This is a genomic window from Bacteroides sp. AM32-11AC (genome assembly GCF_003603515.1).
Classification (GTDB): domain Bacteria; phylum Bacteroidota; class Bacteroidia; order Bacteroidales; family Bacteroidaceae; genus Bacteroides; species Bacteroides uniformis.
Genome location: NZ_QTNH01000007.1, coordinates 1 through 230,686 on the forward strand (window position 1 = coordinate 1; position 230,686 = coordinate 230,686).

General features: G+C 46.1%; 205 protein-coding genes, 2 tRNA genes, 2 pseudogenes and 1 riboswitch. Of the genes and pseudogenes, 89 read left to right on the forward strand and 120 right to left on the reverse strand.

The genetic code is table 11. From position 1 onward, the window contains the following. Positions 1-108 precede the first annotated feature (108 nt). The 7 genes from DW800_RS08820 (at position 109) to DW800_RS08850 (ending at position 4,045) form a co-directional block, all read left to right on the forward strand. Positions 109-636: a hypothetical protein gene (locus tag DW800_RS08820; protein WP_016273214.1), complete on the forward strand. Its 528-nt coding sequence runs from the start codon at positions 109-111 to the stop codon at positions 634-636. Between the two features lie 115 nt (positions 637-751). After that, positions 752-1,333 carry a hypothetical protein gene (locus DW800_RS08825; RefSeq protein WP_005835823.1) on the forward strand — a complete coding sequence of 194 codons (582 nt, stop codon included), beginning with the start codon at positions 752-754 and terminating at the stop codon, positions 1,331-1,333. A gap of 13 nt (positions 1,334-1,346) precedes the next feature. Continuing rightward, on the forward strand, positions 1,347-1,958 hold the full coding sequence (locus DW800_RS08830; RefSeq protein ID WP_034528593.1) for a hypothetical protein: 612 nt from the start codon (positions 1,347-1,349) through the stop codon (positions 1,956-1,958). Between the two features lie 8 nt (positions 1,959-1,966). After that, the gene (locus DW800_RS08835) at positions 1,967-2,176 is read left to right on the forward strand and encodes a hypothetical protein (RefSeq protein ID WP_034523121.1); all 210 of its coding nucleotides are present in this window, start codon (positions 1,967-1,969) and stop codon (positions 2,174-2,176) included. A 20-nt stretch (positions 2,177-2,196) separates the two neighbouring features. Next, positions 2,197-2,487, forward strand: a complete 291-nt coding sequence (locus DW800_RS08840) for a winged helix-turn-helix domain-containing protein (RefSeq protein ID WP_005835827.1) — start codon at positions 2,197-2,199, stop codon at positions 2,485-2,487. Between the two features lie 65 nt (positions 2,488-2,552). Continuing rightward, the gene (locus tag DW800_RS08845; RefSeq protein WP_016273217.1) at positions 2,553-3,332 is read left to right on the forward strand and encodes a hypothetical protein; all 780 of its coding nucleotides are present in this window, start codon (positions 2,553-2,555) and stop codon (positions 3,330-3,332) included. A gap of 134 nt (positions 3,333-3,466) precedes the next feature. Next, a complete protein-coding gene (locus tag DW800_RS08850) occupies positions 3,467-4,045 on the forward strand; it encodes an MTA/SAH nucleosidase (RefSeq protein ID WP_009036613.1) in 579 nt (192 codons plus the stop codon). 109 nt (positions 4,046-4,154) lie between these two features. Here the strand turns inward: DW800_RS08850 and DW800_RS08855 are convergent, their stop codons facing one another. Further along, positions 4,155-4,514, reverse strand: a complete 360-nt coding sequence (locus tag DW800_RS08855) for a YbaN family protein (RefSeq protein ID WP_117703711.1) — start codon at positions 4,512-4,514, stop codon at positions 4,155-4,157. A gap of 35 nt (positions 4,515-4,549) precedes the next feature. Between DW800_RS08855 and DW800_RS08860 the strand changes: the two genes are divergently transcribed. The 4 genes from DW800_RS08860 to DW800_RS08875 all read left to right on the forward strand — a co-directional run bounded on the left by DW800_RS08860 (position 4,550) and on the right by DW800_RS08875 (position 7,240). Continuing rightward, positions 4,550-5,422, forward strand: coding sequence for a pyridoxamine kinase (locus DW800_RS08860; protein WP_005826422.1), 873 nt, complete (start codon positions 4,550-4,552; stop codon positions 5,420-5,422). A 14-nt stretch (positions 5,423-5,436) separates the two neighbouring features. Beyond that, positions 5,437-6,270, forward strand: coding sequence for a phosphodiester glycosidase family protein (locus tag DW800_RS08865; RefSeq protein ID WP_044468344.1), 834 nt, complete (start codon positions 5,437-5,439; stop codon positions 6,268-6,270). Between the two features lie 105 nt (positions 6,271-6,375). Then, positions 6,376-6,708, forward strand: coding sequence for a 6-carboxytetrahydropterin synthase QueD (gene queD / locus DW800_RS08870; protein WP_005826426.1), 333 nt, complete (start codon positions 6,376-6,378; stop codon positions 6,706-6,708). Then, the gene (locus tag DW800_RS08875) at positions 6,695-7,240 is read left to right on the forward strand and encodes a 7-carboxy-7-deazaguanine synthase QueE (RefSeq protein WP_057089189.1); all 546 of its coding nucleotides are present in this window, start codon (positions 6,695-6,697) and stop codon (positions 7,238-7,240) included. Before queD ends, DW800_RS08875 begins: the two co-directional genes overlap by 14 nt. A 57-nt stretch (positions 7,241-7,297) precedes the next feature. Here DW800_RS08875 and DW800_RS08880 read toward each other — a convergent pair. The 6 genes from DW800_RS08880 to DW800_RS08905 form a co-directional block, all read right to left on the reverse strand. Then, positions 7,298-7,370 (reverse strand) — tRNA-Trp (locus tag DW800_RS08880). A gap of 75 nt (positions 7,371-7,445) precedes the next feature. Further along, the gene (locus tag DW800_RS08885) at positions 7,446-8,021 is read right to left on the reverse strand and encodes a uracil-DNA glycosylase family protein (RefSeq protein ID WP_057097708.1); all 576 of its coding nucleotides are present in this window, start codon (positions 8,019-8,021) and stop codon (positions 7,446-7,448) included. 54 nt (positions 8,022-8,075) lie between these two features. Next, positions 8,076-10,172 carry a KamA family radical SAM protein gene (locus DW800_RS08890; RefSeq protein ID WP_117703712.1) on the reverse strand — a complete coding sequence of 699 codons (2,097 nt, stop codon included), beginning with the start codon at positions 10,170-10,172 and terminating at the stop codon, positions 8,076-8,078. Positions 10,173-10,335: 163 nt separating this feature from the next. Beyond that, the gene (locus DW800_RS08895) at positions 10,336-10,962 is read right to left on the reverse strand and encodes a hypothetical protein (protein WP_005826441.1); all 627 of its coding nucleotides are present in this window, start codon (positions 10,960-10,962) and stop codon (positions 10,336-10,338) included. Between the two features lie 86 nt (positions 10,963-11,048). Beyond that, positions 11,049-12,437, reverse strand: coding sequence for an alanine/glycine:cation symporter family protein (locus tag DW800_RS08900; RefSeq protein ID WP_005835842.1), 1,389 nt, complete (start codon positions 12,435-12,437; stop codon positions 11,049-11,051). 222 nt (positions 12,438-12,659) lie between these two features. Continuing rightward, positions 12,660-13,301: a helix-turn-helix domain-containing protein gene (locus DW800_RS08905; protein ID WP_025834754.1), complete on the reverse strand. Its 642-nt coding sequence runs from the start codon at positions 13,299-13,301 to the stop codon at positions 12,660-12,662. 149 nt (positions 13,302-13,450) lie between these two features. Here DW800_RS08905 and DW800_RS08910 point away from each other — a divergent pair, with 149 nt between their 5' ends. The 3 genes from DW800_RS08910 to DW800_RS08920 all read left to right on the forward strand — a co-directional run bounded on the left by DW800_RS08910 (position 13,451) and on the right by DW800_RS08920 (position 15,757). Further along, positions 13,451-13,627 carry a histone H1 gene (locus DW800_RS08910; RefSeq protein ID WP_005826447.1) on the forward strand — a complete coding sequence of 59 codons (177 nt, stop codon included), beginning with the start codon at positions 13,451-13,453 and terminating at the stop codon, positions 13,625-13,627. A 94-nt stretch (positions 13,628-13,721) separates the two neighbouring features. Further along, positions 13,722-14,987: a putative DNA modification/repair radical SAM protein gene (locus tag DW800_RS08915; RefSeq protein ID WP_117703729.1), complete on the forward strand. Its 1,266-nt coding sequence runs from the start codon at positions 13,722-13,724 to the stop codon at positions 14,985-14,987. Next, positions 14,984-15,757, forward strand: a complete 774-nt coding sequence (locus tag DW800_RS08920) for a TIGR03915 family putative DNA repair protein (RefSeq protein ID WP_117703713.1) — start codon at positions 14,984-14,986, stop codon at positions 15,755-15,757. The genes DW800_RS08915 and DW800_RS08920 overlap by 4 nt, the downstream gene beginning before the upstream one ends. 6 nt (positions 15,758-15,763) lie before the next feature. Here the strand turns inward: DW800_RS08920 and DW800_RS08925 are convergent, their stop codons facing one another. The 5 genes from DW800_RS08925 to DW800_RS08945 are packed head-to-tail and all read right to left on the reverse strand — an operon-like array spanning position 15,764 to position 20,524. Beyond that, positions 15,764-16,432, reverse strand: coding sequence for an MgtC/SapB family protein (locus tag DW800_RS08925; protein ID WP_117703730.1), 669 nt, complete (start codon positions 16,430-16,432; stop codon positions 15,764-15,766). Between the two features lie 25 nt (positions 16,433-16,457). Then, complete coding sequence (locus DW800_RS08930) at positions 16,458-17,438, reverse strand: lytic transglycosylase domain-containing protein (protein WP_117703714.1); 981 nt, start codon at positions 17,436-17,438, stop codon at positions 16,458-16,460. Positions 17,439-17,480: 42 nt separating this feature from the next. Next, on the reverse strand, positions 17,481-18,206 hold the full coding sequence (locus DW800_RS08935; RefSeq protein ID WP_119957985.1) for an SDR family NAD(P)-dependent oxidoreductase: 726 nt from the start codon (positions 18,204-18,206) through the stop codon (positions 17,481-17,483). A 12-nt stretch (positions 18,207-18,218) separates the two neighbouring features. Next, positions 18,219-18,629 carry a secondary thiamine-phosphate synthase enzyme YjbQ gene (locus DW800_RS08940; RefSeq protein ID WP_117703715.1) on the reverse strand — a complete coding sequence of 137 codons (411 nt, stop codon included), beginning with the start codon at positions 18,627-18,629 and terminating at the stop codon, positions 18,219-18,221. Between the two features lie 23 nt (positions 18,630-18,652). Then, on the reverse strand, positions 18,653-20,524 hold the full coding sequence (locus DW800_RS08945; RefSeq protein WP_117703716.1) for a PAS domain-containing sensor histidine kinase: 1,872 nt from the start codon (positions 20,522-20,524) through the stop codon (positions 18,653-18,655). Between the two features lie 212 nt (positions 20,525-20,736). Here DW800_RS08945 and DW800_RS08955 point away from each other — a divergent pair, with 212 nt between their 5' ends. The 3 genes from DW800_RS08955 to DW800_RS08965 are packed head-to-tail and all read left to right on the forward strand — an operon-like array spanning position 20,737 to position 22,179. Further along, on the forward strand, positions 20,737-21,483 hold the full coding sequence (locus DW800_RS08955) for an SGNH/GDSL hydrolase family protein (protein WP_005826460.1): 747 nt from the start codon (positions 20,737-20,739) through the stop codon (positions 21,481-21,483). 22 nt (positions 21,484-21,505) lie between these two features. Next, entirely contained in the window at positions 21,506-21,970 is a 465-nt protein-coding gene (locus tag DW800_RS08960; protein WP_117703717.1) for a MaoC family dehydratase, read from the forward strand. A 2-nt stretch (positions 21,971-21,972) separates the two neighbouring features. After that, complete coding sequence (locus DW800_RS08965) at positions 21,973-22,179, forward strand: hypothetical protein (RefSeq protein ID WP_005835857.1); 207 nt, start codon at positions 21,973-21,975, stop codon at positions 22,177-22,179. On the opposite strand, the gene DW800_RS08970 is transcribed toward DW800_RS08965, so the two are convergent. The 3 genes from DW800_RS08970 to DW800_RS08980 are packed head-to-tail and all read right to left on the reverse strand — an operon-like array spanning position 22,125 to position 23,257. Further along, positions 22,125-22,481: a nitrous oxide-stimulated promoter family protein gene (locus DW800_RS08970; protein WP_008663812.1), complete on the reverse strand. Its 357-nt coding sequence runs from the start codon at positions 22,479-22,481 to the stop codon at positions 22,125-22,127. The two genes, DW800_RS08965 and DW800_RS08970, sit on opposite strands and share 55 nt — an antisense overlap. A gap of 2 nt (positions 22,482-22,483) precedes the next feature. After that, positions 22,484-22,762, reverse strand: a complete 279-nt coding sequence (locus DW800_RS08975) for a zinc ribbon domain-containing protein (RefSeq protein WP_005835861.1) — start codon at positions 22,760-22,762, stop codon at positions 22,484-22,486. 36 nt (positions 22,763-22,798) lie between these two features. Beyond that, a complete protein-coding gene (locus DW800_RS08980; protein ID WP_005835863.1) occupies positions 22,799-23,257 on the reverse strand; it encodes a GNAT family N-acetyltransferase in 459 nt (152 codons plus the stop codon). 145 nt (positions 23,258-23,402) lie between these two features. Here DW800_RS08980 and DW800_RS08990 point away from each other — a divergent pair, with 145 nt between their 5' ends. From DW800_RS08990 to nfo, 3 genes are read left to right on the forward strand one after another with little or no spacing between them, the layout of a single operon-like run. Beyond that, positions 23,403-23,885 carry a PepSY-like domain-containing protein gene (locus DW800_RS08990; RefSeq protein ID WP_035449484.1) on the forward strand — a complete coding sequence of 161 codons (483 nt, stop codon included), beginning with the start codon at positions 23,403-23,405 and terminating at the stop codon, positions 23,883-23,885. 58 nt (positions 23,886-23,943) lie between these two features. Further along, on the forward strand, positions 23,944-24,261 hold the full coding sequence (locus DW800_RS08995; protein WP_005826471.1) for an MGMT family protein: 318 nt from the start codon (positions 23,944-23,946) through the stop codon (positions 24,259-24,261). A 4-nt stretch (positions 24,262-24,265) separates the two neighbouring features. Next, entirely contained in the window at positions 24,266-25,108 is an 843-nt protein-coding gene (nfo, locus tag DW800_RS09000; protein WP_005835868.1) for a deoxyribonuclease IV, read from the forward strand. A 4-nt stretch (positions 25,109-25,112) separates the two neighbouring features. Here nfo and DW800_RS09005 read toward each other — a convergent pair whose 3' ends face one another. Genes DW800_RS09005 through DW800_RS09015 form a run of 3 tightly spaced genes read right to left on the reverse strand, consistent with a single transcriptional unit; the run spans position 25,113 to position 27,652 of the window. Further along, entirely contained in the window at positions 25,113-25,502 is a 390-nt protein-coding gene (locus tag DW800_RS09005) for a VOC family protein (protein ID WP_005826473.1), read from the reverse strand. 12 nt (positions 25,503-25,514) lie between these two features. Beyond that, entirely contained in the window at positions 25,515-25,985 is a 471-nt protein-coding gene (locus DW800_RS09010; RefSeq protein WP_008663809.1) for a GNAT family N-acetyltransferase, read from the reverse strand. Positions 25,986-26,023: 38 nt separating this feature from the next. After that, a complete protein-coding gene (locus DW800_RS09015) occupies positions 26,024-27,652 on the reverse strand; it encodes an RluA family pseudouridine synthase (RefSeq protein WP_165859893.1) in 1,629 nt (542 codons plus the stop codon). A gap of 451 nt (positions 27,653-28,103) precedes the next feature. On the opposite strand from DW800_RS09015, the pseudogene DW800_RS20125 reads away from it, so the two are divergent. The 3 genes and pseudogenes from DW800_RS20125 to DW800_RS09035 form a co-directional block, all read left to right on the forward strand. Beyond that, positions 28,104-28,296: pseudogene (locus DW800_RS20125) on the forward strand (hypothetical protein); the annotation flags it as partial. A 63-nt stretch (positions 28,297-28,359) separates the two neighbouring features. Further along, positions 28,360-29,700 carry a sensor histidine kinase gene (locus DW800_RS09030; RefSeq protein ID WP_119957986.1) on the forward strand — a complete coding sequence of 447 codons (1,341 nt, stop codon included), beginning with the start codon at positions 28,360-28,362 and terminating at the stop codon, positions 29,698-29,700. A 57-nt stretch (positions 29,701-29,757) separates the two neighbouring features. Beyond that, positions 29,758-30,615: an MBL fold metallo-hydrolase gene (locus tag DW800_RS09035; RefSeq protein ID WP_119957987.1), complete on the forward strand. Its 858-nt coding sequence runs from the start codon at positions 29,758-29,760 to the stop codon at positions 30,613-30,615. Between the two features lie 90 nt (positions 30,616-30,705). On the opposite strand, the gene aat is transcribed toward DW800_RS09035, so the two are convergent. The 9 genes from aat to DW800_RS09085 all read right to left on the reverse strand — a co-directional run bounded on the left by aat (position 30,706) and on the right by DW800_RS09085 (position 38,927). Then, on the reverse strand, positions 30,706-31,356 hold the full coding sequence (gene aat / locus DW800_RS09040) for a leucyl/phenylalanyl-tRNA--protein transferase (protein WP_005826481.1): 651 nt from the start codon (positions 31,354-31,356) through the stop codon (positions 30,706-30,708). A 4-nt stretch (positions 31,357-31,360) separates the two neighbouring features. Then, complete coding sequence (locus DW800_RS09045; RefSeq protein WP_119957988.1) at positions 31,361-33,601, reverse strand: AAA family ATPase; 2,241 nt, start codon at positions 33,599-33,601, stop codon at positions 31,361-31,363. A 15-nt stretch (positions 33,602-33,616) separates the two neighbouring features. Next, positions 33,617-33,928, reverse strand: coding sequence for an ATP-dependent Clp protease adaptor ClpS (locus DW800_RS09050; protein ID WP_008663802.1), 312 nt, complete (start codon positions 33,926-33,928; stop codon positions 33,617-33,619). Between the two features lie 32 nt (positions 33,929-33,960). Next, positions 33,961-34,650: a glycine zipper family protein gene (locus DW800_RS09055; RefSeq protein ID WP_117749306.1), complete on the reverse strand. Its 690-nt coding sequence runs from the start codon at positions 34,648-34,650 to the stop codon at positions 33,961-33,963. A 42-nt stretch (positions 34,651-34,692) separates the two neighbouring features. Continuing rightward, on the reverse strand, positions 34,693-35,550 hold the full coding sequence (locus tag DW800_RS09060) for an SDR family NAD(P)-dependent oxidoreductase (protein ID WP_057252729.1): 858 nt from the start codon (positions 35,548-35,550) through the stop codon (positions 34,693-34,695). Next, positions 35,540-35,989 carry a DUF1016 N-terminal domain-containing protein gene (locus DW800_RS09065; protein ID WP_243634913.1) on the reverse strand — a complete coding sequence of 150 codons (450 nt, stop codon included), beginning with the start codon at positions 35,987-35,989 and terminating at the stop codon, positions 35,540-35,542. Before DW800_RS09065 ends, DW800_RS09060 begins: the two co-directional genes overlap by 11 nt. 526 nt (positions 35,990-36,515) lie before the next feature. Further along, complete coding sequence (locus DW800_RS09075) at positions 36,516-36,950, reverse strand: DUF6078 family protein (protein ID WP_008663796.1); 435 nt, start codon at positions 36,948-36,950, stop codon at positions 36,516-36,518. A 160-nt stretch (positions 36,951-37,110) separates the two neighbouring features. Continuing rightward, the gene (locus DW800_RS09080; protein ID WP_005826499.1) at positions 37,111-37,590 is read right to left on the reverse strand and encodes a copper resistance protein NlpE N-terminal domain-containing protein; all 480 of its coding nucleotides are present in this window, start codon (positions 37,588-37,590) and stop codon (positions 37,111-37,113) included. A 44-nt stretch (positions 37,591-37,634) separates the two neighbouring features. Continuing rightward, entirely contained in the window at positions 37,635-38,927 is a 1,293-nt protein-coding gene (locus tag DW800_RS09085; protein WP_005826501.1) for a hemolysin family protein, read from the reverse strand. Between the two features lie 94 nt (positions 38,928-39,021). Between DW800_RS09085 and DW800_RS09090 the strand changes: the two genes are divergently transcribed. Next, the gene (locus DW800_RS09090) at positions 39,022-39,834 is read left to right on the forward strand and encodes an alpha/beta hydrolase (RefSeq protein WP_119957989.1); all 813 of its coding nucleotides are present in this window, start codon (positions 39,022-39,024) and stop codon (positions 39,832-39,834) included. An 8-nt stretch (positions 39,835-39,842) separates the two neighbouring features. On the opposite strand, the gene DW800_RS09095 is transcribed toward DW800_RS09090, so the two are convergent. After that, the gene (locus DW800_RS09095; RefSeq protein ID WP_005835902.1) at positions 39,843-40,748 is read right to left on the reverse strand and encodes a DUF4595 domain-containing protein; all 906 of its coding nucleotides are present in this window, start codon (positions 40,746-40,748) and stop codon (positions 39,843-39,845) included. 13 nt (positions 40,749-40,761) lie between these two features. Then, positions 40,762-42,183 carry a S41 family peptidase gene (locus DW800_RS09100; RefSeq protein ID WP_119957990.1) on the reverse strand — a complete coding sequence of 474 codons (1,422 nt, stop codon included), beginning with the start codon at positions 42,181-42,183 and terminating at the stop codon, positions 40,762-40,764. A gap of 184 nt (positions 42,184-42,367) precedes the next feature. Between DW800_RS09100 and DW800_RS09105 the strand changes: the two genes are divergently transcribed. Continuing rightward, complete coding sequence (locus DW800_RS09105) at positions 42,368-43,654, forward strand: O-acetylhomoserine aminocarboxypropyltransferase/cysteine synthase family protein (protein WP_005835904.1); 1,287 nt, start codon at positions 42,368-42,370, stop codon at positions 43,652-43,654. A gap of 22 nt (positions 43,655-43,676) precedes the next feature. Further along, the gene (mnmA, locus tag DW800_RS09110; RefSeq protein ID WP_005835905.1) at positions 43,677-44,741 is read left to right on the forward strand and encodes a tRNA 2-thiouridine(34) synthase MnmA; all 1,065 of its coding nucleotides are present in this window, start codon (positions 43,677-43,679) and stop codon (positions 44,739-44,741) included. Here mnmA and DW800_RS09115 read toward each other — a convergent pair. The 4 genes from DW800_RS09115 to DW800_RS09130 form a co-directional block, all read right to left on the reverse strand. After that, complete coding sequence (locus tag DW800_RS09115) at positions 44,732-45,394, reverse strand: response regulator transcription factor (protein WP_005826511.1); 663 nt, start codon at positions 45,392-45,394, stop codon at positions 44,732-44,734. The genes mnmA and DW800_RS09115 overlap by 10 nt on opposite strands. Positions 45,395-45,484: 90 nt before the next feature. Then, entirely contained in the window at positions 45,485-46,075 is a 591-nt protein-coding gene (locus DW800_RS09120) for a DUF4251 domain-containing protein (RefSeq protein ID WP_005826513.1), read from the reverse strand. A gap of 66 nt (positions 46,076-46,141) precedes the next feature. Then, entirely contained in the window at positions 46,142-47,578 is a 1,437-nt protein-coding gene (nhaC, locus tag DW800_RS09125; protein ID WP_117703726.1) for a Na+/H+ antiporter NhaC, read from the reverse strand. A gap of 168 nt (positions 47,579-47,746) precedes the next feature. Next, positions 47,747-48,922: an MFS transporter gene (locus DW800_RS09130; protein ID WP_087332714.1), complete on the reverse strand. Its 1,176-nt coding sequence runs from the start codon at positions 48,920-48,922 to the stop codon at positions 47,747-47,749. Positions 48,923-49,329: 407 nt separating this feature from the next. Here DW800_RS09130 and DW800_RS09135 point away from each other — a divergent pair, with 407 nt between their 5' ends. The 12 genes and pseudogenes from DW800_RS09135 to DW800_RS19930 all read left to right on the forward strand — a co-directional run. Continuing rightward, a complete protein-coding gene (locus DW800_RS09135) occupies positions 49,330-51,030 on the forward strand; it encodes a response regulator (RefSeq protein WP_044468897.1) in 1,701 nt (566 codons plus the stop codon). Between the two features lie 774 nt (positions 51,031-51,804). After that, positions 51,805-52,011 carry a helix-turn-helix transcriptional regulator gene (locus DW800_RS09145; RefSeq protein WP_025073813.1) on the forward strand — a complete coding sequence of 69 codons (207 nt, stop codon included), beginning with the start codon at positions 51,805-51,807 and terminating at the stop codon, positions 52,009-52,011. Beyond that, the gene (locus tag DW800_RS09150) at positions 52,008-52,346 is read left to right on the forward strand and encodes a HipA N-terminal domain-containing protein (protein ID WP_119957992.1); all 339 of its coding nucleotides are present in this window, start codon (positions 52,008-52,010) and stop codon (positions 52,344-52,346) included. Before DW800_RS09145 ends, DW800_RS09150 begins: the two co-directional genes overlap by 4 nt. Beyond that, positions 52,339-53,271 carry a HipA domain-containing protein gene (locus tag DW800_RS09155; protein ID WP_207814328.1) on the forward strand — a complete coding sequence of 311 codons (933 nt, stop codon included), beginning with the start codon at positions 52,339-52,341 and terminating at the stop codon, positions 53,269-53,271. Before DW800_RS09150 ends, DW800_RS09155 begins: the two co-directional genes overlap by 8 nt. Positions 53,272-53,309: 38 nt before the next feature. Continuing rightward, positions 53,310-56,807, forward strand: a complete 3,498-nt coding sequence (locus DW800_RS09160; protein WP_119957993.1) for a hypothetical protein — start codon at positions 53,310-53,312, stop codon at positions 56,805-56,807. Then, positions 56,785-57,234 carry a response regulator gene (locus DW800_RS09165; protein ID WP_119957994.1) on the forward strand — a complete coding sequence of 150 codons (450 nt, stop codon included), beginning with the start codon at positions 56,785-56,787 and terminating at the stop codon, positions 57,232-57,234. Before DW800_RS09160 ends, DW800_RS09165 begins: the two co-directional genes overlap by 23 nt. Continuing rightward, positions 57,189-58,475, forward strand: a complete 1,287-nt coding sequence (locus DW800_RS09170; RefSeq protein ID WP_243634915.1) for a phosphorylase — start codon at positions 57,189-57,191, stop codon at positions 58,473-58,475. Before DW800_RS09165 ends, DW800_RS09170 begins: the two co-directional genes overlap by 46 nt. A gap of 84 nt (positions 58,476-58,559) precedes the next feature. Further along, entirely contained in the window at positions 58,560-58,763 is a 204-nt protein-coding gene (locus DW800_RS09175) for a helix-turn-helix domain-containing protein (RefSeq protein ID WP_004316526.1), read from the forward strand. 1 nt (position 58,764) lies between these two features. Then, on the forward strand, positions 58,765-61,995 hold the full coding sequence (locus DW800_RS09180) for a type I restriction endonuclease subunit R (RefSeq protein ID WP_119957996.1): 3,231 nt from the start codon (positions 58,765-58,767) through the stop codon (positions 61,993-61,995). 5 nt (positions 61,996-62,000) lie between these two features. Beyond that, entirely contained in the window at positions 62,001-63,662 is a 1,662-nt protein-coding gene (locus DW800_RS09185) for a class I SAM-dependent DNA methyltransferase (protein WP_119957997.1), read from the forward strand. Further along, entirely contained in the window at positions 63,655-64,656 is a 1,002-nt protein-coding gene (locus DW800_RS09190; RefSeq protein WP_119957998.1) for a virulence RhuM family protein, read from the forward strand. Before DW800_RS09185 ends, DW800_RS09190 begins: the two co-directional genes overlap by 8 nt. A 265-nt stretch (positions 64,657-64,921) precedes the next feature. After that, positions 64,922-65,275: pseudogene (locus DW800_RS19930) on the forward strand (restriction endonuclease subunit S); the annotation flags it as partial. Between the two features lie 34 nt (positions 65,276-65,309). On the opposite strand, the gene DW800_RS09200 reads toward DW800_RS19930, so the two are convergent. The 10 genes from DW800_RS09200 to DW800_RS09245 all read right to left on the reverse strand — a co-directional run bounded on the left by DW800_RS09200 (position 65,310) and on the right by DW800_RS09245 (position 73,846). Further along, positions 65,310-66,461 (reverse strand): restriction endonuclease subunit S, encoded by a 1,152-nt coding sequence (locus DW800_RS09200; RefSeq protein WP_119958026.1) that lies wholly within the window; start codon positions 66,459-66,461, stop codon positions 65,310-65,312. A gap of 57 nt (positions 66,462-66,518) precedes the next feature. Next, positions 66,519-67,511 carry a site-specific tyrosine recombinase/integron integrase gene (gene xerA / locus DW800_RS09205; RefSeq protein WP_119958027.1) on the reverse strand — a complete coding sequence of 331 codons (993 nt, stop codon included), beginning with the start codon at positions 67,509-67,511 and terminating at the stop codon, positions 66,519-66,521. A gap of 71 nt (positions 67,512-67,582) precedes the next feature. Further along, positions 67,583-68,353, reverse strand: coding sequence for a DUF2971 domain-containing protein (locus DW800_RS09210; RefSeq protein ID WP_119957999.1), 771 nt, complete (start codon positions 68,351-68,353; stop codon positions 67,583-67,585). Positions 68,354-68,357: 4 nt separating this feature from the next. Continuing rightward, positions 68,358-69,038, reverse strand: coding sequence for a restriction endonuclease subunit S (locus DW800_RS09215; protein ID WP_119958000.1), 681 nt, complete (start codon positions 69,036-69,038; stop codon positions 68,358-68,360). Between the two features lie 78 nt (positions 69,039-69,116). Next, on the reverse strand, positions 69,117-69,521 hold the full coding sequence (locus DW800_RS09220) for a hypothetical protein (protein WP_119958001.1): 405 nt from the start codon (positions 69,519-69,521) through the stop codon (positions 69,117-69,119). A gap of 35 nt (positions 69,522-69,556) precedes the next feature. After that, on the reverse strand, positions 69,557-70,498 hold the full coding sequence (locus tag DW800_RS09225; RefSeq protein ID WP_119958002.1) for a relaxase/mobilization nuclease domain-containing protein: 942 nt from the start codon (positions 70,496-70,498) through the stop codon (positions 69,557-69,559). Beyond that, positions 70,488-70,796, reverse strand: coding sequence for a MobC family plasmid mobilization relaxosome protein (locus tag DW800_RS09230; protein ID WP_119958003.1), 309 nt, complete (start codon positions 70,794-70,796; stop codon positions 70,488-70,490). The genes DW800_RS09225 and DW800_RS09230 overlap by 11 nt, the downstream gene beginning before the upstream one ends. 138 nt (positions 70,797-70,934) lie before the next feature. Beyond that, positions 70,935-72,014, reverse strand: a complete 1,080-nt coding sequence (locus DW800_RS09235; protein ID WP_119958004.1) for a DUF6371 domain-containing protein — start codon at positions 72,012-72,014, stop codon at positions 70,935-70,937. A gap of 78 nt (positions 72,015-72,092) precedes the next feature. Next, positions 72,093-73,469, reverse strand: coding sequence for a DUF3987 domain-containing protein (locus DW800_RS09240; protein WP_119958028.1), 1,377 nt, complete (start codon positions 73,467-73,469; stop codon positions 72,093-72,095). A gap of 11 nt (positions 73,470-73,480) precedes the next feature. Further along, a complete protein-coding gene (locus DW800_RS09245; protein WP_042986096.1) occupies positions 73,481-73,846 on the reverse strand; it encodes a helix-turn-helix domain-containing protein in 366 nt (121 codons plus the stop codon). 295 nt (positions 73,847-74,141) lie between these two features. On the opposite strand from DW800_RS09245, the gene DW800_RS09250 reads away from it, so the two are divergent. Further along, complete coding sequence (locus DW800_RS09250) at positions 74,142-75,587, forward strand: hypothetical protein (RefSeq protein WP_119958005.1); 1,446 nt, start codon at positions 74,142-74,144, stop codon at positions 75,585-75,587. Between the two features lie 3 nt (positions 75,588-75,590). Here the strand turns inward: DW800_RS09250 and DW800_RS09255 are convergent, their stop codons facing one another. The 9 genes from DW800_RS09255 to DW800_RS09295 all read right to left on the reverse strand — a co-directional run bounded on the left by DW800_RS09255 (position 75,591) and on the right by DW800_RS09295 (position 85,063). Then, positions 75,591-76,472, reverse strand: a complete 882-nt coding sequence (locus tag DW800_RS09255; protein ID WP_119958006.1) for a mobilization protein — start codon at positions 76,470-76,472, stop codon at positions 75,591-75,593. A 265-nt stretch (positions 76,473-76,737) separates the two neighbouring features. Next, the gene (locus DW800_RS09260; protein WP_119958007.1) at positions 76,738-77,103 is read right to left on the reverse strand and encodes a lipofamily protein; all 366 of its coding nucleotides are present in this window, start codon (positions 77,101-77,103) and stop codon (positions 76,738-76,740) included. Between the two features lie 8 nt (positions 77,104-77,111). Beyond that, on the reverse strand, positions 77,112-78,218 hold the full coding sequence (locus DW800_RS09265) for a tyrosine-type recombinase/integrase (RefSeq protein ID WP_119958008.1): 1,107 nt from the start codon (positions 78,216-78,218) through the stop codon (positions 77,112-77,114). Between the two features lie 84 nt (positions 78,219-78,302). Continuing rightward, on the reverse strand, positions 78,303-79,205 hold the full coding sequence (locus DW800_RS09270) for a helix-turn-helix domain-containing protein (RefSeq protein WP_119958009.1): 903 nt from the start codon (positions 79,203-79,205) through the stop codon (positions 78,303-78,305). A 247-nt stretch (positions 79,206-79,452) separates the two neighbouring features. After that, the gene (gene mnmE / locus DW800_RS09275) at positions 79,453-80,847 is read right to left on the reverse strand and encodes a tRNA uridine-5-carboxymethylaminomethyl(34) synthesis GTPase MnmE (protein WP_117703627.1); all 1,395 of its coding nucleotides are present in this window, start codon (positions 80,845-80,847) and stop codon (positions 79,453-79,455) included. Between the two features lie 281 nt (positions 80,848-81,128). Next, positions 81,129-82,007, reverse strand: coding sequence for a nucleoside phosphorylase (locus DW800_RS09280; protein WP_008663776.1), 879 nt, complete (start codon positions 82,005-82,007; stop codon positions 81,129-81,131). Positions 82,008-82,100: 93 nt separating this feature from the next. Next, on the reverse strand, positions 82,101-83,102 hold the full coding sequence (gene floA / locus DW800_RS09285) for a flotillin-like protein FloA (RefSeq protein ID WP_005826863.1): 1,002 nt from the start codon (positions 83,100-83,102) through the stop codon (positions 82,101-82,103). 51 nt (positions 83,103-83,153) lie between these two features. Then, positions 83,154-83,624, reverse strand: a complete 471-nt coding sequence (locus tag DW800_RS09290; protein ID WP_005826862.1) for an NfeD family protein — start codon at positions 83,622-83,624, stop codon at positions 83,154-83,156. 8 nt (positions 83,625-83,632) lie between these two features. After that, complete coding sequence (locus DW800_RS09295; RefSeq protein ID WP_005826860.1) at positions 83,633-85,063, reverse strand: tetratricopeptide repeat protein; 1,431 nt, start codon at positions 85,061-85,063, stop codon at positions 83,633-83,635. Positions 85,064-85,228: 165 nt separating this feature from the next. Here DW800_RS09295 and DW800_RS09300 point away from each other — a divergent pair, with 165 nt between their 5' ends. Both DW800_RS09300 and DW800_RS09305 read left to right on the forward strand, forming a co-directional pair. Then, complete coding sequence (locus DW800_RS09300; RefSeq protein WP_005826857.1) at positions 85,229-85,978, forward strand: ATP-binding protein; 750 nt, start codon at positions 85,229-85,231, stop codon at positions 85,976-85,978. A gap of 28 nt (positions 85,979-86,006) precedes the next feature. Next, positions 86,007-86,375 (forward strand): DMT family protein, encoded by a 369-nt coding sequence (locus DW800_RS09305; RefSeq protein WP_005826856.1) that lies wholly within the window; start codon positions 86,007-86,009, stop codon positions 86,373-86,375. Between the two features lie 21 nt (positions 86,376-86,396). Here DW800_RS09305 and DW800_RS09310 read toward each other — a convergent pair whose 3' ends face one another. From DW800_RS09310 to DW800_RS09340, 7 genes are all read right to left on the reverse strand, one after another. Beyond that, a complete protein-coding gene (locus tag DW800_RS09310) occupies positions 86,397-87,413 on the reverse strand; it encodes an FAD:protein FMN transferase (protein ID WP_005826854.1) in 1,017 nt (338 codons plus the stop codon). A 26-nt stretch (positions 87,414-87,439) separates the two neighbouring features. Further along, positions 87,440-88,018, reverse strand: a complete 579-nt coding sequence (locus tag DW800_RS09315) for a manganese efflux pump MntP family protein (RefSeq protein WP_005826852.1) — start codon at positions 88,016-88,018, stop codon at positions 87,440-87,442. Between the two features lie 7 nt (positions 88,019-88,025). Beyond that, positions 88,026-88,793, reverse strand: a complete 768-nt coding sequence (locus DW800_RS09320; RefSeq protein ID WP_008663768.1) for a DUF6048 family protein — start codon at positions 88,791-88,793, stop codon at positions 88,026-88,028. Continuing rightward, the gene (locus DW800_RS09325) at positions 88,762-89,247 is read right to left on the reverse strand and encodes a DUF6452 family protein (protein WP_008663766.1); all 486 of its coding nucleotides are present in this window, start codon (positions 89,245-89,247) and stop codon (positions 88,762-88,764) included. The genes DW800_RS09320 and DW800_RS09325 overlap by 32 nt, the downstream gene beginning before the upstream one ends. Positions 89,248-89,249: 2 nt before the next feature. After that, the gene (locus DW800_RS09330; RefSeq protein ID WP_005826846.1) at positions 89,250-90,203 is read right to left on the reverse strand and encodes a glycosyltransferase family 2 protein; all 954 of its coding nucleotides are present in this window, start codon (positions 90,201-90,203) and stop codon (positions 89,250-89,252) included. Positions 90,204-90,258: 55 nt separating this feature from the next. Beyond that, the gene (locus DW800_RS09335) at positions 90,259-90,804 is read right to left on the reverse strand and encodes a DUF4199 domain-containing protein (RefSeq protein WP_005835919.1); all 546 of its coding nucleotides are present in this window, start codon (positions 90,802-90,804) and stop codon (positions 90,259-90,261) included. Positions 90,805-90,949: 145 nt separating this feature from the next. After that, positions 90,950-91,023: transfer RNA gene (locus DW800_RS09340), tRNA-Thr, on the reverse strand. A 538-nt stretch (positions 91,024-91,561) separates the two neighbouring features. Between DW800_RS09340 and DW800_RS09350 the strand changes: the two genes are divergently transcribed. From DW800_RS09350 to DW800_RS09380, 7 genes are all read left to right on the forward strand, one after another. Then, positions 91,562-94,453 (forward strand): triple tyrosine motif-containing protein, encoded by a 2,892-nt coding sequence (locus DW800_RS09350; RefSeq protein ID WP_009036780.1) that lies wholly within the window; start codon positions 91,562-91,564, stop codon positions 94,451-94,453. A gap of 291 nt (positions 94,454-94,744) precedes the next feature. Next, positions 94,745-97,948: a SusC/RagA family TonB-linked outer membrane protein gene (locus DW800_RS09355; RefSeq protein ID WP_005826839.1), complete on the forward strand. Its 3,204-nt coding sequence runs from the start codon at positions 94,745-94,747 to the stop codon at positions 97,946-97,948. Positions 97,949-97,966: 18 nt separating this feature from the next. Continuing rightward, complete coding sequence (locus DW800_RS09360) at positions 97,967-99,556, forward strand: RagB/SusD family nutrient uptake outer membrane protein (protein ID WP_005826837.1); 1,590 nt, start codon at positions 97,967-97,969, stop codon at positions 99,554-99,556. A 31-nt stretch (positions 99,557-99,587) separates the two neighbouring features. Then, positions 99,588-100,961, forward strand: a complete 1,374-nt coding sequence (locus DW800_RS09365; RefSeq protein WP_005826835.1) for a hypothetical protein — start codon at positions 99,588-99,590, stop codon at positions 100,959-100,961. A 138-nt stretch (positions 100,962-101,099) separates the two neighbouring features. Next, on the forward strand, positions 101,100-102,461 hold the full coding sequence (locus tag DW800_RS09370; protein ID WP_005826833.1) for a family 16 glycosylhydrolase: 1,362 nt from the start codon (positions 101,100-101,102) through the stop codon (positions 102,459-102,461). Positions 102,462-102,549: 88 nt separating this feature from the next. After that, on the forward strand, positions 102,550-103,842 hold the full coding sequence (locus tag DW800_RS09375) for a glycoside hydrolase family 2 TIM barrel-domain containing protein (RefSeq protein ID WP_035449413.1): 1,293 nt from the start codon (positions 102,550-102,552) through the stop codon (positions 103,840-103,842). Positions 103,843-103,844: 2 nt separating this feature from the next. Next, the gene (locus DW800_RS09380; RefSeq protein ID WP_035449412.1) at positions 103,845-106,097 is read left to right on the forward strand and encodes a glycoside hydrolase family 3 N-terminal domain-containing protein; all 2,253 of its coding nucleotides are present in this window, start codon (positions 103,845-103,847) and stop codon (positions 106,095-106,097) included. A gap of 96 nt (positions 106,098-106,193) precedes the next feature. On the opposite strand, the gene eno is transcribed toward DW800_RS09380, so the two are convergent. The 3 genes from eno to crcB form a co-directional block, all read right to left on the reverse strand. Further along, on the reverse strand, positions 106,194-107,483 hold the full coding sequence (gene eno / locus DW800_RS09385; protein WP_022402052.1) for a phosphopyruvate hydratase: 1,290 nt from the start codon (positions 107,481-107,483) through the stop codon (positions 106,194-106,196). 65 nt (positions 107,484-107,548) lie between these two features. After that, positions 107,549-108,217, reverse strand: coding sequence for a pentapeptide repeat-containing protein (locus DW800_RS09390; RefSeq protein ID WP_016273353.1), 669 nt, complete (start codon positions 108,215-108,217; stop codon positions 107,549-107,551). 13 nt (positions 108,218-108,230) lie between these two features. Then, a complete protein-coding gene (gene crcB, locus DW800_RS09395; RefSeq protein ID WP_005826820.1) occupies positions 108,231-108,608 on the reverse strand; it encodes a fluoride efflux transporter CrcB in 378 nt (125 codons plus the stop codon). 725 nt (positions 108,609-109,333) lie between these two features. Here crcB and DW800_RS09400 point away from each other — a divergent pair. The 3 genes from DW800_RS09400 (at position 109,334) to DW800_RS09410 (ending at position 113,347) form a co-directional block, all read left to right on the forward strand. Next, a complete protein-coding gene (locus DW800_RS09400) occupies positions 109,334-109,819 on the forward strand; it encodes a DsbA family protein (protein ID WP_005835937.1) in 486 nt (161 codons plus the stop codon). Positions 109,820-110,037: 218 nt separating this feature from the next. Then, positions 110,038-112,200, forward strand: a complete 2,163-nt coding sequence (locus DW800_RS09405; RefSeq protein WP_057088054.1) for a glycoside hydrolase family 97 protein — start codon at positions 110,038-110,040, stop codon at positions 112,198-112,200. Between the two features lie 205 nt (positions 112,201-112,405). Beyond that, positions 112,406-113,347 carry an EFR1 family ferrodoxin gene (locus DW800_RS09410; protein WP_117703589.1) on the forward strand — a complete coding sequence of 314 codons (942 nt, stop codon included), beginning with the start codon at positions 112,406-112,408 and terminating at the stop codon, positions 113,345-113,347. Positions 113,348-113,350: 3 nt separating this feature from the next. On the opposite strand, the gene DW800_RS09415 is transcribed toward DW800_RS09410, so the two are convergent. Further along, positions 113,351-114,157, reverse strand: coding sequence for a helix-turn-helix domain-containing protein (locus DW800_RS09415; RefSeq protein ID WP_005826809.1), 807 nt, complete (start codon positions 114,155-114,157; stop codon positions 113,351-113,353). A 171-nt stretch (positions 114,158-114,328) separates the two neighbouring features. Here DW800_RS09415 and DW800_RS09420 point away from each other — a divergent pair, with 171 nt between their 5' ends. The 3 genes from DW800_RS09420 (at position 114,329) to gcvT (ending at position 118,281) form a co-directional block, all read left to right on the forward strand. Continuing rightward, positions 114,329-115,741: an amidophosphoribosyltransferase gene (locus DW800_RS09420; protein WP_005826808.1), complete on the forward strand. Its 1,413-nt coding sequence runs from the start codon at positions 114,329-114,331 to the stop codon at positions 115,739-115,741. Positions 115,742-115,937: 196 nt separating this feature from the next. Beyond that, entirely contained in the window at positions 115,938-117,161 is a 1,224-nt protein-coding gene (gene pepT / locus DW800_RS09425; RefSeq protein ID WP_057097660.1) for a peptidase T, read from the forward strand. A 31-nt stretch (positions 117,162-117,192) separates the two neighbouring features. Next, positions 117,193-118,281: a glycine cleavage system aminomethyltransferase GcvT gene (gene gcvT / locus DW800_RS09430; RefSeq protein WP_119958010.1), complete on the forward strand. Its 1,089-nt coding sequence runs from the start codon at positions 117,193-117,195 to the stop codon at positions 118,279-118,281. Positions 118,282-118,372: 91 nt separating this feature from the next. On the opposite strand, the gene DW800_RS09435 is transcribed toward gcvT, so the two are convergent. Together DW800_RS09435 and DW800_RS09440 are read right to left on the reverse strand one after the other, a co-directional pair. After that, the gene (locus DW800_RS09435; RefSeq protein WP_119958011.1) at positions 118,373-119,899 is read right to left on the reverse strand and encodes a M48 family metallopeptidase; all 1,527 of its coding nucleotides are present in this window, start codon (positions 119,897-119,899) and stop codon (positions 118,373-118,375) included. 181 nt (positions 119,900-120,080) lie between these two features. Beyond that, entirely contained in the window at positions 120,081-120,332 is a 252-nt protein-coding gene (locus tag DW800_RS09440; RefSeq protein ID WP_005835945.1) for a type B 50S ribosomal protein L31, read from the reverse strand. Positions 120,333-120,523: 191 nt separating this feature from the next. Here DW800_RS09440 and DW800_RS09445 point away from each other — a divergent pair, with 191 nt between their 5' ends. Together DW800_RS09445 and DW800_RS09450 are read left to right on the forward strand one after the other, a co-directional pair. Beyond that, on the forward strand, positions 120,524-121,531 hold the full coding sequence (locus DW800_RS09445) for an endonuclease/exonuclease/phosphatase family protein (protein ID WP_119958012.1): 1,008 nt from the start codon (positions 120,524-120,526) through the stop codon (positions 121,529-121,531). Positions 121,532-121,813: 282 nt separating this feature from the next. Continuing rightward, positions 121,814-122,824, forward strand: a complete 1,011-nt coding sequence (locus DW800_RS09450; RefSeq protein WP_005826798.1) for a class II fructose-bisphosphate aldolase — start codon at positions 121,814-121,816, stop codon at positions 122,822-122,824. 470 nt (positions 122,825-123,294) lie between these two features. Here DW800_RS09450 and DW800_RS09455 read toward each other — a convergent pair whose 3' ends face one another. From DW800_RS09455 to mce, 7 genes are all read right to left on the reverse strand, one after another. Continuing rightward, positions 123,295-125,145, reverse strand: coding sequence for a glycoside hydrolase family 13 protein (locus tag DW800_RS09455; protein WP_119958013.1), 1,851 nt, complete (start codon positions 125,143-125,145; stop codon positions 123,295-123,297). A gap of 109 nt (positions 125,146-125,254) precedes the next feature. Further along, entirely contained in the window at positions 125,255-126,607 is a 1,353-nt protein-coding gene (locus DW800_RS09460; protein WP_119958014.1) for a tetratricopeptide repeat protein, read from the reverse strand. Between the two features lie 169 nt (positions 126,608-126,776). Beyond that, positions 126,777-127,937, reverse strand: coding sequence for a sodium ion-translocating decarboxylase subunit beta (locus DW800_RS09465; RefSeq protein WP_005826789.1), 1,161 nt, complete (start codon positions 127,935-127,937; stop codon positions 126,777-126,779). Position 127,938: 1 nt separating this feature from the next. Then, positions 127,939-128,373: a biotin/lipoyl-containing protein gene (locus tag DW800_RS09470; protein WP_005826788.1), complete on the reverse strand. Its 435-nt coding sequence runs from the start codon at positions 128,371-128,373 to the stop codon at positions 127,939-127,941. 23 nt (positions 128,374-128,396) lie between these two features. Then, positions 128,397-129,329 (reverse strand): OadG family transporter subunit, encoded by a 933-nt coding sequence (locus tag DW800_RS09475; RefSeq protein ID WP_008663742.1) that lies wholly within the window; start codon positions 129,327-129,329, stop codon positions 128,397-128,399. 31 nt (positions 129,330-129,360) lie between these two features. Continuing rightward, complete coding sequence (locus tag DW800_RS09480) at positions 129,361-130,914, reverse strand: acyl-CoA carboxylase subunit beta (protein WP_005826784.1); 1,554 nt, start codon at positions 130,912-130,914, stop codon at positions 129,361-129,363. A gap of 58 nt (positions 130,915-130,972) precedes the next feature. Then, positions 130,973-131,389, reverse strand: a complete 417-nt coding sequence (gene mce / locus DW800_RS09485) for a methylmalonyl-CoA epimerase (protein ID WP_009036790.1) — start codon at positions 131,387-131,389, stop codon at positions 130,973-130,975. A gap of 289 nt (positions 131,390-131,678) precedes the next feature. Between mce and DW800_RS09490 the strand changes: the two genes are divergently transcribed. From DW800_RS09490 to DW800_RS09500, 3 genes are all read left to right on the forward strand, one after another. Next, positions 131,679-133,166 (forward strand): TolC family protein, encoded by a 1,488-nt coding sequence (locus DW800_RS09490; RefSeq protein WP_005826781.1) that lies wholly within the window; start codon positions 131,679-131,681, stop codon positions 133,164-133,166. Positions 133,167-133,309: 143 nt separating this feature from the next. Beyond that, positions 133,310-134,671, forward strand: coding sequence for a sigma-54-dependent transcriptional regulator (locus DW800_RS09495; RefSeq protein ID WP_005835956.1), 1,362 nt, complete (start codon positions 133,310-133,312; stop codon positions 134,669-134,671). After that, positions 134,662-135,975: a sensor histidine kinase gene (locus DW800_RS09500; protein WP_119958015.1), complete on the forward strand. Its 1,314-nt coding sequence runs from the start codon at positions 134,662-134,664 to the stop codon at positions 135,973-135,975. Before DW800_RS09495 ends, DW800_RS09500 begins: the two co-directional genes overlap by 10 nt. A gap of 26 nt (positions 135,976-136,001) precedes the next feature. On the opposite strand, the gene aspD is transcribed toward DW800_RS09500, so the two are convergent. Together aspD and aspT are read right to left on the reverse strand one after the other, a co-directional pair. Further along, a complete protein-coding gene (gene aspD / locus DW800_RS09505) occupies positions 136,002-137,657 on the reverse strand; it encodes an aspartate 4-decarboxylase (protein ID WP_119958016.1) in 1,656 nt (551 codons plus the stop codon). A gap of 276 nt (positions 137,658-137,933) precedes the next feature. Then, entirely contained in the window at positions 137,934-139,628 is a 1,695-nt protein-coding gene (aspT, locus tag DW800_RS09510; RefSeq protein ID WP_119958017.1) for an aspartate-alanine antiporter, read from the reverse strand. Between the two features lie 188 nt (positions 139,629-139,816). Here aspT and DW800_RS09515 point away from each other — a divergent pair, with 188 nt between their 5' ends. From DW800_RS09515 to DW800_RS09545, 7 genes are all read left to right on the forward strand, one after another. Then, the gene (locus DW800_RS09515; protein WP_035449404.1) at positions 139,817-142,354 is read left to right on the forward strand and encodes a DUF5686 and carboxypeptidase-like regulatory domain-containing protein; all 2,538 of its coding nucleotides are present in this window, start codon (positions 139,817-139,819) and stop codon (positions 142,352-142,354) included. Between the two features lie 107 nt (positions 142,355-142,461). Further along, a complete protein-coding gene (locus DW800_RS09520) occupies positions 142,462-143,751 on the forward strand; it encodes an inositol-3-phosphate synthase (protein WP_034525517.1) in 1,290 nt (429 codons plus the stop codon). Between the two features lie 138 nt (positions 143,752-143,889). Beyond that, positions 143,890-144,363, forward strand: a complete 474-nt coding sequence (locus tag DW800_RS09525; RefSeq protein ID WP_035449646.1) for a phosphatidylglycerophosphatase A — start codon at positions 143,890-143,892, stop codon at positions 144,361-144,363. Further along, positions 144,348-144,875: a GtrA family protein gene (locus DW800_RS09530; RefSeq protein ID WP_005826761.1), complete on the forward strand. Its 528-nt coding sequence runs from the start codon at positions 144,348-144,350 to the stop codon at positions 144,873-144,875. Before DW800_RS09525 ends, DW800_RS09530 begins: the two co-directional genes overlap by 16 nt. Beyond that, complete coding sequence (locus tag DW800_RS09535; protein WP_005826758.1) at positions 144,865-145,518, forward strand: CDP-alcohol phosphatidyltransferase family protein; 654 nt, start codon at positions 144,865-144,867, stop codon at positions 145,516-145,518. The genes DW800_RS09530 and DW800_RS09535 overlap by 11 nt, the downstream gene beginning before the upstream one ends. Beyond that, entirely contained in the window at positions 145,515-146,447 is a 933-nt protein-coding gene (locus tag DW800_RS09540; RefSeq protein ID WP_005835967.1) for a phosphatase PAP2 family protein, read from the forward strand. Before DW800_RS09535 ends, DW800_RS09540 begins: the two co-directional genes overlap by 4 nt. Before the next feature lie 8 nt (positions 146,448-146,455). Further along, the gene (locus DW800_RS09545) at positions 146,456-147,628 is read left to right on the forward strand and encodes an iron-containing alcohol dehydrogenase (RefSeq protein ID WP_119958018.1); all 1,173 of its coding nucleotides are present in this window, start codon (positions 146,456-146,458) and stop codon (positions 147,626-147,628) included. Positions 147,629-147,708: 80 nt separating this feature from the next. Here the strand turns inward: DW800_RS09545 and DW800_RS09550 are convergent, their stop codons facing one another. Then, positions 147,709-149,283, reverse strand: coding sequence for a ribonuclease E/G (locus DW800_RS09550; protein WP_005826752.1), 1,575 nt, complete (start codon positions 149,281-149,283; stop codon positions 147,709-147,711). A 235-nt stretch (positions 149,284-149,518) separates the two neighbouring features. Beyond that, positions 149,519-149,794: an HU family DNA-binding protein gene (locus tag DW800_RS09555; protein ID WP_005826750.1), complete on the reverse strand. Its 276-nt coding sequence runs from the start codon at positions 149,792-149,794 to the stop codon at positions 149,519-149,521. Between the two features lie 157 nt (positions 149,795-149,951). Here DW800_RS09555 and mutY point away from each other — a divergent pair, with 157 nt between their 5' ends. From mutY to DW800_RS09575, 4 genes are all read left to right on the forward strand, one after another. Continuing rightward, complete coding sequence (mutY, locus tag DW800_RS09560; RefSeq protein ID WP_051009002.1) at positions 149,952-150,992, forward strand: A/G-specific adenine glycosylase; 1,041 nt, start codon at positions 149,952-149,954, stop codon at positions 150,990-150,992. A gap of 72 nt (positions 150,993-151,064) precedes the next feature. Then, positions 151,065-151,520 carry a single-stranded DNA-binding protein gene (locus tag DW800_RS09565; RefSeq protein ID WP_005826745.1) on the forward strand — a complete coding sequence of 152 codons (456 nt, stop codon included), beginning with the start codon at positions 151,065-151,067 and terminating at the stop codon, positions 151,518-151,520. Between the two features lie 23 nt (positions 151,521-151,543). After that, positions 151,544-152,893 carry a gliding motility-associated protein GldE gene (gene gldE, locus DW800_RS09570; RefSeq protein WP_005826743.1) on the forward strand — a complete coding sequence of 450 codons (1,350 nt, stop codon included), beginning with the start codon at positions 151,544-151,546 and terminating at the stop codon, positions 152,891-152,893. Positions 152,894-152,922: 29 nt separating this feature from the next. Continuing rightward, positions 152,923-153,552: a 4'-phosphopantetheinyl transferase family protein gene (locus DW800_RS09575; RefSeq protein WP_005826741.1), complete on the forward strand. Its 630-nt coding sequence runs from the start codon at positions 152,923-152,925 to the stop codon at positions 153,550-153,552. Between the two features lie 5 nt (positions 153,553-153,557). Here the strand turns inward: DW800_RS09575 and DW800_RS09580 are convergent, their stop codons facing one another. The 3 genes from DW800_RS09580 to DW800_RS09590 all read right to left on the reverse strand — a co-directional run bounded on the left by DW800_RS09580 (position 153,558) and on the right by DW800_RS09590 (position 158,190). After that, positions 153,558-154,931: a tryptophanase gene (locus tag DW800_RS09580; protein ID WP_117703596.1), complete on the reverse strand. Its 1,374-nt coding sequence runs from the start codon at positions 154,929-154,931 to the stop codon at positions 153,558-153,560. 272 nt (positions 154,932-155,203) lie between these two features. Continuing rightward, positions 155,204-155,405: riboswitch (cobalamin riboswitch) on the reverse strand. A gap of 327 nt (positions 155,406-155,732) precedes the next feature. Then, the gene (locus DW800_RS09585; RefSeq protein ID WP_005835971.1) at positions 155,733-157,526 is read right to left on the reverse strand and encodes an ATP-binding protein; all 1,794 of its coding nucleotides are present in this window, start codon (positions 157,524-157,526) and stop codon (positions 155,733-155,735) included. Next, positions 157,501-158,190 carry a response regulator transcription factor gene (locus tag DW800_RS09590; protein ID WP_005826729.1) on the reverse strand — a complete coding sequence of 230 codons (690 nt, stop codon included), beginning with the start codon at positions 158,188-158,190 and terminating at the stop codon, positions 157,501-157,503. The genes DW800_RS09585 and DW800_RS09590 overlap by 26 nt, the downstream gene beginning before the upstream one ends. A gap of 287 nt (positions 158,191-158,477) precedes the next feature. On the opposite strand from DW800_RS09590, the gene DW800_RS09595 reads away from it, so the two are divergent. The 6 genes from DW800_RS09595 (at position 158,478) to DW800_RS09620 (ending at position 169,408) form a co-directional block, all read left to right on the forward strand. Continuing rightward, on the forward strand, positions 158,478-159,674 hold the full coding sequence (locus DW800_RS09595; protein WP_117680498.1) for a hypothetical protein: 1,197 nt from the start codon (positions 158,478-158,480) through the stop codon (positions 159,672-159,674). A 677-nt stretch (positions 159,675-160,351) separates the two neighbouring features. Beyond that, entirely contained in the window at positions 160,352-163,561 is a 3,210-nt protein-coding gene (locus DW800_RS09600) for a SusC/RagA family TonB-linked outer membrane protein (protein ID WP_005826721.1), read from the forward strand. Positions 163,562-163,582: 21 nt separating this feature from the next. Beyond that, positions 163,583-165,430 (forward strand): SusD/RagB family nutrient-binding outer membrane lipoprotein, encoded by a 1,848-nt coding sequence (locus DW800_RS09605; RefSeq protein ID WP_005826719.1) that lies wholly within the window; start codon positions 163,583-163,585, stop codon positions 165,428-165,430. Between the two features lie 331 nt (positions 165,431-165,761). Then, on the forward strand, positions 165,762-166,568 hold the full coding sequence (locus DW800_RS09610; protein ID WP_005835988.1) for a DUF3805 domain-containing protein: 807 nt from the start codon (positions 165,762-165,764) through the stop codon (positions 166,566-166,568). A gap of 63 nt (positions 166,569-166,631) precedes the next feature. After that, positions 166,632-168,521: an ABC-F family ATP-binding cassette domain-containing protein gene (locus DW800_RS09615; protein WP_117703597.1), complete on the forward strand. Its 1,890-nt coding sequence runs from the start codon at positions 166,632-166,634 to the stop codon at positions 168,519-168,521. Between the two features lie 44 nt (positions 168,522-168,565). Beyond that, positions 168,566-169,408 carry a histidinol-phosphatase gene (locus DW800_RS09620; RefSeq protein ID WP_034525511.1) on the forward strand — a complete coding sequence of 281 codons (843 nt, stop codon included), beginning with the start codon at positions 168,566-168,568 and terminating at the stop codon, positions 169,406-169,408. A 73-nt stretch (positions 169,409-169,481) separates the two neighbouring features. On the opposite strand, the gene DW800_RS09625 is transcribed toward DW800_RS09620, so the two are convergent. The 5 genes from DW800_RS09625 to DW800_RS09645 form a co-directional block, all read right to left on the reverse strand. After that, entirely contained in the window at positions 169,482-169,910 is a 429-nt protein-coding gene (locus DW800_RS09625; protein ID WP_005826712.1) for a thioredoxin family protein, read from the reverse strand. A 9-nt stretch (positions 169,911-169,919) separates the two neighbouring features. Next, complete coding sequence (trxA, locus tag DW800_RS09630) at positions 169,920-170,216, reverse strand: thioredoxin (RefSeq protein WP_005826711.1); 297 nt, start codon at positions 170,214-170,216, stop codon at positions 169,920-169,922. A 71-nt stretch (positions 170,217-170,287) separates the two neighbouring features. Then, positions 170,288-172,447: a S46 family peptidase gene (locus tag DW800_RS09635; RefSeq protein WP_057281791.1), complete on the reverse strand. Its 2,160-nt coding sequence runs from the start codon at positions 172,445-172,447 to the stop codon at positions 170,288-170,290. A 139-nt stretch (positions 172,448-172,586) separates the two neighbouring features. Further along, on the reverse strand, positions 172,587-174,752 hold the full coding sequence (locus tag DW800_RS09640) for a S46 family peptidase (RefSeq protein WP_117878041.1): 2,166 nt from the start codon (positions 174,750-174,752) through the stop codon (positions 172,587-172,589). 52 nt (positions 174,753-174,804) lie between these two features. Beyond that, positions 174,805-176,040: an anaerobic sulfatase-maturation protein gene (locus DW800_RS09645; RefSeq protein WP_005826708.1), complete on the reverse strand. Its 1,236-nt coding sequence runs from the start codon at positions 176,038-176,040 to the stop codon at positions 174,805-174,807. 133 nt (positions 176,041-176,173) lie between these two features. Between DW800_RS09645 and DW800_RS09650 the strand changes: the two genes are divergently transcribed. Further along, entirely contained in the window at positions 176,174-176,923 is a 750-nt protein-coding gene (locus tag DW800_RS09650) for a DUF4369 domain-containing protein (protein ID WP_008663699.1), read from the forward strand. A gap of 83 nt (positions 176,924-177,006) precedes the next feature. On the opposite strand, the gene DW800_RS09655 is transcribed toward DW800_RS09650, so the two are convergent. From DW800_RS09655 to DW800_RS09685, 7 genes are all read right to left on the reverse strand, one after another. Next, positions 177,007-177,765 (reverse strand): lysophospholipid acyltransferase family protein, encoded by a 759-nt coding sequence (locus DW800_RS09655; protein ID WP_005826706.1) that lies wholly within the window; start codon positions 177,763-177,765, stop codon positions 177,007-177,009. 49 nt (positions 177,766-177,814) lie between these two features. Further along, positions 177,815-178,990 (reverse strand): metallophosphoesterase, encoded by a 1,176-nt coding sequence (locus tag DW800_RS09660; protein ID WP_005826704.1) that lies wholly within the window; start codon positions 178,988-178,990, stop codon positions 177,815-177,817. Continuing rightward, positions 178,978-179,604 (reverse strand): hypothetical protein, encoded by a 627-nt coding sequence (locus tag DW800_RS09665; RefSeq protein ID WP_005826703.1) that lies wholly within the window; start codon positions 179,602-179,604, stop codon positions 178,978-178,980. Before DW800_RS09665 ends, DW800_RS09660 begins: the two co-directional genes overlap by 13 nt. A 4-nt stretch (positions 179,605-179,608) precedes the next feature. Next, positions 179,609-180,094, reverse strand: a complete 486-nt coding sequence (locus DW800_RS09670; protein ID WP_005826701.1) for an RNA polymerase sigma factor — start codon at positions 180,092-180,094, stop codon at positions 179,609-179,611. Positions 180,095-180,303: 209 nt separating this feature from the next. After that, entirely contained in the window at positions 180,304-181,218 is a 915-nt protein-coding gene (locus tag DW800_RS09675) for a vitamin B12 dependent-methionine synthase activation domain-containing protein (protein WP_035448012.1), read from the reverse strand. A 40-nt stretch (positions 181,219-181,258) separates the two neighbouring features. Beyond that, on the reverse strand, positions 181,259-182,605 hold the full coding sequence (locus tag DW800_RS09680; protein WP_061412044.1) for a dihydroorotase: 1,347 nt from the start codon (positions 182,603-182,605) through the stop codon (positions 181,259-181,261). Between the two features lie 43 nt (positions 182,606-182,648). Further along, complete coding sequence (locus tag DW800_RS09685; RefSeq protein WP_005836010.1) at positions 182,649-183,404, reverse strand: polyprenol monophosphomannose synthase; 756 nt, start codon at positions 183,402-183,404, stop codon at positions 182,649-182,651. 653 nt (positions 183,405-184,057) lie between these two features. Here DW800_RS09685 and mfd point away from each other — a divergent pair. The 3 genes from mfd (at position 184,058) to DW800_RS19935 (ending at position 188,988) form a co-directional block, all read left to right on the forward strand. Beyond that, the gene (mfd, locus tag DW800_RS09690; protein ID WP_119958019.1) at positions 184,058-187,447 is read left to right on the forward strand and encodes a transcription-repair coupling factor; all 3,390 of its coding nucleotides are present in this window, start codon (positions 184,058-184,060) and stop codon (positions 187,445-187,447) included. An 82-nt stretch (positions 187,448-187,529) separates the two neighbouring features. Then, the gene (locus DW800_RS09695; RefSeq protein ID WP_044467457.1) at positions 187,530-187,826 is read left to right on the forward strand and encodes a nucleotidyltransferase family protein; all 297 of its coding nucleotides are present in this window, start codon (positions 187,530-187,532) and stop codon (positions 187,824-187,826) included. Next, positions 187,804-188,988: a HepT-like ribonuclease domain-containing protein gene (locus DW800_RS19935; protein WP_119958020.1), complete on the forward strand. Its 1,185-nt coding sequence runs from the start codon at positions 187,804-187,806 to the stop codon at positions 188,986-188,988. Before DW800_RS09695 ends, DW800_RS19935 begins: the two co-directional genes overlap by 23 nt. Before the next feature lie 44 nt (positions 188,989-189,032). Here the strand turns inward: DW800_RS19935 and DW800_RS09705 are convergent, their stop codons facing one another. The 7 genes from DW800_RS09705 to DW800_RS09735 form a co-directional block, all read right to left on the reverse strand. Then, positions 189,033-189,677 carry a hypothetical protein gene (locus DW800_RS09705; protein ID WP_044468383.1) on the reverse strand — a complete coding sequence of 215 codons (645 nt, stop codon included), beginning with the start codon at positions 189,675-189,677 and terminating at the stop codon, positions 189,033-189,035. Positions 189,678-189,712: 35 nt separating this feature from the next. Next, positions 189,713-191,551 carry a YgiQ family radical SAM protein gene (locus tag DW800_RS09710; RefSeq protein ID WP_005826685.1) on the reverse strand — a complete coding sequence of 613 codons (1,839 nt, stop codon included), beginning with the start codon at positions 191,549-191,551 and terminating at the stop codon, positions 189,713-189,715. Continuing rightward, positions 191,548-191,766 carry a sulfurtransferase TusA family protein gene (locus tag DW800_RS09715; RefSeq protein ID WP_005826683.1) on the reverse strand — a complete coding sequence of 73 codons (219 nt, stop codon included), beginning with the start codon at positions 191,764-191,766 and terminating at the stop codon, positions 191,548-191,550. Before DW800_RS09715 ends, DW800_RS09710 begins: the two co-directional genes overlap by 4 nt. Then, on the reverse strand, positions 191,767-192,081 hold the full coding sequence (locus tag DW800_RS09720) for a hypothetical protein (RefSeq protein ID WP_009036810.1): 315 nt from the start codon (positions 192,079-192,081) through the stop codon (positions 191,767-191,769). It abuts the gene before it with no gap. Between the two features lie 116 nt (positions 192,082-192,197). Then, positions 192,198-195,128: a hypothetical protein gene (locus DW800_RS09725; protein WP_005826679.1), complete on the reverse strand. Its 2,931-nt coding sequence runs from the start codon at positions 195,126-195,128 to the stop codon at positions 192,198-192,200. Between the two features lie 148 nt (positions 195,129-195,276). After that, complete coding sequence (locus DW800_RS09730) at positions 195,277-196,155, reverse strand: DUF4886 domain-containing protein (protein ID WP_005826677.1); 879 nt, start codon at positions 196,153-196,155, stop codon at positions 195,277-195,279. Between the two features lie 169 nt (positions 196,156-196,324). After that, positions 196,325-198,316 carry a glucosamine-6-phosphate deaminase gene (locus DW800_RS09735; protein ID WP_005826674.1) on the reverse strand — a complete coding sequence of 664 codons (1,992 nt, stop codon included), beginning with the start codon at positions 198,314-198,316 and terminating at the stop codon, positions 196,325-196,327. Between the two features lie 497 nt (positions 198,317-198,813). On the opposite strand from DW800_RS09735, the gene DW800_RS09740 reads away from it, so the two are divergent. After that, a complete protein-coding gene (locus DW800_RS09740) occupies positions 198,814-199,515 on the forward strand; it encodes an SIMPL domain-containing protein (protein ID WP_016273396.1) in 702 nt (233 codons plus the stop codon). Here the strand turns inward: DW800_RS09740 and DW800_RS09745 are convergent. From DW800_RS09745 to DW800_RS09755, 3 genes are read right to left on the reverse strand one after another with little or no spacing between them, the layout of a single operon-like run. Continuing rightward, positions 199,487-200,293 carry an amidohydrolase gene (locus tag DW800_RS09745; RefSeq protein WP_009036814.1) on the reverse strand — a complete coding sequence of 269 codons (807 nt, stop codon included), beginning with the start codon at positions 200,291-200,293 and terminating at the stop codon, positions 199,487-199,489. The two genes, DW800_RS09740 and DW800_RS09745, sit on opposite strands and share 29 nt — an antisense overlap. A 22-nt stretch (positions 200,294-200,315) precedes the next feature. Further along, positions 200,316-200,870: a 1-acyl-sn-glycerol-3-phosphate acyltransferase gene (locus tag DW800_RS09750; RefSeq protein WP_005826663.1), complete on the reverse strand. Its 555-nt coding sequence runs from the start codon at positions 200,868-200,870 to the stop codon at positions 200,316-200,318. Between the two features lies 1 nt (position 200,871). After that, on the reverse strand, positions 200,872-201,141 hold the full coding sequence (locus DW800_RS09755) for a hypothetical protein (RefSeq protein WP_005826660.1): 270 nt from the start codon (positions 201,139-201,141) through the stop codon (positions 200,872-200,874). Between the two features lie 303 nt (positions 201,142-201,444). Between DW800_RS09755 and DW800_RS09760 the strand changes: the two genes are divergently transcribed. Genes DW800_RS09760 through DW800_RS09770 form a run of 3 tightly spaced genes read left to right on the forward strand, consistent with a single transcriptional unit; the run spans position 201,445 to position 207,231 of the window. After that, positions 201,445-202,719, forward strand: coding sequence for an efflux RND transporter periplasmic adaptor subunit (locus tag DW800_RS09760; RefSeq protein ID WP_044468008.1), 1,275 nt, complete (start codon positions 201,445-201,447; stop codon positions 202,717-202,719). A 7-nt stretch (positions 202,720-202,726) separates the two neighbouring features. Beyond that, positions 202,727-205,837 carry an efflux RND transporter permease subunit gene (locus DW800_RS09765; protein ID WP_016273398.1) on the forward strand — a complete coding sequence of 1,037 codons (3,111 nt, stop codon included), beginning with the start codon at positions 202,727-202,729 and terminating at the stop codon, positions 205,835-205,837. A 17-nt stretch (positions 205,838-205,854) separates the two neighbouring features. After that, the gene (locus DW800_RS09770) at positions 205,855-207,231 is read left to right on the forward strand and encodes an efflux transporter outer membrane subunit (protein WP_117713966.1); all 1,377 of its coding nucleotides are present in this window, start codon (positions 205,855-205,857) and stop codon (positions 207,229-207,231) included. A gap of 90 nt (positions 207,232-207,321) precedes the next feature. On the opposite strand, the gene DW800_RS09775 is transcribed toward DW800_RS09770, so the two are convergent. Together DW800_RS09775 and DW800_RS09780 are read right to left on the reverse strand one after the other, a co-directional pair. Next, positions 207,322-207,819 (reverse strand): cold-shock protein, encoded by a 498-nt coding sequence (locus DW800_RS09775; RefSeq protein WP_005826650.1) that lies wholly within the window; start codon positions 207,817-207,819, stop codon positions 207,322-207,324. 79 nt (positions 207,820-207,898) lie between these two features. Further along, positions 207,899-208,204 carry an RNA recognition motif domain-containing protein gene (locus DW800_RS09780; RefSeq protein WP_005826648.1) on the reverse strand — a complete coding sequence of 102 codons (306 nt, stop codon included), beginning with the start codon at positions 208,202-208,204 and terminating at the stop codon, positions 207,899-207,901. Between the two features lie 307 nt (positions 208,205-208,511). Here DW800_RS09780 and DW800_RS09785 point away from each other — a divergent pair, with 307 nt between their 5' ends. Together DW800_RS09785 and DW800_RS09790 are read left to right on the forward strand one after the other, a co-directional pair. Continuing rightward, a complete protein-coding gene (locus DW800_RS09785) occupies positions 208,512-210,158 on the forward strand; it encodes a diphosphate--fructose-6-phosphate 1-phosphotransferase (RefSeq protein WP_119958021.1) in 1,647 nt (548 codons plus the stop codon). Positions 210,159-210,227: 69 nt separating this feature from the next. Then, on the forward strand, positions 210,228-211,100 hold the full coding sequence (locus DW800_RS09790) for a glycoside hydrolase family 25 protein (RefSeq protein WP_165859894.1): 873 nt from the start codon (positions 210,228-210,230) through the stop codon (positions 211,098-211,100). 54 nt (positions 211,101-211,154) lie between these two features. Here the strand turns inward: DW800_RS09790 and prmA are convergent, their stop codons facing one another. Beyond that, positions 211,155-211,997 (reverse strand): 50S ribosomal protein L11 methyltransferase, encoded by an 843-nt coding sequence (gene prmA, locus DW800_RS09795; RefSeq protein ID WP_005836023.1) that lies wholly within the window; start codon positions 211,995-211,997, stop codon positions 211,155-211,157. A gap of 281 nt (positions 211,998-212,278) precedes the next feature. On the opposite strand from prmA, the gene DW800_RS09805 reads away from it, so the two are divergent. Next, on the forward strand, positions 212,279-213,661 hold the full coding sequence (locus DW800_RS09805) for a hypothetical protein (protein WP_119958022.1): 1,383 nt from the start codon (positions 212,279-212,281) through the stop codon (positions 213,659-213,661). Between the two features lie 36 nt (positions 213,662-213,697). Beyond that, positions 213,698-215,359 carry an OmpP1/FadL family transporter gene (locus tag DW800_RS09810; protein ID WP_044468198.1) on the forward strand — a complete coding sequence of 554 codons (1,662 nt, stop codon included), beginning with the start codon at positions 213,698-213,700 and terminating at the stop codon, positions 215,357-215,359. A 111-nt stretch (positions 215,360-215,470) separates the two neighbouring features. Here DW800_RS09810 and DW800_RS09815 read toward each other — a convergent pair whose 3' ends face one another. From DW800_RS09815 to DW800_RS09840, 6 genes are all read right to left on the reverse strand, one after another. Continuing rightward, a complete protein-coding gene (locus DW800_RS09815; protein ID WP_005826629.1) occupies positions 215,471-216,376 on the reverse strand; it encodes an outer membrane beta-barrel protein in 906 nt (301 codons plus the stop codon). Between the two features lie 20 nt (positions 216,377-216,396). After that, positions 216,397-216,867, reverse strand: coding sequence for a DUF4252 domain-containing protein (locus DW800_RS09820; RefSeq protein WP_005826627.1), 471 nt, complete (start codon positions 216,865-216,867; stop codon positions 216,397-216,399). Positions 216,868-216,879: 12 nt separating this feature from the next. Then, entirely contained in the window at positions 216,880-217,338 is a 459-nt protein-coding gene (locus DW800_RS09825) for a hypothetical protein (RefSeq protein ID WP_009036822.1), read from the reverse strand. Continuing rightward, the gene (locus DW800_RS09830; RefSeq protein ID WP_005836025.1) at positions 217,335-217,859 is read right to left on the reverse strand and encodes an RNA polymerase sigma factor; all 525 of its coding nucleotides are present in this window, start codon (positions 217,857-217,859) and stop codon (positions 217,335-217,337) included. The genes DW800_RS09825 and DW800_RS09830 overlap by 4 nt, the downstream gene beginning before the upstream one ends. A gap of 124 nt (positions 217,860-217,983) precedes the next feature. Next, the gene (locus tag DW800_RS09835) at positions 217,984-218,541 is read right to left on the reverse strand and encodes an NADH peroxidase (protein WP_005836026.1); all 558 of its coding nucleotides are present in this window, start codon (positions 218,539-218,541) and stop codon (positions 217,984-217,986) included. Between the two features lie 26 nt (positions 218,542-218,567). Continuing rightward, on the reverse strand, positions 218,568-219,002 hold the full coding sequence (locus DW800_RS09840) for a Fur family transcriptional regulator (protein WP_008663677.1): 435 nt from the start codon (positions 219,000-219,002) through the stop codon (positions 218,568-218,570). A 296-nt stretch (positions 219,003-219,298) separates the two neighbouring features. On the opposite strand from DW800_RS09840, the gene DW800_RS09845 reads away from it, so the two are divergent. Next, complete coding sequence (locus tag DW800_RS09845; protein ID WP_005826617.1) at positions 219,299-221,224, forward strand: NAD(+) synthase; 1,926 nt, start codon at positions 219,299-219,301, stop codon at positions 221,222-221,224. A gap of 241 nt (positions 221,225-221,465) precedes the next feature. Here DW800_RS09845 and DW800_RS09850 read toward each other — a convergent pair whose 3' ends face one another. The 10 genes from DW800_RS09850 to DW800_RS09895 form a co-directional block, all read right to left on the reverse strand. Beyond that, entirely contained in the window at positions 221,466-222,296 is an 831-nt protein-coding gene (locus tag DW800_RS09850) for a transporter substrate-binding domain-containing protein (protein WP_005826612.1), read from the reverse strand. Positions 222,297-222,307: 11 nt separating this feature from the next. Beyond that, positions 222,308-224,518, reverse strand: coding sequence for a putative porin (locus tag DW800_RS09855; RefSeq protein WP_005826610.1), 2,211 nt, complete (start codon positions 224,516-224,518; stop codon positions 222,308-222,310). A 254-nt stretch (positions 224,519-224,772) separates the two neighbouring features. After that, the gene (locus DW800_RS09860; RefSeq protein ID WP_005826606.1) at positions 224,773-225,318 is read right to left on the reverse strand and encodes a 2-oxoacid:acceptor oxidoreductase family protein; all 546 of its coding nucleotides are present in this window, start codon (positions 225,316-225,318) and stop codon (positions 224,773-224,775) included. A gap of 22 nt (positions 225,319-225,340) precedes the next feature. Further along, positions 225,341-226,102: a thiamine pyrophosphate-dependent enzyme gene (locus DW800_RS09865; protein WP_005826605.1), complete on the reverse strand. Its 762-nt coding sequence runs from the start codon at positions 226,100-226,102 to the stop codon at positions 225,341-225,343. Positions 226,103-226,113: 11 nt separating this feature from the next. Beyond that, complete coding sequence (locus DW800_RS09870) at positions 226,114-226,287, reverse strand: hypothetical protein (RefSeq protein WP_005826603.1); 174 nt, start codon at positions 226,285-226,287, stop codon at positions 226,114-226,116. Then, the gene (locus DW800_RS09875) at positions 226,284-227,369 is read right to left on the reverse strand and encodes a 3-methyl-2-oxobutanoate dehydrogenase subunit VorB (RefSeq protein ID WP_005826601.1); all 1,086 of its coding nucleotides are present in this window, start codon (positions 227,367-227,369) and stop codon (positions 226,284-226,286) included. The genes DW800_RS09870 and DW800_RS09875 overlap by 4 nt, the downstream gene beginning before the upstream one ends. 19 nt (positions 227,370-227,388) lie before the next feature. After that, entirely contained in the window at positions 227,389-227,616 is a 228-nt protein-coding gene (locus tag DW800_RS09880; RefSeq protein WP_005826600.1) for a ferredoxin family protein, read from the reverse strand. Between the two features lie 16 nt (positions 227,617-227,632). Beyond that, on the reverse strand, positions 227,633-227,908 hold the full coding sequence (locus DW800_RS09885) for a tetratricopeptide repeat protein (RefSeq protein WP_005826598.1): 276 nt from the start codon (positions 227,906-227,908) through the stop codon (positions 227,633-227,635). A gap of 175 nt (positions 227,909-228,083) precedes the next feature. Further along, positions 228,084-228,521, reverse strand: coding sequence for a ribose 5-phosphate isomerase B (gene rpiB, locus DW800_RS09890; RefSeq protein ID WP_005826596.1), 438 nt, complete (start codon positions 228,519-228,521; stop codon positions 228,084-228,086). A 91-nt stretch (positions 228,522-228,612) separates the two neighbouring features. Next, complete coding sequence (locus DW800_RS09895) at positions 228,613-230,622, reverse strand: transketolase family protein (protein WP_009036826.1); 2,010 nt, start codon at positions 230,620-230,622, stop codon at positions 228,613-228,615. Between the last annotated feature and the right edge of the window lie 64 nt (positions 230,623-230,686).

The following is a 230,686-nucleotide window of genomic DNA, read 5'->3' on the forward strand; positions in this document are numbered from 1 at the left end:
TTCAAAGAACGACTATGATTTTTTAGTGGACACTAATGTTGCAACATCTTAGATTGTCAATCGGGGAATATGTGCTGAAATGAATAAGAATTTAACTGATTAAAGATTATGGAAGATAAGATATTTGATATGGGGAAGCAGAAGCCGGTTGCTGGAGTGGTACGGGATAGTTGGCAGCATCAGCTTTGGTGGATATTTACTGTACTAACGGTGATGTGTTTGTATTGGCTTTCCAATATCGTGTTGTGGGTTCCCTGGAGTCATAGCCCCCGGTTGGGTATGTTGCTGATGCTTACTGTAAACCCTCTTTTCTGGGGGATAGGCATTTATGCTTGCTTGTCTTGTGGGAGTAATGCCGGGAATCTGATGAAGAAGGCGTTGTTTGTATCATTGGTTGCTGTGGGAATATCTTTACTTTCGGATTTTCTGTTTTTTGCAGTATGCATGGAGTCAAAGGATGTATGGCATATCACTACTTTTTATGGTTATGCCTGGTTGGTGATACTGGCTTTGGGTGAGGCTTTCTTTTTGCGTAAAAGCTTGTTGGCCAGATGTTATGTGATGACGGTGAGAGTACTGCTGGTTTTAGTGGGCATTCTACTGTGTTTATGGATTCTTCAGTATACTCTTGTTTAATTCTGAAAGGAGGGAATATGGAAACCTGGTTTGTGTATATGCTTACGGCCAATTGGCTACTGATGCTTTTCTTGATATTGAATGTATTTGATGTTGAATAATAAATCTATTGGTTATGAATGACAGAGTGTTGAATGAGAAGGAGAGTTTGGAACTCATTGCTCAAATGATACAGAATACGAAGTCCCGGATGACTCGGAATTCCGGAGCTCCTTTTCTGATATGGGGATATACGACCATAATAGTGTCGTTATTGGTTTGGTTTCTGTTGAAGGAAACGGGAAATTATCATTGGCAATGGCTGTGGTTTTTGTTGCCGGCTATTTCCCTGCCTTCTACTTTATGGATTGAGCACAAACAGCCGAAGATGATTAAGACTTATATTGACCGTATTGTAGGATATGTATGGGCGGTATTCGGATTAGGGGGCTTTTTTGTTTCCTGGGTTTCCATCTTCTTCTGGAATATGTCTGTCCTTTTTGTCATATTACTGATGATGGGAATGGGGACGGCACTGACGGGACTGATTATAAAGATGAAGGTAGTGACAGTGTGCGGAGTGGTGGGAGCTTTGGCCTCTGTGGGGTGTATCTATGTACACGGTTTCGACCAAATACTGGTTTTTGCATCGGCTTTTGTTTTTATGATGGTGATACCGGGACATTACTTAAACGGAATGGCAAAGCAGGATAAATAAATATTTATTGATTATGGAAGACAAGAAACTGAACGAGAAAGAGAGTTTGGAACTCATCACTCAGATGATACAGAATACGCGTCGGAATTTGGACACAGGTAGCGGAAACATGTTTTTAGTGTGGGGATATGTGAGTGTATTGGTGACATTGACGGTGTTGGCGGGTGTGTACTTTACAAAGAATCCTCTCTGGATGTGGGGATTTTGGGGAATTCCCGTTATCGGGTATTTACTGACATTTCTTTTGATGCGTAAGCGTCAGAAGATGGTAAAATCTTACATTGACAAGATTTTAGTTCAGGTTTGGAGGATGTTTGGACTGATTTGTATGATATTTGTATTGATGGCTACGGATCTTGAACGGTATGAGGTTATTCTTCCTATGGGGGCTATTGTCATGTCGATGGGAAGTATCATTACGGGTTGCATCATTCGTTATACTACATTTTTTATCTTTCCGGCTATGGGGCTTATGTGGGGTATGAAGAGTTTCTTTGATGCACTGAATTCCGGAACGTCATACGTGTCTTTGGTTTGGTTTACCGGTGTGGTGGTCTTTGCCATGATTGTTCCGGGGCATATTTTGAACTATAAAGCCCGGAAAGAAGTTCACAACAGAAAGTGAGGTATAAGATGAAGACAATAAATAATGTTTTGGACAGATTTCTGCTCTCCTGGAAATTTATGGTATGGATGATTGTTTTGCTATTCATTTTATTTCCGGTTGCAATAAAAGAAGTTCAATGGGAATCTGTTGGAAATATGGTATTCTATACGTTGGGACATGCTTTTATTGGGGCTTCCTTTGTTGGGAATATCTCTCTATGCATTGTTGAAAAATAAATGGAAGAATAAAATTTGATATGTTTAAAGAACTGAACCCTTTGCTCCACAGTGAACTGCGGCTTGCGGTGATGTCGTTGCTCATCAGTGTTGAGGAAGCGGATTTTGTCTATATCCGCCAACAAACGAAAGCTACGGCAGGAAACCTCAGTGTGCAGTTGGATAAGCTCAGCAAGGCGGGTTATGTGGAGATAACAAAAACTTTTAAAGGAAAAATGCCTTGTACACTTTGTAGGATTACTCCGCAGGGAGTGGATGCCTTTGAAGAATATATAGAGGCGTTGAAATCTTATCTGGTGGGAAAATTATGATTTTCTTGAGAATTTGATGGGATTGATGGAAAATGGCAGTGTCTGATTAAAAACAATGAGAAATTATGAAAAGGAGTATTGTTTTATTTGTCCTCTTGTCTGCATTTGTAGTAGGCGTATGTATGGTCAATGCGGCTTGTGGAGCCTCATTGTCAAGAACTGAATCTGATGATGTACTGGACGGCATTCAGAAAAAAATTGAACTGGCTATGAACAATTGCTTTGTTCAAAATACTGCAGCTCCGCTCGATAGTCTGTTTACAAAGCTGAACAAACTTGAAGATGGGAATGGTATGGTTCCGTATTGGAAGGCTTATATTACCTACTATAAAAGTGTTTTCTATTTGAAACTTGGAAAGAAGGAAGATAGTGGGAAAGTGATAAAGGAAGCCTCCGCTATTTTGAATGATATAGGGAACAAAACTTCTGAAACCTATGCCTTATTAGCGCTTGTGCAGAGTTTTTCCATTCAGTTTGCTTCGGGTATGGAGGCAGGAAGAATATCTGCTGGCATTCGGGAAAATGCTGGGAAGGCTTTGGAACTGGACTCTACCAATGTAAGAGGTTGGTATGTATTGGGCAGTAACGATTATTACACTCCGGCTAGTTTCGGTGGCGGGAAGAAGGTGGAATATTATTTGAAGAAAGCTACTTCATCTCCTGACAAGAATACAGATGATTCCAGCCTGCCTACCTGGGGAAGAGAATACGCCTATGCTCTCTTGATTCAATACTATATGCAGAACGATAGGACGGATGAGGCCAAAAATTGCTTGCTGATGGCAGAGAAGGAGTATCCGGACAGTTATTTTATCGGCGAATATAAAAGGAAACTGGACGAATAATTTATCATTCTTCTGGAACCACTGTGCATTTAATTGCCTCAAAGGTAGGAATCTTCAAAAAAAGGTTTCTACCTTTGTCTTTTCTTCAAGGAGTAATTTTTTGAATAGGTAGGAACTACAAACAATGAATTGATATGAGAATCTTGGTTACTTATGCCGTACAAGGCGAATTTACTGAATTGAAATTTCCCGGACTGATAGGGGAGGAAGAGGTGCAGGTTGGCTATCTCCGTACCGGTGTGGGAAAGGTGAAATCGGCTTTTTATCTTTCTGAAGCGATAAGCCATGCGCAACCGGACTTGGTGGTCAATGTGGGTACGGCAGGGACTATCCGTCACCAGGTAGGAGATATTTTCGTATGCCGTCATTTTGTGGACCGTGATATGCAGAAGCTGGTGGAGCTTGGTATGGAGTATGAGATTGATTCAATGGATTTGTTGTCCCAAAAAGGATATTGTTTACACTGGCCGGCAGGCGGTGTATGCAATACGGGGGATACTTTCTTGACAGAACTCTCGGATGTGTCCGGTGATGTTGTGGATATGGAAGCCTATGCCCAGGCTTTGGTATGCCGTGCCAAGAATGTTCCTTTCATTTCGGTGAAGTACGTGACGGATATTATCGGGCAGAACTCCGTGAAACATTGGGAAGACAAGCTTGCCGATGCTCGGAAGGGGTTGGGAGAATTCTTCGAAAAATTGGGAGGAGTTTGATTAATGTGCTAATATGCCAATGTGCTAATTGGCTGCGCTATGTGTATATTAGACTCTCACACCGCAGGTCATTGGCACATTAGCACATTAACCACATTAGCACATTCATTTATCTCAACGTCTTGAATGACAGTATATGCCAAGTCACCTCCACAGCGACAAGGAACAATACTATCTTTATTTCTGTTAGTGGAATCAAGAAGAAGATGCAGTAAACCATTGTTCCCCACATCAGCAGTAGGGAGATGATTTTGGCACGTAGAGGGATGGCTTTGTTCTCGCGGAAGCTGCGGATGTAGGGACCGAGGCATTTGTGGTTCAGCAACCATTGGTACAGTCTGGGTGAGCCTCTGAAGTAGAGTGCTGCCGTGAGCAGCAGGAAAGGCGTGGTGGGCAGCAACGGCAGGAAGATGCCGATGATGCCGAGTGCCAAAGAAACTGTTCCCAAAATGATGCAGACGGTTTTCATGCGGCAAATGTAGGAAAAATAATAATATAGATAATATGTATGCGAATAAAGTAAAGAAGGTTGTTGCCGTCCACGACTTGTCGGGAGTCGGACGGGTGTCTCTGACGGTGGTCATTCCCATCCTTTCGTCTATGGGTTTCCAGGTGTGTCCGTTGCCTACAGCCGTATTGTCGAGCCATACCCAGTATCCGGAATTCTCTTTTCTGGACTTGACGGATGAAATGCCGAAGATTATTTCCGAGTGGAAGAAGCTGGAAGTACAGTTTGATGCCTTTTATACCGGCTATCTGGGTTCTCCGCGGCAGATACATATTGTTTCTGACTTTATTGATGACTTCCGCCGACCGGACGGTCTGGTTGTGGTAGACCCGGTGTTGGGTGATAACGGACGGCTTTATGCGAACTTCCACGAGTCCATGATTGATGAAATGAAACATCTCATCACCAAGGCCGATGTCGTTACCCCCAATCTGACGGAGCTGTTCTATCTGCTGGGTATTCCTTATAAGGAGATGAATACGGATGAGGAATTGAAGTCATACCTTCGCCAGCTTTCCGATTGTGGTCCCGAAGTGGTGATTATTACCAGTGTGCCCGTACGGGATGATAAGCATAAGACGTCCGTGTATGCCTATAACCGGAACGGTAACCGCTACTGGAAGGTTACGTGTCCTTACCTGCCGGCCCATTATCCCGGAACGGGGGATACGTTTACCAGTGTCATCACCGGGGCACTGTTGCAAGGTGACAGTTTGCCCATTGCCCTGGACCGTGCCACGCAGTTCATTCTGCAAGGTATCCGTGCTACTTTCGGATACGAGTACGACAACCGTGAAGGTATACAGCTTGAAAAGGTGTTGCATAATCTCGACATGCCGATTCAAATCTGCAGCTATGAATTAATTTAAACCAATCTCATCTTATGAAAAAGAAAATATTCTTGGCAGTGTTTCTCTGTTGCGGCATGTTTGCAGCAATGGCGCAGACTGCTGCCGACTCTCTTGCCATCGTTTCTGCCGATTGGCAGACTGAGCCCCTGCAGAAAGGGATGCTTTATAAAAAGGCAGTATTCAGTTCTTTGTATGGAGTTCCTCAGGAAGTGTCTATTTTTGAAATATCCCCGAAGCGCTACCGTTTCGATGTGCTCGTCCACAATCCCAAGGAGGAGACCAGTATAGCCGCCCGGCATGCAGGTGCGGTGGCGGCCATCAATGGCTCCTATTTTGATATGAAAGCCGGAAATTCCGTCTGCTATCTGCGTAAGGACGGGGTGGTGATAGATACTACCTCTACCGGGGTTCTGGCAACAGTGTCCAATGGAGCTGTACTCATAAAGAAAGGCAGGCTGGAACTGATTCCCTGGAGCAAGCAGGATGAAAAGGCATGTACTTTGAAAAAAGGCACTGTGCTGGCTTCCGGTCCTTTGATGCTGAAGGACGGGCAAGTGTGCGACTTGTCCGGGACTAATCGGAATTTTGTAGATACCAAGCATCCTCGCAGTGCTGTGGCGCTGACAAGAGAAGGAAAAATCCTGCTTATTGTTGTTGACGGACGTCGGAAGGGAAAAGCGGAAGGTATCAATATACCCGAGCTTGCCCATATGATTCGTATATTGGGCGGGGAGGATGCGTTGAATCTGGACGGTGGCGGTTCTTCTACGCTGTGGAGTGGGGCGTTGCCGGATAAGGGAATAGCCAATACCCCGAGTGGCAGTGCAGAGCGTAAGGTTGCCAATTCTCTTTGTGTGTACGAATAAGATAGGGAAGTAAATGGATAAATCTTAAGTTTTTTGTAATTTTGCCGTCGCATCGAGGTGACATTAGATGCGGCAACTTATTATATTAATTAGCGTATTAACAATATGTACACAGTCATCAAACGCATGGAAGTGTCGGCTGCCCATAGCCTGAAACTTTCTTATCGCAGTAAGTGTGAGAATCTGCACGGTCACAACTGGATTATCACTGTCTATTGCCGTTCCAAAGAGCTGAATGCGGACGGAATGGTGGTAGACTTCAGTCACATCAAGCAGGTGGTAAAGGAACAGCTGGATCATCATAATCTTAATGAAGTGCTGTCCTTCAATCCCACAGCCGAGAACATAGCCCGTTGGATATGCGACCAGATACCCACTTGCTTCAAGGTAGAGGTGCAGGAGTCGGAATCAAACATTGCCGTCTATGAGGAAGATTAATGAGATATTCTACAGTTTGCAGGGAGAAGGATACCATACGGGTACCCCGGCTGTCTTTATCCGTTTTTCCGGTTGTAACCTGAAGTGCCCCTTCTGTGATACGCAGCATGAGGACGGCATACTGATGTCCGATGAAGATATCGTAACAGAAGTCAGTAAATACCCTGCCGCTACCGTGATACTGACCGGTGGAGAACCCTCCCTTTGGATTGACCGTGAATTTGTGGATTGTCTGCACCAGGCGGGAAAGTATGTCTGCATTGAAACAAACGGTACCCGTCTGCTGCCGGATAATATAGATTGGGTGACCTGCTCTCCCAAGCAGGGGGTAAAGCTGGAAATTACGCGTATGAATGAAGTGAAGGTGGTGTATGAAGGGCAGGATATTACTGTTTATGAGCAGTTGCCCGCCGGGCATTTCTTTCTTCAGCCTTGCTCTTGCAGCAATACGGCCGAAACGGTGGATTGCGTGATGAAGCATCCTAAGTGGAGACTTAGTTTGCAGACACATAAGCTGATAGATATCCGGTAGGCATTTATAAAACGAATAATGGCTGTAAGCAATGCTTACAGCCATTATTCGTTCATGCACGGGAGGAGAGGCTCGAACTCCCGACACCCGGTTTTGGAGACCGGTGCTCTACCAACTGAGCTACTCCCGTGTTTGCGGCTGCAAAGGTAATGCAAACTTTCAAATATGCAAGTAACAGACGTACTTATTTTATAAAGAAAGTTGCTTACAACATCTGTAAGTCCTGATACATAATGCGATACGCTGCTGCTTTTTTTTCCAGTGCCAGCGGGTAGGCTCTTGAGGAAGAAGGCATCCGGTAGAGGCGCATCGGATGGTTTTCGAAAAGAAACTCCGTGAAGTCACCTACTTTGGGCTTGTCGATGGAAAACTGCGTGCACAGCGTGTCCGTTGCCTTCTCGCCGGTGGTGACGATAGCCTTGCATTGCGGTATCCGGTGCAGTAGGGCAGGAATGTCCGTAGGCTGCACTACTTCCAGAAACTTGTCCGAGGCATTGTCCTGCAGGCGCCGTATGGCAGAGGCTGTGTCGAACAAGGCAATACCCTTTTTCTGCAGGAAACTGATGAGGCGTTCTTTGCAGAAAGCCTTCTTCGTCTTGTCTACAAAATAATCCTTGTCATTGAAGAAAAGGAACCCGGTAATCCTCCACATGTCATTGTTCCAGTTGGGGTAGTAAAACTCCATGGACCACCGCTTTTTCTGCGGAGGAAAGCTTCCCAGCATCAGCAGACGGGCGTTGCCGGGAAGGAAGGGTTCTAAAGGGTGTTGTTCTATTTCCATACTTTCCAATTTCATTGTTCTGCCTGCAAAAGTACGGAATATATCTTGGATATGCTATCCTGCAATGTCCTGATTGCTCATTCTGTCGGTGATTTGGAAGGGGAAATCAGAATATTCGTAGAGGCTGAACCGGGATTCCGTCTTGCCTTCCGTATAGTTCCAGATGGTGGCATATTCTTCGGCGTCTTCTCCCATGGCTTGCAGCTGACGGAGGTAGGAGGCTATGGACTTGTTTTCTACGATATATATTTGTCCCAGCTGGTCTATTATAGGGCTGTGGCGCCGGGTGCCGTCATGGTCGAACCGTAGGATGCGCTTGCCTTCGGGGGTGATGCCTACCATGTTGAAGGTCATGCTCTTGCCGATGGCGGGCAGGTTGAGCACATTGCGGTCGGTGGCGAGGAAAGGTAGGTGGTGCGTTTTCAGGAAACGCCGGATGCAGGCTGCCGGGTCATGGACGGTTCCAAGCAGTACGGACAGATTATGGGCATCTTCCTTGGTCAGCTTCCCGAAGCGCTTTTCTTCCCGTTGCTCTTGTACGGAACGGCTGTTGGGGGTAAACACGGCATTGTTTTCTTCAAAACCTTTCACGGAGAAGGTGTAGTAGCAAACCACTCCCAACTGATTGAGCACTTGGCGCAGGCGGGTGGTATGCCCTCGGCGGGATGCAGCTACGTTGTATACCAGTTGGTTATCAATGAGCCAGCCTGCCGCCAGCAGTTTGCGTATTCCTTCGGCAGCTTCCGGAGTGACTTCGAGCGGGGTTTGGAAATGTGTCTGGATAATGAACTGGCGGATGCCGATGGTAGACGCCTTTTCCTTGAATTCCCTTAGAATCTCCACCAGCCCGTCATTGATGCGCATGGGCAGGTAGGCGGGGAGGCGTGAGCCGAGGCGTACACGTTGCAGCTCTGCATACTTTTCTCCCTCGGGCCGTTCCTGATTGGCTTTCCGCTTGCGGACTGCCATGCGGTAGACGGCGTCTAATATGTTGCCCAGCGTCTTGTTTTGGCTCATCAGTGCGTCACCGCCGGTGATGAGAATGTCCCGCAGTTGCGTGTCTTCCTCAAAATAGGCCATCAGCCGGCGCAGCTTCTTTTCCCATGTCTCCTTGGGACGCAGGGTGTCAAACTCAAAATTGAGCCGTTTGCTTTGAAAGTCGTACATACGCTGACAAGATGCGCAGAGTCCTCCGCAGGCGCGTCCCATGGTGTCGGGGATGAGGATGGCCACTTCCGGATAACGGCGGTGGATGTTATGCCCGTCGGGCAGCAGCCAGCCGGCGGCATTAGGCTTGCCGGGTTCCACCATATCTTCCCGTTCCCAGGCACGTATCTGTCCGTAGGTTTCCACCAGTTGGGGTGAATAGAGTATATAGCTGCGCAGAGCCTCGTCGTCGTATCCGCTGCCGGTGCAGTTCAGCAGTGACAAATAATAGGGGGTGGCGAAGAAAGGCATTCCCTTCTTACGGGCTTTTGAGAGCAGGTACATGGTTTCGGCAGAAAGGGAGTTGCCGAGAAGACGGTTTAGCTCCGTAGGGCTTTTGACGGCCATGGCAAGATGGAAACGGAAGTCATTCCACCATTCGCTGACGAGGTTGAACTTCTCCTCGTAGCTGAGTCCCTCTTCGAAATGGAAGCGGGAAGCCGGGTTCTTGCGGTGCTCAATCTTCTGCACCAGTGCATGCAGGATGCGTTCCTTGTTCTTTGCACGGATATGCTGCACGTCTTCATCCAGTCCGCTGGGCCAGCGTTCGGTCAGGGTTTTGATTTTCTGTGCGGAGGGCAGAGCGGGGGCGGGTTGGTGGAGGCGTTTGAACTGCTGGAACAAGTCGATGAACAGGTCCGTTTCCGTTTCCTCTTCCCATTGTCCCGTGAGGAAGGAATGCAGCATTGATAAAGTTGATATGGGCAGCTGTTCTCCGATGGAGAGCTCGTGTACTTCCTGCCCGTCAAATTCAATCAAGAGTCGAATTTGCTTACCGGCCTCGCTGTCCACTTCCGGATGTCCGGCAATGTACTCCGCCAGGTTGGCTTTGAAGGCTTCCGCATCGTCGCTTTGAACGGCGATGCTGACCAGTTCAGGGAGTTCGTGCCGATAAAGTTGTTCCAGTTGTGAGAGAGTGAGTGCAAGCATTTTCTTTTGTTTCATAAGCGGTTGTTTTTTTGAAGTTAATATTTATGATGGTTGACGCGGGGTGCGTCCTTGTGTTCCGTGAGGGGAAAATGATTTCATTTGCTAAAAATAACAAAAAAAAGCGGGAAATTTCTTTCCCGCCTTCTTGTTTCTAAAGTTCTTTAGAATTCTTTTTCTTTTATTTCTCTTCGTTGGCTTTCTGTTTCGGTTCCTTTTTGGCCAGCATCACTACGTTGTAAACGTACTCGGTCATCCATTGTTCCGAATATCCCAGACGCTCTTTGTACTGGCGTACTGCCGCTGCCGTTTTGTGTACATCGTCCTTTTTCCATACGGTTTTTGTACAGACGTCGTGTACGGTTTTTTCGGTCATGCTGCGCAGTGCTCCCTTGAAGATGGAAGGCATGCGGAATTTCCACTGCATCAGGTTTCCCATCAGCATCATCAAGTCATTGGAGAAGCCTTGATACATAAAGAGATAACCTTGTACGTCGTTCTGCGTACGGCAGTGCTTCTTGACGGAAGTGTCAATTTCCTTGAAGAAGTTTTCACTGATGCCGTAGTCCTGCATCAGCATCTTGCGCGAGGCGGCTTTTTCCGCTTGTCCCAGGCGGCCTCCTTGTGTGGGGATTTTGAACAGACGCTTGAAGTTGGCTACATCCGGTACAAAGCGGATATTGGTGATGCCCAGGTTGGCGGCTATTACAGACTGGAAGTAGACGCGTGTCAGTGACACGAAGTCTTCCACATTCTTCGAAGATACTTCTCCGGTATTCTTGTTGAATAGTTTGGCAAATAAACTCATATCAAATTACGAATTACTGATTACAAATTACAAGACCGCAGGTCATCCGGCGGTTCCGGCTGCAAAAGTACGAAATAAGTTGGTTATCACCAGCACTCTATGTCTTTTTCTACCTCTTTCAGGCGGTTCTTGGTGAAAACGGGGTCTTTGATACCGGCGCTTTTCTGTGCGCGGTAGTCTTCAAGCAGCCTGAAAGCGTATTTTCCGAGCAGGCTGATGGCGATAAGATTGCAGAGCGCCATGAGTCCCATAGTGACGTCGGCAAGGCTCCATGCCAGGTCGAAGGTGGCAACAGCACCGAACATGACCATGCCGCCCACCAGTATACGGTAGATGTTGAGCACCCATTTACGGTGGGTAAGGTAGCGCACATTGGCTTCTCCGTAATAATAATTTCCCAGAATGCTGCTGAATGCGAAGAAGAACAAGGCTACCGCAACGAAGATGGCTCCCGAAGGTCCTATCTCGTTGGTCAGTGCATGCTGGGTAAGCTGTACGCCGTTTGTGGAACCATCCAGTGGAGCACCGCTGAACAGAATGATGAAAGCGGTGCAGGTACATATAATCAGCGTATCGGTAAATACTCCCAGCGTCTGAATCAAGCCTTGCTTCACGGGGTGGCTGACGTGTGCGGTTGCCGCCACATTGGGGGCGGACCCCATACCGGCCTCGTTGCTGAACAGCCCGCGTTTGATGCCCTGCATCAGCGCCATGCCGACACCCCCTCCCAAAGCCTGCTCCCATCCGAAGGCGTGGCCGACAATGAGTGCCAGGACTCCCGGCAGCTCTTTGATGTTCAACAGAACGATGATAAGTGCCAGTGCAATGTATCCCAACGCCATGATGGGGACGATGATGCTGCTGACTTTGGCTATGCGCTGTACGCCTCCAAAGATGATTGTCAGCGTGAGTGCGGTGATGATCCCTCCCACAACGGCATGGTCGAACCCGAAAGCGCCTTCGAAAGCGGCACACAGTGTATTGCTCTGTACCGAGTTGAATGCAAATCCGAAGGTAATGGTGATAAGTACGGCAAACAGTGCCCCCATCCACGGCTGTTTCAGTCCCTTACGCATATAGTAGGCCGGGCCGCCGATAAAGGAGTCTTTGCCCTTTATCTTATACAATTGGGCCAGTGTAGATTCTACAAACGAGCTGGAAGCACCCAGGAGGGCAATCACCCACATCCAGAATACAGCGCCCGGACCGCCTACTGCAATGGCGGTGGCAACCCCTGCAAGATTGCCCGTACCTACACGGCTGGCAATGGAGATGGCAAATGCCTGGAACGATGAGATATGCTTTTCCTTGGCATCGCCTTTCCCGCCCGAGTCGCCCAGCAGACGTACCATTTCCTTTATCATCCGGAACTGTACAAAGCGGGTTCTCAGCGTAAACCATACGGCGCATCCCAACAGTAGGGCAACGAGGATGTAGGTCCAGAGCAGGTCGTTTATCAGATTTATTATTCCCATAATGTATATGTACAGTTATCTATTTGTAGTAAAAAAAACTCACACAAAACAAGTGCTACCCTCTGTCGTTATCTAAGGTGGTCTCTGTCGTTACTTTAGGCTGCCTCTGTCGTTAACTGAGATAGACTCCTTGCAAGTTGATGATAATCAACGTGATATGAACTCGTGTGCTGCAATTTGTACCATGGACAAATCTGGACAAACTTGACGGAATCTCCTTGCCTATTTCAGCCTGAAGTGAAATTTGTGTCCTTCAAACACCGGTTCCACTATGTCATAACGAACAAACTTTGCCAGCAGATGTTCGGCGGCGCGTCGGGAAAGATGCGCCAGGCGGCAGTAACGGTTCAGTGAAAGGCGGTCGTTTTCTTCCAGCAGATTGAGCAACAGTTGTTCCCGTTCGGTATATTCTATCAGTTCTCCTTTCGGACTTCCGCTTTGCTGCCAGACGCGCAGATGGACGGGAGTAGCCAGGATGTTTTCATCCTTGATGCGGAGATAGGCCAAGTATTTTCCTGTTTCGTCCTTGGCATATACCGGCTTCCGGTCACTTTCCTCGATTTGTACCACCAGCACACTGCGGCCTTCCACCAGATAGGTCTGCATGGTGTAGTTCACTTCGGGGCTGCAATAAAGTCCGGCAGCCGCTTCTATCATATATTGTTCTTCGTCCGAACGGACACCGGCAATTTTCCCGTTATCTTTCACTCCGATGAGCAGTTTTCCACCGTCTGTATTGGCAAAGGCTGAAAGGGTTTTGGCTATCTTGCGGGCGTCGGATATTTCGAACTTGAAATCCTGCTGTTGGTGCTCTCCTTCGGCTATGAGAGCGTGTATATATTCGGTGTCAGTAAGCGTTTTCATGCTTGCAAAAGTAGATAAAAAACGCGTAAGAGCCCCTTTTTGCGGCGATTTTACCGAATATTTCAAAAAAAATATCGTTTTTCTGCATTTATTTCAAGAAAGAATGTATTTTTGCCAGACATTATTAACGAAGTAATTTAAAAAGGATTATGAAAGAATTAGTTGAAAAAGTAGCTGCATTGTATGCAGACTTCTCAAAAGATGCAAACGCTCAGTTGGAAAACGGTAACAAGGCAGCAGGAACTCGCGCTCGTAAGGCTTCTTTGGAAATCGAAAAAGCTATGAAGGAATTCCGCAAAGCATCTTTGGAAGCTTCTAAGAAGTAAGAAAAAAAGCATATTTGATGCTGCGAAAGACTGCCACTACTGGCGGTCTTTTTTGTTTTTGAAAAGTATTATTGCTACTTTTGACGCAGGTATTATGGATGAAAACGTTCTCAATAAACTGAAGATACTGGCAGAGTCGGCAAAGTATGACGTCTCTTGCTCCTCCAGTGGTACGGTGCGCTCCGGCAAGGCAGGTATGCTGGGGAACACTGTGGGTGGCTGGGGCATCTGCCATAGTTTTGCCGAGGACGGCCGTTGTATCTCCCTGCTCAAAGTGATGCTTACCAATTATTGCATCTACGACTGCGCCTACTGCATCAACCGCCGCAGCAACGACCTGCCGCGTGCCACGCTGTCGGTGACCGAGCTTGTAGACCTCACCATGGAGTTCTATCGCCGCAACTATATCGAAGGGCTTTTCCTGAGCAGTGGGGTGGTGCGTAATCCCGATTACACGATGGAACGTCTGGTGCGCGTTGCCAAGGACCTCCGCACTATCCATCGTTTCAACGGATATATCCATCTGAAAAGCATTCCCGGCGCCAGCCGCGAACTGGTGAACGAGGCGGGGCTTTATGCCGACCGTCTCAGCGTCAATGTAGAAATACCGAAAGAGGAGAATCTGAAACTGCTTGCGCCGGAGAAAGACCATAAGAGTGTATATGCGCCGATGCGCTACATCCAGCAAGGGGTGCTGGAAAGTTCGGAAGAACGCAAGAAACACCGCCACGCTCCCCGTTTCGCTCCTGCCGGACAAAGCACACAGATGATAGTAGGCGCTACCGCCGAGACGGACAAGGATATTCTGTATCTTTCGTCAGCTCTCTACAAGGGACCTACGATGCGGCGTGTCTACTATTCGGGCTATATTTCCGTCAATACCTACGATAAGCGCCTGCCGGCATTGAAACAGCCCCCTTTGGTGCGTGAAAACCGCCTTTACCAAGCCGATTGGCTGATGCGCTTCTATCAGTTCAAGGTGGAGGAAATAGTGGATGATGCCTATCCTGACCTTGATTTGGAGGTTGACCCCAAGCTGTCCTGGGCTTTGCGCCATCCCGAGCAGTTTCCGATTGATGTGAACAAGGCGGATTATGAGATGTTGCTCCGCGTGCCGGGCATCGGCGTGAAGTCGGCACGGCTGATAGTGGCTTCCCGGCGTTTCTCCAAGATAGGTTTCTACCAGTTGAAGAAGATAGGGGTGGTGATGAAGAAGGCGCAGTATTTCATTACCTGCTGTGAGTTGCCTATGCACACGGTCAACGAACTGACCCCGCAGGGGGTACGCAGTCTGCTGCTGCCCAAGCCTAACCGTAAGAAGGTGGATGAGAGACAGTTGGTACTTAATTTTGAGGAATGAATATTTTCCTGTATGACCATACGTTTGAAGGATTGCTGACTTCCGTGTTCGAAGCCTATTCCCGCCGTACCTTTCCCGATGCGCTGCTTTTGGAAGGAGAGCCGCTTCCTTTGTTCTACGACGGGCTGTTTACCGTGGTGACCGATGAGGAGAAGGCTGGTCGTGTCTGGCGGGGATTGCAGAAGAAGCTGTCGTCTACGGCACTTGCTTGTCTGGCCCAGTGCTGGCTGGCCGAGGAGCCGGAAACTCCCATGCTCCTTTTCCGCTATATCCGCAAGGCAATAGATGCTCCTCGTTCCATTGAAACAAACTTTGCCGACCCTGATGTGCTGGAGTTCTCCCGTATGTGGAAGCGGGTGGATTGGGAGCGTATACGCCTGCTTCAGTTTGTCCGTTTCCAGAAAGCTGCGGACGGTACTTTCTTTGCGGCTGTCAAGCCCGAGAAGAATGCCCTTCCCCTGGTGACGGAGCATTTCAAGGACCGTTTTGCCGACCAGCGTTGGCTGATTTATGACATCAGACGAGCCTATGGGTACTATTACGACTTGAAAGAGGTGCGCCAGGTGACTTTTGGTGAGGACAGTCGCGAAGGACATCTTGTCACCGGCATGCTCGACGAAAGTCTGATGGACAAAGACGAACGGCTTTTCCAATCTCTCTGGAAAACCTATTTCAAGGCAATCTGCATCAAGGAACGCCTCAATCCCCGGAAGCACAAGCAGGACATGCCCGTGCGATATTGGAAATATCTGACGGAAAAACAGCAGTGATTCCCTTTATTCGATTTTCTCCACTGTCACTTCGGGAAATTCCTGCATCAGTTGCAGCAAATATCCCTCATCATAGCTTTTCTTGGATTTGATGACCATGGTCACTTGATAGTTGGTGTACTCTCCCTGCATTTGCCGGTCCAGGTTGTAGGACACCACCAGATAGTCTTTGGAGTTGAATCGCCGGGACACTTGCGGCAGTATCTCTTTGCTGGAAGTGGAAAAGGTTATCACGGAACTTTTCATGCCAATGCTTTTGAAAATAAGGCTCAACAGTTCGAGCCCTGCCAGAGTCAGCAGGGTGGCGGCAATGCTGATGGTGTACATTCCTGCACCTACTGCCAATCCGATGCCTGCAGTAGCCCATATTCCTGCGGCTGTTGTCAGTCCCCTGACTATCTGTTTCTGGAAAATGATGGTACCCGCACCGATGAATCCGATACCGCTGACTACTTGTGCGGCAACACAGCTGGAGTCCAGCGTCACACTGCTTTCCTTGATGATTTCCTGAAAACCATATTGGGATACAATCATGATGAGCGCGCTTCCCAATGATACCAGGAAATGGGTGCGGTAGCCTGCTTCTTTGGCACGGTATTCCCGGTCCAGTCCGATAATGGCACCCAATATTCCGGCTACCAGCAACCTGAGCACAAAATCAAAGTTTAACATCATCATCGTATCCTCTCTTTCTTTTTTATTAATTGATGACCCAATTCTTATTGTGGGGCACTGTTTTCTTGGGGTTGTAATGCATTCCGGCTTGTGTCGGTATTTTTAGTATGTATGTACGTCCGCTTTTATTCATCAGCGAGGTATCCCGCAGCCACGGATTGGCATCTTTCAGTTGGGCATAGGTGATGCCTTTATCTTTGGCAAACTGTGCCAGGTTGCCGATGCCCGTTGTGACGGTCACTTCCGTGTAGGGGATGGGCGGATAAAGATGTTCCCGTTTCAACAGAAAGCCGTACTGCTGTGGATTGCTGATGACTGCTTTGGCTGCCAGCAGGCGGAACATGTAGCGCGAAGTCTCTTCTACCAGCCATAAGTCGACAGCCTGGTCCACCACTTGCTTCTGCAGCTGTGTGGAGATGCGTCCTTGCCCGGCATTGTAGGCGGCGGCTACGCACAGCCAGTTCCCGTATTTCTGATAAGCATCTTTCAGGTACTTGCAGGCTGCTTTGGTCTCTTTCTCGATATGGTATCGTTCGTCGATGTTGCTGTTCACCTCCAGTCCGAATTCGCGTCCGGTGGCAGGCATGAACTGCCATAGGCCGGCGGCACCCGCAGGCGATTTGGCAAGCGGGTTCAGGTTGCTTTCTATCACAGCGAGGTACTTGAAGTCATCGGGAAGGCCGTTGGCTTTTAGTATAGGCTCTATGACGGGGAAGTAGCGGTTGGCACGCTTCACCATGAGCATGGTGGTGGAGTGCATGTAGGTGAAGGACATCAGTTCGCGGTCCATACGTTCGCGGTGGTCGTAGCGAAGCAGGTCAATAGCTTGTCCGGCAAAAGTGATCTTGTCCGGTACGCTGGGGGAGGTCACGCAGTAGGGAACTTCGGATTTCACGGAATCGCGTTCGGGATTCAGCGTACTGCTGCCTGCGAGGAAGGGGAGGCTGGAACCTGCGCACAGTGCAATGGCAGCGGTAAGCACGATATATTTTGAATTTTTCTTCATGTCTGTATGTCTATTTCTGTTTGGAGACGTGAAGATACGAAATCAATTCGTTATAGGCAACCTTTCCCATAGCCATCGTGGAATCATACGCCAAAAAAATACCAGTACCCGGTAGCGTCCGTCAATGACAACTACCCGTCTCTTTTCTCTTAAAGCCTTGATTATGTGCTGTGCTACACGGTCTGCTTTCATCAGCATCGGGTATTTCCCGCTTTTCAATAAATCGGTGGCAACAAATCCCGGACGGATGTCGGTGAAGTGTATATCAAGATGCTGCATCCGGGCAAGTTGTGCCAGCGCTTCGATATAGGTATTCTGGAAGCGTTTGGTGGCAGAGTAGGCCGGTGCAACGCCCAGTCCTTTAGTGCCTGCAATGGAACTGATGACAGCAATATGTCCGGAGCCTTTTTCCTTGAAATAGTTGAAGGCGGCAGTCACCATGCGGGTAAATCCCTCTACATTGGTACGTGCCGTGTTCAGTTCGATGTCCGGTTGTAAGTCCCGGTTTTGATGTCCCACGCCGGAACTGAGGAAAAATAGGTCTATGCCTCCCAGCTTTTTTATCAGGTTATGGAGGTGTAGAGTCGCTGTCTCTTCCGTAACGTCCAGCTGTTCCGTGATTATCCGGTCGGGTGCGGTGGCTTGCAGGGCATGCAATGCTTCCTCTCTTCTGCCGGCAATACCTATATGCCAGTCTTGTTGTACAAGTATCCTGGCTACTTCTTGTCCGATGCCTGAAGTGGCACCGATGATGATGGCTTTCTGCATGATGATAGAGGATTATCCGATGACGGTTGCTACAATTCTTCTTCCTCCGCCCCGGTTGCGGAACTCGCAGAGATAGATGCCTTGCCAGATACCTATGTTCAGATGCCCATTGGTGATGGGGATGGTGAGGCTGGTTCCGCTGAGGGTTGCCTTGGCATGGGCGGGCATATCGTCATCGCCTTCGCATGTATGTTGGTAATAAGGTTCCCGTTCTTTTACGAGGCGGTTGAAGATGGCTTCCATATCTGTCTGTACGTCAGGGTCTGCATTCTCGTTGATGGTGAGGCCTGCGCTTGTATGCTTGATGAACAGATGCAGGATTCCGGCAGACGGAAGCGGTGGAAGGTTGCGTATAATCTCCTCTGTCACCAGGTGAAAGCCACGCCGGCGAGGGGTCAGGGTAAATTCTTTCTGTGTGGTCATAAATCATTGTTTTTCGTTTGTTGTCAGGATGGTCTTGTCCGGCAGGGCAGTTCCACGGTGAATGTGCTTCCCACTCCCATTGTCGAATCTACGGTAATCACTCCATTCATTTTCTCAACGATGGATTTGCAGATGGAGAGTCCTAATCCGGCACCTTGGGCAAAAGAGTCCACCTTTTCAAACCGTTCGAATATCATTCCCAGTTTGTCGGGGGGAATACCGCATCCAGTATCGGAAACACTGATTCTTATTCCGTCTGTGTCCGTTTCGTAGTACACTTCGATATGTCCCTGCACGGTGTTTTTCAGTGCATTCGATATGAAGTTGTTCAGTATCTGTTTGATGCGCATCGGGTCGTGCTCTATCTGGCCGGGGGTTACCGGATACCTGGCAAAGAGTTTCACTCCTGCCGGAACGTTCCGTTCGTACTCGGTAATACTTTCCTTGATGAGTTCTGCCGGATTGAACCATTCGGAATGGAGCTCTATGTGTCCGGCCTCTATTTTGGAAAGGTCCAGAACGTCGTTGATTAGTTTGAGCAACAGTTGGTTGTTGTGGTTTATCAAAGAGATGTACTGTTCCCTTTCCTGCTCGTTTTCCACATAGTGCAGCAGGCTGGAGAAACCGATAATCGCATTTAGCGGCGTGCGGATTTCATGGCTCATATTGGCAAGGAAAGCGGATTTCAGCCGGTCTGCCTCTTCGGCCTTTTCCTTGGCTTGTATCAGCATTGCCTCCGTCTGCTTTAATTGGGTGATGTCGTAATTGATGCAGATAATCTCTATGATGTTCTGTTCAGGCATGTAGCGTTCTACAATGATGTTGACGTGGGTCCACATGAAAGAACCGTCTTCTTTAAGAACACGTACTTCCCGGCTGAGCTTGTGTGCCAGTCCTCTCTTTACGTTCTGTAGGAAGTCAAGCATGATAGTACGGTCGTCAGGGTGAAGATGATTGTAGGTTCCGATGATTTCGGACAACGGTGTTTCTGTTTTCTCACCCAAGTTCTTGTACCAGCTGCGTTGGGCATAGCCTTGCTCATTAAGAAGGTCATAATTGGCATATCCCACTTTGGCATAGTCACCTATAAGCTCAAAGTGGCTCTCGAACTCTTGTATTTTGTTGTAAGCGACGGTCGTTTCCGTTTTGTCTGCGTTGATTAGCAGATAGTTGGTTAGGTTGTGATTATCGTCGTAAAGGCTTGTGACTTTGGTTACAAGGTCTATGGTGCCCGTCTTCTTCTGTGTCTTGTAGTAATTGCCTATTTTAGAGAAGTCATACCGGAAAGTGAAGTCTGCATTTTCATGTTTTCTTAACTTGCTTTTCATCTCTTCCGGGAAAATCGGATTCTCGAAAATATTAATTCCAAGTAGATCTTCTTTCTGTTTGAGATGGAACATTTCCTGCTCTTTGTCATTCATATCTATCAATATTCCCTCTCGGTTATAGAGCTCAATTCCTACCGGAAGATATTTATAAATATTATGGAGGAGACGGTTACGCTCTTGTAAGGCTTGGGATGCCGATGACATGTCGGGACCGTCTTGTGTTTCGGCAATGCCGTAGACTTTGACATTACCGTTTTCATCGGTTCTCTGCAGGCATATCTTGCTTCTTATCCACGTTGGATCCTCTACTGTGTTGAGCAGATATACAGTCTCTTGTGTCTGCCGGATATTGTCGAAGGAATGTGTGGTAGTATGCCGTTGTTCCTCTTTCAGGATACGTTTGTTGAAATCTTTAAAGCTGATGGTTCCATCCTCATCCAGTCCCAGCAACCGGGAGATATATTCGGAGCAAATGTAGCTTTCGGTCTTTAAATCAGCTTCCCACCATCCCATATTGGCATTGGTCATCATTGCTGACAGTAAGTCATAATCAAATTTAGAATTCATACCGGAATCTTTAATAGTGATGTTTTTGTTCTGTCACAACAATTAAGATATTGACAAAGATACATTATTTCCAAATTAATCTGTGATGAACGGAAATAAAAATAAGGGTTATATGTGTTTTTGGGAAATGGGAAAAAGGTACCCGAGTTTTTGTACTTGCCGGAATAAGACGTATATTTGTTGCAATTTTTACATTCTAACAAGAAAATGCCATGAAGCGTATTGGACTCTTTGTAATAGTTTTTTTCTGCATATCACTCTTACTCCATGCAAGCGGCCCGCGTGTCTTGTTTATCGGAGATTCTATCACGGACGGTAACTGGGGAAATGCCTGCGGGATGCCCAAACCGACTGCGGAGCGAAGCCTTTGGGATATGAACCATATTTACGGTAGCGGCTATATGTATTTGTGTGCAAGTCATTATCAAGGAGATTTTCCGGAAAAGGAATATGCTTTTTTTAACCGTGGCATCAGTGGAAACACTCTCCGGGATTTGGAGAAACGCTGGGAAGAGGATGTCATTGGAATGAAACCGGATGTGCTTTCCGTCTTGGTGGGGACAAACGATGTACATTACTATCTGCAGGGTGACAAAAAAGAGCCTTTTGATTTTGAAGGATGGGAGAAGTGTTACCGTTCCTTGCTTGACCGTTCTTTGCAGGCCAATCCGGAATTGAAGATAGTGCTGGGCACTCCTTTTGTTGCCAATGTCGGCAATATGCGTAAGAGTGAGGACTTTGCAGAACGTGATAGTCTGGTGCGTCGCTGTGCCGCCATCGTAGAGAGGATAGCGAAGGACTATCAGACGGTATTTCTTCCTTATAATGCGATGTTCGATGAAATTCTCGGCACTGCTCCGGCTTCTCAAGACACCTATTGGATTTGGGACGGTATCCACCCCACTCCTGCAGGGCATAAACGAATGGCGGATATGTGGATAAAGCGCGTGAATTTATAATTTATCAATAAAATAGAGAGTAATGGAAAAAGTGATTATCAACTCGTACGAGGATTTTGAAAAGCTGGTAGGCCAGCAAATCGGTGTTTCGGAATATGTAGAGCTCCCTCAGGAGCGTATCAATCTGTTTGCTGATGCGACATTGGACCATCAGTGGATACACGTCGATACGGAACGCGCCAAAGTGGAAAGCCCTTTTAAGAGCACTATTGCACATGGGTATCTCACCTTGTCCATGTTGCCATATCTGTGGAACCAGATTATTGAAGTGAACAACCTGAAGATGATGATTAATTATGGTATGGACAAGATGAAGTTCGGTCAGGCGGTATTGTCCGGACAGCGCATCCGACTGGTTGCCCATTTGCAATCTCTGTCGAATCTGCGCGGTGTGGCAAAGGCGGAAATAAAGTTTGCCATCGAAATACAAGGTGAAAAGAAGAAGGCACTGGAAGGGGTGGCTATATTTTTGTATTATTTCAATTGATTATGCGTAAGATGGTATGCCCCCAATGCAAGGTGGGGGCATTTTTTGTGATGAACGGACAAGGTGAGCGCCTGCCGGTCTACATCTCTGACAAAGGTGAGATTGTACCTAAGGACGGCACCTCCTCGTTGGAGGGATACGACCAGGATACGGTTTATTGTTTGTGCTGTTCCTGGCGCGGGACTCCGAAACGTTTGGTGAAATACTGATGGACATACTCCTGCCACAAATGGCGGAGTGCCGCCACGGGATGGTACAACAGCATCCGTGGTCCGGCATACCGCATGACTTCACGCATCCGTTCTTTCATTTCGGGCTTGTAGCAGTGAATGCTGCATTGCCTGCAGGTGGATTTATTCTCACCGAAAGGACAGCGTGAAAGACGAATGCGGGCATATCCCAGCAATTCCTCGCATCGGGGACACAATTGCTTGTTACCTTCCTTTTTCCGGCAGTAGAGGCGGACCATCCGTTCTACTGTCTGTTTTTCCTGCTCGATACGGGATGGCATGTTTATTGTTTGGACTGCCAGCGTTTCAAGGTCGGGAAGAATTCTTTCATACCGGCAATGGCTTCCTCTTTAGTGAAATTCATTCCGGAATCCTTGTTGAATTCGTCGGTGAACTGTGCACAATGTTCTATCATTTCGTCCATAGTGCAGTCTTGTGCAAAATTGCCGTGCTGGTAGCAATAGGTGCAATATTCCTCGTTGAGGCTACCGTCGGCATTGGTTCCGAGTACTTCTGCAGATGACAAGGGCATTCCGCAGCTTTGGCAAAGTTTAGCTTCCATAATGTGTGGAGTTAAGTGATATGCAAATATAGAATATTATTTTGGTTGAAGCGTCCTTTTCAGATAAATCATGTCTTTCAGTTGCTTGCCTCCTTCAAATATGGGGTGGTCGTAATTATCGATAAAGAAATCGGGTACCCGGTGTGAGTATGCAAATCCGCAGCTTTCATAGAAGGGGATGGTTAGCGGACTGTCTCCAGTGCCGACAAGCATAGTATGGCACCGGTCTTTATAATGTTCAAGAACGAATGCTATCAGTTGTCTTCCATATCCCTGGCGCTGGTATTCCGGATAGACAGCTATGCTCTTTATTTCGTAGATTCCTTTATCCTCGCAGGTGATTACACAAGACGCTTTGACTGTATCATTATCGGATAGGATGAACATCTCTCCCCGTTCCAGATAACGGTCAATCATGGACTCTTGTTCGTCGGCAAGCAGCAGCAGGTCAAGATATTGCTTTTTGTTGCCGGATATGGGATGTATTCTTATCATACTTCTGAATTTCTGGTGTGAAGTTAGTCATTTTCTATTGAATTACAATGGATATCTCTTTTTAACTGCTGAATGGTTGGGAGTTGCCGGTGAACAAAATCTGCCATACGCCGTTCTTCTCATAACATGATAATCTGATGAAGTTATGAGTAAGTTGAAATTCTCTTTTCTGGTTTTGATGCTGATGGTATCAGTCTCGGCTTCTGCCGATTGGGCACCTGCTGATGTACAGGCTGCACTGAAGAAAATGTATCCTACGGTAGATGATGTTGCCTGGTCGCATGATGAGTCTTATTATGTGGCAGATTTCCTGATGAACGGTTTTGATACGAAAGTCTGGTTTGACGGGCAGGCGCAATGGGTAATGCAACAGACGGACTGGGAGACAATGGACGAAGTGCCCCCTGCCGTTTACAATGCTTTTGCCGCCAGTGAATATTCCGGAGGGATGGTGCAGAATGTCACTTGGGTACAGTTTCCCAAATGGCAGTCCATCGTGGCGGTAGAGGTAGGGATGGCAAATCTCCAGACGAAATATCAGATATTGTTTACCCCGACGGGCGAAATCATCCGTGCCCGTAATGTCACCTATACATACAATCCGCTCGGCGCAGCCACTTTCTTGTAACGTCTGTTCGCATACCTGCTGAATTTATCATATCTTTGCCTTCCCAAACCAGACTTTTATGGACAAAGACACTTTTCAGCAGGAGGTTTATAATGTAGTGGCCGCAATCCCTCCGGGGCGGGTGGTGACGTACGGACAGATAGCCTATCTTGTCGGAAGACCTCAATGTTCGCGCATGGTGGGACATGCTATGCACGATGTGCCCGACGGCATGTGTCTGCCCTGCCATCGGGTAGTGAACAGCCAGGGCAGGCTGGCACCGTGCTGGGCGGAACAGCGGGCTTTGCTGGAGGCAGAGGGCGTGACGTTCAGAAAGAATGGGTGTGTGGACATGAAAAAATGCCAGTGGGAATTCATGAAAGAGCAAATACAATAAGATTATGAAATTTATAGGTGCACATGTATCGGCCAGTGGGGGAGTGGAAGCGGCTCCCGTCAATGCCAGTGAGATAGGGGCAAATGCTTTTGCCTTGTTTACCAAGAACCAGCGTCAGTGGGTGGCAAGGCCGCTGACGGAGGAGAGTATCAGGGTGTTTAAGGAAAATTGTGGGAAGCTTGGCTTCGATTCCCGCTATATCCTGCCTCACGACAGTTATCTGATAAATTTAGGGCATCCCGAAGAAGAAGGGTTACAGAAAAGCCGTGCCGCTTTTCTGGATGAGATGCAGCGCTGCGAACAATTAGGGCTGAAGTTACTGAATTTTCATCCGGGCAGCCATCTGAATAAGATTTCCGTGGAAGAGTGTCTGGACAAGGTCGCTGAATCCATTAATCTTATATTGGGCAAGACGCACGATGTGGTGGCTGTCATAGAGAACACAGCCGGGCAGGGTAGCAATGTGGGAAATGAGTTCTGGCAGCTGGGACATATCATTGACCGGGTGGATGACAAGTCTCGCGTTGGAGTTTGCCTTGATACCTGCCACACGTATACAGCAGGCTATGATATAGTGAATGAGTATGACAAGGTGTTTGAGGAGTTTGACACAGCGGTAGGTTTCGGCTATCTGCGTGGTATACACCTGAATGATTCCAAGAAAGCACTCGGCTCCAGAGTAGACCGTCACGACAGCATCGGCAAGGGGCTGATAGGTATGGATTTCTTCCGGCGCTTTATGCAAGATGTGCGTTTTGACGGTATACCTATTATTTTGGAGACGCCCGATGAATCGCTTTGGGCAGAGGAGATAAAACTGTTGAGAAGCTTTGTCTCCTCTGATTGAGAGACTATGCCCTGAATACACATTCTATACGGTTACCGTCCGGGTCGAGGACGACACTTTCAAAATATCCGTCGCCGGAGGTACGGGGCTCTCCTGCGATGGTATATCCCGCTGTACGTAGCCGTTCTGTCTGTCGGAGGACAGCTTCCTGGCTGTCGAAGGCAAAGGCAAAGTGGGTCAGTCCCAGTCTGTTTTCCTCAATAGGGGTATTCTGTATGTCCGTACGGCTCATCAGTTCCAAATCCGTTCCTTCATCGAAGTGAAGGAAATAAGATTCGAATCCTTTTTTGGGGTTGATGTACTTTTCATTGCTGCTCCCGTTGAAGTAACGTGTGTAGAACTCTTTCATCTCTTCCAGTTGGAAGGTCCAGATGGCGATGTGATGTATCTTCATAAGTTTGCTAAATTATAATCTGTGTTCAATCTGAGTAATCTGTGGTGGGGTTGGTAATTGCAGGTGCAGAATAGGGAAAGGCTTTCCCGTCGGGTCGGTTTCGTCCCGGCCGGCCACTTGGAATCCCATATGTTGGTAAAATCGGCAAGCTTGTCCGTTCTGCTCGTTTACATCCACTTTGTGGATGTGTTTTTGGTGGACGGCGTACTCCATGAGCCGTTTTCCGTATCCCTTACCTTGTTGGTCGGGACGGACAAACAACATCTCGATGAGTTCATCGCTCAGTCCCATAAAGGCGGCAATTTCTTCTTTTTCGTTGCGGATGATGTAAAGCTCTACGGCAAGAAAGTACTGCTCTCTTATCAGTGGTTTGTAAAACTGTATATCCTTTTCTGCCAGGAAGTGGTGTGTGCTGCGGACAGAGGCTTCCCAGACGGTCAACAGTTCGTCATAATCTTGTGGGGTAGGTCGGAGTATCATCATTTATTGCATTACTTTGCTGGTTATTAATCAGTAGGCAGTCAGAATTCAGCTTCTTTGGTAATCCTTACGGTTTCTCCCGTTATAGGGTGGGTAAATTCTAAGTATTCGGCATGCAGATAAAGCCGGTCTGCTTTCTCCCCGTAAAGTTCATCACCGATGATGGGGCAGTGCAAGCCAAGCGGGTGTGCTGCATGTATACGTAGCTGATGGGTTCTTCCCGTGCGCGGATAGAAAGCGATACGGGTCCGTTTCCCGTCCAGACGTTCCAGAACTTGATAATCGGTGATGGCGGGCTTTCCGTGTTCGGTGTGTACCATTTGCCGTGGGCGGTCAAGTGGATTCAGGCAAAGCGGGAGGTCGACCGTACCTTTGTCCTTTGGGACAATACCCTCGAGCAATGCGACATAACGTTTCCTGACCAGGCGGTTCTTGAACTGGGCCTGCAGGTTCTGGTGTACACGCTTGGTCTTGGCAATGAGCATTAAACCGGAAGTGGCCATGTCGAGACGATGCACCGTCAGGGGACCGTCAGCTTCGGGATATTGCTCACGCATCAGGCTATAGACGGAGACTGCATCTTCCTTGCCGGGAACAGACAGTATTCCTGCCGGTTTGTTGATGACCGAAAGCCATGGGTCCTCATAAACAATCTCCAGATTCTTGGAGGGTACCTGCATTCTTTTCAACATGGGGTTTTCCTCTACTTGTAGACCTTGCAGCATGTGTTGCAGTATAGGTTCGCACTTTCCTTTGCAAGCCGGATAATAGTGGCCGTGATGGCGTATCTCTGTCTTGGGGGAATCACCCCACCAGAATTCGGCCATGGCAATAGGTTTCCATCCGTGCAGATAAGCTTGTTGCAGCAGTTTGGGGGCCGCACATTCACCCGCACCGGCAGGAGGTGTCTTGTGCACGGTCTGCCCGAATATCTCACAGAGATTCTTGACTTCTCCCCGGTAATTCAGCATCCCGAACTGTTCGAATAGCTTTTGCTGCAATGCTGCAGAGCGGGTTTTACGTTCAGACTTCAATGCTGAAATCCGTCTTTCCCAGTCTTCTGTCTGCGTTTGCAGTGTGGTAATCCTTGCTTTCCATGAACGTTCCAGGCGTTTATATTCTGCCTTTTGGAACTGGCTTTCCCGTATCAGTTCGGCTTCTTCCTGCGCATTGAGTTCTTTTTCTTTTCTGCGCTGTTCTCTGGCTGTTTTGGCTTCTTTCAACTGTGCTTTGGCTGTTGCCAGTATGTTTTCTGCTGACTGAATGGTCCGGGCAAGCTCTGCTGATAAGGCGGCATATGCTTTGTCATTTTCCAGTTGCCGGATGTTGCGGTTGATGGAAGAGATGTTCTCTTCTTCTATCTTGAAAAAGCCTTGTGGCTGTAGCAAGTCATATACGGGAGGAACAAAAAAGGGATGTAGGTTCTTTCCGGCCAATATGCCTGAGAATGCAGCTAAATATCCGGTTTCTCCATGCTCGGTTTGTACAATCAGTACCCCGAACATTTTGCCTTGGCGCAGTTCGTCCTTCCATGCAGTTTGTCGGGTAAGATAGCTTTGTACTTCTTTGGCTGCCAATATACATAATGGGTGCGGAGTATAGCAGAAAGGATAGGTGAACCTTTCCGGAAGCGGAATGTCGGTTATGGAAGTAGTAAAACGGTGCAACATGATGTTGCAAAGATACTATATTTCTCTCATAACAGACCGTTTGTACTGCAAATCTTTATTTCGTTGTATATAGGTTGTAGCGCTTATGAAGAAAAAAACATCTTTGGGAAAGTTTTACTTATTCTCCGTTTATACAAATATGTATATATGTGTGAATTAACTTTGTTTTTGATAAATTGGCAACTCTGTTATCCTTAAAAAATGACTATTAATCTGTCTCGGATATTTTCTTCTTCCATAGACTTCTTTTTGTATACTTTAGATGTTATGCTGTCGTATGAATACGGATGAAGAGCTTTTGCCTTAGTGATACTTGTAAAATAAATTAAGTTATTGCCTTTTTTGTTTTATTGGGGAATGGTTGTTTTTTAAACTTCCTGGATATATAAAAGAAACTTATTTCTCTTTAAAAAGTTGTATATTAGCGCCTTAAAGTTTTTCAAAAGATTATATGGGCAAAAACAAAGAGAAATTAAACATATTCTTGCTTCATTTTTTAGAACGGTTGAATAGCAATGAACCCAATGAAAGGAAAGTTATTGAATCGTTGACCGATTTCTGCAACTACTATGACTTTACGAAAGGGTTTATCTATCAGACTGACGGATTCCGTTATTTCTTATTGAAAGAAACGATTGGAAATGAAGGTGGGACTATGAAACCCCGTTTCGATATGGGAGAGTTGAAAAAAGGAGCATGTCGATGCTATGAAAGCTCGGGATAAACCTTTCTATGGAAACAGAAATGCGGATGCTTCATGGGACGATATTGACATTCTTGATTTCTACGGTGAGGATTCTTTGTTAATCAGGCATTTTGAAGATACTGAGGGTAAAATCATCGGATTCATAGGTTTTGCAGGCAGGGAGGAAGAGACCTATCTCACGGAAGAGGAGTTGCAAATCATTCATCTCTTGCTGGGCTCGTTCTCTAAGGAAATTACGGTCAGGGAATATAAGGAAAGGGAAGTGAGGGCCAGCAATACATTAGGCAGTATCATGAATAATATGGGCGTTGATATTTACGTCAACTCTTTCGATTCCCACGATATGTTGTATGCCAATAGGTCTATGGTGGAACCATATGGCGGTATCGAGCATTTCTGGGGGAAAAAATGCTGGGAGGCCCTCTACTCGGACAAGACGGGGGAGTGTGAGTTCTGCCCAAAGAGGCATTTGATAGATGAAAACGGACACCCCACCAAAGTCTATTCGTGGGATTATCAACGGCCATTTGACAAGTGTTGGTTTCGCGTGTTCAGTGCAGCCTTTGCTTGGGTGGACGGGCAGATGGCGCATGTCATTACCAGTGTGGATATCGACCATCAGAAAAAGATAGAGGAGGAATTGCGGGTCGCCAAGGATAAGGCAGAACATCTGGACCGCTTGAAGTCTGCTTTCCTGGCCAATATGAGTCATGAAATCCGTACTCCGCTCAATTCCATTGTCGGTTTTGCAAGCATCATTGCCGAACTGGACGATAGGGAAGAACGCCAGGAATACCTTGCCATCATGCAGGAGAATACGGAACTGCTCTTGCAACTGATATCCGACATTCTGGATTTGGCAAAGATAGAAGCGGGAACACTTGATTATAATATGGGGTATGTGGATGTCAGTGACTTCTGTAAGGACGTGATGCGCAACTATGATATAAAGGAAGACAAGGCTGTACCGGTTCTGTTGGCTCCCGACTTGCCCGATTACCGTATCTATACCGACAAGAAACGTCTGATGCAGGTGGTCACCAATTTTATAAACAACGCTTTGAAGTTCACCAGTGAAGGGCAGATCCTTTTGGAATATCATCCGGTGGAAGGTACCGGTCAGATAGAGTTTTCTGTGACGGACACCGGTATGGGTATTGCTCCGGATGCCGTGGCTACTGTGTTCGACCGCTTTGTAAAGCTTAATACCTTTGCGAAGGGCACGGGTTTAGGCTTGTCCATCTGTAAAAGTATCATTGAGCATCTTGGCGGGACTATCGGTGCTGAGTCGGAATTGGGAGTCGGCAGCCGTTTTTGGTTCAGACATCCGTGTGCCGAATGATTTTATTTGCCTATATTTGTGCGAACTTCAATATTTATGGATAAAAACTCTGTACCGATGAAAAACAAGACATGGACGTGCCTGGTTGTTGTGTCAGCAGCATTGCTGATGGCGGGTTGCGGCAGCAGGACAAAGAAACAAACAAATGAAGATGTAAGTATGGATAGTGTCGGTGTAACATGCAGTGGCGTAAAGACCTTGCAACTGGAGGGAGTGCAGGCCACTTGGATTCAGGATAATGCTGGTGAGCATTTGATGCCGAGAACGATTTTCCCGGATGCAAGCGATGAATTGATGGAAAGTTTGTCGCTTCAAGGCGGTATTCCTTCTTCCATGAGCACCTTCCTGGTAGATACGAATGGTATCCGTATCCTTTTTGATACGGGAATGGGAGCTCCCGGCAGTCGTCTGTTGCCCGGATTACAATCTTTGGGTATCTCTCCGGCAGATATTGGATATCTGTATCTTACCCATTTCCATGGCGACCATATCGGTGGAATGATGAAGGGAGACAGTGTAGTCTTCCCGAATGCCGAAGTGTACGCATCAAAAGTGGAATATGATGCCTGGATGGCAATGCCTGTCGAAAGGAAGGCGCAGGTCGTAAAGACGATGGATGCCTATAAGGAACGGCTGCATCTGTTTGAGTTTGGCGATACCTTGCCGGGCAATGTGGTTGCCATGGAGGCAGTCGGTCATACTCCCGGTCATACGGTTTTCCAGAGTGGCAAGTTACTGGTGATTGGTGACCTCATCCATGGTGCGGCCCTTCAGTTGGAGCATCCGGAATACTGCGCTTCCTATGATATGGATAAGGAAGCTGCCGTGAAAGCACGCAAGTATTTCCTCCAATATGCCAAGGACAACCAATTGACGATGGCAGGTATGCATCTTCCTGCTCCGGCCTTCAAATAGAATAGGAGAGTGTCAAAAGTATATGAGTACTTTCATTATGCTATATTTAGGCGCGGATAGTTCTGAGCCCCTCGTTATTCCTTTTTACTTTTAGAAGCGGCAGTCTTGTTCGATGTATGTCATATATTCGTCGTAACTGATGTGCCTGCCTCCCATTGTTTTGAGGTGAGGGGTTTCGAACTGGCAATCTATCATGACGCCTCCATGTTCCCTGAAGAATTGGGCCAGATGGATGAGGGCCAGCTTCGAGGCGCTGGGAACGAGTGAGAACATGCTCTCTCCAAAGAAACAACGTCCCAGGGTCACTCCGTACAGCCCACCTACCAATTGCTCTTCTTCCCATACTTCCACGCTGGCGGCGAATCCTTGTTCGTGCAGGTGCGTATAGGCTTCCATCATCTTCGTTCCGAGCCAGGCGCCTTCTTGTTCTATCCGCAATTCTCCGCAGGTTTGTATGATGTCTTGGAAAGCTTCGTTGAAGGTGATTTCGTACTTTCCTTTGTTGATGAGCGTACGCATGGAGTGGGAGATATGGATTTCGTCCGGAAAGATGACAAAACGGTCCATCGGGCACCACCATTGTATCAGTTCTTCCCGAAATGCGTACCAGGGGAATATACCGTTGGAGTACGCCAGGATGAGGCGGTCGATAGAGAGGTCACCGCCCACAGCGAGCAACCCGTCGGGGTCGCCGTAGTGAGGGTCGGGGAAAGCAAGTTTATCCGTCAGTTGAAAGACCATATCGTTATTCGGTTGCGGGTTGTAGTTTCAATGCTCCGTTTTCCACTTGCACGCGGACTTTTCCTCCTGCCTTCAATGTACCGAACAGAATTTCGCGCATCAGCAAGGGTTTCAAGTGGGCGGCTATCACGCGGTCCATCTCCCGGGCGCCGTATTCGGGAATAAAACCCCGTTGGAGCAGCCATTCGTGTGCTTCCTGGCTCAATACCATTTCCACCTGGCGGGAAGACAGCTTGCTGCCTAGTTCTCCGAGTTTCTTGTCGAGGATAAGTGATGCCATCGGGCGGTCCATGTCATGGAAGACCACCGTGGCAGAGAGGCGGTTGATGAATTCGGGCTTAAAGGTTTTCTTGACTTGTTTCAGCATGGCTTCTCCGGCGGTGACCTGACTGTTGAAGCCGATGGACGCTTGGCGGGCATATTGTGCTCCGGCATTGGAGGTCATGATGAGGACCACGTGTCGGCAGTCGGCTTTCCGCCCTTTGTTGTCGGTCAGTACGGCATAGTCCATTACTTGCAGCAGGATGTTGAATACGTCGGGATGCGCTTTTTCTATTTCATCGAGCAATAGTACGCAGTTTGGAGTCTTGCGTATGGCGTCGGTCAGCAGGCCGCCGTCCTCGTAACCCACGTAGCCGGCAGGCGAGCCAATCAGTTTGGCTACGGTATGCTTTTCGGTATATTCGCTCATGTCAAAACGTTGCAGGGCAATGCCCAGCTCGGCGGCGAGCACTTTGGCAACTTCGGTCTTTCCTACTCCGGTGGGGCCTACAAAGAGCAGGCTTGCCAGCGGTTTGTTTTCGTCCAGCAGTCCGGCTTTGGACATTTGCACAGCTTCCACCACCTGACGGACGGCTTCTTCCTGCCCGTAGATGCGGGAGCTGATGCGTTCGTGCAGGCTTTCCAAGGCGACGGTGTCGTCCTCTTTCATGGCGAGGGCATTGACTTTGCAGGTACGTGCCAGTATGTCGGTTATCAGTGCCTTGTCCACGGTCTGTTCCTCGGAGTCTGTGGGGTGTATTTCCCGGTAAGCTCCTGCTTCGTCCACCAGGTCGATGGCTTTGTCGGGCAGGAAACGGTCGCTGATGTAGCGGGCGCTTGCCTTTACGGCATAGGGGATGACGTCGGGCTCGTAGGTGACGCCGTGGTAGGTTTCGTATTTCTCTTTCAGGCCTTCTACGATATGTATGGCTTCTTCAATGTTCGGTTCCAGTATGTCTATCTGCTGGAAGCGGCGTACCAGTCCCTTGCTGCGTGCGAAGTAGCGGTTGTACTCGTCGTAGGTGGTAGAGCCGATGAAACGTATTGCTCCGGTTTCCAGATAGGGCTTCAGCATGTTGGAGGCATCCATAGAGCCTTCGCCCGTGCGTCCGGCGCCTATCAGGTTGTGTATCTCGTCGATGTAGACGATGGCGTGTCCTTCACGGCCTATGCCCTCCATGATGGTTTTCAACCGCTTCTCGAAATCGCCGCGATATTGTGTGCCTGCCAGCAGATTGCCCAAGTCCAGCTCGTAGATACGGAAGCCGGCAAGCCGTTCGGGGACGTTGCCCGCTTCGATACGGGCGGCAAGCCCATAGGCAAGGGCTGTTTTGCCTACACCGGGTTCGCCCACATGCAACGGGTTGTTCTTTTCTTTGCGGCAGAGCACTTGTATGGTTCGCTCCAACTCCATCTCCCTGCCGATAAGCGGGTTGTGGTCTGCCAGATGGTCGTTGAGGCAGGTCACGTAGTTACGCCACGGTTCTGTTTTCTCTTGTTCATCGGGAGATGGCGTACCGCCTGCTTCTTCTGCCAGCTCCGCTTCTTCGTAGTGGGTGATGAGCAGGCTGAGGAATTCGGGCAGGTCGCCGCCGACTGCTTCCTTCAGGAAATGGCATGCCCAGGAATCTTCCAGTTGCAGCAAGCCTTGTATCAGATGAGGAACATCCAGCTCTTCGGCGCTGGAATACTCTGTCACCGTATAGGCATGTTGCAGGAGTGAGCTGAGCTGGACGGAAAGTCCCAACTCGTATTCCACATTGTCGGGGACAGTGTCCACTTCTTCCGTCAGATAGTTTTCCAGCGAGATGCTGAGCTCCACATAATTGTAGAAGGTATCTTGCAGGGTGTGGATAAAGGGTTCCTGCTCTATAATGGCGCTCAGCAGATGTTCGGGCATGATGAACTCGTGCCGGTAAGACTCGGCCTTTCTTTGTGCGGAAGCGAATGCTTGGTTTACGAATATCGTATTTTTTATATCCATATTGTTTCTTTCTTCTTATTCTTCTTCCTCCGGGGTGACGGTGAGCCGGAGGGGGAAACCTTCATTGCGTGCCATGCGGGTGGCTTTCTGTACTTTGGAGTGGGCGATGTCGTATGAGTAGATGCCCACTACCGCGGAGTTGCTCTTGTGCACCTGCAGCATCAGTGTTTCCGCTTCTACCGATGATTTGTAAAAGACGGTGGTGAGTACTTTTACCACAAACTCCATGGTGGTGAAGTCATCATTGTAGATGGTGACTTTAAAGCGTCGGGGTTCCCGTAATTCTATGCGTTCTTTTTCTTTGAAAGAAGATTGCTGTTGTTCCATTTCTTTTTAAAAACTACTGTTAAGACATTGTTCTACCGTTGTGTGGGCAACGAAAACTCCTGCCAGTCATATTCGTCTCCGTACTCGTCGGCTATGGCTATGCGTATGGTGACGTTACCCGTCTTTATCCGTTCTCCGGCACTGATGTTGGCGGTGTATTTCACACCGTTGCGCGGAGTTATTTGCTCTATCATGACCGACGGCGATATGTAAATACGCTTCATGCCCGTGGTTTCTGCCACCACCGGCACTACGTTGTAGGCTGTTTTGTTTCCTTCGTTCATGATTTCAAAAATCACTTTACAGTTTTCGCCCGAATTGATGACGTGGTTGCGGCTGTCGTCAATGAAACGTATATTCCGTATCCTCAAGTGGTCGATGGCCGATGCTTGCGGCTGTCTTCCGGATTGCGGGGGATAGGGCTGTGTCCTTTCTATCCGGTAGCTGTACTCCTCCTGCTTTTTGGGGGCTGTGGCTGCATTGGCAATGGCAGCTCCCGCAATGGTTCCTATGATGGTGCCGATGGCGGAACCCCGGTATCCTCCTCGCCAGCCTCCGTTACTGTCACCTATCAGCCCGCCGATGGCACCGCCTACATTACTTCCGATGGCAGCTCCTGCGAGCACTGCGTTAGGGTCGCCTGCAGCCATCTGGCTTGTGCCGCATCCGCTGAGGATGATGGTTGCTGCCAGGATTCCTATAAAAGACTTTTTCATGTTCATATCCTATAATTATTATGTTGGGCAGATTGTTTTATAAAAGGGCTATTCCCAGTAAATCATCTTTTTGGTCATGCCTCCGTCAATGGTTATGTTTTCGCCATTGATGAAGTCGTTTTCGTCTTGACATAGGAATACGCACATACGGGCAATATCTTCCGGTTTGCCAACCCGTCCGGAGGGGTGTTGCGAATGGTCTTCTGCCCGTAATTGTTCATAATCGTGTGTCTGAATCCAGCCCGGAGAGATGGAGTTGACCGTGATGTGCCACTCTGCAAGCGATAAAGCCAACGCATGCGTCAACGAATAGATGCCTCCTTTGGAAGCTGCATATCCTTCACTGCCCGGTTCACTCATCAGATAGCGCGTAGAACAGAGATTAATGATTCTTCCGTAGGTATTCGTGTTGTTTTGACTTTTGCGGTGTACTGCCAACGCATGTGAAGTAATGAACACCGGACGTAAATTCACAGATAATATTTTATCGAAAGTCTCCACACTCGTTTCTGTGATGGGAGAGAATTCACTGATGCCGGCATTGTTTATAATGATGTCAATATCCCCCCATTCCTTGAAAATATTTTGCAGGCAAAGTTCCAATGCTTCTTTGCTGTTTAGGTCGACGGGATAGAACTGTGCTCCGGTGGCTTGGGCGGTTTGCTGCCCTTTCAGTTCATTCTTGTCACAAAAGGCTACTTGGTAATTAAGCTTGCAGAAAGCTTCTACAATGGCTTTGCCAATACCCCCTGCACCTCCGGTAACGAACACTTTCTTTCCGCCTTTTTTGAGGGGAAGTGTCGGCTTATGTAGCGTTTGTGCCTTACCGGATTTTTTCGCTTTCTCCCAAGCTGCTTTGCGTGCCCGGTATTGCTCGTACTGATTTTCAAGATAATTATCGGCCATATATGTTTCCGGTTTTATTGTTTAACTGTCTTTCTCCGAATAAGTTCACTTCCTTGCATTGGGAGATGATATAGAGATGATGCCCCCAAGGGATGGAGAAAAATTTCTCTTCACCTAATTTGGAAACAACTTGTTGCCAAATTGTATGTGGCTCATTATAAAATAGATACCACTGCTTTATACTGCGTATGTTTCTATATGAGAACCCTTTCATATCAGGAAATTCTGCCATCAGCTCACGACTCAACTCTTCGAGAAATCCGCTTCCCCAAGTCATTTCTTTCTGCCGTTCTATAATTTCTGCTCCCAGTTGCCAGTAAAGGTGAAGCAGTTCGCTGTTCACGCGTACAGCCGCTTTAATCTGTGCACTACGAATGTCTTGTTTTAGGTGGTTTACCCAATCCTTGAACGGTTGATTTATAGATAGTGCTGTTTTCATATTTTTATTTTCTTCATCGTCATATTCGATGTTTCTATTTCACAAAGTTAAGAAAAAGAATTTATTTCAACTGTAATCCTTTTCGTCTTTTCTACCTCTCCACTTTTACCACACAATATACCATCTCCCCCTCTCTTTCCTTTACCTCATCCCGTGTTGCTGCAATATCCTCCCGAACACGTTCACCCGTTTTGCAGAGAATAGGTATCGCACTATGTCGCTGTATTTCCTCCTATATTTTCGCAGGCGATAATTATTCCCCTTGTAGGGCTTCAAAAGGGAATCCGTCTGTTTCCCTAAGGAGAACGGTTTGTTTCAATATGGAGAACAGTTTGTTTCATTAGTAGGAAACAGTTTGTTCCGTTAAAGAAAACAGTTTGTTTTATTGAGTGTGAACAGTTTGTTTCATAGTATGTGAACACTTTGTTTCTTACTGTTGTAACAAAGTGTTCACCGTTGTGAACTAAAGTGTTATCTATATTTTCAGTGATAAAATGACATGAAAAGGGGGCTGAAGATTACCTTTCTACCATTTGTATTCCTCGCTGTAAGAGTCGAAAGCCGGTTCTCCCGGAATGTTGTATTGGTGGAAAGTTCTGCGGATATAGTTCTGGTCTTCGGGGGAAAGGTAAGATTCTTCCCGGTAGAAGCGGTAGTATTTTCCGCGGCCGAAATGGGCTATCAACTGGCTTTTCAGGGGTTGGAGATTCTTGTAGGGAACTTCATCGAGCAAGTGGCTGATTCCCCACGCAACATGTATCTTTTGTGTCGATTGGAAATAGGCGCATTGACTGCTATCCTCTGGAATGCACAGTGGATTGATGATGCGGATGGACGGGTACTCGGGGGTATCGCGAAGGGCAGCTAAGCGATGCAGGCAGTTGTCGGCTTTCGGGCATTGGTTGTTGAAACAGCGTGAGTAGTTGGCAGGTGCTAAAGGTTTCTCGGAAGAATGTTTCATGTTTATATATACTTTGATGAAGCGACAAAGATAGCACTAACTTTTTGATATAGCCTTCTGTTCTCTTGTTTGAAATGCCCCCTCATTGAAAAAACAGCAGCCGGAACCACTGAATTCAGTAATTCCGGCTGTACCGTTCTTTCTTATAAGTATGGATGGACTATTTCACCTGGATGATGTCATAATTCAAGTCACTCACAGCTTCCTGCAGGCTGTCGTTGACAAGGCGCAGGGTTGTGTCGTTCACTACTACGAAGTACACCGGAGTGTCCCCGTCGTTCGGGGTCAGCTTGATGGCTGTTTTCTTCTTGTTGTCGACGTCTTTCTGGATAACTTCTTTCTTTCCTTTGGAAGTAAAGCTCTTGTTCTTTCCGGGGCCTTCGGCATCCAGATAAGTTGTTACCAGCGTGTAGCCGCTTTCTCCGTCGGGACCTACACTGTCTACGCTCAATACATACTGGATGCCCGGACCGTCGGCGGCGGGAAGGATTCCTTCGTATACGGCTACGGCAGACGAGTCATTGCCGGTAACAGCCATTACACTTTCGTCCATGGCGACGGCGTCATTGTTCTGAGTTCCTTTTGATTGGCAGGATACCAATGCAGCGGCAAGGGCTGCAATCATCATTACTTTTTTCATTGCTTTAATGGTTTAAGTTAATTATAAAGACGCAATAGCGTTTGTTATTCATCTTCTTCTTTCTTGATGACGAGCAGCTTGTCCACCCGTCCGCGGTCCATATCCACCACTTCGAAGTCCAGGTTTTTGTAGCTGAACAAGTCTCCGGCTTTCGGCACCCGTCCTATCAAGAACATGGCAAGACCGCTCAAGGTGGTGAAGTCTTCTTCTTTCAGGTCATCATAGTTCATAATGCCCATCGCCTCCATAAAGTCATCCAGATTCATAGAAGCCTCCACCAGCATGGAACCGTCCTGACGAACAACGATTTCCTCTTCTTCCGTTTCATTCTCTTCGAGGATGTCTCCGAAGATACTTTCCGTCAAATCGTGCAGGGTGATGATACCTTCTGTATTTCCATACTCGTCTACAACAACTCCGAACTTGTTTTTGTTCTTCTTAAACAGCTCTAAAACTTTCTTTGCATACAAACTTTCCGGAATAAACAAAGCAGGGCGTGCAATACTACGTAAGTTGAAGGGTTGTTCGCCGCCCATCATCAAGATGATGTCCTTTACGGAAACCACACCGATAATCTCGTCCTTTCCCCGCTCCACCAGGAGATATTTGCTGAAGTGTTCTTCGTGGATGATACGCAGCACCTCTTCCGGTGTGTCTGTGGGATGGAGCACGACGATGTCGCGGCGATAGGTCATCAGGTCATTCGCTCTTTTGTCCGAGAAGCGGAACACGTCACGCAACATTTCCGTTTCGTCTTTGTCGATGACGCCTTGTTCCGAGCTTTGGTGCAGAATCATCTTCAGTTCGTCTTGTGTCATTTGGCGTTCTTCGCCGCTGTTCAGTCCGATGAGTTTGTTCATCAGTTTGGTGGAAGCGCTCAGCAGGCATACAAACGGATAGGAAATCTTGGTCAGCACAATCATGAAGGGGCTGAGCATGGTGGCCCATCGTTCCGGATTGTTCAAGGCGATGGACTTGGGCACCAGTTCGCCTATGATGAGCGACAGATAGGTGATGATGGCTACTACGGTAATCATGGCGAGAGTCTTGGCATAGGCGGCTACTCCCGGAATGAGGGCGAACAGCGGTTCTACGTCATCAGCGATGGTGGCACCACCATAGGCACCGGATACGATACCGATAAGAGTAATACCGATTTGGATGGTGGAGAGGAATTTTTCGGGTTCTTCCAGTTGTTTCAATACTCCTTTGGCTCTTTTGTTCCCTTTTCCGACAAGAGTTTCAAGGCGTGCTTTACTTGAGGAGACTAAAGCGATTTCATACATGGCAAAAATGCCGTTCAGAATAAGTAAAAGTAGAATGATAATAAACTCCATAGTGGATTTTGAATAGTTTGTGAGGCAAAGATAATGATTTTTCAGTATTTATTGTTAATATTGCCATCCGTTAGAAAAAATAAACAATAAATAGATGAAAAAAAGAATTATTGCCTTGGGGCTTTTGTGGTGTCTGTCTGCCGTAATGTTGCAGGCGGCACGTGTAGACACGGTGTTGGTGAGAAGTGCAGCCATGAATAAGGATGTAAAAGTTGTGTATGTATTGCCTGATAAGGCTATCGGCAAGCAGGCTTGTCCGGTAGTTTATCTGTTGCACGGTTATGGCGGCAATGCGCGGAGCTGGGTGCAGCTGAAGCCGGAATTGCCGCAGATGGCAGATGAGAAAGGAATCATATTTGTATGTCCGGACGGCAAGAACAGTTGGTATTGGGACAGTCCGGAGAATCCTGCCTACCGTTATGAGACTTTTGTCACCTCGGAACTGGTGAAGTATACAGACGGGAACTATGCTACCATTCCCGATAGAAAGGCGCGTGCCATCAGTGGATTGAGTATGGGCGGCCACGGTGCTTTGTGGAGTGCTATCCGTCATAAGGATGTGTTCGGTGCAGCGGGCAGTATGAGTGGAGGAGTGGATATACGGCCGTTCCCCCAGAATTGGGAAATGAACAAGCAGTTGGGAGAGTTTGCTGCCAACAAGGCATCTTGGGATACGCATACGGTGGTCAACCAGCTGGATAAGATTGTAAATGGAGACTTGGCGCTAATCATCGACTGCGGTGAGGCCGATTTCTTTCTTGAAGTGAACAAGGACTTGCATAACCGGCTGCTGGCAAGGAAGATAGACCATGACTTCATCACCCGTCCCGGTGGACATACCGGAACGTATTGGAACAACTCCATAGACTATCACGTCCTTTTCTTCGACAAGTTCTTTAAGAAGTAAGTAACTTATTATTCGATGGTATAGTTCACGGTGCGTGTGTAGTCCTGCTCGTAGCCGTTCCTTATATGCCTGACGACTGCATGGCAGGAAGTGACGATACCCCGGTTATCTAACGTATAAGTATAGGTGGTGGTCTCTTCACTTTCTCCGTTGCTGTCCGGGATGAGTTGGGTAATCAGATAGTTTGCAGGTTCTCCCAATATCTTCCCGTATATGGCAACCGCATGCATGGAAAGCGGATACATGTCCGTAATGAATAGGCTTGGTATTTCGGAGATATTTGCAATTTCATTGCCTGATGGTGTGGTAGCCGTACTGTTGTGCTCAAAAGTGTCAACCTTTTGCTGTATGCGCAATGCCCGGAAGTTGCTGTAGTCTATTGTAATGAATGAGTATTCTTTTCCGTCGTCCAGCTTTTCTGTGATGTTTTCCAGATAGTATTTGTCTTCGGTGTTGATGAGGTAGGAGAAGGTGTAAGTACGGGTATTTCCTGCCATATCCTGACTGGTACAAGTGGTGGCATAACCTTTGTCATTCAGCGTGTAGGTTGATACTGTACCTGCTTCGTCGGTTATCACGGCTTGATGGTCCTTGTATTCGACAGTAGTGGTATTCTCTATCTCGAAGAGTTCGTCTCCTGCTGTAAAGCTCTGTTTGCCGGTGTAGCTGGTCAGCCTGCCTGCACTGTTGTAAAGGTAGGTGTGGGTGGCAGTAACCGGTTGCGCATCGCTCTCTATCACTTCTTTGAGTTCGATTTTGGAGAAAGGAGTGGTGGGGTAGGTTGACGGCTCCGGTTCTGGCGTATCATTGCCATTGTTATCATCGCTGCAAGCTGCCAGTCCGCCGAGCAACAGCAGGCTGAACATGATTCCCGAAAATCGGGTGATGATTGTAACTCTTCTGTTTAGTTTCATCCTATTGGTCTTTTTATTTGATGCGTACGGCATGGCTTGCCCGGCGTTCAATGGAGTTTGCGAGAGTGGTCACTCTTAAAGAACGGGTATTTTCTTGTGCGGGCGGTTGTATGCTTCCGTCGATGGCGCCGAGTGCAGTGCTCAATAAGGCTTCGTTGGTATCTCCAAAGGGCAGGAAACGTGACATGTCGCTCATCTCATTCACTACATATCCCGAGTAGGCCGGTTGGAATCCGGATTCATAATCAGATTTCCCTTCCGAATTGTATATCTTGCAGACGATGGGATTCATCGTTATCATCAGTTCGGGGCTGGAGAAATTCCTGGAACCTACATTCTTGCCTACGGTAGTACCGCCGATGATGACAACATCCATATACGGGTCGAGGCAGTTAATCACCATTTCGGAGGCGGAGGCAGTCTGGCTGCTGGTAAGTACGTAGAGAGTATTCAGGTTTAGGTTTGCTCCGTTTCCGATGAGTCCGGAGTTCAGGGTGAACGGTACTATCTGCGGATTGAAGCGGTTGTTGAATTCCAGGTACCCCAACTCTTGTCCCAAGGCGGAGGAAGGTGCAAGCATGGTACACAGCAATTCTGCGCAACTCAGTAATCCACCGTTGTTGTAGCGCAAGTCAAGGATGAATTCGTTGACTTGCTGTGATGCGAAATATTGGAATGCGCTGCGCAGGTCGTTGTCATATTCATTACTGTTGTCCGTGGGGCCGGAACTGAAGTGGTTGTAGACCAGATAACCTATTTTCTTGCTGCCTGATGTATATACATTCTTATAGTGCACCGGGTTGTCGTTGACGGGACGCGCCGATGCTATCTGTCTGGGTTTGTCGTAAGCAACGATGGCATTTTTCTCCACGTCGTAATAACCTACTGTAAGTTCCATGGCACTACTTCCATACAGTTTCTTATAATTCTGTTCAGTAATAAAGTTCCCGTCCATCTTCATAATCCAGTCACCCCGTTTCAGCCCGATTTCCGAGGCCGGGCTTCCGTCGGCAACGTAAAGAATCTGTGCAACAATGGCATTCTCTTCTCCTTCTACTTCTATCTGGTTGGTAGTGAACTGGAATCCGTAGCTGTAATCCGTATAGGGGATGCTGCGGGTAGTGGTGATGCTGACCAGACTGTCGATGGTGGAGAATTTGTCTTCTTCGGATTTGAGCGAGGCAAAGAAAGTGAAAGGGGCTTGAAAATAGTTCAGGTCGTTGGTATGGGGGATAGCGTCTACCCAATAGTACCACACACGCATGGTATCGTCAATCCAGCGGTCTGTCTGGGTCTGTCCGGCATACTCTTTCCAGCGGTCCACCCCGCAGGAAGTCAGATAAATGGGAAGAATCAGGGTTCCCAATATGAGTATCAGTATATTTCTTGCTTTCATGGGGGCAAAGATAGTGCAAATTGAGTGCAGAACTTTCATGCTTGCATGAAAAAGTTTTGCCGAAATGCAGTCTATCTTATCTAAAGATAGAAAATAGCTTGCTTATCTACCACAATTGTGGTATAAAATTCCCTAATCTGTGTCATTGTCTGCCCCGGCTTATCGCTCTATCTTTGCAACATCCGAATGAGAAACGGTTTATTCACCTAAAATACAAACGACAATGGAAACAAAGAAATTGCACTTTGAGACTCTACAACTTCACGTTGGACAAGAACAACCCGACCCGGCAACTGATGCCCGCGCCGTACCTATCTATCAGACAACTTCGTATGTATTTCGTAATTCGGCCCATGCGGCAGCCCGCTTTGGCTTGCAGGACCCGGGGAATATTTACGGGCGGTTGACGAATTCCACCCAGGATGTGTTCGAGAAACGTGTGGCGGCTCTGGAAGGCGGTGTTGCCGGATTGGCCGTAGCCTCGGGTGCGGCAGCCATCACTTATGCCTTTGAGAATATCACCCGTGCAGGCGACCATATCGTGGCAGCTAAGACCATCTACGGTGGAACGTATAATCTGCTGGCCCACACATTGCCTGCCTACGGGGTTACCACTACTTTTGTGGACCCGGGCAATCTGGACAATTTCGAGAAAGCGATTCAGGAGAATACCAAGGCAGTATTCATTGAAACGCTGGGAAATCCGAATTGCAACATCATTGACATTGATGCCGTTGCTGAAATAGCACACCGTCACCGGATTCCTCTGATTATAGATAACACCTTCGGTACTCCTTACTTGATTCGTCCCATAGAGCATGGGGCAGATATTGTAGTCCATTCGGCAACGAAGTTCATCGGAGGGCATGGTACGTCCTTGGGTGGTGTTATTGTAGATAGCGGCAAGTTCGACTGGGTGGCCTCGGGGAAGTTTCCCCAACTGACGGAACCGGACCCGAGTTATCATGGAGTACGTTTCGTCGACGCTGCCGGTCCTGCTGCCTATGCCATCCGTATCCGTGCCGTATTGTTGCGTGATACCGGTGCCACAATCAGTCCTTTCAATGCTTTCATTCTGTTGCAAGGATTGGAGACGTTGTCGCTTCGCGTGGAACGTCATGTGGAGAATGCCTTGAAAGTGGTTGAATTCTTGAAGAAGCATCCCAAAGTGGTTGCCGTGAACCACCCGTCCCTGCCCGAACATCCTGACCACGCGCTTTACGGGAAATACTTTCCGAATGGAGGCGGTTCTATCTTTACGTTTGAGGTGCGGGGCGGTGTGAAGGAAGCGCAGACGTTTATTGACAGTTTACAGATATTCTCGTTGCTTGCCAATGTGGCTGATGTGAAATCCCTGGTTATCCATCCTGCCACCACTACCCATTCCCAATTGAGTGCACGGGAATTGGAAGAACAAGGCATCAAACCGGGCACGGTCCGCCTCTCCATCGGGACAGAACATATCGATGATTTGCTGGACGACTTGTCCCAGGCATTTGACAGAATTTAAAAGAATAACAGTATACGATAGAATGAATATTGCTGTATTATTGTCGGGAGGTGTAGACAGCTCCGTGGTGGTACATCTCCTTTGCGAACAAGGTTACCGTCCTTCTCTATTTTATATCAAAATAGGGAGGGACGATGCCGATTATATGGACTGCTCTGCGGAAGAGGATATGGAGATGGCTTCTGCCATTGCCCGGCGTTATGGATTATCGTTGGAAGTAGTGGACCTGCACCGGGAGTATTGGGACCAGGTGGCGGCTTATGCCATTGATAAAATAAGACGTGGCTTGACTCCCAATCCGGATGTGATGTGCAACAAGCTGATAAAGTTCGGGTGCTTTGAGCAACGTGTGGGGAAGGATTTCGATATCACGGCAACCGGGCACTACGCCACTACGGTGTTGAGGGATGGAAAGACATGGCTCGGTACCGCTGCCGATTCCGTGAAAGACCAGACCGACTTTCTGGCACAGATAGATTATCTGCAAGTTTCCAAACTGATGTTTCCATTGGGCAGACTGATGAAGAATGAGGTTCGTGACATAGCCCTGCGTGCCGGATTGCCCAGCGCCAGACGTCGTGACAGTCAGGGCATCTGCTTTCTGGGAAAGATTGATTATAATGATTTTGTGCGCCGTTTCCTTGGCGAAAGGGAAGGGGATATTGTGGAGTTGGAAACGGGTAGAAAGTTGGGCAAGCATCGGGGCTATTGGTTTCATACCATCGGCCAGCGTAAAGGATTGGGGTTGGGTGGAGGACCGTGGTTTGTTGTCCGCAAGGATGTGGAGGAGAATGTGATTTACGTGTCCCGCGGATGTGATACGGCATTGCAATACGGCTATGAATTCCGTATGTACGATTTTCATTTCATTACGGATAATCCCTGGAAGGGAGCGCAGGAAGAGGTGGAGGTGACTTTCAAGATACGCCATACGCCGGAGTTTGTCAAAGGCAGGTTGCAAAAGGAGGCGGAGGGTTACCGCATTGTTTCGGAAGAAAAGCTGCAAGGCATTGCTCCGGGCCAGTTCGGAGTGGTGTATGATGCTGATGCCCGGCTGTGTGTCGGGAGCGGGGAGATTTATATATAATATTCCACCAAGTCTACGATGCCTGCCTTCATGGCATATTTGGTGGCTTCGTGCGCATTGTTTACACCCAGTTTCCGGAAGATATTCTTCCGGTGGCTGTTTACCGTATGGAAGCTGAGGTTTCGTTCGGCAGCTATTTCTTTGGTTGTTTTCCCCAGGGCTATCTCTTTTAGGATGCTCCGTTCGGCAGTAGTCAGTAAATCATCTTTGATGGTAGGATGAGTGGGGGAGGAGGAACCGTTGCCTGCGAGCAGCAGGTTACTGACGTGATTACAGATGAATCGCTCCTTGCGTGAGGCGCATTGTAGTGCGGTCAGTATCTCTTCTTTGGAATTATCCTTCAGCGCTACGCCGAATGCCATGCTGCTGAACAATACCTGGCGCAGGAACGGTAGGCTCAATTCGTCGGAAAAGAGTAGCCAATCGGCTTCCTTGAAGCGTTCGTGAAGTACCATTAGCTCTTCGGCTCCCGAAAAATCAAAAAGGGTATAGTCCAGAATGACAACGGCGGTGGGATGCAGGCGTAGTTGCTGTATCAGTTCTGCCTTGTTGTCGGCTTCCAGCAGCAGGGAGGTGTCTTTCTGTCTGCCCAATAGGAACATCATGCCTGCTTTGGTGATATCTTGATTGTCTGCAATGATAAATTCTCTCATGACATTGGTATATAAAAAACTCCGCTACAAATGTACACTTTTTAGTGTGATTTGTGGCGGAGTGGGAATATATATATTTATATAAGGGTTTTACCAGGAACGTCCCTTGAATATGTTGGATTGTTCCAGCGGAACCAGGTTCCCGCTCAAAGTCATGGTGTTGGAGTTGAAGTTCGGGCTGATGGTTACGGTTGCGTTGTTCCCGCCATCGGTCAGCGTAAGGAATATCTGGGCGGAAATGCCGATACCCTGGATGCTGAAGTTACAATTCACGTTGCCCCGTTTGTCGGTAGTCATTTGGATGTCCGATACGGTTCCGTCTACTGTTACACCGCCAATGCCGTTAGGACCTGGGTATACGGTGTTGAAGGCTACCTGCACGGTGCCACGTCCTTGGTTGACCAATACGAAGTTGGTGTTGGAGTTTACAAATGCGGTCTGTCCGTTGCGGAACATCACTTGGTCTGCCTCCATTACGAACTGGTGAGCTTTCAAGGCCGCCATTGCGTCATCGTACGAAATGGCATCCTGTGCTTGTTCTTCAGCTTTCAGGCGTGCACGTTCTGCGTCTCTTTGGGCTTTACGGTCTGCGCGCTTTTCAGCTCTACTCTCTTGTGCATACATGGTCGTTGTTGCCATGCTTACCAATACTACTGCTGCTAATGCAATAAACTTTTTCATAATCGAATCTTTTTTTGTTTAGGTTTAAATAAATTGTTCGTTATAAGTTTATTGCAAGAACAATGCCTATCCAGGATTGTTCACCGGTTTTTTAATTATTTTATATCCGATAGCAGCAATAAAGATACTCATTACCGGACTGATAAGGTTGAAGAAGCAATAGGGAAGGTAGGTCAGTGTGGGTACACTCAAAATGGTGGCTTGCGTCATGCCGCAGGTGTTCCATGGGATAAGCGGGGAGGTGACGGTAACGGCATCTTCCGTGGTACGGCTAAGTAGCCGGCTTTCGTAGCCTTTCTTTGCGTAAACGTTGCTGAACATGTTTCCGGTGAGGATAATGCTGATGTACTGGTCTGCCGTGGCAAGGTTCAGGAACAATCCGGAACATACGGTGGATGCTACCATGCTGGCTGTATTCTTCATGAAGCGGACGAATAGGGAAGTGATGCTTCCTAGCATGCCGCTTGCCGTCATGGCTCCACCGAAACACATGGCGCAGATGATGAGCCAGATGGTATTCATCATTCCTGCCATACCTCGTGTGGCAATCAGTTCTGTCAACATGTCACTGTCAGTTTGTAGACTGGTACTGCCATAGAATGTCATCATTATCCCTTTGAACATATTCCCACCTTCCGCTATCTCATTCAGTAGTCCCGGTTGGAAGATGAAGGCGAATATCCCTGCCAGCAGAGTGGAGAGAAAGAGTGTGATGACGGAAGGCACTCTCCGGGCAATCAGTATTCCCGTAATCACGGGAACAGCCAGTAACCAGGGAGTAATGTTGAATTTGGCGTCCAATGCTGCCGTAAATTCCGCGATCTGTTGTGTATTGTTCGTTTCGTGTGTGAGTCCCATTACTGTAAAGATGACAAGGGTGATGAGGAGAGAGGGGACGGTGGTGATCATCATATAGCGGATATGGCTGAATAACGGTGATTCCGTTACGGATGAGGCAAGGACTGTGGTATCCGATAACGGTGAAATTTTGTCTCCGAAATAGGCTCCCGAAATGATGGCACCGGCTATCCATCCCTCTTCAAAACCTTGTGCCTTACCTATGCCCAAAAGGGCGATACCGATGGTGGCGATAGTGGTCCATGAACTTCCCGTCATTACTGATACCAATGCACAAATAATGCAGGTAGAAGCAAGGAAAAAATTCGGATGGATAATCTGCATACCATAATATATAAGGGTAGGTACCACCCCACTTATCATCCATGTGCCGCTCAAAGCACCGATAATCAATAGAATAATGATAGCTGTGGCAACACCTGAAATGTTGTTGGTGATGGCAAGTTCATAATCTTTCCAAGGGATGCGGTAGAAAGCCATGCCGATAAAGACACACATACCAGTGGTGGCAAGCAGGGAAATCTGGCTTCCTCCACTCAAGGCGTCACTTCCGAAAGTATGGATGGTGGCGAACAGCATTCCTACGAGAAAAGCGATGGGAAATAGAGAAACGAGTGGAGAGGGTATTTTCTTTGCTGAATTCATAGGGTTGTTTTTGACTATGCTTGGTTGACGAATCTATTATCAATCTGTCGTTTATAGTTTGATGCGGCAAAGGTATAACAATTCTGTTTAATATCTTTCTTATCCTCTGTATGACAAATAAAAATTATCAAATCTTTGCGTTTGCTTGGAAAAATGATAGTATCCTTGTTATTTCTTGCTGTAAAGGGTGATGGACAACGATATTATTGTTAAAATAACGCCGGTGCCGACCACGCCACTCCATCCCCAAGTCTGCCAACTGCTTCCTGCAAGGAAGGTACCCAAAGAGCCGCCGATGAAGTAAGTGGTCATGAAAATCGTATTTACCCGATTGGAGGCAGACGGGTAGATGTCGAAAATACTGGTCTGGTTGCTGAGTTGGATGCATTGCATGCCTATGTCTATAAGAATGACACCGGTAATGATACCTGCATAGTTGTTTCCGCAGAAAAAGAGCGAGGCCCATGCAAGCAGAATCATTCCGCAACCGATAAAGTTGAAATTGCGTATGCCTACTTTTTTTACATATTTTCCTACAAAAGATGCGGTTAAGGCTCCGGCAATGCCGCAGAGCCCTAGTATGCCGATGACATCGCTGGATGCATGGAACGGGGCTTCTCCCATTTTGAATGCAAGGCAGGACCACATGGCAAGGAATGAGCCAAAGGCCAGTCCTGCACGTATCGAGTAGATTCGTAGAGAGGGGTATTCTCTTACTAATGAGAAAAGAGACTTCATCAGCCCGGAATATTTGCCTTGGAAAGTCGGTTGTATGTCCGGTAGTACCTTTAATACAACGATAGCGCATAGTAACATCATTCCAGCGGCGATGAAGTACATTTCACGCCAGCCAAGCACTTCACCCACAAATCCGCTGACAACACGTGATGCAAGTATTCCAGTCAGTAATCCTGAGATGACGACACCTACATTCCGTCCCTTGTTTTCGGGGCGTGAGAATTGCGAGGCAATCGGTACAAATATTTGGGGTATCATGGAGCAGATGCCGGTAATGAGTGATGCTGCCCAGATGATGTAGATGTTCGGTGCCATGGCAATGGCTAGAAGGGAAAATATGAGTAGGAAGAAATTCGTCAGGATGATATTCTTGCGTCGATAGAGGTCTCCTAATGGGACGATGAACAATAATCCCAGCGCATATCCGATTTGTGTAATCATGGCAATGAGGTTCGTTTTGAATTCAGAAACTTCCAATTCATGCCGCATGATATTAAGCAGGGGTTGATTGTAATACAAGTTGGCTACGGACACGCCAGCTACGATAGCAAGTGTCCAGAGTATATGTGCCGGTAATCCTCCGTTTTCTTTCAGTTCTAGTTTCATGCTGCAAAGATAATGTCTTTCTGTTTCATGCGCAAGATATGTGAGTATGATAAGAATATGTGTGAAGTGGTATCATCTTTTTAGCCTTTCCGTTTGTTATACTATTATTTTGTTTGAGAATAATTGATTGGAGCTATCTTGGATAAGCGGAATGTTGTATTGATATTTAAAGATACGTTGGGCATGGGAAATGAATGGTTTAGAGAGTTGCTGGGTATGAAATACAGGTGGACGAAATGCAGGCTCTTCTAGCAAACGAGGGTTGGTAAGGTGAATTCGATGACTCAAGGAACCTACCGTTCCCCCATTAGACCGCCTCCTGATGACATACTTGGGATTATCCTGCTATTGACTGAAAACTCGGGTATATATTAGTATGAATCATTATTACTTAAACTTATAATAGTATGAAACATTTATTGATAATAATAATAGTAGTGTCATTATGCGTTTTCCTGCTATCCATCGGTGTATATCATAAGGTTCCCTGGTCTGTTCTGCCAATAGTGGCTAGTGGAATCTGTATATTATGTTGGCTTTTGTTCCATTTGCTCTGTATCAGTGAAGAAAGAGATTTACTGAAAGAGGGAAATCAGTATTTCATTGATACCTTTCAAAACATACGTAATCCCATTTCTTTGATTAAGACACCGTTAGGGGCAGTTTACGAAGGAGACTGTCCGGAAGACATAAAGAAGGAACTGGCAGTTGCACTTCATCATATAGGCGGGCTGGAGCAGCACTTGATAGCGTTAATGGAGTTGAAACGACTATTTGGCAATTCTGGTAGCCTGGTAGTTGCAGAACATGAAATCGGCGCATTTATGAGGAAGAAAGTGTCTTTTTTACAGTCTCATGTGGCCGGGTTGCAGATGAAGCTGGATTTGGTTCCGGATTTTGACTATGCAAGCGCTTGGTTTGATCCGGGAAAGATATCTCCGGTTATCGACCGGTTTGTATTGAGTGCCATCGAGTGTTCTCTGCCGGAAACGCACCTCTCGATGCAGGTTTCGTTGAAGGGAGATTACTGGGCAATCAGGATTAAGGATACAGGCAACAAGCGATTTCTGAAATGTTGCAGATGGTACTCGTCGCGGCTTCCTATTCTGCGACCTCTGCATGGCAAGCAGTATGGCATGGGCGGTGTGTTTTTTGACAAGTTGATGAATATGTGTGACGGGAAAATACTGACTTTGGAAAAGGAGGCTCTGCTTCGATTTCCCATAAGATGTTCGTGTGCGGTTTCGGGGGGGTATACATCCTTAAATATTCCGGACACTTTTCAGGTGAATGAGTCGGAAATAGCTTTCCATGGTTTCTCGAAGAAAAAAAATATGGATAGACCTTTAGTGATACTTGCGGATAATGACAAGGGATTCAAGGATTATCTTGAGAAACGTTTATCGGAATGTTTTGTAGTGAGGAGCTTTGATGACGGTCAGGAAGCATTGGAGGTAATATGTGAAGAGTATCCGGATTTGGTGATTTGTGATATCATGTTGAAAGGTATGAGCGGTGAGGAACTTTCTTCTAAACTGAAGACGTCGAGGGACACCTCCTTTATTCCGGTGATATTGATGGGGGCGCACATTGATGTGAAACGGCGGGAAAAGCGTTGTTCTTCTCAGGCTGATCTCTTTGTATGTAAGCCCTTTAATCTGGAGGACCTTAAAGTGGAAATATCCATATTGATAAATAATAGCCGTTTTCTTCGGAAGACATTTCTTCAGAAAGTTTTTGGAGAAGATTTTTTAACGAAACCTATGGAGCGGGCTCAGCAGGATGCCAATCTGGCATTTTTGAATGAAGTGAAGCTTTACATTATGGAGAATATGGATAAAGAGGATTTGACAGTAGATGATATTGCCTCCAGGATGTGCATGAGCCGGACAACCTTTTATAATAAGTGGAAGTTGTTGACGGGAGAAGCACCCAAATATTTGATTTCGAGAATCAGGATGGAGAAGGCACGGGAACTTTTGGAAAGCGGAAAATTTTCTGTGACTATGGTTGCTGAAATGGTGGGTATGCGAAATCTGAAAAACTTCAGAGGCAGGTATAAGGAGTATTTTGGAAAAACACCGAAGGAGTTTATGAAAAAAGTATGATATTTATCTGAAGAAAACTTTCATAGAAAGGCTGTCACATATTAGATAATGGACAGCCTTTGTTTTGAAATGGGAGATAGGAGAACTGAACATCCTAAGCTATCTATAAAGGAAAATCTCTCATCGTTTTGTTTTGGGGATAACTGGGTATATATGATTAGCTTTACTTGCCGATGCAGCATATTTACATCACTGATTATCAGTGACTATTCATTTTAATCGGTACAACCTTCGTTTTTACAAGTACACAGAATGTAGGGACAAATGCAAATTGTTGTATTTCATTGTTTTGCATATACGTGTTGTACCGCCTCTTTTCAGTCCTTTTGTGGAATGTCCGCTATCAGTTTCAACGTGTTGAATGATAGGGAATTTCCGCATGGATGTTACAGAACGCTTGCTGAATACAAAGGTAGTGCTTTTCTTGGAATTTCTGCGGTTTGCGGTGGGATTTTTTCCTCCAGTTATTTTAGATGTTTGATTCGTTGTAAAAAGTGTAATGAATCTGAATTATTCGCTTGGAAAAGTGTAAAACAGTGCTTGTGTACTTTAATCTGTGGTTTTGAATCTGACTGTATTATACCTTATCTGATATAATAATATTGGTGGTAAAATTAATTATACCCCCTATGGTATAATGTGAGATATTTGTATTAACTTTGCACCCGAAAAGGTATAAATGAAGTGTAAGCCGAGTGAAGAATCAAACTTGTTTGATTTATTACGAGGTGTAGTCTTTATTGTAAAATCATGGATTTTAAACGTTGGATGCTTATGAATAATCTCTCTACTACGGTCAAGATGCTGCGAAAACAGTATAATCTGACGCAAGAGGAGCTTTCGTTGAAGTCGGGAGTAGGATTGCGCTTTGTGCGAGACCTTGAACAAGGAAAGGAAACGCTGCGTCTTGATAAGGTGAATCAGCTTCTTGATTTCTTCAATTATGAAATGGTTGCCACTTCTAAAACTGATAATCAATGAGACAAGCCCGTATATTTTACAAAGACCAATTGGCAGGGATTCTAACAGAAAACGATGCTGGATATGAGTTCCGCTATTTGCCGGAATATCTCTCTTTGGAAACGGCTAATGCTGTTAGCCTGACATTGCCTTTACAGGCAGATGCATATACAAGCTCTGTGTTGTTTCCGTTTTTCGATGGTTTGATACCTGAAGGATGGCTGTTGGATGTTGCACTGCGGAATACAGACATCAGTATTCTTGATCGGATGTCGTTGCTCATGACTTGCTGCAAGGATTGTATTGGAGCGGTAAGCGTTATTCCAATGGAAGAAAAGGAGGTGAACCATGTGTAATTGTCTGTATTGTTATCGTCCACTCTTAAAGGGGGAAAGGGATATGCACACAGCTTGCATAAAGAAGTTCTTCGGAACAACAACATTGCCTGTTCTTGATTATACGACAGAGCAACTAGACCAGCTTGCTCTGCAAATCATTCAAGACCAAACCTCTTTGACTGGTGTTCAGCCGAAATTGTCCTTACATTTGAACGAGCATGAAGGCAGTAAGCGATTGACGATTGTCGGGCTTTGGGGTGGTTATATATGTAAGCCGCAGACCTCTCAATATGAAATGATGCCTGAGGTTGAGGATTTGACTATGCACCTTGCAGAGGTGGCACGTATTGGTGTAGTTCCTCACACGCTGATGCGGATGGCGGATGATACTCTATGCTATCTTACCCGTCGAATAGACAGGACGCCTGCCGGAGAAAAGATAGCAATGGAAGATATGTGCCAATTGACGGAAAGGCAAACAGAGCATAAATACAAGAGCAGTTATGAGCGTATTGGCAAGGCAGTTTTGAAATATTCTTCTTTACCCAAAATGGATGTTACCAATTTCTTCGAATTGGTGCTTTTCTCTTGGCTGACAGGGAATAACGATATGCATTTGAAAAATTTCTCTTTATATGAAGCGATGGATAAGATACGTCTAACCCCTGCTTACGATTTGCTAAATGCGGCTATCATCAATCCCAAAGATGATGAAGAACTGGCATTGACCTTGAATGGTCGGAAGAAAAAGCTTCAAAAGGAAGACTTTATCAAGGCAGCAGCCACTTTGGGCATAGAGAATGTGATTGTAGAACGACTGATAAATAAGTATGTCAAGCTGTTGCCCAAGTTTGAGACTGTAATTCAATACTCGTTTCTAAGTGCTGAATTAAAAGTAAAGTATTCTAGACTATTAAGAAAGCAAATAGGCAAGCTTTCGTAAAGCTAATAAAATAGAAAATTTTACATAGATAAATAACAATGATAAATAAACGATTTATTCCTCAAATATTAATTCCAAAGATTAAGTCATCTTGGAAAGATTATCAAGTCATAGAAGCTTTTCTTTCAATGAAAGGAGATAAGAAAAAATGGTCGGAGATTGCATTTACATTGAAATATGCAGAAAATAATGCTTTAATCAATTTGACTTTGGGGAGTTTGTTTGAATCTCGCCCTATTCTAAGTAGTGTTATATGGGGCAATATGGTGCCCAAGCGGATTGAGGAACTTGGTACAGGTTGGAATCGTTATTTCTATAAACCTCAATCGGTCGAAGTCGAAATTAACTGGATATTACAAAGTTTCAAAAAACATAAAAATATTTTAAGGAAATTCATTCCATTACGCGATAAGATTGAAAAACATATTCTTTTGGGGGAGTACTCACAAGCAGAATCATTACTGGAAGAATCCTTAAAGAGTATAGGATATACTGTCTGGTATTATGAGATGCGACTAACAATAGCTGGACTGCAAAATAATCTGTCAAAAGCAATTGAGATTGTTAGCAATTTTAATACGATTCATAAAGATTTAAAACGAGGAATCGTTCCGATAATATTGTCAAATATATTATCAAGAAGTCAGCGTTCTGTTCCCTCTTATGAGTATGATGCAGAGTTGTATTCACGGTACAAAAAAAATAGAACTGAATTTCAAAATGATCGTTATAATTACTATCTGTTTCGTCTGAACTACTATCAAAATTATAATATAGATGACCTTTCTGTTGCATTAATGATGGAAAGTTTGAATTCTGTGATAGATAGGTATATATTAATGAATTATATTCTGCGATCTTATATAATAAAAGATACAAAGAAAAAAGATGCTGTAAATGAGTTTGCATTAGTGCTTTATAATATAACCTCAGATCGTTGTTGGATACCATATATTTTGCTTAAACCTCACAATAAACTGCCTGAAGGATATTATGATAAGGATTTTATATCTATACTTGATAAATACTATACAGGAGAATACGATAAAGTGATTTCTGAATGTGGAATATTTATATCTAATAAACCGTATCATTTTGATGTTTTAAAGTTGTACTGCAGGGCTTTGCTTTTTAAGAATAATGGCTTTAGGCAAATAGTAAATAGTGCTGATTCTGTTCTGAATGAAGTTGCAAAATTGATTTATTCCGTGATGACGGAACAGGATAATGCAATAAGCCTAGATTTATTATATCAACGTTGTAAAAATTTGTATGGTTTAAGTTTTGCATGTGGATTAGATTATTATATAAAAGAAGAAAAAAAATGGGAGAAAGATCCGTGGCTTCATTTATCTACTATGAGTTGTTTTGATCCGCTTTTTACTACTGCTTTTGAAAATAATGCAGAAAAACTAACATATTTGGATTTGGGACTAAAATATGGTGAAGGATCTGTAGTTATACCATATCAGAAAAGAAGAGTAGAGAAATTAACAACTGAGGAATCTAAAGTTGTTGACTACATACGTGAAGTGGATAATGCGAAAATTACTTTCGAGAACAAAGAATATGAAAAGGCAATAGGACTATGGAATTCTATAATTGAAAAAAATACTGAATATATACCTACTGTACAAACATCCGTGGAATATACTTTTATGTCGTACATAAATATGGGAGTAGCGTTTCGACAAAAAGCTATTCGTTTTTATGTAGAGAAGTATATTGAAAATAAAGCTTTTGTATCAAAAGTGGATACAAGACAATTCATGATGGATATTAAGAATTCAAGATATGATGGCTTAAAGAATGATATTGATTTTTTGATATTTATATTCCTAAACGCAGAGAACTATCCTCAAAAACAGTTTGTGTTAGAAAGTTATTGTAAATATGAAAATGTAATTTATCCATCAGATTTATTGGATAAATTTAAAAAGAGAGACCCTAGGAAAGTGGAATTGTTTCTATTTCTACTTGTCACAGATGATTTATTGTATCATCACTATAAGTTAAAAAGTACATTGGAGGTGCTTGATGAAAAAATTAAGATTGCTAGTTTTCTGAAAAGTAAATTTCCTCAAAATAATTTATATTCTAATATGTGTACAGAATTAATGCATGAAATTGTCGCATATAGAGGAATGAAGAAATTAGACGATAGTAAGATTTTTGTAAATGAAGATGCAATAATGAAGTATGAATTATGTAAAATTGATGATTTGTATGACAGGTTTAAGAAACAGGCTGCCCTGGTACGCAGTAATAGGGTTTTTGTGCTGGTTAATGGTTCTGATTTTTCGCATAATAATGCAGTAGACTTAATTGATGATATTGCTACTTACTCTAATAATGCAATTGAAGAAGTTGCACTTCAAATTTTTAACGTAATAAGATATGCATTCTTGAAGAGTAGATTTGGTTTAGGAACATATTTAAGTACACGAATTAGACATGGAGTATTTGAGGGGGAATTACGATCTGATTTTGAGCGATTGAATCTAATACTGAACCAGTCTGGACAACAATATATGCCATCTGATTATTGGTCTGTTGAATACTCTTTGGATTTAGAAATGCGTGAGAACTTGTATCGTGCGCAAGTTAAATTTTCTAAGGATATAGATTTTCTTATAACTTCGTTTAAAGATACAGTTATTCAAATTCGTGTAGACGAAGATGACGAGAAAATAGGAGAATTTGATTATGTTGTAGATACGAAAGAGTTGTGTAATCGTCTGATGGATGTCGAATTTAAAACTCAAGATCGGGAGTCGTTTTGTAAGGGTGTAATGGCTTATCTTTGGGAAATAACCGAGAGACGATTAGAAAATATTAGAGAGAGAATCTCTAATCAATTGAAACCGGATATATTGGGACATTTGCAAACATTAGAACTTAGTTTTGATTCCCTTTCTGGTCATAAGACTTTGAATGCAGATTTAAAAACTGCAGTTAACAATGCGAGAGCAGCTTTGATAAATAAGTTGACGAAAGTAGAAAAATGGTTTCATAGACAAGAAACCAAATTTGAAGATTTTGATATTGAGAATCATATTCGTATGACTATGGAGCAAGCAGCAAGATATTATTCAGATATTCAATTTGAAATGAATGTAAAAATGGTATCTTTACCTACTCAGATACGTTCTGAATATAGTTCTTCTATGTTTGACTTGTTTTTTATTTTTCTGACAAATATGTTGAAATATAGCAAGAGTACAAACCCAAGAATTTTCCAAATAAATTCTCAAATGATGGATGATAGTGTCATAAAAATATCATTAATAAATGATATTCAAACTGGTATTCAAGAAAATGAACTGAATCATATTTTAGAGAGGAAGATGAATGATATTGCAAAGTTGCAGCAGGAAGGTGGTAGTGGTTTGGTGAAAGCTATGACTATTGTGAAATATGATTTTGGTAACACGAATAATACTTTTACTATCCAAGCTATTGAAGGTAAATGTATTGTTGATGTATTGTTTAATATAAAAGATATGTTGGTTGATGAAAAAAATATTGTTAGTTGAAGATTATGAAGAAAAAGCTAGTAATATACTAGCTTTCCTTAGGCAGGAGTTTTCTAATTATGAAGTTACTCATTGCGCATCGTATAATTCTGCACAAGAAGAAATTTTTGAACGTGGGAGTGATTACTCTCTGATATTATTGGATATGTCTATGTCAACCTATGACTTGTCTACAGATGCAAGTGGTGGTTTGCCAGAACCTTCTGCAGGTCAATATATTCTTGAAGGTATGTTTCTTCGACAAATTATGACCCCAGTCATTGTAGTTACAATGTATAACGTGTTTGGTCGTAAACAATTGGATGCTTTTGATATTGATCTTAAGAATGATTATCCTCAAAATTATAAATCATATATATATTATTCTTCGCAAAAAAATGATTGGAAGAATCAATTAAAAAAACAAATAAAAGAAATTATAGCATGATCCAAATTTTAATATTAGACGACAGTCAAGACAAAAGAAATTCGCTTAAATCTGTTATTCAACCTTTATTCCCTCAGGGTGAAATAGTAATTGACGAGGCTGATTGTTTGGTTGATGGTAGAGAGTTGCTTCAGGAAAAGACATATGATATGCTCATTCTTGATATGGTACTTCCTGAGCATCGGGAAGATTTAGAAACTGAGATGAATAGACGTGGTGGTGTAGAGTTATTGGAGGAAATATACATTAATCAAAGTATAAAGAAGCCAATCCAAATAATTGGCTTGACTGAATATGAGGAAGAATTTTCTGAACAGCAGAAGGAATTTAAGGATAAATTGTGGTATTTGTTGTTTTATTCGCGGAAAAATAACGAATGGAAAGTTCAACTCAAAGATAAAGTCTGTCAATTAGGACAAATGAAGAAAGATTTAGAAGCATCCATTAAAAATAGCAATACTCATGATTTGGGGATTATTTGTGCATTGAATGAGGAATTCATAATGATGCAAAAGGCTTTTGTTGGGTGTGATTGGAAGTCGATACAAGTAGAAGGACTTCCATATGTATTTAAGACGACCAAGATTACAGGTAGTCATTTGAAAGATTATAGTATTATAGCGGCATGTGCAAATAAACCTGGCATTTGTGCAACATCAATTCTAGCCTCTACATTGTATAATCATTTTGGAGTAGATACAATTTTTATGACAGGTATTACTGCGGGGGTAGATAATGGTGATATTGCACTAGATGATATCATTATAGCTGATGCAATACATGATTATGCTTCGGGTAAGCTTAAAGAACAGGTATCTGGCGATATTAAATTTTTAAAAGAAATGAATCAGATACATGCAAATCATAGTTTGATAGCATTGGTGGCTGAGTTTATATCTGATCCAGATCATCTAAGAAATATAAACGAGTCCATTCATGATGCTAATTTAAAAGATGAAAAATCAAACGTATCTGCTTGTATAGCCAAAACAGTATGTGGTCCTTTTGTTGTCGCTTCTTCGTCTGTTGTAAAAGATTTGCAAGAAGATGAACGCAAATTGCAAGCGCTTGATATGGAGGGGTTTGCTCTTTATGCAACAGCTCATACTCTTGGTAAAAAAGCTCTTTGGATTAAAGCGGTATCTGACTTTGCCGATATAAAGAAAGCTGACGGACATCATAAAACTTGTTGTTTTGCAAGTGCTACTTTCTTATATGAATTTATTAGAGAAATGCTATAGGTAAAGGATGCTTCGATATAAACAAACTAATCTTGGTTATCGAATATAATTCACTATATTTGCACTATAAAATCGCATCAAAGAATGAAATTGAATAGAATAAAGGCTGTATTATCTGAAAAAGGTATCTCTCAGACATGGTTGGCTAAGAAACTCGACAAGAGTTTCAGTATGGTAAATGCTTATGCCTGTAATAGGATTCAACCGAATTTGGAAACCTTGCAACAGATAGCAGAGATATTGCAGGTCGATTTGAAGGATTTGATAACCGACAAAAAGGATAGGTGATATGAAGCAGTTTTCGGAAGCTACACGGGTGCAGATGCCTGCAATGGTTCACCTGACCCGAATAGGATATACTTACTTTGGTAAGTTGAGTGAAGATAAGAATGGCACGGTCTATGACGGTGACACGAATATTCTTTTGCAGGTATTTGAACGGCAGTTTAAAAATCTGAATCCCGGACACGAGGGAGAGTTTCTTCAAGTTTTGAAAGATATTCGCAAGGAACTGAACGATGATGATCTCGGTCGAGGCTTTTACAATCGTCTCAAAGCCGTTTCGCCTGTAAAGCTGATAGACTTTGATAACATTGGGAATAATACGTTCCATTTCACAGCCGAATTTACCTGTAAGAACGGACAGGATGAATTTCGTCCTGACATTACTTTGTTCGTAAACGGGTTGCCACTTTGTTTTGTAGAAGTGAAGAAGCCCAACAATCATGGTGGTATGTTGGCAGAGAGCGCACGAATGAACAAAGAACGTTTTCCCAATAAGAAATTCCGCCGTTTCATCAACATTACGCAGTTGATGATATTCAGCAATAATATGGAATATGATGCGTTGGGCGGTATCGTACCCATACAAGGGGCTTTCTATTGTACTGGGGCACGTTCATACGCACCATTCAATTGCTTCCGTGAAGAAAATTTAAGCGGTCAGAAAATTGCACCATTCCATCGTGACTACTTGTATAAGGAGATTGACAAGACGGTGGAAAAACAGATATTGTCTGATTACAACTGCCAAGTCATTCATACAAGCCCTGAATATCAGACAAATCTCGGTTTCAATACTCCTACAAACCGAATTTTAACCTCTATGTGTTCGCCTGAGCGGTTGTTGTATATCATCAGATATGGTATTGCCTATGTCCGTATGGAGCGTGAGGTAGATGGAAAGATAGAATTTACCGACCAAAAGCATATTATGCGTTACCAACAATTGTTTGCATCCTTGGCTATTCGCCAAAAAATGGCAGAGGGGATAAAATCGGGCGTAGTATGGCATACACAAGGGAGTGGTAAAACCGCCTTGTCATACTATCTGACTTATATTCTTAACGATTTCTATTCCAAACAAAATAAGGTTGCCAAATTCTATTTTATAGTAGACCGCCTTGACCTTTTGGAACAAGCCACACAAGAGTTTGAAGCTCGTGGGCTGGTAGTATCTACTGCCAATACAAGAGCCGAACTGATGGAGCAGTTCCGCAGTAATCAGGCTCAACAAGGTGTAAGCGGACAGGCAGAAATCACGGTTGTGAACATTCAACGCTTTGCCGAGGATAAGGAGAAGGTGCGTATCAGCGATTATGCAACCAATCTCCAGCGCATCTTCATTCTTGACGAGGCTCATCGAGGATATAAACCCGGTGGATGCTTTCTTGCCAATCTCTTTGATGCCGACACCGATGCGGTTAAAATCGCACTTACTGGTACACCGTTGTTAAAGGAGGAACGTGCCAGTTGCAAGGTGTTCGGTAACTATCTGCATACCTATTATTACGACAAGTCCATTGCCGATGGCTACACGCTGAAAATCATACGTGAGGATATAGAAACTTCCTACAAAGAACGTTTGTCTGATGTGTATGACAAACTGGAAACCCTTGTGCAAAAAAAAGACATCCGTAAGTCGGAAATCATAGAGCATCCAAGTTATGTAAACGAGTTGGCTCGTTACATTATGACGGACTTAAAAGAGTTTCGCAAGATACAGGGTGACGATACTTTGGGTGGTATGGTTATCTGTGAAACCAGCGAACAGGCAAGACGGCTTTATGATGTATTCCAAGAAGAGTGGTTGAAGTATCAGCCGAAGCCCATCAAGATAAAACTTGCCGATGGTTCGTATGTGGTGGGTGAGCCGGAAGTGGATTACAAATCAAAATATAGGCCATTGAAAGCCGGAATTATTCTTCACGATACTGATGACAAGGAAACTCGCAAGCAGATAGTCAAGGACTTCAAGAAAAATATGACAGTGGATATTCTCATTGTCTTCAATATGCTTTTGACTGGTTTTGATGCGCCACGCTTGAAACGGCTGTATTTCGGGCGCAAATTGAAAGACCACAATCTGCTTCAAGCCATAACACGTGTAAACCGCCCTTATCCCGGTATGCGTTACGGTTTTGTCATTGACTTCGCAGACATCAAGCGAAACTTCAAGGAAACCAACGAAGCCTATCTGCAAGAGTTGAACCGCTTCAATGATGTGGACGAAACAGGTGAATCCGCTGCTACCGACACTTTTACCCAAGTCATTGAGGACAAGGAAGAGATATTGAACCAAATGAAGAAAGTTCGGCAAACGCTCTTCAATTACACATACGACAATGCGGAAGAGTTTTCTTCAGAAATCTCCACTGAAGAGGATAAGGCTGTATTGCTCGACTTGAAACAGGCGTTGGAGTCAGCCAAGAATATGGCAAATATCGTGCGTACATTCGGTGATGATGAAATGAAAGAACAGTTTGCCAAACTCGAAATCACCAAGTTGCCGCAACTGCTCTCTGAGGTACAGAGACGGATTAGTATCATCAATCAGAAAGAGGCTTTCAATGCAAACGAGGAAACGAAAGCCCTAATCAATGAGGCAATGATGGATATAGAGTTCACTTTCTCCAAAATAGGACAAGAGGAAATGCGCCTTATATCCGGTGGTGTGGAATTGAAAGAGAAATGGCAGCGTACCATTTCTTCGTTTACCCAGAACTTTGACCAAGACGACCCGGAGTTCATTTCGTTGCGTGAAGCCTTTATGGAACGCTTCAAGGAACACGGTTTTGTGATTGACACAATAGCTAAATTCAACGAGGAGACACAGGCTTTGGATGAAATTATTGGTCGCCTGCAAGAGTTGCAAAAACGCAACAATGTCTTGTTGAAAAAGTACAAGGGCGATGAAAAATTTGCCCGTGTACACAAGCGCATACGTGAAGTGAATAAGCAAAGGAAAGATAAAGGACAGAAGCCTATGTTCTCTTTCCTTGACGAAGAGATTGCTGCTATCCTCAATATTATAAAAGAGGATGTGGATGCCAAAGTGTATGACCGTAATGACATTCTGAAAAAGGATGCTTATTTCGGGCGCACGGTGATGGCTCTTATCAACGGATGCCTGTTTCATTTTCCGCAAATCAAGCCTGAAATGGACGATTACAAGTTCATCCAGACACGCATTTCACAACAGTATATCAACCAATATAACGCCACTTACGGCATTGCATAAAGATTATGTCAGATATTAAAGAAAAAACATTAAAACTCATCGATGGGCTTAAAGCCACCTGCCAATCATACGGCATGGGAAACGATGGTAACGAATATAAGATTATCACTCAGGTGTTTCTCTATAAATTCCTGAATGACAAATTCGGTTATGAACTGAAAAATGCGAAAAGCGAGATTGCCAAGAAACTGACAGGAGATGTAAAATGGGAAACGGCATACGAAAATCTTTCTGCCGATGAGCGTATGCTTATTCAGAGTGCCATTTCGCCAGATGTCCCGATGCTCGAACCGTACCATCTGATTGCCAATCTTTGGAACCAGCAGGGAAAAGGTGATTTTGACACTATATTCGACTCTACGATGACGGATATAGCGGAGTTGAATGCTGATATATTCTCCACGCAGACCACAGCCAACACGAAGATTCCATTGTTCGAGGCACTGACACCGTTTGTGACCGATTCGGCACAACGTGCGCCATTCGCTCGTGCTCTGGTGGATAAACTCGTGAATTTCTCTTTCGAGGAAGCGTTTGCACAGAATTACGATTTCTTTTCCAGCATCTTTGAATATCTGATTAAAGACTATAATACAGCCGGAGGCGGCAAGTATGCGGAATATTATACGCCTCACGCCATTGCCACGATTATGGCTCGTCTGTTGGTGGGTGATAATGCCGACTTGCATAGCATGGAGTGTTATGACCCCTCAGCAGGAACAGGTACATTGCTTATGGCACTTAGCCATCAAATAAGCGAAGACCGTTGTACTATCTTCTCACAAGATATATCCCAACGGAGCAACAAGATGCTGAAATTAAATTTATTACTCAACGGGCTTGTATCTTCGCTTGACAATGCTATTCAAGGTGACACGCTTGTAAGTCCTTATCACAAGAGCGATGATGGACAACAATTGCGCCAGTTTGATTTTGTGGTAAGCAATCCGCCTTTCAAGATGGACTTCTCGGACACTCGCGAGAAGATAGCCGCCATGCCAGCCCGTTTTTGGGCAGGAGTTCCCAATGTACCTGCCAAAAAGAAAGAATCAATGGCAATATACACCTGTTTCATTCAGCACGTTATCAATTCGCTGAAAAAGACGGGTAAAGGTGCGATTGTTATCCCTACTGGTTTTATTACAGCAAAAAGCGGCATTGAGAACAAAATTCTTCATAAAATTGTAGATGACAAAGTGGTATTTGGCTGTGTTTCTATGCCAAGCAACGTGTTTGCCAATACAGGTACAAATGTCAGTGTGCTGTTCTTTGACAAGTCTGCAACTGCCGACAAAGTAATCTTGATTGATGCCAGCAAATTGGGCGAGGAATACAAAGATGCTAACGGATTGAAAAAGGTGCGTCTGAACGATGAAGAGATAGAAAAGATTGTCGGCACATTCCAGCGAAAGGAGGCAGTGGAAGATTTCTCTGTGGCTGTCTCTTACGATGAGATAAAGGAAAAGGGATATTCTCTTTCTGCCGGGCAATATTTCGACATCAAGATTGATTATGTAGATATAACGGAAGACGAGTTCAATGCTCGTATGGCGAATTATAAGCAAACTCTCGCCAAGCAATTTGCTGAGAGTCATAGATTGGAAGAGGAAATTATGAAACAGTTGGATGCATTGCAGTTCAACGCAAATGTAGGTAACAATGAGTAACGAAATCCAGTTTTTGCTATACAGCCTTCCCGATAAAGAGGTTAAGGTGCAGGTGGTTATAAAAGACGAGACCATTTGGTGTACGCAGAAAGCTATGGCAGAGCTTTTCGGTATTGACAAATCCGGGATTAGTCGCCACATAGCCAATATATTCAAGGACGAAGAACTACAGCAAGACACGACAGTTGCAAAAATTGCAACTGTCGTAAATCGAGGCATAAGAGGTGAGGTTGAAGAGTTGGTTGATTTCTATAATCTTGATATGATTATCGCAGTTGGCTACCGTATCTCTTCTCCCAAAGCAACCAAGTTTCGCCAGTGGGCTACCAAGATTCTCAATGAGTATATCAAGAAAGGGTTTGTGCTTGATGATGAACGCTTAAAACAGGGAACGGCGGTATTCGGAAAGGACTATTTTCGTGAATTGCTTGAAAGAGTACGCTCTATCCGTGCCAGTGAACGGCGTATTTGGCAGCAGATTACCGATATATACGCAGAGTGCAGTATTGACTATGACAATAACTCGCCTACCACACACGATTTCTATGCCATGATACAAAACCGTTTTCACTATGCCATTACTGGGCAAACGGCAGCAGAAATCATCTACACTAAGGCAGACCATACCCAAGAACACATGGGGCTGACCACATGGAAGAATGCTCCTGACGGACGTATCTTGAAATCGGATGTGTCAATAGCCAAAAACTATTTGCAGGAGAATGAAATCCGTCGGTTGGAACGTGCCGTAACGGGATTTTTTGATTATATCGAAGACCTCATTGAACGAGAGAACACGTTTAATATGGAGCAGTTTGCAGCCAGTGTCAATGAGTTTCTGACTTTCCGCAAATATCAGATATTGCCGGATAAAGGACGCATTTCTGCGGCACAAGCCAAGGCAAAGGCAGAAAGCGAATATGACATTTTTAATAAAACCCAACGTATTGATTCTGACTTTGATAAACAGATTAAAGGAATGTTGGATAAGTAATTCTTCCACAAGTTGTGGAAAATTTATTTATCCAATGTCTACATTTACTCCCCAATTTGTGGAGTAAACACGGTTATTATAAAAGAGAATGAAGCTAAGTTGGGTAAGGAGTAAAACGAAAAAAGTGATGGAATTGAGAAAATATAATGCAAATCGTACTCAAGTTCTGAAAATAAATCAAATTGTGCGCACAGTTTCAGAGACTCACAAATTTGATAAAGACAAACTCATTGCCATAAATACATCTGATGTAGAAAATGGCGTAATGGGTAGCGGCACGCTAACTTCTGTAGATGAGCTAAAAGGTCAATTTAAGAAGACCATAGTAAAGGACGATATATTGTTCAGTGAAATACGTCCTGCTAACAGAAGATTTGCTAAAGTTACAACAGAAGACACAAAAGACTATGTTGTGTCTACCAAATTGATGGTATTGCGAAAATATAATGAAGATGTTGATTTGGAGTATTTTTATTATTGTTTGACCAATCAACCTTTTCTTGATATACTCCAACGAAGAGCCGAAAATCGAATAGGTTCATTTCCACAAATTACATTTGATTTGCTTTCGGAATACGCTTTCCCAATACCGCCAATCAGCGAACAGAAAAGAATATCAAGTGTAATATCTACGTTAGATAAAAAGATAGCTATTAATCGTGCGATAAATCAGAATTTACCGACACTTGACCGTTCATCAATAGCGGGAGAAGTTCGTCGCGTTGCTTGGTCAATTCCTCGCATTCTACTCTTATTTGCTTCATTTTGTAAAATATCGGAGTTATTGTTTTGTCGAATCTTTTGAGTAAATCTTTATGGGGCTTTATCATTGGTAAGTTATAAAGAGTTGAAGCAGTCATGCTTGGCACACCTGTTCCTGAATCCCATCTTGTAAAATCAATGTCTTTGATGGCAAAGAAAATATATTTAGCACAATACGGGACTTTCATTTCAGAATAGAACATTGTATCAACAGTCCAAAAGGCTTCATCAACATACATGATGTTGTTTAATGTCCCTTTTCTTGGCATTAAAACCGACTCTCCTCTATATAAGTTTTCATTAACTCTGCGCATTTCTCCACCGCTACCATAAACAGGATATACACCTTCGGCTAAATGCTTGTGGTCACGTCCGTTTTTAATGGTTAGGAAATACTCTAATGTACAATTATCCCATCCTTTAGGAATTTTTCGTTTAAGTTTTTCGTTCCACACCATCTCTCCACCACTTGATTTATACGGTTTCCCTTCCTCATTCGGGAAATCAAACTGTACAAACCAGTAATCATAGAGCTGCTTCGTCATCGCCTCTAAATTCTGATTTATCTTTTCGTTAAGGCGAATTTTATAGTCTATATTTTGGAAAAAGGTGCCAATGCTTTCTTCTGAATAAGAAAGTGTTGGCATTTCATATCTTAAAATTTGCTCCTTGTCTCCACGAGGCATTTTACTACCTTTTGCCCCTTGCATTACATAATCAAAGAATGAATCTTGAAGTAATACAGCATAAAGAAAGCTTGGAGAATGCCCCTCTTTAGCTCTGAAAACCAATACATCAGATGATGCTCCACCATCAATGTCTGCAAACCAAATTTTTTTAAGGTATGGTCTGATATTGGCAATTAGTATATCGCCACACTGGTAGCGTATAAGACTACAAGTCTGTGGCGGAAGATTAGTCGCAACCTCCCGTCCTTGTTTGTTTTGTAATATACAGTCAGTAGTAACGTATTCGGATAAAGAAATGTCATTACTACTTATTTTTTCAGTTACATAATATGCAATTGATGATAACTTAGTCATATACATCCAATTTAGGATGCAAAGTTACGCATTTTTAGGCATACTTTTGTGATTCAATTACCCCAAATATTTCTTGTGAGCCAACTTTACATTGTTTTGATTCACAATAGCATAATGCAGTGTGGTGTCAATGCGTACATGACCGAGTAATCGCTGTACCTGTTCGATAGGCATACCTTTGTCGATAGCCATAGTTGCAAGGGTTCGACGGAACTTGTGAGGATGAACTTTAGGCATAGAAAGGGATTGGCCTAACTTTCGGATTCTAACTTCTACACCGCTGATAGTCAGTCGTGAATGTGGCGAATTGAGGGAAACAAATAAAGCTGGATTATCATCTGTTCGCTCATTAAGATATTGTTGCAAATGTAGTTTTGTACGAGCGTTGAAGTAAACAACACGCTCTTTGTTACCTTTCCCGAATACCACACATTGACGCTCATGGAAATCTATGTCCTCACGGTTCAGTTTAACCAACTCACCCACACGGATGCCTGTGGATGCAAGAATGTCTATAATGGCAAGGTCTCTCTTGTTGGTGCAACAATCACGAAGTTGCTCTAATTGTTCGTCAGAAAGTACCTCCTTTACAAGAGAATCAGTCTTTACTTTGTGAATACGTCTGACCGGGCTTTTGGCGATATAATCTTCATCTTCAAGCCATGCAAAGAAGCTGGAGAAGATGCGCCTCATATTGTCAATGGTTACTTTGCTTGATTGATGTTCTTCTTGATAATCGGATAGATAGGTACGAATGTCCGTTGTACTGATGTGGCAAATAGCCAAAGAGAGTGTAACCAACAATCGCTCAATGGTATTGCGATAGTATGCTAATGTCTTATCCGAACATCCCTCTATCTTTTTGGCTGATATAAAGGAGTTAAGAAGATGTTCATTCTCTTGCGCTTGTTGTTTGGCACAATCGCTCTTTTCAATGATTTCTACATTATGCAGTTCTGATGCAAGCACAGCTTTAAGCCGTGCCATTTGTCGGCAATCCAAGTCACGCTGCATTTCCGCAACTATCGCCTGAATGATGTTCTCTTTCATAATTCTGATATTTTTGTCATTATATATAATATAAGAGACAGCTAAATCAGAATTTACCGATACTTGACCGTTCATATAATTATAGGTCGTAATCTAAAAGCATTTTCATCTACTTCCATTTGGTACAACCTAATTTGCGGATTTAGTTCCTTGCGAACATATTGGATTATTTTTTCTTTCTCAGTTTGTTCTATATTGACACCAAAATAGATAGACTCAAAGCATTCGCCTTTCAGTGGCATATAGTAGCGTATCTCACGCCAATCCCATATTTCCTTTGTCAGCTTTGCCTGTTGAGGAGTAAATGCTGCATATATTGGACTTGGTTTTGGTATGACTAATCTAACCTCCTGCTCATATTCCCATTCCTTTGCTTTTGTCCGCCATTGATAACTGAATAAATCTTTTGTGGTATGATATGCGTTAGGACGCTCTATTATATCCTGATATTGAACATCAAGAACAAGCGGTTCAAGATATATTGTACCAAACATTGGTGGAACAGATTCCAACATTTTGTCTATGTCAAGTCCTATACAAATACCTTTATGGTTATAACAATAATGGCTCCACATGAGTAATGAATCATTGATTTTTGATAAACTACATAGCCATGTATCATTACGCAAATTGAGTGCATCGTTTTCTTCTTTCTCTATCCACCATTCCTTAGGTATCCATCCTTGAAGTTTAGTATTAGGTACATTTGAGTAGTCAATTAGTTTTGGATGACAATCGAAAGGATCGTTCAGTTGAGACGCATTAGTGAATTGGAGATCCCGGTTTCCAATCATGCACTTTGCGCCAACTATATCTAAATATTTGTAGAGTATGCGAGACATTTTTTTATTCTATTGTTATTTGTCCATTCATTAAAAGTGGTAAAAGCTCATCACGCTGCTTAGTGAGGAAAGTGATTTCGTTCCGACTCTTCACAATCATTGAAAGAATTGAATCAAATTTCTCCCTTAATTTTTTATTAGGGCAAACTAAGACATATAGGTCTTTCATGTCTTTATCTGAAAGATGCCCCACCGTAGAACCTTTTGCTCTTTCCTCTTTTGCCTTGATGTATGGCTGTATATCGTATTTGGCTTGAACAATAGATACATTTGAGCTATTCTTTGCTCTTAATCTTACGCTTCGCTGATTAAGGTAAGAAACGTTATCAGTCCAATAATTTATATGGAAATTTCCGTCCATCCCTATAAGTAAATCTTGTTTTTGAAGCAAATACCTTTCACTAACTTCTTCTGTTGTATATGCTGAAACAGAATTATCAAGAATATCTCTAATACGAACAACTGGAACAGACGTTACTTGCTCTGTAAACAATTCAGTCGAAAATGGAAAACCATATTGTAATTCAATCTCTTCTGCTAACATTGAGGCTTTCCATCCTTTCGGAATCTCTCTCTTGAACTTTTCATTCCATACCATTTCTCCACCACTTGATTTATACGGTTTCCCTTCCTCATTCGGGAAATCAAACTGTACAAACCAGTAATCATAGAGCTGCTTCGTCATCGCCTCTAAATTCTGATTTATCGGTATATAAAAAGAAAAGGAGAGGAAGAATCCCCTCCTTAACCTTCAAACCAAGTCTCAGACATTCAAATCCTTCATTGCCAATCCATAGTTTTCTTGTCCGAACAGGTCTTGATGGATGAGCTTCAATCCGAGCGTCTGATAATACTTGTAATCATCCCCTTCGGTACAGAGATATTTGTACCCGTAGCGTGGCATGTACTCCTTGAAGAAATGAGCCAAGTCTTTCAGGTTTTCGGCTTGGTTCTTCTTGAAGTTGCTACGCACGATGATGATAGCCCAGTCGGGGAAGTTACCTCTTCCGTTGCTGTACTCCCAGAAGCGGATGTAGCAGTCCAAATCACGCTCACGGATGTCTACACAAAAGCCATTGGCATTTTGCATCACGCTACAACTGTTTCTGTAGCCAAACTTCTCACACAGATAGAGATTGAAATCAAGAATCAAATCTTTTTGTTCCATAATTGTTTGAATTTAAAAAGTTAATAAATAGTGGATTATAAACGAAAGCCTCGCTTGCGCTTAGCCTTTTTCTTTTTCATCAGGCGATTGAACTCTGCTTCTTCTGCGGCAGTAGCATCGTATGATGAACAGCCATTCAACAGGCCAAGACCGATGCTTGAGCCATTGTCGGAATGGGAAACGCTTTGCTGCGCCTCTTCATCTTTATGCGTGAATCTTTGTTTATGGTATTCAAATGAAGATGCACAAGCATTCTGCTCCAATCGGTTGTCTATATTCAAATAGCTGAACTCACGGCTGACCTTTGAACCGGAGAAAGAAAAGCCGTCATACTCAAACTTGACTCCCTGTATTTCCCTTGTAGTCCGACAGACCTTGAATTTCATATCAATGTCACGGTCGGCAAGGGCTCCTTTCAGTTCATCCCAACTTTGAGCTTTGGGCAATTCCTCTTTCAACGCCTTGTATATCTCATGCTTTGCCCGGTCGTATGGGCGCAAGCGTTCCTCCTTGATATGGTCTTTACCATTGGCAAAGTGCAAGCGGTATTTTGCCGTCAACATCTTACACACTTTTTCATTTCTGCGGAAGTCGTTTTTGTCGCTAATCGTCTTACCGTCATTGTCCACACGATTGAAAACGATGTGGCAATGCGGATGCTCACGGTCGATATGCCGGGCGATGATGTACTGCGTGTTTTCGATGCCCATCAGTTTCATATAGTCATGGGCGATTTGCAACATCAACGTATCATCAGACTTCAGGCGTTCGCCATCTTCAGGAGAGAAGTTGAGCGAGGTGTGTCCGACAATATTCTTTACCTTGTCGTTGAGCAACGCCTGTAATTCAAATTGCTCTGCCATCTGTTCGGGTGAGCCATCCACTCCGACAGCTTCCAGCAACTTGGATTTCTCCTCTTTGAGGACATAACGGACACAACCACCGAACGATGTTCCTTTGGTTTGCTTACCTATCATCTTTCAGTTGCTTTATAAGTTGGTTAATACGCTGCGCCATCTCCTCGCATCTTTTGGCAACGGCAAAGAAGCCGTAGGTGTTTGCCTGCTTCGCCAATTGGTTAAGATTGGTGCTTTCACCTATCAACTGACGGATGATGTGGATATGCTCTTTCGTGATTCGTTCACGTACTGTTCCGTTCTCAATGAGTGAACGGATGACTGCGCTTTGGGTCTGCTTGCTCCGTCTGCAAAGCGCACCGAGCCATGCGAGTTGGTCGTAAGACAGACGGAGTGTTATCGTATGTTTCTTTTCCATTTTGAATTGCTTTTAGTGAATAATTTGTGACCATCGGGAGCCGCCTCCTCAGACTTTTTGAGGAGCAAGTGGTCGGGAAATGTAATACACCGACATTAACTTGCTACAGTAAAAAAGTCTCGATTCCTCTCCCTTTGTTCAAAGTCTGAATCCTCGTTTCTTAGGCGGTGAAACTTTCGGTTGAGGGATGCCTCGTTGTACGCTGACGAGTTTCAAATCGAATGTCTCTATCAGTGTTTTCAAGTTCGGATTCCTCTTAATCATCTGCTGGAGTATGGCTTCATCAGGGCGTACCTTCAACAGATAATCGGCTATGTCGTACCCTTCTTTCCGTTCACTTTCGGTTGCTTTGGCTTCCAGATAATTGAACAGTTGCACGTCAATTCCGTAGCTTTTCATCAACCCGATTTTGCTCTGCCAATAGTCGGTCGCTCCCAAATCGGGAAATAATACAACGCTTCTTCCTGCGAGAACGGACAGACTGTTGGCATTGAAACAACCGTTCTTTCCACCCGATGCAATCCATAGGAATTGGGGTAGATAGTAGGAAGCGATGATTGCTGTTTTCTCGCTTTCGACCAATGCGACAGGACGGCTTTTGTCTTCTGGAAGCAGATGTTCACCGAAGAAGCATTGCTTCAAATTATAGCCATCCTTGTGCAGTACGGAGTGTACCCATGTGACATGATTGTACGGTTCTTTTATCCGTTTACCAGTTGTCGGATTGTAAAGCATTATCTTACCCGTGCGTACTCTGTTCTGATAATCCATTTGCCAAAATACGGTTGCACCGTCCCAATGTTTGGAAGTGCCGACTTTGTATTTCGCCATCAGCTTCAATGTTTCCGATTTTCCGAATTGAGCTGATAAGAATTGAAACAGTTTGTTGTCAGAATAGCGTTGTAACGACTGGTTAACTATATCCAAATCAATGTGAGAAGTGGCTTTCGGCTCGACTTCTTTTATAGGCGCATAGCTCTGAAAGTTATCCTCGGACAACTTTCCCTTTTCTGACGGATTCCGTTCAAAGTAATCACGGGGCGTGAAATGATAACCGCATTTCTGCTCGTGGTCGCAACGCCCCACGTAATCAGGAAACTGGATTCGTCTATCCGTATCAATGTACTTGGAAAAACATCTTTTGCGGTGGCAGTTCGGGCAAGTATGCCGTGTGCTGACACCTTTGTAGGGTTCTAATATGAATCTATGTGTACTCATTGTATGTTTCTTTTTAGGTGTGTCACTTTTGTCGTTATTGTCGTTTTCGTTTGGAAAGTGTCAAAACCGACAAAAATGTCACGGGTTAATCTTTGAATATTCTCCATGCTTCTCTTTGCGGAACAATGTTCCGATATTGTCATTGAGAAAGCGTTGAAATGTCCGTTCCTTCATTCCGTTTTGCTCGGCTACCTGTATAGCTTGGGCAGTAGTGAAAGAAGGAGGCAGCAGATTGACTATCGCCTGTTGCTGACTGTTGAGGGCATTCTCATTCAGAATATTTTGTACGCTCAATGCGGACTCTTTGAAATACTCCGTCAGTTTAATGGCTCTCTCCACCGTCAGCAGGTCTATACACGCCTTGTCGCACTCTCCGCAAGTCCATCGTGCCAGTTGGATAATCAGGCAAAAGCGGATGATGTATATCTCTAACTTGCAATAGATACTCACAATGGTGTCGTTTGTTTCCCGGTCGCACAACTCAGAGAAATGGTGCTGCCACTCGTAAAGTCGTCTCTTGGCATCCTCTGAGAAGAAGAGAATTTGCGGTTCAATTTCTCCATGCTCATTGAGGTAGCACTCTGATTGTATCAGTCTGTCAATAATGGCATTCCATTCTTGCTCTATATCTTCTGGCAATTCTTTATCATTCCATCGTGCCTTCTGTTGCAGATTAGGCATTACAAACAGAATGCGGTCGATAAATCCGTTGCTGGAGCGTTCACCTTTAGCCAACTCGTTCAAGATTTTCTTTTGGATAGTACCAATGACCGATATGTACGGACGCTTGATGAAGATGGAACTCTTGGCATTCTTGCGGTCGGACATGGTAGTCTTGGCACTGAACACTGAGAGCCAAAACTGTTCTTCCGAACCGTTGTTATAGCGGTTGAAATTCTTGAACCAAGCGGACAATTCATCAGCCCACAAACACAATCCACGTTTGTTTTGTGCATGAATGAGGCTCAACCCTTCGGGCGTTACATCCGAAACCAAGAAGCGTTTGCGGATAGGTTCTTGTAGAAATTGCCCTCCACCGCTTTCCGCACGTTCCTTGCGGCTCATGCTCATCAGCTCATCGTATTTGGCAAGAGCCTTTTCAAATTCCTGATTCTGTCGGTAGTCATAATCAAGAAACGGCTTCATCGCAAAGCTGAGCGGATGGCTTTTGTTCGCTCCCGGTCTTCCAATCAATGCCATATACAGGATAGGGCTTTCCGTCCAGCCTTGCTTGATTTGGGCAAGGTGTGTGTTGCCTATGCCGACTGCTATTGCCGTAAGGATGGCTGCGGCAATGTAGTCGGTAGGGTAGTTATGGCACTCGTGTACCTCACGGATGATGCGTTGGATTCTCGATGGAAATATGCTGATAGGGAATGCCGTACCAGACAATCTTGTGCTTAAATCAATCGCTTCATCAATGATGGATGCCGGATTAATAGAATATGTATCCATAGCCCAACCCATTAAAATTGTACCGATGATTTAGGCTTGTGGCGGACACCGCTCTGCATATTGGCAAGCATCTCCTCGTATGTCTGCTCGGCAGTTTTTCTCCGTCCGTTTTCAATCCAAGCAAGAAGCTCGTCCTCATAGAAATAGAGTTTCTTGCCTTTCTTGTAAGCCGGAAGTAGCCCTTTGCGTACCAATGTATATATGGTAGGCTTGGCTTTTCGGATGATACGGCAAGCATCCTCAATTTCCACCAATACATGTTTGTCGGATGGCTGTGGCTGGAGTTCCGCTACCATCTTTTTCAACTCGATGACCTGTTCGGTCAGATAACCTACCGCTTCGGGCAGCTTATCAAATGTTACTGTTTCTTTTTGCATACGCCAATCGTTTTTAATTGTTCGACGGCAAAGGAAACAGGTGTTTCAATGGTGGAATCATTCACCAAAATATAACTGATGAATAACTTTTTGATAGTGATTGGTCGTGGTAAATATTTGATTATAAGTAAGTATGGGGCGTTTTGTGATGCCACTTATGGTAATTGTTGGTAATTATATTATGAGGTAAGAGATGATTTTCACAAAATGTTAGATGGGTTATAATGAAATAGCCGTGTGTAAATCACTGTGTGATATGTTTTTTCGCTAACTTTGTAGGATAAAAAGTTTGAGTATGAAAAAGGTGCGAATAATTGCAAATGAGGAGACTATTAATATCTTGATAAGCAATGCTAAAAAAACGATTGCAGATTCAGAATGTTTATTGCATGATACTGAACTGATAAAAGTTGAGATATGTAATAACAAATTGCAGGGAAATTATTTGCAATTAGTACTTGAATTGTTAAGCGGTAGTCTTTTAGGGATATGTGAAGTGTGTAGCAATTTGAAAGAAATGTTGTCAAGCAGTAACACATACGTTAAACGCTACCATATGCAGATGATCAATTTATCACAATATGAATGGTGTATATATTTAGGTGGTAAAGATCAGAACGGAGTATTAGCTAACCTAATACATTATCTTAATGAACAACATTACAATTCATTAGAATTGAAAAATGTTTTAGAAAAGGTTCGTCAGCTTGGCATGAAGTGTAATGTCGGATTGAGATCTATGACAGCTCATTATGATGAACCTAATATCATGTACAAAAAGTTGCTTGCTTTAAATGATGAAGACGTATATGTACGTAGAATCAGTGAGCAATTATTGATACACGACATGATATTAAAATACGTATCTCCGATTTTGCAAATGATTAAAGAAGGATTAAATCACATTGATAAAGAGGATATTCGTAAGAGTAGTTTTGAATTTAATATTCAAGATATTTTAAATGCTAAAGTTGCAGAGGCTTTTAATAACAAAGAAGAACTTGACATTATGATTTCACATCAAATAGCAAATGCGTGGAATGATATAGAGTCTATGAAGCGACTATTTGATACTTGTGAAAAAATAATTGAATATCTAAAATCAAGGCAGATTGATTACAATAGGCTTATAGAAATGAGATCACTCGTAGAGATGCAATTAGCTGTTAGTTTTATGAGATATGATTTAATCTGTTCAATGGATAGTTATCTAAATGCTCAAAGTAATACAGAGCGATCAATTTGTTTTATGTACGTATATAGAATTGAGACTGCTGCTTTAACTCATTTATATGGTTATAATGAAGAGCGAAGACAGAATAGTATATGGAATAGAATTAAAACAATCCCTGAATATAAGTCAACTCCATTATCAAATGATATAGAGAGAAATCTTAAGATTTTGACATCGCATTTTGATAGTACTAGGAGGAATTTATATACTCATTATAGGGAAGGTAGTAAATTAAATATTAGTGATAGATGGCATTGTGCTAACAAAATGGATCATCCAAAAGAATTAATGCAAATTCTGCAACTTGTCACGTTATGCAAAAATATACATCAATATCTGGCTTCACTTTTGTCTGTGATGAATACAACGGAGAAAAAGAAAAATGATGAAATATTGGAACCCATACGAAGCATAAAAGAAATAGCGTATAAAAACAATCTACAAGATATTGTTAAAATGTCAGATAAATTGCTTTCAATATTTTCTTTATTCAATGTTAAGTTATAGTGTTTATGCTATGTTTCCGTTCAATTTAATCTTGCACTCTGATTCCGTGTGCGACATTTTGCGCTCAATGGTGGATATTTCCGAATCACGGAGGGTGTGAGCAAATACCCTCTTTATAAATGTGGCAGTCTGTAAACGTGGTTTGCCGAATGCCTTACCGATATTCCATCCGAAGTGCATGATGTCAATGGTTTTTAATTGGGCATCAACCTTTATCTGCTCGACTTTGGGCATAGTATCTGACAAGTAATATTCTGTAATATATCCACATAGACGATTGAGGTCAGTTTCGCTAAGGTAGAGAACCAAGTTTTGTTTCGTATATGTGAGAACCTTATCAAGTTTTTCTTGTGATGCTCGTTCTTTCTCAGCCATAGCATTTGCTCGGGAAATCTCATATTCTGATGGTTGATTAAGCACCTCAATAGGGATGTTGCTAATAGAGGCTGAAGGGATTTCCTCCTTTGGAAATACTGCCATGTCTTCATTGGATTCCGAAAGCGAGAGAGTTGAAACTTCTTCTGTGGTGTCAGATGTAGTTTCGATTTCTGGTTCAGATTCAGAAACGATAGGTTCTGTATCTATGGTGCTTTCAATAAGTTCCTGCTGTTCTATTGGAACTTCAATTACTACCGCTTTATTGCGATAGCACTCAAATCTCATGAAGCACTTTTCTATTGTAGGTGAAAGGATTTGCCCGAATATTATTTGTAGATTGAGATAGATAGCTCCCATGATAATGGAACATACCACCAAAATGAGGTAGCTGCTGAACTCGTCCCAACCATAGTGAAGTACTGTTTGGCGAGCTAAAACACCAATGATTGCGATTGTACCAAAAATAATCAGATGCAATGTTATATGTTCTATCTTTCTCTGTTCCATAGTGAGATGTATTAATCGTTTGTGTGCAAATATATAGGATTAATTTTTGAGAAAACCCATAGTTTTGCTTGTCAATGAGCTTTTGACGATATATTTCATTACTTTTCACCATGTTACACTCCTAATAATAAGCGCATTGCAAATTTCTTGTTTTTGGATGAAAATAGTTAGGTAAATAGGCTGGTGTATCTTAAAAACAGAAATTATCTGCATCATTTGGGGTGAAACAATGCAGATAATCAATAGAGTATAGAGATATAGCTTATTAGCAATACAATGTCTGGTTTGTACCCTTGTTGAGATATAACAGGAGGTTGTAATCTTGTTTACGAGTGACTTTGTTTATTAGCCATTTCCTAAATGCAGCGGAATGCCCGGTGTCTATTTGATAGGATAGGGCTATAACTATATCGAGATTATACACATCGGCATTGTTCCCATTCTCCAATTTGAGGTATTTACAAACTTCGTGGCTCTTCAAAACATTAGATTTCAGGATTCTTTTGATTGCTGCGTGAATAGTCCCAGCCGTTGTATAAAACAAGTCTGCTATCTCCCAAGAGGTCATCCATATCTCACCATCGGAAATATAGATGCCTTGTCCGTTGTTGGTTATGATTCCTTGTTTCATAGTTATATCTATTTGAGTGATATTTTATTGGCTGTCTCTCGCTTCTTGGAATTGACCAAATCAGCATAAATCTGAGTTGTGGACACGTTCTTGTGCGTCAGCATCTTTGAAACGGTGTAAATATCTGTACCCAAGGATATTTGTATGACCGCATACGAATGTCTGAATCCGTGAAAGGTTATCGGTTTCGTTATTCCTGCCTTTTTGAGCCAGCTTTTCAGCGGATAATTAATCATACTCCGTTTCAACTCCTTGAATACTTTGCCTGTTCCGGGTGTTCCGCATAGTTCGTAGGCTTCGTAACTGATGGGAAGTGTCGCTTCTGTTTGTGTTTTCTGTGTTCTGATACGCAAGCAATAGCCTTGATCGGGAGCAATAGTGAAATCTTCCCATTGCAGGTTGAGAATGTCACTGATGCGTAAGCCCGTTAGACAAGCGAACAAAGAGGCTGCTTTCAATACGGGGATGTCGCAAGGAGTGGCAGCGAGTTGTTTTACCTCGTCCAATGTCAGATACTCTTTCTTCACATCTTGTGGCTCAATCTTATCAAGGTAATCATTGATGTTCTCACGAAACCATTTGTCCCGATAGGCAATCTTCAACAATCCTCTGAAAGTAGAGTAGTAGCCGGATGCTGAATTGAGAGATATGGGACGGTTGCTGTGTTTTAGTTGTTTGGCATTCAGCAAGTATTCACGGAACTTCTTACACAAGTCCACATTCACATCACCAAAGGTACATTGTCCCTTGACGAAGTTGTAGAAATGCTGATAGACGAATTGCCATTTTTGGTCTTTGTTCCGGCACATCTTCTTGAAGTAGGCGAGGAAGTCGGCTTTCTGTTTGGTCTTATCCAAGAAGCCAAACTCTTCATTGATGAGCGATTGCACTCTGATGCACCGGATAGCCTCTGCCTTGTTCAACATATCGTTGTTGAACTCCCGTTCCATTTCGTTTTTCGGATGGGCATAGATGTAGATGCCGAGGTATTCCCTGCGGCTCATCTGCATAGTCTCAGGATTACGGACTGCCGGATAATAATCCAGATACAAGGAGATGCGATTATTCCGAATCGCTCTCTGACGAACTGTTACTTTTGTACACGTGTGTGACATACTGTTTAATATTTAGAATTTTACATTTGTTTGGTGCAAAGGAATATGGTGATTCAATGGTGGGTACATTCACCGAAAAATAACTTATTCAATCTTTGGGGCTGCAAGCAACTTATCCAGTTCAGACTTGGAGATAAGTGTGTATTTGCCTTTCTTGACCTTGGGGATATTATGGTACTTCGCATAGTGATAGAGCTGGTCACGGGTAAGGTTGAACTTCTCCATCGCTTCGGCTACCGTATAATATTGCGGTTCTTCGGGGGCTGCAATGCCCTTCGCTATATCCACATGCTTCTTGGAATAGTACACCATGATGCCCTCTTTCTTCTTCGGGATAGCATTTTTGGAAACAAAACAGTAGATGGCGGATAAGGTCATGCCGAACTTCTCCTGCATTTCTTGGGAGCTATACCATTCGGTAATGTCAGGATTCGGGGCTTTCTTGGAAAAGTAAGCGTCAATATGTTTCTTACTCCAGTAAGTTTTGCCACGATTGAAAGTCCGAGGAATGTTGTTCTTCTTGGCTACTAAGAATATCCATGATTCGTTTACATGGTATTTCTCTTTCACTTCTGCTGTGGTGTAGAAGTCGGTGATAGGGGCTTTCTCTTTTGGTTGTTTGTTCTCTGCTTCTTGAACAATAAAGTCTGTCATGTCTTCTATATCGGCTCTGCGAACAAGCGTTTTCCTTTCAAATCGGATTACTTTGATTGTTCCATTGCGGATATAGCGATATATAGAAGTACGCCCAATATTTAATAACTCGGCTACTTCTGATGGAGTAAGATACTCCTTGTTCAAATTAGGAGGTGTCTTTATGCTTTTCTCTAATTCATGTTGCAGACTTTCAATGCGCTGTTTCCTAACCCTGTCTTTATAGGCAAGATTGGCGCATCGGTGTGAACAATACTCTGTGGTGGTCTTATGGGCTGTGAAAACAGCATTACACCACTTACATCTTTTCTGAATGTCGATTTTACTACTCATTATTTATCCGTTTATTTCGCCAAATATGTTTCATTGCGTACCACCACGTACCATGACGTACCAGTGTGTCCACGACCTTTCCGACCTAAAATCGGAGAGTAACAAGCGAGTAACAAATGCGGTACAAAAATGAGCTGAAAAAGCCCTATAAACGATAACCATCGCTTATAAGGCTAAAAAGAAAGGCGCTCAAAATGAACGCCTTGATAATCGTTGATGATATATGCTAATCGTTGGTAATCACCACTTATTTGCCGATGCAAAAATGTTCAAAAATATTCCCAAGTACCATGTCGTTCGTAACTTCCCCCGCAATATCGCTTAGATGGAAAATACATTCGCGGATATCTTGTGAAACAAAATCTCCGGATAGATTTTCTGCTAGCCCTTGTTGGACCCGGTGGATGGCTTCCAAGGCATGGGTCAAAGCCTCGTAGTGGCGTATATTCGTGACAATGACATCGTTTTGGGTAACCGTGGGCAGGTTAGCGGCAGAGATTAGCATTTGCTGAAGCTTGTCGAGGTTGGTACGCCCTTTGGCAGAGATGGAGATGCATTGCACATTAGTAGCGGCCAGGGTGAAACTGGGGGTGAGGATGGTTGAGGCATCCTGCACCAGATCGGCCTTGTTGAATACGAGAATGAGCCGTTTCCCTTCGCAACGGGGAAGTATCTGGGCAGTTAGTTGTGGTATCCGTGAGACGGCATTCGTGGCATCAACTACCCAGAGCACGATTTCCGCCTGCTCCAATTTCTGGAAGGTTCGCTCAATTCCTAGGCTCTCGATGGTGTCGCTCGTTTCGCGTATGCCTGCCGTATCAATAAACCGGAAAGTTATCCCGCCAAGATTGACTGTGTCTTCTATCACATCGCGGGTTGTCCCGTGTATGTCGCTTACAATGGCTCGTTCCTCGTTTAGTAGTGCATTCAACAGGGTGGATTTACCAGCGTTCGTTTCGCCGATGATGGCTACGGGCACGCCGTTCTTGATGGCATTGCCTACACTGAAGGATTGTACTAAACGGGAAATTACCTGCTCTATGCCGTCTGCTAGGAGACATAGCTCGGAGCGGTCGGCAAATTCCAGTTCTTCGTGGTCGCTGAAGTCCAGCTCCAGTTCTATGAGTGATGTGAAGTGCAGCAATTGGTCGCGTAGTGAGGCCAGCTCTTTACTGAACCCACCGCGCATTTGGCTCATGGCGAGGCGGTGAGTGGCGGCAGAGGTGGAGGCGATGAGGTCGGCCACGGCTTCGGCCTGGCTTAGGTCCATTTTGCCGCCCAAGAAGGCCCGTTGCGTGTACTCACCGGGAGCGGCCAGGCGGCAACCATTGCCGATGAGCAATTGCAACACCTTCTGAAGAATATAGCTCGAACCGTGGCACATGATTTCCGTGCTATCCTCGCCCGTGTACGAGTGGGGGGCACGGAATAAGCTTACAAGTACTTCGTCTATGATGTTTTCTTCTTCATGGATATGACCGAAGATAAGTGTGTATGGCTTGGCATCCTTCAGCTTCTTCCCCTTCCGGGCAGGGGTAAATATGCGGGATGTTATCTCTATGGCATCCGGTCCGGAGACACGGATGCATCCTATGGCTCCCCCTTGGGCGGTGGCTATGGCACAAATGGTATCTTGGTTCATTTTATCCGGCTTATTTTTATTCAGCAAAGATAATGGTTTCTTTACAAAAAAGAGAGATGGTGATTCAACTTATGGGCTTTTATCGTAACTTTGTGCAAATCGATAATGGATAGATGCTTATAAAGCCTAATCCGCCTCTGTGCCCATTGTGGGTATAGCAGGACATTGCTACACTATACAGACCAGCAACGGGCACGTCAGGCAGGATGTGATGAAGTCATTACTAAACCCTACTCCTAGGATTGGCTGAAGGAAAGGGAGGAGCATTTCTTGAAGGATACTTAGATACGGTCGAGTACTGTTTTGATAAGAGTATCTATCGTATTCTTGTATCCCGTGTTAGCTTCTTTTATCAGGCGGTTGGCAATGACCATGCATACCGTCATGGCCTTGTGCCCCATCAGACGGCTCAAGCCTGCCAGGGCAGAACTTTCCATCTCGAAGTTGGTAATACGGTAGCCGTTGTATTCAAATTTTTCAATCTTCTCATTCTGATGTGGGTCGGCAAGCGGCACGCGTAACTCGCGTCCTTGAGGTCCGAAGAAGCCCCCGGCGGCAATCGTTACGCCACGTACCATGTCGTTTTGTGCGATGCGGTCTATCAGTTCAGTGCTTGCATCAATGACGTAGAGGGCAGGGGCACACATGTTGCCGGACCATCCCATATGGTTGAGGAAGGCACGCTCCATGGGCAGGTCGCACACGGAGTTGCGTCCGGCATAGAAGTTGAGCAGCCCATCGAAACCAATGGACTTTTCAGAACATACGAATGTGCCTACCGGAGTGTAGGGTTGCAAGCCGCCGCAGGTGCCGATACGTACCAGCTCAAGGCTACGCAGATGGGGCTTTTCTTCGCGCGTCTCGAAATCGATGTTTGCCAGGGCATCCAGTTCGTTCATCACGATATCGATGTTGTCACATCCGATACCGGTGGAAACCACCGTAATACGTTTCCCCTGGTAAGTACCGGTGATAGTCTTGAACTCGCGGCTTTCCACTTCACATTCCTTGTTCTCGAAATGGGAGGCAACCAGTGCCACCCGTCCGGGGTCGCCTACCAAGATGACTTTGTCTGCCAGCCATTCGGGCTTTACGTGAAGATGAAATACAGAACCGTCTTCATTGATGATCAGTTCGGAAGAGGCGAAATATTTCTTCATATGCTTGAGGCTTTAATCTTTTGTTTATAAATAGAAACGCCGGGAACCGATTCTTGTTCACCGGTTCCGGCGTTTCGTCAGTTACTTTCCGGGTTATTTACTCAACGGCTGGCTGGTATTGCCCGTCGTCGGTTTGGCAATGTTTTCGCGCATGGAAGTGTCGGCTTCTATATTCTTCATCCGGTAATAGTCCATGATACCCAGATTGCCGTTGCGGAATGCTTCGGCCATGGCCTTGGGTACTTCCGCTTCTGCCTCGATAACTTTGGCACGGGCTTCCTGGGCCTTTGCCTTCATTTCCTGCTCTGTGGCTACGGCCATGGCGCGGCGTTCCTCTGCCTTGGCTTGAGCAATGTTCTTGTCGGCATTGGCTTGGTCTATCTGCAGGGCGGCACCGATATTCTTACCTATGTCAATATCAGCAATGTCAATGGACAGAATTTCGAATGCTGTTCCGGCATCCAACCCCTTGCGCAATACCAGTTTGGAGATAGAATCCGGATTCTCCAATACAGACTTATGATTCTCTGACGAACCGATGGAAGACACAATACCCTCGCCTACACGGGCCAGAATCGTGTCTTCTCCGGCACCGCCCACCAATTGGCGGATATTGGCGCGCACCGTTACACGGGCCTTGGCAATCAGCTGGATACCGTCTTTGGCAACAGCTGTCACGGGAGGGGTGTCAATTACTTTGGGGTTAACGGACATCTGTACGGCTTCGAATACGTCACGGCCGGCAAGGTCGATGGCGGTTGCCATCTGGAACGGCAGCTCGATATTGGCTTTAGAGGCGGATACCAGTGCGTGTACCACCCGCTCTACGTGACCTCCGGCAAGGTAGTGCGCTTCCAGTTCGTCGCGCGTGATGTTTTGCAATCCTGCTTTATGAGCTTCAATCATGCCGGGCACAATGATATAAGGAGGGACATTACGGATGCGCATCAGGAAAAGTTGTACCAGCGAGATGTTTACTCCCGATACTTTGGCAGACAGCCACAAGAAGAACGGTACATAATGGAAGAAAAGTACCAGGAAAATAATGCCTCCTATAATGAGGAAGGCGGTTAAATACATTGTGCTTGGATCCATGAGATTAAATATTAATTGTTAGTTATAAATAATAGGTTGATTTCAGAAATTTCACTGCTTGAGCCGTTCCACTAAGAGGACTCCGTCGGCAATACGGTCTACGATAATCGGAGTCTTTTCGTTCAGGAAGCCGTCTGATGACTTTACTTCCACGATGTCTCCGTTGATTTCGGCATAGCCGATAAGAGCCAGGCGGGTAGTGGTTACGCCTATATCGCCTACCTTGACTTTTTCCTCGGCACTACGGTCTACTTTGGAGGTGATGTTTTTTTTCAATGCAATTTTGTCGAGTGTCTTGGAGCGCATGAACCATACCAACGAGCCGATACAAGCCAGGGCAGATATGATAAGCGTAATGACACCTGCCGTGGTGCCCATATAGGCAAAGGCATAGTAGTTGGCAAAGATGATGCAACCTCCTGCCAGAAAACCGGCAACGCTGATGCCCGGAATTACGAATAATTCCACTAAGAACAAGATTACTGCTCCTATAATCAATGAGGCGATAATGAGTATATCCATAGTTGTCTTTATTTGGTGGCTTGTTTTTCCAGGTTGCGCACTTGAATGGCAGTTTGCTCCATCTCAGTGGACAATTGCCGTACACGTTGCTCCAGGTCGAGGATGGCGGCGGACATCTTGTCCTTTTCCTGCTTGTTGGCTCGGGAGTATTCCGAACGCATATCTTCCAGTTTCTCCTGCAGTTGTTTGTAGCTCTGCTCCAGCTGATTGTATTTGCCATACGAGGCTTTGGCCTGCGGGGAGCGGAAATCGTCCAGCTGGTAGTAGGTGGAGTGGTCGTCAATGATGAATTGGAAATCATGCTTCTTGGTGGTCTGCGGCTTTGCGTTGGCAGCAGTCCGAAGTCTTTCTTGGGCGGCCTCTACCGCATCGGTGTCCGTCCATGTGTCCTTGATAGAGTGAAGTTGCGCCAATGATATCATCTTGTCCGGGTCCATCCCTTCGTAGTTGTACACTTGCTTGGATGAGTTGGGAATGAATACATAGATGCACACTTTGCCTTCCGGCTGGTAGCGGTCGGAGGCAAACCATCCCAAGTCGTTGAATTCGTCGATGACGTACATATAGTCGTTGTAGGGCGAATTGAACGGCATGCCCACATTTTCCGGCATCAGATAGGAGTCGGTATTCGTATTGTAACGGGTGACGAAAATATCATATCCTCCCATCGAGCCAGGGCCATCCGAAGCATAGTAGATAGTGATACCGTCCGTAAGTACATAGGGATAGTCTGCATTCATGGCCTCGTTGATGCTTCCGGGCAACAAGCTGCCATCACTCCATTTGTCCAGCAACTTGTTGCGCGAAAGGATACTGAGGGTGCTGTCCGGTTGCATTTCGCTATAATATAGCTTATTGCCCAGCTCCGTTTCGTATACCGTTCCGCCTTCCTTACCGGAATCATTGAAGTAGGTGTCGTACATGAACAGCTTGCCCGATTCGGGGCTGATTTTGTATGCATCCAGGAATTTTTCCTTGTCTACCACAAAGCTGTCGATGAAGCAGACCTCTTCCACGCCTTTCAGCATGCGCAAGTTGGATTTGCTTTTTTCCAATAATTGTTCGGCCTCTTCGGTGGAGCGTTTTCTCTTTCTCAGGTCGGAAATGTAGGTCTCATAAGTCTCGATGGCTTCTTCGAACCGATATAAATCATTGTATGCCCGGGCCAAATAGAGTTGCCCGCTGGGGACGCGTCTCTTGACGGCGCTTTCCAGGTGTTTCAAGGCTTCTGCGGGTTCGCCGGTTTCCAGGCAACATACACCGTACCATAGGTTGTAATTTCCATTGCCAGGTTGTGTCTTGACGAGTTTCTTGAAAGTGGGCTTGGCTTCTTCGTATTCTCCCTTCTCGTACAAGGCTTTGGCTTCTGCCAGGCTTTGTGCGGAAATTGTTATGCTCAAAAGGCCGAATAGAAAGAAAAGGATATATTTTTTATTCATATTGATACATGCTGATTGTTCAGAAGGTCAAAAATACAAATTTATCGTGAATAAAGCTGGTTTCCGTAATTCTATTTTGTTAATTCTTCTTTAAATCGTTCTTTTGCCTTACTTTTGCAACCGGAAGAGCTATAATTCATAACTTATAACTCATAACTCGTATCAATGGCACGATTTACTGAAGAAGAAAAGATGTTGCGCCGCATAGACAAGCGGTTTAGCAAAGGTGTGGTGGAATATGGGCTGATAGAGGACGGCGATAAGATTCTTATCGGGCTTTCGGGAGGCAAGGACTCTTTGGCGCTGGTGGAATTGTTGGCACGGCGTGCCCGTGTCTATAAACCCCGTTTTTCCGTTGTCGCCGTACATGTAGTGATGAAGAATATACCTTATCAAAGCGATGTGGACTATCTGAGGGAGTACGTAGAGTCGTGGGGAGTGCCTTTTGTTCTCTTTGAAACGGAGTTTGATGCCACGACAGATACCCGCAAGTCTCCTTGTTTTCTTTGCTCTTGGAATAGGCGGAAGGCATTATTTACCGTAGCCAAGGAGCAGGGATGCAATAAAATCGCGTTAGGCCATCACATGGATGATATTCTGGAGACCTTGCTGATGAATATCACCTATCAGGGAGCGTTCAGCTCTATGCCCCCCCGGCTGGTAATGAAGAAGTTTGATATGACGATTATCCGTCCGATGTGTCTGGTACATGAGGCGGATTTGATGGAGTTGGCGCAAGTGAGGGGGTATCGTAAGCAGGTGAAGAATTGTCCGTATGAGTCACAATCCAGCCGTAGTGCAATGAAAGGCATTCTGAAACAATTGGAGGAAATGAATCCTGAGGCACGCTATAGTCTATGGGGGAGTATGACGAATGTGCAAGAGGAATTGCTGCCTGCAATCATTAATCATTAATCATTAATCACTAATCATTAATCACTATATGAAAGCATTTTATACCATTTTGCTATTGATTGTATCTAATATTTTCATGACGTTTGCCTGGTATGGGCATCTGAAGCTACAAGAGACAAAAGTCATCTCCAACTGGCCGTTGTATGCCGTGGTGCTGTTTTCCTGGGTAATAGCTTTGGCAGAGTATTCTTGCCAGGTTCCGGCCAATCGGATAGGCTTTTTAGGCAATGGAGGCCCGTTCTCATTGATGCAACTCAAAGTGATTCAGGAAGTAATCACTTTGATTATCTTTACGGTGTTCACAACGGTTCTTTTCAAGGGGGAAACGCTGCATTGGAATCATTTTGCCGCTTTTGTATGTCTGGTACTGGCGGTATATTTTGTATTTTATAAATGATGGGTTAATCGCATTTGCACATTATTTCATATACTTCTCCATTCCTTTTGTTAAGAACGTTTGAAGCTTTCCTTCTTCATCCGTATAAATGAAACAGGCGTCGATATCCGGATGTGCATCCGCCACGCGTTCTGCTTCTTCCAGCCCCATCACCATGAATGCCGTGGCATAGGCGTCTGCACTCATGCAATCTTTGGCAATGACGGTGGCTGACAAGATGCTGTGCTGTACCGGATAGCCGGTACGCGGGTCGATGGTATGCGCATATTTCTTTCCGTCTTTATAGTAGTAGTTGCGATAATTGCCCGATGTAGCCATGCCTAAATCCGTGACTAGCAGCACTGCTTGCAGTTCCTGGTTCACTGCCAGTGAGTCGTCTATCGGCTTGTTCAAACCGATGCGCCAAGGTCCATTTTGAGGGTTTTGCCCGTGAACAACCACTTCTCCGCCTATATCGACCATAAAGTTGCGGATACCCTTCTTCTTCAGAAGTTGGGCTATGACATCTACTGCATATCCTTTTGCCACAGCGCTGCACGAGAGCATTATACGCGAGTCTGTTTTCACCACTTTCCCTTCATCGGACAATTTTACTTTTTCGTATCCTGTCATCTCCAGCAGGCTGTCTATCATGGCAGAGTCGGGGAAGTTACCCTTCTTGAACCCAAATCCCCAGGCATTGGCAAGAGGGGCAACGGTGATATCGAAGGCACCATCGGTCTCCCGGGAGATTTCCATGCTACGTCGGAAGACGTTGGTAAAGAATGTGTCGGGCACAATGTCCTCGTTGCGGTTGATGCGCGTAATGGTCGCCGTGTCATTGAAAGGGGACAAGGAACCGTCGAAACGTTTGAGTTCCGCTTCTATCTCCGCCTTCAGATTTTGGTCACATTGATAAGTCACTTTATATACCGTACCGAATATCAGTCCGTTATCCGTCTGATAAGGAGTGACTTGGTTGTGGCGGGCAAGTATCCAGATGGTTCCCAGTACCAGTAGGGCAATCCATAAAAAATTCCGTTGTACTTTCTTTTCCATATCCTATCTGAGTTTTTACTTTTTAATTAAAAGAAGAGATGCTCTACCAATATCTTGGTACCGATGATGACGAGGATAATCCCTCCCCAAAGTTCGGCGCGCAGTCTGCGGGCTATGCCACATCCGAAACGGATGCCGAACATCAGGCCGACCATCGACAAGGCGAATGATACAAAACCGATAATGCCGATGGGGGAAAGAATAGCCGAGAATTGCTTGATACCGAGGAATGCAAACGAAACACCTACCGCCAATGCATCGATGCTGGTTGCCACGGCCAGAGCGAGCACCACCTTCAGGCTGGTAGGGTCATACTCGTGCTTGCAATCTTCGTCCTTGAAGGATTCCATTATCATGCGTCCGCCCAGGAAGGCAAGGATACCGAATGCAATCCAATGGTCAATACTTTCTATCAGGTGGCTGAAAAAACTGGCGCCTATCCATCCCAGCAGAGGCATCAAAGCCTGGAAAAAGCCGAAGCTGATGGCCATCACCAGCATAGGGCGCAGCCGGGCGCGTTTCAATATAATTCCGCTGGCTATAGAAACGGCGAAACAATCCATCGCAAGTCCTACGGCCAGTAGCCAAATCTCTAACCCTGTCATAAGTCGCTTAAAGAGGTAGTTTATAAGTTATCGTATAGGTTACTCCCATCGTGTTGGAGCCATATTTCCCGAAACCGGGCACATACCACGGGTCACCGTATTCATCGGCCGAGGCAGACAATTTGAACTTGAAGCGTAGTGACCAGCCCATGTACAATGCCTTCCAGACGTGCGCCCGGATACCGACACAAAATTCCGCCCATTGCATGGAGCCTTTCATTCCTTTATGGTTATAGGGCAGGCTGCCTCCCCATATCTCGTCGTCCAGATTCGGATTGCCTACGATGCCACCGTATATCGGGTCGTCCAGTCCCAAGGCGTCTACATCGTACTTGAAGCTGCTTACACCGTAACGCAAGCCTACGAGTAGCATGTGTCCGTGCTGCTTCTTGTATAGCGTGTTATAGTCCATTCCTATGCGGAAGTAGGGGGCGTTGCTTTTGTAGTGTATGCCTTTGTCACTCCAGGTGTCCGTGGAGCCATATCCCAGTTCGGCAATAGGGAAGAAGCGGTTCTTGAGGTTTACATCCACGGCCACTTCGGAACTCAGGAAATCTCCTCCAAATACGGAACTTCCGATTCCCCACAAGTCCAAGCCGACGGACATGCCGTTGTATAACGGATAGTGCACTTCTTCTTTCGCGTCCTTCTTCTCCTTCTTGGGAGGTGCTCCCTGGGGGGGGACGGTAGGATTCCCGTTCTGCGCCCGTAGGGGGAGGAACATCAGCAGGCAGAGTGCCAGACTAATAGAATAACTTAAGATTTTCCTTTCCATAGATGCCTGCTTCATTGTCTTTGATGTATATCGAGTCCAGAGAGATGCGGGTGCACGTTACGCTTGTGATGGCCTGCTTCATCTGATAGCCGCAATCCATCGATAGGAAATAGGGGGTGTTGGTGTGGCGTATCACCATCGTGTCACTCTTGGTCCGGCTATACTTGAATATCAGCTTGGTGGAATCCTCCGTATAGCGCAGTGGCAGGGAGATGTCGTGTACCTTCTTCTGGTTGTTGATGATGATGGAGTCGGTGCCGTATGCTGTGACGGTGAGCGAGTCGAGCGTGTCGTTCTCCACGTATTGGGTTTCGGGGTCTACTCTATAAAGAATGCAATTCACCATGGGGCGTGCCGTCATGGAGCAATCTGCCTCCTCCGAGCAGGAGATAGCTATGCTTATTATCGGGCAAAGGATAGCTCCGAGTATGACAAGTCTGACTAATTTTTTCATCGTTAAATGGTTTTCTCTATTTGATATTTGTTTCGTTCCGGGGCATTACGTGAAATCAGCTCTCCGAGGAATCCTGCCACGAACAGTTGTGTGCCGATAATCATGGAGGTCAACGAGAGGTAGAAGTAGGGAGAGTCCGTCACAAGGCGGTAGGGCATGCCATGGTGCATGTAGTACAACTTGCTGACACCCACTATGACCACGGCTATGAAGCCGAAGATGAACATCAGCGAACCCAGCAATCCGAAAAAGTGCATGGGCTTGATGCCGAACCGGGAAAGGAACCAAAGGGAAAGCAAGTCCAGATACCCGTTTACAAAACGGTTCAGCCCGAACTTGGTCTTTCCGTATTTGCGTGCCTGATGGTGCACCACTTTCTCGCCGATTTTCTTGAAGCCGGCGTTCTTGGCCAGGTAAGGGATGTAGCGGTGCATTTCGCCGTATACTTCTATATTCTTGACCACCTCTTTGCGATACGCCTTCAGTCCGCAATTAAAGTCGTGCAGGTTTTTGATGCCCGATACTTTGCGGGCGGTGGCATTGAACAATTTGGTGGGGAGGGTCTTAGACAACGGGTCGTAACGTTTCTGCTTCCAGCCCGATACGAGGTCATAGCCGTCTTGGGTAATCATGCGGTAGAGTTCGGGTATTTCGTCGGGGCTGTCCTGCAGGTCGGCGTCCATGGTTATCACGACGTCGCCTTGTGCTTGTTCGAAACCACAGAACAATGCCGGCGACTTCCCGTAGTTGCGGCGGAACTTAATGCCCCGTACCTTGTCCGGAGCTTGTGCCTGCAATTGTTCGATTACCTGCCAGGAACGGTCGGTACTTCCGTCGTTCACGAAAATCACTTCGTATGAAAAACCGTTGGCATTCATCACCCGCTCAATCCATGCGAACAGTTCGGGGAGTGATTCTTCTTCATTATATAGTGGTACGACAACTGAAATATCCATTGATGTATGATTTTTCTATTTTACAATTGAAATAACATTTCTTTTTGCTGTTCCGTCACTCTGCCGGAGCGTCGTCTTTCTTGCGTCTCATCACGAACAAGGCGGTGGGGAAAGCCAGTATCGAACCCCAAAATACATTGGACGATATCATCTGTAGCGTAATGTCGATAGGGCTGAGTAGTCGGGCTGTCTCCAGAGCTTCCTGATAGGTGGCGATGTACGAATCCATTCCCGGCATGTTGCTTTGGGCAAGCGTGTCTACCATCGTTTCGCACGTGTTTATCACATATCCGTGGTCTATGAACCTGAAGTAGATGTAGTGTGCCACGGCGGCAAGCAGCGCGGCAAACATATACATGAAAACGGTGAATACCCATGCATGCAGGAAGCTGATGCCGCCTCCGCATACCTGATTACGATACATCCGTGCATAATAATATCCCATAAAAGGTACGCATAGCGTGAGTCCCATGAAAAGGAAAAGTAAAAAAGGAACCGACAGCCCCACAGGAAAGAGTATGAACTTCAATATCCAGAAACCTCCCATATAGGTACCGAACAGCATTGCGTATCGTTGCATGTAACCTCTATTTTCTGCCATCTTTCTTAGAAATAATATGCAAAGGTACAAATATAGTTGGATTCAAGGGCAAGCCGATGTGTAGATTTTAAATAAATTAGAGGATTCTTTGCGGGGCAAAAAGAAAAAAGCAGGTAACACTTTCGTATCATCTGCTTTTCTTTCGAGCCTCTTGTCGGATTCGAACCAACGACCCCGAGATTACAAATCACGTGCTCTGGCCAACTGAGCTAAAGAGGCGGGTGGGTAAGCTTGCTATATCGCGCCGCTACAACCAACTACCTTTGCTGCGATCAAGCCCTGGAGGATTCGAAGGGAGCTGGCCGTATAGGACTTACCCGTTTTTGTTTTGCGGTTGCAAAGGTAGACATTTTTTTGAAATCTGCAATAGCTTGTGACGATTTTTTTATTTGTTTTTTTAGATTCTCTGTTCTATTCCTCTTCATGGCCTTCTTATATAGACACTTTGGAGGGGAGGTACGGATTCTTTCCGGCATTACGATGGACAAATATTCCTTTTACTAGAAAGTATTCGTCCGACATATGTAACCTTATCGTCCGACGGCTGTTGAATTATCGTCCGACAGCTGTCGGACGATAATTCAACAGCCGTCGGACGAATACTTCTTAGTATACCGGAATCTAAAGTATAGTTATGCAAAAGATTGCCATTTGAGAAGAAAATAATAATCGGGGACAAAAAAACAGATAGGCTATTGTGTGCTACCTTGAAAATAAGCATTATTTTTGTGCAACTAACTATATAGTCATTATACGCATGAACAAACACATATTGTCATTCTACCTTTTTTTCTGCCTTTTTCTTTTTCCCCCTTTGGTCGAAGCAATTGCCGGCTGGAATAGCTTTATCGTCAATTTTGATAAAAGTGTTTATGGTAAGGGGACCCAGACTTGGCAGATAGCACCCTATGATGACAAGTGGGTATATTTCGCCAACAAGAACGGTATGGTGCAATTTGATGGCAATGTCTGGAATGTGTTTCCATTGAACAATGCTTCCGATGTGCGTTCCGTTCTGGCTTCTGCCACCCAAAAAAGAATTTATGTGGGGGGCATCAATGAATTCGGCTATTATGAACCGGATACGGACGGTTCTTTGGCCTATCATTGCATGTCCGATACTTTGGAGAGTTCCGTTCGTTTTCTTGGAAATGTGTGGGGCATCCATGAGACAGACAATATCTTGTATTTCCAAGGGGACGGGTGCGTGGTGAAGTACCTGAACGGCAAATATACCGCCATTGAAATGAATGCCAAGATAGACTGTTCCAATATGGTCAATGGTATTCTTTACATCGGTACGGACAGAGGCGTATGGCTTTTGGTTGGAAACACTTTTTTCCCTCTTCAGGGTGCCGATGCGTTGGCTTCCAAGCGTATTCGTGGCATTATACCTTATAAGAAAGGTGTTCTGGTGGTGACTGCATACAACGGACTTTACTATTGTGACGGGCGTACGATGGAACCGTTTGTCACCGGTGCCGAAGAGTTTATGCGTGAGAATGAAGTCTTTTGCGTAGCCAAAAAGGATGATAAGATTGCCTTGGGAACCATTCATAAAGGATTGGTACTGGTGGATTGCAGCACCATGCAACTGAAATATTTCAATGAGAACAACGGCTTGCGTAACAATACGGTGCTTTCTGTCTCCTTCGATACGACCGGAAACCTCTGGGCCGGTCTGGATAGCGGCATTGACTACGTCTGTCTGAGTTCTCCTTTTACGAATCTCTATTCCTATCCTTATTCCTACGGCACGGGATATACGGCGGCGGTAGAAGGCGGTTATCTTTATTTAGGTACCAATCGGGGTTTGTATTACACCTCGTATCCGGTACAGATGAACGGCGATTTGCCGGATATCCGTCCGATGCCCCAATCCAGCGGACAGGTCTGGAACCTTTGCCGTATAGGTGATGAACTCTTCTGTCTGCACGACCGTGGTATTTTCCTTATCAATGGTACTTCCGTAAAACGTGTGACGGATATTGCCGGCGCCTGGTGTTGCCAACTTGTGGCAGGACGTACGGACCTTATGTATGTCGGGGTATATAACGGTATTTATTTGGTTGGGAAAAAGAATGGAGAATGGCAGGTGGTTGGCAAGATTGAGGGTGTGAACGATTCTTGCCGTCTTTTTGAGCAGGAAAGTGATAAGGTGATTTGGGTGTATAATACAGACCACGTTACCCGTGTGGATTTGGATAATGATTTGACAAAAGCTGTCCGTATAAAGGAATATAGCGCGAAGGATGGTTTCCCGGTAGGACGTGATATGTATATAGCGAAGATAGAAGACCGGGTGTATTTTGCCACTCCCCGGGGAATCTATAAGCATAATCCTCATAAAGATGTCATGGAGCCTTGTCCGGATATGAACAACCTTTTGAATGGCACCACGGCCTATTCGCATATTTTGGAGTATCACGATAAGTTGATAAGTTTGAGCCCTCACGAAATCTGTATTGCCAATCTGGGTACCTATAAGCGGGGGGCGAATACAAGCATTAATCCCATCCAGCAATCGCTGATTGAACTGGTACCCGGTTTTGAAACGATTATTCCTCTTTCAGATTCGCTGATGGTGGTTCCTAATGAAGGAGGTTTCGCTTTGTTCAGTATCCCGGCCGTAAGGGAGCGTCAGGATCGTAGCCATTCCTTATATATAAGGAACATGTATCTGTCCTATCCCAAGGATTCATTGGTATATACCGCAAACTTTTTAGGAGAGAAGCCGGTTCCGGTGATAGCTTATTCCATGAATTCCGTTCGTTTTGACTATGCCCTTTCTCTCTTTGCGGTAGGAGATGATGTCCGTTTTCAATATCGTCTGAATAAGGGGAGCTGGTCCGATTTTACAACGGTACGCACCAAGGAGTATAGTAATCTGTCGGAAGGTGAATATACGTTTGAAGTTAAGGCGGTCTTTCCTGACGGTACGACATCATCGGATACAATTGCTTTCCGTATACTTCCGCCGTGGTATCGTAGTGCTGCTGCATACGTTTGTTATATCATCTTGGCTTTGCTTGCCTTATGGTATGTCTATCGTTGGGATGATGTCCGTGTGAAACGGAAGAAACAGCAGGCGGTAATCGAGAAAGATAAAGAGTTGCACGATATGGAAAGGGAGTACGAAGAGGAGAAAGCCCGTCAGGAAAAGCAGATTATGCAGCTGGAGAAAGAAAAATTGGAATACGATTTGCAACATAAGAGTCAGGAAATGGCCAATCTGATGATAAACTTTGTCCGTAAGAATGAAATGCTGACTGAAATCAAGTCAGAGATACTTAAAGTATCCGCCTTGCTGAAGGGTGAGGGGGCTCGGGAAGGAAAACAGCAACTCATACTTATTAATAATAAAATAGACGGTAATATACAGAGTGATGAGGTTTTGAAGCGTATTGAAGACCAGTTCGATTTGATACATAACAATTTTATGAAACGTCTTCATGCCAAGCATCCTGAACTTTCCCACAACGAACGCATGATGTGCGCTTATCTAAAGATGAATCTTTCCACGAAAGAAATAGCACCTCTGCTGAACATTTCGGTTCGTGGAGTTGAAACAATCCGTTATCGTCTTCGTAAGAAGTTCGCTTTAGAGAGAGAGGATAGTTTGACGGATTATTTAAGCAATAAACTGTAGCCTTTAGATATTAACTTCCTTTAAAAGAAGGAAGAGTATGAAAGGGAGGAATGTTAAATTTCTCCCTTTTGTGTTATATAACATGTTGTGACGTAATACTTAAAAGTATATATTAATTATTGATTATTAGTAAGTTATTTGCTGATGACGTATTGATAACGTATTTGAATTTCAGATTTGACGTATTTAAGAATGATTGTTTTTTATTTGTTTTATTGCATTTTACTCTATGTTTGCACTGTTCGATTGAGAACAAAACCGAGAAACGTTAATCTTAATTTAGTAAAACTTATGAAAAAGTTATTATCAGTTTTATTTCTGTTAAGCTTTACCTTGGCTTCTGTATATGCCCAAAATATACAGGTAAAAGGTACAGTGGTAAGCGGTTCGGATAATGAACCGTTGCCTGGAGTAAATGTGGTAGTTAAAGGAACTACCAATGGTGGAATTACTGATTTGGACGGTAATTTTACATTGTCGGTTCCTGCCGACGCAACACTTTCTATTACCTATATTGGTTTTAAGTCGCAAGAAGTAGCGGTAAATGGAAAAAATTCCTTGAAAATAGTTCTTCAGGAAGATTCAGAAACGCTGGACGAAGTAGTAGTGGTGGGGTATGGTGTTCAGAAAAAAAGTGTGGTAACAGCATCTATTGCCAAAGTTAGTAGTGAGGATTTGGAAAACAAATCTCCGGTGCGTATGGATAATGCATTGAAAGGTTTGGCTGCAGGTGTGGATGTAACTTCAGCTTCTGGTCAGCCGGGTGATTCTCCTCGTGTACGTGTACGTGGTATTGGTACTATCAACAATAGTGATCCGCTCTACATTGTAGACGGTATGCCTATTGGGGGTGGTCTTGATTTTGTAAATCCTAATGATATCGAGTCTATCGAAGTGTTGAAAGATGCTGCTTCTGGTGCTATCTATGGTGCGCGTGCTGCTAATGGCGTTATTCTAGTAACTACCAAAAAAGGTAAGATGGGTAAGGCACAAATTAATTACAATTTTTCTTATGGCTGGCAGAGTGCATGGAAGAGACGTGATGTGACTAGTGCGACAGACTATGCTATCCTTCAGAATGAAGCCAATGTGAATGGTGGTCAGGCTCCAATTTATGCAGATCCTTATAATTTGATTGATGCTAATGGAAATTCTATCAAAGGATTTGGCACTGATTGGCAAGATCTTGTTTTCTATGACAATGCTCCGGTAGTGAATCATGATGTGACAGTTAGTGGTGCATCGGAAAAAGTAAATTATTATTTGTCTTTGGGGTATTATTCACAAGATGGTATTGTTGGTGGTAATCACGGACATTCTAATTATGACCGTTTGACTATTCGTTCCAATACTCAATATAATCTAATTGATGCATCTAAAGAACGCGGTTTCCTTAATAAATTGGATTTAGGTGTAAATTTGGCTTATATGCGTACGCATTCAACAGGTGTTGGTACTAACTCTGAATTCGGTTCAATTTTGGGATCGGCTCTTTATCTGTCTCCTATTTTGACCCCTACATTGACTGGTGATGCAGCTGAAAAGATGATTGAAACTTATAAAGATTTTGATTTGCCTCGTGATGCAAATGGTGATCCTTATACAGTACCTGGCTATGGAGGAGCTTATCAGGAAATGAATAATCCGCTGGCTATGATGACATTGACTCCTACAAAGAATTGGTCGCATAAGTTTGTTCCAAAGTTTTCTATTGATCTTCAATTGTGGGATAATTTGAAGTATCACTTCAATTATAGTGCTGATATGGGATTTTGGGGTAATGAAGGGGCTACTAAGAGCAAGTATTATCTCTCAGCTAATAATAAGGCAACACATACTAATGCATCTTCATTCAAGGCACAGAATGTGACATGGCAGATTGAAAACACATTAACTTATGACAAAACTATCGGCAAACATACATTTGGTGTTGTATTAGGACAGTCTGCTCTTAAATATAAGGGAGATCAACTTGGTGGTAACCGTTGGAATCTGGTGAATCCTAATAAACCTTCTATTGATTATGCTACAGGGAATGTTGAATATACAAAGGATGCAGATGGTAATATTACTGGTGCTACAGTTCAGTATGGCGTTTATGGAGGTCCTTATACAGAACATAGAATGTCGTCTATGTTTGCTCGTTTGAGTTATAACTATAATGAACGCTATATGATTCAGGCTACAATCCGTCGTGATGGTTCAAGTCGTTTTGGTATTAATAATAAATATGGTACGTTCCCTTCAGTATCTGTGGGATGGAATGTGACAAATGAAGAGTTTATGGCTGATACGCGAGAATGGTTGTCTAACTTAAAGGTTCGTGCCAGTTGGGGTAAGAATGGTAATGATAACATAGCCGAATTTGGTTATACTTCATTGACGGCCATGGGTAACAATGTCCTTTTGGGTAAAGATGCCATCAAATGGAACGGTTCTAAAGCACAACGTTTGGCAAATCCTGATTTGAAATGGGAAGAGAGTGAGCAAACTGACTTAGGTATTGATTTGGGATTCTTTAATAATGCTTTAACATTCAGTGCTGACTATTACATAAAGAAAACCAATGGCATGATTATTACGATGCCTATCCCGAGTTATGTAGGTGAAACTAAACCTCTTGGTAACGTAGGTGATATGGAAAATAGTGGTTTTGAGTTTGAACTTGGCTATAAATGGAATATTGCTGATGCTAAATTTGCAGTAAAGGGAAATGCTACTTATCTTAAAAATGAATTGAAGAATTTGGGAAATGATACTGGCTATATGGATTTAGATGGTATTCAAGGATTCTCTGGTGGTGGTACACGCGGTTCTAACGGACAACCTTTCCCCTATTTCTATGGTTACAAGACTGACGGTGTTTTCCAGAATATGGATGAAGTTCGTGCTTATGTCAATAAAGATGGTAAAATGATTATGCCGGATGCGGTTCCTGGTGATACACGTTTTGTGGATGTAAATGGTGATGGTAGCATCTCGGCAGATGACCGTACTAACATTGGTAATGGTACTCCGGATTGGACTTATGGTTTGAATCTTAATGCTGATTGGAAAGGCTTTGATTTTAATATTTTCTTCCAAGGTGTAGCTGGTGCTGATGTGTTTGATGGCACTTATCGTACAGATGTTGCTTCTGGTAACTATCCTTCTTGGATGTTGGGACGTTGGACTGGTGAAGGTACTTCTAATAAGTATCCTCGTCTGGCTGTCGGTAATGCAACGAACTGGATGGTATCTGATCTTTATGTTTGTGATGGTTCATATCTTCGTCTTAAGAATATTACTTTGGGATATACATTGCCTAAGACTCTTACTCGCAAACTTACTATTGAACGTCTGCGTGTGTATGTGCAAGCTGAAAATCTTGTGACTTGGACCAAATATTGGGGATTTGATCCTGAAATTTCTTCAGGTGCAACTTCTCTTGGTGTTGACCGTGGTATTTATCCGCAGGCTCGCACATATACAGTAGGTGTAAATGTTTCTTTCTAATCTAAAAATAAGAACTATATGAAAACAAATAAAATATTAGCAATAGGCTTACTTGCTGCCGCTACAGTGTTGACTACCGGTTGCAGTGACAGTTTTCTTGAGGTGGAAAATCCGACAGGTGAACCATTGGAAGATTATTATACTACGGATGAGCATATTCAGGAAGCTCTGATTGCCGCCTATGACCCTCTCCATTGGCCAGATTGGGGATTGGGACAGTACAATGCCTTGAATATTGACGGTGAAATTATGGGCGATAATTTTTGGGTAGGTGGTGCAACCAAGACCGATATGCAGAATTGGCATATGTTGTTTAATTATGAGGCTAATGAAAATAATACACTTGGCTCTCTTTGGACAGTGGACTATTCTGGTATCAAACGTTGTAATGACTTACTGAAATATCTTGATTGGGGTACTGATGTTACTGAGGCCAATCGTAAACTCTATGAGATGCAAGCCCGTTTACTACGTGTTTTCTATTATAATATGTTGTGGCATTATTTTGGTAATGTACCTTTCTATTTGGAGAATCTTTCCGAACCTCCTTATACGGCTCCGCAATATACTGCCGATCAGGTTTATGCTGAGTTGATCGCAGAACTTGAAGCTGTAATTGACTCTAAGGTGTTACCTTTGAAATATTATAAAACAATCAAAGAAGGTAAAGAAGTTGACGACGAAGGTCAGTTGGGACGTGTCACTCAAGCTATGGCTTATATGGTATATGCTGAAATGGTAATGTATCAGAATGATGAAAGTCGTTTCTCAAAAGCTTTAGGTTATATGAAGGAGCTTATTGATAGTCCTAGCTTTAGATTGAATCCTAGTTTTGCCAACATCTGGGAAACGGAAGGTGAATGGTGTGACGAATCTATCTGGGAAATTAATTATGAGCAAACTAATAACGAACGTGGCTGGGGAAGTCCGTTAGCTGTTGGTGGTACAGTGCTTCCTACTCTGATTTCTCCTAACTCTTTCCCAGGTGATGATGGTTGGTCAAAGGGTAATGATGGCTGGGGATTTATGCCCATGCGTCTTGAAACTTATCAAATGTTTAGTGAACAAGACAAACGTCGTGATGCAACTTGCTGGGTGATTGCCGAAGATGTAGAATATACGAAACGTTATCAAGATACTCATATTTGGTTACAAAAATATCGTCCGTATGATAAGAACTTCAAGCAGTCTTCCGGTGACCAGAATTTGAACTATAATAACAATTATCGTTATTATCGTTATGCTGAGACATTACTAAATGCTGCAGAACTTTCTCTTCGTACAGGTGGAAGTGGTACAGGTGAGGCTAAGACATGGTTGAACGAAGTTCGCACCCGTGCCGGTTTGGCTGGACTTGCAAACGTTACGGTTGACGATGTACTTACAGAACGTCGTTTGGAATTTGTAGGTGAAGGCAAGCGTTATTTTGATTTGGTACGTGCTGAAGGAATCAGTGGAGCATCAGCCAGCAATAAGGCTACTACTGCACTGGTCCCCGATGAATATGGTTACCGTACTAATTCTTGGACTGCCAAGAAGAAATACATTCCTATTGCACAAGGAGAGTTGGATTCCGATCCGGCTTTGGTTCAGAATGCTTATAAATAGTTTACCATAACTCCATTAATAAATAATTGATATGAAAAATATATTTAAATATATGGCAGGCGTGTTGGTTGCTGGTTTTGCAATGACTTCATGTTCGCCTGAAGATTTTACGGGAGCCAATGGCAATATCCCACAAGCATCGGATTATACTGATAACTTTAAAGTTACTGTAGATCAGACAACCAATTATGCAAACTTTGAATTTACTTCTGCTCCTGGAGTGTCTCCTATTTGGATAATTGACGGCGCTTATCAAGCCTCATATGGTTTTTCCAAATATTATCGTAAAAAAGGTTCATATACAGTAGAATGTAAAGTAAAGAACGCAAATGGCATTAGTGATGGTTCGATAACCAAAACCTTTGAAATAGAGAAGACTATTATGAACGGTTTTGGTGGTTTTGTGGAAGATAGTGAATTTAACATGTTTAAGGGAGTAACTTTCAATGTGGCATCTTTCTACTATGCTCCAGGATGGGGGCAGATTGCAGATCCAAAATATACTTATCAGAATGGTGCATTTGTTGTTTCCTTACCGGAAGCTACTACCGATCAGTGGCAAGCTCAGATGCATGTGGAATTGGATAAGGTAATTGCTTTGTCAGTGGATAAAACCTATGATTTTTCGGTGATAATCACTTCTACTACCAAACATCCGGGCGTGACGGTTAAAGTACAGCAGAAAGGTGATGACAATACGTTTATCAATATGCAGCGTGTGGCTTTAGATGCTAATGAGCCTAAGTGTATATGGTTCAGTAACGTACCCGGTGTGAATATTACCGATTTGAAGTTTGCACTTGATTTTGGTGGTAATGAAGCTAATACGGATATTACTTTGGAAAGCTTTGTCTTGAAAGACCATGCTAATGATGACGGTACGGAAATTCCTGAAGTACAAGAGCCTGAACCTTCTTGGGTGAAGGTGGATAGTGAAGACAATCTTTGGAACGGGGCAACCTTTACCAATACTTTCTTCTATGCAAACCCGGATTGGAGTGCTAGACCTAATCCAGATTTAGTGGTGGATGGAAATGCTTATACACTCACTTTCCCTGATGCTACTGAAGCACAATGGCAGAACCAGTTCTCGTTTGTTACAGATTTGTCAGCCGATACAGAAACTGCCTATGATTTCTGTGTCACTCTAAATCCTAGTACTGATTTGAAGGGGGTAACAGTAAAACTGGTTCAGACTGATGAACCTGATGTCAAACATGATGATAACTTCTTCTTTGCAGAACAGACGGATTTGTTGGGTAATGAAGATAATAAATTTTGGGTTGCAAATAAAAAGGCGCCTAAAGATATGCATGCTATATCTTTAGTCTTGGATTTTGGTGGAAATCCTGCTGACACAAAAGTGACTATTAAAGATATTATTTTCCAGACTCATAGAGATTGATGGCTAGTATTAGATAGAATATTGGTCTGCTAAAAGCAGTGAATAATAAAAAGGGGGAAGGATGTGGGTTATCTTGGCAATTGCTGGAGTTTCATCCTTTCCCTTTTTCTCTACTTATGTTGTAAAATATATATATATATGAAATACTATTGTCTATTATCTATTCTTTTGTTTTCGTTGATTGCTTGTGGCAGTAGCGATGACAAGGAACCGCAATCCGAGGATGTTACCATTAAATGTTCTCCTGAAAAGATAGAGGCTGTTGCACAAGCTAGCCAATATGTGGTGAATGTGGTTTGTTCTGGTAAAGAGTGGACAGCTTTTGCCTCTGATGATTGCAGTTCATGGGTCAAAGTAAATGTAATGGGTTCTTCTTCTAGCCAAGGCACAGCGACAGTTATAGTCAGTGCTCATACGGGTACTACTTCTCGTACTGGTACGGTGGTGGTTAAATCTGGTGCTACTCGTGTATCTATTCCTCTTACGCAAGCGGCTCCTTTATCAGTGTCACAGACTGAGTTGTATTCTAATTCTATAGGAGAATCTTTTGTCTTATCTGTTATTGCTTCTGGCGAATGGAATGTGAAATCCAATGATAGTTGGATTAGCGCAGAAAAAAATAGTGGGGAAATTGTTGTGACCACTTTAGCTAATGATGCAAAGATTTCCCGTACGGGTACAGTTGAGGTTGTGGCTGGTGCAGAGAAAGTAACGGTAACAGTTATTCAAGAATCGGCTGAAGATCTGGATATCAATACTCCTGAGGGGTATCGGTTGGTTTGGCATGATGAATTTAATGAGGGCACATCTCTTGGCAATGATTGGACACACGAGGTTCAAGGAGCAGGGTGGGTAAATAATGAACTTCAAAATTACGTCAATGGTTCTGCTGACGGAAAGCGTGTGACAGAACTTGTGGACGGTAAGTTGAATATTAATTGTTTCAAAGGCTCCGATGGTAAAATTTACTCTGGTCGTGTGTATGCTAAAGTGAATACTGGTTGGGAATATGGCTATTTTGAAGCACGTATCATGTTGCCTGAAGGCAAGGGGACGTGGCCGGCTTTTTGGATGATGCCAGTTGGTAATGACTGGAATACTAACCCATGGCCCATGTGTGGTGAAATAGACATTATGGAGGAAGTGGGAGTCGTACCCAACGAAGTCTCTTCGTCTATCCATACGCAAGATTATAATCATACTATAGGTACGCAGAAAACACATGCCATGACTATAGAACAGGCAGAAGGAGAATTTCATCTCTATGCTTTAGAGTGGACAGAAGATGCCATCACTACATACGTGGATGGCAAGGTACAGTTGGCTGTTACCAAGCAACAATTGGGAGCTGGTCATAATCAATGGCCTTTCCATTATGCTTTCTATCCCATTCTGAATCTGGCTTGGGGCGGTGATTGGGGTGGAATGAACGGTGTGGATGAGTCTGCTCTTCCTGTAACGATGAAGGTGGACTATGTACGCGTGTTTCAGAAAAAATAGAGCCTTCATATTTAAATAAAATTTAAATATGAAGGCTGAATGTTTTTTATTTATAACATAAATACCTTATGCTTTAGGACAATTGATAATGAAAAAAGAAAAAATATTTATTTTTATCTGTTTAGTTTTGTTGTCTGCCTGTTCTCCTTCTTCTTTAGACGGCATTGTAATAGAGAAAGCGGCAGACGGTTATAAACTTTCCATTGACGGAAGAGAAACCTATATTAAAGGCGTAGGCGGCACATATCGGTTGGACATTGCCGCCCAGAGTGGTGCCAATGCCTTCAGAACCTGGGGAGGTAATGTGGAGGAGATAAAGAAAAACCTGGCATTGGCTTCGGAGCACAACATGTACGTAATGCAGGGAATAGGCATGACCAAAGACTCTATACGCTATTACGATGATGAATATAAGAACAAGATGCGCGAAGAAGTCCGCTTGTTGGCAGAAACGTTCAAGAATGATACGAGTTTGCTGGCTTGGGGTATTGGCAATGAAATTGAGTTGGGAAATGCTAATATAGCTGCCGCATGGAATTTTGTGGAAGAACTGGCACAGCTGATTAAGTCGATAGACAAGCGTCATCTGGTTTCGACAGTGATTTCCTACAATCCGTCGGCATTGGACTCTGTGGCAAAGTATGCTCCGTCTCTCGATTATGTGGGCATCAATGTATATGGTCCGATGGGAGAGGTGCAGGCTGTTGTTGACCGGTCGGACTACAAGGGTGCATTTATGATTACCGAGTGGGGACCGACCGGTTGGTGGGAAACAGCGTCAACCGAGTGGAAGGCACCCATAGAGCAGACCAGTGAAGAAAAACGGCAGGTATACGAAGAGCGTTATACGCAATATATTTCTGCCAATCCCCGTTGCTTGGGCTCTTTTGTATTCTTGTGGGGACAAAAAGAAGAACGTACGCCTACCTGGTTCAGTATGTTTGTAGAAGACACGGTGGATATGCTGCCTCTGAAAGGAGAAAAGACTCCTATGGTAGAGGCTATGCAAAGAGTGTGGACTGGTAAGGAACTGGATGAAACGGCTCCGGTAATTCTGGGTATGATGACTGTCAATGGGAAGAGTGCTATTGATAATGTCCGCATCAAGGCAGGTGCTTCATTGAAAGCAGAGGTTGCGGCCATAGACAAGGAAAATGATTCTCTGACTTATGTTTGGGAAGTGCTTAAAGAAGCTACAGTGCTGGGCTTTGGAGGTTCTTATGAACCGCGTCCGGAAAGAGTCGGTGAGGTGGCTATGTCAGATAAAAATGTGTATGAGACTGCAATTAAAGTTCCCGGAGAATATCGTTTGTACGTATATGTACTTGATAATACGGGCTTTGTCTCCACAGCAAATATTCCATTTCAAGTAATAGATTAAAGATGAAAACAATGAAAATGCTCTCTGCTTGTTTGTTGCTGCTTCCTTTTATATCTTGTACTCAAGTGCAGGATATAAAAAATGATGCAGTCATCGAGCAGAAAATAGAAACGCTGTTGTCCAGTATGACATTGGAGGAAAAAATTGGGCAGATGAACCAGATTTCTTCTTATGGCAACATAGAGGATATGAGCGGATTGATAAAGAAAGGTGAAGTCGGGTCTATCTTGAATGAAGTAGATCCGGTGCGTGTCAATGCCTTGCAGCGTGTGGCAATGGAGGAGTCCCGCTTGGGCATCCCCTTGCTGATGGCGCGTGATGTGATCCACGGTTTCAAGACCATATTCCCTATTCCCTTGGGACAAGCGGCATCTTTCAACCCGCAGGTGGCTAAGGATGGTGCACGGGTAGCGGCTGTGGAGGCTTCTGCTGTGGGTATCCGCTGGACATTTGCACCGATGATAGATGTGGCTCGCGATCCCCGTTGGGGGCGTATGGCCGAAGGATGTGGCGAAGATACTTATTTGACTTCGGTGATGGGTGTTGCTATGGTCGAAGGTTTCCAGGGAGATTCGCTGAACAGTCCGACTTCCATAGCCGCATGTCCTAAACATTTTGTAGGTTATGGTGCTGCCGAGGGCGGGCGTGATTATAATTCCACTTTCATTCCGGAGCGTCGTTTGAGGGATGTATACCTTCCTCCTTTTGAAGCTGTGGCCAAGGCAGGGGCAGCCACTTTCATGACTTCGTTCAATGACAATGACGGAGCACCGTCTACCGGAAACACTTTTATTTTGAAAGATGTGCTTCGTGGTGAATGGGGATTTGATGGAATAGTAGTGTCAGACTGGGCTTCGGTAGCCGAAATGATGGCACATGGCTTTGCTGCCGATTCTAAAGAGGCAGCAATGAAGGCGGTGAATGCTGGTGTGGATATGGAGATGGTCAGCTATACGTTTGTCAAGGAATTGCCGGAATTGATAAAAGAAGGTAAGGTCAAGAAGTCTGCTATAGACGATGCCGTGCGGAATATTCTGCGTATCAAATTCCGGTTGGGACTGTTTGATAATCCTTATGTGGATGAGAAACGGATAGAGGAACTTTATGCTCCTTCTCATCTGGAGGCTGCCAAGCAAGCTGCTGTGGAATCGGCCATCTTGTTGAAGAACGAAAAGGAGACATTGCCTTTGCAATCTTCGGTAAAGACGGTTGCTGTGGTAGGTCCGATGGCAAATGCACCTTATGACCAATTGGGTACCTGGATATTTGATGGTGACAAGACAAAAACCGTGACACCGTTGAAGGCTATCAAGGAACTGGTGGGGGACAAAGTGCAGGTGATATACGAGCCGGGTCTGACTTATAGCCGTGACAAGAATATGGCAGGTGTTGCCAAAGCCGCTGCTGCCGCTGCACGTGCTGATGTTATTTTGGCGTTTGTAGGCGAAGAGGCTATTCTTTCAGGAGAGGCGCATTGCCTGGCCGACCTGAACCTGCAAGGTGCGCAAAGCGAACTGATTGCCGCTTTGGCGAAAACAGGAAAACCGGTGGTTACTGTCGTAATGGCAGGGCGTCCGTTGACCATAGGAAAGGAAGTCGAACTCTCGTCAGCTGTACTTTATTCGTTCCATCCCGGAACCATGGGAGGACCGGCATTGGCCGACTTGCTGTGGGGTAAGGCTGTGCCAAGTGGCAAGACTCCGGTGACTTTCCCGAAGATGGTAGGACAGATACCGGTTTATTATGCTCATAACAGTTCCGGACGTCCGGCTACGCGGAATGAGGTTTTGCTGAATGACATTCCGTTGGAAGCGGGGCAGACTTCGTTGGGATGTACTTCTTTCTATATGGATGCAGGTTTCGATCCGCTGTATCCGTTTGGCTACGGTCTGTCGTATACGACGTTCAAATATGATAATGTGAAACTCTCGTCTGCCAATCTGAAGAAGGAAGATGTGCTGACTGTGACTTTCGACCTTGAGAATACCGGAAAGTATGAAGGTACCGAGGTAGCCCAGCTTTACGTGCAGGACAAGTTTGCTTCGGTGACCCGTCCGGTGAAAGAGCTGAAACGTTTTGCTCGCGTCACATTGAAGCCGGGTGAGAAGAAAAATGTATCGTTTGAACTTCCGATAAGTGAACTTGCTTTCTGGAATATAGATATGGTGAAGACGGTGGAAGCCGGAGACTTTGCTCTTTGGGTGGCACCGGATAGCCAAAGTGGAGAAGAAGTTTTCTTTAAGGTAGTAGATTGATTGTTGATTTAAGGTTAAAAAGAGAAGGGGCGGACCGTGACGGTTCGCCCCTTCTGCTTTCTTCTTTATAAGCCCCGCCTTCCGGCAAATAACTCATCACTTATTACTTATAACTTTCTTATATCCATACACCGCATTGCTTCCCAGTTCTTCTTCGATGCGAAGCAGTTGGTTGTACTTTGCCATACGGTCTGAGCGGCTCAGCGAACCGGTCTTGATTTGTCCGCTGTTGGTAGCTACGGCTATGTCTGCGATAGTCGCATCTTCCGTTTCACCGGAACGATGGGAAGTTACGGTAGTATATCCGTGGCGGTGTGCCATTTCGATGGCATTCAGTGTTTCGGTCAGCGAACCTATCTGGTTTACTTTAATCAATATGGAGTTGGCACAGCCTTTTTCGATGCCCATTGCAAGGAAGTCTACATTGGTGACGAACAAATCGTCTCCTACCAACTGGCAACGGTTGCCGATACGGTCGGTCAGTTTTTTCCAGCCGTCCCAGTCGTTCTCGCTCATGCCGTCTTCGATAGAGTCGATGGGATACTTGTTGATTAACTCTTCCAGATAGTCAATCTGTTCGTCGGCAGTACGTTTCTTGCCTTTTTCACCTTCGAATTTGGTGTAATCGTAGATGCCGTCATGGTAGAACTCGGAAGAAGCGCAGTCCATGGCAATCATTACGTCTTTGCCCGGTTCGTATCCGGCAGCCTTGATGGCGGCAATGATGGAGTTCAAGGCATCTTCTGTACCCTCTAGATTAGGAGCAAAACCTCCTTCATCGCCTACTGCTGTGCTGAGGCCACGGTCTTTTAGGACTTTCTTCAGTGCGTGGAACACTTCGGCACCCATACGCAAACCTTCGCGGAAGGAAGTGGCACCTACGGGGCGTATCATGAATTCCTGGAAAGCAATGGGAGCGTCACTATGCGAACCGCCGTTGATGATGTTCATCATCGGTACAGGCATCACATAGGTATTTGTACCACCGATATATCGGTAGAGTGGGATGTCAAGGTAAGCGGCGGCAGCCTTGGCTACAGCAAGAGATACGCCGAGGATGGCATTGGCACCCAGATTGGCTTTCGTTTTGGTTCCGTCCAGTGCAAGCATGGCATGGTCGATACCCATCTGGTCGAGGGCGGACATACCGATGAGCTTGGGAGCAATGATATTATTGATATTGTCCACGGCTTTCAGGACACCTTTGCCTCCGTAACGTTTTTTGTCACCGTCACGCAGTTCCAATGCTTCGTGTTCTCCCGTGGATGCTCCTGACGGGACAGATGCACGGCCTATGAAGCCGGATTCCAAGGTTACGTCTACTTCTACAGTTGGGTTACCTCTTGAATCGAGGATTTCACGTCCGATAATCTTCTCTATTTTCATATTCAGTCAATTTTAATTATAAACTATCTTACTAACAAATGAAAACAAGGAATTGTTTTTCGTTTTTAATCCTTTATTGTAATGCCTAAAAGAGCAGTCAACTCCATGGCTTGGGAAGTATTGACGATGGCTCCCCGTATGTCGGGCAGGTTGAGGCGTATACCTCCTATGTGCGAGTCGCTCAAGTCGATTCCTCTTAGAGGGGTGTGTGAAAACTCGGATTCTACCAGCTCACAGTTTTCAAAGGCGATGGAGGCAAGTTTGCAGTCGTTGACGTCGCTGTTGCGCAAGTCACAAGAGGTGAAGCGGGCTTGATTGATTTTACTCATGGAAAGATTGAGGTATCTGGCATTGCAGTCCTTCATTGTCAGATGGTTCAATATTGTTTCCGGCAGATTGGTTCCCACCAGTTTGCAGGATATGAATTCCACTCTGAACAGAGAACTTTCGGCAAATGAGATGTTGGAAAGGTCGCAATGTTCAAAACGTACATCAGTGAAATGGCAGGATTTCAGTTTGCAGGCGCTGAATTGGATATGACTGAAAGTACAGTTGGTGATGCTTTTGTAGGAATACTCCATGTGTTCCTCTGTCCGTTTACCGAAGTGAAGGTCTCTGACAGTTTCTTCCGTATTCAGCCATTCTTCCAATGATTTGGAACTTTCACTTTGTCCCTCTAAGGTAGGAGGGATGATGCGTACGGGAGGCATGACAAAAGGCTTGCTGGGTTTCATAGGGGTGTTTGGGTTATATACAGCGTCCGAAGGCGCCGCCGGCGAAGGCTGCCAGGACTCCTAATGTGATACTTAATAAGGTATATAAGGCAAACATTCCGTAGAATTCTTGCTTTATCAGAATCAGTCCGTCATTGCTGAAAGTGGAGAAGGTGGTGAATCCTCCGCACAGACCGGTAGTCAGCAACAGCCGTACCTCAGTAGAAAGGTTGAAACGGGCGGATAAGGTATAGAATAGCCCGATGAGGAAACTTCCGAGGATATTGACTGTGAATGTAGCCCATGGGAAAGAGTAGGGGACTATGCGCTCGTGGAGCATCATCTGCACGCAGTAGCGCAGTACGCTGCCGGTACCGCCGCCAAGGAATATAGCTATCAGTAATCTAGTCATAGGTTGTCTGGGGTTGGTTTGGGCTGCAAAGGTAGTGAAGACAAAGGAATTTCAGTAAATCATAGCCCGAAATTTCATAAAGCGATTCTGTACTGGGGGAAGTAGTTATTGGTGGGATGTATATAATTTTGATATTTGATATGAGTGATTGCCAATCTTGGTTCCGGATAGTTCGTGATGGGGCAGAAGCGATTTACTAAATCTTGGAGGAAGATTTAGTAAATCGTTGCCGGAGATTTAGTAAAATGTCCGGGAGATTTTAGTAAACGAGTAGAAGGGGCTTTGGAAGGATGACTGGTTTGTCTGTATTTTTGGATACGGTAATAACTTGTGAAACTTGAGCCACTCTTGAAATTGAGGTCTTAACCGTTCAAATGCCATATTGTAGAGACCTCTCTAGAACCTTGTCTTGATAATCAGCGATTTATTTTCATTGGCTGTAGAGATTGTATCCATTCCTTCTCATTCTCTTCCTGCCTTTCTTTCTTCACTTGTAGAGAAGGGTTGTTCTTAATTTGTTGTTTTTTAGAGTTTTAACGAAATTGGTTGTAGATGTCATTTCCTTGTATTCCCGTCATTCACACCCTAACTTTGCAACATCGAATTCAAGAGAATGAAAGTTTATCGTTGAGGCCTCACGATGGATCTCCACTTCTTGAAAGAGAGGAAAAGGCTTCGGCCTATTTATTACATTATTATATTAACTTTCTAAAACATTAAAAATTATGGGACTTCAGTATGTAGTGGCAAAGAGAATCTTTGGTTTTGACAAGGACAAAAATGTAAAGTATGTAGCTAAATCCGTAGGAGCGGGTGAATTGGATTTTGATAAGTTGTGTGCCAAAGTGAGCCGTATTCTTGGTATTCACAGAAAGACGGTGGACTTAGTGGCTGCAGGACTGGTGGACATCATGTCGGAAGAAATAGACGATGGAAAGACTGTTCGTTTAGGTGATTTCGGATTGTTCCGCCCTTCTTTTGTAGGGAAGAGTGCTGATACGGAGGCTGGCGTTTCGGCCAGTAACATTGTCCGTAAACGTATTCTGTTTTTTCCGGGGAAAGCTTTTAGTCAAATGTTGGGCAATATGAGCGTCACCAAGATGGTGGTTCCCGATACGGACTATACGGATGGAAGTAGCAATGGTGGAGGGGATAACTCCAATCCTTCGGGAGGCAATGACGGGGACCAAGGTGAAAATCCTTTGGGATAATTCCAGTGCACGATTAAAGTTGTAAAAATATGGAGGGCGAAGTTTTCGTAGCGATACTTCTCCTTCTATTTTGTTTGTAGGCAGGATATTGTTCAAGGGAAGTTGGTTTTCATGCAAACGTTTGCCGACAAATCATCTATCATTTTAGTTTAATTGCGTCAGAGTGTATTTCTTTCCTGCCTATATTTGCATCTGGAACATAATTTTATAAATATAGCATGAGAAACATGAAAGCAATCTGTACAAAATTAGCCTGCTTCCTGCTCGTTTTGTTGGTGAGCGGTGTAGCAATGGCAGAGAGTATTACCTCTCCCAACGGACAACTTCAATTGAATTTTTCGGTAAATGCGCAAGGCGAACCCGTTTACGAACTTTCTTATAAAGGAAAGCCGGTGATTAACCCTTCCAAATTAGGACTCGAACTGAAGAACGACCCCGGTCTGATGAATGGCTTCACGATGGAGGATGCAAAGACTTCCACTTTCGACGAGACTTGGGAACCGGTATGGGGTGAAGTAAAGCAAATCCGTAACCACTATAATGAGCTGGCTGTGACGCTCAACCAAAAGGCGCAGGATAGGAACATCATTATCCGCTTCCGTTTGTTCGACGATGGTATGGGCTTCCGTTATGAGTTCCCTTTGCAGAAGAACTTGAACTATTTCGTGATTAAGGAGGAGCGTACTCAGTTTGCCATGACTGGCGACCATACAGCCTTCTGGATTCCGGGCGACTACGATACGCAGGAATATGATTACACAGAATCCAAACTTTCTGAAATTCGCGGGTTGATGAAAGGGGCCATTACGCCTAACTCTTCACAAACCCCGTTTTCGCCCACCGGTGTTCAGACTTCTTTGCAGATGAAGACTGCTGATGGTTTGTACATCAACTTGCACGAGGCTGCTTTGGTGGATTACTCTTGCATGCACTTGAATCTGGATGATAAGAATTTTGTTTTTGAATCTTGGCTTACTCCCGATGCAGTAGGCGATAAAGGTTATCTGCAAGCTCCCTGCACGTCACCGTGGCGTACGGTTATCGTAAGCGACGATGCTCGTGACATCCTTGCCTCTAAAATCACGCTGAACTTGAACGAACCTTGTGCTTACGAGGACGTTTCCTGGATTAAGCCCGTGAAATACGTAGGTGTATGGTGGGAAATGATTGCAGGTAAGAGCACCTGGGCATATACAGACGACCTTCCCTCCATCAAACTGGGTGAAGTGGACTACTCCAAAATGAAGCCCAATGGCCGTCACGGTGCCACTAACGAAAATGTAAAAAAGTACATCGACTTCGCAGCCGAGCACGGTCTGGACCAAGTATTGGTAGAAGGCTGGAATGAAGGCTGGGAAGACTGGTTTGGCAAATCCAAGGATTATGTATTCGATTTTGTGACCCCTTATCCCGATTTCGACGTGAAGATGCTGAATGAATATGCCAAGAGCAAAGGCGTGAAGCTGATGATGCATCATGAGACATCCGGTTCGGTGCGCAACTACGAACGTCACATGGACAAGGCCTATCAGTTTATGGTGGATAATGGCTACAATGCCGTGAAGAGCGGATATGTAGGTAATATGATTCCCCGTGGTGAACATCATTATGGGCAATGGCTGAACAACCACTACCTCTATGCCGTGAAGAAGGCAGCCGACTACAAAATTTGTGTAAATGCGCACGAAGCTGTACGCCCTACCGGTTTGTGCCGTACTTATCCTAACTTGATTGGCAACGAATCTGCACGAGGAACTGAATATGAGGCATTCGGCGGTAGCAAACCGTTCCATACCACATTGCTTCCATTCAACCGCTTGATTGGCGGTCCGATGGATTATACACCGGGTATCTTCGATACCAAACTTGACTTTATGGGCGATTTGCCCCACGGACAAGTGCAGACTACACTTGCTAAGCAACTCGCTCTGTATGTAACTTTATACAGCCCGTTGCAGATGGCTGCCGACTTGGTTGAGAACTACGAAAAGCACATGGATGCTTTCCAATTCATCAAGGATGTGGCAGTAGACTGGGACGACAGCAAGTACATTGAAGCAGAACCGGGTGATTACATTACCGTGGCCCGTAAGGCAAAAGGAACCGGCAACTGGTTTGTTGGAGGTATTACAGACGAGAATGCACGTACAGCCAACTTTACGCTCGACTTCCTTGAACCGGGCAAGCAATACGTAGCCACTCTCTATGCCGACGGTAAAGATGCTGATTACAAGGAGAACCCTACTTCTTATCAGATAAAGAAGGGTATCGTAACCAGCAAGACCAAAATGTCCGTGAAGGAAGCGCGTAGCGGTGGTTTTGCATTGAGCTTGATTGAAGCGACTCCGGCTGACAAGAAAGCTGTGAAGAAGTGGAGATAATTTAGGGTAGAAAGAGTTTTTATTAGGCATTAGTGAGGCCCCGCAGAAGTCCAATCTTTGCGGGGCTTTTTTTGTGTTAGGGTAAGCTCATTCTTATACCGTAAAAATAGCATCAAGACCCGAGTTTTTGGTAAGTCCGTTCTTTGGGGAAACCTTTATTTTTGCACTCAGATAACAGATTGCATAATCATTAAAAATCAGAGATATGAATACGGATAAGAAAATCAGTCGTCGGGAGGCTTTAAAGCGTATGGGATTTGCCGTGATGAGCAGTGCTATCGCATCTTCCGGCCTACTCTCGTTGGCATCCTGCGAAACAAAAAGGAGTAAGCGTATCATCTTTTATTTTACCGGAACGGGTAACAGTCTTTACATCGCCCGTCAGTTGGCTGGAGAGAACGCAGAATTGTTGAGTATCCCTCAGATGGTGAAACGGGGGAAGTATGAATTTGAGGCAGATGAAATCGGCATCGTTTATCCCATCTACGGTCATATGCCTCCCTATATGGTACGGCAGTTCATTCAGAAAGCAAAACTGAAGGCAGAATACAAGTTTGCTGTCCTCACCTATGGTGCAAGGAAGTGCGATGCGGTAGAGATTTGGGACCGTATATCCCGTAAAGCCGACAATGCGTTTGACTATATCAACACTATCATCATGGTGGATAACTGGCTACCCAACTTCGACATGAACGAGCAACTCAAGATAGACAAGCACATCCCCGAGAACTTGCAGAAGATAACGGCAGATATCAACAGTCGGCAGCATTGGCACGAACCGGTGACGGAGGAGGAACGGCAACAGCACCAAAGTTTTATGCAGCGGAGTGGACTCGACCCCGAGGTGGGCTTCCTGATGAAAAGCGAGAAGTTCTTTACCGTGACCGATGTTTGTATTGACTGTGGCATCTGTACCTACGTTTGTCCGCGCGGCAACTATGAGTTGACGTCGAGAGGAGTGAAGACGTCCGGTGACTGCGAGTTCTGTTTTGCCTGCATACAGAATTGTCCGCAGAAGGCTATTCAGTTCATAAAGCAGGAAGATGGCTCTTTTCCTGACGGAACGGAGAAGAACCCCAATGCCCGCTATCGTAATGAGCATATTTCGCTAATAGATCTGAAACGGGCAAACAATCAAAAACTATAATCATTAACCTCTGTATTTTGTCGGATTTACACCCAGATGTTGTTGTACGTAACGGCTAAAATAAGCAGGAGAGGAAAAACCGAACATATCGGAAATACGGACGAACGTTAGTGATTTGTCGCGCAGCAAACGCGAGATGTCGAGTGTGGTATAACGGTTTATCCAGTAGTTTGCTGTATAACCGCTTACTTTCTTGGAAACTTCCGAAAGATATTTGGAGGTGACACATAGGCAGTCGGCATAATAGGTCACTTCACGATGCTCGCGGAAAGTTCCGTTCTCCAGCATGTTGAGGAAACGGCTCATGATGGAAGCATTTTGTACAGAGATATTGTCCTCGCCATATAGATGGGAGTGGAAATCGAAGAAGTCGAGTATCAACATCTGTGTGGAGGCGATAAGCATATCGCGATGGAAATGATGGTCTGTATTCCGGAGTCTGTATTCCACTTGTTCAAAATCCCGGAGACATAGCTCTTGCTGTTCGGTAGTCAGGGACATGATAGGATTGAGAAATAGGGAAAGTTGCCCTTTCATACCGTAGTTGTTCTGTGGTGTACTCAGCACCACAAAGCCCGATGCGATATAGATGACCTTTACGCGAAAATCTTCTGAAGGTTGAATTTTCTCTACCAGTTTTCCTTTGCGGACAATCATCAGGTCGCCGGCACGTAGCTCGCGTTCCTCTCCATTGTACTTCAATCGGCAGATTCCTGACAGACAGAGGGCGTGTGCAAGATAGCCACTGTATGCGTCCGTCCCCAGACCTTGAAGAGTATCGGCTATTATAATATTTGCGGTTTCTCCCATTATACAGTTGTTTGGTTTCGATCACAAAAGTATATGTTTCCAATAATATAACTTCTATTGTGGGCAAGAAATATATTGCCTTTTTTATTCATTTCAAATCTGCCCGAATTTCGCAAATTCTTCATACCTTTGCATCCGTTAATTTTAGAAACCAATAACAAAACAGAACTTATGGGAGGTTTTTTCGGAACAGTCGCCAAGGCAACAAGCTGTGTGGCAGATTTGTTTTACGGCACAGATTATAATTCACATTTAGGGACAAAACGTGGTGGGTTGGCTACATACGATGCAGAAACGGAGCAGTTTACCCGTTCCATTCACAATCTGGAAAGCACTTATTTCCGCACGAAGTTTGAGGATGAACTGGACAAGTTCAAAGGAAATTCCGGAATAGGAATCATCAGCGATACAGACCCTCAACCCCTTATCCTCAACTCCCACCTTGGTCGCTTTGCCATTGTAACGGTAGCCAAAATAGTAAATCTGCAAGAACTGGAAACAAAACTGTTGGCCCAAAACATGCACTTCGCCGAACTCAGTTCGGGCAAAACCAATCAGACGGAACTTATCGCCCTCCTTATTATACAAGGAAAGACATTTGTCGAAGGAATTGAAAATGTGTATAAGCATATCAAAGGTTCCTGCTCCATGCTGTTATTGACGGAAGACGGCATCATTGCCGCTCGCGACCGCTGGGGACGTACTCCGATTGTTATCGGAAAAAAGGATGGGGCGTATGCAGCGACAAGCGAGTCGAGCAGCTTCCCGAATCTCGGTTATGAGATAGACCGTTATTTGGGACCCGGAGAAATTGTTCGCCTGCGTGCCGATGGGGTGGAACAGATGCGCAAGCCTGATGAGGGAATGCAGATTTGTTCCTTCCTATGGGTATATTACGGTTTCCCCACTTCCTGCTACGAAGGTAAGAATGTGGAGGAAGTGCGTTTTGCCTCCGGTTTCAAGATGGCACAGACAGATAAGTCAGAGGTGGATTGTGCCTGCGGCATTCCTGATTCGGGTGTAGGTATGGCGCTTGGGTATGCCGAAGGTAAAGGAGTTCCTTATCATCGTGCCATTTCCAAATATACTCCGACTTGGCCTCGTAGTTTTACTCCCAGCAAGCAGGAATTGCGTTCGCTGGTGGCAAAGATGAAGCTGATTCCCAATCGTGCCATGCTCGAGGGTAAGCGTCTGCTGTTCTGTGATGACTCTATTGTCCGGGGGACTCAGTTGCACGACAATGTGAAGGTGCTGTATGAGTATGGTGCCAAGGAGGTGCATATCCGGATTGCTTGTCCTCCATTGATATATAGCTGCCCGTTTGTAGGATTCACGGCTTCCAAAAGCGACATGGAGCTGATTACCCGTCGTGTCATCAAGGAGCTGGAGGGTGACGAGAATAAGAATCTCGATAAGTATGCCACTACCGGCTCACCCGAATACGAAAAGATGGTGGACGTTATCCGCGAGCGTTTCGGACTTTCATCCTTGAAGTTCAATACGTTGGAAACTCTGGTTGAAGCTATCGGATTGCCTAAGTGTAAGATATGTACGCATTGTTTTGATGGTAGCAGCCATTTTTGATTGACATTTTGTCCTTAAGGAATAAAAAAGGGGCGTGAATTGCTTGGCAGTTCACGCCCCTTTTTTTATCTTTACAGCACAAAATAGTGGTTAATGATTAGTGATTAATGATTAATGCCATTTGGATAATGCTTTTCGCCAATTACTAATCACTGACCATTAATCACTAACCATTAATCACTAATCATTATTCATCATGACTTTAGTAGAACGTTTTTTAAAGTACGTAAGCTTCGATACTCAGTCCAGTGAAGAGACTGAGATTACTCCGAGTACTCCGGGGCAAATGGTGTTTGCCCGGTATCTGAAAGAAGAATTGGAAACTTTGGGTCTGGAAGAAATCACGTTGGACGAAAATGGTTATCTGTTCGCCACTCTTCCTGCCAATACAGACAAGCCGTTGCCCGTCATCGGCTTTATTGCCCACATGGATACAAGCCCCGATATGAGTGGCAAGAATGTTTCTCCGCATATTGTGCAGAATTATGACGGTAAGGACATTGTTCTTTGCGCCGAAGAGAATGTGGTTCTTTCTCCTGCCCAGTTCCCCGAACTGCTCGACCATCAAGGGGAAGATTTGATTGTGACCGACGGCAAGACCTTGCTTGGTGCCGACGATAAAGCCGGTATTGCCGAAATTGTATCGGCAGTGGTATATCTGAAGGAACATCCCGAAATCAAGCACGGTAAAATACGTATCGGCTTCAATCCGGATGAGGAAATCGGTTTGGGCGCCCATAAGTTCAATGTAGAACAGTTCGGTTGCGAATGGGCTTACACCATGGACGGCGGAGAAGTGGGTGAGCTTGAATTCGAGAACTTCAATGCAGCTTTTGCCAAGATAAGCTTCAAGGGACGGAATGTGCATCCGGGCTATGCCAAGAATAAGATGATTAACTCTATCCGCGTTGCCAACCGTTTCATGTCCATGCTTCCGGCTGACGAGGCTCCGGAGCATACCGAAGGTTACGAAGGTTTCTATCATCTGATAGGCATTACCGGCGAGGTGGAGCAGACAACAGTCTCTTACATTATCCGTGACCACGACCGCACCCGCTTTGAAGAGCGCAAGAAGGAGATGGAACGTCTTGTGGCAAAAATCAATGAAGAATACGGTCCGGGTACCGCTACTCTGGAACTTCGCGACCAATACTATAATATGCGCGAGCAGATTGAACCGGTGATGCATATCATCGACACCGCTTTTGCCGCCATGAAGGCAGTAGGTGTAGAGCCTCGTGTAAAAGCCATTCGCGGAGGTACGGACGGCGCCCAGCTCTCTTTCAAGGGCCTGCCTTGTCCCAATATCTTTGCCGGTGGCTTGAACTTCCACGGCCGCTATGAGTTCGTGCCTATCCAGAACATGGAGAAAGCCATGAACGTCATCGTCAAGATTGCCGAGCTCGTAGCCAGCAAATAGATAATTCATAACTCATAACTCTAATAGTTCCATGAAAACCACTCCGTTTACCGAAAAACACGTCTCGCTGGGTGCCAAGATGCACGAGTTTGCGGGATATAATATGCCTATCGAGTATTCCGGCATCATTGACGAACATCTCACTGTTTGCGGGGGTGTCGGTGTATTCGACGTCTCACACATGGGAGAATTCTGGGTGAAAGGTCCCCATGCTTTGGACTTTCTGCAGAAAGTGACTTCCAACAATGTGGCTGCCCTCACACCGGGGAAAGTACAGTACACCTGCTTCCCCAACGAAGACGAGGGCATTGTGGACGACCTTCTTGTCTATCATTATGAGCCGGAGAAATACCTGCTTGTAGTGAATGCGTCGAACATTGAGAAAGACTGGAACTGGTGCGTGTCTCATAACACGGAAGGCGCTGAATTGGAAAATGCTTCCGACCGCATGGCACAGCTTGCCGTGCAAGGACCGAAGGCTATTCTGGCTTTGCAGAAGCTGACTTCCATTAATCTTTCCGACCTTCCTTACTATACTTTTACCCACGGTGAGTTTGCCGGAGAAAAGGATGTCATTATCTCCAATACCGGATATACCGGTGCGGGTGGTTTTGAACTTTACTTCTATCCGGAGGCTGCCATGAAGATTTGGGATGCCGTGTTTGAGGCAGGCGCGGAGTTCGGCATTAAGCCAGTTGGTCTGGGTGCGCGCGATACGCTTCGTCTGGAAATGGGATTCTGTTTGTATGGCAATGATTTGGATGACACCACTTCGCCCATTGAAGCGGGTTTAGGATGGATTACCAAGTTTGTGGAGGGAAAGAACTTCACCAATCGCCCGATGCTGGAAAAACAGAAAGCGGAAGGCACTACCCGTAAGTTGGTGGGATTTGAAATGATAGACCGCGGTATCCCCCGTCATGGTTACGAGCTGTATAGTACAGACGGTACTGCCATCGGTGTGGTTACCTCCGGAACTATGTCGCCTACCCGCAAGATTGGTATCGGAATGGGGTATATCAGACCCGAGTACAGCAAAGTCGGTACGGAAATCTGCATTGACATGCGGGGACGTAAGCTGAAAGCTGTGGTTGTGAAGCCGCCGTTCCGCAAACAGTAATTTGAATGAATAACTAAAATAAGAAGAATGAAGAATTTGTCATGCGGCATCATCGCGCAGTCAAATTCTTCATTCTTAGTTATTCCTTTCTCTATATTCTGCTTATCCTGTCCAGCATTTGGTTTGCCCAACCTATCTCTTTATTGGTCCATTCCTTTTCGGTTCCTTCTATGCCCTGGCCTTCGTAGGCCGAAAGCAAGGTGATATATTCTTTCAGTATATCGGCGGCTTGGGCTTGTTTGTTCATGCGCATCAATAATAGTATTTTTTGTTTATATATGTCCAGATTGGGGCTTGTTCCTGCCATCTCCTGGGCTTTATCAAGCATGGCGAGGCAGCGGTTGTTCACTTCTTCCGTATTAGACAGTGCCATTTCCGCTTTTACCAGGATGATGTAGTCATTGTCCGTGGCTAGTCTGTTGTCAATGTTCTTGCGTATCAGCCGGGCAGTTTCCTTATAGCGCTTGTTGGCGTAGTTCATACTTGCGTTGAAAGAAACGACATCGCTGGTGGTCCGTAGGTAGGGGCGGGCACTCAGGCTATGGGATTCACCGGCCTTTTCTATACGCTTTTGCAGGTTGCCGATGCTGCCGTAGCGAGGAATGTCCTTGTTGCGTTGGTGCAGGTTGTAATACCCTATAATTTTATCGAGGGCCGATGCGATTCCGTCGGGATTATATCCCTTGAATGCCAGAAGTTGGCGCGCAAGGCGGTCTGAAGAGATTTCCTGGGAAGTTTTGTATTTCATCCCCAACCGGTCCGTTGCCGGAATGCTCAAAAGGGAAGCGATGGCTCCGATATCTGCCACCAGACTGACGGCATAAGCATCTTCATTATCGTCCCAGTAGGCCACATCGAGGGCTGCACTGGCGGTAGTGGCAAAGACATCTGCCCAAAAAGCTGCACGCTTGGCACGCCGCTCGGCACGGTAAATGTTGTTTACCTGATGGTCGAGGACGAAATGTCCCAGCTCACATGCGATGACGGCGGCCAGTTCGTCTTCGGAATCAAGAGTGCAGAGGAGGCCCGTACTGATAACCATGGAGCCGTTGGGAAGCATGAAGGCATCTGGTTCGGGCGACTGGATGATACGTATGTTCAGACTCTCCCCGCGATTGCTGTCAATGGTGGTGGCGTTCAACTTGGAGAACACTCCCTGCACGTACGAAACGATGTAATCTTCCTGATAGGCTATCTCATTCAGTTTGTCGAGATACTCCAGGCACTCTTCGTCGATTTCCTGGCGCAGTTTGTGCTTGTAGCCGCGGTCGCTGAAATATTCGTAAAGATGGTTTTTCAAGTATATCTGCTGCCAGAATTCCCGGTCGGTTTGCGGAGCGGATATGGCAATGTGCCCCATCTCATTCAAAGGAATGGTCTCTTGTATGCCGTTCATTTCGACAGCATAGCAAATGTTGTTGCTGCTTTCACCGGGATTCTTCATTTTGACAACCCGGCGGATAATGACCGGTGTACCGGCGGGAGATTGCCGGTACTCTTTTGTCAATTCTCCTTTGACAGCGATGTTTCCGCTTAAATCTTTGTACTTTTTGGGCTTGGCAAATCCTGCCGTTGCGACAAGGATTGTCAGGATGAATAGGGTGGCGAGTCGTTTCATGATTAGTATATGTTTTCGGTTTTGATGATACAAAAATAGGGAAGTGTTTTTCTCCTTTCTCGTTTTTTTCCCTATTCTGTGATAGGAGATTCCCTATTTATCGGTCCTGCAGTGGGAGGCGGAAACAAAAAAGGGAACCTTTCAGTGAAAGACTCCCTTTTTTCAGTTTGCTTGAAACTGATTATTTCTTACGGTTACCGTAACGGCTCATGAACTTATCAACACGACCGGCAGTGTCAACCAGCTTAGACTTACCTGTGTAGAACGGGTGAGAAGTGCTGGAGATTTCCAGCTTTACCAGCGGATAAGTTTCACCTTCGAATTCGATAGTCTCTTTCGTGTTGCAAGTGGAACGAGACAAGAATACATCACCATTTGACATATCTTTAAATACTACCGGACGGTAATTTTCAGGATGAATACCTTTTTTCATTTTGATATTTTCTTTTAAAAATTTATATTCTGTTACTATTTTGGTAATAAATAGTGTAATGGTCTTCTTTTCAGAGCGCAAAGATAGTGCAAGTTGGAGACTCTACAAAATAAATTCAGATTTATTTTTATTTAGTAGGTTTATCGCATTTTATTTCTGACTTTTGCAGTACTTAATAATCTTGTGAATTTATGAGGAAACTACTTGTCTTATGCTCTTTCTGGCTGTGCGTGGCAACGCTGGGGGCACAAAATGCGGAACGGAAACTGTATAGCGTTGCGTTCTATAATCTTGAAAACCTGTTCGATACGGTTCATGATGCCGGTAAGAACGACCATGAGTTCCTGCCCGACGGCAGTTACCAATGGACGGCAAAGAAGTATGAGTCTAAACTGCAGAACCTTTCCAAAGTGTTGGGTTCCCTTTCGCGTGATTTAGTGCCGGAAGGTCCGGCATTCATCGGTGTGGCAGAGGCGGAGAACAGCCGGGTGCTGGAAGACCTCGTGAAGCAGCCGGCCATTTCCAATTATGAGTTCGTGCATTATGAAGGACCGGACAGACGGGGTATAGACTGTGCCTTGCTGTACGACCCGAAGCAGTTCAGCGTTACCCACTCGAAGTTGGTGCTTTCCACTCCTTTTGAGGGGGATACGGTGCACTTGACGCGCGGCTTCCTGATTGTGGACGGACAACTGGCGGGAGAGCGTGTCTGCGTGATAGTGAACCACTGGCCCTCCCGTGGGGCGAAGTCACCGGTGCGTGTGCATGCAGCCAGGCAAGTAAAGGCCTTGAAGGACTCTCTGATGCGTAGCGACAAGAAGCTGAAGCTCATCGTGATGGGGGATATGAATGACGACCCGATGGATGAAAGCATGGAGGTGCTGGGTGCACGCAAATATCCGAAGCAGGTGAAGAAAGGCGAATTCTACAATCCCTGGTGGGAGACACTGGAAGACAAGGGAGTGGGGACATTGCTCTATCGGGGCAAGTGGAACTTGTTTGACCAGATTGTCATTTCGAAACCGTTGCTGAAGGCTAAGAAAGGGTTGCGCTATGATCACAATGAAGTTTTCATCCGCGATTATCTGATTCAGCAGGATGGCAAATACAAAGGTTCCCCCTTGCGTACGCATGGAGGCAGGACTTGGCTGAACGGTTACAGTGACCATTTGCCGACCATCATCTATCTGAAAAATTAGTATTACATAATAATGTGTAAACAGATGCCGGAGAGCAAACATGTTCTCCGGCTTTTTTGTTGATAGAAGTATAGATGGCAAAAGTATGGCTGGCAGAGATAAATGCAAAGAGTTTGTAATATAGAGATTACAATAATCTGTTAAATGAAGCCAATAGCTTTAAAATAGAATGGATTTGGTAGGATGAGCCGGATATTTTATTCCTCTCAAGTTCTTTACTTTAAAGGATAATGATTACTTTTGCGTAGAATTTTAATTCACTAACAATAAAATTTAAACAAAATGGTTAATTACAAAGATTTAGGACTGGTAAACACAAGAGAGATGTTTGCTAAGGCTATCAAAGGTGGATATGCTATTCCGGCATTCAACTTCAACAATATGGAACAGATGCAGGCTATCATCAAGGCTGCAGTTGAAACAAAGTCTCCGGTTATTCTTCAGGTATCTAAGGGTGCCCGTCAGTATGCCAACGCTACTCTGTTGCGTTACATGGCTCAGGGTGCTGTTGAGTACGCTAAGGAATTGGGTTGCAAACATCCTGAAATTGTTCTTCACCTCGACCACGGAGATACATTCGAAACTTGCAAGAGCTGTATCGACTCTGGTTTCTCTTCAGTAATGATTGACGGTTCACACCTTCCGTACGAAGAAAACGTTGCACTGACTAAGAAGGTAGTTGATTATGCTCATCAGTTCGACGTAACTGTAGAAGGCGAACTCGGTGTATTGGCCGGTGTAGAAGATGAAGTTTCTGCAGAACACCATACATATACTAATCCTGAAGAAGTTATTGACTTCGCTACCCGTACAGGTTGCGATTCACTGGCTATCTCAATCGGTACTTCTCACGGTGCATACAAGTTCAAACCCGAACAATGCCACGTTGACCCTGCTACCGGTCGTCTGGTTCCTCCTCCTCTGGAATTTGCCGTTCTGGATGCTGTAATGGAGAAACTTCCGGGATTCCCCATCGTTCTTCACGGTTCTTCTTCAGTTCCTCAGGAAGAAGTTGATACTATCAACAAGTATGGTGGTAAGCTGGAAGCTGCTATCGGTATCCCCGAAGAGCAGTTGCGTAAGGCTGCCAAGTCTGCTGTTTGCAAAATCAACATCGACTCTGACTCACGTCTGGCTATGACAGCTGCTATCCGCAAGACATTTGCTGAAAAACCGGCAGAATTCGACCCGCGTAAGTATCTGGGTCCGGCTCGTGACAATATGGAAAAACTGTACAAGCATAAAATCATCAACGTGCTTGGTTCAGAGAACAAATTGGCTCAACTGGACTAATCGAAAGATAATCCGAATATAGCGTCAGCCCTTGCAATATTGATGTTGCAAGGGCTGACTTGTTGTATATAGGCCGGTGTTGTGGGATGGTTAAGTTCGCCGCTTATTTCAGAAGCGGATGTTTCAACGTGTACAACAGTCTGTTTCCTTTAACAAAACAGTCTGTTTCCCTTAACTGAACAGTTTGTTTCAATAAAGAGAACACTTTGTTCCAATATGCAAAAACACTTCGTTCCAATACGTAAGAACACTTTGTTTCTACATATCCGAACACTTTGTTTCTCTATACTGGAACAAAGTGTTCACCGTTATGAACTAACAGATTAGCTATATTTGAGACCGGTGAAAAGCATATCCCCGTGACACCTATTCCATACTAAAAATCCCTTGCAGATGGCTGGCAGGCGAGGTGTCTGCTAGCTATCTGCAAGGGATATTTGCAAGAATGAGCTCTCTGTGTGGAGTGCGCGTTATAATTCTATCACTAATGATTCTCTGGGGCCCATCTTCAGCTCTTCACCGAAGGTGATGGCCTTGCCGCTAAGAATATCTTTTCCCTGCTTGCTGTTTTTCAGGATTTCCTTGTAGAATTTCAAAGGAACGGTGGTCTCTGCATCTGTACCGTTCAGCATCACGAATACCGTCTTGCCTTCGTACTGGCGTGCGTAGGCATAAACACCATTCTGTACCATGAACTGCACCATGCTGCCTTTGGCAATCACATCGTTTCCTTTGCGCCAGTTCAGGATGGTCTTGTAGAAGTCGTAGCACTCGTTCTGTATTTTGGTACGTCCGGCTGGGGTCAGTGCGTTTGTTGCGTCACCGGTCCATCCGCCGGGGAAGTCCTTGCGGACATAGCCGTCGCTCTTGCTCTTCACGCCATTCATCATGACTTCCGTTCCGTAGTAGAGTTGCGGAATGCGGCGGGTGGTAAGCAGCAGGGTAGAGGCTTGCTTCAGCATCGGAAGGTTGTTGCCTTCGCCCAGGAAGCGGTCGGTGTCGTGGTTTTCGATGAATGCCAGTACGGAAGCGGGGTTGGGGTAGAGGAAGTCGTATACGAAGTTATTGTATATGCGGTCCAGTCCCTTGAACCAAGTCTCGGTCTGTTCATTCTTGGCGGTGTTTATCTTGTCAAAGAAGCTGAAGTCCATAACGGTCTTGAGGTTACTGTTCTTGGGGGCTGATAGCTTGGAATCCTTCTGCCACCAGGCGGTGTAGGCGGGTTCGGTAACCCAGGTCTCGCCCACGGTGTTGTAGTTGGGATATTCTTCGTTGAGCTCTTTCATCCAGTTGCTCATGGCATCATAGTCGGCATACGGGTAAGTGTCCATGCGGATGCCGTCGATGTTGGCGAATTCAATCCACCAGAAACTGTTCTGTACCAGGTAGCGGTAAACGTGAGGGTTCTTCTGGTTGAGGTCGGGCATGGAAGGTACGAACCAGCCGTCGTTCATCTGGTCGGCATCGTACTGGGAAGTATAAGGGTCTACGTGCGGGGTCAGTTTGAAGGAGGTCTGCACGAAGTTGTTTTCGTGGTCGGGGTTGTTGAACCAATCTTTGGAGGGCATGTCCTTAATCCATACATGCTCTACGCCGCAGTGGTTGAAAATCATGTCCATTACGATTTTGATGCCGCGTGCATGGGCTTTTTCAATCAGTTGCTTGTATTCTTCGTTGGTACCGAAGCGCGGGTCTACCTTGTAGTAGTCTGTGGTGGCATAGCCGTGATAGGAACCGCCGGTCATGTTGTTTTCCAGTACCGGAGTAAACCAGAGGGCTGTGACGCCGAGGTCGGAGAAGTAGTCCAGGTGTTGTTCGATGCCGGCAAGGTCACCGCCGTGGCGTGCATTGGGGTCATTGCGGTCTATCTTGTACTCGGCCATGCCCGCAATCTGGTCATTGTCCGGATTGCCATTGGCAAAGCGGTCGGGCATCAGCAGGTACAGTGCGTCGGAGGCGTCGAAACCTTTATGTTCGCAACCTTTCTTGTTGCGTGCCTTCAGTTCATATTCCTTTACGAGTTTCTTTTTTCCTTCAGTGAAGGTGAGGTTGAATTTGCCGGGTTTTACATCCTTGTCCAGTTTCAGATAGACCAGGAGGTAGTTGTTGCTTTCCAGCTTGACGGTGCTGCTCAATGAGACGCCAGGATAATTGACGGATACTGCCGCGTTGCCGATGCCTTCGCCATAGACCATCAGCTGGAGTTCCGGGTTCTGCATGCCGGTGTACCAAAACGGAGGGTCGATTTTGTTCACATTCATAGCTGCATACGTACTGAGGGAGAGTAAGAGTGTTCCCAAGATTAAGAATACTTTTTTCATGATAGTAACTTTACGGTTAATTTTTGCGCTAATTTAAAACAAATAACGGAGAAAGTTAATCTTTCTCCGTTACTGTACTTTATTATATTATGCAAACGTTTTCATTGGGCTATTTGATGGGGGTTACGCTGGCGGTATCGACCTTTCCCTTGAAGAAGTCCTCTTTCTTGCGCTTTTCTCTGATGTCCTTCAGCCAGTTTTCGGCGGCATTGTATCGGTTGTCTTCTCCGATGATGGGAACTCCGTCCGCATCTACTTCCTGCACTTTGTCCTTGCTGTTTTTCGGACGGGTTTTCAGGTAGGCCGTTAGGTATCTCTCTGCTTTGGACGCATCTTTCAGATAGTAATAATAGATAAAGGCTGCGTCGTAGAGCAGTTTGTGTTTCTGCCGGTCGTATTTTTCGTATTGTGTCAGAAGGGTATTCGCCTGGTCGGTGTATTGAAATGCCATCTTGTAGCAGTCCGCAAGCCCCACATATAGGCGGGACATGACACTGTCGCTGGGCATGGCGAGGCTTACGGCAGTTTCCAGATAAGTCACTCCATCCTCTTTCCATGATGTCTTGGAGCAGGCGCGTCCCAGATAATAGAGAACGTTGATGTTGGTATTGTCATCTTTAAGAGCCCTTTCCAGCAGGTCGTGTGCTGGGTAGAAGTCTTCGAGGGCATAATAGCTGATTCCGGCGTAGAAGCAGGTTTGGAAAGAACTGTCTTTTTCCTGTAACAGTTGTTCATATCTTTCTATTGCTTTGGGGTAATCTTTGTTCAGGCAATAGGCTTGGGCATTGATGCGGTTCACAAGGACGTTGGTGGAGTCTATGGAACGGTATTTCTCCGTTATGCTTATGGCGTCTTCATACTGGTGGCCTGCTACATAGATGTTGCCGAGTTTGGCAGCAGACAGGTAATCATTGGGATATCTTTTCTGTATGTCCAGGTAGGCATCTATCACATGCATGATTTCTGTGTTGTCATAGACTTGCCCCATACTTTCGGCTCTAAGGTGTAGTACATAGGCGGAACTGTCCCTTTCTGCCAGCAGGTTGCTTTCCTTTAGAGACTCACGGTATCTCTTCATGTTCATCAGCAGACTGATATACTGGATGCGTGCGTATTTATTGTCCGGATTTATGTGGAGCGCATTCTGGTAGTAATCCAGTGCCTCGCTATATTTGGCAAGTGATTTGCAGCATTCGGCAGCTTCAATGTATGCCCGGGGATTGAGAGAATCCTGAGCTACGACTTCCTGAAATACGCTCAGAGCTTCAAGGTTATTGCCCAGCCCTTTCAGCGCTTTCCCTTTTTGGTAGAGTAGGGGGACGGTCGGGGTTTCTTGATCGATCAGCATCAAGGCTGTTTCATAATCGTAGTTGGCCATCGCCTCTTGAATGGGATTTGTGGTCTGTGCCGCCAGAAGCGAACAGCATGCACTGAAACATAAGGAGATAAAAAGCTTTCGCATACAGTATATCATTTATATGAGGTTAAACTGACTGCAAGTTACTAAAAAGAATGTATTTACGAAATAATCGTAATCTGTTTTAGATAGATTAACGAAAAAGCCCCTCCAAAAATGAAGGGGCTCTAAAATAGTTCAGAATTCAAGCCGGATAACGGAATGAATAAATGTATTACATTAAGAATCCCAGCAGGATACCTGCTGCTACAGCGGAACCGATTACACCGGCAACGTTCGGGCCCATGGCATGCATCAGCAGATAGTTGGTAGGATCGTATTCCAGACCTACTACTTGGGAGATACGTGCAGAGTCGGGTACGGCAGATACACCGGCATTACCGATCAACGGATTAATCTTGTTGCCTTTCTTCAGGAAGAGGTTGAAAATCTTCACGAAGATGACACCGGATGCTGTGGCAATGACAAATGATAAGGCGCCCAGACCGAATATCTTGATTGAATCAAGGGTTAAGAACTCGGATGCTTGCGTAGAAGCACCTACTGTCAAACCAAGCAGAATAGTAATGGTATCAATCAGCGGACCACTGGCTGTGTTTGCCAGACGACGTGTAACTCCACTTTCTTTCAGTAAATTACCGAAGAACAGCATACCCAGCAAAGGCAGACCGGATGGTACAAGGAATGTGGTTAGTAACAAACCGATAATCGGGAACATTACTTTTTCCGTATGTGAAACCACACGGGGAGGTTTCATACGGATAAGACGTTCATTTTTACTGGTCAGCCAACGCATAATAGGCGGCTGTATCACCGGTACTAATGCCATATATGAATAGGCTGATACCGCAATGGCACCCATTAAGTTAGGAGCCAGTTTGGAAGAGAGGAAGATGGCAGTCGGACCATCGGCACCACCAATGATACCGATTGCACCAGCCTGCATCGGGTCAAATCCTATGGCAAGGGCAATCATATAAGCACCGAATATACCGAATTGGGCTGCTGCACCAACCAACATTAATTTGGGGTTCGATATCAAAGCAGAGAAATCCGTCATGGCACCGATACCCAGGAATATGAGTGGCGGGTACCAACCGGAGGTTACTCCCTGGTACAGAATATTAAGTACGGAACCTTCTTCATAGATACCGACTTTTAATCCGGCTTCCATATTGAAAGGTATATTACCAATCAGCATACCGAAACCGATAGGAATTAATAGCATCGGCTCAAATTCCTTGGCTACAGCCAAGTATATGAAAAACAAACCTACCAGAAGCATTACCACATGTCCTACCGTTGCATTGGCAAAACCTGTATAAGTCCAGAAGTCGGCAAGGTTGTTTCCTAAAAATGTGATAAATTCTCCCATATTATTCAATAATTACGAGGTCAGTACCTTCGAGAACAGAGTCCCCTTTGTTTACATTGATGGCTGTAATCTTACCGTCTTTATCAGCATTGATATTGTTTTCCATCTTCATGGCTTCCAAAATGATGATAACTTGTCCCTTCTTTACTGTATCGCCGACATTTACTTTGATATCGAGGATTACACCGGGAAGCGGAGATTTTACACCTGACTTGCCGGTAGAAGCAGCGGCCGGTTTTACTACCGGAGTAGCAGGAGCAGCAGGAGCGGATGTGGCTGCCGGACGTGCTACCGGTTTAACAACTACCTTCGGTGCTTTTTCCATTTCAACTTTGTAGGGAGTACCGTTCACTTCTACATGAGCGATGTTGTCTTCAATATCTCCAATGGCAACTTTATATACGTTACCGTTAATTTTATATTTATATTCTTTCATCGTTTTATTTTATTATGGGTGACTTACTTTTTGTGAGGAGTCTCACGCAACGTATAAATCTTTGAACTCCACGGTGAGTAACTGCGTTTTACACGGGTAATGGTAAGTATCGTGTCTTCCACATCGTGTACATCGCTTTGGAATTCGTGCATGGCCATTGAAATGGCAGCAAAAACTTCTCCCGGAGCCTGCCCCAGTTGTTTCTCTTTTGCTTCTTGTTTATCAGTAATACCTTTAGCTTTCATGGCATTGCGTTTGCTGAGGTTAACTGATATTTTACCTATAATCTTGAAGGAGATGTAGAGTAATATCAGCCCGCAGAATACAACGCTCATGGCAGAAATAGCCATACCGATACCTACGCTGTCATGCTCTTCGAATTTTTCCATTTTGGCATTGCTGTCGATAGTCTTGTTGTTGGTACTCGGAGTGACATATTTATCTTCGCTTCCACCCTTTACTTCCCATTGGTCGGCTGCATCACTGACACGGGCATAGGATTGGTTGGCTTTTAAAGTACCGGCAGGCACTATGACTTGATCAAGCAATTTCTTGCCGGAATCATACAACCCAATCCAGTTGGCATTTGTGGCATCCAGTTTGAAGTTCGTATGAAATGTACCGCGTCTTGGTTCTCCATCAGCCCAGAAAAGTGCATGCTGACGTGGTTTTATGAGTGTCAGAACGTCACCTTTGGGAATGAAATAACTGGCAGTATCACCCGGCTGGCTGCTGAATTTCAGATAGCAACCTGCAAGGTCGGCGCTGCCGTATGATCTGTTGAATATTTCAATCCATGCGCTGTGCACACCGTAGTCATCCTGATAGTTGCTCTCGTTGTTGACCAGCACTTCATTCAGCAGCAGTTTGTTGTTCGATTTCTGTTCTTTGCAAGAAGAGCAAAAGCCTAACACCAGCATCAATGAAAGGAATATTCCGATTTTTGTTTTATTCATAATCGTTCTTGTTTTAGTGTGAAAAGCTTGATTACAAGGGAATATTACCATGCTTCTTAGCCGGGTTAGTCAATTTCTTGGTTTGCAACTGTTGCAGGGCACGAATGATGCGGAAACGTGTGTTACGCGGTTCGATAACATCATCAATGTAGCCATATTTAGCTGCATTATAAGGATTGGCAAACAACTTGGTGTATTCAGCCTCTTTTTCAGCCAGGAATTGAGCCGGATTTTCCTGCTCTTTGGCTTCGCGGGCATATAATACTTCTACAGCACCTGCACCACCCATTACAGCGATTTCAGCAGTAGGCCAAGCATAATTCATGTCGCCACGCAGCTGCTTACAGCTCATCACGATGTGCGAACCACCGTAGGATTTACGCAGTGTGATGGTAACCTTGGGTACAGTAGCTTCACCGTATGCATACAGCAGTTTGGCACCGTGCAGGATGACGCCGTTGTACTCCTGGCCGGTTCCCGGAAGGAATCCCGGTACGTCTACCAATGATACGATAGGAATATTGAAGGCGTCGCAGAAACGGACGAAGCGTGCGCCCTTGCGGGATGCGTTGCTGTCGAGCACACCTGCCAGATACTTCGGCTGGTTGGCAACAATACCTACGGACTGTCCGTTGAAACGTGCGAAACCAATAATGATATTCTTTGAATAATCTTTTTGGATTTCGAGGAACTCACCATTATCTATGATAGCGCCAATTACCTCGTACATATCGTACGGTTTGTTCGGGTTATCAGGAATGATATCGTTCAGGGAATCTTCCAGACGGTCAATAGGGTCTGTACAGTCTACATAGGGAGCTTCTTCCAGATTGTTCTGGGGAATGTAGCTCAACAGTTTGCGGATAAGGGCCAAACCTTCTTCTTCTGTCTGTGCAGTAAAATGAGTAACACCAGATTTGGTGGAGTGAACGCTCGCGCCACCCAGGTTTTCCTGGCTTACGTCTTCTCCGGTTACAGTCTTTACTACCTTCGGACCGGTAAGGAACATGTAGGATGTACCTTCCATCATCAAAGTAAAGTCTGTCAAGGCAGGAGAGTAAACGGCGCCACCAGCACAAGGACCGAAAATACCGGAAATCTGCGGAATGACACCCGAAGCAAGTATGTTACGTTGGAAGATTTCAGCGTAGCCAGCCAAGGCATTAATACCTTCCTGAATACGTGCACCGCCCGAGTCGTTGATACCGATACACGGAGCACCCATTTTCATGGCTTGGTCCATAATCTTACAGATTTTCAGAGACATGGTTTCGGACAGTGAACCGGCAGAAACTGTGAAGTCCTGTGCGAAGATATAAACCAGACGGCCTTCGATTGTACCGCAACCGGTTACTACACCGTCACCGGGGTAGTGTTTCTTTTCCATGCCGAAGTTGGTGCATCTATGTTCTACGAACATGTCCATTTCTTCGAAACTGCCTTCGTCAAGAAGCATGGCTATACGCTCACGAGCTGTATATTTACCCTTCTCGTGTTGCTTTGCAATCGCTTTTTCACCACCACCGAGACGTGCTGCAGCGCGGCGGTCTATAAGCTCTTTAATCTTTTCAAGTTGATTACTCATGAATTTATATTCTTTAAGTGTTTATACAATTTATGATTTGATGATTTTACAGTCTTGCTTATTCCGGTTTTTCGCAAAGCTCGGTCAGGACACCGAGAGTTGACTTCGGATGCAGGAATGCAATGTTCAGACCTTCTGCACCTTTGCGGGGAGCTTTGTCTATAAGGCGGATACCTTTTTCTTCGACTTCGGCAAGCGCACCGGCCACTCCGTCTTCAACGGCGAATGCGAGATGATGCATGCCACCGTTACCGTTGTTCTTTTCGATGAACTTGGCAATTGTGCTTTCGGGAGAAGTAGGTTCCAACAATTCGATCTTTACATCGCCCACTTTCAGGAAAGCGGTTCTAACTTTCTGATCTTCCACGGTTTCGATGTTGTAGCATTTCAAACCTAAAACGTTTTCGTAGTACGGAAGGGCTTCTTCAATGCTCTTAACGGCAATGCCCAGATGCTCAATGTGTGAAATCTTCATAACTATATAAATTAATGTTAGTATTGTATCCTTTTTAATAAAGGTATAAAGCAGCACAAAGAAAGAGAATTCTTCCTTAATAAAGAAATTTTTCATCAATTAATTAATGGTTAATTGAACTTTAGAAGGATTTTTTCAGACTTTAGATAGAGACCGGTTGTTTTCTTGATATCGTCCGCTAACGGACATCCCCACTGTCCGAAAATGAACACTTACCCCTCTATGAAACCTTTCCGGCCACTTGGCACACTCTTTGCTTTTCTGTTTGCGACAATTTTAAAGATTGAACATGAAAAAGAATATTTTACTTGCAGTTTGTTTTTTGATGCCGTTGGCAACCATGGCGCAGAATGATACTTTGGGACATGAACGCAATATTACGCTGTCGGAGGCCATTGTACTGGCCCGTACGCAGTCTGTGGATGCTGCTGTGGCATTGAATGAATTGAAAACCGCGTATTGGGAATACCGTACATTCCGTGCGGACTTGTTGCCGGAAGTGAATTTCACCGGTACACTACCCAACTATAACAAGTCCTACAGTACCTACCAGAATTCCGACGGCTCCTATAGCTTTGTCCGCAACAATACACTGGGGCTGTCCGGACAGCTTTCGGTAGACCAGAACATTTGGTTTACGGGGGGTAAGCTGTCACTGACTTCTTCGCTGGATTATCTCAAACAACTGGGTTCCGGAGGAGCGAAGCAGTTCATGTCAGTCCCCGTGAGTCTGGAGTTGACGCAACCGGTCTTCGGAGTGAATACCTTGAAGTGGAACCGCCGTATAGAGCCCGTACGCTATGCCGAGGCAAAGGCCGAGTTCATTTCAGCTACGGAAGAGGTGACGATGAAAACCATCACTTATTTCTTTGAGTTGCTGCTGGCCAAAGAATCGCTCGCTACCGCCATGCAGAACAAGACGAATGCCGACCGCCTTTATGAAGTGGCCATAGCCAAACGTAAAATGGGACAGATATCCGAGAATGATTTGTTGCAGCTTAAACTGAATTCATTGCAGGGCAAGGCCGACGTGACTGAGGCAGAGAGCAACTTGAATGCAAAAATGTTCCAGCTCCGTTCTTTCCTCGGGGTGTCCGAGCAGGAAAGCCTGAATCCGGTGTTGCCCGCCACTGTTCCCGATATAAAGATGGAGTATGACCGTGTGCTGAACAAGGCACTGGAACGCAACTCCTTTGCACAGAACATTCGCCGCCGCCAGCTCGAAGCTGATTATGAAGTGGCAACGGCACGCGGAAACTTGCGCAGCATCGACCTCTTTGCCAGTGTGGGCTATACGGGGCAGAACCATGAATTCTCTTCAGCCTACCGGGACTTGCTTGATAATCAGATTGTGCAGGTAGGCGTCAAGATTCCTATCCTTGACTGGGGCAAGCGCCGCGGCAAGGTAAGGGTGGCAAAGAGCAACCGTGAAGTGGTCTTGTCCAGAATCCGTCAGGAACAGATGGACTTTAATCAGGACATCTTTTTGCTGGTGGCTAACTTCAACAACCAGGCGCAACAGCTGGACATAGCCGAAGAGGCGGATGTCATTGCTGAGAAGCGTTACAAGACCAGTGTAGAGACCTTTATGATAGGTAAAATCAGCACCCTGGACCTGAACGATGCACAGAACTCTAAAGACGAAGCCCGTCAAAAGCATATTTCAGAGCTGTACTACTATTGGTATTACTTCTATCAGCTCCGCAGCTTGACCCTTTGGGATTTTGAACGCGATACGGAATTGGAAGCTGATTTTGAAGAGGTGGTAAGAGGATAAGTCGACGGGTTGCAAGTGATAAGTTATGAATTATTTGCCGGTAAAAGTACCGTATATGCGATATTATAGGTAAATAACTTATAACTTATCATTCATAACTCTGCTTTTTTACTTATTTTTGCGGGAAACAAACTACAATTTTTATGATACTGATAATAGACGACGATAGTGCTGTGCGCTCTTCCCTCAGCTTTATGCTGAAGCGTGCCGGATATGAGGTGAAAACGGCTCCGGGCCCTCGCGAAGCTATGGATATAGTTAGGGCCGAAGCTCCCGCCTTGATTTTGATGGATATGAACTTCACTCTTTCCACTACCGGAGAAGAGGGACTTACCTTATTGAAGCAGGTAAAGGTGTTCCGTCCCGATGTGCCCGTTATTTTGATGACGGCATGGGGAAGTATCCAGCTTGCCGTGCAGGGTATGCAGGCCGGCGCATTCGATTTCATAACCAAGCCTTGGAACAATGCTGCTCTTTTGCAGCGCATCGAGACGGCCCTTGAACTTACGGCCGCCCCGAAAGAGGTGCCGGAAGAGCAGACTACCGCATTGAATCGCAGCCATATTATAGGTAAGTCCAAAGGGCTGATGGAAGTGCTGAACACAGTGGCTCGCATAGCCCGTACCAATGCTTCGGTGCTGATTACGGGCGAAAGCGGAACGGGCAAGGAGCTGATTGCCGAAGCCATCCATATCAACAGCCAACGCGTGAAGCAGCCCTTTGTCAAGGTGAACCTTGGTGGCATCTCGCAGAGCTTGTTCGAGAGCGAGATGTTCGGCCATAAGAAAGGGGCGTTTACCGATGCCAGTGCCGACCGTATAGGGCGTTTTGAAATGGCAAACAAAGGTACCATCTTCCTCGACGAGATTGGTGACCTCGACCCTTCCTGCCAGGTGAAACTGCTGCGCGTGCTTCAGGACCAGACATTCGAAGTGCTGGGCGATAGCCGTCCCCGCAAAGTCGATGTGCGCGTCGTTTCCGCCACTAATGCAGACCTCCGCAAGATGGTGTCCGAACGTACTTTCCGTGAAGACCTTTTTTACCGTATCAACCTGATTACCGTAAAACTGCCCTCCTTGCGGGAGCGCCGTGAGGATATACCTTTGCTGGCACGTCATTTTGCCGACCGTCAGGCAGAGGTGAACGGCTTGCCGCGTACGGATTTCTCGGCCGACGCTCTGAATTTCCTTTCCCGCCTGCCTTATCCGGGCAACATTCGTGAGTTGAAGAATCTGGTGGAGCGTACCATTCTGGTCAGCGGCAAGCCGGTGCTGGATGCCACGGATTTCGATGCCCAATATCTGCGTCACGACGAACCGGCCAAAGCTGCCGAAGGTACTTCTTTTGCAGGTATGACCTTGGATGAAATAGAGCGGCAGACTATCTTGCAGGCGTTGGAACAGCATAAAGGGAATCTCAGTCAAGTGGCAGTGTCATTAGGCATCAGCCGCGCTGCGCTTTACAGACGTTTGGAAAAATATAATATTCAAGTCCCGTGCGCATAAAATTCTTTTTCTTCATACTTGTCCTTTTTCTGCTCGGTCTGGGTGGAATGCTGGTATATCTGCTGAGTGGGAAGCCTTCTTTGTATCTGTACGTATTGGAGGGGCTCATCGGGTTTATCCTTATCTATCTGATAGTATTCTATAATAAGATAGTGAAGCCGATGAATACCATCGGCAGCGGTATGGAGTTGCTGCGCGAGCAGGATTTCAGTAGCCGTCTCAGCCGGGTAGGGCAGTACGAGGCAGACCGCATTGTGAATATCTTTAACCGAATGATGGAGCAGCTCAAGAATGAACGGTTGCGCATGCGCGAGCAGAATCACTTCTTGGATTTGTTGATTCAGGCATCTCCAATGGGGGTTATTATCCTGACAATGGACGATGAAGTGTCGCAACTGAATCCGATGGCGGTAAAGATGCTCGGTGTCCGTATGGAGGAGGCGATGACAAAACGGCTGGACCAGATGGACTCCCCGTTGGCTGCCGAACTTTCGTCTATTCCCAAAGACGAGACGGCGGTGGTCCGTCTCAATGATGCGAATATTTATAAATGCACCCATTCTTCTTTTATTGACAGAGGGTTCAAACATCCTTTTTTCTTGATAGAGCGTATGACGGAAGAAGTGATGCGTGCCGAGAAGCGTGCCTATGAAAAGGTAATCCGCATGATAGCTCATGAAGTGAACAATACCACTGCGGGCATCACTTCCACACTCGATACAGTGGAGCAGGCACTTTCTACAGAAGATGATATGGAGGACATCTGCGACGTGATGCGCGTCTGTACGGAGCGTTGTTTCTCGATGAGCCGTTTCATTACCCGTTTTGCAGATGTGGTAAAGATACCCGAACCTACCCTGGCACCCGTCCAGCTGAATGAGTTGGTGTCCATGTGCAAGCGTTTCATGGAAGGAATGTGCAATGACCGCAATATAGAGCTACGTCTGGAATGCGACCCGGAGGTGGGAATGGTGCGTATGGATGCTTCTCTTTTTGAGCAGGTGCTTGTGAATATCATCAAGAATGCTGCCGAAAGTATAGAGGGGGATGCCGGAGAAAACGGACAGCAAGGTGAGATAATAGTAAGGACCACTGCCCCCGCTTCTGTGGAAGTCGTTGACAATGGTCCGGGGATAAGTAAAGAGACCGAAGCTAAACTCTTCAGTCCCTTCTTTTCCACCAAGCCGAACGGGCAGGGAATTGGCCTGGTGTTTATCCGGGAAGTTTTGAGCCGTCATGGTTGCACGTTCTCCCTACGTACCTACAACGATGGATTGACCCGCTTCCGTATACTATTTAATTAAAATTTGAAAGTTTTACCTTTCACCTTTCAATTTTTACCTTTCGCCTTTCCATTTTTACCTTTCGCCTTTCCATTTTTAAAGAATTCTTTTGCATACTCCTCCAGTATCTTTTTGATGCCTTGGCCGATGGTTGCATAGTCTTTCTCGTCCAGATTGGCGAGTGAGGCGCGTACGCTCCATTCGGGGCCGTCAAAACCACCGCCGTTCAGCAGCACCAGAGAGGTTTCTTTGGCAAGGCGGAAGACTACGTTCAGCGGGCTGTAGGTGCGTTTCAGATATTCTACAAAGTCGTCCCCATAGAACTTCTTTGCCCAAACCAGCATGTCGATTTCTGTATAATAACCTACGCGCAACGGGTCTTCCGTCAGCGTGAAACCGGTATTCTCCCAAAGGGCATGCAATCGGCGGTGGATAATCTCCTGCATCTTTTGCTTGTATTTGTTTTCCTTGTCCAGCAGGGCAAAGGCGGCGAAAAGGCCCATCTGCATCTGTTGTGGCAATGACAGTCCGGCGGTATGGTTCAGTGCCACCTGACGGCTGTCGGCAACCATACGGTCGATAAACTTCAGTTTTTCAGGTTCCAGAGTGAGGGTGGAGTAGCGGTGGTGCAGAATCTCCCGTTTCTCTTTCGGCAGTTTGGCTATCAGCTTGTCGAACAGGTTGAATTCGTGCAGGGCAATGACCGCATTGCGCCATCCGGTGGCACCGAAGTATTTGGAGAATGAATAGACGCAAAGCGTATTGTAGGGAATTTCTGCCATGAACGAACGGAAGTGCGGACTGAATGTACCGTATACGTCGTCTGTAATAATCATCAGATTAGGGTTGTCATTTCTGACGATGCTCACGATGCGCGCCATTGTATCCGGACTGAGTGTGTAGCTGGGCGGATTACTGGGATTGGTGACAAAGAGGGCCTTGATTTTAGGGCTTTTCAAGCGGTCTATGTCTTCGTCGCTGTACTGCCAGAGGTGCATCCCTTCGTTATTCATGCGGTTGGCATGTATTTTGGTCACTCGAAACTGGTAGCGGCTGAGTTGTGGGATTTCAATATAGGGGGTAAAGGCAGGAACCATGAGGACGATGCCGTCCCCTTTGTTCAGCAGGAAGTTTTCCTGCAGGGAGTCGAAGATGTAGCACATGGCGGCTGTTCCACCTTCGGTGGCAAACAAGTCATAGGCACCCCGGGGAGGACGGTTGTCGCACATCTCTTGCGAAAGGTAATCTTGCACAAGGATTTCCGTAAAATGAAGGATGCGGTCGGGCACGGGATACTGATCGCCTACAATGCTTTCGGCCCATTCGTGTACAAGGCTGTCGGGGTCGGCGGCATGCTGCATCAGCAGGTAGTTGTAGGTTTGTTCCAGCAATTTGGCGCCCGGTACGTTATTGTTCTTTTTCAAGAAGGCTTCGAAGCGAGAGGCAATGCCTTTTTTTTCGGGGATGCCTGCAATTCCCTCGGGCAAATCCATGATGCGGCGGCACTCTTCCAGGCCGAAGCTTCCCAACAGGAAGAAGGCTTCGCGTGGAGCGGTTGCAATCCAGTTGGGGTTGCCGCGCCCTGCGTTCAGCATGGTACGGGCGGTTTTCTTCAGACTCTCGTCTGCCATGTCTATCAGGCGGTTCTTCAGTTCGAAAGGACTGATAGATTCCATTTTCTTTTCTAAAAGTTTTGTATCCATAAGCTCAAGTTTAGGTTCGTTATTTATTGTTTTCAGTCATTCGGCGAATAATCTCTGTTCATGCGGTATACTATTTCTTTCCTTGCTTGAAATTAATCGTCCGATATATGTTTCCTTTTCGTCCGACAGTTGTTGAATCATCGTCCGACAACTGTTGAATTATCGTCCGACAGCTGTCGGACGAATAGCTATTAGTGAATGGGTATATAGTCGCTTGCATTTCCGGCAATAATTCTTTGAATGCTCCGGATTAGTAAGCATTGGTACAGAATCGTCTTATATTAGCAAAACGATGACTACACCCCATATTATTAATAAGGTATTGCCCACGGCATAGGTCACGGTGTATCCCAGAGCAGGTGTCTCACTCTCAACGGCATCCTGCACCGCGCCTAAAGCGGCCGTAGTGGTACGTGCCCCCGCGCAGACGCCCAAAGCCAGTGCCGGATGGAACTTGAAAACATACCTTGCCAGCAGCAAGCCGATAATCAGCGGCAGGGCGGTGGCGGCTGCTCCCACCAGAAACAGGCTGATACCTACGTCGTGGAAGCCCTGCACGAAACTGGGACCTGCCGAAATGCCCACTACCGCGATGAACATGTTCAGACCGACATTGTTCAACACCCATTGCGAAGGTTCGGGAATGCGCCCGAAGGTGGGGTGCTTACTGCGGAGCCAGCCGAAGAACAAGCCGGCAATCAATGCGCCGCCGCTTGTGCTCAAGCTGATGGGGATGCCGCCGATATGGACGGAAAGTGCTCCGAACAAACCTCCGACAAGGATACCCAGGCCTACGAATATCATGTCCGTCTGGTTGGTAGGGCGGTCTATATACCCCAGACGTTTGGCTGCTGCTTCCACTTCCTGCCTGGTACCTACCACTTCGATGACGTCGCCGGCATCTACTACCGTTTGTGCCAGCACGGGAATGGATATTCCGGCGCGCTTGATGCTCCGGATACTGACACCGTGCATGAACTTTTCCCTTCGGATAACTGCAACCGTCTTGCCGGCAACCGTCTTGCGTGTGATTGTAACCGGTAACTTTTCGGCAGGAAAATCCAGGAGCTGGGCATCTTGTACTTCCGGCCCTATCCAGCTTTCTTCGCCTATGATGTATTCGCGGCGTCCGCTTAGCACTACTTCGTCTCCCGGCTCTATCTGTATGTTCATGCTGACTTCCACCACAACTCCGGATTTGCGGAGGCGTTCCACAAATAGACGTTTGTCGTGCTGCCGGAAGTAGACTTCCAGGTCAATCACCCGCTTTCCATTCTTGAACCATTCGTTTTCGACCCGGTAGGCACGGAAAGTGACGGGGCGTGCTGCTGGCATGAATCCCGGTTCGTCAGCCAGAGAGCTGCCCATCTTCGCCTCCAGTTCCTTGCAGGCGGCTTTCACCTTTTCCAGCCCGCCCAGCATCTTGGGACCGATGGATGATAGGACCCATGCCGAGCCTGCAGTACCGAAAATGTAGGTGACGGCGTAGGATACGGGAATGATGTTGACGTAACTTTGTCGTTGGGCCTCGTCCAGTCCCATATTGGCCATGGTGTCTTCTGCCACTCCGATGACGGCGGAGATGGTTTGCGAACCGGCCAGCAGTCCGGCAGCTTCACCGGCATTGTAGCCCATCATCAGGGCCAGCAGCCAGGTCACTGACAGTACGGATACACACATCAGTACGGCAAAGCCTACTTGGGGTAATCCGTCCTTTTTCAGTCCGCGGAAGAACTGGGGACCCACTTTATAGCCCACGGCAAAAAGGAAAAGCAGAAAAAATACCGACTTTATCGGACCCGGTACGGCTATATTCAGTTGCCCTACCAGTACGCCTACAAGCAGTACACTGGTCACTGTGCCCAGCGTAAACTTACCGATACGCAGTTTCCCCAGCCAGAATCCCAGGAATATAGTGAGGAAAATGGCAAGTTCGGGGCGTTCCCTGAGCTGGTTGAAAATCCATTCCATAATCAAGTTGTTTAGGTTATATATTGGTTGTTCCGATGCTTTCTGGAGCGTCGTTTCGCTATACAACGGCTTTTAACGGGAAGTGTTTTGTACAAAAGGAGTTTTTTAGAACATTTATTCCGTAAAACCGAACTTTAAGAAAAAGTTTTCTTCCGTACCTTTGCCATCCAAATTAGGTAAAACAAGGTATGAAGTTGTTTTTTAGGGTATTTCTGCTTATCCAGCTGGTTACTCTTCCATTGAGAGCACAATATATGGTGCAAGGCGTTGTCACCGATTCGTTGACGAAGGAGCCGTTGCCTTATACGTCAGTTTATCTGAAAGGAACTACGGAGGGAGGGATGACGGACAATAACGGCCGTTTTTCCTTCAAGACCTATCGCCCGGAGGCCACGCTGGTCATTTCGGCCGTGGGATATAATGAATATGTCCGGCTGATTCATCCTGCAAAGTCTTCTAAGTTCAATATTGCCCTTTCGCCAGCCACTTATGCACTGGATGAGGTGGTGGTGAAGCCGAAACGTGAACGGTATAAGAAAAAGGATAATCCCGCAGTGGAGTTTGTACGCAAGATGATAGAGCATCGGGATGACTACTCGCCCGACGAACGCGACTTCTGGAAACGTGACCGCTATGAAAAGATGACTTTTGCCATCAATAACTTCGACAGCTTGAAGCAACAGAAGTGGCTTTACCGTAAGTTCAAGTTTCTGACGGATTATGTCGATACCTCTGCCGTTACCGGCAGGCCGGTACTGGCCATCTCCAACCGTGAGTTACTTGCCACAGACTATTACCGCAAGTCTCCGCATAGCCGGAAACAGTGGGTCACCGCCCGCAGGCAGGCAGGAGTGGACGAGATGCTTTCCCAGCAGGGTATGGAGCAGGCTATCAGTGTCACCATGACCGATGTAGACCTTTATGAGAACAACATCACCTTGTTCACCAATAAGTTTGTCAGTCCGCTTTCCTCCCTTGGGCCGTCTTTCTACAAATATTATCTGATGGATACGCTTACCGTTGCCGGAAAGCCTTGTGTTGACTTGACATTTGTCCCTTTCAACTCCGAGTCGTTCGGTTTTACGGGACATTTATACGTCATGCTGGACAGTACCTATTTTGTAAAGCGTGCCGTCATGAACTTTCCTCAGAAAATAAATCTGAACTTTGTGGACTACATGAAGATTGAACAGAATTTTGACCGCGCGGAGGACGGTACGAGGCAGTTGCTCAATGAGAGTATCACTACGGAATTCAAGTTGGTGGACAATAGTGACGGTATTTATGCCAAGCGGGATGTGTATTACAGAAACTATCAGTATGAACCGGATGACAAGGCTCTGCAGGCTTTCCGAAAACCGGAAAAGGTGATTGAAGAGACATCGGCTTCCGGCTATTCGGAAGCATATTGGGATGCCAACCGCCAGGTGGAAGTCAGCAAGAAAGAGACTTCGGTGGACAAGATGATGGCCCAGTTGCGCAGCTATCCCGTTTATTTCTGGACGGAGAAAGTGTTGAAGGTGCTGTTCACGGGGTATATTCCCGCTCCGAAGGAAAAAGAACCTTTGTTCTATATCGGTATGATGAATACCACTATCAGCGGAAATACACTGGAAGGGGTGCGCTTGCGTGCCGGCGGTATGACGACGGCATGGCTCAATCCGCATTTGTTCGGCAGGGGCTATATGGCATACGGTTTTCGCGACCATCGTGTAAAGGGACTCGCCGAACTGGAATATTCTTTTCATAGGAAGAAGGAATATGCCAATGAATTTCCTATACATTCGTTGAAGCTCCGTTACTTGTCAGACGTCAATCAATATGGACAACACTATCTTTATACCAGTCAGGATAATGTTTTTCTTGCCTTGAAACGTCAGAAGGATGACCGTATCGGTTATCAGCGGAAGGCGGAACTGACCTATACCAATGAGTTCCATTCCGGCTTTTCCGTACAGATGACGGCGCGCCTGCGTAAAGATGAATCATCCCATCTGATTCCTTTCGTCAAGCAGGATGACCGTAATACGTATGTAAAAAGTATTTCGACCAGTGAACTGGAATTGAAGCTGCGCTATGCTCCCAACGAGAAATTCTTCCAAACCCAATGGAACCGTTTCCCCGTTTCGCTGGATGCTCCGGTCTTTTCGCTTACACATACCATGGCTGCCAAAGGGGTACTGGGAGGAGACTATACCTATCACTATACGGAAGCGGGTTTTCAAAAGCGTTTCTGGTTCTCGGCATTCGGTTATACGGACGTTATCCTGAAGGCCGGGAAAGTATGGAACAAGGTTCCTTTCCCTTTGCTCGTCATTCCCAACGCGAACTTGTCCTATACCATACAGCCCGAGTCCTATTCACTGATGAATGCCATGGAATTCATGAACGATGAATACGCTTCCTGGGATGTGACCTATTACTTGAACGGCTGGCTCTTCAACCGTATTCCTTTGTTGAAAAAGTTGAAATGGCGTGAAGTGCTTTCCTGTCGCGGCTTGTATGGGAATTTGAGTGATAAGAATAATCCGGCTTTTCAGCAGGATTTGTTCCGTTTTCCTGCCGGCAGCACTACAATGGGGCATACGCCATACGTAGAGGCAGGTGTAGGTGTTGAAAATATTTTCAAAGTATTGCGTGTCGATTATGTATGGCGTTTGACTTACCGAAATTTACCAAATATCGACAAATCCGGGCTCAGAATCAGTCTACACATGACATTTTAACTTAAATCTTACTAATAGGACATTAAATCGGATAAAATGACTAATCCCAATTGAGTAAAATACCCTAAATTTGAGCAATTTTTTAAACTCTAAATAATACAATGGCAATGAAAGAAAACATTAAGCCGGCAACCGGACGCCTGGGCGTGCTGGTAGTCGGAGTAGGTGGTGCGGTTGCAACCACCATGATTACCGGTACATTAGCTGCTCGCAAGGGCTTGGCAAAAGCTATAGGCTCAATCACACAAATGGCTGCTATGCGCATGCAGGATGGCAAAGAGAAACTTATCAAAGACATAGTGCCTTTGGCTGATTTGAATGATATCATTTTCGGCGGTTGGGACATTTTCCCGGACAACGCCTACGAAGCTGCTATGTATGCCGAGGTTTTGAAAGAGAAAGACTTGAATTTGGTAAAAGACGAACTGCAAGCCATCAAGCCGATGCCTGCTGCATTCGACCACAATTTTGCAAAACGTTTGAACGGTACGCATATTAAGAAGGCTGCTACTCGCTGGGAAATGACAGAGCAGTTGCGTGAGGATATCCGTAACTTCAAGGCAGCCAATAACTGCGAGCGTATTGCTGTGCTGTGGGCTGCAAGTACCGAAATATATATTCCGCTGTCCAAAGAGCACGAATCTCTCGCTGCTTTGGAGCAGGCAATGAAGGAAAACAATACTGAAGTTATCTCTCCGAGTATGTGCTATGCATATGCTGCCATTGCAGAAGGCGCTCCGTTTATTATGGGTGCTCCTAATCTGTGTGTGGATACTCCGGCTATGTGGGAATTCTCCAAGAAAATGAATGTGCCCATTTCCGGTAAGGACTTCAAGAGTGGCCAGACTTTGATGAAGACGGTGCTTGCTCCGATGTTCAAGACCCGTATGTTGGGTGTAAGCGGCTGGTTCTCTACGAATATTCTGGGTAACCGTGACGGCGAGGTACTCGACCAACCGGAGAACTTCAAGACAAAAGAGGTCAGCAAGCTGTCTGTTATCGACAATATCTTCGAACCGGAGAAATATCCTGACTTGTACGGTGATGTTTATCATAAGGTACGCATTAACTACTATCCTCCTCGTAAGGATAACAAGGAAGCATGGGACAACATCGATATTTTCGGCTGGATGGGCTATCCGATGGAAATCAAGGTTAACTTCCTGTGCCGTGACTCCATTCTTGCTGCTCCCATCGCGCTCGACTTGGTTATTTTCAGTGATTTGGCATTGCGTGCAGGCATGTGCGGCATCCAGACGTGGCTGTCTTTCTTCTGCAAGAGCCCGATGCACGATTTTGAGCATGAGCCAGTACACGATTTGTTCCAGCAATGGCGCATGGTGAAAGAGACTCTCCGTAACATGGTGGGTGAAACAGCACCGAGTTATCTGGATTAAAAAAACAGTGATAAGGTGATAAAAATAAGGTGGTAAGGTGATAGAGTGATAGCACTTTACCACTTTATCACTTTTATTACTTTATTGCATTTATCACTTTACCGTTTTTATCGCATTTATCACCTCATTACTTTTTTGATGAAGAAACCCTCCCTCCTCCCAGTCATTATCGGTACGGGCTTTGGCTCGGGCTTTTCTCCTTTTGCACCCGGCACTGCGGGAGCTTTGCTGGCTACGCTTATCTGGTTCGGGTTGTCTTATCTGGTTTCAAGTGTCTGCCTTTTGTGGCTGACAGTAGCATTGATTTTGGTATTTACACTTGCCGGTATCTGGGCTGCTAACCGCCTGGAGGCATCTTGGGGCGAAGACCCTTCGCGCGTGGTGGTCGATGAAATGGTCGGTGTGTGGATTGCCTTGCTTGCGGCGCCCGCCGGACATGTATGGTATGCATTGGGAGCATTTGTCTTGTTCCGTTTGTTTGATATATTCAAGCCCTTGGGCATTCGCCGTATGGAAAGTCTGCCGGGTGGAATCGGGGTAATGATGGACGATATTCTGTCTGGAGTCTACGGATTTATAATTTTGATTGTGGCAAGATGGATAATCAGTTGAAATCAAATGGCAAAGGTGTGTCGTGGCGCCATTCTGTCTGGATCTTCTTCAAGGCCCAGATTTCTGCGCAATTCGCAAGCTTTGTCGATTTTCTGGTGACTATCCTTCTGGTAAAGGCTTTTGCTGTTTTTTATCTTTATGCCACATTCACGGGTTCCGTGGTAGGAGGCATTGTAAACTGTGCCATTAATTACGGATGGGTGTTCCATGCCGAAGACTGTAAGAAAACGCATGTTGCCGTGAAATATCTCTTTGTCTGGGGAGGCAGCATTATACTGAATACCTGGGGCACTTTTGCACTGACCGAGTGGCTTACGGGCATGACATGGGTCAATGGGCTGTTGGGATATTATATAGACAATGTATTTATTCTGTCAAAGATAATAGTAGCAGTGCTGGTAGCTTTTTTTTGGAACTACCATCTGCAACGTTTTTTCGTTTATCGTAATCACAATATAAAAGGCTTTCTGAAACATTATTTAGAGAACAAAAAAGACGAATATGAATTATAGAGATTGGTTGCAGCAGGTGATATACAAGATTATCAATCCTGTGGTGCATGGTATGATTAGAATTGGCATTACGCCTAACTTTATTACGACTACGGGGCTGGTACTGAATATCGTGGCGGCTGCCTTGTTTGTGTATGCCGGGGTGTACAAGAGTGGTGAACTGGCCTATGTGGGCTGGGGAGGCGGTATTGTGCTCTTTGCCGGGTTGTTTGACATGATGGACGGACGTGTGGCACGCGTGGGTAAAATGAGTTCTACTTTCGGTGCGCTCTACGACTCCGTACTCGACCGTTACAGCGAGCTCGTGACATTGTTCGGCATCTTCTATTACCTGATGCTGCAAGGCTATTTGTGGGGCTCCATCATTACATTCATTGCGCTGATAGGTTCGCTGATGGTGAGTTACGTGCGTGCCCGTGCCGAAGGTTTGGGGCTGGAGTGTAAAGTCGGTTTCATGCAGCGCCCCGAACGCGTTGTGCTGACTGCCCTCGGTGCCATGTTCTGCGGTATCTTTGGTGATTGTACTTTATTCGACCCGATGCTGATACTAATTGTGCCTATGGCAGTGATTGCAATATTGGCGAATTTGACGGCATTTGCCCGCTTGGCGCATTGCTATAAACTACTGAAAGACAAGGAATGAAAAATAGTTTGTTTCCCTCTGTGAGAGAGGCAGTGCTGGTGATTGTCATCACAGCGTTTTTCCTGATTCTGACAGCGGTCTGTATCGGGCTTCGTCCGGAACATTTCCTGATGGGGGGTGTATTTCTGTTATTGTTCTTTGCCGGACAGACAACCCGTAAGTTGGCAGTGGCGCTGTTGCCGTTTTTCATATTCGGCATTTCGTATGACTGGATGCGCGTATATCCCAATTACCAGGTGAATCCCATTGATGTAAAAGGACTTTATGAGGCAGAAAAATCCCTTTTTGGCTTGTCTGTAGACGGTGCTGTCCTTATCCCTTGTGAGTATTTTGCTTTGAACCATTGTCCTGTTGCCGATTTCTTTGCCGGGATATTCTATCTCTGTTGGGTACCGGTTCCCATTGCATTCGGGTTGTGGCTCTATCTGAAGGGTGACCGTAAGGTATATCTTCGTTTTGCGATGGTGTTCCTGCTGGTTAATCTCATCGGTTTTGCCGGCTATTACATCCATCCCGCTGCTCCGCCCTGGTATGCCATGAATTATGGTTTCGAGCCGATACTCGACACTCCGGGCAATGTGGCAGGCTTAGGGCGCTTTGACGAATTGCTGGGATGCTCCATCTTCAACTCCATTTACGGAAGGAATGCCAATGTATTTGCGGCAGTGCCCTCGCTCCATGCCGCCTATATGGTGGTGGCTTTGGCCTACGCGGTTATGGACCGCAGCAAAAAGTGGTTGATAGCGTTGTTTGCGGTGATTATGGTCGGTATCTGGTGGACGGCTGTCTATTCGGGACACCATTATCTGATTGATGTGATGCTGGGCATCTCTTGTGCATTGCTGGGTATTTTTGTTTTTGAGAAAGGACTGATGAAGTGGGGAGCGTTCGGACGCTTCTTTGAAAGATACAGTCGATACATTAAATAAGGTATACAATGAATAATTTTGTTTTTTATAGTCCTACAGAGTTTGTCTTTGGCAAGAATACTGAAGTGCAAGTCGGTGCATTGGCGCGTAAGTATGGTGCACAAAAAGTGATGATAGTATATGGAGGCGGTTCTGTTGTACGGAGTGGTCTGCTGGATAGGGTGAAGCAATCCTTGCAGGAAGCCGGTGTGGCTTATTGCGAAATGGGAGGTGTCCAGCCCAATCCCATTGACGGGAAGGTATACGAAGGTATTCAGCTTTGCCGTCGTGAGCAGGTGGATATGATGCTTCCTGTGGGAGGTGGTTCGGTCATAGATACGGCAAAGGCCATTGCTGCCGGAGCCCTCTATGATGGGGACTTCTGGGATTTCTTTATCGGTCGTGCCAAGGTGGAGAAAGCGTTGAAAGTAGCCGTGGTGCTGACTATCCCGGCTGCCGGAAGCGAGGGTTCGGGCAATACGGTAATTACCAAGACAGAGACACTCCAAAAACTGGGTCTCTGTGCCCCCGAGCATTTGCGTCCCGTATTTTCCATCATGAATCCTGAACTGACCTACACCCTCCCGGCTTATCAGACGGCTTGTGGCATTGCCGACATGATGGCCCACATCATGGAGCGTTACTTCACGAATACACCGGATGTGGAAATCAGCGACCGGCTTTGTGAAGGCACCTTGACAGCTATCATTAAAGAAGCTTACCGGGTGAAACAGCAACCGGACAACTATGCCGCGCGTGCCAACATTATGTGGTGTGGCACTGTGGCGCATAACGGAACTTGTGGAGTAGGGCGTGAGGAAGACTGGGCATCCCATGCACTGGAACATGAAATCAGTGCTATCTATAATGTAGCCCACGGTGCCGGCTTGGCTGTAATCTTCCCTGCCTGGATGGCTTTTATGGCGGAACATAATCCGGCAAAGATAGCCCAGTTTGCCCATCGTGTTTTTGATATACCCAAGTCCGAAGATTTGGAAGAGATGGCTTTGGCAGGTACTGCCCGACTGAAACACTTTTTCCGTTACATGGGCTTGCCGGTTGGCTTTAAGGAGTTGGGTATCGAGCATCCCGATATAGACCGTATGCTCGTCAGTCTGCGGCGCAATAAAGGCGAACTGCTTGGCAACTACGTGAAGCTGACCATGACTGATTGCAGGGAAATCTATCGTTTGGCTTTATAACGAAAGGCATGTTTGGGGAGAGCTCCCCCAAAGCAAGAGCTAAAAAAGACGGCGAAGATAAATACCCTTCGCCGTCTTTTTTATTTGATTTCGATTTCTTCCTTCATGTCTATCTCTTCCCCTTGCAGGTCGTAGAATACATATTCCAGGAATGCTAATTTCTGGTTTGGAATAATCTTGATACCGAATCCGTACTTCATCTGCCACTTCCGTTTCAAGGAGACGAGTCCCTGATTGACGTAGGCTGCGATGTACGGGTGGATGTGTAACGAGAATTTCTTTATCTTCAATTTGTTGACCAGGTAGTCAATCTTACTCTCTAAGGTGTCCGTAAAGAGGATGGACGATTTGATGGTGCCTTTACCGAAGCAGGTGGGGCAGGTTTCCGTCGTATTTACATCCATAGCCGGGCGTACACGCTGGCGTGTAATCTGCATCAGTCCGAATTTACTGAGCGGCAGGATGTTGTGACGTGCTCTGTCTTTCTGCATGTTGGCACACATACGTTCGTAAAGCTTCTGTCGGTTTTCGGCTTCATTCATGTCGATGAAGTCCACCACGATGATACCACCCATATCCCTTAGTCTGAGCTGGCGTGCCAGTTCGTCGGCTGCACCCAGATTCACTTCCAGTGCGTTGGCCTCCTGCCCGTTGGCATTCTTGGTGCGGTTACCGCTGTTCACGTCTACTACGTGAAGCGCCTCAGTATGCTCAATAATCAGGTAGGCACCACTTTTGTATGAAATGGTCTTGCCGAATGATGACTTGATTTGTTTGGTGATACCAAAATTGTCGTAAATGGGGAGTTGACCTTTGTACAGCTTCACGATTCCTGCCCGTTCAGGGGCGATGAGGGTTACGTAATCCTTGATTTCGTGGTACACAGCCTCGTTGTTCACGTGGATGTTTTCGAAGGAAGGATTGAACAAGTCGCGCAACAGTCCTACGGCACGGCTGGTTTCTTCGTAAATCAGTGTCGGAAATTTGGTGGCCTTCTGTACTTTTGTAATGGCATCTTCCCAATGTTTCAGTAATACTTTAAGCTCTCCGTCGAGTTCGGCAACACGTTTTCCTTCGGCCACGGTGCGGACGATGACGCCGAAGTTTTTCGGCTTGATACTCATCAGCAGTTGCTTGAGGCGTGCGCGCTCTTCGCTCGATTTAATTTTTTGTGATACGGAAACCTTGTCATTGAAGGGAATCAGCACGAGGTATCTTCCGGCAAAGGAAAGCTCGGAAGTCAGTCGCGGCCCTTTGGTAGAGATAGGTTCCTTGACAATTTGCACCACTACTTCTTGTCCCACCTTGAGTGTGTTGGAAACCGTTCCGTCCTTTTCAAGGTCGGGAAGTATGGTTGCTTTGGTAATGGGATTCAGCTTCTTCTTGTCGCTTAAAGTTTGCTTTACGTACTTCTCTAACGAGTTAAATTGAGGACCTAGGTCCAGATAATGAAGAAAAGCGTCTTTCTCGTAACCCACGTCCACGAAGCAGGCATTCAGGCCGGGCATCAATTTTTTGACGCGTCCCAAATACATGTTGCCCACCGAGAAGGAGATGTTTCTTCCTTCGCTCTGGAGTTCCACCAGCTGCTTGTCTTCAAGCAGTGCAATGGATACTTCTTTGGGCTGTACGTCTACAACGAGTTCGCTTGTCACAATAATTGGCTTTTAAATGATTCTATTTACTACTTAAACAAAGAACAAACCCGCGAGACATTTTGCTTCACAAGTTTGTTCTTTATTTTGTCCTTCAGACTAAAAATTACTTTTTGCTTTTATGTCTGTTCTTTCTTAGTCTTTTTTTACGCTTGTGCGTAGACATTTTATGTCTTTTTTTCTTCTTTCCGCTTGGCATAGCTTCAAAATTTTTATGGGTTAATACTATTGTTTATTATTTCTTCACTGAGAGGGTGAACGTTTTTGCAGGCTTAAATGCCGGAATGTTATGTTCCGGAATGATTATTGTAGTGTTCTTGGAGATGTTGCGAGCAGTTTTCTGGGCTCTTTTCTTCACTACAAAACTACCAAACCCGCGGAGGTAAACATTTTCATCTTTGGATAAAGATGCCTTTACTGCGTCCATGAATGCTTCAACGGTTGTAAGTACGGTTGTCTTATCAATTCCGGTGTTCTTTGTAATTTCGTTTACAATATCAGCTTTAGTCATTTTTCTTTAAAAAAAATATTATTACTATAGTTTTCCTAATTTTTTGGACTGCAAATATATAGCTTTTCCGTGGCTCTAAAAAATATATTTCGGACAATTTTCTAAAAAAGTCTTGGCATTAAGCTTTGTTAGGCTGAAAATGAAGTATTTTTGCAGCATGAATATTTTTAGCGGAACATTGTTGGACTGGTATGCGGAGAACAAACGCGACCTTCCGTGGCGAAATACCACGGACCCTTATCTGATATGGATTTCTGAAATCATCTTACAACAGACAAGAGTGGCGCAGGGGTATGAGTATTTTCTGCGTTTCATAAAACGCTTCCCGGATGTGGTGTCGCTGGCTGCTGCGTCCGAGGACGAAGTGATGAAATATTGGCAGGGCCTGGGGTACTATTCGCGTGCCCGCAACCTGCATGCCGCAGCCAAAAGCATGAAGGGGACATTTCCGAAAACCTATGCAGAGGTACGTGCCTTGAAGGGAGTGGGGGATTATACGGCAGCGGCCATCTGCTCCTTTGCCTATGACATGCCTTATGCGGCGGTCGACGGGAATGTGTATCGGGTGCTTTCCCGCTATTTCGGCATTGATGTTCCCATTGATTCTACTGAAGGGAAAAAGACTTTTACCGCTTTGGCGGGTGAGGTGCTCGATAAATCCAGGCCGGCAGATTATAACCAGGCAATTATGGACTTCGGAGCCGTGCAGTGTACGCCGCAGTCGCCCAACTGTCTGTTTTGTCCTTTGTCCGGCAGCTGCCGGGCATTGTCTGAAGGAAAAGTGCAGCAACTGCCCGTGAAGCAGCACAGAACCAAGACCACCAACCGCTATTTTAATTATATATATGTACGCATGGGCGCGCATACCTTGATACATAAGAGGACGGAGGACGATATCTGGAAAAATCTCTTTGAATTGCCTCTGGTTGAAACGGAAAAAGATTTATCCGAAGAGGAATTTCTGGCATGTCCGCAGTTTCATGCGCTGTTTGCAGAGGGAGAGGTACGGATGGTCCGTATACTGCTTCGGGGGGTGAAGCACGTATTGTCCCACAGAGTGATTTACACCAACTTCTACGAGGTTACTCTGCCCGATAATTCGAGCTCCTTCTCAAGTTACCAACGGGTTGCAGTCGAAGATTTGGGCCGTTATGCGGTACCCCGGCTGATACATGCTTTCTTGGAGAAATATGTATAAAAGTTGTTTGTATTCTTGCATGGTGTGAATATTCTCGTTAATTTTGGCAGCAAATTAATAAAATAGAAGCTTATGTCAGTAAATAAAGTGATATTGATAGGAAATGTGGGACAAGACCCTAAAATAACCTATTATGAAGGTGGAAACTGTGTTGCCCAGCTTTCTTTGGCCACTACGGAGAAAGGATACACTTTGCAGAATGGTACGCAGATTCCGGACCGTACCGAATGGCATAACCTGATATTCCGTGGCCGTTTAGGCGAAATCGTTGAGAAATATGTGCATAAAGGCGATAAGCTTTACGTGGAAGGTAAGATACGTACCCGTTCTTACGATGACCAGGGAGGCATCAAGCGTTATGTGACTGAGATATTTGTCGACAATATGGAGATGCTGACTCCGAGAACGGCAACTCCCGGTGCTGGCCCTTATGCGCCGCAGGCGGGAGCCGCCCCCCAGCCACAACAACCAGTACAACCGCAGGCTGCCCCTGCACAAGATAACCCGACGGACGACTTGCCGTTCTAATTGTTTAACTAAAACCAAAATCTTTGGACCCAGACGCTTATTTATGCCAGTTGGCAGATGTTTTTAACGGTATATCCGTACAGACTCCTTCTATTTCGGCCGTTGTAGCCATTGTGTTGGCAGGTTTGCTTTTGCTTGTTTCCGGTTTTGCATCAGCTTCCGAAATAGCCTTTTTCTCTCTTTCTCCGTCAGACCTGAATGCAATAGCGGAGAGAAAGCATCCTTCGGATGAGAAAATCAGTAATCTGCTGGACAACAGCGAACGTTTGTTGGCAACGATTCTGATTACGAACAACTTCGTGAATGTAACCATAATCATGCTCTGCAACTTCTTCTTTATGAATGTGTTCCAATTTCATTCTCCCATTGCAGAGTTCCTCATTCTGACAGTAGTCCTTACATTTTTGCTGTTGCTTTTCGGTGAAATCATGCCTAAGATATATTCGGCTCAGAAGACGCTGGCTTTCTGCCGTTTTGCCGCTCCCGGCATCACGTTTTGCCGTTCCGTATTCTATCCGATGGCATCTATGCTGGTACGTTCCACCTCTTTCCTGAACAAACATATGGTCCGCAAGAACCATAACATATCGGTCGATGAACTCTCGCATGCGTTGGAGCTGACCGACAAGGCTGAGCTTTCGGAGGAGAATAATATTTTGGAAGGTATCATCCGCTTTGGCGGGGAAACGGCCAAGGAGGTCATGACCTCTCGCCTTGATGTGGTGGACCTGGATATCCGTACCCCTTTCAAAGATGTGGTGAAGTGCATCGTAGAGAATGTCTACTCCCGTATTCCCATCTATGCGGATAGCCGTGACAATATCAAGGGGGTGCTTTATATCAAGGACTTGCTTCCCCATCTGAACAAAGGGGATAATTTCCGCTGGCAGTCGCTTATCCGGCCCGCCTATTTTGTGCCCGAAACCAAGATGATTGATGATTTGCTGCGCGATTTCCAGGCAAACAAGATTCATATAGCCATTGTGGTCGATGAGTTCGGTGGTACGTCGGGCATTGTCACCATGGAGGACATTATTGAGGAGATTGTGGGCGAAATTCATGACGAATACGATGATGAAGAACGTACATATGCCGTACTGAATGACCACACTTGGGTATTTGAAGCCAAGACCCAGCTGACTGATTTCTATAAAATAACGAAGATAGACGAGGAAACGTTCGATGAGGTGGCAGGGGATGCCGATACGCTTGCCGGACTTCTGCTGGAACTGAAGGGGGAATTTCCTGCTCTCCATGAAAAGGTGACCTACGGCCGTTATGAGTTTGAGGTGTTGGAGATGGACAACCGCCGTATCCTGAAAGTGAAGTTCACAGTAAATGCCCCGGCAGAACCCAACTCTTCTTCCCTTTAATTTTTAATTATTAATTTTTAAATTGTTCCGTGCCCCTCTTCTTGCAACATACCGCTCTTCCCTGTCGATGGGGAATTTGGAAAACGGAGGAATCTCCGGAGGAATTGCTGGCCATGCTTCCTCATCAGGAAGTATACCGGGAAGGTATGCGGCGCTTCACCGCGGCACACCGCCGTTTGGAGTGGCTGGCTGTCCGCGTATTGCTTTATACTCTGTCGGGAGAAGAGAAAGAGATTGCCTATCATCCCAGTGGGAAACCTTATCTGGCGGATGACTCCGCCTCTCTCAGTATTTCGCATACGAAAGGTTATGTGGCTGTTGTCTTGGGATTGCCGGGTCGGGAAGTGGGTGTTGACATCGAGCAGTATGGTGAGCGGGTAAGGAAGGTGGCACATAAATTCATGCGCGAAGATGAACAGCCATCCGTGTTTCGCGGAACCGACACTTGGTCACTGTTGCTGCACTGGTCGGCTAAGGAGACCATGTTCAAATGCCTGAATGCTTCCGAGGTTGATTTTCGCGGGCACATGCGCATTCTGCCTTTTGCTGTAAATGAAAGCGGCGTATTCTCCGCCGAAGAATATCGTACGGTGGAGAAACGCCGGTTCACTATTCATTATTATTTGTTTCCGGATTTTGTCTTGACATTGAGTCTGTAAATCTCTTACAGCCTTTCCAGTTGTACTGTGAAGTGTCTCATCAACGGAGCTTCCCAGGTGATGCGCACTCCGCGGGTAATACTTTCCCGTTTGTCATATACATTTTTCAAAGCGGCTGCCACCACATCCATGTGGTTGTCGGTATACACACGGCGGGGGATGGCAAGCCGGAGCAAGTCCAGGCCGTTGAAGCGGTTTTCGCGGGTCACCGGGTCGCGGTCTGCCAGCAGATACCCGATTTCGCAGCCGCGTATGCCTGCTTCCAGATAGAGCTCAGCGGTCAGTGTTTGTGCCGGGAATTCTTCTTTGGGCACATGTGTCAGCACTTTGGGGGCATCCACAAATATGGCATGGCCGCCTGCGGGACGTTGGTAGGGTATCCCGTACTCATCCAGTTTCATGGCTAGATAGCCCACCTGGTGAATGCGGGTTTCCAGATTGTCAAATTCAGTATTTTCATCCAGGCCGATAGCAAGGGCGTTCATGTCACGACCGTTCATGCCTCCGTAAGTAAGGTAGCCTTCGAACTGCACGCAGAAGCCTTTGGCGCCTTCATACCAGTCTTTCCGGCGGGTGGCTATGAATCCGCCCATGTTGACAATACCGTCTTTTTTGGCACTCATCGTCATACCGTCGGCAAGGTCAAACATCTCGCGGGTAATTTCCTTTATGCTCTTGTTGCGGTAACCCTCTTCCCTCATCTTGATGAAGTAGGCATTTTCCGCAAAGCGTGCCGAGTCAAAGAGGACGGGCTTGCCGTACTTGTCGGCAAGGGCGCGTACTTCGCGCAGGTTCTGCATGGAAACCGGCTGGCCGCCTGCGGTGTTGTTGGTGATGGTGACGATGATGAACGGTATCCGTTCGCCATGTTCCTGCAATGCCTTTTCCAGTTTCTTCGGGTCCACATTGCCTTTGAAGGGGATTTCCAGCTGTGTCTGTTTGGCTTCGTCTATGGTGCAGTCCAGAGCCAATGCCCGGCGTCCCTCGATATGTCCTTTGGTGGTGTCGAAATGGGAGTTTCCCGGCACAATGTCGCCCTCGTGCACCAGATAGGAGAAGAGTACATTTTCGGCAGCGCGTCCCTGGTGGGTGGGGATAATGTATTCAAATCCGGTGAGGCGGGTGATGACTTCCTTCAGTTTGAAGAATGAGGTGGCTCCGGCATAGCTTTCGTCACCCAGCATCATGCCTGCCCATTGGCGGTCGCTCATGGCTCCGGTGCCCGAGTCGGTGATGAGGTCGATATAAACTTGTTCCGATTTGAGTTGGAATACGTTGTAGTGGGCCTCTTTCAGCCATTGTTCGCGTTCCTGGCGGGTACTTTTGCGGATAGGTTCCACCATTTTGATTTTCCATGCTTCGGCAAATGGTAATTCCATAGACTCTGTATCTTTAATAATTTGACAATAGGTTAACGGATAAACCGATTATTGCGGTTTAATGTGCCGAATTTAGACAAAATCTATGTAATAACCAATTTAAATATGACTTTTTGTAATGTAAATGTCCGGACGAAATCACTTCGGCCGGACATCATCAAATAAACTTGGCAGAGTTTATTACCTTCTTTACTTTCTCTGAATTAGGTTTGATGAATGAAATGATGGACGGTTTGTCCGGCTCATTAGACTCAACGCTTTTTCCTCGAAAGCAATGATAAAGTATGCATGGCAGGTCTTCTGACTTGTTTCTGTTGCAGGCGCCTTCCCGGAAGAATATTCCAGTGGCATAGAGTAATTGTCTGCAACGTTGCACGAAACTTACAGCAGCGGGACTGTCCAGGATTTACACCTGATTCCCTTTTAATCGCTTTCCCAGAAGAGGGGGAGCGAACCAATGCATGACAAAGATACGGATTCTTTTTGAGAAAACAATTCTATGAGTGATAAATTTTCTTCCCCGCTCTCTTTCTTTTTGCCGACAAATTGGCAAGGTTTTGCCACCCTCTTGGCAAGACTTTGTCACCGCGTTGGCAAAACTTTGCCATAGGCATGGCAAAAGTTTGCCAAAAGCATGGCAATAGGTTGGCAAAATTACTCTCTGATTGATAGTGACTTAAGGCGATTTAAGCAATCCGTCATGTCGGTAAGGTGAAAAGATACCAATACAAGCCACACTTGCCACAAGAACCTTCTCCAGAGGTATGCAAAGCATTTTGTTTGGTGTGGTAAAACGGGCTGTTATCTCTCTTTTGCCAGTGTGAATACAAACTCCAGTCCTCCACCTTGGTTGTTTTTGGCAGAGATGGTGCCTCCGTGAATAAGGACTGCATTCTTCACTATGGCGAGCCCCAAGCCGGTGCCGCCCAACTTGCGCGAGCGTCCTTTGTCTACACGGTAGAAGCGTTCGAACAAACGGTTCAGATGTTCGGGAGAAACGCCGATGCCGGTATCGGCAAAACTGAAATAGTAGTAATTCTCGTCTTCGCGGAAACAACTGATGTTGATGTGTATGTTGGTGCCGGCATAAGCGATGGCGTTGTCCATGAGATTGCGGAAGATGGAGTAGAGTAGAGAGTAGTTGCCCCGCAACTGTATCTTCGGTTTTAGGGAATTGACAACGGTGATTTGCTTCTGTTCCAGTTCCAGGGACACTTCGTTGACGATGTTTGAAACCAGCATGCTGATGTCCACCTTTTCCATATCAATCATGTTGGCGGCTTCGTCCATGCGGGTCAGTACGGATATGTCGCGCAGCAGGCGGCTCAGGCGGTTACTTTGCGCGTAGCAGCGTTCCAGGAAGACCTGCATCTTTTCGGGTGCAATGTTTTCGTTGTTCACGATGGTTTCCAGATAACCTTGTATGCTGCTTACGGGGGTTTTCAGCTCGTGGGCGATGTTCTGGGTCAACTGCCGTTTCAGCCGTACTTGCTCTTCTTCCTGGGTGATGTCGTTGATGGAAATTTCAAAGCTGAGGTCTTGGAAGATGATGCACTCCACGATGAAGGTGCGTCCGTTCTTGTTGATGTGTACGGACATCCTTCGTTCTTCGTTGTAGGAGGGGCGCTTCTGCGCCTTGTTGATGAAATCCGTTATCTTCTGGAATTCGCAGATGGAGAATATCTCTTCGGTAGCCTGCAGGTTGGAGTCTGAAATCAGATTGCCGTATTGGGTGAACAGATTGTTTACCAATATCTCCTTTTTGTCTCTGTTGAATACGCCCAGTCCTTCGCGGGAGGTTTGCAAATGGGTGATAAGCTTTTCGCGCTCAATGTAAAGCGCCTCTTTGGTTTCGCGCAGGCGCTTGTATATCTGTATGATATGCTGCGAAATCTCTCCAAGCTCATTGTGCGGAAAGGCGGCTTGTATGTCCATGTCTATAGGTTCGTTCTTGTCGGCTCTTTTGGCAAACTCGCGCAGGTGGTTGATGGCGCTGCCCAGTTTGGAGGTGAATTTGTAGAAGACGGATATCAGCAGCAGTGATACAATGACCGTGAACCAGATGTAGTGTGGGTCGGCAGCCAGATTGTTCATCAGGTTGACGTTGTAGGGGAGGGCTGAACGGATGATGCAGCCTTCGTAGGCGGTGGCAGAATAGAAATAGGTCTTGCCGGTGGTTTCGGAGATGCGCCGTAAGTCGTAGCCCTTGCCGTCTTTCAGCGCTTTCTGCACTTCGGGGCGTTTGATGTGGTTGTCCAGTTCATGGCTGTCGTTCTGGGAGCTGTCGAACAATACGTTGCCATGAAGGTCTACCACAGTGACGCGCAATTCCTTGTTCACATGCTTGGAGATGTAGCTGTCCAGCATGGAAGTCCATAGGCTGTCGGGGAGGTAGCGAAGCTCCTGGTGCAGTCTGTCGTTATAATCTTGCAGCTGCATGTCCAGCAGCTCCACTTTGTATTCCTTTTCCCGCTGATACTGGTAGGCGATGAAGCAGGCGGCGAATACGAGGAACAACGAGATGACCGAAAGGAAAAGCTTCCGGCTGAAGGACAGAAAGTGTCTGTCGTTATTCGGCTTCGAAACAATAACCATATCCCAAGCGTGTTACGATACATTTGCCATAAACTCCGATTTTCTTGCGCAGACGTGTGATGTTCACGTCGATGGTGCGGTCCAGCACATATACTTCGTCGCTCCAGATGCGGTTCAGTATATCCTCGCGCGAGAATACGCGTCCTTTATTCTGCAAAAGCAGCAATAAGATTTCAAACTCTTTTTTGGTGAGCGGTGCCTCTTCACCGTCAATGCAGACTTTCTTCTTGATGACGTTCAGCACCAGCGTCTTGTAGACAATCTGTTCCGGTGCATGCTCTGTCTCTCCTTGCTGGGTGCGTCTCAGTACGGCTTTGACACGTGCCGCTACTTCGCGCAGCGAGAAGGGTTTGGATATATAGTCGTCCGCTCCCAGGTTGAAGCCAGTCACGGTGTCATTTTCCGTATCTTTGGCGGTAATGAAGATGATGGGTATCTGGGCCGTCTTCTTGTCCTTCTTCAGCATACTTGCCATTTTGAAGCCGGAAATTTCTCCCATCATCACGTCCAGCAGTAGTAGGTTGTAGCTGCCAATGTCCATTCTCAGAGCTTCTTCGGCAGAGTTCGCCGTGTCCACTTCGTAGCCTTCGTTTTCGAGGTTGAACTTCAGAATTTCACATAAGTCTTCTTCATCATCCACTACTAAAATCCGGTAATTGTTCATTGCTTTGTTGTTTATGTATGACAGGAATAAAACAATTTTCTTGTCACAAAGTTAAACTTTATTTCTTTTTATCGGCAAAAATAGTGCAAACCGAATGCAGAATTTTCATGTTTACATGAAAAGTTGTGCCGAGATGCAGGCCATTTCTGCTTTCTGGGTACAAAAGTGAGGCTAATTTGTTACGGAATGATGAAACAAGTGTTACATTTGGGTTACATTAAATTCCCGTTTATCTAAAAGCCCCGTCACATTAAAATATTATCTTTGCTTCGTAAATACTGAATTGTATGAAAGAACTTATGTATATCAGGAGTTTCTCTAAGAGACATTTGTCGGTTATTATGGGAACTCTACTTTTAGTGATAATCGGCTCTGTCTGGCTGAATACGGCTCCTTTCCGCTCGGGATTTGAGATTACGGATGAACTGGGCGGTAATATATTCCCTTCCAGTATCCTTTCGGTGGCTACTACCGATGCTCAGGTCATAGTGCCGGTAGACTCCATGTATGTAGGTAATCCGAAGTCCTGCATCGCTGTCCGTGTCCGTTCGAGGAATGCTTATAGCCGGGTGCGGGTAGAGGTTGCAGAGACTCCGTTCTTTTCCCGTTCCGTGTCGGAGTTTGTGCTGGCAAAACCGCGTACGGAGTATATTATCTATCCTGATATCATATGGAATTATGAGGCTCTGAAGAATAACAACCAGGCGGAACCCATTAGTGTGGCCGTTATGGTAGAGATGAACGGTAAGGATTTGGGGCAGAGGGTGCGTACTTTTTCCGTTCGCAGCATTAATGAATGTCTGTTGGGGTATGTCACGAATGGTACAAAATTCCATGATACCGGCATCTTTTTTGCAGCATATGTAAATGAGGAGAATCCTATGATTGACAAGCTGTTGCGTGAAGCGCTGGATACGCGTATCGTCAACCGTTTTTTAGGCTATCAGGGAGGTGCCGAAGTGGTGGACAGGCAGGTTTATGCCTTGTGGAATGTACTGCAGAAGCGTAAGTTCCGTTATAGCTCGGTCTCCAATACGAGCCTTTCCAGCAATGTGGTCTTTTCACAGCGTGTGCGCACGTTCGATGACGCCTTGGAGTCCTCGCAAATCAACTGTGTGGATGGAAGTGTGCTTTTTGCTTCTCTGCTCCGTGCCATCAACATAGAACCTATATTGGTGCGCACCCCGGGGCATATGTTTGTAGGATACTACACGGATTCCAGTCATAAAGACATGAATTTCCTTGAAACGACCATGATTGGTGATGTGGATTTGGATGATTTCTTTCCGGACGAACAGTTGGATTCGACGATGGTGGGAAAGTCGCAGAACCAGATGTCGCGCATCACCTTTGACAAGTCCAAGGAGTATGCCAATAAGAAGTATGCCCAGAATAAGGAAGGTATTCATTCCGGCAAACTGAACTATATGTTTCTGGAAATATCCAAAGAGGTGAGAAGGAGAATACAGCCGATAGGGAAATGAGGCGTAGAATGCAAACAGCCGATTTTCACGAACCGGCCGTTCCAATCATCATCTATGAATGAAGACCGTTGAGAGGCTTCAATGAATTAAATCTCACACTCATGCTACGTGCTGTCATGAAATAATCTGTACCATTATATATGTCACCACTGATATGGAAATTCCACAACATGGAAAGAGACCAGTTTTTATAAGTGAAACTTGTATATATTAGTATTATGCTGAAAAATAAAATGTTAATGTAGATTATATGTGGAATTTATTATTGTTAATAGTCTAACACTATTTTTTGATGAACTTATGAATCATTTTAACTAATTTGCTTTTTAGAATCCTTATCCATACCAATATCCCCACGTAATCAAGTTCTTTTTATATAAAAAGATTTATGAATATGCTTTAATGCGTAAATCAAATAGTTCAAAACATTGCTATATATAAATGATAAATGTGATGTGTTTTTCGTTTTTTCGCATCATTGAGATATATTATATACAAGTACGGCATTAATATGATTAAGAGTTAATGCTTTGAATAATTACTAAATAGATATTTAAAACTTTGCAAAAATATAAATGCAAATGTTTTAATATTTATTTAGTAATTTTTAATTCGATTGATGATAGAATTTCTAAATTAATTCATATGTTTGCAAACAAATCCAAATAATAGAGCTTATGAAAAGAAATTATTGCTTATCATTAGTGTTGCTTGCATTGTTTGGGGTGTCTGCACCTTTTGCTGCTAATGCAGCTGTTGAAAGTGTGCTAAGTTCCCAAAGTACTCAGCAAGCCAAGAAAATCACAGGTAAAGTTTTAGATGCGGCAGGCGAACCCATCATCGGCGCCAGCGTGTTAGTAAAAGGTTCTGGTACCGGCGCTGTGACGGATATTGATGGAAATTTTTCTGTAGAGGCGCCGGTGGGTAGCACATTGGAGGTATCTTTCATTGGCTACAAAACAGTGACATTGAAGGTGACGAACGCCACTACTTATACTGTGAGTTTGCAAGATGACTCGCAAGCGCTGGACGAAGTGGTTGTGACGGCAATGGGTATCAAGAAAGAGCGCAAGGCTTTGGGATATTCAATGGAGGATGTGAAGTCGGATGAATTGATGAAGATGAAAACTGCCAATCCTATTTCATCCCTTTCGGGGAAAGTGGCCGGTGTGAATGTTACTCAGTCATCCGGTGCCGCTGGTGCGGGCGCTCAGATTATATTGCGTGGAGGAACGTCGGGTGCTGAAGGCAAAGACAATCAGCCGCTCTTTGTGGTGGATGGTGTTATTTTTGATAACTCTTCATCAGTGGTGGGCAATTCGGCTTTCGATGGTTCCATGCGTTCTGCCTCTACTACTTCCAATCGTTTGATGGATATAAATCCCGAAGATATAGAAAGTATGTCGGTGCTCAAAGGCCCTGCAGCTGCCGCTTTATACGGTTCACGTGCAGCCAACGGAGTTATTCTTATCACTACCAAGAAAGGTAAAGAGGGCGTGGTTGAAGTGAATATCAATTCTAAGTTTACTGCTTCATGGGTAAAGAGCCTGCCGCAAACGCAACGCCAATATGCCCGTGGATATATGGAAGACCAGTATGATTCAAAGAAGAACTATACTGGTACTGTGTTTAATGACTTTGCTTATACTTCGTGGGGAGAGAAGTCGAACGCAGCTACTTATGATAACATAGGTGATTTCTTTCAAGGCGGAAACATTTTCGATGAAAGTGCCAGCGTAGCCGGGGGTACCAAGAATAGTAAATTCTATCTTTCAGGGTCTTACTATGATCAGGTAGGTGTTGTGCCCGAGACCGGATACAAGAAATATGCTTTCCGTTTCAATGGTGAGCAGAAGGTGGGGATTTTCACCTTTAACGCCAGTGCCGCATATAGCGATGCTCATACAGACCGTACTTTGACGGGTGCCGGGCTTTATAATTCGAGTGGTAATGGTGCTCTTTATGGTGTGTACAACTGGTCTCCTTTCGACCGAATGACCCACTATCAGAACGAGGATGGTACCCGTTATCGTTTGTTTGGCGATCGTCTTGATCCATGGGACGAACGCGACAACCCCTATTGGATTGTCAATCGTAACCACATGTATGACGACATCGACCGTTTCAATGGGATGCTCAGTATAAAAGCCGATATTGCCAAATGGTGGTTTGTTTCTTATAAAATAGGTATTGACCGTTATACCCAAACTGCTTCCAACCGTTTGGCTGCCAATGGCGTGCTTAAACAAGTGTGGCAAAAAGGTATGATGAGTGACAACACCCAGCAGTTCCGCTATATGAGCCATGACTTTATGTCGAACATGAGCCATAAGTTCGGTGATTTCGATTTGAATCTTTTGTTGGGTGCCACAATGGACGAAACCAAGACAGACCGTAGCTCGATGATGGCTTGGAACTTTTCCGTTCCTGATTTCTTCTCATACGCCAATGCCAGTAAAGACAATAAGCAATTCACACATGCAGCTACTAAGAAACGTTTGGTAGGAGCTTTTGGAGAATTCCGTGCATCATGGAAAAATATGCTCTATCTCACTGTGAGCGGTCGTAATGACTGGACTTCTACTCTTCCTCTTGAAAACCGTTCGTACTTCTATCCTTCGGTAAGCGGTTCATTCGTATTTACTGAAGCCTTGCAGCGACTCGGTTGGCTGGATGACAGTGTGCTCAACTTTGGTAAATTGCGTGCATCGTGGGCCAAGGTAGGTAAAGATACCGGTGTGTACGAATTGGAAACTGCCTTATGGCCTACGGGTACCTATCTTGACGGTACGGTAGGTGTGGGAAATACTTGGACACGCGGTAATGACAAACTGAAACCGGAAATGACCAAGTCTACCGAAATAGGCGTGGAATTGAGTTTCTTCAAAAACCGCCTGCACATAGACTATGCTTACTATACCAACGATTCATATAATCAGATTCTTGCTCCTCGCGGTCCGCAATCTACCGGTTACATCTTTTGGAGTATCAATGCGGGCAATGTGTATAACAAAGGTATGGAACTCTCTATTTCGGGAACTCCCATACAGACTAAGGACTGGACATGGGACATTGGCTTGAACATGGCAGGTAATCGTGGTACTTTGGACGGGCTTCCCGAAGGTATGGGCGTGATGTATGTTACCGATGTGCAATATGCCGGTATGCAGGCAGCCTCGTTCAGCGGTGGAGATTTTATGGGTATTGCCGGTACCAAATGGAAACGTAATGACGCCGGTGAGGTGATACTCGACAAAAACGGTATGCCTACTTATGACAAAACCCTTGTAGCAGTAGGTAATCGTGAGTCATCGTTTACCGGTGGATTGAACAACACCCTTACTTGGAAGAATTTTACTTTCAATATGCTATGGGAATTCCGTGTAGGTGGCGATGTGGTCAACGGTACTCAATATGCTATGGATAACAGCGGTGTGAGCCAGTTCTCTGCCGATGTACGCAATCGTTCTCTCACTGTAACGGGTGTCAATGCCAATGGTGACCCAGTGACCAATACTTGGGAGGCCGATAAAACCTATACTTTTAATGGAGTACAAATGAGTGGTTACAACATCATTAAGGATTACTATCAGAACTATTATTCTAAGGAGTCAGCCAACTATATTACCGATGTCAACTCTTTGCGTTTGCGTTCTGTTTCATTGAGCTATGAGTTTCCTAAAACGTGGCTTTCCAAGATTGGATTTGTAAAGCGTGCTTCGGTATCGGTAGCTGCTACCAATCTATTGCTCATCACCAATTACGACGGTGATCCTGAAGTGGCTGCCGCTGGTGCGGGTGTAGGTGGCTCATCATCAGTAGGATTTGACTACTGCGGTGTACCTGCCACTTCTACCATGTCATTTGGCTTGAATCTTACTTTCTAACTCTTAAAAAACAGAAGCAATATGAAATTATTCAAATCTATGATATTATGTAGTGTGGGTGCCCTTATGACTTTGTTCTCGGGGTGTAGTGACTGGCTCGATGTAAATGTCGATCCCGAAAATCCCACAGCCGGAAATGCGACCTATGATTCACGATTGGCACATATTGAATTTTATACCAACAGTGCCACTCAGTTTGCTGCTTGGCGTTCCAGTATGTCTATGGGCGATTGGACACGCTATTATGACGGCGGTACTTATTGGAGCATGTCTTATTGGAGTCCTCAGACCGGTGCCGTTACCACTCCCTACCAATGGTGGTTCTGTGGAGCTGCTGTAAATATTCCATTTTTGATTGACAAGGCTACGGCAGCCGAGGCTTGGCATTATGTGGGTGCAGCTCGCGTAATTCGTGCCTATGGTTTTATGCTTATGACAGACCTTTATGGAGAAATGCCTTACAAGTCGAGTGAGGCTGAAGCCGGTGTTACTCCTACCTATAATGACGGAAAAACAATCTATTTGGGCTGTTTGGCCGATCTTGACACCGCTATCGAGATGTTCCAAAAAGAGCAAGGGTCTGCGACAGCTTCGTTGGCTGTAGGCGATATTTGGAACGGTGGTAGTGTAGACAAGTGGCTTAAATTGGCATACTTACTTAAAGCACGTTACATTAACAAGCTTATTAAAAAGGGTGAAGGCAGTTATCTTGAAGGGAAATACGATGCCGCAGAAATCTTGGCTTGTCTTGACAAGGCTCAGCAAAGCAATGCCGACAATACCGTATTCAATCATATTGATGCCAATAATTCGCATGATGTATTGGGATGGGACGAACCGGTTGATTATTCACCGCTCTTTTCTGTATGTGGCATGAATGCCGGCTATATGCCTACCAAGATGCTTTACGATAATCTGACAAATTTTGCCGGAAGTGGAATAGAAGATCCGCGTGCCGATAAGATTTTACCTTGGGCATATTCGAAGCAATCAAGTAATTCACCCGCAGAGGTGAAGTTCAAAAACGGTTGGCGTCGTTCTATGGGTGTAGACATGATTGGCAATGATAGTCCCAGCCTTACCGGCGGACCGTTGCGCTCGAACTTCTCGGCAGCCAAAGGTTGGTGGATTGACAGTGAATCTTCTACCCGTAAGGGGGACACTATTTATGTAGAGTGTACCAGTCAGTGCAAAGCTTATCAAGGACGTCCTGATTTACTTTATCGTCGCGATGGCACTGATGCCTCTCGCGAATCGGGAACTTTCTATACTCGCGTGTCTTCTCCCACCTATATTGGAACCTATGCCGAAGCTTGTTTCATACGTGCTGAAGTACTCTTTAACCAAGGTAATAAAGGAGCGGCTTTTAATGCTTATAAGAAAGGTATTGCAGCCAGTATCGACGGTATGAACGATAAGTTGAAAGTGTGGTGCCGTGAAGATGCCAATTTGGAAGCATGCCCCTCGTTCTCTCCTATGACGCAAACCGACATTGACAACTATTTGAACAATGGTATCGGCACTGAAGAGAATATTACTTTGGGCAAGATTCTTACTCAAAAGCGTTTGGCATTGCATTTTTCCATGGAAATTTGGAACGATATGCGTCGCTACGATTTTAATCCGGAGCTTTTCTTAGGCTGGGGTATTCCTGCACGCTATGGCGTTGATGCTACTGCCCAAAAGAATATTCCGCAAGGTAAACAGTTCCGTCGTTGGCAGCAATGCAGTCATGAACTCAACTACAATACGGCCAATCTGCAAGCTATCGGTGCCACTGTTCCGGGAGCTGATACTTCAATTGCACTTTGGAATGCTGCCGAGGACGTATGGACTTTACCCGTATGGTGGGACAGTGCCCAAAACTAATTTTTCATTGCATTTTATTTTGTGATACAAATTCATTATCTTTACGCCCAAAATGTGGATTTTAAGATATAGTTAAGATATTGAAGGCTCTAATGGTCTTCATTCATAGATGATGATTGGAACAGCCGGTTCGTGAGAATCGGCTGTTTTTTTGTTTCGTTTGTTTGCATATCAACGGCGGTAATATGTTACTTTTGCCCTAAAACCGAAGATAGGCTGCACCTCAGCATAAAAAATGGACAAGTTCATTTTATTTTGCATTCGGTTTGTACTATCTTTGCGAGAAATAGCTGAGATGGTAGGAACTGTCTTTGCAAAGATTAGTCTATATATGGAACAAAGCAAGAAATTTATCTCTCCGGGGGCATGGTTCTCCATGACTTATCCGGCAGACTGGAATGAATTCGAGGACGGGGAAGGCTCTTTCCTTTTTTATAACCCCAATGAGTGGACCGGTAATTTTCGCATTTCGGCTTTCAAAGGGAATGCTACATATGGCAAGGACTCCGTGAAGCAAGAGTTACGGGAAAACTCCTCTGCCATTCCGGTTAGGATAGGCCGGATGGAATGTGCATATAGTAAGGAGATGTTCGAGGAAGAAGGTGCGTACTATACTTCCCATTTATGGATAACGGGCGCGGATGAAGTTGCCTTTGAATGTTCGTTTACGGTGAAGAAAGGAGAGCCGGTTGCAGAAGCGGAGAAGATTATCGCTTCGCTGGAAACGCGGAAGGATGGAGTGAAGTATCCAGCGGAGATAATTCCGGTGCGCCTTTCGGAAATCTACCAGATTAATGAAGCATACGAGTGGGTGGATACTACTATAAAGGAATTGTTGAAGAAGGATTTCCAGGGAGCCGAGGAAGACATTGCCAAGATGCAGCAGATGATGGAAGAAAGCAACATCGGTCCTAAGAAGAAGGATGCATGGCTGGCTTTTGGCATCGCGCTTTGTGTTATTTTCGCCAATGAAGTGGACGGTATGGAATGGCGTACCTTGGTGGACGGAAACCGGGAAGCGCCCATATTGCTGAACACGTCTACCGGTGAATGGATAGACCCCATGAAGCTGGTTTGGAGCAAAGTAAAGGCAGGAGGTAAAGTGAATCTGCCGGAGATATACAGCTCCTTGTTCTAAGGTCCGGTCATCTCGGTACTGTGATTTTCAACTTTCAATTTTCATTTTTCAACTATTAAAGCATTGGCAGCAGTAAATTCAATTCTTCAGGTGGAAAACTTGACCAAGTCGTTCGGTGACTTGGTACTATTCGAAAATATTTCTTTGGGCTTGTCCGAGGGACAGCGTGTCGGGTTGATAGCCAAGAACGGCAGTGGCAAGACGACATTGCTCAATATCCTTTCCGGCAAGGAAGGGTATGACAATGGCACCATTTCCTTCCGTCGTGATTTGCGTGTGGGTTATCTGGAACAAGACCCGCAATATCCCGAAGAGCTGACCGTGCTCGAAGCGTGCTTCCATCATGGCAACAGTACTGTCGAGTTAATCAAGGAATATGAACGTTGCATGGAAACGGAGGGGCATCCCGGCTTGGACGAAATTCTGGTGCGTATGGACCATGAAAAAGCTTGGGAGTACGAGCAGAAGGCGAAACAGATTCTGTCTCAACTTAAAATACGTGATTTCAGTCAGCACGTAAAACATCTGTCCGGCGGGCAGTTGAAGCGTGTGGCACTTGCCAATACCCTTATCACTGAACCCGATTTGCTGATACTGGACGAGCCTACCAACCACCTCGACCTCGATATGACGGAGTGGCTGGAGGAATATCTCCGCCGGAACAACCTCAGCTTGCTGATGGTGACGCACGACCGTTATTTCCTCGACCGGGTATGCTCCGAAATCGTAGAGATAGACAACCGGCAGATTTATCAGTATAAAGGCAATTACAGTTATTATCTGGAGAAGCGCCAAGAGCGTATCGAGGCCAAGACTGTGGAGATAGAACGTGCCAATAACCTCTACCGCACAGAGCTGGAATGGATGCGCCGCATGCCGCAAGCCCGCGGGCACAAGGCACGCTATCGGGAGGATGCCTTTTACGAACTGGAGAAGGTGGCTAAGCAGCGTTTCAACAACGACAATGTAAAGCTGGACGTTAAGGCTTCTTATATAGGCAGTAAGATATTCGAGGCAGACCATCTGTACAAATCCTTTGGTGACTTGAAGATTCTGGATGATTTCTCTTACATCTTCTCCCGTTACGAAAAGATGGGTGTCGTTGGGAATAACGGTACGGGCAAGTCGACCTTCATCAAGATACTGATGGGGTTGGAGCAGGCAGACAGCGGTACGCTGGACATTGGCGAGACGGTCCGCTTCGGTTACTACTCGCAGGACGGCTTGCAGTTTGACGAGCAGATGAAAGTGATTGATGTAGTGCAGGACATTGCCGAAGTCATAGAACTGGGCAACGGCAAGAAGCTGACGGCATCGCAATTCCTGCAACATTTCCTGTTTACTCCCGAGACACAGCACAGCTATGTCTACAAGCTGAGTGGGGGAGAACGCCGCCGCCTCTATCTGTGTACGGTCCTGATGCGCAATCCCAACTTCCTGGTGCTGGATGAGCCGACCAATGACCTCGATATTGTGACGCTGAATGTGCTGGAAGAGTATTTGCAGAATTTCAAAGGATGCGTGATTGTGGTGAGCCACGACCGTTATTTCATGGACAAAGTGGTAGACCATCTGTTAGTGTTCAACGGACAAGGGGACATCCGCGACTTTCCCGGCAACTATACACAATATCGCGACTGGAAAGATGCGAAAGTCCATCAGGAAAAGGAGAAAGAGAAAGAAGCCGCCAAGGCTCAGGAGGACAAGACGGCGAAGGTGCGTCTGAACGAAAAGCGGCGCATGTCTTTTAAGGAAAAACGCGAGTTTGAACAATTGGAGCAGGAGATAGCTGACCTGGAAACCGAAAAGAATGCAATTGAAGAGGCTTTGTGCAGCGGTACTTTGTCTGTGGACGAACTGACGGAGAAGTCGAAACGTTTGCCGGAATTGTCGGACTTGATTGACGAAAAAACATTGCGCTGGCTGGAGCTGAGTGAGATAGAATCGAACTGAAGTTCGAAATTGAAAATTAAGAATTAAAAATTAGAACTGAGAAAGTGGGAAATCTGACGAATTATCATAGCCATAGCCTTTATTGTGACGGGCGTGCAGGCATGGAGGATTTTGTGCGTTTTGCATTGAGTGAGGGGTTTACTTCTTATGGCTTTTCATCGCATGCTCCATTGCCTTTTTCTACGGCATGGACTATGGAGTGGGATATCATGGACGACTATCTATCTGAATTCCATCGTCTGAAGGAGAAGTATGCCGGACGTATCGAACTGTATATCGGTCTGGAGATTGATTATCTGAATGAAGCGAGTAATCCGTCCATCGCCCGTTTCAGGGAGTTGCCGTTGGACTACCGTATTGGTTCTGTACATCTTCTCTACAATGACAAAGGGGAAGTGGTGGATGTAGATGTACCTGCGGATACCTTTAAGACCATTGTAGACGGACATTTCTGCGGTGACTTGGAGCATGTGGTCCGTCTCTATTATGGTAGGTTGACGAGGATGCTTGAGCTGGGTGGTTTTGATATTGTGGGCCATGCCGATAAGATGCACTACAATGCAGCATGCTATCGCCCGGGATTGCTGGACGAGCCTTGGTATGATGAGCTGGTTAGGGCGTATTTCGCAGATATTGCCCGTCGCGGCTATCAGGTAGAGGTCAATACCAAAGCCTATCATGACCTGGGTACTTTTTACCCCAATGAGCGGTATTTCTCCTACCTGCATGATTTGGGTGTACGTGTGCAGGTAAACAGTGATTCACACTATCCGGAACGGATAAGCAACGGACGTCCCGAAGCTTTGTGTGCCTTGAGGAAAGCTGGATATGAATCGGTGATGGAACTACACGGAGGAGAATGGAAAGAGATGCCTATCGTGTTTTGAGTGAATAGGAGACAAAAACTCCTGACTTGCCTTTTTGTAAAGGTAGTCAGGAGTTTTTTCTTTCTATTATGAACTATTCTGTTTTCAGTAAAAAGTCGTCAATCGCCTTTTTGTAGGTAGCCTTATCGGCTGCTCCGCGGAAGAGCTGAGGCTCTCCATTCATAGGGATGAATACAAAAAGAGGGATGCTTGTTGCATTGAACAACGCTGCCAGTTCCTTTTCCTTATCCACATTGACTTTGTAGACAACGATTTTATCGGCATACTCTTTGGCCAGTTCCTTCATAATGGGAGCCACCATGCGGCAAGGTCCGCACCAGTCGGCATATAAGTCTATGATGGCAGGCTTGTTTCCCTTGTATTTCCAGTCCTGGGATTTCTCATAGTCGAACACATCCTTGATGAACATGGCTTTGTTCATGACGATAACTTCTCCGTTTGTTTGAGCATAGGCCAGCATGCAAGAAAACACGAGGGCAACCATTGCTATAATCTTCTTCATTTCTTCTTGTTAAGAGTTTTGTTCTATAACGGCTTTCAAATCCTTACCGCTGATGACACCCGAATGGCGCCATACGGCTTCACCTTTCTTAAATACGATAAATGTCGGTACTGCTTGTATGCGGTAGCGGGCAGCAAGCTCTTCGTGCTGGTCTACATCTATTTTGGCGATACGGGCAGCATCTCCTATTTCGTTTTTGAGTTCCTCCAGTACCGGATGCATGGCCTTGCACGGGCCACACCAGGTTGCAAAGAAATCAACTAAAACGGGCTTTTCTGATTGTATCAATTCTTCAAACTTTTCCATAATTTTTTCCTTTCTGTTTTTATTTATTTGTAATGATAACAAAATAGGAGGAGGATTTGTTCGCTAAATCATTATTTAATCGTCATCTCTTCAATGAGATGCGAAGCTCCCGCGTATTTGTCGATGATGAACAAGGTGTAGCGGATGTCTACACATGCTGCTCGTTGGGAGGACGGACGGAAGGCAATGTCGCCAGTCAGACCTTCGTAATTGCGGTCAAAGCCGGTACCTATCAGTTCTCCTTTGGCATTGAACACTGGGCTGCCGGAGTTTCCACCGGTATTGTCTGTGTTGACAATGAAGCAGATGGGCATTTCGCCGTTCGGCATGGCATAACGTCCGAAATCCTTTGCCTGATACAGCTGTTTCAGTTTGGCGGGGACTACAAACTCCCAATTGTCGGGATCTTCCTTCTCCATAGCTCCTTTCAGAGTGGTGTAGTAATCATATTTCACACCGTCTGCCGGAGCGTAGGGGAGCACTTGACCGTAGGTCAGGCGCAAGGTGGAGTTGGCATCCGGATAGATGGGCTGACCATTGGCAAGTTTCATGTCCATCATGCCCTTTACCCATACCTTGTGGGCGGCATTGTAGTTTTTATTGGCATCCATCATGGCAATGGAGGTCTGAAGCAGGCCGTCTGTGATGGAATATTTCAGCAAGACCATCCAGTCTGTATTAATCTTGTAGAGGCTGGGCTTGCGGATGAACTTGGCAAAGTTCTCTTTGTTGCCGAAGATGGAATGTTCAAAGCAGGCGTCGATGAAAGCGTCGCTGTTGCCCTTGAAACGCTTGTCTATGATTTGGAAAATACCGATGCGTTGTTCGGCAGGGATATACTTCATGTAGATTTTCAGCATTTCCTTGCCAACGATACGTTCCACTTCGGGGAAGGGGACAGAGGCGAAGTAGCGGTCGGCTGCCTTCTGAAGGCTGTCTTTAGCTGCTGCAATCTGTTTCTTGTCCTTGTTCTTCAAGGCAGACACCAGTCTTGCGGTACTGGGGATACGCATGAAATCGAGTCCCGTCACCAGTGCTTCCTGAATGGCTTGCTGGTGGTAGAGGGCTGGACGGCGTTGCTTTACGATGGCGCGTATCTGGTCGAATGCTTGCTGATAGCTATTGTCGTTCAGCGAGCGTCCGCGTGCCAGGAGTGCCTCTTGCTGTGCACGTTTGGTGTCCAATACTTTCAGACGGACGAGACCTTCGTTCATACCAATGGCATTTTTCCAGTAGTTGGCAGAAGATGCATACTTGCTGGCATAGTGGATGCGTACGGCATCGTCTTGCAACATTTGTTTCATCAGAGCTTTCTGGCGGACATCGCGCACGTGGTGGCGCATGAAGTTGGTGGTTTGCATACGCTCTTCCACCTCGTCGGAAATCATGTAGCGCCAGTTGCGTCCGGGGAATCCCATGACGAAGGTAAAGTCGCCCTCGCGATAGCCGTCAAGGCTGATGGTGAGATGTTTCTTCACTTTTAGGGGAACGTTGTCTTTGCTGTAAGCGGCGGGTTTCCCGTCTTTGTCGGCATAGATGCGGAAGATGGAGAAATCTCCCGTGTGGCGGGGCCACATCCAGTTGTCGGTGTCTGCGCCGAACTTGCCGATGGAGGAGGGGGGAGCGCCTACCATGCGGATGTCGCTATAGGTGGTCTTTACGAACAGATAGTATCTGTTTCCACCGTAGAAGGCTTTCAGTTCCAGCTTGCGGCCGGGTGTCAGGGCGATGCCTTCGGACTTGGCGAAGCGGTCGGCTACTGTCTTCAGGTATTTGGGAGACAGATAATTGGTGCCGTTCGGGTCGTCGTCGGTTTTCAGTTGTTCGTTTACGTAGTCTGTCACGTCCAGTATCCGGTCGATGTAGGTGACGGTGAGTCCCTTGCAGGGAAGCTCCTCTTCGCGGGACATAGCCCAGAAACCGTCGGTCAGGTAGTCGTGTTCCACCGAGCTGTGTTGCTGTATGGCGCCATAGCCGCAGTGGTGGTTGGTCAGTACCAGGCCTTCGGCAGAGATGACTTCGCCGGTACAGCCACCGCCGAAATGCACCACGGCATCCTTCAGGGCAATGCCGTCGGGATTGTAGATTTGGTTGGTGGGGATGAGCAGTCCGAGTTCCGTCATGGCTACTTCGTTCTGCTTTTGCAGGTCGGTGAGCATCCACATACCTTCGTCGGCGTGTGCGGCAAGGACAGAAGATGTAATGAATAATGATAATAGGATTCTTTTCATGGTGATGTGCGTTAGAAGAGCATCTGAGAGGGGGGCTATTCAGTATACGACTGAATAGGGTTAAGTATACGACTGAATGGCATTCACTATACGACTGAATGCCATTCAGTATGGGAGGTAATCTCTCAGAGGCTTTAATTTATTCTATAATGTTCATTTCTTTTATCAGATGACTGCAATTGCCCAGTTTGTCGAGGATGAAGAGCACGTAGCGTATATCCAGTGCAATGCAACGCTGCAGGTCATTGTTGAAGTTGATGTCACCGCTCAGAGATTCCCAGTTGCCGTCGAAAGCAGTACCGATGAGCTGTCCTTCGCCATTGATGACGGGGCTGCCGGAGTTACCGCCGGTGATGTCGTTCGTCGTGAGGAAGCAAACCGGCATGGTGCCGTCTGCCATGGCGTAGCGTCCGAAGTCTTTCTTTTGAATCAGTTCTTTCAGCTTGGCGGGTACCACGAATTCACGGTCTTCGGGATTCTCTTTTTCAAGGATACCGTCGGTAGTGGTATAGTAGTCGTAGTGTACGGCATCGCGTGGGCTGTATGATTTTACATTACCATAGGTCAGACGCATGGTGAAGTTGGCATCCGGATAGGAGGGGACGGGCTGTTTCATTTCACCCAAGCCACGGATGTAGGCCTTGTGGAGCAGTTCCATTCCGCTTTCCAGTTCCATGTATTGCTTTCCGAGTTCCTGCAGCTTTTCGTTCTTGGAGCGCGAGTAAGCCGTAGCAGGGTCTTTCTCGATGGCTTTCACGGTGGGCTTTGCCAGGAATTTATCCAGGTTCTTGCGGTTGGAGAGGATGGAGTTGTCGTAAATGTTGTCTACGTATGTGTTGTAGTCGCCCTTGAACTCTCCGTTGATGGTTTGGTAGAAGGAGGGCAGCTCGTTGGCGTTCAGTGCCTTGGCAAGGGCGGGCAGGATGGCTTTGGCTACGGCGCGGTCCACTTCGTGGTCGTAGTCTTTATTGTGGATACCATCGTATGCATTTTCCAACTGCTTCTTCGAAGCTTGCAGCAATGAGTCGTTCTTCTCTTCGAGCGCTTTCTTTATGTTATCCATAATAAGGTAGGTACTGCCGAATTCGATAGCACCGCGCAATGCTTCGTTGGTATAGTAGAGCTGGCGCAGCGTGGGGGTGCTTTTCTCGATGATGGCATCAATTTTCTCTACCACACCCTCGTATTCGGGTTTTCCTTGGGCAAAGGCAGCATACTTTTTCTCGATTTCGGCTTTGGCGCCCAACACGTCATTGTCGATGATTGCCTTGTTCATACCAATGGAGTTCTTCCAGTAGTTACTGCTTCCGGCAAACTTGCTGGCATACTGGATGCGGGTCTTGTCACTGGCATCCATATACTTGCGCAGCACTTCGAGGCGTACGCCGCGCATATCAATCATTGCCTGATTCACGGCGTTCATGCGTTGTTTCACTTCGCTCTGGGTGAGGTAACGTTCTGTGCTGCCGGGGAAGCCCATAATCATGGCGTAGTCACCTTCGTTCAGACCTTTGATGGAGATGGGCAGGAACTTCGGGGTTTTCAGGGGTACGTTGCTTTCACTGTATTCAGCCGGCTCTCCGTTGGCATCGGCATAGATACGGAACATGGAGAAGTCGCCCGTGTGGCGCGGCCACATCCAGTTGTCGGTCTCACCGCCAAACTTACCTACCGAGGAGGGAGGAGCGGCAACCATACGCACGTCGCTGTATACCTTATAATAGAACATATAGAATTTGTTTCCTGCATAGAAGGGGAGTGCGCGCACTTCAATGCCCGGTTTACCCTTCAAATCGCTCTTCTCCAGTTCCTCTTTTGCCAGTTTGTTGAGGAACGGGGAAGTCAGTGCATCGATTTCCGTCACTTCGCCTGCCTTTATTTTAGCGTTGACAAGGTCGGTGATGTCTACAATGCGGTGCACGAAACGGAATTTCAATCCCGGGGTGGGCAGTTCTTCACTGCGGTTCATGGCCCAGAAACCATCTGTCAGATAATCGTGTTCCACGCTGCTGTGCTGCTGTATGGCACCGTATCCGCAATGGTGATTGGTCAGAATCAGTCCTTCCGGAGAGATGATTTCGCCGGTACAGCCACCGCCAAAGATACCTACAGCATCTTTCAGTGACACGCCGTTGGGATTATAAAGGTCGTCAGCCTCCAGCTTCAGTCCTTGCTTTTTCATCATGTCGATGGAGTTCTGCTGCTTCATCAGTTGCAACAACCACATTCCTTCGTCTGCACGCGCAGAGCAGACTGTCAGTGCGGCAATGGCCGCAAGCAAACCTTTCTTAAATGTAATCTTCATATAATCAATTATTAAGTAATGTCTTTGAATTTCATTGTCATCGCTTGTGGGCTTATGGCTTTATGGCATTGTTTCTTATTGCTTCCATAATGTTTGCAGGCGGACGCCGGTTCATCAGTTCGTTCTTCATAAAGTCCATGTATGGGGCTGCGTGACTGAAGAACTTATGATATCCTGCACAAAGGTAATTCAGTCCCGGCTCTCCGTCGGCTGTACGTGCAAAACGGTTCTTTGGACATTCGCCGTTGCAGGCAAACAGCCATTCGCACTCCCTGCATTGGGTGGGGAGAGATTGTTGCTTCATCAGTCCGAAGGCTTGTTGCCGTTCTCCGTACATCATCTCCACCAGTGTATTCTGATGGATGTTGCCCAGTTTATATTCGGGGAAAACAAAATGGTCGCACGCATATACGTCTCCGTTGAACTCCATGACGCCTGCATGGCCGCAAGTCTTTGCCATGGAACATACACCCGGTTGTTCGCCTATCCAGTTGGCAAGGGTAGAGTCGAATAACTGTATGTAGTAAGTACCCACGTCCTGCTTTACCCATTCGTCGAACAAGGCGCATAGGAAGTCTCCCCATTGTTCCGGCGTGACGGAAAAGTCTGCCAGCTGCGTGCTCTTTTCCTTGTCTGCCAGGGAGGCAAGATGGCGTCCGTCCCCATGAGGGGCAATGCGCTCCACGATGGGGGCAAACTGGATGTAATGGCATCCTATCTCCTTGAAGAAATTATAGAAGTCCAGCGGATAGTCGGCGTTGTAGTCATTGACCACTGCCATTCCGTTCCATTCCACACCGTGCTTTTTCAGCAGGTTGATGCCCTGCATCACCTTGACGAAAGAGGGCTTGCCCTGCTTGTTCTTCCGGTATTCGTCATGGAACTCCTGAGGCCCGTCTATGGAGACACCCACCAGCCAGTTGTTTTCTTTGAAAAACCGGCACCATTCATCGGTCAGCAACGTGCCGTTGGTCTGTATGCAGTTGTCTATGGTGCGTCCGTTGGCATATTTCTTTTGCAGCTCCATGGCACGTTTGTAGAAAGAGAGCGGACGCATCAGCGTCTCTCCGCCATGCCAGGTGAACAGAACCTGGGGCATGGTCTGCGAGTTGATGTACTCCTCGATGAACTTTTCCAGCAGTTCCTCGCTCATCACATGCTTGGGGTTGTCTCTATATAGTTTGGATTTCTCCAGATAATAGCAATAATCGCATGCCAGATTGCATACCGCACCTACCGGTTTCAGCATTACATAGAGCGGTTTGGCAAAAGGTGCATAGGTTGACATGTATATTTTCTCTATTTTTATGATTTATAATTGTGCAAAAATACGTAAACCGAATGAAAAATCCTTTCTTTCTATTCGGTTTATAAGGAATATTAATACCTTTGCTGGGTGTAATTCAAAAATCGTTTCTTGCATGATTAGAATGAGTGTGAACCGCATTTTACCCTTTTTGCTCCTGCTTGTGCTCTTTACTTCTTGCAACCGCAAGTATAAGATAGAGGGCAGTTCCTCGGTAACCAGCCTTGACGGAAAGATGTTGTTCCTCAAGACGCTTCGGGACGGGCAATGGGTGAACGTCGACTCGGCAGAGGTTATCCATGGGCATTTCAAGATGAAAGGCCGGGCCGATTCCGTGATGATGGTGACTCTTTATATGGACCACGAGGGCATTATGCCTTTGGTGCTGGAAGACGGCAAAATCGTGGTTTCCATCTCCAATACTCAGTTGATTGCCAAAGGGACTCCTTTGAATGACAAACTGTACGAGTTCATAGACAAGCGCAATTCCCTGGAAGTGAAGATAGAGGAGCTGGAACGGAAAGAGGCGCGTATGGTGCTGGACGGTGCCAATCTGGATGACGTGCATGGGCAGTTGGCAAAGGAAGGCGAAGCACTTGTGAAGGAGATGAACGACTACGTCCGGCAGTTCATTGTAGATAACTTTGAGAATGTGCTGGGCCCCAGTGTATTCATGATGATGTGCAGCACACTGCCCTATCCGGTGATGACTCCGCAGATTGAGGACATCATGAGAACTGCTCCCTTGTCTTTTAAAGAGAATACTTTGGTGAAGGATTTCCTTACAAAGGCGAAGGAGAACATGCAGCTGATTGAAGAGCAGAAACGCATGAAGCAAAATGCTTCTGTAGGAGGACAGAAATAAACAGGAATGAGTTGATAATGACAAACGGGAATGCCTGAATATCTTGATAGGATATTCAGGCATTCCCGTTTGTCATTATGTCTTTATCTGTCCTGGTCTTCGTTCTTCACCATCCCTTTATACTTTTCCGGCAATGCACTCTCCACCGCCGCATAAGCCTCGTTCATGCTTGCCTTGATGTTTTCTGCCCCTTTCCCTTTGGGAGGAATAGGTTCATGGATGGTCAGTATCATCCGGTGACGGTGTATCCACTTTCCGGTGCGTGGAAGAATCTCGAACGAGCCGTCTATAGTGACGGGCACCACTTCCAGTTGCAGTTCATCTGCCAACTGGAAAGCACCTCTCTTGAAGTACCCCATGTGTCCCGTGAAGGTACGTGCCCCTTCGGGAAATACTACCAGTGACACGCCGTCTTTCAAAGATGATTCTGCCTGCCGCATGGTGGCAAGCACCTTCTTGGGGCTGGAACGGTCGACGAAGATATGTCCTGCGCTCTCGCATGCCTTGCCGACAAACGGGATTTTGCGCAGGCTCTTCTTCATCATCCATTTGAAGTTCCGTCCCAGGAATCCGTATATCAGGAATATGTCGAAGGCACCTTGGTGATTGGGCACAAACACGTAGGAAGTACGTTTGTGTATTTTCTCCCTTCCATGTACCTCCACCGGAATAAGCAGTATATAGCAGATGAGCTGTGACCAGATTTTACCGGGATAGTAACCCCAGATATGCGCTCCTCCTATCAGCGAACCGATGATGGTGACCAATGCTGTAAGGATAGTCAGTACCAATAAAATGGGCAACGCAAAGCAAACCTGATAAATAATATAAAGTATCTTCATAGGTGTCGGATTTTTTATTGCTACAAAGATATACCTTTTTCTTATTTCGTCACTCTTTCTCTCTTACTAATTTTAGTACCGTAATTTCCGGCCATGCCCCGAACCGGAACGGCAGTCCTACATAGCCGATGCCAATATTTACGTACAAAGCCCTCTTGCCTTCGTAGTACATTCCTCTCCATTCCGGATAGATAAGTTCGGCAAGGGAATGTCCGAACAAGATGCCTTGCATGGCGTGGGTGTGTCCTGCAAGCATCAGTGAAATATCCGATTGGGGCAGTACCTCGCGCCTCCAGTGGGTAGGGTTATGGCTGAGCAATATTTGGAACATTCCCTCCGTGCCCTGCATGGCTTGCGGCAAGTCTGCAAATTGGGAGAAAGGAGGCTCCCCGTCGTTTTCCACACCGATGAGGGCTATGCTGTCACCTTTGTGATGAAGGATGTCATGCTCATTGTTCAGCAGTTTCCATCCCATTGCTTTCTGCTGCCGGATTAAATAGTCCAGATTGGCGATTTCTGCTTTCGGGCTTTGCCAGTGATAGTATGAGCCATAGTCATGGTTGCCGAGGATGGAGTATACTCCGTCCGGTGCATATAGTTGGGAGAGTATTTCTTGGAAACCATCCAGTTCGTGGCTCTGCTGGTTCACGAGGTCACCGGTGAAGACAATCAGGTCCGGCTTCTGTCCGTTGACTAAATCGACCAACTGTTTGATGGGTTCCGGATTGCCTTGCCAACTGCCGATGTGTATGTCCGATATTTGCACGATGCGGTAGCCGTCGAAACCTTCCGGAATATTGGCAGAACGGTATTCCACTTCTTTTGTATCGAAACGGGTGATGCCTGCCAGGGTACCGTAAAGGATATTGAAGAAGCTGACGACAGCCAAAACCAGTCCTATAGCGGTGAACGGGCTGCGGGGACAACGACGGATGATGAAGTGCGCCAGTACTCCCACCAGCGAGCAAAGCATGAATATGGTTTTTGGAAAGACAAACAGCATGATGGTAATTGCCAGTCTGCCTATGGCCTGCGTATGGTTTGACATCGCATTGTCGCCCGTAAGGAATATGAAGTAAACATAGCCTGCCGCTAATAGCAAGGTGGGAAGCCAATAAAGGCAGTGAAGGACTGCCTTTCTGGTTTTTCTTACTACATAAACCAAGTAAATGTAAAGGTCGGGGATGAGAAGGAAAAGGATGAAAACAAGAGTTACTCGGTGCATATATCTTTCAATTCTTCAATGTTCTTTTTAATATTGTCCAGATGTTTGTAAATCACTTTTTTGTAGAGAATATAGATAATTAGCGCGTCAAATACTACGAAAAGGGTAATCAGTAGGGCTTGTACGCTGGCTGGTGCCAGATGATATTCCATCACCCAATAGTTGAGGATATTGAAAAGGATAATCCAAATGGAGATGCCCATCACTTCATATCTGGTCCATTGGCGGAAGGTGGTCATACGGCGACTGACTTCGGCAACCCCCATTTCATCAATACGCGTGTCCTTGTTCCAGCGGTATGTTTTCCAGTCCCACCACATGCCTATGAGGATGCTTATAGCGATGAATCCCAGTAAAGCGACAATCTTGCCTTGCAGCTGCTCATTGAAGCCGAAGGTGGGCAGCAACAGCCATATAAGCAGAAGGGCTGCCAGACCTACCGCTCCCATTCCGATAGAGAAACGCTGTATGACTACGAGTCGTCCCAGACTTTTGCGGGTATTGGCCTTGTAGCCGGCAATCAGTTCGGTAATCTGCTGTTCGTCAGCAATCGGTTCTTTCTGCAACTGTTCATTCAGTGCGTTCCATGATTTCTTCAGTTCATCCAGTTCCATATATTTATTCCTCCTTATTCATTTTTTTCAATTTGTCCTTGATGCGGCTGAGTTTGGTGGCAACGTTTGTCAAGGTCAGCCCGGTGATTTCGGCAATTTCTTCGTAGCTTTTCTCTTCCAGATAGAGCAGTATGATGGACTTTTCCAATTGTCCCAGTCGGTTTATCATCCGGTAGAGCTGCCGTAGCATGGCTTGTGTCTCGTCGGTTTCTTCAGTCCGGTCGGCTTCCTGGGTGAGGGTGACGATTTCGGGGATGTTCTTTTCTTTGCGGATAAAGCTGATGCACGTGTTCAGTGCGATGCGGTAAATCCATGTGGAAATCTTACACTCCCGCCGGAACTTGGGAAATGCTTTCCATAAGTTGAGCACCACTTCCTGATACAGGTCGTTGAGGGTAGCATTGGGCGTGGTGTACAGATAGCACACCTTATATATCACGCGCTCATACTCCCGTACCACGGATACAAACTCTTGTTCTGCATTTTCCATCTTTTAGCTTCTTTCGAATTGCTTTTGCACTGTTAGTCGCATTGTGTGGCGATAAATCACAGTTCAAAAAGGATTATTTTAATGTGTTAATGTGCCTATATGCTAATGTGCCTATATGCTAATGTGCCAATGACCTGCGGCATGGTAGCACAATATACATATAGCGCAGCCAATTGGCACATTAGCATATAGGCACATTAGCACATTATTCATATTGTAGTGGCTAAAAACTTCCGCATATCCCCTATTGGCATTCCCCGGCGGCGGGCGTAGTCGTCCAGCTGGTCTTCTCCAATCTTGCCCACTGAAAAGTATCGGGATGCGGGATGTGCCAGCATCATGCCGCAGACGGAGGAGTGAGGGTGCATGGCTCCATGTTCAGTCAGCGTGATGCCTATCTGCTTCATGCCGAGCAGTTCGTCCAGCAGGAAATTCACGGATTGGTCGGGTAGGGAGGGGTATCCCACAGCGGGGCGGATGCCTTGGTATTTCTCGACCAGCAGATCCGGAATGGACAAGGATTCGTCGGGGGCATAGCCCCAAGCCTCCTTGCGGACATATTCGTGCATCTTTTCTGTGGCGGCTTCGGCAAGGCGGTCGTTCAGAGTCTGTACAAGGAGATGTTTGTAAGGGTCGCTTTTATAAGTCTCTTCGGCCTCTTCACTGATGGTGGAGGCGAAAAGCCCTACGATGTCGGGCGTGCCTGAAGAGAGGGGACGTACAAAATCGCTCAGACAGAGAAATGGACCGCCATCGGGTTGGGGTGTCTGCTGGCGGAGCAGTGGGAAGGTTGTTCCTTCTATCAAGAGGTTATCTCCGTCTGCATTTGCCTGGCAAAGCCTGAAGATGCAATGGATGGAGATTGTTTCGTCCAGTCGGCCGAGCATTCTATTGGCTTCCTTGAAGAGCTGCATGGCTTCGGAAGCTTTGGTACGTTCCTCCTCGGGAAAGGTTGTCAGCCAAAGTGCACGGCAGGAATCGCAGCCATGGATGTTGGCAATAGCCGCAAAGCGAGGCTGGAAGCCCCAGGCATGGAAGAAATAAATCCAGTTGATGTAAGGGGTTACTTCATGAATCCGATACGAAAGCAATTCATGCCCCGGTGCCAGTATTGTCCTTTTCATCCCATTTAATCCTTAATCCCTAATCCTTAATTCCTAGCCTTCACTCCCCAAATCTCAGTTCCTCGCCACGATAAGCATCGTCCACCATGCCGTCGCTATAAACGGGATGTCCGTTGGCAAAAGTCCTTTCCACTTTCCAGTTGAAGGTATGTCCTTCCAATGGGCTCCAGCCGCATTTGCTCAAAACTTTGTCGGCTGTCACTTCCCACGGGGTATCGGGGCGTACCAGCACAAGGTCTGCCCGGTAACCTTCACGGATATAGCCGCGCTCGTTGATGCGGTAAATTTGTGCGGGAGCATGGCACATTTTTTCAACGATGGTCTCGAGTGTGAATACTCCCTCATCCACCAGTTGCAGCATGCTGACAAGTGAGAACTGTATCATCGGCATGCCGGACATGGCCTTCAAGGCACCTCCTTCTTTTTCGGAGAGCAGATGGGGCGCATGGTCGGTGGCTATAACGTCTATCAGGCCGGAGTTGACGGCTGCACGCAGGGCATCGCGGTCGGCTTGCTTCTTAATGGCAGGATTGCACTTGATACGTGTGCCCAACGTGCGATAGTCACTGAGCGTGAAGAGGAGATGGGCAACGCATGCTTCGGCGGTGATATGCTTCTCGGAAAGTGAATAGTCATTGAACAGTTGCAGTTCCTTGGCTGTGGACACATGCAGAATATGCAGCCGTGCACCGGCAATCCTTGCCAGCCGTACTGCCAGCTCAGAAGATGCATAGCATGCTGCCGAGGAGCGGATGTAGGGATGCTTGCCTATGGGAATATCATTCTCTCCGGCAAACATTTCCTTATACTTGGCAATATTGTTCTTGATGGTTTCCTGGTCTTCGCAGTGGGCGGCAATCAGCATGTCTGTACCGTTGAAGATGTTCAGCAGGCTGTTCATCTTGTCTACCAGCATGTTTCCGGTACTGGAGCCCATGAATAGCTTGATACCGCAGACGCGGTGCTTGTCCAGCTTGCCGAATTCGCTGTAATTGTCGTTTGTTGCGCCGAAGTAGCAAGAATGGTTTACGATACACTTCTCGTTCAGCAAATCAAGTTTGGCGTTCAAGGCATCCAGCGTAGTGGTCACCGGATTTGTATTGGGCATATCCATGATGGAGGTCACACCACCTGCGGCAGCCGCACGGCTTTCGGTGAGGATGTCCGCTTTGTGGGTCAGCCCGGGATCGCGAAAATGTACATGGTCGTCGATGATGCCAGGCAACAGATAGCATCCGGTGGCATCTATGGTCTCGTCACAAGGGGCGGAGAGCGGTTTCCAGTTGGTCAGTACCTCTGCAATGCGCCCGTCTTCTATCACTACGGAACCTTTCACGGATTGTCCTTCGTTGACAATCGTAGCGTTATGTATCAATGTTCTTTTCATATCTTCCTAATATTATAGTAAACCCCTATCACTCTATCACCTATCACTTCATCTCCTTATCTACGGTAGGATATTTATGGAACCAACTGTTCCATTTCAACCGAATCACTCCGAATACGGCTTCACCAAAAATACTGCTGTTCATTTTGGAGGTGCCCAGTTCGCGATTGATGAAGATGACAGGCACTTCCTTTACCTTGAAGCCGCATTTGTAGGCGGTGAATTTCATTTCTATCTGGAAGGCGTATCCTTTGAAGCGGATACCGTCCAGATTGATGGTCTCCAATACCCGGCGGCGGTAACATACAAATCCGGCTGTAGTATCGTGGATGGGCAGCCCGGTGATGAAGCGTACATACTTGGAGGCAAAATAAGACATCAGTACACGTCCCATGGGCCAGTTCACTACGTTCACACCACTCACATAACGTGAACCGATGGCTACATCGGCACCCTCTTCGGAACAGGCGCGGTAGAGTCGCGGCAAGTCTTGGGGATTGTGGCTGAAGTCGGCATCCATTTCGAATACATACTCATAACCTCGTTGCAATGCCCACTTAAAGCCGGCTATGTAGGCTGTACCCAGTCCTAACTTTCCTTTGCGCTCCACCATGAAGAGGCGTTCGGGAAACTCCTGCTGCAAGGTCTTTACAATGGCAGCCGTTCCGTCGGGCGAACCGTCTTCAATGACAAGGATGTGAAAACCATGTTTCAGAGCAAAAACGGCACGGATGATATTTTCTATATTCTCCCGTTCATTGTAGGTGGGGATGATGACAATGCTGTCTGATGTTTGCATACTTATAGGTAATGGGGGTTATAACTGGGAACAAATGTAATACATTTCTTTTTTATCTGGCAGCATTTTCACACAAATCTTGATTTTGCAAAGTTCTGGCGCCACGACTCTTTCATTTATGTAGCTCCTTCTAACTCCTGACTATGAGGAATGCAGGTTAAATCAAAGAACCGTATGCTTGACTTTGAACTTTAGCCTCAATCTTTAGCTATTCCCGTTTCAATCATTAACAGAAAACATTCAAACTATTAAAGAAAAACTTTCGAAGTATAAAGGATAAAGTGGGTAGATATAGGGAGAAAAAGTGCTCTTCAGTCTTGGTCTGTCTATCCCAAGCTTTGGGATAGACAGACCAACCCCTGGGATACATGTCCGCAGGCTGGGGATAAACTTTGTGTAACATAACTCCTGAATAGGGATTGTGTAGGCTGTGTTATTCATAATTGGAGGAAAAGAAGTTTCATTGCCTTCCCCGATAAATAGGGCGATACAGAAAAAAGGTGAAGGATGTGCAGGCTGACAGCAGAAAGATTATTTCAGAGAACATAGTTGCCGACAGGTCAAAGCTAAAGATTATTTGTGTATTTTTGCACCGAATTTATTTCGGTAGGATACCTTATGAGAGGCAATACCGGGGGAAAAAGCGCAAAGCAATGAATATAACTGAACTGCAACAATCTTATGCTTCCCATCCCAATGTAGAGGGGGTGTGCAGGCTTCTGAAAGATAACTCTGTCCGTCACCTATATTGCGGAGGTTTATATGCCTCTGCCGCTTCTTTGTTTTCGTCTGTATTGGTTCAGCGGGCTACTTGTCCGCTCGTTTTCATTCTGGGCGATATGGAGGAAGCCGGTTATTTCTATCATGATTTGACGCAGATATTGGGGACAGAGCAGGTATTGTTTTTTCCTTCTTCATTTCGCCGCGCCATCAAGTACGGGCAGAAGGATGCGGCAAACGAAATACTCCGTACAGAAGTGCTGAGTCGCCTGCAAAAAGGAGAAGAGGGGCTTTGCGTGGTGACCTATCCGGATGCGCTGGCCGAAAAGGTTGTCTCTCGTAAGGAACTGGGAGAGAATACACTGAAACTGCATGCAGGCGAGAGGGTGGATATGAACTTCGTGACGGACGTATTGCGCAGCTACGGTTTTGAATATGTGGACTACGTCTACGAGCCGGGGCAGTATGCCGTTCGTGGCAGTATTATCGACGTCTTTTCCTTCTCTTCCGAATATCCCTTCCGTATAGACTTTTTCGGCGATGAGGTGGAAAGCGTCCGTACCTTCGAGGTGGAAACACAGCTCTCGAAAGAGAAGAAAGAAAGCATCGTGATAGTTCCCGACTTGAGCCATAGCCTGGAAAAAAAAGGAAGCGGCGGCATGGTGTCGTTCCTCGATTTCCTTCCGTCGGACAGCTTGCTTGCCATGCGCGACTTTCTCTGGTTGCGCGAACGCATCCAGACCGTGCACGACGAATCGCTCACCCCACAGGCCATCGCCGCCCGTGAGTCGGAGGAGAATGGAGCCATCACGCTGGAAGGCAAGCTGATTGATGGTGGCGAGTTCACCCTGCGCGCCCTCGATTTCCGCCGGATGGAGTTCGGCAACAAGCCCACCGGAACGCCGGATGCTACCGTCTCGTTCCATACTACGGTACAGCCTATCTTCCATAAAAACTTCGACATGGTGGCGGAGAGTTTCCGCGAATACCTCTCCCGTCACTACACCATCTACATATGCAGCGACAGCCTGAAACAGACCGACCGCATCCGTGCCATCTTTGAGGACCGTGGAGACAACATATCCTTTACCGCCGTGGAACGGACACTGCACGAAGGCTTTGCCGACGACACTTTACGTATCTGTATCTTTACCGACCATCAGCTGTTCGACCGCTTTCACAAGTATAACTTGAAGAGCGACAAGGCACGCAGCGGCAAGGTGGCCTTGAGCCTGAAGGAGCTGAACCAATTCACCCCCGGCGACTATGTGGTGCATACCGACCACGGTGTGGGGCGTTTTGCCGGACTGGTACGTATCCCCAACGGTGACACCACGCAGGAGGTGATGAAGATTGTCTATCAGAACGAAGATGTGGTGTTTGTCTCCATCCACTCTCTGCACAAGGTTTCCAAGTACAAGGGAAAGGAGGGTGAAGCGCCCCGCCTCAACAAGCTCGGCACCGGAGCTTGGGAGAAGCTGAAAGACCGCACCAAGACGAAGATAAAGGATATTGCCCGCGACTTGATAAAACTCTACTCGCAACGCCGCGAGGAGAAGGGGTTCCAATACAGTCCCGACAGCTTCCTGCAACGGGAGTTGGAAGCCTCCTTCATCTATGAGGATACCCCCGACCAAAGCAAGGCTACTTCCGACGTGAAGGCCGACATGGAGAGTGCCCGTCCGATGGACCGCCTGGTGTGCGGTGACGTGGGCTTCGGCAAGACGGAGGTGGCTGTTCGTGCCGCTTTCAAGGCTGTGGCGGACAATAAGCAGGTGGCTGTACTGGTGCCCACTACCGTACTTGCCTATCAGCATTTCCAGACCTTCAAGGAGCGCTTGAAAGGTTTGCCTTGCCGGGTGGAGTATCTGAGTCGTGCCCGCACCGCTGCTCAGGCAAAGGCTGTAGTGAAAGGGCTTGCCGAAGGGGAAGTGAATATTCTTATCGGTACCCACCGTATCCTGGGAAAAGACGTTAAGTTCAAAGACCTTGGTTTGTTGATTATTGATGAGGAGCAGAAGTTCGGCGTCTCCGTCAAGGAGAAACTCCGCCAATTGAAGGTGAATGTGGATACGCTGACCATGACGGCTACACCCATTCCCCGTACCTTGCAGTTTTCGCTGATGGGTGCGCGCGACTTGAGCGTCATCCAGACACCGCCGCCTAACCGCTATCCCATCCAGACGGAAGTGCACACCTTCAACGAGGAAATCATTGCCGACGCCGTCAATTTTGAGATGAGCCGTAACGGGCAGGTATTCTTCGTGAATAACCGTATTTCCAATCTGTTTGAGTTGAAGGCCATGATAGAGCGGCACATTCCCGACTGCCGTGTCTGTATCGGACACGGACAGATGGAGCCTGCCGAACTGGAGAAGATAATCTTTGATTTCGTCAATTACGATTACGACGTGCTGCTTGCCACTACCATCATCGAAAGTGGCATCGACATACCCAATGCCAATACCATTATCATCAACCAGGCGCAGAACTTCGGTCTCAGTGACTTGCACCAGATGCGCGGACGTGTGGGGCGGAGCAATAAAAAAGCTTTCTGTTACCTGCTGGCACCGCCTTTGTCCTCCCTTACTCCCGAAGCAAAACGACGCCTGCAAGCCATCGAGAACTTCTCCGACCTGGGTAGTGGCATCCACATTGCCATGCAGGACCTTGACATCCGTGGTGCAGGCAATATGCTCGGTGCCGAACAGAGCGGTTTCATTGCCGACCTAGGCTACGAGACGTATCAAAAGATTCTCTCCGAAGCTGTGCACGAACTGAAGACCGACGAGTTTGCCGACCTTTATGCCGAAGAACTGAAAGCGGACGGAGGCGTCATCAGCGGCGAGCAGTTTGTGGACGAATGCCAGGTGGAAAGCGACCTCGAACTTCTGTTGCCTGCCGATTACGTGACTGGCAGCAGCGAGCGTATGTTGCTCTATCGCGAGTTGGACGGATTGACACTCGACAAGGATGTGGATGCTTTCCGTTCCCGCCTCGAAGACCGCTTCGGCCCGATTCCTCCCGAAACGGAAGAACTGCTGCGCATCGTTCCCTTGCGACGCCTGGCTGCCCGGCTCGGTGTAGAAAAGGTCTTTCTGAAAGGGGGACGCATGTCTCTATTTTTTGTTTCCAATCCGGATAGCCCGTACTATCAGAGCCAGGCTTTCGGCAAAGTCATTGCCTACATGATGAAGTACACCCGCCGTTGCGACCTGCGCGAGCAGAACAACAAACGGAGTATGCTGGTGAAGGATGTCAGGACGGTGGAAGAAGCTGTCTGTGTGTTGCAGGAGGTAGTGGCAATGCAGGTGGAGGAGTGAACAGGTATCGGAAAGAAAGACTACTGCATATTTGTTTTATTGGAATATTCTTTTTTACTTTGTATAAACCAAAAAATGTCGTATGAGATCCTTAAATGAATATATCGAAATAATAAGGAAATGTAGTGACGTGCTACGTTCATATTTTGGGGTTACTTCTTTGCGTATCTTTGGTTCTGTAGCCCGTAATGAACAAAAAGAGGATAGCGATGTGGATGTTTGTGTAGATATGAAGCCTAATTTGTTTTTGCATGTAGAACTAAAGAAGTTTTTAGAGGAACAATTTGGCTGTCCGGTAGATGTTGTTCGCTTCCATAAAAATATGAATGATTTTCTCAGACGACAGATAGAAAAAGATGGAATCCTTATCTCCCTATAAAAGAGAAGTAGCTTTGGGTATTCTGAAGCAGATTGAGCAGGCGATTATACGTTTGCAGGAAAGAACTGTGAATATCCATAGTGTGGATGACTTTCTTTTGTCTCCTGCTGGCATGGAAAAGTTGGATGCGGTTTGTATGTTACTCATTGCAATAGGGGAGAGCTTGAAAGGCTTTGATAAAGTAACAGAGAAAAAGGTCTTAATCAATTATCCTCGGATACCTTGGAGTAATGTAATGGGAGTCCGGGATATTATAGCCCATCATTATTTTAATATTGATGCAGAAGAAATATTCGGTATTGTCCACGGTGAGTTATCTTCTCTTTTGGAGGCTATTCGTTATTTAATTCAAGAATTATCTTGCTCTGTCATCACATCTGGTACAAATGAAGTCTATAAGGATAAATTGAATGCTGTGGAGTGGAAGAAAAAATGTGAGGAGATTAAAAGAAGGGATAACTATCGTTGTGTAAATTGTCAGAATCAAGTTCTAATTGAATTGGATGGAATAGATGACTTGGAGAGATATTTAGGCGAAATAGAATTAAAAAACTTTGGAATAATTAAAAATGTTTTTCAGCAAAGAGAAAATATATTTAATGATAGAACTGGATTAACTGTACACGAAGAACATGAGTTGATAACAAAAGAAAAACGTAGTTCCTTAGATGATTATGGCTTGTTTCTTTATGAAATGAAGAAAAACATTCCATGTCCTTTTGCTCCTCTTGAAAAACGTGTATTAATATCAACTAAAGAAATAGAGTCTTTGGGAGAATTTGTGAATCAGCTGTATGTTGTAAAAATTCCAGTTTATTATGGTGGGAAAGATTATAAATTAAAAAGTGATAATATCGTAACATTGCAATTTAATGAATTGAGTGATACTGGTAATAGATGTTTCCTTTATCGTTGCTTTGCTTGGTATTATCCCGGTTCATACCTTGGCCAAGGGATACTTGCTTATAATCAATATTCCATTATTTTTCCTTTATACTCATTAGACTTTAAACAATCATTGGATGTCCATCATAAAGTATATAGAAAAAAGAATGGACAGATAATTGAACCGTGGGAGTATGATGATAAGGATTTAGAGACTCTTTGCCATAGTTGTCATTTGAAAAAGCATAAACTCCCAATCTATGTCATTAATGAATAGTTTTATGGAGTTAGAGATTCCTTTGAATTTTTCTATTTTTGTTATTATTTTCCGAATTGTAACGCGAATCCCAAATTGAAGAAAGTGATGTTGTTCTTGAACCAGCTATGGTTCACTCCGTCATCATACCCGTCTGTGTTATAAAGTCGTGCATCGGGGTTGGCAAACCAGTCTGCTGTCAGGAAATCACAGCGAATCATGCCCGAGAGTTTACGGCTGATGCGGAACTCATAGCCTGCTGCGAAAGTTATTCCACAATATCCTTTATGGAAAAGGTGTCCGTTCCGTTCACCGCGTTTATATGTCCGTTCCTGATAGTTCATATACCCGATGCCGAACGAGAGGAACAGTCCTTGATTCCCGTTGCTCCACAAGGGCCGGTATGTGATGTTGGGGCGTATGCAGTGCAGATGTGCCTTATCCGGCAGGCGTGCCATGCGTAGATAGTCATATTGAAGTCCTGCGGCAAATAGGGGCGTGATGTAGTAGCGGCCTTCTGTCATCAGGTCATATCCCACCCGGTTGCCATTCTTGCTGAAGAAGTCGTTACGGTTTCCCTCTACATGAGGTAAGGATACACCGCCACCGAAGATGATACTGTAATTTTGCGGCAGGCATTCGCTTTGTGCCAGCAGACCTGTCGCTCCGATGGGGAGTAGGGATAGGCAGAGGAGGAGGAATCGTTTCATGCAGTTGCTGTGAGTTTCTTGGAAATATCGTATTTTTATCGTTTCCCGTATAGCTTGTCTATCAAATCCGTCCGTCCTATCCGGCGCAGTTCGTTTATGATGTTCCTGCGCTCTTCGGGTTTGTACCAGAAGAAGAATTGGCGTTGAGCCAGTTTCTCGCGCTGCGTTTTGGCACTGAATACCGGTTCCAGCGTATAAGGATGGAAGCCCGTGTACCATGCTTCGGTGGCAACGGTCATGGGAGTAGGGGTAAAGTCTTGCACTTGTTCCAGATGGAAGTCCAGTCGCTTGGTGATGACGGCAAGTTCTGCCATATCTTCCTCCTTGCATCCGGGATGGCTGCTGATGAAATAAGGAATAAGCTGCTGGCGTAGTCCTTCTTCATGGTTAATCCTGTCGAATATCTTCTTGAACTCACCGAACTGGCTGAACGGAGGCTTGCGCATGATGTTGAGCACGCGGTCTGACGTATGCTCCGGTGCTACCTTCAGGCGACCGCTGACATGGCGGGCAATGAGCTCGCGGGTATATTCCTGCGTACTTTTGTTAGTGTTCGGGTCCTTGCTCTGGTGCAGCAGCAGGTCATAGCGTACACCGCTGCCAATGAAGGACTTCTTGATGCCGGGCAGGGCATCTACGGCATGATAGATGTCGAGCAGCGGACGGTGGTCCGTATTCAGGTTGGGGCATACCTTGGGGTAGATGCACGACGGGCGTTTGCATTTCCTGCAGACGGCCTCATCCCGTCCCTTCATGCGGTACATATTGGCCGACGGGCCTCCCAAATCGCTCAAATAACCCTTGAAGTCTGGCAGCTCCGTGATGGCTTTCACCTCTTTCAGAATGCTCTCCTTGCTGCGGCTTACGATGAATTTGCCCTGGTGTGCGGAGATGGTGCAGAAGGCACATCCTCCGAAACATCCGCGATGCAGGTTGACGGAGAACTTTATCATGTCGTATGCCGGAATACGTTTTCCCTTGTATTTGGGATGGGGCAGGCGCGTGTATGGCAAGTCGAAAGAACGGTCGAGTTCAGCTTCCGTCAAAGGGGGATAGGGAGGATTGACTACTACCGTCAGCTTGCCGCTCTTTTGCAAGATGCGGGATGCTGTATATTTGTTGCTTTCCTCCTCGATATGACGGAAGTTGGCAGCTTCTTTCTTTTTATCTTTCAGACATTCTTCATGGGAAAAGAGGGTGATATCCCCTTCTTGTACCACTACTTCCTTGTCAAGGTAAACCATTTGGGGAATATCGGCGATGAGCTTTTTGAAGCTTGGGGCGTCCATCTGTGTCTGTTGGCGTTTCAGCCTTTCCGCAAGTTCCACCACCGGTTTCTCTCCCATACCGTAGATGAGTGAGTCGGCTCCGCTGTCGAGGAGGATGCTGGGGCGTACACGGTCCTGCCAATAGTCATAGTGCGTCAGGCGGCGCATGCTTGCCTCGATGCCGCCCAGTACGACGGGGACATCGGGGAATAGCTTCTTTAATATCTGGGTATATACAATGGAAGGGTACTCCGGACGCATATCCGGACGTGCATCCGGGGTATAGGCGTCATCACTGCGCAAGCGTTTGTTGGCAGTATATTTGTTGACCATCGAATCCATACAGCCGGGACTGATGCCGAAGAACAGACGGGGACGTCCCAGTTTTTTGAAGTCGCGCAAGTCGTCGCGCCAGTTGGGTTGGGGGATGATGGCTACGCGCAATCCTTCTGCTTCGAGGATGCGGCCTATGACGGCGGCTCCAAAAGAAGGGTGATCCACGTAGGCGTCACCGCTGAAAAGTATTACATCCAATTCGTCCCAACCACGCAGTTCCACTTCTTTCTTGGTAGTAGGAAGCCAGTCTGTAAGGCGATATTCTTTCATTTGCACATTAAAAACTGTAATGTCATCCGTTCTCCGTCGTAAATCTCACGGAAGCCTATCTGCTGCTCGGAAAGATACTCTTTCATGTCATTGAAGGCAGCAGCGTCGTCCATGATGATTTCCAGCTTCTCGCCTTTTCCGGCCTCGCACATGGCTTTGATGGCAGGGATTAAAGGGCTGTAATGCTGTTGTCCGCAGGTGTCGATGGTTTTCATTTATTCTTCTTCTATGGTGTCTTGTTGGGAAAGCCATTGCAGATAGAGCTTGATGAGCTGTTGTAGTCCGAAGGCCTTCATGTTGTTGTGATAGATAACGTCGATACAGAGGTCGAGCAGGTCTTTGCTGTCTTCCTCTTGCGAGGCGATGAGGGAGCGGATGTTCAGTTTCAACTTGTCGAGCACGGTTTCGTCCACAATACCGTTGCTGTCGATGAGATGGCGGAAGAGGCCGTATTTCTCGATGGTGGCAAGATTCTCTTCAGAAACTTCTAAACTACGGGTTCCGCTGGGGTTGGCTTGTATAGTGTACATGATGTTTAATGTTTAGTGGTTAATGTTTAATGATTAATGGAAGCAAAGATAGTTTTTTCACTACAGATTACACAGATTTTCACAGATTATTTATAGGGATTGCTATTTTGTCTGTGTTAATCTGTGTAATCTGTGGTGAGAAAGCGGAGTATGGATGCCATAATTACATTTCTGGATGTTTCTTCCCGGATGCTTTCAAAAGGGAATCCCATGACAAAAGTGCGATAATCACTGCCTTGATAGGCTACGGCGGCGGGTGTGTTGCCGATGGCATAGGTCATGACTGGAAAAGCGGGAGACATGGGCAGGATGCAATCAGGGGAAGTGACCGGATAGCTTTGCTCATTCGGCAGGCGGGGAAGGGTGAAGGTATGCCCCAGTCCCCGGACAGCGATTTTGTCCCCGTCTGTTTTCAGAGAGTTGCCATGCCGGTACTTCAAGATATTCTGAATAAATTCTTTATTGCCCTGCGAGCTGTCCATATCGCTGCCTACATAGGCACCGCTGACCAGGAGATGACCTCCCGACTGGCAATAGGAAGTCAGTATGCGCTGCATGGGCGAGGAGAATGTTTTGTAGTAGGTATTGCGTGCCGGATTGCTGGAATTGTCTTCTTTCTCAAGTCCGAGGATATAGTCCACTATCGGATAATCCTCTAATGAGAGGATGCCCTTTTCCACAGCCTCGTCGCTGCATGAGACGAAGCTGTAATTTCCGGCTGCCTGGATGGCTTTGCCATGTACGAAGGGGTAATCGAAAGTGTTTCCGATGATTTTCATGCCTTCGTATTCGTCACTGCTCTCTCCCAGACGTCGTCCTGCTTCCTTCCGGCTAAAATTCTGCTGGGCGCCGCAGAGGGAGATGTCATAGAGATAGGGTACGCCGGGATCTTGTGACAAGTCGAAGCCTGCCGCATCGGGGGTGTCTATAACGGCAGGCCCGCTGATGCGGTCGAATCCGTTGACGATAAGTATCTGTCCTTTTTCACGCTTTGCCTTGTAGGCGGCAAGAATTTCCGAAGGGAAGCTTTCGCCACCCCGGTTTACGGCGGTTACTTTAAAGGAATAGACGATGCCCGGTTCTATTTTTACGGTGTGGGATGAGGAGCTGACGCGTACGCCATTGTCAAATCCTCCACGACCGATACGTGTATATACAATGTATTCACGTGGTTTGGCAGTCGGCTCCAACGGGTCTTCCTCTCCTTGCCAGGAAAGCTCTAAAGTATTCTTCTTTTGACCGAAGCGGATAGCAAAGTGGCTGACGGGAAGGGGTTGGACAACGTAGTCTCTGCCGTGCTGGCTGCATATGTATTGCAGAATGGCTTTATAGAGCGCACGCCCGACGGTGAACTTGAAGTTAGGGTCATGTCCCAAGCGCATATCTGCGAAGTTCTGGTGCGACAACAGTTCTACGATGGTGGAAGGGACGGCGGGCAGGCGTGTTTCACTGTAGTTGCGGTTCCATAGGCTGCGGCGTGTCCAGTCTACGTTGAAGGTAGAGCGGATATCACGCTGCAACTGCGTTAGCAGAATGTCCGAAAGGTCACGGGAGGCATGGCGGTCTGTACCGGCATGCAGTCGGCCGTTGTTGAAGTTGGTGGTATAAATGCCGAGAGTGCCTATAATCTCATCTTCCTTACTGAAACCGGCATCGCTATGCAGGGCCATACTCATTTCAAAGGGGATGCCCAAACCTTCTTCCGTCGGGTTGAATAGTGATTTTCCTGCAAGGTAATTCACTGTACGGGAACGTACGTTGATGTCGTCGTTCATATCATTCTTTCCCTCATAGCCTCCATAGACGGGATAGGGCATGCCTGCCCATTGGGCAAAGTAGCGTGCGCCTTCCAGGTATCTGGGCAAGCCGCTGGTTTGTCCTCCGCGGGCAATGTTGCCCATGCCTCCTCCAAAGCGGACGGCATCGGCACAGACCACGCCTTTCTCTTTGCTTTCGTTGCTCAATACCACCATGCCATAGTCATTCCGGCCTTTGTCGAAAGTGAATGTGCCGAGGTACACCCATGTGCCGCCTCCTATTTGCTGGTTCACCTTGAACTCCGTGACGCCTCCATTGTGAAATACAAGATATTTGGCATCGCTTACGCTGCCCGGCAGTGTTTGGTAAGATACGTATACAGCATATTCTCCCGTTTCCGGAATATCGGGTACCCATTCGGCAAAAGCCTTGTCTTTCTTCTTTTCAGTTTTGGCAAAGCGTGCCGTGCCGGAGAGGAAAGGGTTTTCATTGTCCTGATAGATTCGTTTCCGTTGGGCAAATCCGGGTCGGAAGGTCTGTTCCCAACGTGCTTTCCGGCTTTTCACGTCCAGATAAAGGGAACCTTGTCCTCCATGTCCGCTCAGGCTACCGTCATTGTCTACGATGACTTCCTGCTTCTGCGTGTCCCTTTCGCGGGGAGTGAATACATTGGCTCCTGCATTCTCTAGCATGGGCAGGAGGTAGGGCAGGATGAAGGATTGGGTGAACTGGTCTTCTGTAGTGCAGAACAGCCTCGGGCGTTGCCATCCCCATTTGTCCTTGTCATTGATATAATATTTCCCGTGGCTTTGCCAAAGGGCGATGTGGCGTCCTTCCAGTCCGCGGGTGATGTCGTAGGGGCGCGAGGTACGGGTTACCCAGGGGGTACCTTTGTATTCCAGGTGGCTGAACAGACGTGCCTTGTCTTTCTTCCCTTTCCGGTAGAGGTTGGGGATAAGCTCTTCGATGCTCTTCCCGTCAGCAAAGACGGTGAGGTCGAAATAGTTCACCGGTCCTGGCAGGATTTGTCCCAGATGGCGGTAAATGGCATCAACGGTTTCAGGCCGTAGAGGCTGGTAGGCAAAGCGCTCGTTTGTATAGACAAGCAATTTCTTCTTCCGGAAGTCAATGCGGAAACTATCCAGCTTGCAGGTACCGATGTTGGCCGTATGGGTGGTGTATTCCCTAAAGAATGTCTGGAGGCGTTCTTCCACATTCTGCTCTAGTTCTTGTGCCGGAAGGAGGAATCCACACAAGAGCCATATGCCGGTTAGGATAAGTTTTTTCATACTGATGAAATATTGAAGTTGCCAATATCTGCTTTTACCAGACGGTGGTGCGTGCAAAAGTACATAAAAGAAAGCTTCACTGATGAGCGGGTTACTTTCTTTTTATTATTTTGCAGACATATAAGTAAGTCTTAAGAATTAAAAAGCATTAATCGGCAATCTTTTTCAGTTCTGTCAGTTCCGTAACTTTGTCCGGATAGAGGATGGCGTTGTGCGCAGCCATTTGAGCTGCTTTCTTATGGATTGGGTCTATTCCTTCGGGAGAATATGGGTTTTCTGTTACATTCCGATGGGTCAATGCCTCAAACCATGTGCAGGCAGCTGTATATCTGCCTATGGTTAAGTCAAGGTGGTATCCGTCCCTATTCATATGGTCGCCGATAAAGGAGGTACGTGCATTTTGTATGGCGGTTCCCGAAGGGATAATTTTCTTGATACCCACCAGGTTGGCGGCTTTCTTTACTGCATCCACAATGCTGGTGTACATTTTCATTTGGTTCTGGTCATAGTTTTTGAATCCGGTGTGGTTGGCATTGGTAGCATAAGCCCATGTCTGGTGCATCATTAATACGGTTTCCTTTCCAATTCGTTCCCTGATATAGTTAACCAATTCAGGTAGGGAAGCTTTGTAGCTGTCATAGATACCAGACAAAGGGCTGGCCTGCTGAACACTGATATAGTCCCATTTCTCATCGGCCAGTGCTTTCTCAATAGTCATTGACCGGGTTTCTGTTTTTTCCCCGTCTTTCTCTACTTTGCGATAGGCATAGGCCGGAGCGTTGTTGCGTATGTTTTGCACGTGCCGTTCCAGTGAACATCCTCCGATAAACATATTGCCGATAATCATGGTGATACCTTCAGCTTCTCCCAGTTCGTGCAAATATTGCTCTACTGCATCTTGTGAAAAGCTGTTGCCTATTGCCAATACTTTGATGGTGTCGTTATTGGCATGGCATCCATTTGCAAACAATGTAAATGGCGTGAGTAGGAATAAAATGACAAGGATGTTGATAGCATACTTTTTCATAATGGTGTTTGTTTTTAAGTTTTGTCGTTTCGATAAATAAGTAACAAAATTATTTGATTGTTTTTATATCTGCAAATATTCCTTGGGAATATAAGAAGGCTGAGACATGAAAAAATGAGATGCATTGCCGGAGCAATACATCTCATCCTATTGTTAATATTTTATCCGTTTATAGCGGAATGTATTCCACAAAGGCTTCCATCGCCTCATAGGAAGCAAGTCCGAGGCTGTCATACAAGGCAGCTGTTCCGCGGTTACGGTCCTCGCTGCGTTGCCAGAACAGACGTTCGTCATTGCCCAGGAACGGTGCGCTTTCCATCTGCGATTGATGCTTCAGGATAGAGTTACGCTTGGCACGCAGTTCTTCCGGGCTGATGGGCACAGCCATCTCGATGTTTTCGATTTCCCATTCGGCCCATGCACCGCGGTACATCCAGATGCGGCATTCCTTCAACCATTTGGCACCTTCTTCTTTTTCCAAGTCAATGGCGGCAAATACGGCGTCCGTACAAACACGGTGTGTGCCGTGCGGGTCGGCCAGGTCGCCGGCAACGAAAATCTGATGGGGTTTCACTTCACGCAATAGGTTGCGTACAATTTCCACGTCTGCTTCGCTGATAGGATTCTTCTGTATCTTGCCCGTTTCGTAGAATGGCAGGTCAAGGAAATGACAGTGATCCAGAGGGATATTATTGTATGTACATGCAGTGCGTGCCTCGCCACGGCGAATCAGTCCCTTGATGGTCAAGATGTCGCGTGTATCCATGTCACCGTCTTTCTTCTCCTTCAAGTATTTACGGATTTCAGTATATTTGTCATTGATGACCTGGTCTTCGCTGTTGTTGAAGATTTGGTTGAACCCGTTGATGAAGTGCAGGAAGCGGATAACTTCTTCATCGCCTACGGCAATGTTACCGGAAGTTTCGTAAGCCACATGCACGTCATGTTTCTGCTCTACCAGACGACGGATGGTGCCTCCCATGGAGATAACGTCATCATCGGGATGCGGAGAAAATACGACCACACGTTTTGGATAGGGCTTTGCACGCTCAGGACGATAGGTGTCGTCAGCATTCGGCTTGCCGCCCGGCCATCCGGTGATGGTATGTTGCAGGTCATTGAATATCTTGATGTTCACGTTATAGGCTGAGCCGAACAATGCCAGCAGTTCGCTCAGACCGTTTTCGTTGTAGTCCTTGTTGGTCAGTTTCAGAATGGGTTTTCCGGTGAGTTGGCACAACCAGACGATGGCACTGCGGATGAGCTTGTCGTTCCATTCGCAGGAGGTTACCAGCCAGGGGCGTTGGATACGCGTCAAATTGGCGGCGGCAGACAAGTCGATAGCTACATGTGCATTGTTGTGAGTCTGCAGATAAGATGCAGGGATAGTATCTGTTACCGGACCTTCAACGCATTCTTTCACCTTTTGCGCTTTCTCCTCACCCCATGCCAGCAGATATATTTTCTTTGCCGAGAGGATGGTGGCTACTCCCATGGTGATGGAGCTGATGGGGGTATTTTCAATGCTACCGAACATCTTGGAAGCTTCATTGCGGGAGTCGTTGTCCAGCAATATCAGACGAGTGGTAGAGTTCAGGCGTGAACCCGGTTCATTGAAACCTATATTACCTACACGGCCAATGCCCAGCAAAGCGATGTCTAAGCCACCGAAACTTTCAATGCGCTGCTCGTAAAGACGGCAATATTCAAAGATGGCGTCTTTGGCGATGGTGCTGTCGGGGGTGAAAACATTCTGTTTGTCAATGTCCACATGGTCTATCAGCATTTCCTTCAATGCGTTGAAGTTGCTGTTGATGGCATTGGGAGCTAATGGATAATATTCGTAGAGGTTGAATATGACTACGTTGCGGAAACTTAATCCCTCTTCCTGGTGCATACGTACCAAGTCTGCATATACATTGCGCGGAGAGTTACCGCCTGCCAGTGCCAAGACACAGAAACGTCCCGCCTTTTGCTTGTCACGGATTAACTGTGCAATGTCAAGGGCAATCTGGTTGGCGCCTTCTTCCGCAGACTCATAAATATCTGTCGGGATTTTTTCCAGTCGGGTCAATACCGACCGTTCAAATGCATTCTCAGGTCTATAGTACCTGGGGGAGACTCTGTTGAGAGTGATTTGAGAGCTTAGATTGGTTTTCATAAAATTTATTATTAATAAATGATTAAGTATTGAACTGTTCTTTCAATCAACAAATATACGAAAAACAATGTTCATCCGCATATTGCTGAAGATTAATTAAGAAATACTGGTCGTCCCATATCTCATATGGGTTTTGACGGTTGTACGGAAAGTGTCTTCGGTCATTCCATAAAGTCACGGCCAACCGCCACCGTGAGTATGGATTTTACGTTGGGTCAACATAGGATTTAGGGGTTAGAATTATTAAATTAATCATGTTGTCGCTTTGACATTGTTTCGAAGGACAAAAATAGGTACTTTTTGGAGAAGATGTACTCCTTCTTTTGGGTATTTTCATTAAATACTCTAAAAAAGAGGATTTGGTGCATTTTGTATAATGTCTCGTTCGTTTGGGGTATAAGTGAGGATAATCATATAAAAATAGACCATTCATCGCACTTTTTGTCGTTTGGGTTTGTTATATTTGTGTGTGTTTATAAACTCTAAAATATCAATGTATGAAAAGCTGGAAAGTAGAAGCAGCCATCATAGCCGTGGGGCTGCTTTTGTTGGGAATCATGGTAAAAGGCGGTATCAACAATTTTGTGAATAAGGATCGTGTGGTCAGTGTGAAAGGGCTGGCCGAAATGGAAGTGCCTGCTGACAAGGTAGTCTGGCCTCTTGTCTACAAAGACATAGGTAATGACCCTGCACTGCTTTATGCCAATATGGAGAAGAAAAACGCTGCCATCGTGAGTTTCCTTGAAAACAACGGTATTGAGAAGGAGGAAATCAGTATTGCACCGCCCGAAGTGATTGACATGCAGGCCGAACGTTACGTTGACCGCAACGTGGCCTATCGTTATAATGCCACGTCTGTCATCACTGTCACTTCCAAGAATGTGGATAGGGTGCGTAAGCTCATGTCGGGGCAGGCTGAACTCTTGAAGCAGGGTATTGCCATCACGGGAGGGGATTATAAATATAATGTGTCTTATGAATTCACCGGTCTCAACGAAGTGAAGCCCAGAATGATAGAGGAGGCCACGAAGAACGCTCGTGCTGCAGCTGAGAAGTTTGCCAAGGATTCGGACAGTGAACTGGGGAAAATCCGCAATGCCTCGCAAGGGCAGTTCTCCATAAGTGACCGCGATGCCTATACTCCTTATATAAAAAGCGTACGTGTAGTGACTACTGTGAACTATTATTTGAAGAAATAACGAACTCGTCCGCATCTTTCCAAGCAGGAAACTTTAGCCTGAACTCCTGCAGGGAGGAAAGGTTGAGGGAGGCGGTGGCAATCGCCTCTTCGTTGTCGGGCACAGTGGCAAGCACTTCCCCCTTCGGAGAGTAGACCACACTGCCTCCGCTGTGTGGAATGTCTCTGCCGTCCTTGCCGATACGGTTGACACCGCAGACATAACTGATGTTTTCCAGCGCGCGCGCTTGCAGCAGGATGTCCCAGACTTTCCGGCGGGGAATGGGCCAGTTGGCGACGTAAATCAGGAGGTCGTATTCATTGCTCGTATTGCGGCTCCAGACCGGGAAACGAAGGTCATAGCATACAAGCAGCAGTATATTCCAGCCGCGATATCGGATGATGGGACGCCGGTTGCCGGGGGTGAAATGTTCTGTCTCGTGCCCCATCCGGAAGAGGTGGCGTTTGTCGTAATAGTAAGCATTGCCTTCGGGCGTAAGGAAGAATGCGCGGTTGTAGTAGGATGGCTTTCCGCCTTCCGAGGCTGTTTCGCAGGCAATATAGCTGCCGGCAAGAGCAAGCCGGTACTCTTCGGACCATTGGCGCAGTGTTGCGATGGTTTCTCCCGTTGTGGGTTCGGCCAAGCTGGCGGTGTCCATACTAAAGCCGGTGGAGAATGTTTCCGGTAAAACAACAATCTCCGTTGTTCCACGAAGAGTTTCTAACTTCTCGCGGAGACGACGGAGATTTTCTTGTTTATTTTCCCAGACGATGTCTGTTTGCAAGATGCTTATTCGCATGGCATTAATGCTTAATACCTGATTAGATATTTCCTAAATCAAAATTTTCGGGATTTTTTCCTTTAAAGTTCTTGAAGTACAGTTTTATCTCGCGCATATCCTTTTCGATGTCTCCGGTAGGCATGACAGCCTTGGTAGAGGAGATGGTCTTGGAAGGATAATCAATCCCGATAAGCATGATGGGCACTTGTGCTTTAAGTGCTATGTAATAAAAACCTTTCTTCCAGTTGGGATTGGCTTTACGGGTTCCTTCCGGTGTAATAGCCAGGTGGAAATGCTTGCTGTTTGCAAACTTTTCGGTCATTTGGTCCACTAAGGAAGATTTACGTCCCCGGTTCACCGGAATGCCGCCAACGGCTTTGAATATCAGTCCCAGAGGAAAAAAGAACCATTCCTTTTTCATCATGAAACTGGTCTTGCGACCGATGGCACCATAAAACAATTTACCGATAAATAAGTCCCAATTGGAAGTATGGGGTGCCGCACAAATTACACATTTGTCGTAGTCGGGCACCGTCACGTTTGTCTTCCAGCCCAGCAGGCGATAATAAATGAAGCTATAAAAGGCTTTCTTCATCTTATTTCAGTTTGCCCATTGCGTCAATAATTTCGTCTACTTTTGCATTGAAGTCAGCACGAAGTTTTTTGTAGAAACCTTTTACATTTCCTGGCTCGGTGTGGCTGATGCGGCTTATGAATTCATCTTGCATTTTCAGAATTTCAGCCATCAGTTCATCGGCTTTTTGTTTGTCTGTTCCAGGCACATATAAGCTGTTTACAAGACACTCTGTGAACAATTCACCTGCAATATAGTTTATATTCTTCTTTAGTTCTTTTCTACTTGCCATAATCTTTACGTTTAAAATGAATAATCTGAATTATTTTCGGTAAAGATAATGTTTTTCTTTGTTAGTGTAGAGCAAAAAAGGGTTTTTATGTGTTTTTAATTTAGTAGTTTTGTGGAATTATTCCACAAACTGTGGACACATTCCACAGGGAAAAATGGAGGATGCCACCATGAATAAAGAACTGCCGTCTGCTTTTCTGCTTGATATATAGTTTGTTAGACGTAATGGATGAGATAGTGATAGATTGGCATCGGATTTGCTTTAATAGAAAGAAACAGGGTTAAATTTAATATACAAACAAGCATGAGACAGTTTTTTACGAAAAAAGAATTGAAACTAAAGAAGAAGAGGTTGCTGATGATGGTTGCCTGCATGGCGGTATTGTTGGCAGGTTACGTTATTCTGACTTGGCCTAAGAAGGTGGAATCGGAAGCTCCTACCGTGATTGTGGAATCTGCGGAAAAAGGAGATGTGGAGATATATGGCGAGTACGTGGGACGTATTCGCGCTCAGCAGTTTGTAGAGGTACGTGCGCGTGTGGAAGGGTATTTGGAGAATATGCTTTTCGCAGAAGGAACATATGTCACCAAGAACCAGGTACTTTTTGTGATAAACCAGGACCAGTATAGGGCAAAGGCTGACAAAGCTCGTGCACAGTTAAAGAAGGATGAAGCGCAGGCATTGAAGGCAAAGCGCGATTTGGAGCGTATCCGCCCCCTCTATGCGCAGAACGCTGCCAGCCAGCTGGATTTGGACAATGCCCAGGCTGCTTACGAGACTGCAGAAGCCTCAGTAGCGATGAGCCAGGCCGATTTGGACCAGGCTGAATTGGAATTGGGATATACGTTGGTTCGTTCTCCGCTATCGGGACATATCAGTGAAAGAAATGTGGATTTGGGAACATTGGTCGGACCGGGAGGCAAGTCCTTGCTGGCTACGGTTGTGAAAAGTGATACGGTTCTGGTAGATTTCAGCATGACGGCATTGGATTACCTGAAAAGCAAGGAACGGAATATCGATATAGGGCGTCAGGACTCTACACGTTCCTGGCAGCCGAACATTACGATTACTTTGGCGGATAATACCGTCTATCCTTATAAGGGCTATGTGGATTTTGCCGAACCTCAGGTGGACCCTCAGACCGGAACATTCTCCGTGCGTGCCGAAATGCCGAACCCTAACAAAGTGTTGTTACCGGGGCAGTTCACAAAGGTTAAGCTATTGCTGGATGTACGTGAGGGTGCTGTCGCCGTTCCTCAAAAGGCGGTTACCATTGAGAAAGGTGGTGCATATATTTTTGTGATGCGCCGGGACTCTACGGTTGAAAAGCGTTTCATTGAACTGGGACCTGAATTTGGCAACAATTGGGTGGTTGAGCGTGGTCTGGTTGCCGGAGAACAAATTGTGACTGAAGGTTTCCACAAGCTGACTCCGGGTATGAAAGTACGTGCCCAGGCTGCCGTTCCTAAAAAGGAGGAAGAGCAGACGAGTGATTCTCTGAACAAGCAGGTTATTTCCGAAACGAAGCAGACTACTCCGGCTGAGAATAAATCAAAGGACAACAACCCTTCAAAGTAATGATGTTATGAAAGTAAGTTTCTTTATAGACCGCCCGGTATTCTCGGCGGTGATATCGATTGTGATTGTAATTGTCGGTATCATTGGCCTGACCATGCTGCCGGTAGACCAATATCCGCAGATAACGCCTCCCGTAGTGAAAATCAGTGCTTCCTATCCGGGAGCCAGTGCATTGACTGTTTCGCAGGCGGTGGCAACCCCTATCGAGCAAGAGATAAACGGTACTCCCGGTATGCTGTACATGGAGTCCAACAGTTCTAATTCCGGAGGATTTTCAGCTACGGTCACTTTCGACGTGTCTGCCGACCCGGATTTGGCTGCCGTAGAAATACAGAACCGTGTGAAACTGGCGGAGAGCCGTTTGCCAGCCGAAGTGATTCAGAACGGTATTTCTGTGGAAAAGCAGGCTCCCAGCCAATTGATGACTATCTGTCTGACTTCCAGTGACCCGAAGTTCGACGAAATTTATTTGAGTAACTTTGCTACTATCAATGTACTCGACTTGTTGCGCCGTATCCCCGGTGTGGGACGTGTTTCCAACATCGGTAGCCGCTACTATGCCATGCAGATATGGGCGTTGCCCGACAAACTTGCCAACTTCGGACTGACGGTGCAGGATTTGCAGAATGCCCTGAAGGACCAGAACCGTGAGTCTGCTGCGGGTGTTTTGGGACAACAGCCGGTGAAGGGACTCGACATTACTATCCCTATCACTACCCAGGGACGCTTAAGTTCGGCAAAGCAGTTTGAGGACATTGTGGTCCGTGCCAATGCCAACGGTTCCATTATCCGTCTGCGCGATGTGGCGCGTGTTTCATTGGAAGCATCTTCATATAGCACGGAGAGTGGCATCAACGGTGAGAATGCTGCCGTTCTCGGTATCTATATGCTTCCCGGGGCCAATGCAATGGAAGTTGCAAAGAGCGTAAAGGCTGCTATGGAGGAAATCAGTGCAAATTTCCCTGAGGGGATGAGTTATGAGATTCCCTTCGACATGACGACTTATATTTCCGAATCCATTCACGAAGTGTACAAGACGTTGTTCGAAGCGCTGATTCTGGTGGTGCTGGTTGTATTTCTATCCTTGCAAAGTTGGCGTGCGACGGTGATACCGATTGTTGCGGTACCTATTTCCCTGATTGGTACCTTCGGTTTCATGCTTATTTTCGGTTTCTCTCTGAACATACTGACTTTGCTTGGATTGATTCTCGCCATCGGTATTGTGGTGGATGATGCCATTGTGGTGGTGGAGAATGTAGAACATCTTATGGAGACGGAGAAATTGAGCCCGTATGAAGCTACCAAAAAGGCGATGAACGGATTGGCAAGTGCCTTGATTGCCACATCGTTGGTGCTCTGTGCCGTGTTTGTGCCGGTAAGTTTCTTGAGCGGAATCACCGGACAGTTATACCGTCAGTTTACCATTACTATCGCCGTTTCCGTATTGCTTTCTACGGTAGTGGCCCTGACGCTTAGTCCCGTCATGTGTTCGCTCATATTGAAGCCCGACAGTGGAAAGAAAAAGAACATAGTTTTCCGCAAAATCAATGAATGGCTGAACTTGGGCAATCACAAATACGTGGCTGTCATTAACCGGGTCATCAGGAATCCCCGCCGCTTGATGAGTGCGTTCGGCCTGGTACTGGTTGCCATTTTCATTATCCACCGGTTGGTGCCTACCAGCTTCCTGCCGGTAGAAGACCAGGGCTATTTTAAGATAGAGTTGGAGTTGCCGGAAGGTGCTACTTTGGAGCGAACCCGTGTGGTGACCGACCGTGCCGTGCAATACTTGGAGAAGAATCCCTATGTGGCCTATGTGCAGAACGTGACGGGTAGCAGCCCCCGTGTGGGTAGCAACCAGGCACGCAGTGAGCTGACGGTTATTCTGAAACCGTGGGAAGAGCGTAAGGGGATTTCCATCGATAAGATAATGGAGAATGTGGAGCAGGATTTGAAGGAATATCCCGAATGCAAGGTCTATCTTTCCACGCCTCCGGTCATTCCGGGATTGGGTACCTCGGGAGGTTTCGAAATGCAGCTTGAGGCGCGTGGAGAGGCGACGTTTGACAACTTGGTGCAGGCGGCAGATACGCTGATGTATTATGCCCAGAAGCATAAGGAGCTGACGGGGCTTTCATCATCCTTGCAGTCTGAAATACCGCAACTTTATTTTGATGTGGACCGTGATAAGGTGAAAATGCTGGGTGTGCCCCTGGCGGATGTATTCTCTACCATGAAGGCCTATACCGGTTCAGTATATGTGAATGACTTCAATATGTTCAACCGTATATATAAGGTGTATATCCAGGCCGAGGCTCCTTATCGTGAGCATAAGGATAATATCAACTTGTTCTTTGTAAAGGCAAAGGACGGAGTGATGGTGCCGCTTACTTCCTTGGGAAATGCCTCTTATACCACCGGTCCGGGCAGTATCAAGCGTTTCAATATGTTTACCACTGCCGTCATCCGCGGTTCTGCGGCACAAGGCTACAGTTCCGGCCAGGCAATGGAGATTATGGAGCAGATTGCACGTGACCACTTGCCGGACAATATCGGTCTGGAGTGGAGTGGCCTTTCCTATCAGGAAAAGAAGGCGGGAGGACAGACGGGTCTTGTGCTTACGCTGGTATTCCTTTTCGTATTCCTCTTTTTGGCTGCGCAATATGAAAGTTGGACGGTGCCTATCGCTGTATTGCTTTCACTGCCGGTTGCCGCTTTGGGTGCCTATCTGGGCGTTGTGATATGCGGATTGGAGAATGATATTTATTTCCAAATCGGCTTGGTGATGCTGGTGGGGCTTGCGGCAAAGAATGCCATTTTGATTGTGGAGTTTGCCAAGGTGCAGGTTGACAAGGGAGGAGACTTGATACAGTCTGCCATCCATGCTGCCCAACTCCGTTTCCGGCCTATCCTGATGACTTCCCTCGCCTTTGTATTGGGAATGCTTCCTATGGTGTTGGCAAGCGGACCGGGCTCGGCGAGCCGTCAGGCCATCGGTACGGGTGTTTTCTTCGGAATGATATTTGCCATTGTATTCGGTATTGTGCTTGTACCGTTCTTCTTTGTCCTGGTATACAAGACAAAAGCCAAAGTGCAGCATAAGATTAAGAAAGACTGATTTTAAAGACAACGTTTATGAAAAGAAAGAACATATATATTATTTTGTTGCTGAGTATGTTTGCCCTTACCTCATGCAAGGTGGGCAAGAGCTATGTGCGTCCGGAGATGGCATTGCCGGATAGCCTGGCACAGCAGCAGGATAGCATGAGCATAGCCGATGAACAGTGGCAGGCAGTTTATACGGACAGCACGCTGCGTGCTTTGATAGACCGTGCTCTGGAATATAACAAAGACATGCTGATTGCAGCTTCCCGTGTCAAGGAGATGGCTGCCCAAAAACGTATCAGTGTTGCCAACCTTCTGCCGCAGCTCACCGGAAAGGTGGAGGCTGAGCGCGAGGTGGAGAATTACGGTGGTCATAGCCGTGATGTAGGCAATACTTACGAAGCCAAGGCGTTGCTCTCTTGGGAACTGGACCTTTGGGGAAACTTGAGATGGAAGAAAGTGGCTGCTGTGGCCGAATATTTGCAAAGTGTGGAGGCGCAGCGTGCGTTGCGCATGACCATCGTTGCCGAAGTGGCGCAGGCTTATTATGAGCTGGTAGCCCTTGATACGGAACTGGAGATTGTGCGCCAGACACAAAAGGCGCGTGAAGAGGGAGTGCGCTTGGCGCGTATCCGTTTTGAAGGAGGGCTGACCTCGGAGACCTCTTATCAACAGGCTCAAGTGGAGTTGGCTCGTACGGCTACTCTTGTTCCGGATTTGGAACGCCGTATCTCTCTGAAAGAAAATGATATATCCTTCCTTGTGGGGGAATTCCCTACCCGTATCAAGCGTGTCAATTTTCTGCAGGAACTGGATGTGCCGGAGTCCTTACCGGTAGGTCTGCCTTCGGATTTGTTGGAACGTCGCCCCGATGTCCGTGCGGCAGAGCAGCAGTTGAAGGCTGAACATGCCAGAGTGAAAGTTGCTTATACCAATATGTTCCCCCGTCTGGCCCTGACCGGACAATTTGGATTGGAAAGTGATGTGTTGTCCAATTTTCTGGAATCCCCCTATTCCTTATTGAATGGGGCGGTCTTGGCACCGCTTTTCGGTTGGGGAAAGAACCGTGCTGCATTGAATGCACAGAAGGCTTCTTTTGAAGCCGAAGTGCATAGCTATGAAAAGACAGTGCTGAATGCTTTTAAGGAAGCGAAGAATGCCATTGTGGATTTCAATAAGATAAAGGAGGTCTACCAACTGCGTGCCAAACTTGAACGTTCTGCCAAGGGATATGTGGATTTGGCACAGTTGCAATACATCAACGGCGTCATCAATTATATGGATGTGCTCGATGCCCAGCGTGGTTATTTCGATGCCCAAATAGGGGTGAGCAATGCCATCCGCGACGAACTTATTGCCATGGTAAATGTCTATAAGGCATTGGGGGGTGGCTGGCAAACCGAATGACGTGTGATTAAAGAAGACAGCAAGGGCGTGTATGTATCGAAATATTTGATGGTATATACACGCCCTTGTTCTATAATTGGCTTATTTCATCTAGGATTCTGTATTTAGAGTCTCCTTGTTTTCTTTCTTTTCCTTTGCCTTTTCTACTTCAAGAGCTACGTTTACGGCATTCATGCCTTTAAGGCCACGTTCGAGGTCGAACGTCACAATATTGTTTTCTGCTATATCTGTCAGCACATTATTAATGTGGAAAAAGTATTTTTCGACCCCGGATAAGTCCTTGATGAAGCCGAAGCCTTTCGATTCATTGAAAAACTCGATACGTCCTCTGCGGATGACCGGTTCTTCCTTGTCTTTTTTGGGAGTTGATATGACGATTTCTTCCAGCTTTATTTCTTCTTTGGGAGTGTTTTCTGCCGGAGGAGTAGAGGTTATCATGCCGTTTTCGTCAACATAGGCAATCATATCTTCAAAGCTATTGGCTTTGTTGGATAGTTTTTTTTCTTCTTTCTTTTTTTGTTTTTCAGCTCGTCGGGCGAGTCTTTTCTTTTCATTTTCACGCTTGTCTGCGGAGATGGATTTGGCCATGTATTTTTATTTATTGAGTTATAAAAAAAGCAGGGGGTATTGCTACAACACCTCCTGCTTTTGTCAGTAGTTAAGAATATTAATATCTTCTAGAGTTGTAACCGCCTCTTCTGTCGCGATTGCCGCCATTGGAAGGTCTTTCTTCGCGGGGGCGTGCCACGTTTACCGAGATTTGTTTGTGGTCAAATTCAGCACCGTTCAATTCGTCAATGGCTTTTTGGCCTGCTGCATCGTCCGGCATTTCTACGAAACCGAAACCTCTGGATCTTCTTGTTTCTCTGTCTGTAATGATTCTTGCAGAAGAAACTTCTCCGTACTCTGAAAATAAATCGTTTAAGTCAGCGTCTGTTGTGCTGAAATTTAAACCTGAAATGTAAATGTTCATTTGAAATTTTAATTAATTGTAATTATTAAATTGGAGTATGGAGAATAATTATGGAAGAGACCGCCTAATAATAGTTGTATATTAAAAGAAGAACAATGCGATAACGACTCGTAACTCAAACTTTGCGGCAAAGATAACACAATAAATCAGTTAATTGCTTTCTTCTCCTTTTTATTTTAGGATAAAAAACGATAAATGTCATTTTATACATTATTTCGGCCTCTCGTTTGCATATCTTACGAAAAAAAGCGAAATTTGCGACGCTTTTAAACGGAACTTTACTAACACCTTTAAATAATTAAGAGAAATGACTAAAAGTGCATTGCAAATTGCAAGGGCTGCCTATCAGCCCAAACTTCCGAAAGCGCTGAAAGGAACTGTTAAGGCTGCAGAAGGCGCAGCTACTCAGTCTGTTGCTGACCAGGAAGAAATCAAGAAATTGTTCCCCAACACGTACGGAATGCCTTTGATTAAGTTTGAAACTACCGATGAGGCGGTTGACTTCCCCGCAATGAACGTGGGTGTTATCCTTTCCGGTGGACAGGCTCCTGGCGGTCACAATGTGATTTCCGGTATTTTCGACGGTATCAAGAAGCTGAACAAAGACAGCAAATTGTATGGCTTTATTCTGGGTCCTGGCGGCTTGGTTGACCATAATTATATGGAACTGACTGCTGACATCATTGATGAATACCGCAATACGGGTGGTTTTGACATCATCGGTTCGGGCCGTACCAAGCTGGAAAAGGAAGAACAGTTTGAGAAAGGTTATGAAATCCTGAAGGAACTCGGCATCAAGGCATTGGTTATCATCGGTGGCGATGACTCCAACACTAATGCTTGCGTACTGGCTGAATACTATGCTGCCAAGAATTATGGCGTGCAGGTAATAGGTTGCCCCAAGACCATCGACGGTGACTTGAAGAATGATATGATTGAAACTTCTTTCGGTTTCGATACTGCTTGCAAGACTTACTCTGAAGTAATCGGCAACATCCAACGTGACTGTAACTCTGCTCGTAAATACTGGCACTTCATCAAGTTGATGGGACGTTCCGCTTCTCATATCGCTTTGGAATGTGCATTGCAGGTTCAACCCAATATGTGTATCATCTCTGAAGAGGTTGAAGCTAAGGATATGTCTTTGGACGACATCGTGACCAGTATTGCCAAGGTCGTTGCCGAACGTGCGGCCCAGGGTAACAACTTCGGTACGGTTCTTATCCCCGAAGGATTGGTTGAATTCATCCCGGCCATGAAGCGTCTGATTGCTGAGTTGAACGACTTCCTTGCTGCCAATGCAGAAGAGTTTGCTCAAATTAAGAAATCTCACCAACGCGATTATATCATCCGTAAACTCTCTCCGGAGAATGCGGCCATCTACGCAAGCTTGCCCGAAGGCGTGGCTCGCCAGTTGTCTCTGGACCGCGACCCGCACGGAAACGTACAGGTATCTCTGATTGAAACAGAAAAGTTGCTGTCCGAAATGGTTGGCACTAAGCTGGCTCAGTGGAAAGAAGAGGGCAAGTTCGTAGGCAAGTTTGCTGCACAGCACCACTTCTTCGGCTACGAAGGACGTTGCGCTGCTCCGTCTAACTTCGACGCTGACTACTGCTACTCTTTGGGTTATGCAGCATCTGCATTGATTGCTAACGGAAAGACCGGTTACATGTCTTCTGTACGCAACACTACTGCTCCTGCCGAAGAATGGATTGCAGGCGGTGTGCCCATCACTATGATGATGAACATGGAACGTCGCCACGGTGAAATGAAGCCGGTTATCCAGAAGGCTCTGGTGAAGCTGGACGGTGCTCCGTTCAAGGCATTCGCTGCTCAGCGTGACCGTTGGGCTATGGAAACAGACTACGTTTATCCAGGTCCTATCCAGTACTTCGGTCCGACAGAAGTTTGCGACCAGGCTACGAAGACTTTGCAGCTGGAGCAGGCTAAATAAGTTGATGCATCAACAAGTTGACAATAAAACGGAGGGGCGGTTCATTCCGCCCTTTCTTTTCCTTTGCTCATGGCAACCAAGACCTCCACAAATATCCGGCGTAAAACTACTGCCGCCCGTCGTTCTTCCTCTCCGCGGAGCAAGAAGAAAACGCAGCCGCGTACCATGCCCGTATGGTTGCGCAATCTTTTGGCGGTCTGTATCATTCTTGTTTTTTCTACCGGCTTTTACTGGTTTTTCATTCGTCCTTATGCTTATCGCTGGAAGCCTTGTTATGGTCAGAAAGGTTACGGTGTATGTATGCCTTGCAACTATGAGGTGCATGGCATAGACATATCCCACTATCAGGGAAAGATAGATTGGGAACTCCTGACACATAATAGAGAAGCCCAATTTCCCATTCACTTTATTTTTCTGAAAGCTACCGAAGGCGGCGATCATGGTGACGATACGTTTACGCAGAACTTCGGCCAGGCGCGTAAATACGGTTTTATCCGTGGTGCCTATCATTATTTTATCCCTAAGACCGATGCCCGCAAGCAAGCCGATTTCTTTATCCGTACCGTGCAGCTGGCAAAGGGAGACCTGCCTCCCGTACTTGATGTGGAGACTACCGGCAAGCAGTCACCGCAGGAACTTAAAACGGCAGTCAAGACTTGGCTGGATAGGGTAGAGGCGCATTACGGCGTAAAGCCTATTCTTTATACTTCCTATAAATTCAAGAAACGCTATCTCAGCGATTCCATTTTCAATGCTTATCCTTATTGGATAGCCCATTATTATGTAGATTCCGTGCGTTATGAGGGCAAGTGGCACTTTTGGCAGCACACGGATGTAGGCACTGTGCCCGGTATTGAAGAAGAGGTGGATTTGAACGTCTTTAATGGTACAATGGAGGAACTTTTGGAGCTTACGTTGAAAACTCCTTGTATAGAACGCTAAAGGTCAACTTTAGCTTCCTGATATTGACCTTTAGCTTTTTAGTATTGACCTTTATTATTTTTGGAATTTCACTGCCGCCCACCGGTTCTTCTCACGATGGTGGACAAAGTGCAGCCCGTTGCGTTCGGCTTCTTCGCGGATGACGGGAATGTCATCTATGTAGAAACCGCTCATCAACAATTCCGCTCCGGGATTCATGCGGGCTATGTAGTGCTTCATATCTGCCAGGAGGATATTACGGTTGATGTTGGCGATAACCATATCAAACGGACCTTTGCTTTCCAGAGAGGAGGCATCACCTTGGGATACGGCAATGTTATCCACTCCATTCAATTCTATATTTTCGAGTGAGTTGCGCACGCACCATTCATCTATGTCGATAGCTGTACAAGGAGAGGCTCCACGCATGCGTGCCAGTATGGCAAGGATGGAAGTTCCGCAACCCATATCGAGCAATGCTTTGCCTTGCAGGTCACTATCCAGCAGTTCGCCTATGATGAGGCTTGTTGTCTCGTGGTGCCCTGTGCCGAATGCCATTTGCGGATTGATGACGATGTCATATTCTGCTTGTGGGACATCGTTGTGAAAAGTGCTGTGAATGACACAACGGTCTCCGATAACGATGGGCTGGAAGAAGTTCTTCTCCCATTCCTCGTTCCAGTCTTTGTCTTCGGCTTCTACGAAATTATATTCTATCTGTGTATCGGGCAGAGGGAAGTCTGCAAGTGCTTCTTTGAGTAGAGATTCGTTATACAGCTCTTTCTGTATATAGGCAGTGATACCGTCGGTCTGCTCAACAAAACTTTCAAAGCCAGCTTCACCCAAGACTCCGGAAAGTACATCGTTGACTATTTCTGTGCACGGAACAGTGCGGAATGTAAATTCTAAATATTTCATCGGAATATGATTGTTTGTTAAATGCAGAAGAAGATTTTAAAGAACAAATCTATTTCTGCGTATCTTTGTTTTCACACTGCAAAGGTAATGTAAACCGAGGGCAGAATAAAATGAACTTGTTCATTTTTTATGCGGAAGTGCCGCTTGCCTCGTCAAAAGGCGGGGTATTTAGGGAATTCCCTATAAATCTTTGGGGAAAATCTGCTGCATGGGATAAAATCCGGCGTTATCTTTGTGACGTGAAGAAATAGATAAACGTAAAATCCATAAACCAAACTAATATGAAAAAGATTGTTTTTTTATCGCTTTTTGCCTTGTGCCTCCCATGGACACTGGTGGCACAAAGTATAGATGACGACCTTTACTACACTCCTTCCAAGAATAAGGAAGAGAAAAAAGAAGAGGTGAAGCAGGAGAAGAAAGTCGCTGCTCCCGTAGAAGAGATTGTAGTAAAGTCGAATGCGCCGACCACTATTTATTCATCGCCGGGAAGCACTACTGTTGTAGTAAAAGACCGTAAGGGGAAAATCCGCGATGTGGACGAATATAACCGTCGTTACGATTCTCGCGACAATGATTTCGTGATGGAGAACGATACCCTTTACATCAATGAAAAAGAAGATGACGGCCTGGACGGCGAATGGGTGAACGGTGAGTTCGAGGGTTCGCAGGATGATTACGAGTATGCTACCCGTATTATCCGTTTCCGCAATCCCCGTTATGCCATCAGCATCAGCAGCCCACTGTATTGGGATGTGGTCTATGGCTTGAATTCCTGGGATTGGAACGTGTATACCGACGGATTATATGCATATGCTTTCCCTACATTCACCAACCGCTTGTGGTGGGATTGGCGCTATAACTCTTATGGTTGGGGCGGTTATCCTTACTATGGCTGGGGATGGAACAGCTGGTACGGTCCGAGCTGGAGCTTTGGCTGGGGCGGCTGGTACGGCGGTGGCTGGTGGGGACATCATCATCACCATCACTATCATCCCGGATATTATCCCGGTGGCGGTGGTCATTGGGGAGGCGGCCATTGGGGAAATGCATATACCAATAGACGTTCTTATGGTCCGAGCCGTTCTTCTTATGCCGGAAACAGAGTATCGTCCTCTACTTCCCGCCGTTCTTCTACTGTAAATGGAGGGCAGGCTGTACGTCGTAGCAGTACTACTTCCGGTCAAGTGAGACGTAGCAGTACCGGTACGTCAACCCGTCGGGTGGTAGGTACAAGAAGTTCGTCTACAGTTCGTTCAAGTTCTTCTGCAACTCGCTCAAGTGTAAACCGTTCGAGTGCGGCTTCTACCCGCCGTTCCACTTACACCCGTCCAAGCAGTACGCGTAGTAGCTCATATAATAGTAGCGTAGAAGGAGTTCGTAGCAGTCGTTCTTCCGGTGTACGCTCTTCTGTTGGAACTTCCACTCGTAGCAGGACTTCATCGACTTATAACAGAGGTTCAAGCGCCGCACCGGCACGCAGCTACTCCAATGACAACAATCGTAGTAGCAGTCGTTCATATTCTGCTCCAGTACGTTCATCCAGTAGCACCCGTTCTTCTTCCAGCTTCTCTTCAGGCAGTAGCTCACGTTCCAGTTACTCCAGTGGTGGTGGCGGTGGTGCCAGTCGTTCCAGTGGCGGCGGTGGTTCCAGAAGACGGTAAGTATAAGTATGTTTTAATCTAACAAGACTAAGAATTATGAAGAAGATAACCATGATAGCCCTTGCTATGTTTACAGCTGTAGGCGCAGGGGCACAGACAATATATGATGCAACGAATATAGCACAGAAGGAATTGAATGGAACCGCCCGTTTTGTCGGAATGGGCGGAGCTATGGGAGCATTGGGTGGTGATATTTCTACCATAGGAACCAATCCTGCCGGTATCGGTATTTATCGTAGCAATGATGCTATGCTTACCTTTGGCTATTCAATGACGGGTACAGAAAGCAATTATGTAGGTAATAAATTTGAAACGAACAAGAACCGCTGGAGTTTTGATAATGCCGGTTTTGTGATAGCTTCGAAGATAGGCAATCATACTCCTTTGCGGTATGTGAATTTTGGTTTTAATTACCACAAATCAAAGTCATTCTATAAGAATATGACGATGCAGGGGTTGATGGGAAGCATAGATAATCAATATGTATCTCAAGTGCGGAGTATGGCGCAGCAGGCTACGGATGCAGCTTATGCGTTCTATCATCGTCCTCAATATGATTACCCGGATCAAGGAGCTTATTTGGACTATGGGCGCAAGGATATTTATCAACATAATTATGCTGGATGGCTGGGGACTATGGGGTATCAAGGTGCACTTGTTCTTGAGGATATAGAAAGTGAGGACTATAATACTTATCCTCCTTATATTCCTTCCGAAGCGGATGCTTATTTCTTGTCGCGTGAGCGTGGCGGTGTTGACCAATATGATTTCAATATCTCCTTCAATATAAATGACCGTTTTTACTTTGGTGTTACTCTGGGTGCTTATGATGTGGATTACAACAAGTATTCCCTTTATGATGAAAAGTATGCCTATACATTGGAAGGAGATACACATGTTTATGATGACGAAGGTTATTCCTTGGAGAGCTTTAATCGTATACATGGTTCGGGTTTCGACTTTAAATTCGGCGCCATTTTCCGGCCGATTGAAGATTCTCCGCTTCGTATAGGTTTAGCTGTGCATACTCCTATCTATTACAAACTGACTTATACTACGGGGGCATTACTGACTTCGGATTTGTATTTGCCTGATGATGCGGGGAATGAACGTCTTACTCGTACAACTGTAGATACTTATTCTGCATTAGGCGGTAGAGATATGGACCGTGATTTTAAGCTGCAAACCCCGTGGGTATTTAATGCAAGTTTGGGCTATACAGTCGGTAATAATCTGGCTTTGGGAGCTGAATATGAATATGAGGACTACTCAAGCATGAAGTTCAAATATCCTGAAGGTGACGAGATGGCATGGGAAACGGGTGAGGCTGACCTCTGTATGAAGGGGGTAAGTACGCTTCGTTTAGGAGCAGAATACAAGCCGATACCTGCTTTCTCTCTGCGTGCCGGTTACAATTACAGTACTGCAGCCTATAAAAAGGATGCTATTAAGGCATTGCCTTCCAATTCTATAAATACAGATACGGATTTTGCCAATAGCAAATCGATGAATACTTTCACTTTAGGTATCGGTTATCGCTTTTCTTCGTTTTATGCGGATTTGGCTTATAAATTCGATACTTATAAATCTGATTTCTATCCGTTTTATAATGATATAAACGGCTTGGTAACACCGCCAACAACGGAAGTTACCAACACTCGCAGTAAAGTGCTATTTACATTGGGCATGCGTTTTTAGAAGAACAATTTTCATTGCAGATAACCTTTCATTGTCAATACCTTAGGGTATAAAAGAACTCCCCGGAATGTACAAATACATTTCGGGGAGTCTTGTGTTATAGGGGAGGGATTACAGATACCATGCCACGCCAAATGAATAGGGAGATACTTCCGGTCCCTTGTCTTTCTGGAATAATCCGTATGTGGAGTAGCGCAGGTAAATGCCGATATTACCATAACCGGCTTGTGCCAGCAGGTTTATGCCGACGGGCTGCACATACATACCTTTGCCTACGGTTTTCTTCTTGCCTCCGTTGATGTGTGAGAATGACTTCACGCTGTGACGTATCTCAAATTCGGGACCGGCATTGAAGAACACTTTGTTTCTTCCCACTCTTTGCTGCCATTCCATCAATACGGGTACACGGAAGAAGAAATGGCGCAGACGGCTTTTATTGTAACTGGTGTCTTCGTTGCCTGCGGTGAAGATGCTGGTTCCGTTTTCCTTCAGCAAGGCATAGTTACCGTCGATATTGAAAGAACGGTATCCCCAGCTGACTCCCAGGTTGATTCCCCAATGCGGGTTCTTCTTGAAGTTGTGATATACGGAGAGGATGTTGAAGCCGAATTCCCATGACTTGGATAAGTCGAGTCCCATCTTGTCGCTTGCTCCGAAGGAAAGGAAGTCGTTAGCCAGCCGGCTGTAGCCAATATACAGACCGGAACAGTGCGGTTCGTAAGCATTGTATCTTCTCTTTTTGGGGATGAATGGCAGGGCGTCGAGGAAAGTGCGCTTGTCTGCATCCACTTTCTCGAGATAGACTCCTTCATAAATTTGTACTTCTTTCTTTTCTCCGTCTTCCAACTGCTCTTCGTACACCTTGATGCGCATGTCTCCTTTTCCTTTCCGGATGATGATGGAGTCGCCTTGTGTCTGTACTGTAGCTTTCTGTTCAGGGTCAGTCTGTTGTTGTGCTGCCATGCGGCCGGCCGGCACAGCAAGCAGGCAGGCCAAAATCATAATTCTGGTTTTCATATCGTATATTGTTTTTAGTGTTATTCCGATTTGTAAAGCATATCCATCATTTCCTTTTCACTGAGCAGACCCTCTATGTAAATCAAAGTGCCCATGGAGTCTTTTCCTATCTTGAAAATGATGTAGCGGTTCAGCTTCTTTCCATTGCGTTCCACCTCTTTCAGTTGGTAATAAGCGCTGCGCAGCACACCGCTTTCCATTACCTCCTGCGCCTTCTTTGCGTTATCTTGCTTGTCGTGTACAATGGCCTGCTGAATTTCCCGGCGATAGGGGGATACATTCTTGAACACAAGGCTCTTGTAGGTAGTCATGCGGTAAGATTTCAGGATACTGCCGTTCAGTTCTACCCTGGTCACGTCCTTTTGCTCGCCATACTTGCTGAATAGGTCGGCTATTTGCAGTCTCTCTTGTGCATGTACAAAGGCTGGCAGGCAAATCAGCAGGGAAAAGAGGCACAGACTACGTATGCAAATCAGTATAGATGTTTTCATAACCTTGTTATATTAGTGTTGAAACAGTAAGTTGCTTAAATCTTCATCCGTGAAGCTGGCGTTCTGCAGGGCTTCTAGTGCTTTGGCTTCCACCAGTTTCTCGTCTGTATACCGCTGGCCGTCGATGACGACATAATTTTCGGGAACACCGGAAAGCGGAAATATAATCTTAGCTACCCCGAGAAGCAGGAGCAATCCGGCGGCAATGCCGCTGACAGCATAGAATGTGCGATAGAGGCGGGAAGGCTTTCGCTGTGTGGGTACTTCCTTTGCCGATTCTGTTGTTACGGATTTTTCCTCTGTCGGTTCTGCCATTGAAGTTGCTTCCCGGTTCAGATAAGCGAATAGCGGGCGGTACGTTTGCAGGTGCTCCGGCACTTCCTCTTCGGTAAAGAAACGGCGCAGTTCACGCTCTTCTTCGCAGGAAGTTTCCCCTTCGAAATATTTATCCAGCAGTTCATCTATCTTCATGGCTCATTTCTCCTTTCTTTTCTTTCTTGTATGGTTCGCAGGTAAACGTCTCTCACTTTCTTCCGGGCTCTTGACAGATTGCTGCGGATGGCTTCCGGTCCGCATCCCGTGATTTCGGCGATTTCGTCCGTTTCGTATCCTTCGATGTCCTTCATCCGCATGATGGTGCGTTGAAGATTGGGCAGCGAGTCGATGATTTCGTGCATCAGACGGATTTCATCTTTGATTTCCAACAGCCGTTCCGGTGTTCCGGTGGGGGATGCCGCCTGCACTATGTCGAGAGATAGGGTGTCGTTGCGTTTGCAGCGCCACATATCTATACAGATGTTGTGCGTCAACGTCATGGCAAATGCTTCGATGCTCCGGTATTGCTCCAGTTCAAGCCTTTTGTTCCATAGCTTGAGCAGTACCTCCTGGACGGCATCTTCTGCATCCTCCGGTTCGTCGGTCAACTTCCGTGCATAGTTCAACAGCTTGGCACGGAGTGGAAGAACGGTTATTTTGAATTCTTTGAGTTCCATTTACACAGATAAGACGAATGGGAAATACAAACGTGACATTGTAAAGTGAAAAAAGTTGGAATAAAAAAAGGGACTTACTAACATTAGCAGTCCCTTTTCTTCACATTACTATAAAAGTATAGGATTATTTCTTGAAATAGCGGTTGTACAGACCTTCGAAACCTTTACCGTGACGGGCTTCGTCCTTAGCCATTTCGTGAACGGTATCATGGATAGCGTCGAGGTTCAATGCTTTGGCACGGGTAGCGATACGCTTCTTGTCTTCGCATGCACCTGATTCTGCGTTCATTCTCTTTTCGAGGTTTGTCTTGGTGTCCCATACGCAGTCACCCAGCAGTTCAGCGAATTTAGCAGCGTGTTCTGCTTCTTCCCAAGCGTAACGCTTGAAAGCTTCTGCAACTTCAGGATAGCCTTCACGGTCTGCCTGGCGGCTCATTGCCAAGTACATACCAACTTCTGTACATTCGCCCATGAAGTGGTTGTTCAGGTCTTTAATCATTTCGTCGTCGCAACCTTTGGCTACGCCGATTACGTGTTCGTCGGCAAATACCAGCGGGCCGTCAGCTGTTGCTTCTTCAACTTCTACGAACTTGCTTGCGGGAGCTTTACACAATGGGCACTTTTCGGGAGCTGCATCTCCTTCGTATACGTAACCGCATACAGTACATCTAAATTTTTTCATTTTCTCTCAGATTTTAATTAGTTGAATTAGTTATTCTTTGTTGTTCTTAAACGTTCTTCTTCTATGCAATGTTTACAGATTCCTTTATAATAGTAGTGGATTTCCTGCACATCGTGCCCGTCCATATCCATGTCGACCACCTTCTTGACGTTGTTATTGCACATCAAGTCATAAATCTTTCCGCAACGCTTGCACAAGAAATGGCCGTGCGGGCTGGTATCGGCATCATAACATGTGTTACGCTCGTCGATAGTCAGGGTTTGTGCGGCACCTTGCTCGCTCAGTAGTTTCAAGGTATTGTATACCGTTGTTTTAGACAGTGTCGGTATGGAGGGAGACAGTGCCGTATAGATTTCATCCACCGTGGGATGCGTACGATGCTCTATCAAGTAATTCATGATGGCTATGCGCTGTACTGAAGGCTTGATATTATGATTCTGCAATCGTTTTACTACATCCATATAATCTAAAGTTTCAAACTTGTAATTATTACATTTTTAATTCACTTGCAAAGATAGGAAGTTCCTATAATTCTCCAAAAGATTTTTGGAAAATTTTTAGTTGCGGTCATTAAAATTGTTTATATATGTTCCTCTTCTTGTAGGCAGGTTGCCGTATTTTTGCCATAAAAGCGAAGGCAGGATGCACCCGGCTTCAGTCGGTTTCTCGTGCCGATATAGAGAAAACGTTTTTCTCTTATCTCTCTTAATCAGAATTTTGCCGTATCTTTGCACCGAATAAATAATATAGCATCCTTATGAATTACGGATATGTAAAAGTAGCGGCGGCTGTGCCCCGTGTCAAGGTGGCTGACTGTAAGTTCAATGCCTCAGAGATTGAAAAAGAGATTATTATAGCCGACGGGAAAGGTGTGCAAATCATTGCTTTCCCCGAGTTGTGCATTACCGGATATACCTGTGGCGACCTCTTTGCCCAACAACTTCTGCTCGAAGAGGCAGAAATGGGATTGATACAGATTCTGAACAATACGCGCCAGATGGATATTATCTCGATATTGGGCATGCCCGTCGCACTGAACGGCGTGTTGCTGAATGCGGCGGTTGTCATTCAGAAGGGGAGAGTGCTGGGCGTTGTCCCGAAGACTTATCTTCCCAATTATAAGGAGTTTTATGAGAAGCGCTGGTTTACTTCCGCATGTGATGTGGCAGAAAACAGTGTGCGCCTTTGCGGGCAGATTATTCCGATGGGGAGAGACCTGCTGTTCGAAACGGCGGATACCACTTTCGGAGTGGAGATATGCGAGGACTTGTGGGCACCCATACCGCCCAGCTCCACGCTGGCGCTGCAAGGTGCGGAAATCTTGTTCAATCTTTCGGCCGACAATGAAGGTATCGGCAAGCACAATTATCTGCGCTCGCTCATCAGCCAGCAGTCGGCACGATGCATTGCCGGTTATGTATTCAGCTCATGCGGTTTCGGAGAATCCACTACGGATGTGGTGTTTGCCGGCAACGGACTGATTTATGAGAACGGGACTCTGCTGGCGGCAAACGAACGCTTCTCTTTCGAAGGGCAGGTGGTCATCAGTGAAATTGATGTGGAACACTTGCGTACGGAGCGCCGGGTGAATACGACCTTCGCGGCTTGCCATGCAAATTGTGTTTCGGCCCTTCCGGTACGAATCTCTACGGAGTATGTCAACAGCAGGGATTTGAACCTAACACGTACTTTTGAACCGCATCCATTTGTTCCGCAGGGGATAGCGTTGGACGAACGCTGTGAGGAGGTATTCTCCATCCAGGTGTCCGGACTGGCGCAACGTCTGGTGCATACTAAAGCGAAGAGTGCCGTTATCGGCATTTCGGGTGGACTGGATTCTACGCTGGCGCTGCTGGTTTGCGTAAAGACTTTCGATAAGTTGGGATGGTCCCGCCAGGGTATTGTCGGTGTCACCATGCCGGGATTCGGAACGACCGACCGTACTTACACGAATGCCATCGACCTGATGAACTCCCTCGGTGTGACTGTCCGCGAAGTCAGTATCAAGGAGGCCTGCATACAGCATTTCAAAGACATAGACCATGATGTCCATGTGCACGACGTGGTTTACGAGAATGCGCAGGCACGGGAGCGTACCCAAATCTTGATGGATATTGCCAACCAGACCTGGGGAATGGTTATCGGTACGGGCGACCTTTCGGAACTTGCTTTAGGATGGGCCACTTACAACGGCGATCACATGTCGATGTACGGTGTGAATGCCAGCGTCCCCAAGACTCTGGTGAAGCACTTGGTGAAATGGGTGGCAGAGCATGATATGGACGATGCTTCACGTGCTACCTTGCTCGATATTGTGGATACTCCCATCAGCCCGGAACTGATTCCGGCAGATGAGAACGGTAATATCCAGCAGATTACCGAGGATTTGGTGGGGCCGTATGAGCTTCACGACTTCTTCCTTTATTACTTCCTGCGCTGCGGTTTCCGTCCTTCCAAGATATTTTTCCTGGCAGCACGCACATTCAAGGGGATGTATGATGAAGAAACCATCAAAAAATGGTTGCAGACTTTCTGCCGTCGTTTCTTCAACCAGCAGTTCAAGCGTTCCTGTTTGCCGGATGGTCCGAAGGTGGGCAGTATCTCTCTGAGTCCGCGCGGTGATTGGAGAATGCCGAGCGATGCTTCGTCGGAGATGTGGCTAAGGGAGGTGGAAGGACTCTAATTCTTTACTTCGGGTATTCCGTAATATCGATATGGGTATTTGATGACTGCATCTTGTTTGCATTCTTGCTGCATGTATTTTGCAGTGCGACTGCAAACGTGTTGCAGTATCACTGCATAACTGTTGCAGTCGTACTGCATATCGGTGTGCAGTGCCACTGCATACATTTTGCAGTAATAAGCTGTTGATTAATAACTAGTTGTAAAAGTAGGGATATGCTGCGTGTATGGAAAAGTGCAGCTTAGTTTCGTTTCCCGTAGTATCGTTTGTAGATTTTTTTGTATTCCTTTCCCTTTTTGAAACTATCCAGCCATGTGTTGAGGCTGTCCAGCAGGATAGGGGACTGTTTGCTTACTCCCCAGGAATAGAATTGCGTGAAGCTGATGGCGGTATTGATGTCTATTTGAGGAATGCTGTCGGCTGCGGTACGGGCAATGCTTTCGTCGCATACGGCATAGTCGATGTCTCCATGGGCTACCAAGGCAATCAGTTGTTCGGAACCGTACTTCTCTATTTCCTCAACGTAGATGGTGTCGCCTATCTCATTTCCCAGGTTGCGGATGCGTAGTATGGAAGGGGAGCCTTTCACTACGTGCAGTGTCTTTCCAGCCAGGTCCAGTTGGCTTTTGATGAATAATGACGAGTCGGAAATATTCTCAAGCTTGCGTTGCACCAGCACTTGCTTGTTCAGCACAATAGGGGTGGTAAGCAGCAAGGAGTCTTTCAGCTCACTGGTGGCGAGGATGCCGTAGGCAATCACGTCATATTGCCCGTCGGCCAGGCCTTCCAGCCGCTTGTTGAAGCTCATTTCCGGTGATATGGCCGCTTGCAGCCCGTGGTCGCGTGCAAAAGCTTCTATCAGCTCGTAGTGGAAACCGGACAAGGTGTCATCATCCACATAGAAACTGATGGAGTTGTATTCCGTCGAAGCATGTATGATGCCTTCGGCAGCTATCTCGGCATAATCGCGCGGATGACCTTTCGGTTTCTCTTCTTTCTCGATGAGATAGTGGGCAATGAGAGCCGCTGCAATTCCCAGAAGTGCGTATTTGAGCAGTCTGCTTTTCGTCATACAGTCATCTGTTAATCATAGAAATTCCATGAGACGCCAATTTTGAACAAGCGCGGATTGATGGGGTAGTGCGGCACCAGGAAGGAATTGGCGCTTCCCATACCCGCGTTGACGTGATACATCATGGCAAAGATACGCGTCCGCTTCAAGTGCAGGTTGGCATATACGTTTACGATGGGGTAACCGCCTATTTCCACCAAATCGTCCGTAGGTTGCAGATGGAACTGCTGGACGCCGGGTGCATAGGCAGGTGCGTTGTACTTGGTGAAGTAACGGACATCGGCACCCAACTGAACGGTCAGCACCTTCTTGGCGAGTTTAGCCAGTATGTAGAAGTTATGGTAGAGCGAGAGTTGGGGCAATGGAAGTACTGTTTCATTGCTCGTCTTCTGCCAGGTCACCTCATTGTCCAGGTGGAAGACACCGAGGCGGAAGTCTTGTTTCAGTGTGGCGGACAGCACTTGTATGTTGCCTCCGTTCTGTTCGGGCAGGGCGCTTTGGTTGAAGTAGGTGTAGTTCTTGATATTCTCTACGCCGGCACGGAGATTGGTTCCCCAACGGGAAATGTTCAGCTCGCCTTCCACACGCGTACGGAATTCCTTGTCCATGTTGTCGTTGTCCCAGTTGTAGTGGTTGGAGTGGTAATGGCGCATGTAGAAGGAAGGAAGCGTGTTGCTCACATAACCGCGGGCGTAGAAGTTCACCGTATCTTTCCATAGACGGAAGTTCAGGTCCAGATTGGCGTTGACGCGGAACTGCCCGATGGCTTTGTCTACCAACCCCACTTCACCGTTTACGTTGTAGTGCAGCAGTTTGCCTTCGCGCTTGGCGAGTTCGCCACCCAGGAAGATTTCCTGCTCGGTGTAGCGGATGCGGCGCATGTCGGTAAGTGTGTCCGTATTCATCAGGTCGTACCGGCTGAACTTGTGGGAGATATAAGCCGTAAGTCCGGCTTTGGCGTATTTGTTGAAACCTTCCAGCAAGGCTATTCCGAACACGTTCTTTACACTGAATGCCGTGGTGGAGTCGTTGCTGTAATTCTTGTAAAGCTTGTAGTCTTCCGGGAAGAATCCTTCGGGCTCGCTTCCCGAACGGAATTGGTGTCGCGACCGCTCTACTTTCAAGGTATGGATAAAGCTGGTGACGGGGACGAACTCTTCTTCGAAAAGTGAGTCGTTGTCTGCGGTAGAAACAGACGGCAGGCTGTCATTGGCAGCTGCAAGTGTGCTGACCGATTTTGATGCTATGCTGTCGTTTGGCAATGCTATGTCGTTGTTCGAAGCGGATATTTCGGCTTCAGAGGACGGGGAGGATGAGGCTTTGGGTGCGGATACCGTCGGTTTGCCTTCTTGTGTGTTCCGTACTCTCCGCGTAAAACCAAGACGATAGCGCTGTGTCAGATAGATATAAAAATCCTTGTTACGGTTGGAACTCTGTTCCAATTTGACCGGAATAGTGGTGGACTCGTACTCTTTCTTTCCTCCGGACATGTTTTCGGGACGGGTGATGTATTGGTCGTCTGCAATACCGCCGTTCTCGTTCATCTTCAGGAAAAAGTTGTTGTAGACTGCTTGTACCTGGTATTTCTCGCCGATATAGCTACCGAACAGACCTGCATTGAAGTGCGAGGTGGACTGGTTCTGGTAATAACCGCGTCCGTACAGATAGTCGATGTTAAAGCCAAATGCCAACTGCTTGTTGACGTTGACGGAGAAGTAGGACTTGAAGCGTTCTTCACCGTTCACTTTGCTGCCGGCTTTGTAGTAGGTAAGATTGGTGTAAGGCACGTTGCTGTTGGTGAAAAGCACCTGGTCGGGACGTGTGAAAAAACTGGAGAAGGGAGCCATGAAGATGGTAGGTTCGCTTTCCTCCCGTTCGAAGAACAGACGTGAGAGGCGTGGAGAACCTAAATTTCCCAAGTAGTTGTAATGGCCGAACATTCCTTCCACCAGATTGGTGCTCTGGAAGTTGAGGCTGGCTGTGTCGGCAGGTATGATGGTACGGTTGCCCAGTGTCTCACTTAGTTTCCACATGTAAAGCTTGGGTGGAAGACTTTGAATCTCAGTATTGGTACTGTCTTCCAGATTGTCCGGCTGGGTATTCGGGTCAATCTGGTTACCGAACCGGTCGCGATTGTTCATCGGGTTTAAGGTGTTTTGCGCCATAGCCCCCCATATCCCTATAACGGACAGAAATATATATGTCAGTACAATTCGTCTCATAATTAGGCGCAAAGATACAATAAAAAATTATTTGCTTACTGAATTCAGCCTTTTTTGCTTCTTTTAAACTGTCTTGTTTTCTGTTTTGTTCTATACTGCTTCCGGTTCTCTGCCCTTGAATCCATACTTTTTCCGGCTTGAAATGAAATAAGCCCTTGCAATAAATCAATATCACAAGGGCTTATCCGTTTTCCTTTATCTCTTATTCTGGCGTAAAGTTCCTCCTCTTATGGGGAGTGGCTTTACATAGCCTTTCATTTCATTTCCTGAATAAGTTCCATTCCTTTCTTGATAGCTTCTTCGTTCATCGGTATCAAGTGGTGGTGGCGTTCGGGCAGTGTCTTCTTCAATCCTCTGAGTACACTGTCCAGTGTAACCATCGGCTTGATTTTCAATAATCCACCCAATACAATCATGTTGAATGCCTTGGCGTTGTTCATTTCATTGGCGGCATCCATGGCGTTGATGCGGTAAACGTGGATGTCCTTACGCGTCGGCGGGTTGATGATGCCGTAACCGTCGTAGATAAGTACGCCTCCGGGTTTTACCTTGCTTTCGAATTTCTCCAGTGACGGCTGGTTCAGGATGATGGCGGCATCGTACTTGCTTAAGATGGGTGAGGATATTTTCTCGTCACTTACGATGACTGTTACGTTGGCTGTACCACCACGTTGTTCCGGTCCGTAAGCCGGCATCCAAGTCACCTCTTTGCCTTCCATCAATCCGGAATATGCCAAAATCTTTCCCATGGACAATACACCTTGTCCACCGAAGCCTGCTATAATGATTTCTTCTTTCATTGTTCTTCTGTCTTTAGCATGATTATTTATCTTTCAGGTCGCCCAGCGGATAGAAGGGGAACATGTTCTCTACCATCCATTCATTGGATTTCGCAGGAGACATCTTCCAGCCGGAGTTACAGGTGGAAACGATTTCCACAAGGTTGGAACCTTTGCCTGCCATAGAGTTCTCGAATGCTTTGCGGATAGCCTTTTTCGCTTTGCGGATGGCGGGAACGGACTGTACGCTTTGGCGTGTCACGTAAGCGGTTCCTTCCAATTGTGCAGCAATATCGGCCATCTTCAGCGGATAGCCGTGCAGATGCACGTCACGTCCGTAAGGGCTGGTCGATGTCTTCATGCCTACAAGGGTAGTGGGAGCCATTTGTCCCCCGGTCATACCATAGATGGCATTGTTGATGAAGATGATGGTGATGTTTTCGCCGCGGTTCAAGGCGTGGATGGTTTCGGCAGTACCGATACAAGCCAGGTCGCCGTCTCCTTGGTAAGTGAACACCAGGCGGTCTGGCCAAAGGCGCTTGATGGCAGTGGCAAGTGCGGGCGCACGTCCATGGGCGGCTTCCTGCCAGTCGATGTCTATATAATTATAGATGAACACGGCACATCCCACGGGGGAGATGCCTATTGCTTTGTCTTCCAGTCCCATTTCTTCGATAACTTCGGCTACGAGTTTATGAACTACGCCGTGACTGCATCCCGGGCAGTAGTGCATGGGATTGTCGTTCATCAGAGTCGGTTTCTTGGCAACCAGATTCTCGGGCTTTATAATATCTTCTTTTGTCATAATCACTTCTCCTATCTGTTGGTGAACCGTATGAAAAACTCCATCAACTTGACGAATATCGCCGCGCCGCAGACGTAGATGAACAGCTTGAAGTCATCTTTTGCAGCAAAATATATAATGATAGCTGCCAGGGCAAGTACCATGAAGAGAATGTTCAGTACGTTTCTTATTTTATCAGGATTCATTTCTTAATCAGTTTTTCTTTCAATGCATCTACTATCTCATCCGGATCGGGAACAATGCCGCCGAGGCGTCCGAAATGTTCCACTTTCACTTTACCGTTCACGGCAAGGCGGACATCTTCCACCATCTGTCCAGCATTCAATTCTGTAACGAGCATACCTTTCACCTTGTCGGCATACGCGGCAATGACTTTGGTCGGGAACGGCCACAACGTGATGGGGCGGAGCATACCTACCTTTATTCCTTCTTCGCGTGCCAGCTCCATTGCTTTCTGTCCGATGCGTGCCATAGAGCCGAAGGCTACAATCAGGTAGTCGGCATCATCGCAATGAATTTCCTCGAAGCGAACCTCATTCTCTTCTATCTGCTTGTATTTGGCCTGGAAACGGATGTTGTTCTTTTCCATTTCTTCCGGTTTCAGTTCCAATGAGGTGATGACGTTGGGTTTGCGGCCATTGGTTCTGCCGGTAGTGGCCCATGGGCATTGTTCGATGACTTCCGCATCGGTGCGGCGTGGCTTTTGTACCGGGAGCACCACTTTTTCCATCATCTGGCCGATGACACCGTCGGCAAGGATGATTGCCGGATTACGGTATTTGAAGGCAAGTTCGAATGCCAGTCCTACGAAATCTGCCATTTCTTGTACGGAAGCCGGAGCAAGGGCAATCAGACGATAGTCACCGTGGCCGCCTCCTTTTACTGTCTGGAAATAGTCGGCCTGGCTCGGTTGGATGGTTCCCAGACCGGGACCGCCGCGCATAACGTTTACAATCAAGCAAGGCAGCTCGGCACCTGCCAGATAAGAGATACCTTCCTGCTTTAGGCTGACACCGGGGCTGGAGGAGGAGGTCATGACCATTTTACCACTTCCGGCACCGCCGTACACCATATTGATAGCTGCCACTTCACTTTCTGCCTGAAGAACCACCATGCCGGTCGTCTCCCAGGGTTTCAGTTCGGCAAGAGTTTCCAATACCTCCGATTGCGGAGTAATGGGATATCCGAAGTAACCGTCTGCACCGCAACGGATGGCTGCGTGGGCGATGGCTTCGTTTCCTTTCATTAATACAACTTCTTCTGCCATATTCTACTGATTTACAGATTTATTCTACTTTTATTTTATATACTGAGATACATCCGTCCGGACATACTGTGGCGCACGAGGCGCAGCCGTTACAAGTATCTTCCAATATTTGGTGGGCATAGTTATACCCTTTCACATTCACCTCCTTGGTGAGGGCTATTACGTTGAGCGGACACGCTACCACACACAAGTTGCAGCCTTTGCAACGTTCGGTGTCTACTACGATTGCTCCTTTGATTTTTGCCATAATTTACGTTCTTTATTTATTGATTGTACATATCCTTGTTGTAGAAGTTCAGGATGTCCATAGCCATTTGATAGGCATGTTGTGCCGGGCTTTCGGGGTTCAGGTCGATGGCATACTGATAGTTGTTCAGTGCTTGTTGCCAGTTGCCTTGTTTCCGATAGGCATTTCCCCGCAGGTAGTAAGCTTCGTCTTTGCCGGGAAAGTCTGTTTGCAGTATTTCGTCAAGCTGCTGGATGGCTTGCTCTACATTTCCCTGGTTGATAAGCTCTTTTATGGTATTCAGTCGTTCCATATCTAAAAAATATCCGGGTTATCGAACCACAAAGATAGTTTTTATTTGAAGACAATGAGCATCTTCACTGTGAAAAATAAGAAAAAGGGGCAAATAAAAAGCCCGAAGTTTCTCACGATTCTATCAGAATGTCAGAGCTTCGGGCGGATATCATAAAGAATGTGATTCTACTGCTTTACAAGTGTACCGGTATCTTGTCCACTCTTCGTTGGTGGCGTCCGCCTTCGAATGGTGTACTGAAGAATTCCCTCATAATCATGTCGGCTTCTTCGGTACTGATGAATCGCCCTGGCATGACAAGCACATTGGCATCATTGTGCTGGCGTGCCAAATGGGCTATTTCTGCTGTCCAGCAGAGGGCTGCGCGGATACCCTGATGCTTGTTCAGCGTTATACTGATGCCTTCACCGCTTCCGCAGATGGCAATACCCGGATAGCACTCTCCGGCTTCAACGGCCAGAGCCAGCGGATGCGCAAAGTCGGGATAGTCGCAACTCTCGGTTGAGTAGGTCCCGAAGTCCTTGTAAGCCCAGCCTTTGGCTTCCAGCCAGCCGCGGACATATTCCTTCAATTCGAAGCCTGCATGGTCGGAACAGATTCCTATTGTTTTCATGATGGTCAGTTAATATACTAATGTGCCAATGTGCTGATGCCTGCAGCTTGTAGGGCGCGGGCAATCAGCACATCAGCACATCGGATAATGATTATAACATTGCTTTTACTTGCTTGTAAACGTTCTCTGCGGTGAAACCGAGCTTTTCGTCCAGCACTTTATAAGGTGCCGAGAATCCGAATGATTCCAATCCCCATACTTTACCGCGGGGACCTACCAGCCCTTGCAGTGTGACGGGCAGACCGGCTGTCAGGCCGAATACCTTGGCACCACACGGGATAATGCCTTCTTGATATCCCGGAGCTTGGCTACGGAACAAACCTTCGGAAGGAACGGACACGATACGCACCTTGATGCCATCCTTGCGCAGCAATTCAGTACCGGCTACCAATGTGGCAACTTCCGAGCCTGAAGCAACGAGGATTATATTGGGATTTTCATCGGAGCCGGCTACAATATAAGCGCCTTTGGCAGCTTGTTCGTAATCGTTGCCTTCGGGCAGGTTGGCGATGTTCTGGCGGGAGAAAATCAAACCGGTTGGGGTTGTGGTATTTTCCATTGCCAGTTTCCATGCCACAGTTGTTTCTTCTGCATCTGCCGGGCGGAGTACCAACATGGAATTATGTCCCTTGTGGTTTTTCAGTTTTTCCATCAGGCGGATTTGGGCTTCCTGCTCTACCGGTTCATGGGTAGGACCGTCTTCACCTACACGGAAGGCATCGTGTGTCCAGATGAACTTCACAGGAACTTCCATCAAGGCTGCCATACGTACGGCAGGTTTCATGTAGTCGGAGAATACGAAGAATGTTCCGCAAGCGGGGATTACACCGCCATGCAGTGCCATACCGATACAGCAACATGCCATAGTCAGCTCGGCAACACCGGCCTGGAAGAATGCACCGCTGAAATCACCTTTCTTGAAGGCATGTGTTTTCTTGAGGAATCCGTCTGTCTTGTCGGAATTGGAAAGGTCGGCAGAAGCAACAATCATATTTTCTACTTGAGTGGCGAGAGCACTGAGCACAGTGGCAGATGCTGCGCGGGTGGCAACGCCTGCTTTCTGTTCGATGGCGGCCCAATTCACTTCGGGAGCCTTGCCGGAGAAAAACATTTCCAGTTTGGCAGCCTTTTCCGGATTGGCTTTTGCCCATGCGGCTTTGGCTGCATACTTTTCAGCCATGATTTTCTTCAGCTCAGTTGCACGCTTGGCATATAGTTCGGCCACTTCGGGGAAGATGACAAACGGATTTGTCGGGTCACCACCCAAATTCTTGATAGTGTTTATATAAGCGTCGCCGCCCAGAGGAGCACCGTGCGTGGCACAATCAGCCTCGTAGCTGCTGCCGTCTGCCTTGCGGGCACCTTTACCCATTACGGTATGGCCGATAATCAGCGTCGGACACTCTTTCTCAGCTTTGGCTTCGTTCAGTGCACCGCGGATGGCATCGGGATCGTTACCATTGATTTTAATGACTTTCCAGCCCCAAGCTTCGTATTTCTTGCCGGTATCTTCGATGGTCACATCCTTTGTCTCGGTAGAAAGCTGAATGTCGTTGGCATCATAGAACATGATGAGATTATCCAACCCTAATGCTCCGGCGATACGGCCTGAGCCTTGGGAGATTTCTTCCTGGATGCCACCGTCAGAAATATAAGCGTAGATGGTCTGTGGCATTACTTCTTCGAAACGTGCCTTCATGAACTTGGCTGCGATGGCTGCACCGACTGCAAATGTGTGTCCCTGGCCGAGCGGTCCGGAAGTGTTTTCGATGCCGCGCATGATGTCACGTTCGGGATGTCCCGGAGTAGGGCTTCCCCATTGGCGGAACTCTTTCAGTTCGTCCAGCGTGAACTTGCCGGTCAGGGCCAATGTAGAGTAAAGCATCGGTGACATGTGTCCCGGGTCGAGGAAGAAACGGTCACGACCTTCCCAAGCCGGATTTTCAGGGTCATATACCAGGAACTCTGAGAAGAGTACATTTACAAAGTCAGCACCACCCATGGCACCGCCCGGATGCCCGGAGTTGGCTTTCTCAACCATGGATGCAGCAAGGATACGGATATTGTCCGCCGCACGGTTCATAAGTTTGTTGTCGTTCATATTGAATCTAATTAATTTTGAATATTATCAATAGGTTATTTGGTCCTTGTAGGTTTTCCAAGGG

Bases quoted from the DNA above. Each gene is read 5' to 3' on its own strand.
- DW800_RS09310 (WP_005826854.1), bottom strand. From the start codon at position 87,413: ATGGAAAAGAAAGTACAACGGAATTTTTTATGGATTGCCCTACTGGTA.
- DW800_RS09525 (WP_035449646.1), top strand. From the start codon at position 143,890: ATGAAGAAACCCTCCCTCCTCCCAGTCATTATCGGTACGGGCTTTGGC.
- DW800_RS09290 (WP_005826862.1), bottom strand. From the start codon at position 83,624: ATGGATATACTCATTATCGCCTCATTGATTATAGGAGCAGTAATCTTG.
- DW800_RS09180 (WP_119957996.1), top strand. From the start codon at position 58,765: ATGAAGCAGTTTTCGGAAGCTACACGGGTGCAGATGCCTGCAATGGTT.
- DW800_RS08970 (WP_008663812.1), bottom strand. From the start codon at position 22,481: ATGCCATCCCGTATCGAGCAGGAAAAACAGACAGTAGAACGGATGGTC.
- nhaC (WP_117703726.1), bottom strand. From the start codon at position 47,578: ATGAATTCAGCAAAGAAAATACCCTCTCCACTCGTTTCTCTATTTCCC.
- DW800_RS08825 (WP_005835823.1), top strand. From the start codon at position 752: ATGAATGACAGAGTGTTGAATGAGAAGGAGAGTTTGGAACTCATTGCT.
- mnmE (WP_117703627.1), bottom strand. From the start codon at position 80,847: ATGAACCAAGATACCATTTGTGCCATAGCCACCGCCCAAGGGGGAGCC.
- DW800_RS09595 (WP_117680498.1), top strand. From the start codon at position 158,478: ATGAAAGAACTTATGTATATCAGGAGTTTCTCTAAGAGACATTTGTCG.
- DW800_RS08945 (WP_117703716.1), bottom strand. From the start codon at position 20,524: ATGAATTCTAAATTTGATTATGACTTACTGTCAGCAATGATGACCAAT.
- DW800_RS09365 (WP_005826835.1), top strand. From the start codon at position 99,588: ATGAAAAATATATTTAAATATATGGCAGGCGTGTTGGTTGCTGGTTTT.
- DW800_RS09355 (WP_005826839.1), top strand. From the start codon at position 94,745: ATGAAAAAGTTATTATCAGTTTTATTTCTGTTAAGCTTTACCTTGGCT.
- DW800_RS09850 (WP_005826612.1), bottom strand. From the start codon at position 222,296: ATGACGAAAAGCAGACTGCTCAAATACGCACTTCTGGGAATTGCAGCG.
- DW800_RS09810 (WP_044468198.1), top strand. From the start codon at position 213,698: ATGAAGAAGATAACCATGATAGCCCTTGCTATGTTTACAGCTGTAGGC.
- DW800_RS09715 (WP_005826683.1), bottom strand. From the start codon at position 191,766: ATGAAAACCATCGACACCTGCGGACAACAGCATTACAGCCCTTTAATC.
- DW800_RS08910 (WP_005826447.1), top strand. From the start codon at position 13,451: ATGAAAGAATTAGTTGAAAAAGTAGCTGCATTGTATGCAGACTTCTCA.
- DW800_RS08990 (WP_035449484.1), top strand. From the start codon at position 23,403: ATGAGTAAGTTGAAATTCTCTTTTCTGGTTTTGATGCTGATGGTATCA.
- DW800_RS08830 (WP_034528593.1), top strand. From the start codon at position 1,347: ATGGAAGACAAGAAACTGAACGAGAAAGAGAGTTTGGAACTCATCACT.
- DW800_RS09435 (WP_119958011.1), bottom strand. From the start codon at position 119,899: ATGAAACGACTCGCCACCCTATTCATCCTGACAATCCTTGTCGCAACG.
- DW800_RS08885 (WP_057097708.1), bottom strand. From the start codon at position 8,021: ATGGAAATAGAACAACACCCTTTAGAACCCTTCCTTCCCGGCAACGCC.
- DW800_RS09735 (WP_005826674.1), bottom strand. From the start codon at position 198,316: ATGAAAACCAATCTAAGCTCTCAAATCACTCTCAACAGAGTCTCCCCC.
- mnmA (WP_005835905.1), top strand. From the start codon at position 43,677: ATGAATATTGCTGTATTATTGTCGGGAGGTGTAGACAGCTCCGTGGTG.
- DW800_RS09820 (WP_005826627.1), bottom strand. From the start codon at position 216,867: ATGAAAACATCTATACTGATTTGCATACGTAGTCTGTGCCTCTTTTCC.
- DW800_RS09080 (WP_005826499.1), bottom strand. From the start codon at position 37,590: ATGAAAAAAGTAATGATGATTGCAGCCCTTGCCGCTGCATTGGTATCC.
- DW800_RS09520 (WP_034525517.1), top strand. From the start codon at position 142,462: ATGAAAGAAAACATTAAGCCGGCAACCGGACGCCTGGGCGTGCTGGTA.
- prmA (WP_005836023.1), bottom strand. From the start codon at position 211,997: ATGAAATATTTAGAATTTACATTCCGCACTGTTCCGTGCACAGAAATA.
- DW800_RS09895 (WP_009036826.1), bottom strand. From the start codon at position 230,622: ATGAACGACAACAAACTTATGAACCGTGCGGCGGACAATATCCGTATC.
- DW800_RS08900 (WP_005835842.1), bottom strand. From the start codon at position 12,437: ATGGGAATAATAAATCTGATAAACGACCTGCTCTGGACCTACATCCTC.
- DW800_RS09805 (WP_119958022.1), top strand. From the start codon at position 212,279: ATGAAAAAGATTGTTTTTTTATCGCTTTTTGCCTTGTGCCTCCCATGG.
- DW800_RS09165 (WP_119957994.1), top strand. From the start codon at position 56,785: ATGAAAAAAATATTGTTAGTTGAAGATTATGAAGAAAAAGCTAGTAAT.
- DW800_RS09115 (WP_005826511.1), bottom strand. From the start codon at position 45,394: ATGAGAGAATTTATCATTGCAGACAATCAAGATATCACCAAAGCAGGC.
- DW800_RS09540 (WP_005835967.1), top strand. From the start codon at position 145,515: ATGAAAAATAGTTTGTTTCCCTCTGTGAGAGAGGCAGTGCTGGTGATT.
- nfo (WP_005835868.1), top strand. From the start codon at position 24,266: ATGAAATTTATAGGTGCACATGTATCGGCCAGTGGGGGAGTGGAAGCG.
- DW800_RS09200 (WP_119958026.1), bottom strand. From the start codon at position 66,461: ATGACTAAGTTATCATCAATTGCATATTATGTAACTGAAAAAATAAGT.
- DW800_RS09175 (WP_004316526.1), top strand. From the start codon at position 58,560: ATGAAATTGAATAGAATAAAGGCTGTATTATCTGAAAAAGGTATCTCT.
- DW800_RS09305 (WP_005826856.1), top strand. From the start codon at position 86,007: ATGAAAGCATTTTATACCATTTTGCTATTGATTGTATCTAATATTTTC.
- DW800_RS08850 (WP_009036613.1), top strand. From the start codon at position 3,467: ATGAGAATCTTGGTTACTTATGCCGTACAAGGCGAATTTACTGAATTG.
- DW800_RS09350 (WP_009036780.1), top strand. From the start codon at position 91,562: ATGAACAAACACATATTGTCATTCTACCTTTTTTTCTGCCTTTTTCTT.
- DW800_RS09380 (WP_035449412.1), top strand. From the start codon at position 103,845: ATGAAAACAATGAAAATGCTCTCTGCTTGTTTGTTGCTGCTTCCTTTT.
- DW800_RS09880 (WP_005826600.1), bottom strand. From the start codon at position 227,616: ATGGCAAAAATCAAAGGAGCAATCGTAGTAGACACCGAACGTTGCAAA.
- DW800_RS09490 (WP_005826781.1), top strand. From the start codon at position 131,679: ATGAAAAAGAATATTTTACTTGCAGTTTGTTTTTTGATGCCGTTGGCA.
- DW800_RS09145 (WP_025073813.1), top strand. From the start codon at position 51,805: ATGAATAATCTCTCTACTACGGTCAAGATGCTGCGAAAACAGTATAAT.
- DW800_RS08955 (WP_005826460.1), top strand. From the start codon at position 20,737: ATGAAGCGTATTGGACTCTTTGTAATAGTTTTTTTCTGCATATCACTC.
- DW800_RS09160 (WP_119957993.1), top strand. From the start codon at position 53,310: ATGATAAATAAACGATTTATTCCTCAAATATTAATTCCAAAGATTAAG.
- DW800_RS09090 (WP_119957989.1), top strand. From the start codon at position 39,022: ATGAAAAAAAGAATTATTGCCTTGGGGCTTTTGTGGTGTCTGTCTGCC.
- trxA (WP_005826711.1), bottom strand. From the start codon at position 170,216: ATGGAAAAGTTTGAAGAATTGATACAATCAGAAAAGCCCGTTTTAGTT.
- DW800_RS09005 (WP_005826473.1), bottom strand. From the start codon at position 25,502: ATGAAGATACATCACATCGCCATCTGGACCTTCCAACTGGAAGAGATG.
- DW800_RS09845 (WP_005826617.1), top strand. From the start codon at position 219,299: ATGAATTACGGATATGTAAAAGTAGCGGCGGCTGTGCCCCGTGTCAAG.
- DW800_RS08980 (WP_005835863.1), bottom strand. From the start codon at position 23,257: ATGATAAGAATACATCCCATATCCGGCAACAAAAAGCAATATCTTGAC.
- DW800_RS09240 (WP_119958028.1), bottom strand. From the start codon at position 73,469: ATGGATACATATTCTATTAATCCGGCATCCATCATTGATGAAGCGATT.
- DW800_RS09060 (WP_057252729.1), bottom strand. From the start codon at position 35,550: ATGGCCGATAATTATCTTGAAAATCAGTACGAGCAATACCGGGCACGC.
- DW800_RS09325 (WP_008663766.1), bottom strand. From the start codon at position 89,247: ATGAAAAAATTAGTCAGACTTGTCATACTCGGAGCTATCCTTTGCCCG.
- DW800_RS09565 (WP_005826745.1), top strand. From the start codon at position 151,065: ATGTCAGTAAATAAAGTGATATTGATAGGAAATGTGGGACAAGACCCT.
- DW800_RS09645 (WP_005826708.1), bottom strand. From the start codon at position 176,040: ATGTCAACCTATGCACCTTTTGCCAAACCGCTCTATGTAATGCTGAAA.
- DW800_RS09755 (WP_005826660.1), bottom strand. From the start codon at position 201,141: ATGGCAAGTAGAAAAGAACTAAAGAAGAATATAAACTATATTGCAGGT.
- aspD (WP_119958016.1), bottom strand. From the start codon at position 137,657: ATGGATACAAAACTTTTAGAAAAGAAAATGGAATCTATCAGTCCTTTC.
- xerA (WP_119958027.1), bottom strand. From the start codon at position 67,511: ATGAAAGAGAACATCATTCAGGCGATAGTTGCGGAAATGCAGCGTGAC.
- DW800_RS09680 (WP_061412044.1), bottom strand. From the start codon at position 182,605: ATGAAAAGAACATTGATACATAACGCTACGATTGTCAACGAAGGACAA.
- DW800_RS09280 (WP_008663776.1), bottom strand. From the start codon at position 82,007: ATGAAGAAATATTTCGCCTCTTCCGAACTGATCATCAATGAAGACGGT.
- DW800_RS09580 (WP_117703596.1), bottom strand. From the start codon at position 154,931: ATGGAATTACCATTTGCCGAAGCATGGAAAATCAAAATGGTGGAACCT.
- DW800_RS09055 (WP_117749306.1), bottom strand. From the start codon at position 34,650: ATGAACATGAAAAAGTCTTTTATAGGAATCCTGGCAGCAACCATCATC.
- DW800_RS09230 (WP_119958003.1), bottom strand. From the start codon at position 70,796: ATGGAAAAGAAACATACGATAACACTCCGTCTGTCTTACGACCAACTC.
- mfd (WP_119958019.1), top strand. From the start codon at position 184,058: ATGAATATAACTGAACTGCAACAATCTTATGCTTCCCATCCCAATGTA.
- DW800_RS09190 (WP_119957998.1), top strand. From the start codon at position 63,655: ATGAGTAACGAAATCCAGTTTTTGCTATACAGCCTTCCCGATAAAGAG.
- DW800_RS08935 (WP_119957985.1), bottom strand. From the start codon at position 18,206: ATGCAGAAAGCCATCATCATCGGTGCCACTTCAGGCATCGGACAAGAA.
- DW800_RS08930 (WP_117703714.1), bottom strand. From the start codon at position 17,438: ATGAAGAAAAATTCAAAATATATCGTGCTTACCGCTGCCATTGCACTG.
- DW800_RS09840 (WP_008663677.1), bottom strand. From the start codon at position 219,002: ATGGATGTAGTAAAACGATTGCAGAATCATAATATCAAGCCTTCAGTA.
- DW800_RS09095 (WP_005835902.1), bottom strand. From the start codon at position 40,748: ATGAAACTAAACAGAAGAGTTACAATCATCACCCGATTTTCGGGAATC.
- DW800_RS09460 (WP_119958014.1), bottom strand. From the start codon at position 126,607: ATGCGAAAGCTTTTTATCTCCTTATGTTTCAGTGCATGCTGTTCGCTT.
- DW800_RS09605 (WP_005826719.1), top strand. From the start codon at position 163,583: ATGAAATTATTCAAATCTATGATATTATGTAGTGTGGGTGCCCTTATG.
- DW800_RS09470 (WP_005826788.1), bottom strand. From the start codon at position 128,373: ATGAAAGAATATAAATATAAAATTAACGGTAACGTATATAAAGTTGCC.
- DW800_RS09790 (WP_165859894.1), top strand. From the start codon at position 210,228: ATGGCAACCAAGACCTCCACAAATATCCGGCGTAAAACTACTGCCGCC.
- DW800_RS09760 (WP_044468008.1), top strand. From the start codon at position 201,445: ATGAGACAGTTTTTTACGAAAAAAGAATTGAAACTAAAGAAGAAGAGG.
- DW800_RS09375 (WP_035449413.1), top strand. From the start codon at position 102,550: ATGAAAAAAGAAAAAATATTTATTTTTATCTGTTTAGTTTTGTTGTCT.
- DW800_RS09105 (WP_005835904.1), top strand. From the start codon at position 42,368: ATGGAAACAAAGAAATTGCACTTTGAGACTCTACAACTTCACGTTGGA.
- DW800_RS09225 (WP_119958002.1), bottom strand. From the start codon at position 70,498: ATGATAGGTAAGCAAACCAAAGGAACATCGTTCGGTGGTTGTGTCCGT.
- DW800_RS09515 (WP_035449404.1), top strand. From the start codon at position 139,817: ATGAAGTTGTTTTTTAGGGTATTTCTGCTTATCCAGCTGGTTACTCTT.
- DW800_RS09370 (WP_005826833.1), top strand. From the start codon at position 101,100: ATGAAATACTATTGTCTATTATCTATTCTTTTGTTTTCGTTGATTGCT.
- DW800_RS08960 (WP_117703717.1), top strand. From the start codon at position 21,506: ATGGAAAAAGTGATTATCAACTCGTACGAGGATTTTGAAAAGCTGGTA.
- DW800_RS08890 (WP_117703712.1), bottom strand. From the start codon at position 10,172: ATGAAACAAAAGAAAATGCTTGCACTCACTCTCTCACAACTGGAACAA.
- DW800_RS08895 (WP_005826441.1), bottom strand. From the start codon at position 10,962: ATGAGTTTATTTGCCAAACTATTCAACAAGAATACCGGAGAAGTATCT.
- DW800_RS09730 (WP_005826677.1), bottom strand. From the start codon at position 196,155: ATGAAAAAGTATGCTATCAACATCCTTGTCATTTTATTCCTACTCACG.
- DW800_RS09410 (WP_117703589.1), top strand. From the start codon at position 112,406: ATGAATACGGATAAGAAAATCAGTCGTCGGGAGGCTTTAAAGCGTATG.
- DW800_RS09220 (WP_119958001.1), bottom strand. From the start codon at position 69,521: ATGGAACAAAAAGATTTGATTCTTGATTTCAATCTCTATCTGTGTGAG.
- aspT (WP_119958017.1), bottom strand. From the start codon at position 139,628: ATGGAATGGATTTTCAACCAGCTCAGGGAACGCCCCGAACTTGCCATT.
- DW800_RS08940 (WP_117703715.1), bottom strand. From the start codon at position 18,629: ATGACCACACAGAAAGAATTTACCCTGACCCCTCGCCGGCGTGGCTTT.
- DW800_RS09300 (WP_005826857.1), top strand. From the start codon at position 85,229: ATGGCACGATTTACTGAAGAAGAAAAGATGTTGCGCCGCATAGACAAG.
- DW800_RS09420 (WP_005826808.1), top strand. From the start codon at position 114,329: ATGGGAGGTTTTTTCGGAACAGTCGCCAAGGCAACAAGCTGTGTGGCA.
- DW800_RS09495 (WP_005835956.1), top strand. From the start codon at position 133,310: ATGATACTGATAATAGACGACGATAGTGCTGTGCGCTCTTCCCTCAGC.
- DW800_RS09405 (WP_057088054.1), top strand. From the start codon at position 110,038: ATGAGAAACATGAAAGCAATCTGTACAAAATTAGCCTGCTTCCTGCTC.
- DW800_RS09600 (WP_005826721.1), top strand. From the start codon at position 160,352: ATGAAAAGAAATTATTGCTTATCATTAGTGTTGCTTGCATTGTTTGGG.
- DW800_RS09545 (WP_119958018.1), top strand. From the start codon at position 146,456: ATGAATAATTTTGTTTTTTATAGTCCTACAGAGTTTGTCTTTGGCAAG.
- DW800_RS09640 (WP_117878041.1), bottom strand. From the start codon at position 174,752: ATGAAGATTACATTTAAGAAAGGTTTGCTTGCGGCCATTGCCGCACTG.
- DW800_RS09740 (WP_016273396.1), top strand. From the start codon at position 198,814: ATGAAAAGCTGGAAAGTAGAAGCAGCCATCATAGCCGTGGGGCTGCTT.
- DW800_RS09270 (WP_119958009.1), bottom strand. From the start codon at position 79,205: ATGAGTAGTAAAATCGACATTCAGAAAAGATGTAAGTGGTGTAATGCT.
- DW800_RS09295 (WP_005826860.1), bottom strand. From the start codon at position 85,063: ATGAATAAAAAATATATCCTTTTCTTTCTATTCGGCCTTTTGAGCATA.
- DW800_RS09480 (WP_005826784.1), bottom strand. From the start codon at position 130,914: ATGAGTAATCAACTTGAAAAGATTAAAGAGCTTATAGACCGCCGCGCT.
- crcB (WP_005826820.1), bottom strand. From the start codon at position 108,608: ATGACTAGATTACTGATAGCTATATTCCTTGGCGGCGGTACCGGCAGC.
- DW800_RS08855 (WP_117703711.1), bottom strand. From the start codon at position 4,514: ATGAAAACCGTCTGCATCATTTTGGGAACAGTTTCTTTGGCACTCGGC.
- DW800_RS09120 (WP_005826513.1), bottom strand. From the start codon at position 46,075: ATGAAAAAGTTTATTGCATTAGCAGCAGTAGTATTGGTAAGCATGGCA.
- DW800_RS09335 (WP_005835919.1), bottom strand. From the start codon at position 90,804: ATGGCAGAAAATAGAGGTTACATGCAACGATACGCAATGCTGTTCGGT.
- DW800_RS09590 (WP_005826729.1), bottom strand. From the start codon at position 158,190: ATGAACAATTACCGGATTTTAGTAGTGGATGATGAAGAAGACTTATGT.
- DW800_RS09030 (WP_119957986.1), top strand. From the start codon at position 28,360: ATGAAAGCTCGGGATAAACCTTTCTATGGAAACAGAAATGCGGATGCT.
- DW800_RS08865 (WP_044468344.1), top strand. From the start codon at position 5,437: ATGAAAAAGAAAATATTCTTGGCAGTGTTTCTCTGTTGCGGCATGTTT.
- DW800_RS09585 (WP_005835971.1), bottom strand. From the start codon at position 157,526: ATGGTTATTGTTTCGAAGCCGAATAACGACAGACACTTTCTGTCCTTC.
- DW800_RS09215 (WP_119958000.1), bottom strand. From the start codon at position 69,038: ATGACGAAGCAGCTCTATGATTACTGGTTTGTACAGTTTGATTTCCCG.
- DW800_RS09650 (WP_008663699.1), top strand. From the start codon at position 176,174: ATGATTAGAATGAGTGTGAACCGCATTTTACCCTTTTTGCTCCTGCTT.
- DW800_RS09320 (WP_008663768.1), bottom strand. From the start codon at position 88,793: ATGGAAAGGAAAATCTTAAGTTATTCTATTAGTCTGGCACTCTGCCTG.
- floA (WP_005826863.1), bottom strand. From the start codon at position 83,102: ATGGATCCAAGCACAATGTATTTAACCGCCTTCCTCATTATAGGAGGC.
- DW800_RS09610 (WP_005835988.1), top strand. From the start codon at position 165,762: ATGGAACAAAGCAAGAAATTTATCTCTCCGGGGGCATGGTTCTCCATG.
- eno (WP_022402052.1), bottom strand. From the start codon at position 107,483: ATGAAAATAGAGAAGATTATCGGACGTGAAATCCTCGATTCAAGAGGT.
- DW800_RS09465 (WP_005826789.1), bottom strand. From the start codon at position 127,937: ATGGGAGAATTTATCACATTTTTAGGAAACAACCTTGCCGACTTCTGG.
- DW800_RS09745 (WP_009036814.1), bottom strand. From the start codon at position 200,293: ATGCGAATAAGCATCTTGCAAACAGACATCGTCTGGGAAAATAAACAA.
- DW800_RS09130 (WP_087332714.1), bottom strand. From the start codon at position 48,922: ATGAAACTAGAACTGAAAGAAAACGGAGGATTACCGGCACATATACTC.
- DW800_RS09245 (WP_042986096.1), bottom strand. From the start codon at position 73,846: ATGCAAAAAGAAACAGTAACATTTGATAAGCTGCCCGAAGCGGTAGGT.
- DW800_RS09775 (WP_005826650.1), bottom strand. From the start codon at position 207,819: ATGGCCAAATCCATCTCCGCAGACAAGCGTGAAAATGAAAAGAAAAGA.
- DW800_RS09085 (WP_005826501.1), bottom strand. From the start codon at position 38,927: ATGGAGTTTATTATCATTCTACTTTTACTTATTCTGAACGGCATTTTT.
- DW800_RS09100 (WP_119957990.1), bottom strand. From the start codon at position 42,183: ATGAAAGTTCTGCACTCAATTTGCACTATCTTTGCCCCCATGAAAGCA.
- DW800_RS09875 (WP_005826601.1), bottom strand. From the start codon at position 227,369: ATGGCAGAAGAAGTTGTATTAATGAAAGGAAACGAAGCCATCGCCCAC.
- DW800_RS09785 (WP_119958021.1), top strand. From the start codon at position 208,512: ATGACTAAAAGTGCATTGCAAATTGCAAGGGCTGCCTATCAGCCCAAA.
- DW800_RS08905 (WP_025834754.1), bottom strand. From the start codon at position 13,301: ATGAAAACGCTTACTGACACCGAATATATACACGCTCTCATAGCCGAA.
- DW800_RS19935 (WP_119958020.1), top strand. From the start codon at position 187,804: ATGGAATCCTTATCTCCCTATAAAAGAGAAGTAGCTTTGGGTATTCTG.
- DW800_RS08860 (WP_005826422.1), top strand. From the start codon at position 4,550: ATGTATGCGAATAAAGTAAAGAAGGTTGTTGCCGTCCACGACTTGTCG.
- DW800_RS09015 (WP_165859893.1), bottom strand. From the start codon at position 27,652: ATGTTGCACCGTTTTACTACTTCCATAACCGACATTCCGCTTCCGGAA.
- DW800_RS09035 (WP_119957987.1), top strand. From the start codon at position 29,758: ATGAAAAACAAGACATGGACGTGCCTGGTTGTTGTGTCAGCAGCATTG.
- DW800_RS09770 (WP_117713966.1), top strand. From the start codon at position 205,855: ATGAAAAGAAAGAACATATATATTATTTTGTTGCTGAGTATGTTTGCC.
- mutY (WP_051009002.1), top strand. From the start codon at position 149,952: ATGAATATTTTTAGCGGAACATTGTTGGACTGGTATGCGGAGAACAAA.
- DW800_RS09075 (WP_008663796.1), bottom strand. From the start codon at position 36,950: ATGAAACATTCTTCCGAGAAACCTTTAGCACCTGCCAACTACTCACGC.
- DW800_RS08875 (WP_057089189.1), top strand. From the start codon at position 6,695: ATGAGGAAGATTAATGAGATATTCTACAGTTTGCAGGGAGAAGGATAC.
- DW800_RS09260 (WP_119958007.1), bottom strand. From the start codon at position 77,103: ATGAAACAAGGAATCATAACCAACAACGGACAAGGCATCTATATTTCC.
- DW800_RS09155 (WP_207814328.1), top strand. From the start codon at position 52,339: ATGTGTAATTGTCTGTATTGTTATCGTCCACTCTTAAAGGGGGAAAGG.
- mce (WP_009036790.1), bottom strand. From the start codon at position 131,389: ATGAAGATTTCACACATTGAGCATCTGGGCATTGCCGTTAAGAGCATT.
- DW800_RS09835 (WP_005836026.1), bottom strand. From the start codon at position 218,541: ATGAAAAAATTTAGATGTACTGTATGCGGTTACGTATACGAAGGAGAT.
- DW800_RS09475 (WP_008663742.1), bottom strand. From the start codon at position 129,329: ATGAATAAAACAAAAATCGGAATATTCCTTTCATTGATGCTGGTGTTA.
- DW800_RS08915 (WP_117703729.1), top strand. From the start codon at position 13,722: ATGGATGAAAACGTTCTCAATAAACTGAAGATACTGGCAGAGTCGGCA.
- DW800_RS09865 (WP_005826605.1), bottom strand. From the start codon at position 226,102: ATGACAAAAGAAGATATTATAAAGCCCGAGAATCTGGTTGCCAAGAAA.
- DW800_RS09670 (WP_005826701.1), bottom strand. From the start codon at position 180,094: ATGGAAAATGCAGAACAAGAGTTTGTATCCGTGGTACGGGAGTATGAG.
- DW800_RS09535 (WP_005826758.1), top strand. From the start codon at position 144,865: ATGAATTATAGAGATTGGTTGCAGCAGGTGATATACAAGATTATCAAT.
- DW800_RS09455 (WP_119958013.1), bottom strand. From the start codon at position 125,145: ATGAAAAAAGTATTCTTAATCTTGGGAACACTCTTACTCTCCCTCAGT.
- DW800_RS09710 (WP_005826685.1), bottom strand. From the start codon at position 191,551: ATGAAAGAATATCGCCTTACAGACTGGCTTCCTACTACCAAGAAAGAA.
- DW800_RS09855 (WP_005826610.1), bottom strand. From the start codon at position 224,518: ATGAGACGAATTGTACTGACATATATATTTCTGTCCGTTATAGGGATA.
- DW800_RS09445 (WP_119958012.1), top strand. From the start codon at position 120,524: ATGAGGAAACTACTTGTCTTATGCTCTTTCTGGCTGTGCGTGGCAACG.
- DW800_RS08820 (WP_016273214.1), top strand. From the start codon at position 109: ATGGAAGATAAGATATTTGATATGGGGAAGCAGAAGCCGGTTGCTGGA.
- DW800_RS09765 (WP_016273398.1), top strand. From the start codon at position 202,727: ATGAAAGTAAGTTTCTTTATAGACCGCCCGGTATTCTCGGCGGTGATA.
- DW800_RS09725 (WP_005826679.1), bottom strand. From the start codon at position 195,128: ATGAAAAAACTTATCCTAACCGGCATATGGCTCTTGTGTGGATTCCTC.
- aat (WP_005826481.1), bottom strand. From the start codon at position 31,356: ATGGTCTTTCAACTGACGGATAAACTTGCTTTCCCCGACCCTCACTAC.
- DW800_RS09315 (WP_005826852.1), bottom strand. From the start codon at position 88,018: ATGACAGGGTTAGAGATTTGGCTACTGGCCGTAGGACTTGCGATGGAT.
- gcvT (WP_119958010.1), top strand. From the start codon at position 117,193: ATGAAAACCACTCCGTTTACCGAAAAACACGTCTCGCTGGGTGCCAAG.
- DW800_RS09675 (WP_035448012.1), bottom strand. From the start codon at position 181,218: ATGAAAAGGACAATACTGGCACCGGGGCATGAATTGCTTTCGTATCGG.
- DW800_RS09705 (WP_044468383.1), bottom strand. From the start codon at position 189,677: ATGAAACGATTCCTCCTCCTCTGCCTATCCCTACTCCCCATCGGAGCG.
- DW800_RS08845 (WP_016273217.1), top strand. From the start codon at position 2,553: ATGAAAAGGAGTATTGTTTTATTTGTCCTCTTGTCTGCATTTGTAGTA.
- DW800_RS09235 (WP_119958004.1), bottom strand. From the start codon at position 72,014: ATGAGTACACATAGATTCATATTAGAACCCTACAAAGGTGTCAGCACA.
- DW800_RS09065 (WP_243634913.1), bottom strand. From the start codon at position 35,989: ATGAAAACAGCACTATCTATAAATCAACCGTTCAAGGATTGGGTAAAC.
- DW800_RS09885 (WP_005826598.1), bottom strand. From the start codon at position 227,908: ATGGAACGACTGAATACCATAAAAGAGCTTATCAACCAGGGAAATGTA.
- DW800_RS09045 (WP_119957988.1), bottom strand. From the start codon at position 33,601: ATGGATATAAAAAATACGATATTCGTAAACCAAGCATTCGCTTCCGCA.
- DW800_RS09870 (WP_005826603.1), bottom strand. From the start codon at position 226,287: ATGAATCCTGATAAAATAAGAAACGTACTGAACATTCTCTTCATGGTA.
- DW800_RS09555 (WP_005826750.1), bottom strand. From the start codon at position 149,794: ATGACTAAAGCTGATATTGTAAACGAAATTACAAAGAACACCGGAATT.
- pepT (WP_057097660.1), top strand. From the start codon at position 115,938: ATGACTTTAGTAGAACGTTTTTTAAAGTACGTAAGCTTCGATACTCAG.
- DW800_RS09625 (WP_005826712.1), bottom strand. From the start codon at position 169,910: ATGAAGAAGATTATAGCAATGGTTGCCCTCGTGTTTTCTTGCATGCTG.
- DW800_RS09390 (WP_016273353.1), bottom strand. From the start codon at position 108,217: ATGAAACCCAGCAAGCCTTTTGTCATGCCTCCCGTACGCATCATCCCT.
- DW800_RS09360 (WP_005826837.1), top strand. From the start codon at position 97,967: ATGAAAACAAATAAAATATTAGCAATAGGCTTACTTGCTGCCGCTACA.
- DW800_RS09860 (WP_005826606.1), bottom strand. From the start codon at position 225,318: ATGAAAGAAGAAATCATTATAGCAGGCTTCGGTGGACAAGGTGTATTG.
- DW800_RS09815 (WP_005826629.1), bottom strand. From the start codon at position 216,376: ATGAAAACCAGAATTATGATTTTGGCCTGCCTGCTTGCTGTGCCGGCC.
- DW800_RS09685 (WP_005836010.1), bottom strand. From the start codon at position 183,404: ATGCAAACATCAGACAGCATTGTCATCATCCCCACCTACAATGAACGG.
- DW800_RS09665 (WP_005826703.1), bottom strand. From the start codon at position 179,604: ATGGAACTGGATGAACTGAAGAAATCATGGAACGCACTGAATGAACAG.
- DW800_RS08975 (WP_005835861.1), bottom strand. From the start codon at position 22,762: ATGGAAGCTAAACTTTGCCAAAGCTGCGGAATGCCCTTGTCATCTGCA.
- rpiB (WP_005826596.1), bottom strand. From the start codon at position 228,521: ATGAAAACAATAGGAATCTGTTCCGACCATGCAGGCTTCGAATTGAAG.
- DW800_RS09450 (WP_005826798.1), top strand. From the start codon at position 121,814: ATGGTTAATTACAAAGATTTAGGACTGGTAAACACAAGAGAGATGTTT.
- DW800_RS09250 (WP_119958005.1), top strand. From the start codon at position 74,142: ATGAAAAAGGTGCGAATAATTGCAAATGAGGAGACTATTAATATCTTG.
- DW800_RS08840 (WP_005835827.1), top strand. From the start codon at position 2,197: ATGTTTAAAGAACTGAACCCTTTGCTCCACAGTGAACTGCGGCTTGCG.
- DW800_RS08965 (WP_005835857.1), top strand. From the start codon at position 21,973: ATGCGTAAGATGGTATGCCCCCAATGCAAGGTGGGGGCATTTTTTGTG.
- DW800_RS09135 (WP_044468897.1), top strand. From the start codon at position 49,330: ATGAAACATTTATTGATAATAATAATAGTAGTGTCATTATGCGTTTTC.
- DW800_RS09330 (WP_005826846.1), bottom strand. From the start codon at position 90,203: ATGGATATTTCAGTTGTCGTACCACTATATAATGAAGAAGAATCACTC.
- DW800_RS09255 (WP_119958006.1), bottom strand. From the start codon at position 76,472: ATGGAACAGAGAAAGATAGAACATATAACATTGCATCTGATTATTTTT.
- DW800_RS08925 (WP_117703730.1), bottom strand. From the start codon at position 16,432: ATGATGTTAAACTTTGATTTTGTGCTCAGGTTGCTGGTAGCCGGAATA.
- DW800_RS09655 (WP_005826706.1), bottom strand. From the start codon at position 177,765: ATGAAGATACTTTATATTATTTATCAGGTTTGCTTTGCGTTGCCCATT.
- queD (WP_005826426.1), top strand. From the start codon at position 6,376: ATGTACACAGTCATCAAACGCATGGAAGTGTCGGCTGCCCATAGCCTG.
- DW800_RS08995 (WP_005826471.1), top strand. From the start codon at position 23,944: ATGGACAAAGACACTTTTCAGCAGGAGGTTTATAATGTAGTGGCCGCA.
- DW800_RS09415 (WP_005826809.1), bottom strand. From the start codon at position 114,157: ATGGGAGAAACCGCAAATATTATAATAGCCGATACTCTTCAAGGTCTG.
- DW800_RS09185 (WP_119957997.1), top strand. From the start codon at position 62,001: ATGTCAGATATTAAAGAAAAAACATTAAAACTCATCGATGGGCTTAAA.
- DW800_RS09265 (WP_119958008.1), bottom strand. From the start codon at position 78,218: ATGTCACACACGTGTACAAAAGTAACAGTTCGTCAGAGAGCGATTCGG.
- DW800_RS09750 (WP_005826663.1), bottom strand. From the start codon at position 200,870: ATGAAGAAAGCCTTTTATAGCTTCATTTATTATCGCCTGCTGGGCTGG.
- DW800_RS09695 (WP_044467457.1), top strand. From the start codon at position 187,530: ATGAGATCCTTAAATGAATATATCGAAATAATAAGGAAATGTAGTGAC.
- DW800_RS09780 (WP_005826648.1), bottom strand. From the start codon at position 208,204: ATGAACATTTACATTTCAGGTTTAAATTTCAGCACAACAGACGCTGAC.
- DW800_RS09825 (WP_009036822.1), bottom strand. From the start codon at position 217,338: ATGAAGATAGATGAACTGCTGGATAAATATTTCGAAGGGGAAACTTCC.
- DW800_RS08920 (WP_117703713.1), top strand. From the start codon at position 14,984: ATGAATATTTTCCTGTATGACCATACGTTTGAAGGATTGCTGACTTCC.
- DW800_RS09050 (WP_008663802.1), bottom strand. From the start codon at position 33,928: ATGGAACAACAGCAATCTTCTTTCAAAGAAAAAGAACGCATAGAATTA.
- DW800_RS09720 (WP_009036810.1), bottom strand. From the start codon at position 192,081: ATGTACACTATACAAGCCAACCCCAGCGGAACCCGTAGTTTAGAAGTT.
- DW800_RS09210 (WP_119957999.1), bottom strand. From the start codon at position 68,353: ATGTCTCGCATACTCTACAAATATTTAGATATAGTTGGCGCAAAGTGC.
- DW800_RS09440 (WP_005835945.1), bottom strand. From the start codon at position 120,332: ATGAAAAAAGGTATTCATCCTGAAAATTACCGTCCGGTAGTATTTAAA.
- DW800_RS09660 (WP_005826704.1), bottom strand. From the start codon at position 178,990: ATGCACCGAGTAACTCTTGTTTTCATCCTTTTCCTTCTCATCCCCGAC.
- DW800_RS09010 (WP_008663809.1), bottom strand. From the start codon at position 25,985: ATGATGATACTCCGACCTACCCCACAAGATTATGACGAACTGTTGACC.
- DW800_RS09635 (WP_057281791.1), bottom strand. From the start codon at position 172,447: ATGAAAAGAATCCTATTATCATTATTCATTACATCTTCTGTCCTTGCC.
- DW800_RS09400 (WP_005835937.1), top strand. From the start codon at position 109,334: ATGGGACTTCAGTATGTAGTGGCAAAGAGAATCTTTGGTTTTGACAAG.
- DW800_RS09530 (WP_005826761.1), top strand. From the start codon at position 144,348: ATGGATAATCAGTTGAAATCAAATGGCAAAGGTGTGTCGTGGCGCCAT.
- DW800_RS09830 (WP_005836025.1), bottom strand. From the start codon at position 217,859: ATGGAACTCAAAGAATTCAAAATAACCGTTCTTCCACTCCGTGCCAAG.
- DW800_RS08835 (WP_034523121.1), top strand. From the start codon at position 1,967: ATGAAGACAATAAATAATGTTTTGGACAGATTTCTGCTCTCCTGGAAA.
- DW800_RS09150 (WP_119957992.1), top strand. From the start codon at position 52,008: ATGAGACAAGCCCGTATATTTTACAAAGACCAATTGGCAGGGATTCTA.